The organism is Pseudochrobactrum sp. XF203 (assembly GCF_020341615.1).
Lineage (GTDB): Bacteria > Pseudomonadota > Alphaproteobacteria > Rhizobiales > Rhizobiaceae > Pseudochrobactrum > Pseudochrobactrum saccharolyticum.
Genome location: NZ_CP084392.1, coordinates 230,686 through 461,371 on the forward strand (window position 1 = coordinate 230,686; position 230,686 = coordinate 461,371).

Genomic DNA, 230,686 nt, shown 5'->3' on the forward strand with positions numbered 1-230,686 from the left:
TGCCTTGCTGGCAGGGTTCTTCGGACGCCGGATTTCGAAGCCGGTCAGAAAACTTGCCGCACAGGCTATGGCTGTGGGGGATGTGCAGGCGATTAAGCCGCTGGGCTCGGGTATTCGCGAGCTGGATGTTGTCAGTGAGGCATTGATACAGGCTGATAAGCGCAACCGTGCGAAAGAGCTGAAACTTCTGGAAGCGCAATTGCGCCTGCAAATGGCGCTGGATGCCGGTAATATCGGTGTCTGGGAGTATAACCCAGAAGATGCCGAAGTCAGCCTTGATGGCCGTGCCAGCCACATGCTGGCATTTAAGGACAGGCGTAAAATCAATTTTGTTACGGATTTTATGCCTCTCGTCCATGAAGAAGATAAGCTGCGCGTCGAAACTGCTTTGAGCAACGCGCTGACATCAGGCGATATTGTCCGCGAGACTTTCCGCATCCGCGATACGGAACAACCGCATCCGGTCTGGGTCACGGGTATCGGCAGGCGTATCTATACGGATATCGGAAAACCTTCGGTTCTCGGGCTGATTGTGAATGTGACCGCTGAACAGCTGGCGCTGGAGCAGCGGGAAGTGGTGGCGCAGGAGCTGAACCACCGGCTGAAAAATATGTTCGCGGTGATTATCAGCCTGATGAGCTTGTCCGCACGGGGCAAAACGGATGTGCAGGATTATGTCGGCCAGATGCGGGAGCGCATGACAGCGCTGGCCGGTGCATTTGAGCTGACCTATCAGAAAACACCCGCTGTTACGGGGCAGCATAGCACGATCTCACTGAATGAATTGCTGACCCGCCTTACGCAGCCTTATGTCTTTTCCGATTTGGAGCGCATTTCCATAGAAGGCGATGCACTTTCATGTCCCGTTGCCCATGTCACGCCGATGAGTCTGGTGTTTCATGAATTGATGACCAATTCCGTCAAACACGGAGCGTTGTCAGTGCCGCAGGGACATGTTCGCATCGAACTATCCGCATATGAGGATTTTATGCGGATTGAGTGGCGGGAGACCGGCGGGCCGCAAATTATGCAGGAACCGTCACAGCGTGGTTTTGGCTCCCGTCTCAAACAGCTCAGTATTGATGTGCAGATGCGCGGCTCGTTTAAGGAAATATGGGATAAAAACGGCCTTGTTTTTGTTATTGAACTGCCATTGCCTGATATGCCTTCAGAAAAGAGCGCATAAAACAAAAGCGCAGAATGGTCAGGAAAAGATCAATGCGGGTGCTGTTTCCTGGCGCTGCTTTTTGAGCTGCCGGTTTTCTTATTGAGCGTCATCTGATTTTGCAGCGACAAAGCATTGATGATTGCGCAATCCGGATCATTATCGCCATGGCAGCGGTCAGCCAGCTTCTGCAATGTATCGGCCATAGAGCGCATATCAGCGATCTTGGTTTCCAGTTCAGCCACATGCGCCAGCGCAATCTGCTTCACTTCGGAAGATGCGCGCTGATCGTTACGCCAGAGATTGAGCAATAATTTAATTCGTTCCAGCGACAGGCCGAGATCGCGGCACTGACGGATGAAGCGCAGATTTTGCACATCACGGTCGGAATAGACACGATAGCCGGAGGCCGTGCGGTCAGCCGCATCAATCAGGCCGATGGATTCATAATAGCGGATCATCTTGGCTGAAATGCCGGATGCTTTTTCTGCTTCGCCGATAATCATGATTGCTCCGCTCCGTTTCTTGTCTTGCCATTTATATAGGGTGCGCAGGGCTTTATCAAAGATGCTGTGCGGAGATAAAAAATATTAGGTGATGACAGGTGCACGTTTTTCCTGTAGATACTGATATATCAGTATCATTCCGAATGAGCATCGCTTTATGAGGCCTGAACCATAGTCATAATGCTTTAAATGATATTAGTTTGATGCATCATATATGGCATGGTGCTGGCGGAACGAGTGACCGGCTATTCGCAAAGGGGAGTTTGCAGAATATGACATTGCATAAGAATTTGATTGACGGCGAATGGGTTGGCGGCGAGGCGATCCCGAATATCAGCCCGTCTGATACCAATGATGTGGTGGGTGAATATGCCCGCGCATCTCAGGCCGATGCGCTGAATGCGATTGCCGCGGCCAAAGCTGCATTTCCGGCCTGGTCACGTTCCGGCATTATGGAGCGCCATGCAATCCTGCGCAAAACCTCGGATGAAATTCTGGCGCGCAAAGAAGAGCTCGGCCGCTTGCTGGCACGCGAAGAGGGTAAAACCCTGCCGGAAGCCATTGGCGAAACCATGCGTGCCGCACAGATTTTCGACTTTTTTGCCAATGAAGCGCTGCGCCTTGCCGGTGAAGTTCTGCCATCCGTGCGCCCGAATATCGGTGTGGAAATCACCCGCGAACCGGTTGGTGTGGTCGGTATTATTACCCCGTGGAACTTCCCGATTGCTATTCCGGCATGGAAGATTGCACCGGCTCTTTGCTACGGGAACACCGTGGTGTTCAAACCGGCTGATCTGGTACCGGGCTGCGCCCATGCAATCGTCGATATTCTGCACCGTGCGGGCCTGCCAAAAGGCGTTCTCAATCTGGTGATGGGCAAGGGCTCGGTTGTTGGTCAGGCCATTCTCGACAGCGCTGATGTTCATGCACTGACATTCACCGGCTCCACGGGCACCGGTCAGCGTGTTGCTGCGGCTTCGATCATCCATAACCGCAAATTCCAGCTGGAAATGGGTGGTAAAAATCCGTTTGTTATTCTGGATGATGCAGATCTCGATGTGGCCGTCGAAGCGGCACTCAATTCGTCTTTCTTCTCGACCGGTCAGCGTTGCACCGCGTCTTCCCGCCTGATTGTGCAGGACGGTATTCATGACCGCTTCGTGGATGCACTGGTTGCCCGCATGAAGACGCTGGTGATTGATGATGCGCTGAAATCCGGCACCCATATTGGTCCTGTGGTAGACGACAGTCAGCTGAAGCAAGACTTGGATTATATTGCACTGGGTGCGCAAGAGGGTGCCAAGCTGGCCTTTGGCGGTGAGCAGCTGGAACGCAGCACACCGGGCTTCTATCTGCGTCCGGCCTTGTTCACAGAGGCGACAAACCAGATGCGTATTTCCCGCGAGGAAATCTTCGGCCCTGTGGCCAGCGTCATCCGCGTTAAGTCCTATGAAGAAGCGCTTGCAACCGCCAATGACACAGCTTTTGGCCTGTCTTCCGGCATTGCAACAACCAGCCTGAAATATGCCACGCATTTCAAACGCAATTCCGATGCAGGCATGGTGATGGTCAATCTGCCAACCGCAGGCGTGGATTTCCACGTACCGTTCGGTGGTCGCAAAGGCTCCAGCTATGGTTCGCGTGAGCAGGGTCGCTACGCGGCGGAATTCTATACCACCGTCAAAACCGCCTATACGCTGGCAGGCTGATGTAACGGGCGAGAAATAAAAAGCGGAGAGGGAAACCTCTCCGCTTTTTTGTTTAGTCCAGCGCTTTAAGATTGCGTTCAATCGCAGCGCGGCGACCTTCAAGGAACGGTGGCAGAGAGAGGCTCTCTCCCAGACTTTCCATTGGCTCATCGCTTGCAAAGCCCGGCCCGTCTGTCGCGATTTCAAACAACACACCATTGCCTTCGCGGAAATAGAGCGAGCGGAAATAAAACCGGTCGATCTCGCCGGAAGAGCGGATCTTGTGGTCATTCAGTACACGCAGCCACTCCTGCATACCGGCTTCATCCGGTGTGCGGAACGCGACGTGATGGGCAGCACCTGCACCTTGTTGCGCGGCAGGCAGATCAGGCTGCACGGCTACATGCAGCTCAGCCGCTGGCCCGCCTTCACCCATTTCATAAACATGGACATGACCCTGACCATCCGGTGAGGCATAGTCACGGGTTTTGCGCATATTCATCAGCTTGATGAGAAAAGGCTCCGTATATTTCAGATCCGGCACACTGATCGTGATCGGGCCGAGGCCGCGGATCTGATGATCTGCGGGAACAGGGCTTTTCTCCCAAGGATGCGATTCACCGGTTTTACTGTCGTCCAGCAAACGGAAACGCTGACCTTCGAAATCCTCAAAATCCAGAGAGGCGCGTCCGTCGATAAGCTGAATATCACCAGCCTGAACATGCGCATCACTCAGTCGCTTACGCCAATATTCCAGCGAGTCCTGACCGGAAACGCGCAATCCAGTGCGGCTGATGGAATGGGTGCCGCGTTTTTCCGGCGCAGTCGGCCAGTCGAAGAAAGTGAGATCAGAGCCGGGGGAGGCCTGACCGTCGGCGTAAAACAGGTGATAGGCACTGGTATCATCCTGATTGACGGTTTTCTTGACCAGTCGCATCCCGAGAAGATCAGTGTAGAATTTCTTGTTTTCTTTCGCCTGTGCGGTGATCGCAGTCAGGTGATGAATACCTGTCAGGTTGGGTGACATCATATCCTCCTATACCGGTTTGCAGATTGGAATGATCCGGCTTGTTGATCTTCCATATAGAGCGCTGCCTTGCCGGAAACAGGGACAAAGTCAGGACACTGCGTCTTGCGGGCGGGGCGGGTTCTGCTGCCGATGCTGTTTACACGCAGCTATGCGGAATATTCCCTTCATATAGCTGAGATACGCCGCTGTTATCAGAAGGAAAAACGAGAGAGATTATGAGTTCTGTTGAAAGCCTTCTGCATACATTCGTCAGTCTCACGGCCGCGTTTATACTCGGCGGTATGATTGGTTTTGAGCGGCAATGGCGTCAGCGGCTTGCAGGGCTGCGCACCAATACGCTTGTGGCGCTTGGCGCCGCTACTTTCGTGCTTTTTGCCTCGCTGGTTGACGGTGATACCAGCCCGACGCGCGTGGCAGCACAGATCGTTTCCGGTATCGGCTTTCTGGGCGCAGGCATCATTTTCAAGGAAGGTTTTAATGTTCGCGGGCTGAATACCGCCGCGACTTTATGGTGCTCGGCGGCAGTCGGTGTTATGTGCGGCGCGGGTTTTTATCTCCATGCAGCGATTGCCGCCTTATTTATCATCAGCGTCAATTTGTTTCTGCGGCCTCTGGTACATCTGATTGACCGGCAACCCGCCAGCGGTGGTGAGTTCGGCACCCGCTATGCTGTCAGTATTGTCTGTATGGGCGATGCCGAAGCGCATGTGCGGGCTTTGTTGCTGCGGGATCTCGGCACTGTCCTGCATATTCAGGATCTGGAAAGCACCAATATTGAAGACAGCAATCGCGTTGAGGTCAATGCATTGTTTCGTGCCGATAATAATCAGGATCCGCTGCTGGAGCAGATTATCGGGCGGCTGAGTCTCGAGCCATTGGTGACATCGGTACGCTGGCGCTATGTTGCTGCCGATGACGGGGATAAGGACTATTAGCCGGACTATGTTTTTTGTGTTGTTTTATTCAACATGCTCATAGGCGCCTCTGTCGATCAATGTGCCGGTGATGCGCGGGTTCATCGCAAAATCCTTGATGCCTGTGGCAGGAAATCCTGTTGTCGCAGTAAATTGGCCATTGTTTCTGCCCGGAGAACCTGCAGCGAGGCGGAAATCTGAAGCACTGGCATTGATGAAGGCAGGATTACTTATGATGCTGCCTGTATCACCGCTGACAGCAGTGAATGTGTTGAAATTATTGGGAGATGTGCTGTCATTGTAGTAATTTGTATTGTTCCAGAACCAGCGTGTATAGCTGCTGCCGGATGTTGTGTAATATAAATTATTGGCAAGCTTCACTGTGTCCGGCACTGAAGGAATAAAGCTGGTGATTGCATAACCCTTTGTTCCGGCAAAGAGAATATTATTGCTGAAATTTATATTACTGACATTGTGACCGAGCTGAAACTCACCGGAATTGATGCCTGAAATGTCACGGTTATTATTCTGATACAGAGTATTGTTAGTGATTGAGATGTGAGCAGCACCGCCCGATTGTGTTGCATCATAGCCGCCTGTAAGAATGCCGGCATTTCGGTTAAAGCGGATAAGATTATTGCGCACCGTCACATAGTCAGTCAGTTTGCCCGGATTTTCGCTGAGCAACCATATTCCACCGTCATTCGCATCGGTGACATTGCGTTCAACGGTAATATTCTGCCCGCCATCAACATAGATACCAATCGCAGAAGCTACAAAGGTCAAAGCCTGATTGCCTTCCACTGACAGATTGGTAACTTTGTTCTGTGCAATCCAGCCGTTTCTGGCGCGGTTATAGTCCACACGGTTGTTGCCGTAATAGCCGGTCGCATCAATGCCTATAAAATTATTGTCGTGTACCAGATTGTTGGTGACCTGCCAGCCGTCAACATTGCCGCCAATGGTCAGGGATTCACTGGTTCCGGTTTTCAGATTATACAGCTCATTCCCGTCCACGATGACATTCTGTATCGGTACTGGCTGCTGTCCGTAGACGGCTATGCCCAAAGCATTTGCATTGCCGTTTGCAGGCAGATTATTCGCCTCAATGCCGTGAATAACATTGTCTCTGATCTCAATATATTTTCCGGTGCCCTGAGCAAGAACGCCAATGGCAATGAATTCCGTGTCGGATTTGTAGTTGCGGATTTCAAACCCTTTAATGCGTATATAGCTGGCGCTGTTGAGGCTGATGAGGCCGCGCATGCCATAGGGCTCTGTGATCAACCCGCTGCCGTCAATGATTGGCTTTTCATCAGCATATCGAGTGAGTGTGATAAAACCACTCTCCGCAGAACCTGACTTATTGAATGTCACTGTCTCATTATAGATACCGCCGCGCACAGCGATTGTGTCACCGGCCTGTGCCTGATCGACAGCATGCTGAATGCTGCGCCATGGTGCAGAATAGCTGCCTGAATTGCTGTCTGCGCCTGTGGTCGCGACATAATAAATTGTTCCGGTACGGCTATAGGCAACATTACAAATCTGGAAATTAGCAATTTCCGTTTCATCTGCCACGGAGACGGCGGAAATAGTGACATTGACAGATTCGTCCATATTGGCGGGAGCGGTATACAGGCCGGAATTTGTTATGGTTCCGATTGCGGGCGCGCCGCCTTTTACTCCGTCAACCATCCAGATGGTGTTATTCTCAGATGCCGGCATGTCTGCTGCCTGAAACTGCTGTTTTTGCAGTGCTTGCATCGGCTTGCAGTCCGGTGAAGTGCTGGCAGTGGCTGCCGGTGTATTTTGCAGGATGATTGTCGCTGAAAAAGCGACGAGCAGGCCTCCAGCCACATATTTATGATTTGAGATCGCTGATTTCGTATTTTTCAAAATAAACAAAAAGCGCATCTCCTGAGAATCACATTGTAACGAATATTTATTGTTGCGAATGCGAGCAGGGCGGAGAAATATTTTTGATATTCAACAGAGGAAACAACACGCGTCAAGGTGATTCGAGTGAGTTATCCGGAGATGCGTATCTGAACTCTATGTGCTTGTAATAAGCACAGCGTATAACGCATGAAACTATTAAATGTGACAGGAGTTTTTCTGATCTTCAGAAAGTCAACTTCTCAATTTTGAGAAGGAGTGGCGCACCCGAAAGGATTCGAACCTCTGACCCCCAGATTCGTAGTCTGGTGCTCTATCCAGCTGAGCTACGGGTGCTTGCCCTAGAACCGCTCCGTTTCGGTGCGGTAAGCGCTCTCTAAAGGGTTCTGTTTGGCATTGCAAGGGCTTATGATGAAAAACTTTCAGAAATTTGTATTTTTTTTGAAGGCTGGGGATAAATATAAGAAAACCACGCGATTGCGTGGCTTTCCTGAAGGCGTTTTTCGCGCAGAGCGTTGAAATAATTACACCATATTGCGTTGTGAGCGTTGAAACGGTGGCGGATAGACAGGCATATCAGGGATACGAATCTCAAATAATGCACCGTCTTTGTAATCGTCACGCAATTCTATGGTGCCGCCATGGGCACGAACCAGTTCCTGAGCAATAACCAGCCCCAATCCGGTGCCGTCACTGCGTGTTGACCCGCGAAAAGCGGTGAACAGATTGTCCCGCGCTTTCTTGGGCAGGCCGGGGCCGGTATCCGCCACGGCAATATAACAGGTATTGCCTATGCGCCATGCGCTGATGGTCAGGCATTTTTCGGTTTCCGGCTGCCGGTGATAGGTGCCCATTGCCTGTACCGCATTGCGGCAGAGATTGTTCAGCACCCGCAGCATTTGTTCTTTGTCAATATAGGCTTCAAAATCGACGGGAACCATATTGCGGAAGGCAATCTGTACATCCGATGGAAGCACTAACATGTCTTCCACTTCATGGATCAGCGGACGCAACAGGCGTTGCTGGCGAACCGGCACAGCTTCCTGTGTGCGGCCGTAAGCGATCACAGTCTCGGAATAGGTGATGGCGCGGTTCAGCGTCCGGATGAGCTTCGGTGAGAAGCGTTGCACAACCGGATCATTGGTATCGGCAAGACTGTCCGACATCAGCTGTGCTGAGGCCAGAATATTACGCATGTCGTGATTGATCTTGGAGACGGCCAGACCGAGATCGGCCAGATGTTTACGCTCCTGAAACAAATGCTGCAGATGTGTCTGCATCTGTGCCAGCCTGTTCTGGGCATAACCAAGTTCGTCTTTGCGGCAGGAGCCGTCAATAATCAGCGTTGGATCATCCGGTTTCTGGCCGAAAGCAAACATATTCTCATACATATGGCCGACAGGGCGCAGCAGCAGACGGTGAATGATGAAATAAATCAGCGCGGCCGCGATCAGCGAAATCAGCAGCGATATGGCAGCAATAATACGGGAGTTTTTGATCAGCCTGTTATGCAGGGCATTATCGCTCATCACAAATTCAACCGTGGTGCCGCTGTAATCGGGCGGGCCTGATACCTGCATTGTCTTATTGCCGCCGCTGGTCAGAGTGAGCAGGGCTCCCCAGAAATCACTCAGCGGTGTTGCTGTTGTCAGATCAATATATTCATCGACCTGTACGGCCTCCGGTGAGGCAGCCAGAACGCGGCTGCTGCCATTACGGGTGACTGTAATGGATTGTGCGCCTGTGGAGCGCAGTAACTGATCCTGAATCTGCAATTCCAGCGTCGTGTCCGGATTCGCATCGAGCAATAACAGGCTGGAAGTGGCAATCATGGTATGTTTGGCATTCAGCCATTGATTGCGCATATTCGCCAGTGACGGCGCAAGAATGATAACTTCGGCAATCAGCACGGCCAGAATTGTCATCAAAAGCAATTTACTGGAAAGGCGGTGACGCAGCGGAATATGCAGGTCATCGGGATCATTCGCAGTAAAATCCGATCCGGTATTGGTGAAGACCGGCGGGATACTTGTACTTAAAGGTGCATTGGCGGCAATCGCGGAGAGGGATGTTTGGGTGCCGGATGTCGCGCCGTTACCTTCCGCAGTCAGATCAGCTTGCTCACGGCTGCGCGCCTGTAATTCCTCGGCGCGCTTCTTTTCTGATTCTGCAGAGGCTTTGTCAGCAGGCCTTTGAAAATCCTTGCTTTTCATAAAGGTCATTTCACCCATCCGTCAGGCTGACAGGTTGTTCCTGTCCCCCGTCTCCACCCACGGACCAAAACAGGCGATCGCCCGGGTCACGGATTGTACAGTTGCATAAATATGCCTGACCGCAAGCCTGTCCCCACAAAGGCTAAAATCCTGCAAGTTTGTAATATAGGCGCTTTAAGCCAAAATTTCAAATTTTCGTGTGGTGTTTATTTATCGTGAGGTGATGAGGGAGTTTTCCCTGAAGAACGTTAAAACAAAAGTTTTTATTTTAACATTTGTTTGATTATCTGAAGTTGCTCTGCTATATGGCTCCCATCAGGACGATTGAAACGGAGAATGGCAATGGTGCAGGGCGATCAGGATGTGAATCAGTCAGCGAAGGCCGGTGCGCAAAATCTGCAGGATCTCTCCGCGCAGGAACGTGCTGTTCTGGAGATGATTGTCGCTAATCCTTTTGTCGGTCAGCAGCAGATTGCCGATGCGCTGAAACTGGCGCGTTCTACTGTTGCTGCTCATATTGTGCAGCTGACCCAGAAGGGTTTTGTTCTCGGGCGTGGCTATTATCTGCCGGAGAACAAGCGCATCGTCTGTATTGGCGGCGCGGTCTTTGATCGTAAATATCATGCCCATGCTCCTCTTATCAGCGAGACCTCCAATCCGGTCAGCGGTTATCGCAGCCATGGCGGTGTTGCCCGTAATGTCACGGAAAATCTGGCGCGGCTCGGCGTGAATATCGGCTTCGTCTCTATTCTTGGCGATGATGAAACCGGGCGCGCTATTCTTGATCATCTGCGCCTGCTTGGTGTTGATGTCAGTCGTGCGATTGTGACCAATGAAGCGCCGACTGCTGAATATGCTGCCATTCTGGGGCCGGATAATGAGCTGGCACTCGGCATTGCCGATATGGGCATTTTCGACCTGTTCAAGCCTGAAACGCTGGAAACTGTATGGCCGCATCTGGCTTCGGCTGACTGGGTTTTTGCCGATTGCAATCTGCCGCAGGCAACATTGGAAACCTTGCTGGCGAAGAAAACCGGCAGCCGTTTCCGTTTGGCTGTTGATACGGTTTCCGCACCGAAAGCACTGCGTTTGCCTCAGGATCTCAGTGGTGTTGATCTGCTGTTTCTCAATCTGGATGAGGCGCATAGCCTGTTGCGCCACCCTGCGGGCACACCACGCCTGACAGCAGAGCAGGCGATCAATGCCTTACATGCGCGCGGCGTTGCCAAAATCGTCATGACCATGGGTGCTGGCGGTGTTCATATCGGCGATGAAAGCGGTATCCGGCATATTGCCAGTGTGCCTGCGCAGCCGGTGGATATTACCGGCGCGGGCGATGCGCTGATTTCCGGCACGCTTTATTGTCTGCTTGACCGGAAGGAGCTGCCCGATGCAGTGCGCACCGGTACTTTGCTGGCCACGCTGACAACCGAAAGCGACGCAAGTGTCCATCCGGATTTGTCTGCACATTTTCTCGAAGCGAACCTTCATCGTATTCGCGACTGATTTATCTTCATTAAACTCCCTCAGAAAGGCTGCTCCAGCTATGACCCGTTTGACTATGCATTTCAGCGATGAAGTCCGCGCCGCTCTTGATAAAGGCGCACCTGTTGTTGCTCTTGAATCCACGATCATCACCCATGGCATGCCTTTCCCGCAGAATTTGGAAATGGCGCGTAATGTTGAAGCTGTAATCCGTGAAAACGGTGCGACACCGGCAACTATTGCTGTGCTCAAAGGTGAAATCCATGTCGGCCTCGGTGATGCTCAGCTGGAACAGCTTGCACAGACCACCGATGCGGTGAAAACATCGAGCCGTGATCTGGCTGCTGATATGGTGCAGGGTCTGACTGCCGGTACTACTGTTTCCGCAACTATGCGTATTGCTGCGCTGGCCGGTATTGAAATCTTCGCTACCGGCGGCGTTGGCGGTGTGCATCGCGGTGCGGAAGACAGCTTCGATATTTCCGCCGACCTGAACGAACTGGGCATGACCAACACCACTGTCGTTTGCGCCGGTGTGAAATCCATTCTCGATATTCCGAAAACCCTTGAATATCTTGAAACCCAGCGCGTGCCGATTATTGCGCATGGCAGCGATGATTTTCCAGCATTCTTCACCCGTTCGAGCGGTTGTAAAGCCGATCACCGCCTGAACAGCGCGGAAGAGATTGCGAAAGCGATGGCGCTGCATCATGCGCTTGGTTCCGGCACCGGCATTCTGATTGCCAATCCGATCCCTGAAGAAGATGCGCTGACACCGGAATTTATTAACGGCACGATTGAAGCCGCTGTTAAAGAAGCTGCCGATCAGGGCGTTGGCGGTAAAGATGTGACACCTTTCCTGCTGGCGCGCATCAATGAACTGTCGGAAGGCCGCAGCCTGAAAGCCAATATTGCGCTGGTGCTGAACAATGCCAAACTGGCAGCCCGTATGGCCGTTGCTTATAAAGCCATCGTATAAAAGACAGTATCCTATTGAGTTCAGCGGGCGGAAACATCGTGTTTCCGCCCGTTTTGTTTTGTCAGACCTATGTCATGGTAAGGTCTTATTAACCATATCGGCTCATCTCAGAGCGTGAGACGTGGTTTAAACAGGGCCGGATACCGGTTTTACGGGCTTTCCGGCACTTTGCCGCAACAGGATTACAGAAATTTAATTAGACCTGAGGCCGCAGATTACGCATTTTAAGAGCAGAATGCAGCGAGCCTGTCTGTGCAGGCAATTAACTCAGGTTGCGGCAAGATCGGAAGATAATGAAAAACTGGAAACAAATCACGGTTTGTTTGGTCGTGGCTGCCGCCGCCTTCGGGGGCTGGAGCTGGTATAATACTGAACGTTCCGCGACACAGGCCACCGGCGGCGCACCGGCAGCAGGGCAGAGTGGCGCGCGCAACGCGCCTTTAGTGGTTGTAAAGCCAGCCCAGAAACAGGTCGTCAATGACAAGCTGAGTGCTATCGGCAGCGGTGTTGCGCTCAATACGGTTGCGGTTTCGCCTTATTCAAGCGGAACTATACGCCGGTTTCTGGTGAGTGCAGGCACCACCGTCCAAAAAGATCAGGTCATTGCCGAACTGGATGCGGAAACAGAACAGATTGCCGTTGAGAAAGCACAGGTACTGCTGAAAGACGCGGAAATTACACAACAGCGTATGGCAACTTTGCGGGCATCGAATACGGCAACGCAGGTACAGGTTGTTGCGGCAGAGCTTGCTCTGGCCAATGCAAAACTGGCTGTGAAGGATGCGGAACTGGCGCTCAGCCGCCGTTCGGTGACAGCACCGATTGCCGGTATTGTCGGTATTCTGCCGGTGGACGCAGGGAATTATGTAACATCCTCCACCACCATCGCCACGATTGATGACCGCTCAAAGCTGCTGATTGATATCTGGGTACCGGAACGGTTTGCACCGCAATTGCGGTTGGGGCAGGCCGTGACAGCAATGCCGACGGCTCTGCCAGGCAAAAGCTTTCAGGGGCAGGTCAGCGCTATGGATAATATGATTGACGCGGCCAGCCGGACTTTGCGGGTGCGTGCGGAAATTACCAATCCGAGCGATGTGCTGCGTGCCGGTATGTCTTTTACCGTGACTATCCTTTTCCCCGGCGATCAATATCTGGCGGTTGACCCGCTGTCTGTGCAGTGGGACGGCGATGGTTCTTATGTCTGGCGCATTACCAAAGATGGCAAAGCCGAGCGTGTTGCTGCACGGATTATCCAGCGCAATGCCAATGCAGTGCTGGTTGATGGTGCACTGGCTGAAGGCGATACGATCGTCACCGAAGGCGTGCAGAATGTGCGTGAAGGCGGCAATGTGACGATTAAGGGCGCGGGCAACACCGCCAGCCCGAAAGAACCGGCCACAGCGCAGGCAAACAGTAAACAGGCAGGATGATGATGAATTCTGACAAATCATCCGCTGAAACAAATACAGTGACTGAGGATGTAACCGGCGCTGAAGAAATAGGCGGCGGGCATAATCCGCAGACTGGCGGTTTTACGGCATTGTTTATCCGCCGTCCGGTTTTTGCTTTCGTGCTCAATGTGCTGATTGTGGTAGCAGGACTTGCGGCTCTGAGCGGCGTGGATATCCGCGAATTGCCGGATGTTGACCGTCCGGTTATTTCGATCAGTACCACGTTTGACGGTGCATCTGCCGAAACTGTTGACCGTGAGGTCACGCAGGTTCTGGAAAACGAAGTCGCGCGTGTTTCCGGTGTGAAGAATATTTCTTCAACCTCATCATTCGGCCGCAGCCGTGTGACGGTTGAATTCAATGACGGCGTGGACATTAATGTCGCCGCCGCTGATATGCGTGACTCGATCTCGCGCGTGGCCAACCAGATGCCGGAAGAAGCCGATGCATCGCGTATCATCAAGGCGGATTCCAATGCTGATGCGGTCATGCGTCTGGCAATCGCATCTGAAACGCTCAGCGTTGATGATATGACGGTGATTGTGGAAGATCAGATCGTCGATGTGCTTTCCGCCGTGCCCGGTGTGGCCGATGTGGAAACCTATGGTGACCGTGATAAGATTTTCCGTATTGATATCGACCATAAACGTCTGGCCAGTTATGGCCTGACCTTTGCCGATGTCAGTTCGGCACTGGCTTCTATGGCTTTGGATCAGCCCGCCGGATCGCTGCGCAGTGCATCTCAGGCGATTGTGGTGCGGGCCACAGCATCGGTTTCCTCGCCGCAGGATTTCGAGAATATCATTATCAAAGGGCAGACCCGCATCCGCGATGTCGCCAATGTCACGCTGGGGCCGGATATTGAAAGCTCGGCAGTGCTCAATAATGGCCGTAACAGTATCGGCCTTGGCATTATCCGTCAGGCTCAGTCCAACACCTTGGATATTTCGGACGGTATTCGTGCGGAAGTCGAGCGCCTGAATAAGACATTGCCGGAAGGCATGACAATGCGGGTGACCAGTGATGATGCGAACTTCATCCGTGGTGCGATGCATGAAGTGGAAATCGCGCTGACCGCAGCGATCCTCATTGTCATTGCTGTTATTTATATGTTCCTGCGCGATATCCGCGCGACACTGATCCCGACTGTTTCCATTCCGGTGGCGCTGGTCGGTACTGTGGCGGCGATTTATCTGGCAGGATTTTCGATCAATATTCTGACCCTTCTGGCGCTGGTTCTGGCAACCGGTCTGGTGGTGGATGACGCGATTGTGGTGTTGGAAAATATTGTCCGGCGTCGGTCGATGGGGCTGGGGCCGCGTGCGGCTGCGGTGCTTGGCACAAAAGAAGTGTTCTTTGCGGTTATCGCCACAACACTGACACTGGTGGCGGTGTTTGTGCCGATTTCCTTCCTGCCGGGACAGGCCGGCGGCTTGTTCCGCGAATTCGGTTTTGTGCTGGCAATTGCCGTGCTGCTGTCCTCCGTAGTGGCGCTCACACTGTGTCCGATGCTGGCTTCGCGGTTTCTGACCGCCGAAAGCATCGCCCATGAAACCGGCGCAGATAAACCGCGCGGACTTGTTTATCGTATCAGTGCGGGGCTGGCACAATTCTATCGCCGCAGTCTGCATTGGTGCCTTAATGCGCCGTGGATTGTGGTTGCGGCTGCTCTGGTCTTCGCCTTCTTTTCATTAAGTGCCTATACGACTTTGCGTCAGGAACTGACCCCGAATGAGGATCGTTCTGCGGTTATGCTGCGTATTTCGGGTCCGCAGGGCATCAGTATTGATTTCCTGCGTTCGCAGCTCGAGCAGATTGACGTGGCGCTCAAACCGCTGCGCGATAATGGCGAGATTGTAAATTCCTATGCTATTGCCGGTTCCGGCGGTGCGTCCAATAACGGCTTTATGGTGCTGACACTGGCCGACTGGGCAGAGCGCGACCGTAAGCAGCAGGATATTGTTGCCGATATTAACAAGCGTCTGCGTCCGATTACCGGCGTGCGTGCATTTACTCTGCAGCCAAACAGCCTCGGTATTCGCGGTGCCGGCAATGGTCTGCAATTCACGCTGGTCGGCAATGATTATGCCACGATCCAGCCGGTCACCCGTGTTTTGCTGGCCGAGATGGAAAAAGATCCGCGCTTCCAGCAGCCGCGCCTGTCGGTGGACGCAACGCAGCCGCAGCTCTCGGTACAGATTGACCGCGAGCGGGCATCGGATCTCGGTATTGATATTACCGGCCTTGCCAATGCGGTGCAGTCGGTGCTCGATGGCCGCAGGATCGGCGCTGTCTATATCGGCGACCGTTCCTATGACGTGAAGATGATGGCGACGTCCAATCCGATCAATGATCCGACGGATCTGGAAAATGTCTTCATGCGTACCGGTGACGGCCGTTATGTCTCGATGGCAACCATTGCTTCGGTACGGGAAATTGCGGTGCCGCCGCAGCTGGCGCGTGAACAACGCCTGCGCTCCATTGCGATTACCTCAGGTCTGAGCAGTGATTTTGCTCTGGGCGATGCTTATAAAACCGTACAGGAACTGGCCGCTCCATTGCTGCCTGCTGGTGTGCAGATGGTGCCGCTGGCAGAAGCGGCAACTTTGGGTGAAACCTCGACCGGTCTGTTTCTGGTATTTGGCTTTGCGGTGGTGATTATTCTGCTGGTTTTGGCCGCGCAGTTTGAGAGCTTCGTCAGTGCGCTGATCGTTATGGCGACCGTGCCGCTGGGATTGGGCTGTGCCATTGTGGCGCTGATCCTCACCGGCACGAGCCTGAACGTGTATAGCCAGATCGGGCTGGTTTTGCTGGTCGGTATCATGGCGAAGAACGGTATTCTGATTGTGGAATTTGCCGATCAGTTGCGCGACCGTGGTCTGTCTTTGCGGGAGGCGGTGGAAGAAGCATCGAATATCCGCCTGCGTCCGGTCTGTATGACGATGATCTGTGCGGTGCTTGGCGGTATTCCGCTGGTCATCGCTTCCGGCGCCGGTGCGGAAGCCCGTATCGCGCTGGGCTGGATTATTGTTGGCGGCCTCGGTCTGGCAACCATTGCCACACTTTATGTGACACCGGTTGCCTATCTGCTGCTTGGCCGTTTCACCAAGCCGAAAAGCGATGAAGAAAAACGTCTGGATCGCGAGCTGGCTCATGCGGCCACGCTGGAAATGAAACCGGAGTAAATGAAAACGGCGGGATAAATACCCGCCGTTTTTATTTCACACACCAATCGGCATCAGTGCCGGATCGCGTTCCACTTTGCGTGGTGCGACGACTTCCTTCCAGACCGACAAAGCCTGCTGTTGTGGTGTATTCGGCGCCCGCTCAATAAAGCGTCCGTCACCGGGCTCTGCCAGAATTTTACCCTGCGCATAGGCAACGCGCCCGCCGCTGATGGTCATGCGTGGCAGGCCGGTCACTTTCATACCTTCAAACACATTGTAATCAATCGCCGAATGCTGATGCTTCGCCGAGATTGTCTTGCTTGCATTCGGATCCCAGATGATGAGGTCGGCATCCGAACCCTCCAGCACTGCCCCTTTGCGTGGATAAATGTTGAGAATTTTCGCCGCATTGGTGGAGGTGACAGCGACAAATTCATTCTCGGTCAGACGACCGGTGCGCACACCTGTTGTCCATAGCACCGGCAGACGTTCTTCCAGTCCTGCGGTACCGTTGGGGATTTGGGTGAAATTGCCAACACCGTGGCGCTTTTGTTCGGTGGTGAAAGCGCAATGGTCAGTGGCTACACATTGCAGGCTGCCTGCGCTTAAACCCGCCCATAGACTGTCCTGATTGATCTTGTCGCGAAATGGCGGTGACATCACCCGCCGTGCCGCATAGTCCCAGTTTTTATTCTGATACTCGCTCTCATCCAGTGTCAGATGCTGGATCAGCGGTTCGCCATAAACGCGCATGCCTTTCTGGCGCGCACGGCGGATGGCTTCATGCGCCTGTTCGCAGGAAACATGCACGACATAGAGCGGCACGCCTGCCTGATCGGCAATCATGATGGCGCGGTTGGTGGCTTCGCCTTCCACTTCCGGCGGGCGGGAATAACTATGCGCTTCAGGCCCTGTATTACCTGCTGCCAGCAGATTTTGCTGCAATTGCGCAACAATATCGCCGTTTTCCGCATGTACGAGCGGCATGGCGCCGATTTCGGCACAACGGCGGAAAGAGGCGAACATCTCGTCATCATTGACCATCAATGCGCCTTTATAGGCCATGAAATGTTTGAATGTATTGACGCCGCGTGCCACCACTTCCGGCATTTCATTATAGCAGCGTTCGCTCCAGCCGGTGACGGCCATGTGGAAGGAATAGTCGGTGCGCGCTTTGCCTGCTTTCTGAAACCAGTCCTGCAAGGCTTCCAGCAAATTGCCCTCCGGTGAAGGCAGCACAAAATCCACCACCATTGTGGTACCGCCGGCCAGTGCCGCAGCGGTGCCGCTGTCAAAATCATCGGAACTGTGGGTGCCCATAAACGGCATTTCCAGATGGGTGTGGGGATCAATGCCCCCCGGCATAATCAGGCAGCCATAGGCGTCAATTGTGGTGTCGCCCTGTAAATCATGGCCGATAGCGGCAATTTTGCCGTCTGCAATCAGAACATCCGCATCGTAAGAGCGGTCTGCGGTAACGATTTTACCGCCTTTAATCAGTGTGGTTTTGTTATCTGCCTGTGACTTGGTATGCGATCCGGAATATGACATTGTTCGTTTCCCCTTATGGTTTTTTGCGAACAGATGCAGATTGATCGAAAAGGTTAAAGGCTCCGGCACAAATGTCTCATGCCGGAGCAGGTATTTATACGATTTCAGCGGTTTCCAATGCTGCATGCAACAGCACATCAGCGCCATTGCCGGCCCATTCTTTGGTGATGTCCTCGGCCTCATTATGGCTCAGGCCATCAACGCAAGGGCACATAATCATGGCCGATGGTGCGACCTGATTGATCCAGCAGGCATCATGACCGGCACCGGATATAATATTGCGGTGTGAGAGACCGAGACGCTCGGTTGCCTGACGGATGGTCGAGAGGCAGGTCTCGTCAAAGGAAACCGGATCAAACGCGCCGACTTCTTCAATCTGATAGGTCAGGCCGATTTTCTCACAGATTTCAGCAACGGATTTCTCCAGTTTCTGCACCATTTTGGCGAGTTCTGCTTTATCCGGATGACGGAAGTCGGCGACAAAAACAGCCGTACCGGGAATGATATTGCGGGAATTCGGGCTGATATGGGCATAGCCCACGGCACCAACACCATTCGGTGCGTGCTCCCATGCAATCTCATCCACACGTTCGGTGATACGTGCCATACCAAGCCCTGCATTCACGCGTTTGCGCATCGGTGTTGAGCCGGTATGGGCTTCTTTACCGGTGAGCGTAATCTGCAACCATTTCAGCCCCTGACCGTGGGTGACAATACCGATATCCAGTCCTTCATCTTCCAGAATAGGCCCTTGCTCAATATGTAACTCGTAATAGGCTTTGATCGGGCGTTTAGTTGTCGGGATTGAACCTTCAAAGCCGATGCGTTTCAGCTCGTCGCCAACGGTTTTACCGTCCGCATCCGTGCGGGATTTCGCCCATGCCTCATCAAAGAGACCGGCGAAGACACCGGAGGCCAGCATCGCAGGGGCAAAACGGGCACCTTCTTCATTCGTCCAGTTTACCACCTCGATCGGATGGCGGGTTTTAATGCCGAGATCGTTGAGGGTGCGCACCACTTCAAGCCCGCCGAGGACACCGAGCACACCGTCAAATTTACCGCCGGTCGGCTGTGTATCCAGATGGCTGCCGAGCATCACCGGCGGCAAGGACGGATCACTGCCCTCGCGGCGGGCAAACATATTACCCATTGTATCGATGCCCATAGTCATACCGGCATCTTCGCACCATTTCTGAAAAAGCAGCCGGCCTTCACGGTCTTCATCGGTCAGGGTCTGACGGTTATTCCCTGTTGAAATGCCGGGGCCGATTTTGGCCATATCCATCAGGCTGTCCCAGAGGCGGTCAGCATTGGTTTTGAGATTGCTGTTCAGATGCGTGTTCATGTCTGTTTCCGTATGCGGTCTGTATTAATCATGATAAGTTCATAAAGGCGCGGGGAGACGGCATGTGGATTTCCTCCTCATTCAGCGCATCGTGAAAGATGATGCGTTTTGGCGTAATATGCGCAGCCTTGTCAGAGGCCGGACAAAAAGAGCCTTGATTGTTTCCCCAAAAACACGTTGATTACTGCTCCGTTCTGTTGCGGAGTATTTTATGAAACCGGCTTGTTTCCGTTGCTGGAAACCGGCTGCTGTATCATCCACTAAAATCCGTTCAGGACAAGAGAATATCGGTGGCCGAATTTGCCTGTAACGCATTATATTTGCAGGCAGTATGAAAATGCGGGGAAGAGCAGCATGGTACGGAAATCTAAATCGGCTAAAGACATTTCCGTGATGCAGCAGGAACAGCCTGAAAGCCTGTCGCGTATTCAGGAAATGAACCGCAAACTCATTCTGGAAGCGGCACTGGATGTGTTCTCCACCTATGGTTTTCGCGGTTCCACCATCGACCAGATTGCACTGAAATCCGGCATGTCGAAGCCCAATCTTCTGTATTATTTCCGCCGCAAGGAGGAGATTTATACCACGGTTTTGCAGCAAACGATGGAAGAATGGCTGGCTTCGATGCAGGCCATTGATCCGCAGGGCGATCCGCTGGAAGAACTTGGCACTTACATCCGTAACAAGATTGAAATGGCGTTCCGCAATCCCGCTGCATCGCGCCTCTTTGCCAACGAAATTATGCATGGCGCACCGGCGATCGGTACTTTTCTGCAAGAGGATATGCGCAGGCTGGTGGATGAAAAGGCTGCGGTGATAGGACAATGGATGGATGAGGGCAGGCTGGCCAAAACCGATCCGCATCATCTGATCTTTACGATCTGGGCAACGACGCAGCATTATTCTGATTTTGAAACACAATTGCGCGCCGTGCTTGGTGAGAAATTTGATGCGCCGGATTGTTGTGAAAATACGGTGCAGGCTGTGAGCGCTATTCTGCTTAATGGTATCCGTCCTCGTTAAACAGAGAGGGGTTAAACAAGACGGGGTTAAGCGGGGAGGAGTAGCGGCAGAAAATTCTCTGCCGCTCTCTGTTTTACGGGCTGTGATGACTGCCTGTCTTGTCACCGTTTACCGCTCCTATTCTGCCGCCTGTTTGTGTTTTGCCATCGGATTGTTCGGATGGGTTGTCCAGTTGGCATAATCAGGGCTGATCGGTTCTTTGGTGCGCGGATCAATACCGGAAACCTGCTCCATGGTGATACAATCCTGCACAGGACAGACGCTCACGCAGAGATTACAGCCGACACATTCCTCATCAATCACCTCAAAATGGCGCACGCCATCCACCATCGATGTGATCGCCTGATGGGAGGTATCCTCGCAGGCAATGTGACAGCGGCCGCATTTGATGCAGGCATCCTGATCAATCCGCGCTTTGGTGGTGTAATTGAGGTTGAGATATTGCCAGTCGGTAACCTGCGGGGTTGCGCGGCCGCGGAAATCATCCAGTGACTGATAGCCTTTGCTATCCATCCAGTCGGACAGACCGTCGATCATTTCCTGCACAACCTTGAAGCCATAGGTCATAGCTGCCGTGCAGACCTGAACTGTGCCGCAACCAAGCGAGATATATTCCGCTGCATCGCGCCATGTGGTGATGCCGCCGATACCGGAAATCGGTAATCCGCGTGTTTCCGGATCGCGGGCAATTTCCGCCACCATATTGAGCGCAATCGGTTTGACCGCAGGGCCGCAATAGCCGCCATGGGAACCGCGTCCGTCAATGCTTGGTTGCGGGGCAAAATTGTCGAGATCAATGGAAACAATAGAATTGATGGTATTGATGAGCGATACCGCATCGGTTCCTGCATTTTTTGCAGCACGTGCAGGCATACGGATATCGCTGATATTCGGGGTAAGTTTGGTGATAACCGGCATGCGGCTATATTGTTTGCACCATTTCACCACCATCGCTACATATTCCGGCACCTGACCGACGGCAGCGCCCATGCCGCGTTCGCTCATACCGTGCGGACAGCCGAAATTCAGTTCAATCCCATCGGCGCCGGTTTCTTCCACCCGTGGCAGAATGGCCTTCCATGCTTCCTCTTCGCAGGGCACCATGATGGAGGCGATCAGAGCGCGGTCAGGCCAGCGGCTTTTCACCTCTTTCATCTCGCGCAAATTGACTTCCAGAGAGCGGTCGGTAATCAGCTCAATATTGTTGAAACCGAGCAATCGGCGGTCGGCACCCCAGATAGCACCATAGCGCGGCCCGTTGACATTGACGACCGGCGGGCCTTCCGCACCCAGCGTTTTCCAAACAACACCACCCCAACCGGCTTTGAAAGCACGTTCCACATTATAGGCTTTGTCGGTTGGCGGGGCAGAAGCCAGCCAGAACGGATTGGGTGAACGGATACCGAGAAAATTCGTGGTCAGATCAGCCATGTCAGTGATCCTTTGCCGAAGATGAGGTCGTGTGGTTGTGCACCGATGGTGCGTGCGGATGGAGGCTCGGCAGATCTTTGCGATTGGCTGCCAGCACGGCCTCGGCAAAGCCGCTCACTGCTTCCGGCAATTGCATCAGATGCTGATGGATGCATTGCGCGGCAATCTTGCCGTCCTGCACGGAGGCCACGGTAAGATCCTGACCGCCTGCCACACAATCGCCGCCAGCCCAGATGCCTTTTAAACTGGTGCGGTTTTCAGTATCAACTTTAATCCGCCCGCCACTCATTTCCATGCCACTGGCACCAAGGCCCTGGCCGTCGAGTTTTTGGCCGATGGCTTTGTAAATCTGATCGGCGGCTAAGGTGAGTGTGGCACCGGTGGCAACCAGTTTGCCTTCGCGCTGCTCCGTCTGGGCAAAGCGGATCGCGATGGCTTGCTCCTGTTCATTGAGCAGAATTTCCTCCGGTTGCAGACAATCACGGATCACCACACCTTCGGTCTGCGCCAGTTGCTGTTCATAGAGGCTGGCATTCATATGTTCGCGGTCACGGCGATAGGCCAGCGTTACATTCTCCGCGCCCAGTCGTTTGATCTGGATAGCAATATCAATGGCTGTCATACCACCACCGATGACGACTATATTTTTGCCGATATTCAGGCGGGAAAGATCAGAGCTTTGACGTAACTCTGCAATGGTGCGCACGGCATCCAGCACATTCTCGGCATCTTCACCGGCAATATGCAGCCGGTTTGTGCCGCCGAGGCCAAGCCCCAAAAACACGGCATCATAGCCGGAACGTAACGCATCGAGCTGAATGTCTTTGCCGAGCGCCTTGCCGGTTTCAATGGTGATGCCACCGATTTTCAGAATGAATTCCAGTTCACGGGCAGCAAAATTATCGACGCTCTTATAAGAGGCGATACCATATTCGTTGAGGCCGCCGCCTTTCGGGCGGGCTTCAAAAATCGTCACCGTATGGCCTTCTCGTGCCAGCGCATGGGCGCAGGCAAGACCGGCAGGACCCGCGCCGACAACCGCCACGCTTTTACCGGTAACCGGTGCACGGGTGAAAGGATGAACACCGCTTTCCATCAGATGGTCGGTGGCATGACGCTGCAATAGACCGATACGTACGGGCTTGCCTTCTGCGGCTTCACGCACGCAGGCTTCTTCGCACAGGGTTTCCGTCGGGCAGACGCGGGCGCACATGCCGCCGAGAATATTCTCACTCAAAATCGTACGCGCTGCGCCCTGCGGATTGCCGCCTGCGATCTGGCGAATGAATTGCGGAATATCAATATGGGTCGGGCAGGCCGTCATACATGGCGCATCATAGCAGAAATAGCAGCGGTCTGCTTCTACCAGTGCTTCATGTTTGTCGAGCGGCGGATGCAGATCGGCAAACACATCCTGATAATTATCAAGGCGGTTCGGCCGGATATCCGCTGCTGTATTGTTGTGCCTGTCATGCGAATGCTGGTCACTCATGCTCCTGTCACTCCTCCCGGCACAGTCGCAGTTAAGACAAGCGATCTGGTGCTTAAAATCAATGTCAGAGGTGCCGGACGGCTGTTCGCGCAGTTGCGCCAAGCAAAATCCGGTTATGCAAATGCTGTCTCAGAACGCATGTTGATGCGCGTCCCGCATTGGTTCATTGCTGCATGGTGGGGAAGCGGCGTGGTTCCCTTATTATACGCCGGTTCCGCAATCTGTCAGAGCTGAGCACTTTTTTGGTTTGTGTGCTTTTGGCTTCTGTAGACTCAGCATGACAGATTTTTGCGGAAGGTCAAATTTTTTATCAGATGGTCAAAATATGACAAATACACTCATAAAATACGACTGAGTTAAGCACTGCCTTGGCGTATATTCTGTGCTGCGGCTACGCCGATATTGGCGAAAAACCGGTCAGCTATTTTGCGTGCCGTATTGCCGAGCAGTTTGGTACCGAGCTGGGCAATTTTGCCGCCTGCATCACCATTGATCGTATAGCGCAGAATGGTCACATCAGGGCTTTCTTCGATCAGTTCCACATCGGCACTGCCTGCCGCGAAACCGGCAATCGAACCCTGACCTTCACCGCTGATCGTATAGGAAAATGGCGGGTTGAGATTGGAGAGGATCAGCAAGCCGTGAAAGCGGATTTTGATGAGGCTGAGATTAACAAGAATAGCCGCCTGAATGTCGGTTTCCGACAGCCGCTCCAAGGTCTCGCAACCCGGAATACAGGGCTTGAGAACGTCTACATCATTCATCGCATCCCAAACAGCCTGCCTTGGTGCCTGAATGCGTTCTTCGCCGGTCAGATCCATATCTATCCTTTAAAATTTATGTAGTGCAGAATATTTTTAACCCGCTATCTTGTTAATGATATCGGTTTCAATCACAAGAAAACAACGTCTGAATTTTGTTTTTATTTATCATGCCCTTAAAACACTTCAATCGGTTCATATCTAAAGTATTGCCAGCAAAAGCGGGAACCGGTTTTGCGTAGGTTAATACGTACAGCTGAGGATAGAGCATTTCTGATAATGAAGCTTAAAGCGGAAATGCTCTAAAGTGTTATAGGTTGTATTGAGAAGCAGTTATTCTTTACCCGGGAGTGGTTGGCATGGCATGGAATGAAGCGGCAATTGCGGCAGGTGTGACAGCCTTGAAAGCACATTGGCAGACAGTTGCGCAAAAGCAGAATATGCGTGAGGCCTTTACTGCAGATCCGCAGCGTTTTGAGCGCTACTCCCTCAAACTGGATGATTTGCTGCTCGACTGGTCAAAATGCCGTGTCAATGACGAGACAATGGCATTGCTCAAAGATCTGGCCATGGCCTGCAATGTGGAAGAGCAGCGCAATGCTATGTTTGCCGGTGAGCCGATCAATACCACCGAGAACCGTGCCGTTCTCCATGTAGCACTGCGGGCAAAGCCGGATGATGTTATTGTAACAGATGGTGAGGATGTCGTGCCGCAGGTGCAGGATGTGCTGCACCGTATGAGCCTGTTCAGTGAGGCAATCCGCGCCGGTGATCTGGCGGGTGCCACAGGCCGCACCATCACTGATGTGGTGAATATCGGTATCGGTGGTTCAGACCTCGGGCCGGTGATGGCAACACTCGCGCTGACACCGTATCATGACGGGCCGAATACGCATTTCGTTTCCAATATTGATCCGGCGCATATTGCCGATACGCTGCGCGATCTCGATCCGGAAACCACGCTTATCATCATCGCGTCGAAAACTTTCACTACGATTGAAACCATGACGAATGCGAAAACCGCCCGCAAATGGGTGGCCGATGCTCTGGGGGAAGAGGCTGTCGGTGCGCATTTCGTGGCTGTTTCTACCGCACTCGATAAAGTAGCAGCCTTCGGTATCCAGCCGGAGCGGGTGTTTGGTTTCTGGGATTGGGTTGGCGGGCGCTATTCCGTGTGGTCGTCCATCGGATTGCCGGTCATGCTGGCGATCGGCGCGCATAGGTTTAAAGAGTTTCTCGCCGGTGCCCATGCAATGGATGAGCATTTCCGCACCGCGCCGTTTGAGACGAACCTGCCGATGATGCTGGGTGTGATCGGCTATTGGCATCGTGAAATCTGCAGTTTTGGTAGTCGCGCGATTATTCCTTACGATCAGCATCTGGCGCGTTTACCGGCCTATTTGCAGCAGCTGGATATGGAATCTAACGGCAAGAGCGTGAAGCGTGACGGCACACCGGTTTCCGGCGTCACCGGCCCTGTGGTCTGGGGCGAGCCCGGCACCAACGGGCAGCATGCTTTCTTCCAGCTTTTGCATCAGGGAACCGATACAATTCCGCTGGAATTTATGATCGCAGTGCATACGCATGAACCGGAGCTGCTGGAGCAGCATCAGATGTTGCTGGCCAATTGTTTTGCCCAGAGCGAGGCACTGATGAAAGGCCGCACGCTTGAAGAGGCGCAGGCGCAGTTGCGCGCGCGTAAATTGCCGGAAGCGGAAGTAGAGCGCATTGCCCCGCATCGTGTTTTCTCCGGCAACCGCCCTTCGATCACCATTCTCTATGACAAGCTGACACCTTTTGCGCTTGGGCGTCTGATTGCGCTTTATGAACACCGTGTTTTTGTGGAAGCGCAGCTCTTTGGTATCAATGCATTTGACCAATGGGGCGTGGAACTTGGCAAAGAACTGGCAACAGAATTGCTGGATGTCGTTACCGGAAAACAAAATGCCGGTGGCCGCGATGCCTCCACACAGGGTCTGATTGCACATCTGCATCAGGCATCGCAGGTGTAAAAACCTGATCCTCATACACTGAAAACTGCTTGCCGATACGTGACAAGCATCTGTTTTTCGTGTTTGTTGATAATGGTTTATGGAGTAACCGCCGGAATGAGGTGATTGGAAAACCTGTCCGGCGGTCAATGGGTGGAAGACATTTATGAAAACGGATCATATACAGTTTGCCGGTGATGTGCCGGGCATTCAGGTGGAAATGCGTGTGCTGCGTTTTGAAGGCACAGATACAAGCGCGCCGACGGCTTATTTGCAGTCATCATTGCATGGTGCTGAATTGCCGGGGCAGGCTGCGCTGCATTTCCTGATTCCGATGCTGCGTAAAGCGGAAGAGGAAGGCCGGATCAAAGGCGATATTACGATTGTCCCGCAGGCTAATCCGGTGGCTTCCAATCAGTGGCAGAGCCATCAGCATCTCGGTCGTTTTGATTTCTTCTCCGGTGTGAATTTCAACCGTAATTTCCCGTTGCTGGAAGATTTCGACACCTCTGCACTGCCGCAACCTGATGCGCCGGTTTCCATCGATAAGCGCATCAAGGCGATGCTGGTTCGCATGGCGCTGAAACATGAGATTGTGCTCGATCTGCATTGCGATGATGAGAGCGAAAACTATCTCTATGTGCATGAAAATTATGCGGAAGATCTGCGTGATCTGGCAACGGCACTACGTTCGACCGCAATTCTTGCCGGTGATTCAACCGTCAGCGCGGCTTTTGAAGAGGCCTGTGTTAATCCGCTGCTGCATATGAAAGCAGAAGAGCGCGATATGCGTCGCCGTGCGGTAACAACCGTTGAGTTTCGTGGTCTGAATGATGTTGATCCGGCAACCGGTCTGGCTGATGCGGAGGGGCTCTATCGCTTCCTCGTGCATCGCGGCGTGGTGGAAGATGCATCCAGCCAGCTTGGCGAAGCATTTAACGGCCCGATCGCGCCTTTCTCCCGTGTGGAAATGATCCGCGCACCGCAGGGCGGTATGGTGCTGTATCATGTGGCGCTGGGTGATATCGTCAAAAAAGGCGATCTGCTGGCAACGATTGTCACCGTGCCGGGTGAACCGGAGCATGATATCAAGCTCTGCGCACCGCAGGCCGGGCGCGTGTTAACCTATCGCAGCCTGCGCTATCTGCGCCGCGGCGATGATGTGATGAAGCTGATTGGCGATGAACCATCGGCACAAAGCAAACCTGCCGGTTCACTGGAGGCATAATGTCAGCAACTGTAGCAGTGCCGTCCGGCTCTGAAAAAACCATCCGTGCCATTCTTTTCGACAAGGACGGCACGCTGGTTGATTTTAACAGGACGTGGTTTTCCATCTCCTGTGAACTGGCCAGACGGTCTGCTGCCGGTGATGATGCTTTGGCGAAATCGCTGCTGGATGCCGGTGGCTATGACTGGCAGGTGGAAAAATTCCGCGCCAATTCTGCAATCGCCGCCGGAACGGTTGAGGATATTGTTGCGCTCTGGCATCCACAGGATACAGACGAGCAACGCCGTGCACGTGTCGCGGAATATGATGTTTACGGAGTTGAGGAAGGTGCCAAACAGGCGGTGGCTGTTGAAGCATTGAGCCAGACCCTGCAAACCTTGAAAGCGGCTGGTTTTATCTTAGGCATTGCAACCAATGATTCTGAGGCCGGTGCACGGGCAACCGCCGCAGCGCTGGGCATCAGTGATCTGTTTTCCGGCTTTATCGGCTATGATACGGCAGCCCGTGCCAAGCCTTATGCTGATCCGCTGCTGCATTTTGCGGCAGAAGTCGGCGTGGCACCGGAGCAGGTGGCGATGGTTGGCGATAATCCGCATGATATGGAATGTGCCAGAGCTGCCAAAGCGGGTCTGGCGGTTGGTGTGCTGACGGGCAACAGTCCGCGTGAAGTGCTTGAACCGCTGGCCGATATTGTGCTGCCGTCTATTGCGGATTTGCCGGACTATCTGGCCGGAAAGTAATGTCTGCTTGTAATTAAAATTAAAGGCCGGTGATTTCACCGGCCTTTTTTTCTGTTTAGTCTCATTATCATGAGCGTCAAGTTGATCCCACTTGACTGTGAAATGCTCTAGCGCAATTCGCGGCGCAGAATTTTCCCGACATTGCTTTTCGGCAAACTGTCGCGGAATTCAATTATACGCGGACGCTTATAATTGGTCAGCCGCTCGGCGCAGAAAGCTTTCAGCACCTCTTCGGTCAGTTCCGGATCGCGGCGCACCACAAACAGCTTTACCACTTCGCCGGAATGTTCATTGGCAATACCGATTGCAGCAGCCTCGACAACGCCCGGATGTTCCGCTGCAACTTCTTCAATCTCATTCGGATAGACATTGAAGCCGGAGACAAGGATCATATCCTTCTTGCGGTCCACAATTTTGGTGAAGCCGCCTTCATTCATGAAGCCCATATCACCGGTGCGGAAGAAACCGTCAGGGAAAATAGCCTTGGCTGTTTCCTCAGGCCGGTTCCAATAGCCTTTCATGACCTGCGGACCACGCACACAGACTTCGCCTACTTCACCAAGCGGCACATCATTGCCGTCATCGTCACGGATCGCCACATCAGAACCCGGTACCGGCAGGCCGATAGTACCGGAAAATTCCGTTGCATTGAGCACATTGGCCGTGGCAACCGGCGAGGTTTCCGAAAGGCCGTAACCTTCAGTAATCAGGCAGCCCGTCATCTTCTCCCAGCGCTCGGCAACAGGACGCTGAACTGCCATACCGCCGCCAAGAGTCAGGATAAGCGGCTTGAAATCCAGCCTGCGGAAGTCTGCATTTTCCATCAGGGCATTGAACAAAGTGTTGAGCCCCGGGAAAATATGAAACGGTGCTTTTTGCAGCTCTTTCACAAAAGCCGGAATATCCCGCGGATTTGGGATAAGCAGATTACGGGCACCCTGTTGAATACCCATCATCGCATTCACGGTCAGGGCAAAAATATGATAGAGCGGCAATGCGCAGATGTAATTGATATGCTCCGGCCGGCCTTTATGCTGGAAAGCCACATCCAGCCACAGACGCATCTGCTCCACATTGGCAAGAATATTGCTGTGCATGAGCATGGCACCTTTGGAAATGCCGGTCGTGCCGCCTGTATATTGCAGAAAAGCCAGATCATCCGGTGCAATCACCACCGGTTTGAATGTCAGTTTTGCACCGCTGGCGAGGACAGATTTAAAGCTGTTATGCGCCGGAATATTCCATGCAGGCACCATTTTCTTAACACGGCGCACGACGAAATTGATAATCGCACCTTTAAGCCCGTGCATGTCGCCCATAGAGGCGACAACCACATGCTTGACCGATGAATTTGGCAGGACTTTTTCCAGAGTATGGGCAAAGTTTTCGAGAATAATAATTGCTTTGGCACCGGCATCATTGAGCTGATGTTCCAGCTCGCGCGGCGTGTAGAGCGGATTGACATTCACAACCACCAGCCCTGCGCGCAAAATAGCGGTAATCGCTACCGGATATTGCAGCACATTCGGCATCATCACGGCCACGCGGTCGCCTTTGACCAGTCCGCGCGATTGCAGCCATGCTGCCAGAGCGGCCGATTTTTCATCCAGCTCTTTATAGGACAGAGATTTGTCCATGCAGGTGAAAGCAGGACGGTCGCCATATTTCTTGCAGGATGTAAGGATCAGATCGGTGATCGACTGATAAGCGGACGGGTCAAGCGCGTGCGCTACCCCTTGCGGATAATTGCTGAGCCATGGCTTGGCATCATAGGGGCTGGCTGTTTTTACCGGTTTGGCAACTGGTGTCACCACTGGTTCCGGTGCTTTGTCAGCAATTTTTACTTCTGGTTCGGCTTTTGCAACTTTGGTAGCGGCTTTAGCAGCAGGCTTCGTGGTGCCAGCTTTCGGGGCGGTTTTGGTTTCCGCTGCTTTTGCTGCCGGTTTTACCGCAGCAGTTTTTGTTTTGCCGGCAGGCTTTCCTGCCGTGGTGTTAGTTGCAGGCTTTCCTGCCGTGGTGTTAGTTGCAGGCTTTGCTGCCGTGGTATTGGTTGCAGGCTTTGCTGCTGTTGTTTTGGCAGGCTTTTTGGCCTCTGCAACAGTCGGAGCTGCACTGTTTGTTGTCTCCGGTGTGGCAGCTTTTTTGGCCGGAGTTTTTTTCGGTGCAGCAGATGTTTTTACTGCAGTCTTTGCCGGTTCGGCCTTGGTGGCTGTTGCGGTCTTAGCTTTCGCTGCTGTGCTTTTCGGAGCGGATTCTTTGACCGGCTTTGTTGCGGCTGTTTTGGCCGCCGTGGTTCCGGTTTTCTTTGCGGCGCTTTTTGTTGCACCGGCCTTGGCATTCCCATCACTCGAACGTGTCATTCTGCCTCCCAGAATTCCTGTTGTGCCGGCATATGCTTCCGGAAAGTTTCCGGTGTATCGGGTCTTCCTCACTAAAACCCGTCTGCCAACAACTTAACCAAGATTATGCCGATATCAATATCAGACATGATCTTTCCATTGACGTAAACGTAAATTCTTTATCAGGCAATATGTCTGATTGATTTGGCTGTATGAAATACAAGGCCGGTCATGGGATAACCGGCACTGCGGGCATCGTCTTCTTTATGCAATAATTTTTCTGTCTTTGACATTGTGCGAAACAACAAACCTGTTAGCCTCTTATATAAGTAAAAAATCTTAGCTTAATGACGGTAAGATAAAATAATATGTCTTCTGATGTGCTGGTGAAGCACTATGCTCTTTAAAGATTTAATGACATAGGCCGACTTGATAAATCCGCAGATATATCGGGTCTTACACAGCATTATGAGCTGTAAAGGAGCCCACCGCAATGCGATTTGCAAGTGTATTCCCGTCAGTTTTACAATTGATCGGCCGGACACCGCTTGTCGAACTCAGCGGATTTGACACCGGGCCATGCCGCTTATTTGCGAAACTGGAGAGCCAGAACCCTTCCGGCTCTATCAAGGACAGGGTTGCTCTGAGCATTATTTCTGCGGCGGAGCAATCGGGGCAGTTGCGGGCAGGCGGTACAATTGTCGAGGCTACAGCCGGTAATACGGGGCTTGGTCTGGCGCAGGTTGCGGCACTGCGCGGCTACCGGTTGATTCTGGCTATTCCGGATAAAATGTCCAAAGAGAAAATCCGGCATTTACGGGCTTTAGGGGCAGATGTCCGGCTGACACGTTCAGATGTGGATAAGAACCATCCGGAACATTATCAAAATCTGGCACGGCGAATTGCAGAGGAAACTCCGGATGCATTTTTTGCCGATCAGTTTTCCAATCCTGCTAATCCGCGGGCACATGAAACTGCAACAGGGCCGGAAATCTGGGAGCAAACCGGTCATAAGATTGATGCGGTTGTCGTCGGGGTAGGTTCGGGCGGTACGCTGACGGGGCTGGGGCGTTATTTCCGCTCGGTTTCTCCGCAGACGCAAATCATACTTGCTGATCCTGAAGGTTCGGTTCTGGCACCATTCATCGCGACAGGGCAGTTGGTGCAAGCCGGTCAATGGTCGGTGGAGGGGATAGGGCAGGATTACATTCCCGATAATGCGGATCTCTCTCTTGTCAGCCGTGCTTATACAATATCCGACCGGCAATCTGTTCAGGCCGCCCGCGATTTGCTTTTACGCGAGGGCATTCTGGCCGGAGCATCGTCCGGTACTTTGCTGGCTGCAGCTCTGCAATATTGCCGCGAGCAAACGGAGCCTAAAAATGTGGTGACGCTGATTTGTGACAGCGGCTCCAAATACTTGTCAAAAATGTTTGATGATAACTGGCTGCGCGAGCGGCATCTGAGTGAGCGCGCTGTGCAGGGCAATCTGGAGGATCTGATCTCGCGGCGCCATCAGGACGGTGCGGTGGAAGTAACCGCACCGGATGAAAATCTGCTTGAGGCCTATGGGCGGATGCGGCGCAATGCTGTCTCGCAATTACCTGTGCTGGATGGCGGCAGGCTAGTCGGAATTATTGATGAAAGCGATATTCTGAAAGCCGTGGAGGGCCCGCCGGAAGGGCGCTGGTCGCGCTTTGCGGCTCAGGTTTCATCGGCAATGACCCCGCAACCGCGTGTCTTGCAGGTGGACGCACCATTGAGTGCGTTGCAGAGTTTCTTTGACCGTGATGAAGTGGCGCTGATTGTGAATGGTGCGGATTTTATCGGGCTTATCACCCGTATCGATCTGATTAATCATCTGCGCTATGCCGGTAAAAATACGCGTGATGCATAAAAAAACGGCCATATGCTGCAAGGTGCATATGGCCGTTTCAGTCTTTTCCGGTCAGCTTCGGCTTTCAATGCCGCACAATTGCATCGGTTGAGGCAAGGGGCACAAAGCGCATCTTTTTTAGCTGTTCTTATACAGATATGACTGCCGGAAAATGCAGGATCGGATTTCGGGTGCCGGAGGGCTCCTTTTCTGCTGTTTCAGCCGAAGACTGATGTCAGGCTTGTCGCAATTGCCCAGATAAGAAATGCAGCCGGGACAGCCAGACCGGCTAGAAAAATTCCCAGAAATACATAGGCCGCATCATCGGTGCGGTTTCTCATCTGATCGGCAGGCTTTTGCCATTGAGCGGGTACACCATCATACATTGCGGGTCTCCTCCGATATCTTCTTAATGGATTTATTATGATCTGAATGAGAAATACTGCAATACTGAATATAAAAAGATTTGAATTGCACGAAAATGATGGTATTAGCTGTTTTCTGTTACTGCTGGTTTTAAAAATCTGATATTTCTCGACATGTAATTTTATAAATATTGATTTTAACTCTATGATTTTTATAAATTTTACTTTTATACTGTATTTTTTGAAGTATCTGTAATTTCAATAATTGCTGAATGTTTCGATAAATATGAGATTTCAGTACGATTTGTAGCCTCAATAATCCCGTGAAGCCGGACAAAATCACTGCAAACTGAGTCGGGTTAACCGACACTGGTTTTCATCGCGCCGCCACAGAATGTTGTCGCTGCTGCAGTTCTTTCGTGCGTGCTGCGCATAACGGTTTCACTCTGCCTTGCAATGCTGCATGACTGTTATGCATTATTGTTTATTGTCGGTTTTTTCTCCTGCCGTTATAAGTCTGCCTATCGGGTTCGTTCTCCTCCTCCCAATTGGACCCGATGACGGAATGCGGTACTCCTCCTCCCAACCGCATCCATAATCAGGCCGCGCATCTCCTCCCCCGCGCGGCCTTTTTCTTTTCCCAAATCGATTAAATTCATTTCCGTATTCAACGTTCGGGCTATATCCTCGGCGCGAAATCACTATTCGTTATTTTGTTGCGATCAAAACATTATAAATGTTTGTTTTGTAACAATATGGTGTAATAGTGCGCTACCTGCTCCTGCAAAGCATGATATTTGTAGAGGGCTGGAGTTCTATGTGCTTTGTCTGTTTGTTTGCCCCGTTTATCCCTTGGCTAAAAAGGACCTGAAAGTGAAGCAGCGCGATAATTCTGTATTTCTGAATTCCTATTCCGGTTTCCTGTTTGATATGGACGGAACATTGGTCAATTCCATTCCTGTTGTAGAGCGGATCTGGCTGGAATGGGCTGCGGAACACGGGGTAGACGGGCCGGAACTGCTCAAAAAAGTACATGGCATCCGCGTTGTTGACGTTATCAAAATGCTGAATATGCCTCATCTTGATCCGGCAGCGATTGCAGCCGCTTTTCTGGCTGAAGAAATGCAGGACTTTGCCGGTATTCGCGCTATTGCCGGTGCAAAAGATTTTATCGCCAGTCTGCCTGCTGACCGCTGGACGATTGTCACCTCCGCGCCGCGTGAACTGGCGGAAGCCCGTCTGGCTGCGGCTGGTTTGCCGATGCCGGAAACCATCGTCGTGGCGGAAGATGTGAGTGCTGGCAAACCTGATCCGTCCGGTTATCGTCTGGGGGCGCAGCGTCTTGGCTTTGATGCTGCGGATTGTCTGGTTTTTGAAGATGCACCGGCCGGCATTGCTGCGGGTAAAGCGGCGGATTCTGATGTTGTGGTGATCAGCGAAACCCATAGTCATGTGGTGACAGGCGGCAATGTTGAGTTCCGCGACTTTATCAATTTAGGCATCATGCAGGACGGCGACGGACGTTTGCGCCTGAGCGTCGGCTAAGTGTTTACAATTCAGGCCTTGCGATAGGCCTGAATAATCTCTGCCAGAATGGCCACGGCAATCTCTGCCGGTTCCTGTGCGCTGATCGCTAATCCGATCGGCGCATGAATACGCTCTAAATTTGTCGCTTCAAACCCTGCTGCTGTTAAACGCTCCAGCCGTTTGGCATGGGTTTTTCGGCTGCCCAGAGCGCCGATATAGAAGCAATCGCTTTTCAGGGCGGCAGTGAGTGCCGGATCATCGAGATGCGGAATGTGGCTGAGCGCAACAAGCGCCGTAAAGCTATCTGGCTGATTGGTTTTGAAAAATTCTTCCGGCCATGTTTCATGTAACTGTACAGACGGGAAGCGTTCCGCTGTGGCAAAACCACTGCGCGGATCAATTATGCTCAGCCCATAGCCGGTAATTTGCGCCATTTGTGCCAGCGCTTGCGCTATATGTACGGCACCGGTCACCACAATATGCGGTTGCGGGCGGTATGTCTGAATAAAGCCGGTTTCATCGAGTTGTGTGATCTTGGCATTATCCGGTGCAGGGATCAGTGCGATCTGTCCGGTTGCAAGCTCAGTGCGGCTGGTAATACGCTGACGCTTCGTCTGCGCCTGTACAATCTGTGTTACCACGTCATGCATGGCTACATCATAAGGGGCAATCAGCAACCGGATGGTGCCGCCGCAAGATAATCCCGCAGACCAAGCGGTTTCATCGCTGATGCCAAAAGACAGATCACGGGCTTGTCCGGTTGCCAGTACTTCAGCGGCTTGTGCAATCACTTCCGCCTCAATGCAGCCGCCGGAGACCGAGCCTTCAAAATTACCCTGATCATCGCAGATCAGATGACTACCCGCAGGACGTGGTGCAGAACCCCAGACAGAAAGCACGGTAACCAGAGCCAGCTTGCGCCCCTGTTCAAACCAGTTTTGCGCAATATGCAGCGGATTGGTGTTGCTTTTTTCCATGGAGAGTATCCTCCTGTCAGGGCAGAAATAATGTTATTTATCGCGCAGGATTTCGCGGCGCAGCACAATACTGGTGGTCAGGTCTTCCACATTCTCGATTTCAGCAATTTTATTACGGATTTCGTTCAATGCGTTGATGGATGCTACTTCCACTTCCACCACCAGATCAAGCTGGCCGCTGACCGACGAGACTTTGCGCACGGCCGGTAATCCGGCGAGAATATCGAGAATGGAAATGCTCGGTGTGCGTTTCAGCGTAATCATCAGAAAAGCCTGTAAGGCCGCATCATCGAGCAGGCCGATATCAGCGCGGTAACCGCGGATGACCCCGTTCTTTTCAAGCCGTGCAACGCGCTCGCTGGTGGCGCTTCGGGATAGTCCGACGCGCCCTGCAAGAGTCTTCATCGGAATACGGGCTTCCTGAGACAGAATGGTCAGGATTTTCTGATCCGTAGCGTCAATATCCTGCATCATTTCCCCTCTGAAACTGCATGGTTTTTACGATGAAAAACCTCACCGGCAAAGTGACGGTTACTTGAAACAAAGTGCCGGTGCAACCGGCACTTTGTCTGATGCGCATCTTTTTATGCTGTGCAAATCTGTCAGCATAAGATGCAACGCCTGTCTCAAAGGCAGGCTCATAAAACGGAACAACCATGCTTGATACCGCGCCGCAATATTCACTCACCGATGCCGCTTCTCTGCTCAAGACCCATTATGGTCTGAGCGGTGATCTGTCGCCGCTCAACAGCGAGCGCGACCAGAATTATAAGGTCGTGACAGCAGACGGTAAAATCTTCATTCTGAAGATTATCAATGCATCCGAACCGGTGGTGGAAAGCCGTTTTCAGACTGCATTACTCAACCACATCCGTGACCATGCCGGTCACCTGCCGGTGCCGCATATCGTGCCAACGCTGAAGGGCGACAGCCTCGCGGACACGCTCTCGGTCAATGGCGATGTGCATAATATCCGCTTAGTCGGTTGGGTTGATGGTCTGCCACTGGCAGAATCCGCCCGCTCATTGCAGGCGCTGGAGGGCTTAGGTGAATTGCTCGGCCAGTTCGATGCGGCCTTACAGGGCTTCATGCATGCCGGTGCGCTGCGCGATCTGGACTGGGATATGACAAATGCAGGCCGCTCGAAAGACCGGCTGCATTTTGTGAAAAATGCCGATGACCGCGCTTTGCTGGAACGTTTCATTGCCCGTTTTGAAACACAGGTCGCACCAAAGCTTGGCACACTTCGCTCCGGCGTAATTCATAATGATGCTAATGACTGGAATGTGCTGGTTGGCAATGACAATCATGATGTGATTGCCGGTCTGATTGATTTCGGTGATGCACTTTATACACCAGTGATTGCGGAAGTGGCGATTGCTGCCGCTTATGCCGGTCTGGATCATGATGCACCGATCAGTGCCGCTGCTGCGATTGCTAAAGGTTTTCACAAATATTACCCGCTGCGCGAAGAAGAACTGAATCTGCTCTATGATCTGATCGCCATGCGTCTGGTGACTTCGGTCACGATTTCTGCATCACGCCATGCGGAAGCGGAAGACAATCCGTATCTGGCGATCAGCGAAAAACCGGCATGGGATTTCCTGCGCAAGCTCGACCGGATGGAGCCGCTGTTTGCAACGGCAATCCTGCGTAAGGCCTGCGGCTTTGATGCGGTTTCCGGTGCATCTGCAACGGTTAGCTGGCTGAAGAATAACCGTTCAAAATTGCTGCCGCTGCTGGATAAACCGGTTGCGAGCTATCCGGCGGAACTGGTGCCTTATGGTGATCCGACCCATCCGATGACTATCAAATCGGCAGAAGAGCAGCCGGTCATTGCACAGGCAATGTGGGAAGAACATTGCGCTGTTACCGGCACGGAAGTCGGTATCGGCCCGTGGGGTGAGGAGCGCACCGTCTATGCCGGTACGATGTTTGAATCCAAGCTGGTCAAGGGCAAGCGCCGTACCTATCATCTGGGGCTTGATCTGTTCATGGCTTCCGGCACGCCGCTTTATACACCGCTTGATGCGATTGTCCGCAGCGTGGATATTGAGCCGGATCCGCTCGGTTATGGTTGCCTGATTACTCTGGAGCACCGTCCTGAAGGCTGCGCCCCATTCATCTCGCTCTGGGGGCATCTGGCGCATGAGGCAGGCAATCGTCTCAAAGCAGGCGATATTCTGAAAGCGGGTGATCTTGTCGCTTATATGGGCGATGAAACTGAAAACGGCCATTGGGCGCCGCATCTGCATCTGCAGATTTGTACCGATACCCGTCTGACAGCGATGGATATTATCGGCGTGGGCGAAGAAGCCTATCTCGATGTCTGGGCAGAGCTGTTCCCTGATGCCCGCAATTTTGCCGGTATGGCCGAGGAATTCTATCAGCAGTCAGGCCGCAGTAAGGAAGAAATCGTGGCCATGCGCCGCGAGATGTTGCTGCCGAACCTGTCGATCTCCTATGAAGATCCGATTAAATTTGTGCGCGGTGACGGCGTCTGGCTGATTGACCATAAAGGCCGCGCCTATCTCGATTGCTTCAACAATGTCTGCCATATCGGTCATGCCCATCCGGCAGTGGTGGAAGCTATGGCCAAACAGGCCGGAACGCTCAACACCAATACCCGTTATCTGCATGATAATATTGTTGCCTATGCAGAGCGCCTGACCGCCACTTTGCCGGATAATCTGACCGTTGCTGGTTTCACCAATAGCGGTTCGGAAGCCAATAGTCTGGCACTGCGTATGATGCGTGTGCATACGGGACGTGAAAATGCGGTTGTGCTCGACTGGTCTTATCACGGCACCACGCAGGAACTGATTGATATCAGCCCGTATAAGTTCAACCGCAAGGGCGGTAAAGGTGCCAAGCCGCATGTTTATGTGGCGAAAGTGCCGGACAGCTATCGCGCACCAAAAGACTGGGCGCCTGAAGATCACGCCAAGCTTTATGCGGAAAGCGTGGCCGAGCAGATCGCGCTCATGCAGGCAAAAGGCGAAGGCCCGGGCTTCTTCATTGCGGAGTCTATTCCGAGTGTGGCCGGTCAGGTCTTCATGCCGGATGGCTACCTTAAAGAAGTCTACAAGATGATCCGCGATGCCGGTGGTATCTGTATCGCTGATGAAGTGCAGGTCGGTTTCGGCCGTGTCGGCAGCCATTGGTGGGCATTTGAAACGCAGGATGTGACACCGGATATCGTGACCATGGGCAAGCCGATCGGTGACGGTCATCCGATGGCGGCGATGGTCACAACCCGTGAAATCGCAGACAGCTTCAATAATGGCATGGAATATTTCAATACATTCGGCGGTAATCCGGTGTCCTGTGCTGTTGGCCTTGCTGTGCTGGATGTGATTGAGAGCCAGAACCTACGCGGCAATGCACTGACAATCGGCAATTATCTGATGGATTCTTTCCGTGAGATGCAGAACCGTTATGAAGTGATCGGCGATGTGCGTGGTCTCGGCCTGTTCCTAGGCATTGAACTGGTCAATGACCGTTACACCAAAGAACCGGCAACCAATATTGCGCGCGCCGTGTGCAATGTCGCGCGCCGTCGCGGGATTTTGATGGGGACAGAAGGTCCGTTTGATAATGTGCTGAAAATGCGCCCGCCAATGATCTTCAGCAAGGCCAATGCCGATCATCTGCTGAATGTGCTGGACGAAGCTTTCGCAGAAGTGACAAAAAAATAAGTTAAATAGAAGGCCGGTGAGTTTCACCGGCCTTTTTGCTTTTATTGCGCTGATTTGGAGCGGATATAGGCAATCAGATTGCTGATATCTTCCGGTTTTTTCAGCCCGACAAAGATCATTTTGTTGCCGGGAATAAATTGTTTCGGCGCGGTCAGATAAGAAGTCAGAGTTGCTTCATCCCAGACCATGCCTTCTTCACCGGCTTTGATCATGGCCGGAGAATATTTAAACCCTTCAACCGTTGCGGTCTTACGGTCAAGAATATTCACCAGATGCGGGCCGACGCGGTTTTTCTCTTCTTCAATTGTGTGGCAGGCCATGCATTTTGCAAAGACTTTTTTGCCTTTATCAGCGTCACCTTCGGCAAATGCCGGATAGGTTACAGCGAGGCCTGAGAGAAGAGAGAGACCAATAATCATTTTGGCAGACATGCGCATAATTACACCTTGATTAAATCATTGTATCTGCGCTGTATTTTAGCCGAATTTTGCCGCAGCAAGGCTGGTGTTAGCGTCGCTGCGACAAAGCTATACAGGGAGGCTTATGCCAAGCGTTTCATATTTATTTGAAACGGCCGCCGCGCTGCAAAACCTCGATCTTGTATCCGTCCGGATCGGTAATGAAGAAGAAACGGCCGACCAGCACACCATCCGGTTTGAATTCAATCAGCTTGCCCGGATTGAGGCCTGCTTGTTCAAGACGGGTATGTTCCGCATCAAGATCAGACACGGATACCGCCAGATGGCCGTAGCCGTCACCCAGATTATAGGGTTCAGTGCGGTCTTTGTTGATCGTAAGTTCAAGTTCAAACTCGCTTTCCGCATTGCTCAGGTAAACAAGCGTGAAAGCCTGAAAATCAAGACGGTCTGCAATCTCCAAGCCAAAGGCGGTTTTGTAGAATGCAAGGGAGCGGGCTTCATCAAGCACGCGGATCATGGAATGGATGTTTTTTGCCATAGGAGCACCGGTTATGAGAGTTTGGAACAGGCTTTCTTGCAGATTCTGCCCTGTTTGTCCCGTTTAACGGCCAGCTCAATGCCGCAGAATAAAGCTATATAAGATAATTCGCATGACTTCATGCCAATGCGTGACAAAGTAGACGGCTGCGCATGATTGGAAAGAGCGGCTGAAAACGCTATGACATTTGCGAAAGACGGGTTGCTTGCGGCGCGATGCAACCGGCAAATGCGGAGAGAATTGCGTGATACCATTCCTGCAGGCAGACGTTCTGGCAAAACCGGAGCCGTTGGATTTCTATGATGCGTTGCGGCTGAGCAGCTTTGGCGGTGATATTGAATTCAGCGCGGCCACGACCACCGTTTATGCAACCGACAATTCTGTGTATCAGGTGCGCCCAATAGGCGTGATCTATCCGCGCGGGTTTGAAGATTTGCAGCAAATTGCGCGACTTCTCCAAAGGCAAGAATTCCGGCATCTAAAAATGGCTATGCGCGGCGGCGGCACCGGCACCAATGGCCAATCGCTGACCGACGGGGTTGTGGTCGATACCTCACGTTATATGAACCGTATTCTCTCGATCGATCCGGAAAAACGCATTGCCCGTGTGCAGAGTGGAGTGGTCAAAGATCAGCTCAATAAAGCGCTGAAACCCTATGGCCTGTTTTTCGCGCCGGAGCTGTCGACGTCTAACCGCGCCACCATCGGCGGTATGATCAATACCGATGCTTGCGGACAGGGCTCGTGCCTTTATGGTAAAACCTCCAATCATGTTCTGGGCTTACGTGCCGTTTTGATGGATGGCAGTGAGCTGAACACCAGACCGGTGACAAAGCCGGAGCTGGAAGACCTGCAAAAGCCGGATACCCGCAGCGGTGCGATCTATCGGCTGGTGGATGAGATCGAGCGTGATAATCGCGATCTGATTGACAAGACCTTCCCAAAGCTCAACCGCTTTCTGACCGGTTATGATCTGGCGCATTTACGCGAGGATGATGGCGGGCTTAATCTCAATTCTCTGCTCTGCGGTGCTGAAGGAACATTGGCGCTGATTGCTGAGGCTGATCTCAATCTGCTGCCGATCCCGCGTTTCGCTGCACTGATCAATATCCGTTATGATGACTTCAACACCGCGCTGCGCGATGCCCGTTTCCTCACCGGATTGCAGGTAGCATCAGTTGAAACAGTGGATGCCAAGGTGCTGTCGCTGGCACGTGGCGATATTATCTGGAGCCGCATTGCCGATTATTTTCCGTCAGAGGAAGGTAAGCGCACAGACGGGATCAACATTGCCGAAGTGCTGGCCGACAGCGCTGAAGAACTGGCTGAGAAAATCCGTTTTGTCAGCCAGTCTTTAGCGAATTCTCCGCAAAGCGGCCGTCACGGTTTTACCACCACAGAAAAGCCGGATGATATTGAAGCGATCTGGACAATGCGCAAACGCGCGGTTGGTCTGCTTGGTAATGTCGAAGGCGCCCGCCGTCCGGTCGCATTTGTAGAAGATACGGCGGTGCCGCCGGAAAATCTGGCCGATTATATTCTTGAATTCCGTGCGTTGCTGGATGGTGAAGGGCTGGATTACGGCATGTTCGGTCATGTCGATGCCGGTGTGCTGCATGTGCGTCCCGCGCTTGATTTGTCCGATCCGGCACAGGAAGTAATGATCCGCCGTATCTCTGATGCGGTGGTGGCTCTGACGCTGAAATATGGCGGCGTTTTGTGGGGCGAGCACGGTAAGGGTGTGCGCTCGGAATATGTGCCGGAATTTTTTGGCCCGCTTTATCCGCAATTGCAGCGTATCAAGGCGGCTTTCGATCCTTATAATCAGCTCAATGCCGGTAAGATTGCCACGCCGGATGATCAGCCGCTGACAAAGATTGATGAACTGGCCTTCCGTGGTCAGAAAGACCGGATCATCCCTGCGGATGTGCGCAATGCTTATGACAATGCGCCTTATTGCAACGGTAACGGCGCTTGTTTTGATTTCAATACAGATTCCGCGATGTGTCCGTCTTTTAAAGGCAGCGGCGACCGGCGCTATTCTCCGAAAGGCCGCGCTTCGCTGATCCGCGAATGGTTGCGTCTGCTGAGCGAAAAGGGCATTGATCCACGCCGCTCGGCACAAGCGCTGCGGGATAAACCGCTGTGGAGCGGTTTACTTGGCCGCATCGGCAACAGTCTCGGTTCTAAAAATCGCGATGACTTTTCCCATCAGGTGCGCGATGCGATGGATACCTGCCTTGCCTGTAAGGCTTGCGCAGGGCAATGTCCGGTTAAGGTCAATGTTCCGGCCTTCCGCTCTAAATTCCTTGAGCTTTACTACAGCCGTTATCTGCGCCCGCTAAAAGACCCGCTGATTGCCTCAATCGAACATATGATGCCGCTGGTTGCCAAAACCGGCAGGCTTTATAATGGCGTGATGGGCAGTGGTCTTGGCCGCTGGGGGATGAAACAGGTTGGCCTCACAGCCCTGCCGTCACTGAGCGATGTGAGCCTGACTAAAGAACTGCGTGCCCGCAATATCCAGATGGCGGATGCAAATGTGCTGAACAATCTGAGCGCAGAGCAGAAAGCCAAAGCGGTTATTCTGGTGCAGGACAGCTTCACGAGCTTCTTCGATGCACAATTGCTGCTGGATGTGCTGGATTTGCTGAAGGCGCTTGGTTTCACACCTTATCTGGCTGAGCTGAAACCGAACGGCAAAGCGCAGCATGTGCATGGCTATCTGAAGTCTTTCACCCGCACGGCACGCAATACCAGTCTGTATCTCAACAATCTTGCTAAAAGCGGTGTGCCGCTGGTCGGGCTTGATCCGTCGATGACGCTGACCTATCGCAGTGAATATCGCTCGGCGCTGCCGAATGAAACCGTGCCGGATGTGAAGCTGCCGCAGGAATGGCTGGCGCAGCATCTGGGGCAGATTGCATCCGATATTAAGCCATCGCTCGAGCGTGCCGCACAGAATTATATGCTGCTGCCGCATTGCACTGAGAAGACCAATGCCACGCCGACAATTGCGGCATGGGCAGCGATCTTCAAACATTTCGGCATCAATATGGTGATTGGCGAAAGCGGTTGTTGCGGTATGGCCGGTACTTTCGGCCATGAATTGCGCAATCGCGCACTGTCGGAAAATATCTATGATCTGAGCTGGCGACAGAAAATGCAGACCCATGGGCGCGAACAAATTGTTATGGCCACAGGTTTTTCCTGCCGTTCACAGGTTGAGATCATGGAAAAGACGCAAATTCAGCATCCTTTGCAGGTTCTGAAGCAGTTAATCGCTTCCTGATCTTAAAGCTTGCAAACGGGTGCTATGAGCTCAAAGCGTAGAAAATATCTGATTGCACTATTGCTGGTGGCCATAGCTTTACCGGCATCAGCCTATGCCTATACGAAAGTGCTGGGGCGTGTTGGCTCCGGCACAACGCCTGCAATGGTGGCTGTTGAGCAGCAAGCGGATAAAATCATCGTGCGCAAAGCCGCCCGTGAACTGCAATTACTGCGCGGTGATGAAATCTTACGCACCTATCGCATTGCGCTGGGAGGCGCACCGATAGGGCATAAATTACAGGAAGGCGACCAGAAAACTCCTGTCGGCGATTATGTGATCGACTGGCGCAATCCGCGTTCCATGGCACATCTCAGTCTGCATATTTCCTATCCCAATGAGCAGGATGCAGCCAAAGCCAAAGAGGCGAATGTATCTCCGGGTGGCAATATTATGATCCATGGTCTGCCGAATGGCTGGGGTGCTCTCGGAGCGATCCATCATCTCTGGGACTGGACAGATGGCTGTGTGGCGGTGACAAACAGCGAGATGCGGGAGATCTGGTCGCTGGTGCCGAATGGTATACCGATCTCTCTTTATGAATAACGGGCGCTGAAATCCGCTTTTGAAAAAGCAATCATGTTCAAAATATGCCTTTTTTCAGCTGAAAATCGGATTCCCCCCTTGAAGCAATCGTAACAATGATTAATTAGAATGCATCTGTAGTATGAAGGCTGCGGGAAATTCGGCTGGTGAGAGGCACCGGCATCCGCCTTGCAACTGTTTTATACAGCTGGGTCAATCATTACGGAGCTAACACGGTACCGGGCCCCTCTGGCGAGAGTTTACGGCGCTCTCGTGATGTCGGTACTGCCGCAAATATAGCCGGCGGACATGTGATCATGAAAAATTCTTTCATGTTTTCTGCGGAAGGTCATCAGGCCGATTCCGCTTTTAACTTTTGTTCTTATATTGATAATGCGTATCGTACAGACCGGTCTCCGGCCACTAAGGAGATCGTGAAATGAGCACGCCTGCATCTCAGAAAACTGTTCTCAGCTATTTTACCTGGGCATTTATTGTAACCGTTGTCGGTCTGGCGCTTGGTGCATGGCTCGGCTGGCAGTCCACCGGCACAATCGGTGGTATGGCCTCGATCTTTTTTATCTGTACGGTTCTGGCCGTGCTGGAAATCTCGCTGTCCTTTGATAATGCGGTGGTGAATGCCAATAAGCTGAAAGATATGACGCCGGAATGGCAGCATCGCTTTCTGACATGGGGTATTATCATTGCCGTTTTCGGTATGCGTATTGTTTTCCCGCTGCTGGTTGTGGTGATTGCTGCCGGTATCGGTCCGATTGAAGCGATCGTTCTGGCTGCTGCGAAACCTGAAGAATATGCGCGTATCATGACTGATGCGCATCTGCCGATTGCCGCTTTCGGCGGTACCTTCCTGTTGATGGTGGGACTGACCTATTTCTTCAATTCCGACAAGGATGTGCATTGGTTCGGTCCGCTCGAGCGTCCGATGGCGCGTCTGGCTGAAATCAAAGGGGTTGAAGTTGCAATCGTTCTGATCCTGCTTCTGACCTTCTCGTCCATTCTTGGTGAAGTTGAAGGTACAACTTTCCTCTATTCCGGCATTTATGGTCTCCTGACCTTCCTTGCTGTGGAAGTGGTTGGCGGTATTCTTGATGCTTCGCAGAAAACGCTGAACGCTGCGGCACAGGGCGGTTTTGGTGCCTTCCTTTACCTCGAAGTGCTGGATGCCAGCTTCTCCTTCGATGGTGTGATCGGTGCTTTTGCTCTGTCGCAGAACCTGTTCGTAATCGCGATCGGTCTGGGTATCGGTGCGATGTATGTGCGTTCCATGACCATTATGCTGGTGGAAAAAGGCACATTGAGCGAATACCGTTATCTGGAACATGGTGCATTCTATGCGATCCTGATCCTGTCGGTGGTGATGTATTTCCAGACACTCGTGCATATTCCGGAAGTGATTACCGGTCTTGGCGGTGCGGTGCTGATCGGTATCGCGTTCTGGGCATCGGTTCGTCATAACCGCCGCGAAGAACATGCAGAAGCAAAAGCTGAAGCTGTAGCAGCCGAATAAGCTGCTTCATCACCTTCACGCAATTATGAGCCGCCGGATCACTCCGGCGGCTTTATTATTTTGCATGATTGCAAAGCTGCGATTATTGCTCATTGATGAGAAGCAGCATGCACGGACAGCGAGAACGGAAGACGGCAATGGAAACAGGCGGACAGAATATGAGTGATAAACAAGCTGTTTCTGTGAGCATTGATGCTGTTAAGCCGCCGGTACAGCATGGTCTGTGGCGCTCCTATATGCTGATTTTTCTGCCAATGCTGCTGTCCAATATTTTGCAGGCGGCTTCCGGCACGCTGAACGGTATTTTTGTCGGTCGCATGATGGGCGTTGATGCGCTGGCGGCAATGTCCGCCTTTGCTCCGGTGTTCTTTTTGTTTCTCGGGCTGATTATCGGTCTTGGTGCCGGTGCTACCGTTCTGATCGGTCAGGCATGGGGCGCGCGGGATATGGTCAAGCTACATGGCATTGCGGGCAGTGCGGTGGCAATGGTGATGACTGTGTCTGTTACCGTTGCAATAATGGGCGGATTATTTGCCACGCAGCTGATGTCATTTCTTGGCACGCCGCAGGCCGTTCTGAACGAATCCGCCCATTATGCCCGTATCATGATGATGGGTATGCCGGTGATTTTCCTGCTCTGGCTGATGAGCAATATGAGCCGTGGCGTGGGTGATGCGGTCAGTCCGCTCTGGGCGCTTGTGGTTGCAACATCTGTAGCCATGGTGCTGACGCCACTCTTCATTGAAGGCTGGCTGGGTTTTCCGCAGCTTGGGGTGATGAGTGCGGCTGTTTCAACTGTGATTGCTTCCGCTGTGGCACTGGTCTGGCTGATCTGGCACTGGAACCGGCGCAATCATCCTATGGCATTTACACGCAGTTTTCTGGCTCTGATCCGCTTTAACAGCACCTATTGTAAAACCATTTTGCGTGTCGGATTGCCGACAGCCTTGCAGATGCTGACCATTGCTTTTGCCGAGATCGTGCTGCTGGGGCTGGTCAATGGTCATGGTACGCAGGCGACAGCCGCCTATGGTGCGATTGTTCAGACGCTGGGCTGGGTGCAGTTTCCGGCCATCTCCATCGGTATTACCGCCTCAATTCTGGCCGCACAGGCGGTCGGGGCAGGGCGTAATGAGCAAGTGCATAAGATTGTGATTGCCGGATTGCAATTGAATTGGCTGGTCACCGGCTCCTGTGTGGCACTGGCCTATTTGCTGTCCGGCTATATTACCAGTGCATTTCTGACCGAGCAGGCAGTTGCCGATTTGGCCGCGCATTTGCTGCATATCGTGCTCTGGACGATTGTATTATTTGGTATGAGCAGTGTGTTTATGAGCTCTATGCGGGCAAGCGGGGCGATTTATGCACCGACTGTTTTGACCATGAGCGCTATCTTGCTGGTGGAAATTCCGGCAGCTTATTTGTTCAATCAATGGATCGGCATTGACGGAATTTGGTGGGCTTATTCGCTGACCTTCGCCACGATGCTGTGCCTGCAATCGGGCTATTATTATTTCATCTTCAGTAAGCGGCAGATCGTGAAGTTGATTTAGAAAAATAGAAAAGCCGGCAATGCCGGCTTTTTTGTTGTTATTTCACATTGGCGGCAAGACCGGAAAGAACACCCATCCAGCCGACAGCTTCCGCAACATTTGCACAATCAAAGCTGATGGTGGTGGCGTCCGTGCGCTTGGCACAAGGGATGATCGCCATCTGATCGGCCAGCAGCGGCGAATTCATGATGAACTCTGCATGGATGCGGCCGGTAAACGGTTTCCAGACTTTCAGTTCGTTTTTACGTTCAACGGCCTTTTTCGCCAGATCACGGATCATGGCGCGGGCATTCTGTACGGAGATCTGACGCGCTGCACGATTGCCCAGGGCTGTTTTGACGGTGGCAAATTCAGCCTCAGGGAAGAACGGGCGGTTTTCCTGTTCGGTCTGATCGTCGCCACTAATCAGTGCCACCGGCACACCGAGTTCACCGGCATAGGCACCGTAAAAACCGGGTTCGCCGACAATCTGACCATTGAGTTTGATGGTGCGGAAGGCAAAGCCGTTGGTGGTATGGGCAAGCACGCCATATTGCGCGGCACTGGCATGATGGCCGGTGAAGAACAACAGGTCAAAACTTTCATCCAGACCGGCAGCCATATTGAACTTTTTAGGACGGCCAAGGATCAGCTCTGCTGCCGGATGTAGCATTTCCGGAATAATATTGACCATCGGACCGTGGGAGTCATTGACCAGAATATAATCTGCTCCGCCTGCCAATGCGCCTTCAATGGCGGCGTTGACTTCCTCTGTCATCAGGCGGCGCGCCCGTTCATATTCCGGATTGCCTGGCTGACCTTGCTGCGATGTTACAACACCGGCCACACCTTCAATATCCGCACAAATATAGACTCTCATATTTCCCCTCCGGTAATCATGATTGATTCCGTAATTCCGAGGCCACCTTGACAAAAAAGCCCCGCAGCTTCAACCAAAGCGCGGGGCCTGAAGGACTTAAAATCTTATAGATAGAGCAGATTAGCTAAAGTCGGCAGGATTAATGCCGAGGGTTCGCAGATCTCTTTCATGCGGACGACGACGGCCTTCAACAGCAGCAGCTGCGGAAGCTGCAGCACCGAAAACAGCCAGTGCGCGGCTGATGAAATTACGGGAATGCTTTGTACGTTCTGTCATCTTGCTTCTCCGTGTTTGGGGCTTTGTCTATTGCAAAGCCGTAATCTGATACTCCAAAGATGGGATCACCAAGCCGTTTTCACAACTGACAGAATGACAGAGCTGCCATGCATGAATCGCATGGCCGGTTAAATAATGATGATAAGCAAAGAGAAAGCCCGCCGGCATAACCGGCGGGCTCATCATTTTCGGGGGTATAAGGGTTTAGTCCTCATTCGCTGCAAGCTGCGACAGAACCTGACCGCGGCCACGGGCACGCATAATCAGCGGTACGATCAGTGCCAGTGCTGCAATTGTCAGCAGCACAGCTGCAATAGGGGAGGTGAACAGGACAGTCACATCACCCTGACTGATAGACAAAGCGCGGCGCAATTGCTGCTCAGCCAGCGGGCCGAGGATCAAACCAACGACGGCCGGTGCAATCGGATAACCGAAGACACGCATACCATAGCCCATCAAACCGAAGGCCAGCAGCATACCAAGTTCAAAGACCGACGGATTAGCGCCGATTGTACCAAGCGTGGCGAACATCAGAATACCGGCATAGAGCCATGGTTTAGGGATGGTCAGCAATTTGACCCACAGGCCGATCAACGGCAGGTTAAGCACCAGCAACATGAAATTGGCGATAAGCAAGCTGGCAATCAGACCCCAGACCAGCTGCGGATTGGTTGCAAACAGCAGCGGGCCCGGTTGCAGACCATATTGCTGGAAACCGGCCAGCATGATTGCAGCGGTTGCTGTTGTCGGCAGACCGAGTGTCAGCAATGGCACGAGCGTACCGGCAGCAGACGCATTATTGGCAGCTTCAGGACCTGCAACGCCTTCAATCGCACCATTGCCGAATTCTTCCGGATGTTTGGTGAGTTTGCGCTCGGTTGCATAGGAGAGGAATGTACCGATTTCCGCACCACCCGCAGGCATAGCGCCAATCGGAAAACCGATAAATGTACCGCGCAGCCATGGTTTCCATGACCGTGCCCAGTCTGAGGCAGACATCCACAGCGAGCCTTTAACGGCTTCCACTTTATCCGGTGCACGTGCGCCCTGAGCGGCGATAAAGAGCGTTTCACCAATCGCGAACATCGCAACGGCCAGTGTGGTGACTTCAATACCGTCAAGCAGATCGGGCACACCAAAGGACAGACGCGCCTGACCGGTCAGCTGGTCAATACCAATAGTGGCAAGCGCAAGGCCGATAAACAAGGATGTCAGGCCGCGCAATGCGCTGTCGCCGAAAGCCGATGACACGGTGACAAAAGCCAGCACCATCAGCGCAAAATATTCGCGGGGGCCGAAAACCAGTGCAAGCTTAACAATATAAGGCGCGATGAAAGCGAGGCCGATGGTTGCAATCAGACCGGCAACAAAAGAGCCGATAGCAGCCGTTGCCAATGCAGGGCCACCGCGCCCTTTGCGCGCCATTTTGTTACCTTCCAGAGCGGTAACAATCGAGGCGCTTTCACCCGGTGTATTCAGCAGAATAGACGTAGTGGAACCGCCATACATGCCGCCGTAATAAATACCGGCAAACATAATCAGGGAACCCGCAGCATCGAGCTGATAGGTAACAGGCAGCAACAGGGCGACAGTCAGTGCAGGGCCGATGCCCGGAAGCACGCCGACAGCGGTGCCGAGTGTAACGCCGATCAGCGCATAGAGCAGGTTCATCGGCTGCATCGCAACCACAATCCCCTGCATGAGAAATTCAAATGTAGACATTAATCATTGTTCCCGTGTTGAGCCGCTTTACGCAGAGGGTAAGGCGCTGCGGCAACGAGGAGACAGCCGGTGGCTTTTTAGAAGAACAACCGCTCTAACGGACCCGCAGGCAGTGACAATTGCAGCAATTTGGCAAAAACCAGCCAGATCACATAACAGGCGGCAATTCCGACAGGGATCGAGAACCATAATTTGCGCTTGCCGAAACCATAGGCTGTCAGGGCAAACATAATGCCCGTGGCAATGGAAAAGCCTGCCGTGTTGAGCAGCAGCATCTGCGCGGTCAGACCGCCGACAATCCAGAGTACCGGTTTGACTTCCTGCGGTTCACGCTCAGGAAAATCATGGCGGAAAGCAGCAATAATTGTCCAGATCGCCAATCCTGCAAGGCCGAAGGCAATGGCTTTCGGCACAGTCGCAGGGCCGACCTGAGAATAACCGGCAGCCTCGGAAAGACGTGCCATATCCCAGAACATCACGCCGGAAATGACAAGCAGGATGGCCGCGATACAAAGCGCCGCCCGATCGGGGCGACGCGCTGTTACAGGTTTCAGTTCACTCATTGAACAAGACCGATGTCTTTCAGAACACCTTCGGTTGCCTGAATATCCTTATCGAGCTGTGCGTCAAAAGCATCGCCTGCCAGATAGGTGTCAGCCCAGCCTTTGGTCTTCAGAGTTTCCTGCCAGGATTTGGATTTTGCCAGCTTTTCAATATCCGCATTGATTGCGGCTTTCTGCTCGGCGGAAATGCCAGGGGCTGCAGCCAGCATGCGCCAGTTTTCTACAACAACATCAAGGCCGGATTCTTTCAGGGTCGGTGCATCAATGCCTTCAATACGCTCGGCGCTGGAGACAGCCAGCAGACGCAATGTGCCGGATTTGACCTGTGATTCAAATTCGCCGTAACCGGAAATACCTGCAGAAACCTGACTGCCGAGAATTGCGGCCAGAGCTTCACCGCCGCCGGAATAGGCAATATAGTTGATTTTCTTAGGATCAACGCCTGCAGCCTTGGCAATCAGACCTACAGCGATATGGTCAGTACCACCTGCGGAGCCACCGCCCCATGATACTGCGCCCGGATCTTTTTTCAGCGCTTCAATCAGGTCGCCCATTGTCTGGAAAGGAGAAGAAGCAGGTACAACAATTGCTTCATATTCGCCGGTCAGACGTGCGATTGGTGTAACATCTTTCAGGGTTACCGGTGATTTATTGGTCAGAATAGCGCCGACCATAACATAGCCGCCGACGATCAGAGCATCGCCTTTACCTTTTTGCTGGCTGGCGAATTGTGCAAGGCCGATCGTGCCGCCGGCGCCCGGTACGTTCTGTACCTGTACTTTACCGGAAATACCTTCCTGCTGCAAAACAGTCTGCAGGGAACGGGCTGTCTGATCCCAGCCGCCGCCCGGATTGGCCGGTGCAATGATGGTGTAATCTGCTGCATAGGCAGGCAGCGCCAATGCGCCTGCAAAGAGGGAAGCGAGTAGAAGCTTTTTCAAGTCTGATCCTCCTGATGCTGCGTTTCAACGCAGGCTGTGGTTTTTAGAAAACGCACGGGAAGGATCAGGCATGTGGTGCCCCCGACCATATACAGTGTTCCTCCCCGGTACTGTTTAACCGCCTCCACGGACAACAGTCCCGCTAATCGATCATATGAAGCTGACGCGAACCTGACGCACCCTGCGCTTTGCGCACAAATTTTAAGGCCGTGTGCTTTGCACACAAATGTTAAAAGGGTGCTTTGCGCATAATTATTGAGACTTGCGCTGTTTTCAGGAACGGCTCTTGTTCATATGTCTTTTGAAGATTGTGAGCCTGTTCCTGTGAAAATCAATAATATTTTTTCTGCTGGCGCAGCACATCATTCCATTTGGCAATCAGGCGGCTGCGTTTAACCTGATCGAGATAGACCATCAGGCCGGGGCTGACAGGCACCGGTTTCAGCTTGTTGCCGTAGATTTCCTGCATGGTCAGAGCGGTATTGTCTCCGGCCACTTCAGGGCTGACAGCCGGTATTTGCAACTGGCGGGCGAGGATGGTTTGGCCTTCTTTCGACATGAAGAACTCAAGATAGCGCCGCCCCAGTTCCGGCGAAGCGGCGGCTTCCGGCACCAGTCCGATACGGGACATCACCACAGTATAATCTTTTGGCAGAATAATCCCCACATCGGGATTGCGCGATGCCCAGTCTGCGGCATAGGAGCCGAGAATATTATAACCGAGCACAAAACGCCCGTCGGCAACGCGTTCTACAATCGCCTGACTGGTGGAATAGAGTTTGACCCCCGCTGATCCCATGGCCTGAATGACCGTCCAGATATCGTCAAACTGCTCCTGATCACGTGCCATGAACAGAAAGCCGACGCCGGAGCGTTCAATATCATAAGTACCGATACGGCCGAAAACGCTTTCACCCTGTTCTTTAAGATAGGCAACCAGCTCCGCACGGGTTGACGGCGGTTTGCGGTCTTTAAATTCCGGCTTGTGATAGACAAAAACTGCTGGCTCAAATGTCAGCGCATAGGCGGTGTTGCGCCAGTTCGCCCAGCTTGGCCAGCGCTCGCTCATCGGCAAAATGCTGGCTTGCGCATAGCCGTCATTGGTAAGTTTGACCTGCAAATCCATGGCTGAGGAAAAAGCGAAATCGGCAGTTTTCAAGCCGTCATCGGTTTCCCGCACAATGCGCTCATAAATTTCCGTGGTGAGCATATCCTCATAGCGCACGGTGATGTCAGGGTTGTTTTTCTGAAACCCTTCAATCATCGGCCGTGCAAGCGGCTCGTCGAGAGAAGAATAGACAACCAGCACCGGCGCATTCTTGTCGCCGCTGAGTGCCGGAAACATCATGGGCGTTGCTGCCACAGCGCTATTCCACACCGGCAATAAACTTAAAACCGCACTCAGCCAGAAACGGCGCACGTCCTGTCCTCCCAAACTCGCTGGCCCAAACATTACTGACAATGCAGGATTATTTCTTTGTATCCGCTGACATTGCCCTTGTAATCATTATATGCTGTGTCGGGGAGAAACAATACGGGCTGCAACAGGGCAGCAGGGAGATGTTGTCAGCGTGCGGATTTTGCTGGTTGAAGATAATAAGGCGCTGTCGGAAGGGCTGGGCGCTTTGTTGCGTGGTAGCGGCTATGCGGTTGATATTGTTGAAGACGGTGCGTCTGCCCATGCCGCCGCTGCGGCTGAGAATTTTGATCTGGTGATTCTTGATCTCAACCTGCCGGAGATGGACGGGCTGGATGTGCTGCGTGCCATGCGTGCGCGGCATAATCAGGCGGCCGTGCTCATTCTGACCGCGCGCGGTACACCGGAAGAACGCGTGCGCGGGCTGGATCTCGGCGCAGATGATTATATGATTAAGCCGTTCGATATCAGCGAGTTTGAGGCGCGGGTACGCGTGCTGTTGCGGCGTCAGGCGGGATTGCGTCATGCGCTGGTGCATTTCGGTGCGGTCACACTGGATTTGAATACACGCAGCTTTAGCGCTGCCGGACAATCGATTGATATTCCGGCGCGGGAACTTGGCTTGCTGGAACTGCTCTTTGTGCGCGGCGGTAAGGTCGTTGCCAAAGAAGCGATTGTGCAGTCTCTCAGCGGCTTTGACCATGATCTGAGTTCCAATGCCATTGAGCAATATGTCAGCCGCTTGCGCAAAAGGCTTGCGCCTTACGGGCTGACGGTCAGGACAGCGCGGGGGCTGGGATATTATCTGGATCGTCTGTCCGGCACCCAGCCGGTTATCACAACGGATGAAACTGTGGATTTGCCCGCGGATACACAATGAGGAAAAACAGCTATTCTCTGCGCAGACGTTTGCTTGGCTGGTTGCTGGTTTCAACTATGCTGATCGGGTTGATTGCGCTGGGGGATACGTATCAGGAAGCTGTCAGCACGGCCAATAAGGTGGCGGATCGTGTGCTGAGTGGTTCGGCGCTGGCGATTGCCGAGCGTGTTGTGGTGTCCGAGCATGGTGATCTGGAAGTGGATATTCCCTATGTCGCCTTGGAAATGCTCACTTCTGCCGCGCAGGATCGGGTGTTTTATCGGGTGGACGGCCCGCCCGGCCAGTTTATTACCGGTTATGAAACACTGCCGCTGCTGAAAAATCCGGAAAATAAGGATGTAGAATTTGGCGACGGAACCTATCGCGGTGAGCCGATCCGGCTGGCTTTGCTGCGCCGTTCCGCCTCGACCGGTGTGAATTCCGTGCCCTTTACAGTGACTGTCGCCGAGACAACTATGGCGCGTCGGCAGCTCACGCATACGCTTTTACTGCGTTCAGCCCTGCGGTTGCTGTTTATGATTGTGGGAACCGCATTGGTGGTCTGGATTGCCGTGACCTATGCTTTGCGTCCGCTTTACCGCCTCAGTGATGCGATTGCCGAGCGCAATCCGCAGGATTTGCACCCGATCAGCGAGCATGTGCCCAATGAAGTGCAGGGGTTGGTAGAGACGGTCAATTCTTTCATGGTGCGGTTGCAGTCGGCGCTGGATGCACTGCGCCATTTCACCGGCAATGCCAGCCATCAGTTGCGCACACCTTTGGCAGTGGTGCGGACACAGCTTGCTCTTGCCCAGCGTAGTCAGGATCGCCAATCCATGTTGGAAGCGGTCACGCAGGCCGACCAGGCCGTGGCGCATGCCGAGCGAATTCTGGCGCAGTTGCTGTTGCTGGCTAAAATTGATGCATCCGGTGACCAGACTGTGCAAGTGCTCGGATCTGTTGATCTTGCTGAAATGGCGCGGCAGATCACCGGTGATTACGTGCGTGAGGCAGCGCGGGGAGATATTGATCTGGGCTATGAAGGGGAGGCCAGTCTGACCGTGCAGGGCGACCGGCTGCTGCTGGAAGAGGCTTTGAAAAACCTGATCAGCAATGCGCTGCTTTATGCGGGCACTGAGGCCGTCGTGACTGTGCGTGTGCGCAGGCAGGGTGAGCTTGTTTTCCTTGAGGTTGAGGATAATGGCAAGGGCGTGCCTGAAGAGCAGCTTTCCCTGATCCGCAACCGCTTTGACCGCGGCTCTGTTGCAAAAAACACAGGACATGCTCCGCAAGGCAGTGGTCTTGGTCTGTCGATTGTCGAGGAAATTGCGGCTTTGCATGGAGGGCATCTGATCCTGCAGAAAGCAACGCAGAGCAAAGGTCTTCTCGCGGCCATCCGGTTTTCTGCTACTTCGTAAAATATTCTGGCCGGTTATCGTTATTGCCGGTTTTTGATAGATCATTCCAGCCGATTTACTGGCAATCAGGCACTTATCTTGTTGCAAGCTGAAGGTTTTTGGCTACAACCGCCAGTAACTTGAATGATAATGTCAGATTTTGCAGGCGGGACGACGGGAGAGATTGTAATGCCGGATATCGTGAAACGGTTTTTTGCCTATTATCGTCCGCATAAGCTTCTGTTCGCTGTCGATTTTTGCAGTGCGGTATTGTCCGGTTTGCTGGAGCTGGCTTTTCCGGTGGCTGTTACATTATTCATCGACCGGTTGCTGCCGACCAATGAATGGGGGCTGATTGCTCTCGCGGCCGCCGGTTTGCTCTGCGTTTATATTTTCAATGCCGGTTTGCAAGTGGTGGTGACCTATTGGGGGCACATGCTCGGGATCAATATTGAAACCGAGATGCGCCGCAAAGCCTTTGATCATTTGCAGAAACTCTCTTTCGGCTATTTCGACAATCAGAAGACCGGCCATCTTGTGGCGCGTATGACCAAAGATCTTGAAGAGATCGGCGAGGTCGCCCATCACGGTCCCGAAGATCTGTTCATCGCGATCATGACGCTGATCGGCGCTTTCATTCTGATGTTCTGGGAACATTCGACACTGGCTGTTATTACAGCGCTGATCGTGCCGGTCACTGCATGGGTGACATTGCGCTATGGCGGTCGCATGACTACGACATGGCGCGCACTTTATGGCCGTGTGGCGGCATTCAATGCGCGTATTGAGGAAAATGTCGGCGGTATCCGTGTGGTGCAGGCTTTCACTAATGAAGACCATGAACGCGCGTTGTTTGCCGAGGATAATCAGAATTACCGCAGCACCAAGCTTGAAGCCTATAAGGTGATGGCGGCCTCCACATCGCTGAGCTATTTGTCGATGCGTTTTATTCAGGTCGTGGTGATGCTGTGCGGGGCATATTTTGTCATTCGCGGCGACCTGAGTGCCGGTGGTTTTGTCGGTTTCCTGCTGCTGGTAGGGGTGTTTTTCCGGCCGATTGATAAGATCAATTCGGTGATTGAAAGTTATCCGAAAGGTATTGCCGGTTTTCAGCGCTATCTGGAGTTCCTGAATACGCGTCCGGATATTGCTGACCGCGCCAATGCCCGCGATGCAGGCAAATTACAGGGCAATATCCGTTATAATCAGGTTTCCTTCGGTTATCAGGATAATCGTCCGATCGTGCATAATCTGAACCTCGATATTCAGGCTGGCGAGACCATTGCATTTGTCGGGCCTTCCGGTGCGGGCAAAACCACGATCTGTTCTTTGCTGCCGCGTTTTTATGAAGTGACCGGCGGTGCTATCAGCATTGACGGTATTGATATCCGCGATATGACGCTGAAATCCCTGCGCAGCAATATCGGCATTGTCAGTCAGGATGTGTTCCTGTTTGCAGGCACGATCCGTGAGAATATCGCCTATGGCCGCCTTGATGCGAGTGATGCCGAGATTATGGATGCTGTGCAACGCGCGCGTCTGGGCGATGTCGTGGCCGGTCTGCCGGCGGGGCTGGATACGATTATCGGTGAGCGCGGTGTCAAGCTTTCCGGCGGGCAGAAACAGCGTCTGGCGATTGCCCGTATCTTCCTGAAAAACCCGCCGATCCTTATTCTGGATGAGGCAACTTCCGCTCTTGATACAGAGACAGAGCGCGCCATTCAGCAATCCCTGTCGGAATTGTCGGTCGGGCGCACTACTTTGGTGATCGCACATCGTCTGGCAACAATCACCAATGCTGACCGCATTGTTGTTGTGCAGGACGGCAGTGTGGCGGAAGAGGGCAGTCATCAGCAGTTGCTGGAAGCAAAATCAGGTCTCTACCGCCAATTGCTTGAAGCGCAGAACCGTGCGGCCGAGGTTTAGGATCTCTGCTTCCTGCACCCTGCAGATAATGCTTGTGTAATTGTGCCCTAGAGCGGTTTACGTCCTGACTGGATCACAGTGCACGCTCTAGATTCTTTAATTTGCCGCATTATCACGGGCGTCAAGTTGATCCAACTTGACTGTGAAATGCTCTAGTCGGGCATGCAGGCCAGCTCTGTCTGTTAATTGTGAACGCAGTGTCCATCAATCCGACTAATTGATACGATACCGTATGGTATGATATTGATGCTGCAAATTGAAGGACAGGACAGATTATGAATCCTAAACTTGCAGCCGCACTGGCCACTATTCTATGGGGCTTCACCTATATTGTTTCATCCAACATGCTGCCGCATAATCCGGTTTTTATCGGTGCAATCCGCGCTTTGGGTGGTGGTATTCCGCTGTTGCTGTTTGCCCGCACAATGCTGCCGCGTGAATGGTGGTGGAAAATTCTTGTGCTTGGCACGCTCAATGCCGGTTTATTTTTCGGCCTGATCTTTGTTGCTGCTTTGCGCCTTCCGGGCGGCGTGGCGGCAACCATTCAGGCTTTGGGACCGCTCTTCACTATTCTGCTCGCATGGCCGCTGATGCAGGTTATTCCGACCGGTCATAAGATTTTCAGCGTGTTGCTGGGTGCCGTTGGTGTCAGCCTTGTTGTGCTGCGCGGTGGTGTGCAGATGGATATGATCGGTGTGCTTGCGGGTTTAGGCGCGGCCTTATCTGTGGCACTGGGTGGTATCTATGTCCATAAATGGGGTCGCCCGTGTTCTTTGCTTGCATTCACTGGCTGGCAGCTGGTTGTCGGTGGCGTTGAACTGGCAATCCTTGCTGTGATTTTTCAGGACATTCCGTCTTCTGTTACGCTCGTGAACTTTGCCGGTTTTGTCATTCTTGCACTCTTCCTGACGGCGCTGGCTTTCGCTTTGTGGTTCCGTGGTATTGAGGGCGCAGGACCATCCGCAGTTGCTCCGTTCTTCCTGCTCGCTCCGGTGACAGCTTTTATTATGGATGCTGTTTTTAATGATATGGTGCCAAGCTGGCTGCAACTTGGCGGCATTGTTCTGGTGCTGGGAAGCTTGCTCTATGGTCAGCTGGTTGATCGCAGATCATTCAGACCGGCTCGGCACCATCATAAGATTACCGATGCTGAGAAACAGACAGAAAAACAACCGGAGGCGGCTGAATGAGCACAGAAAAACCAGTCCGGATTACCCGCCGCGGTATAGAGCGGCGGGAGCAGATCAGAACCATCGCCGGTGCCCTGTTTCTGGAACATGGCTATGAGGGCGTGTCGGTTGATGAAATCATGCGTCAGGCCGGTGGTTCAAAGACCAATCTCTATAATCATTTCGGGGATAAAGAAGGCCTGTTCATGGCTGTTATCTCGCAAATGAGTGAGACTTTCACTTACGGGATCAAAGATCTGGATGTTTCCATGTTGCCGTTGAAAGACGGACTGGAACGGTTGGGTCGTCAATTGCTGACTGTTCTGATGGAAGAGCATCACGTGGCGTTTCAGCGGCTGGTTATCGCGGAATCGGGACGGTTTCCGGCAATTACACGGACATGGTTTGAAAAAGGCCCGCAAATGGCGCGGCATTATTTCGCCAAGGCCATTGCCCCGCATGTAGAGAACGGCAGTCTGCGACAGGGTGATCCTCATATTATGGCTACCCATTTCCACGATATGATTGTTGAAAATCTGCTCAGTCTGGCTTTGCTGGGGCAATATGTGAGTGTGGAAATGCAGCGCCAGACTATAGACGATGCTTTGCAGACACTGCTGCATGGCTGGCTTGTACGCAACGACCGGACAGGAGGAATATTATGAGCCCGAACTGGATTTATCAGCTATTATCCATGCCCGTTATTCAGCTGTTGGCGCGTATTTTGCTGACCATGACATTCTGGCTGAGCGGGATTGCCAAACTCTTTGATTTTCCGGCTGCGGTGGCTGAAATGGCAGCAAATAATCTGCCGGTGCCAGCCTTGTTTGCGGCACTAACCATTGCCGTGCAACTGATCGGTTCCGCTCTGATTATTCGGGGTGGCTCACTGGTCTGGCTGGGTGCCGGTGCGCTGGGTGTGTTCACCGCCATGACAATTCCGGTCTCCCACGCTTTCTGGCGGGCAGAAGGGGCAGAAGCCGTTGCTAAAATGCATGTGGCTGTTGAACATATGTCGGTTATCGGCGGGCTGATTATTGTGGCTATTCTTCATGTAATTGTGCCGCGCCTGCGCAGTAAATAATCTTTACGCGGTACGATTCTTGTTCAGCCATTCAATATCATCGCCCAAAGCTTGCGCGAGGGTGGTTTCCATATGACGAAAACGGCGGATCAGTTCTTCTCCGAAGGGAGTGAGGACTGCGCCGCCGCCTTGTTTGCCGCCGCGCTGAGAGGTGACGGAAGGTTCGCTGAACATGGAATTCAGGGCATCAACCAGCTGCCATGCACGGCGATAGGACATATCCATGGCGCGACCTGCCGCTGAAATCGAGCCGGTGTCGCGAATATGTTCAAGCAACTGGATCTTGCCGCGCCCCAGCCGCGCATTTTCAGGAAAATCAATCCGCAATACCGGCTTCAGCAAAGCGATATCCTGTGGTGCCATGATTGGTTCTCCGTTCTGTCTTTAAAAATTCATTACTTAAAAAGTCGGCGGTGTACAGGCGCTGATAACGTCGCAGGCTACCGGCCCGACACAACGAAACCGGTGCGGGCGCCGGCTTTCAAAATAATAACCGTCACCCGGTCCCAATATACGCCTCTCACTGTCAACAGTCACTTCCAGACGACCGGCAATAACAATGCCGCCTTCCTCACCTTCATGTACCAGTGGTACTTTGCCGGTATCGGCGCCCGGCTCATAGCGTTCTTTGAGAATCTGCAGCGCCCGCCCGAACAAATTGTCGCCCAGCTGCCGGTAGGAGATTTTGCCTTTGCCGATCTCGACAAACTCCTCAGACTGATAAAACGCCTTTTGTGGCATATCCGGTTGCAGGGCGAAAAACTCCGACATGCCGATCGGCAGGCCGTCGAGAATGCGTTTCAACGCGCCGACTGAAGGATTGGTCTGATTGGCCTCAATCAGCGAAATCGTGGCATTGGTCACACCGCTGCGCTTTGCCAGCTCGCGTTGTGAAAGCCCCGATTTTTCACGGATGAAGCGCAAACGGCCGCCAATATCGATCTCACCGGTCATGGGTATCTGTTTCCGCTGTTGAGGTTGTTAAATATTTTAAACATTTTATATTTTTTACCAAGTAGATCAAGGCGATAATGAGCACAAGAAATAGACTTGTTTCGCTCTCCGAAGCATGGCCAACTCTTAGCCACATATAAGGGAGAGGACGGTTTTCCGTTTGGAAAATTGCGCCGGCGAGGAGCGAAACAATGACTGATTTAACCAATAGTCCCAAGCTTGACAGTTTCTGGATGCCGTTTACGGCAAACCGCCAGTTCAAATCTGCGCCGCGCATGCTGGCTACAGCTGAAGGCATGTATTACACGGATGTGGACGGCAATTCCGTGCTGGACGGTACTGCGGGTCTGTGGTGCGTCAATGCCGGTCATGGTCGCAAGCAGATTGCCAGCGCCGTCGAAAAACAGCTTTCGACTATGGATTTCGCACCGACATTCCAGATGGGGCATAATATTGCGTTCGATTTTGCCACCCGCCTTGGTGAAATTGCACCGCGCGGTGACGGCAAAATTCTCGACCGTGTGTTCTTCGCCGGTTCCGGTTCAGAATCCGTTGATACCGCTCTGAAAATCGCGATTGCCTATCAGCGCGCTATTGGTCAGGGCACACGCACCCGCGTGATCGGGCGTGAGCGCGGCTATCATGGTGTAGGCTTCGGCGGTATTTCTGTCGGTGGTCTGGTCAATAACCGCCGTGTGTTTCCGCTGCTGCCGGGTGCAGACCATCTGCGTCATACCCATGATCTTGAGAAGAATGCTTTCAGCAAAGGTCAGCCGGAACATGGTGCCGAACTGGCGGATGATCTGGAGCGCATGGTCGCGCTGCATGGTGCGGAAACTATTGCCGCTGTGATTGTTGAGCCTCTGGCCGGTTCAACCGGTGTGCTGGTGCCGCCAAAAGGCTATCTGGAACGCCTTGCTGCTATTGCCAAGAAACATGGCATTCTGCTGATTTTCGATGAAGTGATCACCGGCTTCGGCCGTCTTGGTTCGCCGTTTGCATCAGATTATTTTGGTGTTACACCGGATCTGATCACCACTGCAAAAGGTCTGACCAATGGTGCCATTCCGATGGGAGCGGTTTTTGCCAGCCGTCATATTTATGATGGTCTGATGCATGGGCCTGAAGGCGCGATTGAACTGTTCCACGGCTATACTTATTCCGGTCATCCGGCAGCCTGTGCGGCAGGGATTGCAACGCTGGATATTTATGCGGAAGAAGGGCTGCTGACCCGCGCCGCCGAACTGGCGGATGACTGGCAGGAAGCAATCCACTCGCTGAAATCCGCGAAGAATGTCATCGACATCCGTACACTCGGACTGGTGGCGGGTATTGAACTGTCTTCGCGTGACGGTGCTGTTGGCGCACGCGCTTATGATGTGTTCACCGATTGCTTCAGGAAAGGTCTGCTGATCCGCGTAACCGGTGATGTGATTGCCCTTTCACCACCGCTGATCGTCAGCAAGGAAGAGATCGGCAAGATTGTTTCGATCCTTGGTGATGCGATCAACCGCGCATCGTGATTTATAAGATATGAAAAAGCCCCGCACAGAAAGCTCTGTGCGGGGCTTTTTCATATGCTTAAATTATTTTGCGCTGTCAGTCTGAGGCGCTTCCTGCCACTTGTCCCAGCCGGTCAGAATGGTTTGTGCATAGGCTTTGCCGACGCGATAGGCATTGGTGGTCGCCAGTTTAAAACCGCCGGATTCTGATTTCAGCGATTCCAGAGCATCCTGATCTTCGCCCTGACGGTCAAAATTCGATGCAGTACGCAGCAAAGCAATACGGTCGAAATCCAGTTTGCCAGCTTCGGATGCACGTTTCAGTGCCGTCAGAGTAGCATTATCTTCCATCTGCGAGGTGCAATAGGTGGCTTTGCCGTCAGTCAGCAGTTCAACCCATTTTTCCATGAACAGAGCCATTTTAATGCCGTGCCAATAGGTGTCGCTGGAGAGCGTATCGCACATGCTGACAATCGGTGCGCCGGTTGCAATATCGCCCTTGTAATGTTTGCGATAGGCTTTCGCGCCATCACCATCCAGCAGTTCCACATCCTTGGTCACGCTGAAAGCATAATCTGTGAGTTTGGCATTCAGGGCATAAACTTCTGTACCTGCTGACCATTTTGCTTTTTCGGTCGGATTGCTGGCACCAAGTGCAAAAGAGCCGGTTTCCCATGTATCCGGCACTTCGCTCTGGTCGATGCGGTGGTTGAGGTCAGCATCAACGGCAAATTTTGCCCAGTGAGCAGAGCCGAGGGTGCCGTGTTTCGGATCAACACCGGCAATACCGGCAATCAGAAAATAGGTTTTGGAGAGATCGAATTTTTCGCTGAGTGCCATGGCGGAGACCGAGCTCGCCGCATTGGCAAAACCCATGGCGGTTGTCATGTGACACAGACCTTCGTCAGTGCAGTCAACATTCGGATATTCCGGATTAAGACCGGCCAGCTTAATCTGCTGCGTGAATTTCTCGCCCTCAGCCCAAGGTTTGGCTTCTTGACCGAACATGGTGATAACCATGATTTTCGGTGCGATTTTAGCAGTATCCTGCGCCAGAGCCGGAGCGGCCAGTGCGGCAGAAAATGTAATAGCGGTAAGAGCGGAGGCAGAGAGGAGAAGAGCGCGCAATTCTGAATACCTTCGATGATATGACATTGGTCAGTTTCATCCGTGGTGACAGGTGCGTTGCGATCATGACTGATCAGACTTTACCTGCTGGCCGGAAAGAAACTGATCTTGCGTCTTGTACGCGATCTGCTTTGAGAGCGAAACCGGAATCTCTGCCGGAAACTTGTCGCAAGTCTGTTTGTCACAGGCAGAAGAGAGCTTCTGTGATTGCACGATCTTCTTTGCCTGCAGAAAAGAATACAGTGGGATATTTCATCTCTGCTCGTAAAAAGAAATCAAATTCCAATAATTGCTGATCGTGGAAAATTATCCCTCTTGGAGATGGGGGAAACCGCTCCTATGATGCTGTTTTTAAACTGGTCAATGATCCCATGCTGCAAGTGCCTGCCTATATGCTCACAACCGGTCCGGTACCGGCCTATCCGGAAGTTCTTCGGGCATTAGGGCAGCCGGTTTTGTATGATTATACGGATACGTTTCAGACATTTTATCAAAGCGTGATTGAGAAGCTGGCGCAGGTCATGCGTACCGGCAATCAACCGGTGATTATGCAGGGTGAAGCCATTCTCGGTATTGAGGCGGCAGCTGCGGGTCTGATCGCCCGTCAGGATGTGGTGCTTAATCTGGTATCGGGTGTCTATGGCAAAGGCTTTGGCCCCTGGGCTGCGCGCTACGGCCGTGAAGTCATTGAACTGGCAGTGGATTATGATGATGTGATTGATCCGCAGGCTGTAGAGGCTGCACTTAAACAGCGCCCTGACATCAGTATTATTGCCGTTTGCCATCACGATACGCCTTCGGGCACGCTCAATCCTTTGGCGGAGATCGGTGCCATTGCCGCGCGTCATGGTGCTTTTCTGATTGTCGATGCGGTCTCATCTTTTGGCGGCATGGATGTGCATCCTGAAGCCGTGCATGCGGATATTTTCATTACATCGCCGTCCAAATGTCTGGGCAGTACACCGGGTCTGACGCTCGCAGCAGTGAGTGAGCGTGCATGGCAGAAAATGGCGGCGAACCCTGATGCACCACGGGCATCATTCCTGAGCCTTTTGGACTGGAAAGAGGCATGGCGCGCAGGCAATGCTTTTCCGATAACGCCGTCTGTTGCAGAAATTTATGCTCTCAATGCGGCGCTTGATCTTTATCTGGCGGAAGGTGCTGCAAATGTCTGGGCACGCCATGCGCAAACGGCGCAAATTGCCCGTGAAGGTGTCAAAGCACTGGGGCTGGACTTATGGCCGCGTCAGGAAGCCACTGCGGCACCGACTGCGACAGTGTTCAAAGTGCCGGATGGTATCAGCGATGTGGCTTTGCGTGATTTGATGCTGCGCGACCATGATGTGCTGGTATCGCTTGGCCGCAAGGATACTGCCGGTAAGGTTTTGCGTATCGGTCATATGGGGGCATCAGCGCAACCGGAATTTGCGGCAAAGGCTGTTGAGGCTTTGGCCGGTGCATTGAAGAAGCTTGGGATTATTGCGGATTAATCCGTGACAGAGGGACAGGTTATTATGACAAGATTGACGCTTAATCGACGTGCTCTGCTGGCGGGAACTGCCGGTGTAGCGGCTCTTTCTGTTCTGCCGCGTTTTGCTTTCGCACAAACGGCTGAAAAACAGGCCTCCGTTGAGCCGGTGCGCGGTGGTCGTCTGGTTGTGGCCGCGGATAGCGAACCGGCAAATCTTAATCCGGCAATTGTCGCCTCAAACGGCGTTTTTTATGTGGCGAGCAAGGTTATCGAGACTTTGGCCGAGCAGGCTTATGTTGATGCTCAGCATCCGGATGGTTTGAAGCCGCTGCTGGCTACCAGCTGGGAAGGCTCGGCAGACGGGTTGTCTGCCACGTTCAAACTGCGTGAAGGCGTGACATGGCATGACGGCAAGCCGCTCACCTCTGCTGATGTGGCTTTTTCGGCGTTGGAAGTCTGGAAGAAGTTGCAAAATCTCGGCCGCTCGGTTTTCAAAAATCTGGAAAGCGTTGAGACATCGGATGAGCATACAGCTGTCTTCCGCTTCTCCGAACCGACACCGTTTCAGCTGATCCGTAATGCCTTGCCGGTGGTGACTTCAGTACTGCCGAAACATCTTTATGAAGGCACAGACATTGCCAAAAACCCTGCCAATGAAAAACTGGTGGGCACGGGGCCATTCGTCTATGGCGACCATAAGCCGGGTGAATATTATCTGCTGAAACGCAATGAGAATTATTGGGACAAACAAGCCCCTGCGCTGGATGAGATTGTCTATCAGGTGCTGCCGGATCGTGCATCTGCGGGTAATGCTTTGGAAGCCGACCAGATCCAACTGGCCGCTTTCTCTGCTGTGCCGCTGGCCGACTTGGAGCGGATTTCCAAAGTGCCGGGTCTGAAAATCTATGCCAATGGCTATGAGGCGCTGACCTATCAGCTCAGTGTGGAACTTAATCATCGCCGCAAAGAACTCGCTGACGTGAAAGTGCGCCAAGCTATCGCCCATGCGATTGATAAGGATTTTGTGGTTAAGACGATTTTCCTCGGCTATGCCAAACCGGCGACAGGGCCGGTACCGGCCTTTGATAAGGTCTTCTATGCGAAGGATACGAAGCAATATGCTTTTGATATTGCCAAGGCTGAAAGCCTACTGGATGAGGCCGGTTATAAGAAGGGCGCTGATGGTATCCGCTTTAAGCTGAAGCTGCTACCTGCACCATTCTTCAATGAAACCAAGCAATTCGGCGATTATCTGCGTCAGGCACTGGTGAAAATCGGTATTGATGCAGTGATTGTCGCCAATGATTCACCGGCGCATCTCAAAGCGGTCTACACCGATCATGATTTTGATATTGCCGTGGCTACGCCGGTTTATCGCTCCGATCCGGCAATCTCGACGACAGTGCTGTTCCAGAGCGGCTTGCCTGCCGGTGCGCCATTTACCAATCAATATGGCTATAAGAATGATGCGGTCGATGCACTGATCGCTAAAGGTGCGGTGACGCTTGATGATAAGGCGCGTGCAGGTATCTATCAGGATTTGCAACGTCTGGTGGCAGAAGACCTGCCGCTGATCAATGTCGCGGATTTCTCTTTCATCACGGTTGCCAGCGAACGCGTGCAGAATGTCTCGGATAATCCGCGCTGGGCGGTTTCCGGCTGGGCGAATACCGGTTTGCAAGAGTAAATATCAGTGCCGTTTCTCCTCCGTCGTCTTGCCAGTATCCTTCCGGTTCTGGGTATTGTTTTGGTGGGTAGCTTCCTCATTCTGGAAGCTGCCCCCGGCGATGCCGTGGATGCTTATGTGGCGCAGATGGGCGGGGCGGATGCGCAGCAGCTTGAAGCTTTGCGCCAGTCATGGGGGCTGGATCAGGGGCCGTTGCAGCGGTTCTTTGCCTATGTCACGGCGCTGTTCTCCGGTGATTTCGGCTGGTCCTCGGCTTTTCAGCGTCCGGTGCTGGATGTCATTCTGGAGCGGCTTCCGGCAACACTACTGCTGATGGGCGTATCGACATTTCTGGCATTCTTTGCCGGTTCTCTGCTTGGCATCGTGGCCGGTGCTAAACCGCATTCCAAACGTGACCGGTTGTTATCGCTGACCTCACTGGCGCTTTATGCCGTGCCGGGTTTCTGGCTGGGCTTGGTGCTGATCGTGATCTTCGGCGTAACATTGCGCTGGCTGCCAATCGGCGGGCTGGAAACCATTGCATCCGGCAAAACAGGACTGGCCAGAGCGGCAGATATCAGTCGCCATTTGATCCTGCCGGTTGCAGCGCTTTCCAGTGTTTATCTCACGCTCTATCTGCGGCTGATGCGTGACCGCATGGCCGATCTGCATCAGGAAATGTTTGTGCAGGCGCTTAAAGCCCGCGGTATCTCTTCGCACCGCATCATCTGGCGGCACATTGCCCGTAATGCGGTTTTGCCGGTGGTGACAATGTTAGGCCTGCAAGCCGGTGTGATGCTTGGCGGCAGTGTGGTGATTGAGAGTGTTTTTGCCATTCCGGGTTTTGGTCGTCTGGCTGCAGAGGCCGTTGCCAAACGCGATACGGCCTTGTTGCTTGGCGTTATTCTGTTTGGTGCTTTCGCGGTGATCATTGCCAATCTGCTGGTTGATCTGGCCTATGCGCGGCTTGATCCGCGGGTGCGGAGCCAGCGCCAATGAAATTTTTTCAGACTTTGGACAAACAGGGCAAAGCCGGTATTGGTCTCCTTATACTTTTAGGGCTTATGGCGCTGTCTGCACCGTTACTGTTTGCCGGTGATCCGCTGGCAATCGCCGGAGAACCGCTCATCCGGCCATTCACGAATTATGCCCATTGGCTCGGTACAGACCGGTTGGGGCGCGATGTGCTGGCAGGACTGTTTCATGGTGCACGGACGACTTTGCTGGTGGCGCTGAGTTCCGCAGCCGCTGCGCTGATTGCGGGTAGTCTGATCGGCACATTGGCAGGATTTCTAGGTGGCCTTGCCGATAATGTGCTGATGCGGATCACTGAGGCGTTTCAGACTGTGCCGGGATTTTTGCTGGCGCTGGCGATGATCAATGTGCTGGGGCCAAGCATTCCGACGCTGATTGTTGCAATCAGCATCGGTAGCTGGACACAAGCTGCGCGGGTGACACGGGCGGAAGTTCTGTCTCTGCGTGAGCGCGATTTCGTCGCCGCTGCCCGTACGCTGGGGCAGGGGCCGTTCTCCATTGCCTTTCGGGAAATCCTACCCAATGCCTTTGGGCCAGCTGCATCGCTTGCGGCGGTTTCGGTCGCGGCGGCTATTCTGATTGAAGCCTCACTGGCCTTCCTGGGCTTTGGCGATCCGAACAGCGTGACATGGGGCACAATGATTGCCGAAGGGCGCAGCGTGCTGCGCTCTGCTCCTTATCTTTCCATCATTCCGGGGCTGGCCTTGGTGGTCACCGTTCTTGCCGTGCATCTCACCGGACAGGCGCTGACGCGTCGCCCATCATCAGCGAGGGAGCGCGGCAATGTCTGAGGTCTTTCTTGCTGTACAGAATTTGACGGTTCGCTATGGTGTGCAAACTGTGCTGCACCCTGTTAGTTTTGAGCTAAAGCAAGGTGAAAGACTGGCGCTGATTGGTGAGAGTGGTTCCGGTAAAACCACATTGGCTATGGCAATTGCAGGTCTCTTAGCCGCCAGTGCTAAAATTGCCGGTACAATCCGCTTTCCGGCTTTAGCGCATGAGCCGCGTGCCGGTCGCGATATCGGCGTGGTATTTCAGGATCCTGACGGGTCGCTTGATCCGATGATGCGGGTGGGGGACCAGATTGCGGAAGTGATCGTCACGCATCTTAAAATCTCGTGGACTGAAGCACGTCAAAGAGCGGCAGAACTGATGCAGCAAGTGCAAATACCGGACAGTCAGCAGCGCATACGCAGCTATCCGCATGAATTTTCCGGCGGGCAGAAACAGCGTATTGCCATTGCCGCAGCTTTAGCCGCACAGCCGCAATTACTGATTGCTGACGAGCCGACCAGTGCGCTGGACACGGTGGTGCAAAATCATGTGGCGCAATTGCTGGATGGTTTGGTGCGGGCGCAAGGGCTGACAATGCTGTTTGTGACCCATGATATCGCGTTGGCCTCACAACTGGCCGATCGGATTGCAGTACTTTATCGCGGGGAGCTGGTGGAAATCGGCACGGCTGAACAGGTGATCACCGCACCGCAGCATGATTATACCAAAGCTTTGCTGGCAACCCATATCGGACTGGACTGGGTGAAGCAGCCGCGTCTGCCTGAGATTGACGGTGCGCTATGAGCGAGGTTTTGCAGATTGCCGGCCTCAATAAAGCTTTTGGTAAAGCCCCTTCAAAAGGTTTGAAGAATATCAATCTCACGCTCCATGCCGGTGAGACACTGGCGCTAGTCGGGCGTTCCGGCTCTGGTAAAAGCACTTTGGCGCGATTGATTATGCGGTTGAACGAGCCGGACAGTGGTAAGATCATTCTCAACGGCACTGATATTACAGCCCTTCAGGGCAGCGCGCTGCGGGAAAAACGGGCTCAATTCCAGATGGTGTTTCAGGACCCTTTGGCGGCTTTCAATCCGCGCCATACGATCAGCCAGATTTTGCAGGTGCCGCTGGTTTTGCATGGTAGTCAGCAGCATACGAACCAGCAAATTGCTGAAGTCTTGCAACGGGTTGGTCTGAAAGCGGATATGGCTGACCGCTACCCGCGTGAACTCTCCGGTGGTCAGCGTCAGCGTGTGGCCATTGCCCGCGCGCTATTGTGCAAGCCTGATCTGATCGTGCTGGATGAGCCGGTATCGGCTTTGGACGTATCTGTGCGTGCGAAAATTCTTAATCTTCTGGCCGATTTACAGCGCGAAAATGGCATTGCCTATCTGTTTATATCGCATGATCTGGCACTGGTACGGGCTTTCTGTGACCGGATGCTGGTGTTGCATGAGGGCGAGATTGTTGAACAGGGTGTGCCGAATACAGTGCTGCAAAACCCGCTGACCGAGCCGACGCGGCAACTGGTTGATGCTGTGCCGAAACTCGCTTTTGAGGCTTTACGGCTTTAATGCCTGATAAAGCGCCGTGTAGCGCTGATAGGCTGCCTCATAAGCCGCATGAAGTTTTTGATCCGGCTCAATGGTTTTGATAATCTGCGGAGCGGTGCAAATAGCCAGCGCATCGGCCTTTTCCGCCGCAATCAGTCCAAGCCGTGCTGCCCCGAAAGCCGCGCCGAAATCACCATCGGCAGGCAAGTGAACCGGCATATTCAGTGCGGTTGCCAGTGCTTTTAGCCAATAGGCCGAGCGTGAGCCGCCGCCGATAGCCATGACACTTTCAAGCTGTGTACCGGCTTTTGCCAGAGCTTCCAGATTGTCGCGGAAGGAGAAAGCCACGCCTTCAAGCACGGCTTGAGTGAGTGCCACACGATTGTCGCTATGGCTTAGCCCTGTGAAACTACCGCGGATCAGGCTGTCATTATGCGGGGTGCGCTCGCCGGAAAGATAAGGCAGGAAGGTCACTCCTGATGGAGCCTGCAAATCATCGCCGAGCTCTTGCGTCAGCGCCGCAGCTTCATGGCCGGTGATGGTACTGTACCAGTTCAGGGCATCGGTCGCGGAGAGGATAACGCCCATCTGATGCCATGTCTGCGGCAGAGCATGGCAGAAGGCATGAACGGCACTATCAGGACGCGGCAGAAAACTGTCATTGGCGGCAAATAACACACCGGATGTGCCGAGCGAGGCAAAGGCCTGTCCGGCTTTCACCGTGCCGATACCACAGGCGGAGGCCGCATTATCTCCGGCACCACCGGCAACAACTACATTCGGTGCCATGCCCCATTGTTGGCACAGCTCTGCGCGCAATGTGCCGGAGACATCCGTGCCTTCTACAAGGCGTGGCATCTGGCTTTCATCAAGCTCTGTTGTTGCCAGCAGATCAGCCGACCATTTGCGTTGTGCCACATCGAGCCATGATGTGCCGGAGGCATCGGACATTTCGCTGACATGTTCGCCGGTCAGCCACAGACGCAGATAATCTTTCGGCAGCAGGATCTTTTTAATGCGGGCGAAAATCTCCGGTTCATTGTCCTTCACCCAAAGCAATTTAGGCGCGGTAAAACCCGGAAAGACAATATTGCCGGTGAGCGCGCGGAATTGCGGATCAGAATCCAGTTGCGCGGCTTGGGCATGGCTGCGTGTATCATTCCAGAGAATGGCGGGGCGCAACACTTGATCCTGCTCATCCAGCAGAACCGCGCCATGCATCTGACCGGAAAGGCCGATACCACGCACATTCGAAAGCGCAGTGCCATGTTCCGCTTTTAGCCGGGTGATTGCTGCTTCTGCGGCTTTTATCCAGTCTTGCGGCTGTTGTTCTGACCAGCTTTGATGCGGGCGGGAGACATGGAGCTCTGCATGGGCAGAAGCGATAATTTTCTGCTCTTCATCAATCAGCAGTGCTTTGAGGCCGGACGTGCCGAGGTCAAGACCGAGATAAAATGCCATGCTGCTGATCCTGTGGCTGGAATTATGAACAGGCCGCAGCTAACGACAGAAACTTAATGCAGGCAATAGTTTTTATTCTTCATTGAGCGACATGCTCTCGATAGAAAATTCCATGCGGTCAGCCGCAAAGCGTGTTGCTGAATATTCCACCGGCACGCCATTGGTATCGACATTGACCGACTGCGCCGTGAGCACAATCGCCCCCGGTGTGAGTTTCAGGTGCAGCAGATCCTGTCCGTTGGCGTGCTGTGCGGAAATCAGTGTGGATTTGCGGAAATAATCCTCAACGCCCGATTGCTTCAGTGCTTTTGTGACTGAGCCGCTGGCCTTGTAAAATTCATCAAATTGCGGAAAACGCTGTTGGTCAAACCAGCTATCGGACATGGAAACCGGCTGACCATCAGCAATGGACAGGGTTTCAAAATAATGCACCTGCGCATTTTCATCACTAAGCTGCAAAGCATGGGCGACCTCGGCTGAGGGCTTTTCAATCCTGTGCGAGAGGATGACGCGTTCCTGCTGCGTGATCTGTTCGGCCAGACTGGTGGACATGCGGGTGCGCTTGCTGATGGGATAGGTCAGGCGTTTGGCATTGGCGATAAATGTACCGCGCCCTTGCTCAGCCCGTAACACGCCTTCCTGTGTCAAAGCCGCAATGGCACTGCGCACCGTATGGCGGTTGACGCCGAAGCGGGCAGCCAGTGTCATTTCCGGCGGCAGCTTTTCACCGCGCTTGAAATGTCCGTGTTTAATTTCCCTGCGAATTTCATCGGCAATCTGCCGCCAGACGGCCACACCGCTGTTTCGGGCGATTTTTGTTGTCTCTGCCATTTAATTTGCCGCAGCCCCGCTGATTGTCATGCGCTTGTCACTAAGAGCGTTTAAGACAATAATTAATGTCTAGTTGTATAGATAAATAGACAATTTAGAGCGGTGTGTCAAATGAAGAATGAAACCGAGAATTTACCCGAAAAGCTGCAAGGCGAACGGCGCAAAGTTGCCGCTTTGCTGGCAAAGGCGGAATTGAAGGAGCTGGCTTCCTTCTGGAGTAATCAGGCAGAGCAGCCACAGGTTGATGTGCTGCGCGGCCCTGAAACCGGACTGGTGATGGTGCGCGGCCGTATCGGCGGTGGCGGAGCACCGTTCAATCTGGGCGAAACGACAGTGACCCGTGCGACTGTGCGTGTGTCGTCCGGTACTTCCTCGGAAGGTTTGGTCGGTCACTCCTATGCGCTGGGACGCGATCATGAAAAAGCGCGTCTGGCAGCGATTGCCGATGCTTTGTGGCAGGCACCGCAGAGCCGTGAGGCTGTTGAGCGTGATCTGTTGCAGAAAATTGCACAGCGTCTTGATGTTCGTAGCACCCAGCGTCGCCGTGAAGCCGCGGCAACGAAAGTGGACTTCTTCACCATGGTTCGGGGAGACGACTGATGGCTTTTGATAATCAGGCTTTTGAAGGTGGTTTCACTGATGCCGTTTATGATGCGCAGACCTGTTTCCGCGCATTGATGGATGCGCTGGCTAATCCGGGCACGATCCAGCCGCTGACAGCAGAAACGCAGCCGCCATTGCCGCTGACACCGGAACTCGGTGCTATTGCGCAGGCATTGTTCGATCATGACACCAAGGTCTGGCTCGACAGTCATTTGGCTGCAAGCAGCGCTGTGCGTGAATGGCTCGCATTCCAGACTGGCTTTGTGCTGGTTTCCGAAATTGGTGAGGCGAATTTTGCGCTGGTCAGCGATATTACTCAAATGCCGCCGCTGGATGTTTTTGCCAAAGGTACATCGGAATATCCGGATCGCTCGGCCACTATCGTTATGGCGATCGAGGGTTTTGCAGGTGCGCAGACTTTGCAGCTTCAGGGGCCTGGCATTGAGCATGTCCGTGACTTTGCACCAAGTGCTTTACCGGTACGTTTCAATGAACAATGGGTTGCCAATGCGGCCTTGTTCCCGCGTGGTGTGGATCTGGTTTTTGCAGCGCCAAAAACTGTTGCCGCACTGCCGCGCAGTACCAAACTTATTAAAAACGGAAATTGAACCATGTATGTTGCAGTTAAAGGCGGTGAAGCCGCTATTCAGAATGCACATCAGTTGCTGGGTGACCGCCGCCGTGGTGACCGCTCAGTTCCGGCTTTGCAGCTGGAGCAGATCGTGGAGCAGCTGGGTCTGGCCGTTGATCGTGCTATGGCCGAGGGTGCGCTTTATGACCGTGAACTGGCAGCGCTGGCAATCCGCCAATCGCGCGGTGATCTGATCGAGGCGATTTTTCTGGTGCGTGCCTATCGCACAACCTTGCCGCGCTTTGGTTATTCCGAGCCGCTGGACACAGCGCAGATGCTGGCAGAGCGCCGCATTTCTGCAACCTTTAAAGATCTGCCGGGCGGCCAGCTTCTGGGGCCGACCTTCGATTACACCCACCGTCTGCTGGATCCTGAAATGGCCGGTGATCATCCGGTGGCACAAGGTGTGCAGCGCGATGATGAGACAGTTGGTGAGGACATGCCGCGCGTGACCGATATTCTCGGTGCCAATGGTATGATCGAGCCGGATGGCGAGATGCCGGAAGGCCATGTGCCGGGCGATCTGACCCGCGAGCCGTGGACATTCCCGATGGAACGCGATCTGCGTTTGCAGGCTTTGGCACGCGGTGATGAAGGCTTCCTGCTGGCGCTGGGTTATTCCACACAGCGCGGTTATGGCCGTACGCATCCGTTTGTTGGTGAAATCCGCATCGGTGAAGTTGAAGTTGAACTGGATGTGCCGGAACTCGGTGGTCTGGTATCGCTGGGCAGCATACAGGTCACCGAATGTCAGATGGTCAACCAGTTTGCCGGTTCTGCAACCCGCCCGCCGCAATTCACCCGTGGTTATGGTCTGGTTTTCGGTCAGAGCGAACGCAAGGCTATGTCGATGTCGCTCTGTGACCGTGCGCTGCGTACCGCAGAATTTGAAGAAGATATTACCGCGCCGGCACAGGATGAGGAATTTGTGATTTCCCATTCCGACAATGTGCAGTCGACCGGTTTTGTCGAGCATCTCAAACTGCCGCATTATGTGGATTTTCAGGCTGAGCTTGATCTGATCCGCCGTATGCGTGCCGAATATGCCAGCCACAATGCTGCCAATGATGCCCAGAAAGAAGTACAGAAGGAAGCCGCAGAATGAGCGTTCTGATGCAGTATAATTTTGCTTATCTTGATGAGCAGACCAAGCGGATGATCCGCCGTGCATTGCTTAAAGCGATTGCGGTGCCAGGTTATCAGGTGCCTTTTGCAAGCCGCGAAATGCCGATGCCATATGGCTGGGGTACCGGTGGTGTGCAGGTAACTGCTGCGGTGCTGGGTGCCGATGATACGCTGAAAGTGATCGATCAGGGTGCGGATGATACAACCAATGCCGTGTCGATCCGTGCATTCTTTGAAAAGACCGCACAGGTTAAAGTGACGACCCGCACGGAAGATGCAACCATCATCCAGACCCGTCACCGTATTCCGGAAGCACCGCTCAAAGAAGGCCAGATCCTCGTCTATCAGGTGCCGATCCCTGAGCCGTTGCGTTTTCTGGAACCACGCGAGACAGAGACCCGCAAAATGCATGCGCTGGAAGAATACGGCCTGATGCATGTCAAACTCTATGAGGATATTGCCCGCCACGGCCATATCGCCACGACCTATGCCTATCCGGTGAAAGTCGAGGACCGTTATGTAATGGACCCTTCACCGACACCGAAATTCGACAATCCTAAAATGCATATGTCACCGGCTTTGCAGCTGTTTGGTGCAGGACGTGAGAAGCGTATTTACGCTCTGCCGCCTTATACCAAAGTGGTGAGCCTCGATTTCGAAGATCATCCGTTTGAGGTGCAGAAATTCGCCCAGCCTTGCGCCATGTGCGGTGCCAAGGGTGTCTATCTCGATGAGGTGGTGCTGGATGACAAGGGCGGCAGCATGTTTGTCTGCTCCGACACCGATTATTGCGAAACACGACAGGCCGACGGCCATGTTGGCCATCTCTCTGCAAATAACAAAGATATCGGACAAGCGTCCTCAGGTCTGGAGGCAGCCCAATGAGCGATATAAATCATGATACGCCTTTGCTGCGTGTAAACGGATTGTCGAAATTCTATGGCAACCGCCTTGGTTGCAGCAATGTTTCCTTTGAACTGTATCCGGGTGAAGTGCTGGCCATCGTCGGCGAGAGTGGCTCCGGTAAGACGACACTGCTCAACTGTCTTGCCACACGCTTGCAGCCTTCAGTCGGCGCTGTGGAATACCGGATGCGTGACGGCCAGTTCCGTGATCTCTATCGCATGAGTGAGGCCGAGCGCCGTTTTCTGATGCGCACCGACTGGGGCTTTGTGCATCAGAACCCTTCTGACGGTTTGCGTATGACCGTCTCCGCCGGTGCCAATGTCGGCGAGCGTCTGATGGCTGTCGGTGACCGCCATTATGGCAAAATCCGTGAAACCGCGACCGACTGGCTTGGTCGTGTGGAAATTTCCGCCGACCGTATTGATGACCAGCCGCGTGCATTCTCCGGCGGTATGCGTCAACGCTTGCAGATCGCCCGCAATCTGGTGACTGCACCGCGTCTGATTTTCATGGATGAGCCGACCGGTGGTCTGGACGTATCCGTGCAGGCACGCCTGCTTGATCTGTTGCGCGGTCTGGTGGCCGATCTTGGTCTGGCTGCGATTGTTGTGACCCACGATCTGGCAGTGGCTCGTCTGCTGTCCCACCGCATGATGGTGATGAAAGATGGTCATATCATCGAAGCCGGTCTGACTGATCGCGTACTGGATGATCCGCAGGCGCCTTATACGCAGCTGCTTGTTTCCTCGATTTTGCAGGTTTAATCATGACTATGCCCCTTATTGTTTCGGAAGTGGCAAAGAGCTTCACCATGCATTTGCAGGGCGGCATTAAATTGCCGGTGGTGAATAATGTTTTCTTTGCACTGAAAGCCGGTGAATGTGCTGTGCTTGGCGGCCCGTCCGGTGCCGGTAAAAGCTCTATCCTGAAAATGGTCTATGGCAATTATGCCGTGGACGAAGGCCAGATCATTCTGCGCCATCACGGCAAGCAGATTGACATTGCCTCGGCTGATCCTCGCACCGTTATGGCTGTGCGCCGCGATACGATTGGTTATGTCAGCCAGTTTTTGCGCACTGTGCCGCGTGTCAGCGCACTGAATGTGGTGGCTGATCCGTTATTTGCCCGTGGTGTTGATCGCGAGCAAGCTCAGGATAAAGCGCGTGAATTGCTGGCCATGCTCAATCTGCCGCAGCGCCTGTGGGATCTGCCGCCAGCCACGTTCTCAGGTGGTGAGCAGCAGCGTGTGAATATTGCCCGTGGATTCATCACCGATCATCCGGTGTTGTTGCTCGATGAGCCGACCGCATCGCTCGATGCCAAAAACCGTGAAGTTGTTATGGAACTGATCCGTCGCAAAAAAACAGAGGGCGTGGCGATGCTCGGCATTTTCCATGATGAAGATGTGCGTGAAGCCGTGGCTGATCGTATCATCGACGTGACGGAATTTGCTCCGGGTTATGTACGTCAGGGAGCAGATGCATGACCCGATTGTCAGAACAGCCGTTTATCCATCCGGATACGGAAATCTCCGACAGCACATTCGGCCGCTATACGGAAATTGGTACCCGTTGTCGTATTTCTGAAACGGAAATGGGGGACTATTCCTATATTGAGCGCGACGGCATGGTCTGGTGCGCCAAGATCGGTAAATTTGCGAATATTGCAGCCTCTGTGCGTATCAATGCCACCAATCATCCGATGTGGCGCGCAACGCTGCATCACTTCACCTATCGCGCCAATGATTACTGGCCGGATGCCGAGCAGGAAGCGGATTTCTTTGAATGGCGCCGCGCCCATGAAGTGACCATTGGTCATGATACATGGCTGGGGCATGGTGTAACCGTTCTGCCTGGTGTTAAAATCGGCAATGGCGCGGTCATCGGTTCCGGTGCGGTCGTTTCCAAAGATGTCGCGCCTTATACGATTGTTGGCGGCGTGCCTGCCAAACTCATTCGTCAGCGTTTTTCCGATGCGATTGTCGAGCGTCTCGAAGCTCTGGCATGGTGGGACTGGGATCATCAGCGCCTGCGTGATGCACTGGATGATTTCCGCAAACTTGAAATTGAAGCTTTTCTTGAAAAGCACGGCGGCTGATAGCCAAACTGCTGAATCCAATAGCAGAACAGAGCCGCCGGAATTTCCGGCGGCTTTTTTGTCAAAAATCTGATTCAGAACTTTCATGGAAGTGTAATCTAACTTACATTTTCATTTCATATCACGCGCCTAATTTCGCAGGGAAATTGATAGAGGGCGCTGATGCTGAAGCTTGAAAATGTAACCCGTCGTTTTGGCGGCAATACTGCGGTTGCAGATGTTAATCTGGAAATTCCGCAGGGCCAGATGGTGGGGATCATTGGCGCATCCGGTGCCGGTAAATCCACTTTGTTGCGAATGATTAATCGTCTGATTGATACATCGGATGGTTCTATTGTTTTCAAAGATCAGGACGTGTCGCGTCTGCGCGGTTCCGAATTGCGTCGCTGGCGCAGTGATTGCGCAATGATTTTCCAGCAGTTCAATCTGGTGCCGCGCCTCGATGTGCTGACCAATGTGCTGCTTGGGCGTCTTAATCAGCGTTCTACTGTGAAAAGTCTGATGGGCATTTTCTCCCGTGAGGAACGTGCGCAGGCTATCGCCAATATTGAGCGTCTGGATATTGTCAAAACCGCCTTGCAGCCGGCGGGTACACTTTCCGGTGGTCAGCAGCAGCGCGTGGCGATTGCCCGTGCGCTGATGCAAAGCCCGAAGGTCATTCTTGCAGATGAGCCGATTGCCTCGCTTGACCCGCGCAATGCGCAGGTCGTGATGAGCGCATTGCGCGATATCAATCAGCGCGAAGGCCTGACCGTTATCACCAATCTTCATACGCTGGATACAGCGCGCACCTATTGCGACCGGATTATCGGTATGCAGGGCGGACGCGTTGTATTCGACGGAACGCCTGCTGATCTGACACAGGCCGCAGTCCGCCGCATTTATGGTGCTGAAGCTGATGATGAAAGCTTCTTTGAAGCCGTGACATCTACAGCATTGGAACAGCCTGCACCGGAAGCTCCGGTCAGCCCGCAAGTGGCACGACAGGTCGCAAAGCTCGTTGCAGACGCACAGTAACACTTCATCTGAGCAGTTTCGGACGGAAAACCGGCATCCACTTTTCCTGAAACTGCTTCAACCAAAAACGATAATCGTTTAACAGGAGAATGGTTCATGACCTTCAAGAAGCTTTTGCTCGGCGCCGTTGCGCTGTCCGCAGTGGCAACCGCAACCGCAGCGCAGGCAGATAAGCCTGAAGTGTTCCGCGTTGGTATTATCGGCGGCGAAAACGAAGCTGACCGTCTGCGCAATTACCAGTGCATTATTGACCAGCTGCCAAAGGCAATCGGCGTTAAGGAAGTTAAACTGTTTCCTGCTGCCGACTATGACGGTGTTATTCAGGGGCTGCTCGGTGGCACGCTGGATTATGCAGAGCTTGGCGCTTCCGGCTATGCCAAAATCTATCTGACCAAAGAAGATGCGGTTGAGCCGATCCTGACCACTGAACAGACAGACGGTTCGACCGGTTATTATTCGATCATGGTTGCCCGTAAAGACAGCGGCATCAAGACTGTTGCTGATATGAAAGGCAAGAAGCTTGGTTTTGCCGATCCGGATTCAACCTCCGGCTATCTCATTCCGGTAACCTCGCTGCCAAAAGACCTCGATGGCGCGACGGTTAAAGATTATTTCAGCGAAACCGGTTTCGGCGGCGGCCATGAAAATCTGGTTCTGGCTGTAAAAGACGGCAAGTTTGATGCCGGTACAACTTTCGGTTCCGGCGTTGGCAGCTTCGATGAAGGTTACACATCCGGTAACCTGCGCAAGATGGTCGACAAAGGCCTGATCGATATGAAAGACTTCACAGAAGTCTGGAAATCCCCGCTGATCCCGAACGGCCCGATTGTTATCCGCACAGCGATTGACGCTGATCTGAAAGCCAAGTTCAAAACCTATATGATGGATCTGCCAAAGACCGATCCTGAGTGTTTTGCTTCCACAATGGGCGGCGATTTCAAGTCCTATATCGAAGTGAACAAAGATTTCTACCAGCCGGTTATCGACGCACGTAAGTCGCAGATCGGTCAGTAAGATTAAGTTGCGGCCAGTGTCAAAGAATGATGCTGGCCGCATTTTTTTATTCTTTTAGAACGTGTTGCGTTTGGTCTCTATTCACTGCGCTCGCTCTAACTCTTTGTTTTGTCGCATTATCGCGGGCGTCAAATGAAGTCATTTGACTGCGAAATGCTCTGTCTTTTTTGTTTTTACGCGTATCTTATCCGAAAACAGCTCACACTTTTCGGGATACGCTCTAGGCGGGCCCGATGACCCATACTGTTTCTAAGCCATCCCTGTCCGGTGAAGCCGCTTTGGTCGAGCAGCACTGGCGGGAGCTGTCCTCCCGACGCCGTACCTATACGCTGCTGATTATCGGTGGTTTGTTTCTGGCGCTTTCCGCATCCTTGTGGTTCGCCAATGAAAGCAATGCCGGTAAATTCTGGGAGCGTCTGCCGCATTTCTTCGATTTCGTCGGTGATATGGTGCCGCGTGACGGCTGGGAAGTCTGGCGGGCCTTGTTTGATCTGCCGTCACCTTATTTCGACGGTAGCCAGAAATATGATTATGAGGCAGGCCGCGTCTATCTGTTCGGCAGCGGTTTTTATATTCCCGAATATTTCTACAAGATGCTGGAGACGCTCAATATTGCCATGATGGCAACTTTGATCGGCTTTTTCTTTGGTTTCATACTGTGCTTCCTTGCGGCTAAAAACCTGACAACCAGCCGTGCGCTGCGTTTCTTTGTGCGCCGCTACATGGAAATTCTGCGTGCTTTTCCTGAAATTGTGATTGCCGGTTTCTTTGCCGCCATTCTCTCGCTGGGGCCAATTCCTGCGATTTTTGCTGTTGGTATTCATACCATCGGCGCGCTGGGTAAGCTGTTTTTCGAAGTGGTTGAGAATGCCGATATGAAGGCCGAGGAAGGTCTGCGTGCAGTCGGTGCCAACTGGTTTGAGCGTGTCGGCTTCGGCATTGTGCCGCAAGTCATGCCGAACTTCATGTCCTATGCTTTCCTGCGTTTCGAGATCAATGTCCGTGCATCCACCATTATCGGTGCGGTTGGCGGCGGCGGTATCGGTGAGGCATTGCGCCTGTCGATCGGTCATGGCCATCAGGCAAAAACACTGGCGATTGTGTTTCTGTTGCTCGTTACAATCATTGCGGTGGATCAGACCTCTGCATGGCTGCGCGGCCGTCTTGTCGGCGCTCAGGCCTTTCAGTTCGGAGCGTAAAAAATGACAGCTTTGACTTTAAACGCCGCTCAGATTGCTGATTACGAAAACCGCTATCCGCAAGTCTTTCGCCGCCCGTTTTCCAAGCGCTATACATTGCCGCTGATCGGCTTGGGCATTGTGCTCTATATGGCCTATAGCTGGTGGTTCTTTGCCATTGGTACAGTGCTGTCGGAAGGCCAGTGGGATCGCGCCGGAATTACTGCCCGTCAGTGGTATTCCTATGAAGTGCGCCCGACCATTCGCATCAATGGCGATGAGGCAAAAGTAACCTATCCGCGCTTTTCGGTGCTGGGCAAAAATCCTGATCCGGAATGGGTGCAGCAGGCCAATGGCCGTACCAGTGTGATTTTCGGCAGCTCTGAAGCGCTGCATCTCAGCGGCAATACTGTTGTCGTGGAGAATGGCGGCGAAGTGCTGAATGTGCGTATTGATGCCGATGCTGCCCGCCTTGCGGATGATAAGCCGTTGCCGTCATGGGCATTGCTGAAAAATGATGAAGTGCAGGTCGATTTCGGTTTTTCCGGTTCGGTTCGGATCATGCCGGAGCGTATTACCATTAACCGCCGGTTCCTTGGCTGGCCGAATTTTGTGTTCGATACCAATTCACCTTTCTGGGGTAAATCTGTCGGTGAAGTCACGTCGATGATTGTCTCCGGTGAACGTATCAAGCCGGAAATATCCAATCTGTCGCTGGCTTTTGACAATATCTGGAATAATGCTGAATGGCAGCATGGCGATGTCTGGACAAAGATGTTGCAGACCATTGTCATGGCTTTTGTCGGCACACTGTTTGCCGGTATGCTTGCTCTGCCGCTGGCCTTCATCGCCGCGCGTAATATTACGCCGAACTTCTTCGCCAATCAGATTACCAAGCGCCTGTTCGACTTCCTGCGCTCGGTGGATATGTTTATCTGGGCGCTGTTCTTCACCCGTGCTTTCGGACCAGGGCCGCTGGCAGGTATTTCAGCGATCTTCTTCACCGATACCGGTACGCTGGGTAAACTCTATTCGGAAACGCTGGAAAATATCGACGATAAGCAGCGTGAGGGTGTGAAGTCAGTTGGTGCCTCACCGGCGAATGTGCAGCGCTACGGTGTTATTCCGCAGGTGATGCCGGTCTTCCTCAGTCAGATGCTGTATTTCTGGGAGTCCAATACCCGTTCGGCAACGATTATCGGTGCTGTTGGTGCCGGCGGTATCGGTCTGAAGCTTTGGGAAGCCATGCGCACCAACTCCAATTGGGCAAACGTTGCCTATATGGTGATTCTCATTCTGATCGTGGTATTTGTATTCGATGCCATTTCCAATGCGCTGCGCTCACGTTTAACCGGTGATCGCCGCGTCTCACAGAAATGAGACAAAAACTTCAAATCAGCGTTGTCTGATTGTCACAAAACTCCTGTAGGCCACAGCCATGCTGCGTGATCCGATCATGCAGCATGGTTATTTCTTGTAGGAAAGCATAATTCCGATGACACGCGACACGCGCCCTTCCGATATCGTTTTTAAAAATGCCCGCATCATCCTTGAGGATGAAGTTATCACCGGTACAATCCAGATCCGTGACGGAAAAATCGCTGATATCAGCTCTGGAAACGGCATTAGCGGTGAAGATTTCGGCGGCGATTATCTGATGCCGGGTGTTGTTGAGCTGCATACCGATCATCTTGAACACCATTATGCACCACGCCCGAAAGTGCGCTGGAATGCAGATGCGGCACTGATGGCGCATGATGCACAGATTGCTGCTTCCGGCATCACCACAGTATTTGATGCCCTGCGTGTTGGCCTCGACGGTGATACCGATATTAATTCCGACGATATGGTGCTGCTTGCCGATGCCATTGCTGATGGTCAGAACAATGGCCGTCTGCGCGCAGACCACTATCTGCATTTGCGCTGCGAAGTGTCTTCGCCGAATTGCCTCGATGCGTTTGAATTGTTTGAGCACAATCCTCAGGTGAAGATTGCCTCCCTCATGGATCACGCTCCGGGACAGCGCCAGTTTGCCAGCCTTGAAGCCTATAAGACCTACTATATGGGCAAGCAGAAGATGACGCAGGCCGAGTTTGATGCGTTTTGTGATCGCCGCGTGGCGGAATCTGTGGCTCATGCAGACCGTTTCCGCAAGGAAATTGCTGCCCGTTGTCAGGCCAAGGGTGTTTCGCTTGCCAGCCATGATGATGCGACACTTGCCCATGTGGATGAAGCGATTGAGCAGGGTATTCATGTGGCCGAATTCCCGACAACGCTGGAAGCTGCCAAAGCCTCGAAAGAAGCCGGTATGGCTGTGCTGATGGGCGCACCGAATATCGTGCGCGGTTCATCCCATTCCGGTAATGTCTCGGCGCGTGATCTCGCTTCCGCCGGTCATCTCGATATTCTGTCGTCCGATTATATTCCTTTCAGCCTTGTGCAGGCAGTTTATACACTGCCGCAACTGGTTGATGGCTATACGCTGCCGCAGGCGATCAATCTGGTTACCCGCAATCCGGCTAAAGCTGTCGGTTTTACTGACCGCGGAACACTTGCATCGGGCAAGCGGGCTGATATGGTTCGCGTTCATATGCAGAATGCGATACCGGTGGTACGTTCAGTATGGCGGGAAGGGCAGCGCGTACTCTGAGTGCGGTTGCAATATTGAGTGACGGAATGAATGGAATGACCGGTATTTTTGTTGCCGTTGTGGGGCCGAGCGGTGCGGGCAAAGACACAATCATCGACTATGCACGCACACGCCTGCCGCAGGATGGCAGCTATCATTTTGTGCGCCGCGTCGTGACCCGCGATGCCCACGGCAATACGGAAGATCATGATACACTGACGGAAACGGCATTTCTGGAAGCGGTTGAGCGGTCAGAATTCTGCATGCACTGGCAGGCACATGGCCTCTATTATGGTCTGCCTGCCTCGGTGGAGCAGGTGATTGAAAATGGCGGCGTGGTGATTGCCAATCTCTCCCGCAAAGTTCTGCCGCAATTGGCTGCGCGTTTCCCGCGTGTGGCGATTGCCCATATTACCGCAAGCCCGGAAGTGCTGGCGCAACGTCTTGCATCGCGCGGGCGCGAAACACCGGAATCCATAGCGCTGCGCTTGCAGCGTCAGGAACCGGTTGAAGCCGGGGATGTGCCGGTCTGGGTGATTGATAATTCCGGTGATGTGGCCTCGGCGGGTGAGGCTTTTACCAGCCAGCTGAATACCTGCCGCAGCTGAACCTGTACTAATCACATCTTGAAAACAATTCAGGGCAGTTTCGGGAAAACGAAACTGCCCTGATCTTTATGGTTTTTCCGGTGCTGGTTTATCATCGTCATCCGGCAGGAAAATCCGGTTGGCAGCTCCGTCCATATCCTCATATTGTCCGCTTTTCAGTGACCATAAAAATGCTGCGAGCCACATGCCGCCCAAAAACAGGGCAATGGGTATGAGGAAAATCAATATATTCATAATCTCAGGCCTTTTGTCGCTTCAGCAGGCTTAAAGGAGAGGCTGTTTTCTGGCCTTGTTTTTTACCTGCTTTCAGGCGAAGGGCGTTGCTGACCACGAGGATCGAAGACAGCGACATGGAGAGCGCTGCAATCAAAGGCGTGACATAGCCGAACAGCGCAATGGGCACGGCAATAATATTATAGATCAGTGATAATGCAAAGTTCTGACGGATCAGTTTGCCTGCCTCACGGGAGATCGCCACTGCCAGCGGCACCGCTGTCAGACTGTCATGCAGGAAGACGAAATCCGCAGCATTACGGCCAATATCTGCCGCCGTTGCCGGTGCCATCGACACATAGGCAGACATCAGCGCAGGCGCATCATTCAGCCCGTCACCAACCATCAGCACTTTGTGGCCTTCATTGGTACGCTCGGTCACCAGTTCTGATTTATGGGCGGGCAGAATTTCCGCACGATATTTCTCAATACCAAGCTGACGGGCGAGGGCGCTGACCGTCTTTTCTTTGTCACCGGAGAGAATTTCCACGCTGAGTTTTTCGTCTTTCAGCGCCTGAACAGAGCGTGCAGCATCATCACGCGGGCTGTCTTCAAAACGGAAGGCTTCGAGCAAAGTACCATTGCGGCTCAGCACGGTTTCTGTGCCGGTGCTGGCATTGTCCTGTGAAACATCTTCAACTGCCCAGTCACGGCGACCAAGACGATAAATATCCTGCCCCATACGGGCTTCGATACCGGCACCGCTTACTTCTTCAATCAGATCAAAACGGATGTTTTTTGCCGGATTGGTGAATGCTGTCAGCGCACGCGACAGCGGGTGACGCGAATAGAGTGCGAGTTCTGCAGCCAGTTCCAGCGCATTCTGATCGAGACTGCCGCGCTCCATGAGCTGCGGCTGTCCGAGTGTCAGTGTGCCTGTCTTGTCAAACATCACACTGTCAATTTCAGCCATACGTTCCATAGCCGAGCCGTCTTTGACCATGATGCCGTTTTCAAACAGGCGGCGTGCGGCCACAACCTGTACAATCGGCACGGCCAGAGCCAATGCACAAGGGCAGGTAATAATCAGCGTGGTGATCGCGACATAGGTGGATTTGTACCAATCGCCGCTCAGATAAAGCCAGACGACGAAAGCCAGAAATGCAGTGGTGTGGACAAGCGGCACATAAAGTGCGGAAGCACGATCTGCGAGCTGGCGGTAACGGGCACGGCCACCTTCTGCGGCATCCATCAGGCGCACCATTTCCGCGAGGAAAGAACTATCAGCAGAGGCGGTGGCTTTAATCGTCAGTGGCGCGGCCAGGTTCATGGTGCCTGCACGGATTTTTGATCCTTGTGTCACCGGAACCGGCACACTTTCACCGGTAGCAATCGAACAATCGAGATCAGAACGGCCGCTCTCAACAACAGCATCGACCGGCACACGTTCACCAACGGCCAGAATGATGCGCATAGACGGGCGGATATCGGCAATCGGCATGAAGCTATGCTGGTTGTCATCGCCGATCACTACGGCACCGCGTGCCGCCAGCTGGCTTAAACCTTTCACTGCAGAGCGGGCGCGTTCGCGCATCACATGATCCAGCGTGCGGCCGATCAGCAGGAAAAACAGCAATGTCGCCGAGGCATCAAAATAAGCATGCTGGCCGGAATTGAGCGTTTCATAAACACTCATCACAAAAGCAAGGGTGATCGCCAGCGAAATCGGCACATCCATATTGCTGCGGCCGTGTTTCAGCGCATTCCATGCAGACATATAGAAAATACGGCCTGAATAAACCAAAGTCGGCAGTGCAATCAGGCCGGAAAGCCAATGGAACATATCACGCGTTGCGGCATCCGCACCGGACCAGACCGACACGGAAAACAACATGATATTCATCGAGGCAAAACCGGCCACAGCCAGCGCAATCAGCAGGCGGGAAAGCTGCGGATCTTTATCATCACCCAGCTCGAAAATATGAGCGGGATATCCGGCTTTTTGCAAAGCATCAATCACATGCGGCGGTTCAATCCCGTCTTTCCAGCGGACAGATACCCGTTTGGACGAAAGATTGACACGCGCATAACTGACTTCAGGCAAAGCATTCAGCGCAGTTTCAACAGTCTGAATGCACAATCCGCAATGAACTGAGGGAACAGACAGGTCAAGCTGGCGCTGACCATCGCCGAGTGTGCGGCTCGCCAGCAGTAATTCTTCCGGACGATAATCCGCAGCGGAAAACTGAATGCCGGAACCACAGCAACTCATTGCGCTGATCCTTGTGCCGGCTGGTTGTCTGCGGTGATGGTGAATTTACCACTGGTAATATTCACACGGTTGACCTGACGGTATGGCAGATCAAGTCCGGCATAGGTGTTGATTTCAACCACCCAGTTTCCGTCTTTCAGAGCGGCTTCTGCGGTCAGAATATTATTGCCAGCAGGCATCAGATTCAGGATCTGGTCTTCTTTTTCATTCACCGGCCTGCGGAAAACAGCCGTTGCTCCAAGCGCCTTGACCGGAGCACCATTGGCATCGGTCAGGCTATAGCTGACAATACCGTCTTTATAATCCAGATTTTGTTTCCAGTTGAGCGCGGCATGTTCTTTGCCGAGCTGGGATTTTTCATTAAATTCCTGACTGGCAACATAGGAGTTCTGAACAACAAGGCCGGACCAGCTGCGGATTGCCGATGTGGCCATGATAACATTCACGATAATAATCACCCCGAAGAAAGCGATCATAATCGCAAGCATGTGCCAGCCGGTAAATTCGCGTCCCTGAGGGGCAGGGGAAGACGTATTCTGCTTGATCATCACGTTTCTCCGTTATCAGCGCTTTTCAGGGGCAATGAAAGTGGCTTTATACGTTGCTGACTCGGTTCCGTTAACATCACGGACTGTCATGGTGAATGGTGTGCTGCCCGGAGGGACTGCGGTCTTAGGCAGGACAACGAACACTTTCAGGGTTTTCAGACGATCCGGTTCGGCGTTGAAAATATGGCGGCCGGAACCGTCTGTTGCCTGATCGGCCACATGCACTTCTGCCTGTGACAGGCCGTCAATAATCAGCTCAAACTGGCGTGGTTCATTGACCATGTTCAGCAATTTGACCGTATAACCGTTGCGGATGGAACCATCGGACAGCAACACATATTGCGGGTTACGATCCTGCAGCACATTGATGCCGATCCGTTCGCGCATCAGCAAAGTTGTAATCAGTGCCACACCGATCAGTGCCCAGATCGAGAAATAGAACAGGCTGCGCGGGCGGAAAATCTTGGACATTTTCAGCTGCTGCACCTTGTCATTAAAGGTGTTTTTAGCTTCATAAATCCGTGTCGGTTCAATCGGTGTTGTGCCGTTATTGGTCGCCAGCGCCATATTGGCATCATAGTCGGACAGCGTGGAATAGGAGATCAGGCCGCGCGGCTTGCCGATTTTGTCCATAACCGAGTTACAGGCATCAATACACAACGCACAGGTGATACATTCCAGCTGCTGACCGTCGCGGATATCAATCCCCATCGGGCAGACGGCCACACAGGCATTACAATCCACGCAATCGCCGACACTCTCACCGGCAGCAATGGCTTTTTTGGAATTACGGGTACGTGGCTCACCGCGCCAGTCATTATAGGTCACTGTGAGTGAGTTTTCATCGAGCATGGCTGCCTGAATACGCGGCCAAGGGCACATATAGGTGCAGACCTGCTCACGCATCAGCCCGCCGAAAACATAGGTGGTGGCGGTCAGAATGGCGACAGTGATATAGGCGACCATAGCGGCCTGACCGGTCACAAATTCCATCAGCAGTGTTGGTGCATCTGCGAAATAGAAAATCCATGCACCGCCGGTCATAACGGCGATAGCCAGCCAGATTGTATGTTTGGTGACGCGTTTTACAAGCTTATTGGCCGTCATCGGGGATTTGTCGAGCTTGATACGGGCATTGCGGTCGCCTTCAACGGCGCGCTCAACGACCAGAAACAGATCAACCCATACGGTCTGCGGGCAGGTATAGCCGCACCATGCGCGTCCCGCGACACTGGTGACAAGGAACAGGCCGATACCGGCCATAATCAGCATACCGGCTACATAGTAGAATTCCTGCGGCCAGATTTCGATGAAGAAGAAGTAGAAACGGCGATGTGCAATATCAATCAGCACCGCCTGATCGGGGGCGTAAGGCCCGCGATCCCAGCGCAGCCAAGGCGTGAGATAGTAAATGCCGAGTGTGATGAACATGATAATCCACTTGAAACGGCGGAAATCACCACTCGCTCGCTTCGGGAAAACCTTGACACGCGCGGCATACAGAGAGCCGCGTTTCTCAGACGAATTCACCGCCTGCGCATCGATACGTTCAAATTCACCAACATCTGACATGGTACACTCCGGGGGCTAGAGCTGTTTGCGTTCAGATTGAAGTATGGCGCTTGCTCTAGATTCTTTATTTCATCGCATTAACACTGCGCTCATTGAGGGCATTTGAGCGCGGAATGCTTAAGGGCAGTCTGAGAACTGAAATGGTCTTATAAAACTGCACTCAAATCACTCAGAGCGGGTTCCGGTTATCGGTACAGAAATCCGCACTGAGTTTCTAATGTTTCATCAGAGCCCCGTTTTTCAGATTATATCTGCGGGGCTTGCTGATTTTTTGAGCACCGGCCGGAATATTTTACATTAATATTTTACACCGGCCGGCCATGACTTGAAACAGGGCGTTTTTACTCACCGCCACCCAGAGAGTGGACATAGATTGCCAGCTGCTTCACCGTTGTGTCGCCCAGACGGCCTTCCCATGCAGGCATTACACCATGCTTGGGATTTCTCACCTGTTTGGCAATTTCCGCTTCGCCGGAACCGTAGAACCAGATCGCATCGGTCAGATTTGGCGCACCGAATTCCTTGTTGCCCTTGGCATTTTCGCCGTGGCAGGCAGCGCAGTTTTCAGCAAAAACCTGTTTGCCTGCCGGTATCAGACTTGCATCATGCGGTGTCGATGTCAGGCTGGTGACATAGGCCGCCACATCACGGATTTGCTGTGGCTCAAGAATGTCGCCATAGGCAGGCATTTCGGAGATGCGTGTTTCTTCGTCATCCTTGGAACGCACGCCGTGGCGTACAGTCTGCAGGATTTCATCAATAGAACCGCCCCACAGCCAGTCATCATCATTCAGGTTCGGATAGCCTGGCGCGCCCTGCGCACCGGAGCCGTGACACTGAACACAGTTCACACGGAATGCCGCTGCACCGCCTGCAATTGCAAACTGGTTGAGCTGCGGATCAGCTATAATTTCCTGAACGGATTTTTCTTTAATAGCTGCCAGAATATCCTGACGTTCACCCTGAATTTTGGTGTTTTCTTTCCAGAAATCACCACGGCTCGACCATTCCAGAAGACCGGAAGTAGCGCCGTTGATGAGCGGCCATGCCGGATAGGCAACAGTATAGGCAATCGCCCAGACAATGGTTGCATAATAGGCATAGAGCCACCAGCGTGGCATCGGATTATCAAGTTCCTTGATGCCGTCCCATTCGTGGCCGGTTGTTTCAACGCCTGTTACATCGTCAATTTGCTTATCAGTCATTGTTTTCGTCCTTGAACGGAATGGCTTTCGCAGCATCGGCAGCCTGTTTGCTGCCTGGACGGAAGGCGAAGAAGACAACAAAGAGGAAGAAGAGGAACATGCCTAACAGCCCCCAGCTGTCGGCAAAGTGGCGCATGGTTGTATAATCCATGATGAACCTCCTTAACGCGACTTCGGTGACTGGTCGTAAGTTGAGAAATCAACCAGAGTACCCAGCATCTGCAGATAGGCAACAAGCGCATCCATCTCGCTGACAACCTTCGGATTGCCATCGAAATCGCCGGTCTTGGCTTTAGGGTAGCGGGCAAGCAGAGCCTCTGTATCGGCTTCCGGATCAGCCTGCGCTTTCATATCCGCCAATGCATTGTCGACCATTTCCTGATTATAAGGCACGCCGACAGCAATATTGGCTTTCAGATTGCCGGTAATGCCGGACATATTCAGCGGCGTGTTCATCAGGAATGCGTAGCTCGGCATAACCGATTCAGGCACCACATCGCGCGGCTCAATCAGATGCTGAACATGCCATTCATTCGAGTAGCGGCCGCCGACACGGGCAAGATCAGGCCCTGTACGCTTCGAGCCCCACTGGAACGAATGGTCATACATGCTTTCAGCTGCAAGGCTGTAATGGCCGTAGCGCTCCACTTCATCACGGAACGGACGGATCATCTGCGAATGGCAGGTATAGCAGCCTTCGCGGATATAGATGTCACGGCCTGCCAGCTCCAGAGGAGAGTAGGGGCGCATGCCCTCTACTTTCTCAATGGTGTTTTGCAGGTAAAACAGCGGGGCAATTTCCACTATACCGCCGACAGTGACCACAACCAGCGAACCGATCAGCAGTAAAGTAGCGTTTTTTTCAATCAGCGAGTGTTTTTTGAGAATAGACATAACTCACCTGCTCCTTATTCTGCCGGTTTCAAATACGGGCCGGTATTGGTATCTGAGATTGGTGTCGAGCCCGGAATTGCGGCCTCCTCTCTCAGATCGCCCTTGATGGTCTTGTAGACGTTCCAGGCCATCACAAGTCCGCCCGCCAGATACATCGTGCCGCCAAGTGTACGGATGACATAGTAAGGGAACATTGCGAGTACTGTTTCGGCGAAGGAGTAAACCAGGAAGCCCTGATCGTCATATTCGCGCCACATCAGACCCTGCTGGATACCGGCAACCCACATGGAAGCGGCATAGAGCACGATACCAAGTGTAGCCAGCCAGAAGTGCCAGTTGACCATACGTACAGAATAGAGACGTTCACGGTTCCACAGACGCGGTACAAGGAAGTACACAGCCGCAAAAGTGATCATACCATTCCAGCCGAGCGCACCCGCATGAACGTGACCGATGGTCCAGTCTGTATAGTGCGACAGCGAGTTAACGGCTTTAACCGACATCAGCGGGCCTTCGAAGGTCGCCATACCGTAGAAGGCAATAGCAGCAACCATCAGACGGACAACCGGATCAGTACGGATTTTATCCCATGCACCGGAAAGCGTCATCAGACCGTTGATCATACCACCCCAGGACGGCATCCACAGAACGATGGAGAAGACCATGCCGAGTGTCTGTGCCCAGTCAGGCAGCGCTGTATAATGCAGGTGGTGAGGACCGGCCCAGATATAGAGGAAGATGATCGACCAGAAGTGCACAATCGACAGACGGTAGGAATAGACCGGACGATTGACCTGTTTTGGCACGAAATAATACATCATTGCGAGGAACGGCACGGTCAGGAAGAAGGCCACGGCATTATGGCCGTACCACCACTGGGTCACCGCATCCTGTACGCCGGAGAAAGCCGAATAGCTTTTCACGCCAAGGAAAGAGACAGGAATTGCCAGATTGTTGATCACATGCAGCATGGCAATGGTGATGATGAAGGAGAGGTAGAACCAGTTGGCCACATAAATGTGCGGTTCTTTACGCTTCATCAGCGTGCCCATGAAGATCACGAGATAAACAACCCAGACAATGGTCAGCCAGAGATCGACATACCATTCCGGTTCAGCATATTCACGCGACTGGGTGATGCCGAGCAGATAGCCGGTGCCTGCCATGACGATGAACAGGTTGTAGCCCCAGAAAACGAACCATGCCAGATCGCCGCCGAAAAGGCGCGCACGGCAGGTACGCTGCACCACATAGAAAGAAGTGGCGATCAGGGCGTTACCGCAGAAGGCAAAAATAACAGCTGATGTGTGAAGAGGGCGGACACGGCCAAAATTTAGCCATGGTCCCAGATTCAAATCAGGGAATGCGAGCTGCGCAGCAATGAAAACACCAACGAGGAAGCCGATAACACCCCAGAATACTGTGGCAATGACACCGTAACGGATCGGACCGTCCATATAAACGGACTGATCTTCCTTCACAGGCTTCAGACTGTAATCTGCATTACGCAGCAGTAAGACTGTAAAAATCACAAGAGTGAAAAACAGAACCCACATATGGCTTCTGAATAATGGATCATGCGTAAACCCCGCGGCCAGCAGTGCTAAAAAAGCACCGAGCCCGGAGATTACAATTCCCGCAGCGTAATTCATGAAAAATCCCCTCGCGCGCGCAACTTATCTTGCCCGCAAATTACAGAAATGCCTGCAATTCGAGCAATATAGCGGGTATTATATGCGACGGAAAAATTTAGTCATTGATTTAAATCAAGTACGGCCGGTGACAGGGCATGTATAAATGAAGCGTTTTTTGCGTGATTTTCCGCTAATTCGCAGCATATTGACGGAGATAATGGCTTCGGGTTTTGTTGTTTGCGAAATAATTTAATTATGACAATGTGATATGTAGAATTTTCTATAAATATCATATAGTTGCTTGATAAATTCTTATATCTTTGTTGCTGTATTTACAGAAATTTCTGAAATAAATGTAGGAATTATTTAGATTTTTCAGTTCTGAACCGGATCGGGGAATTGTCGTTTAAGCTTTGAAAATTCAGCCGGAACAGGTGCGTTGCGTCTTGCTGCGTAGGGTGGGGCTGATTGTCGCTGAGGCGGTACCGGTGGCCGTTCAGGCGCCGGTTTTAACGGTACTGCAAAGTACAGCAGGGGCTTGGATCGCTCCAGTCTGGAATGATTCTCATCTCTACAGAGCTGTTTGTGCAGGTAAAATCACAGAAAACAGTACCAATTTGGCATTGATAGTTACGTTGCCGATGTTTTTCATTATGCAAAATTGCTATCAATTTATGCAATTTTCGTCTGGTAAATTGTCAACATTTGCGGCGCGGGCTCTTGCTTTGGTACCAGTTTTTTGCAAGCATGTTCTTAACAAACAAAAATAACTGCTGACGGACTGACCGGTCAAAAGCCCGGGAGTAACCGAACAGTACAGGGGAATAAAAAAGCCACCGGATCTCGTATGAGTGAGGCTTTTCCTCAGCTCAATCATTAACCTTCCCGATCTTCATATCGGTAGGGCTCGCTGAATTATGTCTTGTCTTCCTTGAAGGCAGGGTGCTGGGAGATAGACAGAGTATGGAATATGCAGATCTCGTCCTTGCGGGCGGGCGGATTTTTTGCGGCCTTAATGAAGGTTTTGTTGAGGCGCTTGCAATTGCTGACGGTAAGGTTCTGGCAACCGGTACTACAGCTGAGATTGAAGCACTGACCGGTGAAAAGACACGACGTGTCGATCTGGGCGGACGTGTTGCGGTGCCGGGGCTCAATGATGCCCATATGCATCTTCTTATGCTTGGCATAGGTATGAACGAGATCAATCTGCGCCCTGAATCAGGCGTGCGCAGTCTCGAAGAGATTTTCAAACGTATTGCGCAGGAAGTGGCTGTGAAACCGGCGGGTGAATGGATCCGTGGCGGCGGCTATGATCATTTTGAACTGAGTGAACAGCGCCATCCGACCATTGAGGAACTGGATACGATTGCGCCCGATCATCCGGTTTATATCACCCGTACATGCGGTCACGTTGGTATCGCCAACAGCGCAGCCATGCGTCTGGCAAATATTACCCATGACACGCCAAGTCCGTCCGGTGGTCTGATTGAAAAGCGCAACGGCAAATTGTCCGGCCTGCTGGCAGAATCCGGTATGCGCGTGGTCACGGATAAAATCCCGCCACTGAGCCGTGATGAGTTGAAAGCCGCGATTACACGCGCAGCCGGTTTCATGCTCTCTCAGGGTTTCACCTCTGTGATGGATGCTGCTGTCGGCATGGGCTATGGTATGGAAGAACTCCATGCCTATGAAGAACTGGCTTCCGCCGGTGAGTTGCCAATCCGCACATGGGTCTGCATCTATGGCAATCATGACGGTATCGGCGATCAGGCGCATGCACAGGGTTTCCGTGCCAAGCGCCAGACAGGCAATTTGCGCTACGGTGCAATGAAAGTGTTCTCGGATGGCAGTGCCGGTGGCCTGACGGCTGCTATGAGTGAGCCATATGTGGCAGGCGATCCGAATAATTTTGGTATTTTCTGCTATTCGGATGCGGAAATGCACAAGTCCCTCAAGCATTATCATGAACTTGGCTATCAGCTGGCCATTCACGCGATTGGCGATGCGGCGATTGAACAGGTGCTGTCCGGTATTGAGAATGCCGATAGCGCGGAACATCCGATTAAAACCCGTCGTCACCGTATTGAACATTGCGGCTTCCTGAGCGACGGGCAGATTGAGCGGATGGCCAAAGCCGGTATTGATCCGGTACCGCAGCCGATGTTCATCTATGAGTTCGGTGATCTTTATGTCGCCAATCTGGGTGAAAAGCGCGCCCATGCATCCTATCCGATGCGCAAATGGGTGGATGCCGGTCTGCATCCGGCTGCGTCTTCCGATGCGCCGGTTACTTCAACCAATCCGTTCCAGAATATCTACACGCTCGTCACCCGTAAGACCAAGGTCGGTTCGGTGATCGGCGGTGACCAGTGCCTGACACGGGAAGAGGCGATCCACGCTTACACGCATTTCGGTGCCTATACGCAATTTGCTGAGAATGAAACCGGACGTCTGGTGGCAGGCATGGCGGCGGATATTGCTGTGTTGTCGAAGGATATTTTCACCTGTGACGTGGAAGAAATCCGCAGTGATGTGGTCTGCGATATGACCGTGCTGGATGGCAAAGTCGTTTTCGAGCGGCAGGTGTAACTGTTCAGGTTCGGGGCGCGTTAGCGCGCCTTGAACCGGCAGCCAGAGAAAGGCAATTTCATGCTTCGGCACACGTTACAACGTCTGCTTCTCGCTTTACCGGTCATGTTCGGTGTGCTGCTGCTCGGCTTTTTGCTGATGCAGGTGGTGCCGACTGATCCGGCACAGGTGCGCGCAGGACCCACCGCGACACAGGAACTGGTTGAAGCCATCCGTCGCGATCTCGGCCTCGATCAGCCTTTGTGGAAACAGTTCTTCTATTATATAGGCCGCCTGATGCAGGGCGATCTTGGCGTTTCCATCATCAACAATGTGCCGGTCTCGCAGGAACTCGGTGCCACAATCGGCCCGACACTGGAGCTGATGGTTGCTTCCCTGATCTGGGCAATTCCTCTGGGCATTCTGCTCGGCACAGTCGGTGCCTATTATCGCGGCTCATTGCTGGATCGCTCGATCATGGCTGTGTCGGTTGCCGGTGTGTCGATCCCTGTATTCTTTCTAGGTCTGGTACTGGTCTGGCTGTTCGGCTTTAAATATCCGATCTTGCCATTTACCGGTCGTCTCGGGCCGTTATGGACATGGGAAGGCTTCACCAGCATCATTCTGCCTGCGATTACGCTCGGCGGTGTGTTTGTCGGCCCTGTTGCCCGTATGACCCGTACATCCGTACTGGATGTGCTGGGTGCGGATCATATCCGCACAGCACGCGCTAAAGGTCTGAAAGAGCGTAAGGTTGTTACCCGTCATGCGTTGCGCAATGCACTGGTGCCGGTGGTGACACTGATCGGTTTGCAGATCGGCTTCCTGCTCGGCGGTGCTGTGGTGGTTGAGACCGTGTTCTCATGGCCGGGCATTGGCCGTCTGGCAGTCGGTGCGATTTTGTCCAGCGATCTGCCAATGGCGCAGGGCACGATTATCGTCATGTCTCTCGGCTTTATTCTCGTCAATCTGGGCGTTGATATTCTCTACGCTGTGCTCGATCCGCGTGTGAGAGGTGCATGATGACCAGTCTTGCAAAAACTACTGTGGCTGATGCAGCGCAACCGGCAGAGCAGGAAATCGCTTTCAAGCGTGTCAGCGTATTGCGTATGCTGCTCTCCGATACCGGCTCGGTCATTGCTCTGACCCTTGTGGCACTGACCCTGTTTTGCGGTCTGTTCGCCCCGTGGCTGGCACCGGAAGACCCTTATGGCGGTAATCTCGGCATGATGCTGAAGCCGATCGGTGAAGCAGGCTATCTGCTCGGCACTGACGGACAGGGGCGCGGCATGGTAACACGTCTGCTCTATGGCATCCGCACTACTCTGTTCATGGGCTTTGTCTCGGTGTTCTTCGGTTGTGTCGTCGGCGGGATTATCGGCTTTGTGGCTGCTTATTACACCCGCTGGAGCGGCGTGCTGATGCGCTTCATGGATGTGTTGCTGTCCTTTCCGGCCATTTTGTTCGGCTTGGCAATTGCCGCAATCTTTGGTCCGGGTCTCACAGCCGTTATTATTGCATTATCGATTGCGACGGTGCCTTTGATGGCGCGTGTTGTGCGCGGTGGTGCGATTGTGGTGTTGCAGCAGGATTATATTGAAAGCGCGCATTCGCTCGGCATGTCCGACAGCCGCATCATTTTCAAATATGTGCTGCCGAACTGCCTGTCATCAATCTTCGTGTTTGTAACGCTTCGTTTCGGACAGGTGATCCTGCTCGGTGCGGCGCTTTCCTTCATCGGCCTTGGCGCACAGCCGCCGACAGCGGAACTCGGTGCCATGGCATCGGAAGGGCGTAACTTCCTGTTCTTCGCACCGCATGTCTCGGTTCTGCCAAGTCTGGTGATCTTCATTATCGTTCTGGCGTTTAACGTGCTGGGGGATTCCCTGCGTGACGCGCTCGATCCGAAATTACGTAAATAATCATTTTTGGCGGCGGATCACTGCACAGAACAGTGGGCGCCTCATCAGGAGGACTAAAATGAGAAAATATCTGACTGCCACTCTCGTCGCCGGTGTTGCTGCCAGTGCCGTTTTGTCCGGTGCAGCCTATGCCCAGACCAAGGCGCCATTGTCGATCCTGCGCGTGATCGATGCGGATAATTATGATCCGATCCGCTCCACCGCAACCGCTATGGTTGAAGTGATGGCCATGCTGGGCGACACGCTGGTCTCGCTCGATTTTGACATGAAAACCGTCAAGCCGGGTCTTGCGGAAGCATGGTCGGTTTCTGAAGACGGTAAGACTTACACCTTCAACCTGCGTAAGGATGTGAAATTCTGCGACGGTCGCCCGATGACCGCTGCCGATGTGGTCTATACGATTGAGCGCTGGCAAAACCCGGAAAAACGCTCACCGACTGCCTTCCGTGGCGGTAAGGTCAAGAGTGTAACCGCTAAAGACGATTACACCGTAATCTATGAGCTGGAAGAGCCGTATTCCGATCTTCTGCCGCAGCTGACCATGCCGTTCTCGACCATTGTGGACAAAGCAACCGTAGAGAAGCTCGGTGAGAATTTCGGTGTGCAGGGTTTTAATGGTACCGGCCCTTATTGCTGGGTCAGCTGGCAGCCGCGTCAGGAACTGAAGCTCAAGAAAAACCCGAATTACACATGGGGACCGTCATTCTATAAAAATCCAAGCCCGCAAGTTGATGAAATCGTCTGGCGCGTGATCCCTGAAGCCAATACGCTGATGGCCGCTATTCAGGCACGTCAGGCAGACATGACCTATTACATGCCGCCGATTGCGCTGACCACGATGGAAAGCATGCCGGGCATTAATGTTTCCAAACAGGAAAACTACATCTACGACATGTTCATGGGCTTCAAGATCGACAAGCCTGTGGTGTCCGATCCGATAATCCGTAAAGCCGTGAATATGGCGACCAATAAAGCGGCAATCACTCAGGCGGTGTATTTCGGTCATGGTAAGGAAATGAAGTCGCTCGTTAATCCGGCGATTATTGATTTCGATCCTGAATCCGCAAAACTGATGCCTGCTTTCGATCAGGATGCAGCCAATAAAATGCTGGATGAAGCCGGCTGGAAAATGGGTGGCGACGGCATCCGTGAAAAAGACGGCCAGAAAGCCACTTTCCTTGTTTATGGTTTGCGCAATGCAACCAACCCGACTGTGAGTGAAGCCATGCAGGCTGATCTGCGCAAGATCGGTATCGACATGAAAATCCAGCTCTGGGATGCAACTGTCGGCTGGGGCAAGATGGCAACGCAGGAATTTGATGCGTTCTATATGAACTATCCGGCGCTGACTGCGCTTGAAGCGATTGGTCTCTACTTCCCGAGCCGTCAGGCACCGACACCAAACCGCATGAACTGGAAAGATCCGGCAACGGATGAGCTGATCCGTAAGGCGGCAACCACCACCAGTAAGGAAGAACGCCACGAAGCGCTGGCAACTCTGCAGCGTAACCTGACCGAGGCCAATGTTTGGGTCACACTGTCGTCCGAGCCGATGTGGCTGATTTCCGGTGATCGTGTGGAAGGTGCCAAGGCGCACGGTATCTATGGTGCCGGTATTTATAAAGGTCTGGATATTTCTCTGAAACGCTAAAAACACAGGTTGCGGCACTGCGAGGAGGCAGTGCCGCAATCTCAAATCGGGATTTCAGGCGCAGGGGAGTGATGCGGTGAGTGTAACAGTCATCAGAAACGCGGATATTGTCGTTGCATGGGATAAGGACAGCCAAAGCCATATCTATGTAAAAAATGCCGATGTTGCTTTTGAAAACGGTAAGCTGACTTTTGTTGGTAAAGGCTATACCGGTGCTGCTGATGCAGAGCAGGACGGCCGTGGCTTTATGGTCATGCCGGGTCTGGTCAATATTCATTCCCATCCTGCAAGCGAGCCGCTGAACAAGAGCATTCTCGATGAACTCGGTTCTCCGGGTCTGTATAATTCCGCGCTTTATGAATTTATGCCGATCATCCGTCCGGATGCGGAGGGTGCAGAGGCTGCGTGGAAAGTTGCCTATGCGGAACTGCTGAAATCCGGCGTCACAACACTGGCCGATCTCTCCGTTGCGCATCCGTCATGGATCGATCTGGCAGGGCAGAGCGGTCTGCGTGTTTGCATTACACCAATGTTCCGCACCGCGCGCTGGTACACCAAAAACGGCCATGTGGTTGAATATGAATGGGACGAGGCCGTTGGCGAAAAAGCCATGGTACAGGCATTGGAAATGGTGGATGCCGCAGAGGCGCATCCGTCCGGCCGTCTGTTCTCGATGTTGTGTCCGGCACAGATCGACACCTGCAGCGAAGGCCTGATTAAAGAGAGCTATGCGGAAGCGCAGCGGCGCAAGATTCCGTGGCAGATCCATGCCGCACAATCGACCGTAGAATTTCATGAGATTACCCGCCGTCACGGCGTTTCGCCTGTGCAATGGCTGGAGCAGCTTAATGTATTGGGCGAGACCAGCATTGTCAGTCACGGGATATTCCTCGATGATTATCCGCGCAACAGCTGGCATACGCGCCGCGATCTTGATCTGCTGGTGGAAACACGCACAGCAGTAGCCCATTGCCCGACCGTTTTCATGCGCCGTGGCATAGCCATGCGTGATTTTGGTCGTTACCTGCGTGCCGGTGTGCGCCTTGGCATTGGCACTGATACCTATCCGCATAATATGCTCGAAGAGATGCGCCATGTCGGTTACGTGGCGCGAATGATGGCTGAGAACCCGCGCACTGTTACTTCCGGCGAGATTTTCACCGCAGCAACGGTAGGCGGTGCCGATCTGCTCGGGCGTGATGATATCGGGCGTCTGGAAGCCGGCTGCAATGCCGATCTGGTGCTGGTCAATCTCGCGCATCCGATGATGCGGCCGGGCTATGATCCGATCCGCAGCATGATCTATGCCGCAGCCGAGCGTGCCGTGGATACGGTCTATGTCGGCGGAGAGAAGGTGGTCGAGAAAGGCCAATGCCTGACGATTGATTTTGAGCAGGCTGCCGAAGACCTTCACGCCGCACAGCAACGCACAGTTCAACGGGCACCGCAGGAAGACTGGGCGAAACGCCCTGTTACTGCTTACGCCCCGCATTCATTTTCCGGCCTGATTTAAACTGGCCAAAGCAATATTCCGGTCATATGGAAATATGACCGGCTTGGAGATGACTATATGACAGAACCGGTACTCGAAATCCGCAATCTCGTCACGGAGTTTAAAACCCCGAACGGTGTTATCCGTGCGGTGGACGGTATTTCGCTGAAAGTCGAGCGCGGCAAGACACTGGGTATTGTGGGGGAGAGCGGCTGCGGTAAATCCATGCTGTCGCTGTCTGTCATGGGGCTGGTGCCGCCACCTGGCAAGAATGCCGGCGGTGAAGTGATTTTTGAAGGGCAGGATCTTTTAAAACTGTCGGCTGATGAGATGCGCAGGCTGCGCGGTAACCGCATAGCGATGATCTTTCAGGAGCCGATGACTTCGCTCAATCCGGTACATACAATCGGCTATCAGCTGGTTGAAGCACTGCAGGCGCATCATAAAAAACCTTACAAGGAAATGCGCGAGGAGGCGATTGAAGCACTGCGCAAAGTGCGTATCCCTGCACCGGAGCGCCGTTTTGATGAATATCCGCACCAGCTCTCCGGTGGTATGCGCCAGCGTGTGATGATTGCGATGGCGCTGGTTTGCAAACCGGTTTTGCTGATCGCTGATGAGCCGACAACGGCGCTGGATGTGACCATTCAGGCGCAGATTCTCAATCTTCTGCGTGAGTTGCAGCAGGAAACCAATATGGCAATCATCCTCATCACCCATGATCTGGGTGTGGTTGCGCAGGTCGCGGATGATGTGGCGGTCATGTATGCCGGTAAGGTGGCAGAACGCGCTTCCGTCAATGCGATTTTCAAAGACCCGCAGCATCCCTATACCATTGGTCTGATGGGCTCGATGCCGCGAATGGATGAGGATGTTGACCGGTTGGTGGCAATCAGCGGTGTCGTGCCGCCACCGTTTCGTCTGCCATCCGGCTGCCGGTTCAATCCGCGCTGTCCGTTTTCTGATGAGGAATGCACTGTGAGCCTGCCTGCTCTGCATGAACTCCAAAGCAATCATCTTGTTGCCTGCCATAAAGCACCGGTGGAGGATTTCGTATGACACAACCCCTTCTGGAGCTGCAGGGCATTTCCAAACATTTCCCTGTTAAAAAAGGTCTGATCCGGCAAAAAGTGGTCGGCACAGTCCGTGCTGTGGACGAAGTTTCTTTCAAGCTGATGCCGGGTGAGACACTGGCAATTGTGGGCGAAAGCGGTTGTGGTAAGTCTACGACTGCGCGTCTGGCGCTGCGTCTGCTGGAGCCGACCGCCGGTCGGGTGCTGTTTGAGGGTGAAGATGTCACCAATGCCAGCGGCACTAAACTGCGTGATCTGCGCCGTAAAATGCAGGTGGTGTTTCAGGACCCCTATGCCAGTCTCAATCCGCGTATGACTGTGGGTGAACTGATTGCCGAGCCGATGCTGGTGCATGGTGTTGGCACCGATGCTTCACGCCGCGAAAGGGTGATTGAACTGCTGCGCCGTGTTGATCTGGCGCCTTACCATGCCGCGCGCTATCCGCATGAGTTTTCCGGCGGGCAGCGCCAGCGTATCGGTATTGCCCGTGCGCTTTCCCTGTCGCCGAAACTGATCGTCTGTGATGAGCCTGTGTCGGCGCTTGACGTGTCCATTCAGGCGCAGGTCGTCAATCTGCTTAAAGATTTGCAGAAAGAAATGGGACTGTCCTACCTGTTTATTTCGCATGGATTGCCGGTGGTCAAACACATGGCTGACCGTGTGGCGGTGATGTATCTGGGGCAGGTGGTGGAGATTGCCGACAAGCATCAGCTCTATAATAATCCGCGCCATCCCTATACGCAGGCTTTGTTGTCTGCCGCGCCACAGCCTGATCCGGCTTCGCGTGGCTCGTGGAACGTGCTGGGCGGCGATGTGCCAAGCCCACTCAATCCGCCTTCCGGTTGCCGCTTTCACACCCGTTGCCCGCTGGCGCAGGATTTGTGCAAACAGCAGGTGCCTGAATTGAAGGATTTAGGAACCGGCCAGCAGGTCGCCTGCCATTTTGAAGCGCAGGTGCCTGTCTTCAAACATGCAGCGCATTTCGCTTCCGGTGCGGAGAAATTGCAGCAACGTCTCGGATTGTTTGCTAAGAAACGTGCTGAAAAAGAACAGGCTGCATAATATAGTTATATTGATACAAAACAGGCCGCTTCATTTCTGAAGCGGCCTGTTTTAGTTTGGTGGTTATTTCCAGATTTCGCCGTCCACTTTGCCCTTCAGCTCCGGATAATCCTTGAGCGTGAAATGCGGTGTGCCAAGCTTCTGCTGATCGAAATAATCCTTGGTCACTTTGACAACCGTGCCGGAGAGCAGCGCAATGGCGATCAGGTTGATGGTTGCCATCAGACCCATGGCTGCATCGGCAGCATTGAACACGGTGAGGATGCTTTCATAGGCACCCCAGACCACCATCAGCAATGTGGAACAACGCAACAATGTGAGCCAGAGATGTCTGCCCGCACCCAGATAAATCATGGCATTTTCCGCATAAGCGTAATTACCGATGATCGAGGTGAAGGCGAAGAAGAAGATCGCAATACTGATAAAGTAGCTACCGAACCAGCCGATATGTGCGGTCATGGCTTCCTGTGTCAGCAGCGTGCCGGTGAGGCCGGAGCCCGGAACCAGCTTATGCGACAACAGGATCATAATCGCGGTTGCCGAGCAGATCAGAATTGTATCAATGAAAACGCCCAGCGCCTGCACAAAACCCTGCGAGGAAGGGTGGTGCGGATTTGGTGTGGCGGAAGCCGCAATATTCGGCGCAGAACCCATACCGGCTTCATTGGAGAACAGCCCGCGTTTCACACCATTCATCAGAGCGCCGGTGATGCCGCCTGCCGCTGCTTCAATGCCGAAAGCGCTTTTAACAATCAGGGCAAATAATGCAGGAACTTCAGTAATATTGGCAAGCAGCACATAGACGGCAACGCCCAGATAAATTGCCGCCATAAATGGCACAACCAGTTCAGCCACGCGGGCGATCTGACGGATACCGCCGAAAATGACAATACCGGCCAAAGCTGCAATGACGAGGCCGACCAGAACTTTAGAGAAGCCGAAAGAGCCGTTCATCGCATCGGCAATGGCATTGGCCTGTACGGCGTTAAAAACAAGGCCGAATGCGATAATCAGACAGACGGAAAAAATCGCCGCTGCCCACGGGGCTTTCAGACCTTTGGAAATATAGAAGGCAGGGCCGCCGCGAAACTGGCCGTCATTATCGCGGGTTTTATAAAGCTGTGCCAGCGTGCTTTCGGAATAGGCTGTGGCCATGCCGACAAAAGCGACGATCCACATCCAGAAAATTGCGCCGGCGCCACCGAGATAAAGCGCGACTGCCACACCGGCAATATTGCCGGTGCCGACGCGTGAGGCGAGGCTGGTACACAGTGCCTGAAACGGGGTAATCCCGCTGTCATCGCGCTTTGGCGCACGCATGACCGAGCGGAAAAACTCAGGAAAATGGAAGATCTGAAGGAAGCCCAACCGAACCGAGAAATAAATCCCGACAGCGAGCAATCCGTAAATCAGCACATAATCCCAGAGGATCATGTTTATAAAGCTAATAATTGTATTCATCGGTATGACGCGCTCCGCTGCACCTTCGGGTGAGGTGAATATGTCGTTTTTATGATAATTATGATCTGATAAATTGGTTTTAGCTTATATTCACAGCGAATGCATGATTTTTTAAATCAGTGTGGAAATGCGCAATTTTACGGATTTAATTTTGGTTTTTCAAAAAGATACAGCCGCTCGGTCTGTGTAAAACCGGCGGCTGTTATAAAAAATATTATTGCTGATCCGGCGTCAGAGCTTCAGCTTTACGTGACGATTCACGTCCTTATAGAGCAGATAACGGAACTTTCCGGGGCCGCCGGCATAGCAAGCCTGCGGGCAGAAAGCGCGCAGCCACATATAGTCACCGGCTTCCACCTCCACCCAGTCCTGATTGAGACGGTAGACTGCCTTGCCTTCCAGCACATAGAGGCCGTGTTCCATTACATGGGTCTCGGTAAACGGAATAATGGCACCTGGTTCAAAAGTGACAATATTGACATGCATGTCATGTCGCAAATCAGACGGATCAACAAAACGGGTGGTCGCCCATTTGCCGTCGGTGTCCGGCATGGCAACCGGCTCGACTTCGGATTCATGCTTGAAAAAGGCTTCCGGAACGTCCAGCCCGTTTACATATTCATAGCTCTTTCTGATCCAGTGGAAACGCGCCGGTGCATCGCTTTGATTGCGCACAGTCCAGAGGCTTTTCGGAGGCAGAAACGCATAGCTGCCTGCACGCATGGCATGGTCTTTGCCGTCAAGCGTAATGACAATATTGCCCTCAACCACAAAAATACCGGCTTCGGCATCCGGATCAGGTTCAGGCTTGTCACTGCCGCCCTGCGGTTCCAGTTCCACAATATATTGCGCAAAACTCTCGGCAAAACCGGAGAGCGGACGGGAGAGTATCCAGACGCGGGTTTTATCCCAGAATGGCAGGCAGGATGTAACAATATCCATCATTACGCCTTTTGGGATAACCGCATAGGCTTCGGTGAATACGGCACGATCGCTCAGCAATTGCGTCTGCATCGGTGCGCCGCCCTTGGGGGCGTAATAAGTGCGCTCAGTCATAATCTCTCCCGTTATTTTTACCCTCAGTGCGCAGTCAGGCCGGTTTTCGGTGTTTCTGCAAGAGGGATAAGGGGATTATCATTAAAAAAGATAAATTGTCGACAATATTGTATATAATAATCCCGTTTATCTTTTCGATAAACGGGATACAGAACATCATTATGCAAGATCAGGCCGGTCTGTGGTGATCTGACGGATTGCTGTGTTCTTCCAGAATTCCAGCTCCGGCTCGGTATTCGGTACCCACACGCCCAGACGTTCCGGTGCAATCCGATCGGTAATTGCATCCCAGCTATGGGCAAGCAGGGCTTTTTCAACGGCCAGAATATCGGCATGGCTGTCGAAATAGTCGAGCGCTTCCTGTAATCCGCCGAGAATAGTGGCGCTGAAAACATTGAGCGAGGCGAGGCGGCGCATTTCCGGTGCAATATCTTTTACTTGCTCTAATACCCGACGGGTAAAGCCGGTGAGAATGCATTGGTCTTCCATGCCCTGTGCGCGGATAATCTGCACAGCCGCATCAGTCAGACCGTCATAGAGATCGCCATTGACGCGGTTCTTCAGTTCCACATGCAATTCCATGCCGGTCGGTTTGAAGATTTCCAGAACCTCTTCAAACAACGGAATATGCTCATCCATACTTTCACGTAAAATCGTGTTCTTACGTGCCTGTTTGGAAAGTTCCGCGACATCGCCGACGCCATGGGTGGTGCGCTCCAAAGTCGGATCATGCAGCACAACCACTTCACCGGCATTGGTCAGATGCAGATCAAATTCCACACCGGCAATATTGAGATCAGCGGTTTTGCGAAAACCGGAGAGTGAATTTTCAGGCCAGAGATTACGCGCGCCGCGATGGCCGATAATACGTGTCATGATTGATCTTTCTGTTATCGAATGGTCGGGTCGAGCTTGTCGCGCAGCCAGTCACCAAGGATCGAAATTGACAATGTGGTGAACATGATCACAAAGGCTGGTGTCAGCATGATCCACGGCGCGGTGGTCAGATATTCACGGCCGTAGCCGACCATATTGCCGAGGCTGGATTTTGGTGGCTGCACGCCGAGACCTAAGAAGGACAGGCTGCTTTCCAGCAGAATGATTTCGGGGAAAGTCAGGGTCATGGAGACGATCAGTGTCGAGGCAATATTCGGCAGAATATGGCGCAGATAGACCCATGATTGTTTGGCGCCAAGCTGTGTGACTGCGGCGGCATAGCCTTGTGAACTCGCGGAAATAGCCAGACCACGGGCGATACGCGCATAGCGCTCCCAGCCGTAAAGCCCCATCAGGCAAACCAGCAGCACCATGGAATTGCCAAAGAAAGCCAGCACCGACAAAGCGAGGATCAGGAATGGCAATGCCGCCTGAAAATCTGCCAGTGTCAGCACCACCTGCTCCACAGTCTTGCGGAAATTAGCAGCAAGAAAGCCGACTGTGGTGCCGAGCAGGGTGGAAATAATCGTGGCACCAAAAGCAATCAGCAGGGAGACACGGATGGATTCAATCAGGCGGGAGAGCACATCACGCCCGACCTCATCCGTACCGAGCCAGTGTTGCGGGTGACCTGGCATCACAAGGCGGCTTTTGAGATCCATTGCCGTAATGCTGTAAGGGCGGATCCAGTCAGCCGTGATAGCGATGATGATCATCGCGGCAAACCAGATCAGCGACAGTATCACCAGCAGCGGGATGCGTTTCTTTTTGCGTTGATGGACATTGACCACGGGAACGGCGGTACTGTCACTGATTGAGAGTTCAGACATCAGCCGGTTCCTTTACGCTTTGGCCTGATTATCGCGCAGGCGCGGATCGAGAAAACCATAGAGCAGGTCAACAACGAAGTTTGACAGCACCATGGTGGAGGCAATCAGCAGCAGGATGCACTGCACTACTGCGAGATCACGATTGGAAACGGCAACCACCAGCAGGCGCCCGACACCCGGCCATGAGAACAGGGATTCAATCACCACTGCGCCAGCAACGAGTGAGCCGACCATGAAGCCGACCAGTGTCACAATGGGGATAGCTGCATTGGGCAATGCGTGATTGCGGATGACATCGCCCCAGCGCACACCTTTGGCGCTGGCGGTGCGGATATAGGGTTGGCCGAGAATTTCTATCATCGCACTGCGGGCAAAACGGGCGAGAATGGCGGCACCGGCAATGCTCATTGTCAGCACCGGCAGAATGGCATGCATCCATGTATCACTGCCGCCGGATGGCAGCCATTTCAGTGTCACGGAGAAGATCAGCACCAGCACCAGACCGAGCACGAAATTCGGCAGGGTAAAGCCGATAATGGCGGTCATCATCACCAGCCGGTCGATAATGCTGTCGCGATGGAGTGCCGCATAAACACCGGCAGGAATGCCGATGGCCAGATTGAGCAGCAAGGTCGGAATGGTCAGCATCAGCGTGGCCGGAATACGCTCGGCAACCAGATCAATCGCTTTCTGGCCGTCACGCATGGAGACACCGAGATCGCCCTGAAAAATAGCACCGAAATAGCTGAAATATTGAACAAGGATCGGCTGATCCAGCCCCCATGCCTTACGGAAAGCTTCAATCGCCTGCGGCGGTGCATCGGGGCCGAGAATGATCTGTGCCGGGTCGCCGGACATGCGCAGTACAATAAAGGCAAAGGTCACAACCAGCATGACCGTAATAAAAGCCCGCAACAGACGGGTGAGGAAAAAGGAAATCATCAGTCTGTCCTGTTATCCGGCTAATGCTACGGGTTGCGATGCACCGTCATAAAGATGGCTTGTTTGCCCCTTGTCATACAAATGACAGGCAACACTATGCTCATTGCCGGTGTGCAAGGTTTCCGGCACATCGGTGCGGCAGCGCTCCGAGGCAAAACGGCAGCGCGGATGAAAGGCGCAGCCGCTTGGTCTGGCTGCCGGATTTGGCGGTTCGCCCTGCAGGATAATGCGATTGCTCAATAAAGTTCCGGGCACGGGAATGCTGGAAACCAGAGCCTGCGTATAAGGATGCTGGGGTGCCTGAAAAATCACATCGGACGGTGCTTCTTCAACGATCCGTCCCAGATACATCACGGCCACGCGGTCACTGATATTGCGCACCACTTTCAGATCATGGCTGATAAACACCATGGCAATACCGTTTTTCTCCTGCAGATCGCGCAGCAGATTGACCACCTGCGCCTGAATGGAGACATCCAGTGCAGAGACGGCTTCGTCGCAAACCAGCAGTTCGGGATTACAGGCAATGGCACGGGCAATCACTACACGTTGGCGCTGCCCACCGGAAAGCTCGTGGGGAAAGCGCGCTGCATGGTGCGGCATCAGGCCAACGGACTGCATCAGCTCTTTCACCCGTGCTGCACGGCTTTCTTTGTTGCCAATACCGTGGATCAGCAGCGGTTCTTCAATCTGTGTGGCAATAGTCAGGCGGCGGTCGAGGGCAGCCAGCGGGTCCTGATAGACAAGCTGCATGCGTTTGCGCAAAGCCCGCCATTCATTGGTGCGTGCAGGCGGCAGAACCTCACCGTCAAAATGCACTTCACCGGTACTCGGACGCTCCAGCCCCAGCAGCAGGCGACCGGTGGTGGATTTGCCGGAGCCGCTTTCGCCGACAATACCCAGTGTTTTGCCTTTTTGTATGGACAGGCTCACCGCATCAACGGCTTTGACTTCTGTGGGCTTGGCAAACAATCCGCGCTTTGAGGTATAGATTTTGCTTAGGTTTTTGGCTTCGAGCAGCGGTTTGTTCATGACAGCACCTGCTGCTGTGTTGCTGACGCAGGGGCAATGAATGCAGCCGGTACGACCGGTGCGGCAGGAATAACAGTGTCGCGTATTTCGACCGGGCGGAAACAGGCGACATAACGATCATCCTGATTGCCGGTCAAAGGCGGCAGATCGCTTTTGCAACGATTTTCCGCACGGTTGCAGCGCGGAGAAAAAGCACAGCCTTTCGGCAGTTTTCCCGGTTCCGGCACAGTACCTTCAATCGGAACAAGACGTTCACGCCCGCCGTCAATGCGCGGGATCGCATCAAACAGCCCGCGTGTATAGGGATGGCGCGGTTGTGCAAACAGCGCCTCTGTCGAGCTTTTCTCGATCATGCGTCCGGCATACATCACGCAGACGCGTTCGCAGATTTGCGAAACAGCACCCAGATCATGGCTGATAAACACAATCGCCATGCCGGTTTCCTGACGGATACGGGCAAGCAGGTCGAGCACCTGCGCCTGAATAGTGGCGTCCAGCGCCGTGGTTGGCTCATCGGCAATCAGCAAATCCGGCTCACCGGCAAGTGCCATGGCGATCATCAGGCGCTGGTTCTGTCCGCCGGAAAACTCATGGGGAAAATTATCAAGGCGACGGGCAGCATCGGGGATGCCAACCAGTTCCAGCAGGCGCAGCGCTTCTTTGCGCGCAGCCGCACCGGAAATACCGCGATGGAGTTTCACCGCTTCTTCGATTTGCTTGCCGATACGGATTACCGGATTGAGTGAAGAAGACGGATCCTGAAAAATCATGGCAATGCGGGCACCGCGCACAGATTCCAGCTTGCGTCGTGGTGCGCCTACAAGATTGGCACCATCAATGATGACCGAGCCGGAGACGGTGGCTTTTTTCGGCAGCAACCCGAGTGCGGCGAGCCATGTCACGGATTTCCCGCAACCGGATTCTCCGACCAGCCCGACGGCTTCGCCTTTTTCGATTTTCAGATTGATACCGTGCAAAACCTGCACGCCGTCAAAAGCCACTTTCAGATCGGCGATCTCGACCAAAGCCATCGACGCGCTCCTGTCATAAATAACGGCATCAAATGCCGAAGCAGAGAATGAAACAAAAAAAGCCATGCGGATGGTGACACCCGCATGGCTCACAGGGCTTAGCCCCAGTTGTTTTTACGGAATTCCATGGCGAAGGCCGGTGCGGCTTTCCACTTCACGGATTTACGTTTGGCGGTGAAAGTCGCGTTCTGATGCAGCAGCGTATAGGCCGGATCTTCACGCTCGCAGATTTCCAGCATCCGCTTGAAGGCTTCACGGCGTTTGCCCTGATCCATGCTGGTTTCAAGGAAACCGGACAGTTCGTTCATTTCCTTATTGGTCCATTCGCCGACCTGCTGCTGCTGGCCGTTCGGGCCATGCTGGCTGACAATGGAAGAAACCGGATCATTGAACGGCGCAGAGTTTGACCAGTCACGCACCGCACGGGTCGGGGTCTGTTCCAGTACCTGCTGCCAGTTTTCCTTCATCTCGATCTCAACATTGAGACCGGCCTGCTGCCACATCTCCACCAGAATCTGACCGGTTGCGGTCTGGTTGGTGTAGTAATTGTTGAGCAGGCGGTAAGGGATCGGATCGCCTTTATAACCGGCTTCTTTGAGCAGCTGGCGGGCGAGGTCCGGATTATATTCCGGCACAGTCCAGTCCTTGATGAACATGTCATCATAATAGGCCCATTGCAGACCGGCCGGAATTTCTGTGCGGCCTGCCCAGAGGCTGTCGACGATAGCCTGACGGTCAATCGCATGGGTGAAGGCGCGGCGGATCAGCGGATTGGCAAGCTGCGGATGGTTCTTGTCAAACACGGTCAGACGATGATTGAGCACCGCGCCGCCGAGCACTTCGAATTCCGGATTTTTCTCGATGGTTTCGATCTGATCCGGCGGGATATCGCAGGCGAAATCATATTCACCGGAGAGCAGGCCATTGACGCGGGAAGCGACTTCCGGCACTTCGACAAAGCGGATGCTTTTCAGCGGCGGACGTCCACCCCAATAGTCGTCATGGGCTTCAAGCTGCAGATAATTATCCGGTTTGAATTCAACGATCTTATAAGGGCCGGTGGTCACAGGCTTGCGTGCCCAGTCCAGATAGCTGCTGGCTTCTTCAAAAGCGCGGCGGTTCATAATCTGGCTGCCGTAACGGGAAATACGGCCTTCCAGTGTAATATCCGGTGTACCGTTTTTGAAGCGCACAGTATATTTATCAACGATCTCAACGCCGAGCAGCGACGGGAAATTGCGGCGCGCTGTGGCTGGCACTTCCGGCGGCAGTTCTTTGCTCTCATGGTTGGTCGGGTTCATTTCCAGAACGCGCAGGGTTTCGCCGGTATTCGGTTTGGTGTCACCGAACATACGATCTGTGCTGAAAGTGAAGGCCACATCTTCGGCGGTCATTTCATCGCCGTTGTGGAATTTCACGCCTTGGCGCAGTTTCAGTTCAACAGTCTGATCGTCAATACGTTTCCACTCGGTCGCCAGTGCCGGTGCACGAACGAGATTATTCATATAATCAAGACCGATCAGCGCTTCCCACAATTGCGAGAAGAAAACGCGTTCGCCCACATTGGACTGTTCGCGCAATACATCAAGCGTATTGGAATTGGATACTTTTTGCACCGCAATGGTGATGGAAGGACGGTCATTGCTCTGCGCAATAGCAAAGCGTGGCAGGGTCAGAGAGGCTGCGCCGAAGCCGATCAGGCCGAGTGCATTACGCCGGTTAATCGAAACCATCAAAGGTCTCCCGTTGTTGACAGAAATGTCATGCCGTCCGGCCGTTAAAAGCAGGGGTGAAAACCGTGCCGGCATGGGCTGGCAGCGGAATAGGCTCTCTGTATGACAAGGGTATAAATCTGATTTTATCTTTTCATGACGTTCTGTTGACGGTGGGTTTTTGTGTTGCAACAGTATGAATTATTTATGAAATTTTGAATTTTGAGCAATTTTGCACAAGGCTGTAAAATGCCTGACATATAATACAGGCAAGAGCGCGCCCATGCGGTTGGCGGCAGAGTTGCCGCACCGCTCTGACGATGCATATTATGGAATTGTGCATTGCGTTTTGGCGCCATCCTTCAACGAGTGTGGCTATCTGATTATTATCGAGGACGAGACAATGTCTGAACTGCCGATTATTGGTGCTGCCCTGCTGGTTGAGGAAATGCCGGTTCATCGTGACTGGTATCTGGAAAAGCCGCGTGATCTGGAAATCCAGAGCTTTATCAATGCTGATGTTTTGATCGGCGACTGGAAGCCGATGGCTGAAGAAATCAAGAAACAGCTGGATGGGCATCAGGGGCGTCTGGGCATTCACGGCCCGTTCTGGGGCTTCACCATTGATACACCGGATCCGGATGTGCGTACCGTTGTGCAGAAGCGTCTTGATCAGGCGCTGGATGTTTGTGAATTCCTCGGCGCGGATCAGGTTGTGATCCACAGCCCGTTCACCACATGGTCGTATAACCATCTGGATGACGGTTTTAAAGGCCGTGAAGAAATCACAGAAAACACCCATCTCACTCTGGCACCGGCTATTCGCCGTGCAGAAAATATGGGCGTGACTTTTGTTATCGAGAATATTGAAGATATCAATCCGTTTGAGCGCCTGAAACTGGCTGACAGCTTCAATTCATCTGCCGTAGCGGTCTCTATTGATACCGGTCATGCGCATTATGCGCATGGCAATACCGGTGCGGCACCGGTTGATCATTTCGTTCATGCCGCAGCCAACCGTTTGCAGCATGTGCATTTGCAGGATGCGGATGGTTATGCAGACCGCCACTGGGCAACCGGTGACGGCACAGTCAACTGGAAAGCTGTCTTTGCAGCACTCAAGCAATATGACAGCAATCCGCGCCTGATTTTGGAAATGCGCGACCATAATGACATTAAAAAATCGATGAAATATCTGGAAGCTGTCGGTCTCGGACAGTAAACCGTTCGCAGCCGAAAAGAATTGTTGTTGCGTCCTGCCGGTGTTACACCGGCGGGATGTTGCATTTTGAGGAGCCTGTTATGTCTGTTTTGCGTCCGGTTTTGTCTGCCTGCCTTTTGTCTGTTTTATGGACAGGTACAGTGCTTGCACAGCAAAATCCGGAAGAACCGCAGAAGCAGGAACAGGTTAAGGCAGAGGGCCCTTGCGCGGCTATTTTCGCTGAGGCGGATTTGTCTTCACTTCTGGACGGCGCTGAAATTACCTATCGTGCAGATGGCTGCACACTCAGCAATGTCACCATCGATGCCGGAACCTATCAGAGCTGGTCAGCCGAAACCGTTGAAATCCGCAGTGCTCGGCTGGAAAAGGACGCTGAATACTGGCCGGAATGGGCTGAAATCTCTGTCAAGTCTGTCGGATACTGGCCGTCCAGTCTCCCTGCGATGCGTTATTTAAGCAAAATTCAGAAGAATGGTTTTGATCTGAAGCTGGCTTATCAATGGGATAAGGACAGTAAAATATTCCGCGTGAATGAAGCGCGTTTCTCCGGCCGGTATATTGGTGAAGTGCTGTCATCCGCGACGGTTGAGCTGTCTGAATTGCCGCGTTTTGATATTCTGGGGGCGCAAAGCTCGTTTCTGGAAACCATGAAAATTCGTGAGATTTCGACCGAGCTCGACGATCAGGGTTTCTTTGCAAATTATGTTATGACAACTATCGTCGGGATGATTGGTTATAATGATGATCCGGAACCGGAAGTTGAAAAATATCGCTCTATGGCGCTGGCTTTTGTTGCGGGATTGTCAGCCAATATGATTGATGCCGACGGCAAACAGGCACTCAGCCGTCTGATTGCTGATCTGCCGCATCCGCAATCTAAGGCCGCGATAAAGCTGGTTTTTGATCCGGCTTTTTCTGTGTCCCAATCCGATAGCTCGCCGCTGGCTGTGCTGGCTGCGTTCCAGAAAAATCTGAAAATCAGGGCCGTTTATGCCGGCAAATAAGGCTTTGGAGCATTTTTCTGAGCGGGTTTGACCGGACCTGCACAAATTTTTTTACGCGGGCTTGCGTTTTGTGAAACGGTTTCCGGTGGTCTCTGTGTCTGGTTTTCGTTATAGCGGAAAAAACATTTCGTATCAGGCATCAGGACATTATTCATATGCAGGCTCTTGAACAGGCGTTTCCGCGCCGCGCAATTCAGATCAAAAATTCCGGCTTTTCCGGCGGTATTATTCTCTCTTTTGCGATGATTGTCTGTATGGCGCTTGGTGCGTTTCTGCTCTGGTACCAAGGGCCGGGTATTCTGCGCGACTATAAAATCAGCCAGAATCCGGTCGTGGATGAGAATGCCAGCTTGCGCAAAGGCGAGTGCAAAACCCGCCAGCTGATTATGACCGATTGTAAAGCTGATATTGTTTTCAAGGACAGCGCGGGTCAATCTGTTCAGGAGAGCGTCAGCTTCATGTTTTTTGACATGAACCGCTCCGGCTATGATGTGGAAATCGTTCGCTCCGGTGATGATCCGTCACTGGTGACACTGGATCTGGGCATCGAAAAACTCTGGGATCGCATTTTCACGCTCGGTGTTTTCACTGTGCTGCTGATCGGTGGCGCGATTGCTGTGATTGTGGCCATGTTCAGAACGCGTGGTCTGAATAAGAAAATCCGCAAACCACTGCCTCTTAAACCCGTTGCTGTCACCGTGACCGGTATTCAGTCGAATTATGGTATGCGTAATGTGTTTTACAGCTACCTGAATGAAGCGGGTAAAAAGAAGAAGCGTGCCAGCCGTTTTAAGAAGAAAGAAGAGCCGTTTTATCTGAGCGTTGCAGCCGGAAATAAGAAGAATGAAACACCCGCGCTCGCTGTGCTGCCACAGGGATGTGACGTGCCGGTGCTGCTGGATGCAGATCTGAACCGGCTTGATCTGACGGCGGATGAAAAACAGGCTATCGAGAACGCATTGACAGTCTGACTGTAATAATGTGCAGAGAACTTGTTCTTTTGAACAGGTTCTCTTTTAATGGCGGAAATCGGACAATTTGTCGGGAAATAATGTTTACCGGCAATATGCAGGCACTTTATTAGGAATGCGCCTTTTGATGCTTGGCGTGACGCACACAAAATCTTGACATTCAGCTTATACTGGCAATTGTTTCCCTATGCAGGTGATGGTTGATATTGATTTGTCAAACTATATTGCCTTGTGCGAACCCGGTATAAAAGGTGCGGAATGCTTGACAAAGGCTTGATACTGATTGTTGAAGATGAACCGGCAATTGCCGGTATTCTCGAAGCTTACCTCATCCGTGACGGGTTCCGCACAGTCTGTGCTTCTGACGGCGAAATAGCATTGCGCCATCATGCCATGCTGTCGCCGGATCTGATCCTGCTGGATGTCAAAATGCCCAAATATGACGGTTTTGAAGTTCTGGCGCGCATCAGGCGGGAAAGCAATATTCCGGTAATTATGATCAGCGCGCTGGCAGAAGATCTGGATCGTCTTTCAGGTCTGCGCCTCGGTGCGGATGATTATGTGATTAAGCCGTTCAACCCGCAGGAAGTTGTGGCGCGGGTGAATGCCGTGTTGCGCCGCACCCGTAATAATGCGGCCAATGCAGCAATCCGCTTTGAGAATATTCTGGTTGATTTTGATGCCCATGCGGCTTTCACCGATACGGATGAGGAGCGGCAGCTGCTGCCGTTAACGCTGAGCGAGTTTCGCATTCTCGCCCATATGATCCGGCGTCCGACCCACGCATTTCCGCGCAATGATCTGCTGGATGCCTGCCTGCCGCAAAGTGATGCGCTGGTTCGTACCATTGATACGCATATTGCCAATCTGCGCCGCAAAATTGAAGCATCAGGCGGGCCGTCCGGTCTGTTTCCGGCGGTACGTGGTATTGGCTACCGTCTGGCAGAACCAAGATGAAATTATCCCGCCTGTCGCTGAGTACGGTTTCAGCTCTGGTCACTGCAGCGATGCTGATGCTCAGTTTTTCGATTATTTTCTTCGGTGTCATGTGGGTACAAGGCCTGTATGAGCAGCAATATCTGAGCCAGATCAGTGATAATGCCCGTCTCGCTTATGAGATGCTGGACAGGGGGGAGCTTCCGAAAGAGGCCGATTTTCTGGCTCTTGTCCAGCAACTGACGCCTTTATACGAAGATGCAGAGGCTGAGCTTTATCTTCTGGTGCTGAAATTCGGACTTGGGGCTGCGTTGATTTGCAGCCTCATCGGTTATTGGCTTGCCCGTAAATTCAGCAGCCCTTTGGAAAAGCTAACACGCGTAGTGAATAACCTGCGTGAAGGCGATTTTTCCGTCCGTGTTCCAGACACGGTTAAAGGCACAAGCGAAGTTGCGATGCTTATCGAGCGCTTCAATGCGTTGGCAGAAGAGCTGGAGAATATGGAGCGCCGTCTGCGCTTCAACACCATGGCGGTTGCTCACGAGTTGCGTACGCCTCTGACCATTGTTCAGGGCATATTGCAGGGAATGGCCGATAAGATTTTCCCGCGGGATGATGACCGGATTCAAGACCTGTTGATGCAGGTGGAAGGTTTGACCCGTCTGGTCAATGACCTGCGTACATTATCGCTTGCAGCCAGCCAGAAATTGGTGACCGAGCGCTGTAATACAGATATTGCACAGGCGGCCGAGCAGGTCTTGCAGGCTTCACGCTCATTGCTCGCCGAAGCGGGAATGGTGCTGGAAACCAATCTGAAACGAGCCATCATTCCGGCGGATAGTCAGCGTCTGCGGCAGGCCATGCTGGCGGTTCTGGAAAATGCCTGCCGTTATGCATCATCCGGCGGATATTTGCGCTGTGAAAGCGGATATCTGAATAAAGAAGAAGCCTTTCTGCGCATTATTGATCGCGGACCCGGCTTCGATCAGGAATTTTCCGGTCATACGATTGATGTGTTCTGGCGTGGCGAGCCGTCCCGTGCAAGAGCAACCGGCGGGTCAGGTCTGGGCTTGTCAATTGTCCGTGCAATCGTGACTGCCCATGGCGGCAGAGTGGAGCAGGCCAGTCTGGCTGAGGGCGGAGCTTCCGTGACCATGATTTTTCCGCGCAAACTGGCGGAGAATAAGCCGGACGGGACAGTGGCATAAATTCAGAATATCTGGATTTGTAATTCCGTAATACGGAGTAATATTTTATGCAATTGTCATAAAATACAGTTTTCATAGGTAAATTTTAAAAAAATAATATTGAATATATTGTTTGACGGTAAGTCTTAAACCGGATCACATCTTATTCCGGTTAAATCTTGACAATTCTGCTGCACATCAACGCGTGTAATAAATGTGAGCGAGAATTGTTGAGTGTCATACTATACGGGGCTTCAGTCAGAATTTCAGGATAAGAAGAACCTACCTGCCAAGTGGAAGCAGCGGTTACATGCGCTTGTGTCTTCTTCATTTCTTCCGCACAATCAAAAACGACCGCAAGCTATCAGACGGAATCTTTACAAAAGTGAATTTTTACTGACAGGCCAACATATGATGCTTGCCGGACGGAGTGTCGTCCCATGAGAAAGCTACCTCATGATTTACATTTATGTTTTGTTTTTATTGTATTTATTCGTGCGTGAATTTCTATGGGTATAAATAATAATCTGCCTGCACTGATACGCAGTTCTGCCGGTTCATTGCACGGCAATGTTTCTGCCATTCGTCATGGCAATTACAGACTTAACATACTGATAAGACTGGCAGTGATTGTCAGCTTTATCTTCATGGTGATACCGGTTATCGATATTACGGTTTCCGGCTGGTTTGCAGATCGTGCAGGCCAGTTTCCGCTACATGAAAACCGTTTCTTACTGACATTACGTGATCTGCACCGCACTTTGCCGGCGATCATTGTGCCTGCATTGCTTGCTTGTCTGATCTTGCAAGGTCTGTTTAACCGGCGCTGGCTGCCTGCACCGCATAAGCTGCTTTATATTCTGTCTGTCTATGCTATCGGTGCTGCAGCTATTGTTCATGGTTTGAAATATCTTGTCGGCCGTGCCCGTCCGAATGAAATTATGGAATTCGGCGGCAGTTCGTTTTTCAGTCCGGCATGGCAGATTGCCAAGAGCTGTCAGAGCAGTTGCTCATTTCCATCGGGTGAATCAGCGAGTGCTATGGCAATGCTTGCTATTCCGCTGGTATTAGGCGGAGCTAACCGAAGACCGTTGCTGATTGTGACCGGTTTTGCAGCTTTGGTTTTTTCACTGAACAGGGTTGTTATGGGCGCGCATTTTCTGTCGGATGTAACGCTGTCATGGCTGTTTGTCGCGATTACTATGGCGTGGTTCTGGCCTGTTTTTCAGCGCTATGGTGCCGGTATTGACCGCTTTGTTTTTAAAGCCGGTCAGCGTATCCGTAAGCGCGGATAAGAATTTCTGATTACAGTCGGGATGATCTGTATTGGGCGGGGCTGGTGCCGGTCCATTTTTTGAACGCACGGTGAAAGGCACTTGGCTCCGTATAGCCGAGTTCAGCTGCAATCAGGCCAACAGGTTTGTCTGTATTCTGCAACCAGCTCAGTGCATATTGGCGGCGTAGCTCCTCCTTGAGACTGCTATAGCTCATACCGTCTGCCCGCAGATGACGGCGTAATGTCGGCTCGGATATATGCAGGTGTTGCGCCGCCTGTGCAAAATCCGGCCAGCTGGCAGGCGGTGTTTCCCGCAGCAATTTGTGGATCGCTGAAGCACTGCCGCGATCATAGCGATAACGCAGCAGAATATTGGCCGGTGCCTGTGCCAGAAACTGCCTTAGGGCTGCTTTGCTGCGGTGGATTTTCAGCGACAACAGAGCAGGATCAAAGGCAAGGCTGGTCTCCTGTTGGAAAAAACGGACTTTGGTGCTGAAAAAATCCAGATAATCCGGCCTGTCCGGCGGAGGCGCACCACGAAAACCAATATCGTGGATAGGCAGGCGCCGTTTCACGAGCCAGCACAGCACACCGTAAAGAATGAGAAAAAAGGTACGGTAGGCAAAGGCAGGGCGTGCAGGGCTGACCTCGCGCAATACAATAACAGCCAGCCCATCGCGCAGGATCAATTCGCCCTTCGGCTCACCGATCAGCAAGGTAAAAAAGCGCAAAGAACGGCGGATGGCATGTTCGAGATTATCGCTGGAAAGTGCTGCGTGACAGAGCATGGCAAAGCTGCCAGGCGGCATCGGACGCTGGCCGAAGCGGAAAAACTCACACTGAATTTCCTCCGCAATCGCCAGCCAGAGGCGGCTGTAATGTGCGGCATCCAGTTTGAAATCCGGTTGTTGTAAGGCCTTGGCATCAATACCGGCGCCTGCCAGCACATCCGGTATTTTTGCAGGTGCATAGTGTTGCAAGGCTGTCAGTGCATCATCAACAAAGCCATGACCGATCATCGTCTCCTCCTGCTCCTGAATAACAAGATATGGCAAAACCGATCATAAAATAAAGTCCAAACTGTCATTCTTTGCCATAGATCTTAGGGCTAGGCTCGATGTTTCTTCATCTGAATATGCAACTCTGGGAGGGCGCGCAGATGGCAGATCCTGTGGTTATTGTCGGCATGGCACGCACACCTCTGGGCGCTTTTCAGGGTGCCTTTAGCACGGTGCCGGCGGCAGAACTTGGTGCAACAGCAATCAAAGCCGCGATTGAGCGGGCAGGGATTGCTGCACACGAGATTGATGAGACTTTGCTGGGTTGTGTGTTGTCTGCGGGGCAGGGGCAGGCACCGGCACGTCAAGCCGCGATTGCTGCCGCTATTCCTGTGGCATCAGGGGCTACGACGATCAATAAAATGTGTGGTTCCGGTATGAAGGCGGTGATGCTGGCACATGATATGCTGGCCGGTGGCAGTGCGGATATTATCGTGGCCGGTGGTATGGAGAGCATGACCAATGCGCCCTATCTTCTGGATAAAGCCCGTGGCGGCTATCGCATGGGGCATGGCAAAATCACGGATCATATGTTTCTCGACGGGCTGGAAGATGCCTATGAAAAAGGCCGTCTGATGGGCAGTTTTGCCGAGGATTGTGCCGAGGCCTTTCAGTTCAGCCGCACCGCGCAGGATGAGTTTGCACTACGCTCTTTAAAACGTGCGCAGACGGCACTGGAGCGCGGTTATTTCTCAAAGGAGATTGCGCCGGTTGTGACCGGAAACGGTAACTCCGCCCATCTGATTGATATGGATGAACAACCGGCCAAGGCACGACCGGAGAAAATTCCGTTTCTGCGCCCTGCCTTTCGTGAGGACGGAACGGTTACAGCAGCCAATTCCAGCTCTATTTCTGATGGTGCGGCGGCACTGGTACTGATGCGTCTTTCGCAGGCAGAAAAACGCGGGCTGACACCACTTGCCCGTATTGTTGCGCAAACATCCTATGCCCATGAGCCGCGCCTGTTTGCCACGGCGCCAATCGGTGCCATGCGCAAACTCTATGAGAAAACCGGCTGGACAGCGGATAATGTCGATCTTTTCGAGATCAATGAGGCCTTTGCTGTCGTGACAATGGCTGCAATGCAGGAGCTCAATCTGCCAGCGGAGAAAGTGAATATTCATGGCGGTGCCTGTGCGCTCGGTCATCCGATCGGTGCATCAGGCGCCCGTATTCTGGTGACATTACTGGCAGCTTTACAGACCCATGATTTGCAGCGCGGCATTGCCAGTATTTGTATCGGCGGCGGTGAGGCAACAGCCATAGGGGTGGAGCGTTTCACCTGACAATCAGCGCGGTTTTATGAAATCGCAGACACAGTGATTTATGCATTTTGGGAGGATTGCATGAGGCAGCTGAGTACGGAGAATTTTAAACAGGCACGTGATTTTCTTTTGCAGTATCGCGAGGATTATCAGGCTGCAAAAGCTGGTTTTGTCTGGCCGGAGGCACTGCCCTTTAACTGGGCGCTGGACTGGTTTGATACTGAGCTTGCTGCCAATCCGCAAAGCCGCAATCAGACCGCGTTGTGGATTGTCGATAGCGCCACGCAAACAGACATAAAATTGAGTTTTGCCGATCTGAGCATCCGCTCTTCCCAGCTTGCCAATTATCTGCGCGGACTTGGATTGAAGCGTGGCGATCATCTGTTGGTACTACTCGGCAATGTGCCTGCTCTGTGGGAAGTCATGCTTGCCGCGATGAAGCTCGGCATTATCGTCATTCCCGCGACCACTTTGCTGACACCAGACGAATTGTCTGACCGGCTGGAGCGCGGCCATGCCTGCGCTATTCTCGCAACCGCCGAACAACTGCTGAAATGCGAAGGACTGGCAGGTGATGAGGTGCTGCGTATTCAGGTGCCGAATGGTCATGCCGCAGAAAATAGTAACTGGCACGATTATAATGAGGCTTTTAGCCAATCTCCGGTGTTTCAGCCGGATGGTGAAACACAGCCGCATGATCCGATGCTGCTTTATTTCACTTCCGGCACCACGGCCAAACCGAAGCTGGTGCGCCACAGCCATCGCAGCTATCCGGTCGGCTCGCTTTCGACCATGTATTGGGTTGGTCTGCAACCGGCCGATATCCATCTGAATGTCTCATCCCCCGGTTGGGCGAAACATGCATGGAGTTCGCTCTTTGCACCGTGGAATGCCGGTGCCACCGTGCTGGTGGTCAATCAGCCAGCATTCAGCGCCAAGGTGTTGCTGGCAGAAATGCAGCGTTGTGCAGTGACCACGATGTGTGCTCCGCCAACAGTGTGGCGTATGCTGATACAGGAAGACCTCAAAACCTGTAAAATGAGCCTGCGCGAAGTGGTTGGTGCCGGTGAGCCGCTTAATCCTGAAATTATTGATCAGGTGCGCGACGCATGGGGACTGACCATTCGCGACGGTTACGGCCAGACTGAAACCACCGCACAGGTGGCGAATAGTCCCGCGCAAAGTGTGAAAAGCGGCGCGATGGGCAGGCCATTGCCGGGCTATGAGGTGGTGATCCTTGATGCGGACGGCCATGCGGCGCAGGAAGGCGAAGTGTGCCTCTTGCTGGATGACAAACATCCGGCAGGGCTGATGCAGGGCTATCAGGAAACGGACGGCAGGCTCAGCGGCACCGATGGTCGTGTCTACCGCACCGGTGATGTCGCCTATCAGGATGCGGATGGTTACTTGCATTTTGTCGGTCGCGCCGATGATGTGTTTAAATCCTCTGATTATCGTATCAGCCCGTTTGAGCTGGAAAGCGTGTTACTGGAACATGATGCGGTGACGGAGGCCGCCGTCATTCCGGTGGATGATCCGATCCGTTTGTCGGTTCCCAAAGCCTATATTCTGCTGCGCGCCGGTGAAGAGCCTTCGCGTGCGCTCGCGCTTTCGGTTCTGCAATATACCAATGAACGGCTGGCACCGTTCAAGCGCATCCGCTCGCTGGAATTTGTGCGGGAACTACCCAAAACAATCTCCGGAAAAATCCGCCGTGTGCAACTGCGCCGTTTTGAGCGGGAGGGCATCGAGGATGATGTGTTTCGTGGTGTAGCTTTTGATGAGGGTGAATTTCCGGAACTGAACATCGGGCGCAACAGACCTGTGCAGAGCGAAGGAGAGAACCATGTCCGGTGAACTCAACGAGGAGCAGAGCAGTATTTTCGCTATGGCTGCGGATTTTGCCGCGCAGGAACTGGCACCTTATGCTCTGGAATGGGATGAGCAGAAGCACTTTCCCGTGGATGTGCTGCGCAAAGCGGCGGCACTGGGCATGGGCGGCATCTATATTCGTGATGATGTTGGCGGTTCCGGCCTGACCCGCATGGATGCGGCATTGATCTTTGAGGCGCTGTCGCAAGGCTGTCCGGTTATCGCCTCGTTCCTGTCGATCCATAATATGTGCGCATGGGTGATTGATGCCTATGGCTCAGAAACACAGCGGCAGAAATGGTTGCCGCAACTGACACCTATGGAGCTGATCGCCAGCTATTGTCTGACCGAACCGGCCTGTGGTTCTGACGCCGCCAATCTCAGTACCAAAGCTGTGCGCGATGACGATGATTATCTGATTACTGGGCAGAAACAGTTTATCTCCGGTGCCGGTGCGAGTGATATTTATATCGTGATGGCACGAACCGGTGAGGCAGGCGCCAAAGGTATTTCGGCCTTTATCGTGCCGAAGGATTCAGTCGGCCTGTCTTTCGGTGCCAATGAAAAGAAAATGGGCTGGAATGCCCAGCCAACCCGCACGGTGATGTTCGATAATGTGCGCATACCGGCGGAAAACCTGATTGGTCAGGAAGGCATCGGTTTTAAAATTGCTATGTCTGCGCTTGATGGCGGGCGGTTGAATATCGCCGCTTGTTCGCTCGGCGGTGCGCAGGGCGCTTTTGACAAGGCACTGACCTATATGGATGAGCGCAAGGCGTTTGGCTCAAAACTGCATCAGTTTCAGGCATTGCAATTCCGCCTTGCCGATATGGCTACGGAGCTTGAAGTGGCACGTACATTTCTGCACCGCGCTGCCCGTGCGCTCGACCGTCATGATGCCGATGCGGTGAAACTTTGCGCTATGGCCAAGCGTTTTGTCACTGATGCCGGATTTAACGTGGCCGATCAGGCTCTGCAGCTGCATGGCGGCTACGGTTATCTGAGCGAATATGGCGTGGAAAAACTGGTGCGTGATCTGCGTGTTCATCAGATTCTGGAAGGCACCAATGAGATTATGCGGGTGATTATTGCCCGTGAGCTGCTGAGCGGGAGAGCATTTTCAGGAAAAGTGTGAAACGTCTTCGCGGGCAAAACAGTTCGCCGGACTGTTTTGGTTTCCCGCTGCGATCCGTCGGAAATGCGATGTTTTAAAGAGGAAAGCGATAAATGAACACTCTAACAATCGGTTTTATCGGCCTCGGTCATATGGGCGGGCCTATGGCGGCCAATCTCGTCAAAGCGGGATTTAACGTGCGCGGTTTTGATCTGGTCGAGGCATCAAAACAAGCAGCTAAAGCAAACGGCGTTCAGATTGCGGATAATGTTGCGCAGCTCGTGCAGGGTGCGACTGTAATTATCACCATGCTGCCCGCCGGTTCCCATGTGTTGAGCGTCTGGCGTGAACTGACAGCGCTGGTTGTGCCGGATACACTGTTAATTGATTGCTCGACCATTGATGTCGACAGTGCCCGCAAGGCGCATGAAATGGCGGCGGAGCATAAATTATTGAGCATTGATGCGCCGGTTTCCGGTGGTGTTGTCGGTGCAACGGCAGCAACGCTTACCTTTATGGCCGGTGGTGAAAAAGCTGCTTTTGACAAAGCCGAACCTGTGCTGGCTGCTATGGGGAAACGCATTGTGCATTGCGGTGAGGCCGGTGCAGGACAGGCGGCGAAAATCTGCAACAACATGATCCTTGGGATATCTATGATTGGTGTGTGCGAGGCTTTCGCTTTGGGTGAAAAGCTGGGTCTTTCTCAGCAGGCATTGTTTGATGTGGCCTCCACTTCGTCCGGCCAGTGCTGGGCGCTCACCACCAATTGTCCGGTGGCGGGGCCGGTGCCGACATCCCCTGCCAACAGGGATTATCAGCCGGGCTTTGCTGCAAGCTTAATGCTGAAAGATTTGAAACTGGCGCAGGAGGCGGCTGCTTCTGTGGGGGCAACCACGCCATTGGGAGCGGAGGCAGCACAGCTCTATAATCTGTTCAACGCACTTGGTTCGGGCGGGGAGGATTTCTCCGGTATTATCCGCCTGTTGCGCGGCAAGGAGGGGACATCATGACTTATGAAACCATTCTCACAGAAATGCATGGTCGTGTGTTGCTCATCACGCTGAACCGTCCTCAGGCGTTGAATGCTCTGAACCGGCAGCTGGCAGCAGAACTGATTGCGGCGGTGGAAGCGGCGGACAAAGATGAACATGTGGGCTGTATTGTGCTGACCGGCTCTATCAAGGCCTTTGCCGCCGGTGCGGATATCAAGGAAATGCAGGCGCAGGATTTCAGCACTATGTTCGTGGCAGACTGGTTCGGCGAATGGGAGCGTTTTACCTCGGTGCGCAAACCGATTATTGCCGCTGTGGCTGGTTATGCGCTGGGCGGTGGCTGTGAACTGGCGATGATGTGCGATTTTATTCTGGCGGCAGATAATGCCCGCTTTGGCCAGCCGGAAATCCGCCTTGGCGTTATTCCGGGTATGGGCGGTTCGCAACGTCTCACCCGTTTTGTAGGCAAATCCAAGGCTATGGATATGTGCCTGACAGGACGAATGATGGAGGCCGATGAGGCCGAGCGCTGCGGTCTGGTTTCCCGTATCATTCCGGCAGATCAGCTTCTTGAAGAAGCTTTGAGTGTGGCATCCACCATTGCTGAAAAATCTCTGCCGGTATCCATGATGGCGAAAGAGGCGGTGAATGCGGCCTATGAAACAACGCTGACTCAGGGCGTAAAATTCGAACGCCGCCTGTTCCATTCGGGCTTCGCCAGTCACGATCAGAAAGAAGGCATGAGCGCCTTTATCGAAAAACGCGATCCGTTTTTTCTGCATCGCTGAGACCGGAGAGCGTATTCACTTCAGGCGGGAGAAGCGTGTGAAAACAAATATCCCGCGTGAGAAATTTTTGTCTTGAACAATTTTGTATCCTGGATAATCATACTGAAAAATATAAGGGAACACAGGCTTGTCCAGCTATAAATGGAGCAGCCAAACGAGGCTGCTGGACGAAGTTGCACAAGCACTTCGTGAGAGCATCTATGCGGGTCAATATGCGCCGGGCACGATTTTGCGACAGGAGCATATTGCTGCTGAATTCGGTATCAGCCGCACGCCGCTGCGTGAAGCATTGCGGGTGCTCGAGCGCGATGGTCTGATCGTTCATCTCCCTGGTCGCGGTGTACGTGTGGCAAGTGTTGACCTGCCGCATCTGCTTGATGCCTATGCCGTGCGTGAAGTGATTGACGGTGTTGCCGCACGTTTTGCTGCGGAACGCGCCGATGCAGGTGCGATTGCCGGTCTTGAGAAACTCATCTTGCATCAGCGCTCCATTATCGAGCCTTGGGATTCCAAAGCCTATACGCAATCCAATGTGGATTTTCATCTGGCGGTAATGGCAGCGGGCGGCAATGCTTCTCTGGAGAATTTTGTGCCTTTGTTGCGCATGACCTCGCAGGTCTTTGCGCCGGTTTTTGCGCTCACGGCAGAGCGGGCGAAAAATGCCATTGAGGAACATGCTCTGATCGTTGAGGCGATTGCGCGCAAAGACGGTACAGAGGCTGAGGAATTGGCGCGGCAGCATATCCGCAAGACCATCAACAGCCTTCAGATGATGCAAAATAATCAGCAGGAAACATCCTGCGGGAGAGAATGACATGGCACACGGGATAGAGAACGGACAGCGCCGCTACGGCAATTTCATCAATGGTGTGTGGCAGGACGCTGTGCAGGGTGAGGTGCTGACACTGAAAAATCCGTCAGACGGCAGTGATCTGGCGCTGATCGCCCGTGGCGCTGCGGCTGATATTGATCTCGCCGTTGATGCCGCGCGTGCAGCCTTATCCGGTTTCTGGGGGAAAATGACCGCAACCGAACGCGGTCGTATTCTGCATAAAATCTCAGAAGCGGTATTGCGTGAGATTGATCTTCTGACTGTGCTGGAAGCGCGTGATGTCGGCAAGCCTTTAACGCAGGCGCGCGCTGATGTGGTAGCGCTGGCGCGTTATCTGGAATTTTACGGTGCCTCTGCTGACAAGGTTCATGGTGATACACTGCCTTATCAGAATGGTTTCACCGTTCTGTCTGTCTATGAACCGCATGGCGTGACGGGGCATATTATCCCGTGGAACTATCCGATGCAGATCCTTGGCCGCAGTCTTGGTGCGGCTCTGGCTATGGGCAATGCTGCGGTTGTCAAGCCAGCGGAAGAAGCCTGCCTGACCATTCTCGAATTTGCGCGGATTGCCCACGAGGCCGGATTGCCGACCGGTGCGCTGAATGTGGTGACAGGACTGGGTGCTGAGGCCGGAGCGGCTTTGTCTTCCCATCCGCAGGTCAATCATATTTCTTTCACCGGTTCTTTACGTACCGGTGAGGCAGTGCAGGCCGCAGCGGCTAAAAATGCTGTGCCGGTGACTTTGGAACTCGGCGGTAAATCCCCGCAAATCGTGTTTGCTGATGCGGATATTGAGCGTGCATTGCCATTTCTGGTCAATGCAGGCATTCAGAATGCAGGACAGACCTGTTCTGCTTCCTCACGCATTCTCGTGCAGCGTGAAGTCTATGAGCAGGTGATTGCCGCTATGAGTGAGCGTTATCATGCGCTCAAAGTGGGTGCTGCTGAGGCTGATCTGTCGCTCGGGCCTGTTGTCTCGACACGTCAGAAAGCGATCATTGAAGATTATCTGAAACTGGCAAAACAGGATGGTTTGCTTGTTGCGGCGCAGGGTGAAATTGTGCCTGATGCACCGAAAAATGGTGCCTATGTGCGCCCGACTTTACTGCGTGATGTGCCGCCGCAGCATCGGTTGGCACAGGAAGAAATTTTCGGCCCCGTGCAGGTGATTATGCCGTTTGATACGGAGGAGGAAGCCGTGGCGCTGGCTAACAGCACACCTTACGGGCTGGTTTGCGGCGTGTGGACAAAAGACGGTGCACGGCAATTGCGTATGGCGCATGCGGTGCATGCCGGACAGGTGTTTATCAATAATTACGGAGCAGGCGGCGGCATTGAGCTGCCTTTTGGCGGGGTGAAACGCTCCGGCCACGGTCGTGAGAAAGGTTTTGAGGCGCTTTATGGCTTTGCCTCGCTGAAAACCATTTCGGTCTATCACGGCTGATCTGCAGAAAATCGCATGGGAGAATACCGTATAATGACTGGTTCGCTTGAGAATAAAACCGCAATCATCACCGGCGCAGGTTCGGGTTTTGGTGAGGCTATGGCGCGTAAATTTGCCCGCGAAGGTGCAAATGTGGTCGTCGTTGATCGCGATGCTGCGGGTGCAAAGCGCGTGGCAGGAGAGCTTGGCGGCAAGGGACTGGCGGTTGAAGCGGATATTGCATCGGAAAATGGTGTGGCGGAAGCGGTGCGTCAGGCACAGATGCAATTCGGGCGGATTGATATTCTCATCAACAATGCCGGTATCGGCCATAAACCACAACCGGCGGAAAATGTGCAGCCCGATGAATTTGACCGCATTGTTGGGGTAAATATTCGCGGTATTTATCTGATGAGCCGCGCTTTAATTCCGCATTTTAAAGACAATGGCGGCGGTGTTATTCTCAATATTGCCTCAACTGGTGCTGCACGCCCGCGCCCGAACCTGACATGGTATAATGCCACCAAGGGCTGGGTCGTCTCTGCCACTAAAGCGCTGGCGATTGAACTGGCATCAGAGAATATTCGCGTCAATGCGCTCAATCCGGTTGCCGGTGAAACCCCGTTGCTCACGACATTTATGGGTGAGGATACGGAAGAAATCCGTCAGAAGTTCCGTGCATCCATTCCGCTTGGCCGGTTACTGAAACCGGAAGATCTGGCGGAAAGCGCTGCATTTTTGTGCTCACCGGCAGCCAGTATGATCACCGGCGTTGCATTGGATGTGGATGGCGGCCGTTCAATTTAAAACTACGGCATCAAATGTGATAAGCATTTGAACTGACAATGGTTCATTGTAAAATTTGGCCAGCTCTATTCCGGTAATTCCTGAGCAATATCAGGATGTGATAAATAAGGGGACAGGCAATGCGATATAAATATTTGACCGGACAGCTCATGCTGGCAGCAATGACGGGGATTGCTGTTGTGGCTATGAGCGGGTCAGGGCTGGCAAAAGATACATTGGCAATCGGCGAAGTACTGGAGCCTCCGGGTATGGACCCGACAGCAAATGCTGCGGCTTCTATCCGCCGCCTGACCTATAATAATCTCTATGAAGGTCTGGTGCGTATTGATGAGGAAGGCGCTGTTAAGCCGAACCTCGCGGAAAGCTGGACGATTTCGCCGGATAATCTGACCTATACATTCAAGCTGCGTCAGGGCGTGAAATTTCATAATGGTACGCCCTTCGATTGTTCTGTGGTGAAATTCACCTATGACCGCGCCATAGCGCCGGATTCCACCAATGCGCAAAAGGCACTGTTTGCGCCGATTGAAAAGACCGAATGTCCTGATCCGGCGACTGCGGTAGTGACGCTCAAGCGCCCGTCCTCCACCTTCCTGTTCGGGATGGGCTGGGGCGATGCGGTGATGATGGCACCGGATACCATTGCCACCAACAAGACCAATCCGGTTGGCACAGGGCCGTTCAAATTCAAACGCTGGCTGCAGGGCGACCGGATCGAGTTCGAGCGTAATCCTGATTATTGGGGCGAGCCTGCTAAGCTCTCTGCGATCACTTTCCGTTTCATCAGCGATCCGTCAGCGGCTGCCGCTGCGGTCATGGCCGGTGATGTCGATGCTTTTCCTGAGTTTCCGGCGCCGGAACTGATCAGTCGCCTGCAAAGTGATGAACGTCTTGCGGTGGAAATCGGCTCGACAGCTGGCAAAGTGATTATGTCACTCAATAACGCACGCAAGCCATTTGATGATCTGCGGGTGCGCCGTGCGCTTGCCCATGCCATTGATCGAAATGTTGTGCAGGAAGCGATCACCACCGGCCTCGCCAAGACCATCGGTGCCCATTACACACCCGCTGAACCGGGCTATGTCGATCTGAGCGATACCTATCCTTATGATGTGGCGAAGGCTAAAGAGCTGCTGGCAGAAGCCGGTGTGTCTGCGGGTACTTCCATCACTATCATGTTGCCGCCGCCTGCCTATGCACGCCGTGGTGGTGAGGTGATTGCGGCAATGCTGGCAGAAGTTGGCATCGAGGTGAAACTTGTGCCGGTTGAGTTCGCGCAATGGCTGGATCAGGTCTTTGCCCGCAGTGATTTTGACGCGACGATCATCGCGCATGTGGAAACCCGCGACCTCGATATCTATGCGCGGGATAAATATTACTTCAACTATAACAGTCCTGAATATAAGGCGATCTACAAGCAGTTTTCTGAAGCCGTGGACGACAAGCAGCAGCTTGAACTGCTTGGACAATTGCAGCGCAAACTCGCTGAAGATGAGCCGAATGTGTTTCTCTATGCCCTGCCGAAAATCGGTGTCTGGGACAAGAAGCTCAAAGGCATGTGGAAAAATCAGACCATTCCGGCCAATGACCTGACCAGTGTGTACTGGGCAGACTGATCCTGTTGATGCTGAAATGAATATTGAAGGAGGCCGCATTTGCTGCGTTATTTTACAGGGCGTCTGATCTCTCTGATCCTGACGACGCTGGCGGCCTCTGTTATTGTTTTCCTGCTGATGCAGGTGCTTCCGGGTGATCCGGCAGCGATTATGCTGGGTATTAATGCGCAGCCTGACACCTTGGCGGCTTTGCAAAAACAACTCGGTCTTGATGCCCCGCTGATTGTCCGTTACTTCAACTGGATTACCGGCTTTCCGGTTGGTGATTTCGGCACCAGCTATACCTATTCCGTGCCGATCAGGGAGCTGATCGGACCACGCTTGCAGGTGACTTTGCCGCTGGCGGTGCTGGCGATGATCCTCTCCGTGGTGATTGCTATTCCTCTTGGTGTGATTGCCGCTTCAAAGCGCGGCAGTGCGACCGATGTGGTAGGGATGGGCGTTGCACAGATTGGTGTGGCGATCCCGAATTTCTGGCTCGGCCTGCTGCTGATCCTGTTTTTTGCCCTCACACTTGGCTGGTTTCCGGCCTCCGGTTTTGCCGGTTGGGAAAATGGTTTGTGGGCAGGCACCCGCTCGCTGATCCTGCCGGCTGTGGCGCTGGCCTTGCCGCTGGCTGCTATTCTGGCGCGCGTTACCCGCTCTGCGGTGTTGGAAACCCTGAGTGAAGATTTTGTGCGCACAGCCCGTGCCAAGGGATTGAGCCGCAATGCAGCTTTATGGAAACACGCGACACCCAATGCCCTGATCCCTGTGGTGACGATCTTGGGTCTGCAATTCTCATTCCTGCTGGCGGGTACGATCATTATTGAAAACGTGTTCAATCTGCCGGGTCTTGGTCGTCTGATTTTCCAGTCAATTGCGCAGCGCGATCTGGTCACGGTGCAGTCGCTGGTGACCTTGCTGGCAGCCAGTGTGATTGCGGTGAACTTCTTGGTGGACATGGCCTATGGTTTTCTTGATCCGCGCCTGTCTGCAGGAGTGCGGGCATGAGCATGGCAGAGAACTTCTCCCGTCGCAGCCGTATGATCTTGCTGTCTTTCGGACTGAGCCGCAGTCTGTTGATTGGCACGATTGTTACCGGTCTGCTGATCGGACTGGCCGTGCTGTCACTGGTCTGGACACCTTACAGCCCCACAGGCATGAATATTCTGCGTAAATTGCAGGGGCCGTCGATGCAGCATTGGCTGGGCACTGATGCGCTTGGCCGTGATGTGCTGTCGATGGTCATGGTCGGTGCGCGCAACTCTTTGTCGGTGGCATTGATTGCCGTTGCGGTTGGTATGGGGCTTGGCGTGCCGCTCGGTGCCTATGCGGCGGCACGCGGCGGTATGATTGACGGCTTTGTCATGCGCATGACCGATCTGGCTTTTGCTTTTCCGGCGCTGCTGACAGCCGTGATTATCACTGCTGTATTCGGCCCCGGTGCGGTTAATGCGATGATCGCTATTGGTATTTTCAACATTCCGGTTTTCGCCCGTATTACCCGTGGTGCATCGATGGGTTTATGGAAGCGCGATTATGTCTTGGCCGCCCGCTGTGCGGGGCGCGGGGATGTGGCGATTACGCTGGATCACATTCTGCCGAATATCGGCCATGTGCTGATCGTGCAGGCGACCATTCAGTTTGCCTTGGCTATCGTGGCGGAAGCCGGTTTGTCTTATGTCGGTCTTGGTACGCAGCCGCCTATGCCAAGCTGGGGCAAGATGCTCAATGATGCGCAGACCTATATTTATGATGCGCCGCATCTGGCGATTTTTCCGGGGCTGGCCATTACCTTTGCGGTTCTCGGGTTAAATATGCTGGGTGATGGTTTGCGTGATATACTCGACCCTCGTGTCAGGAGAGAGAGATGACCACACCGCTTCTCGAAATCCGTGATCTGGGCGTGCATTTGCAAGCCGGAGGCAGACAAGCTGAAATCCTGTCCGGCATCACGCTGACACTGAACCGTGGCGAGCGTATGGGCATCGTCGGGGAATCCGGCTCCGGCAAATCCATCACCGCATTGGCTGTCATGGGGCTGTTGCCGCATCGTATGGCCTTAAGCGGCACCCTGCGCTTTGACGGGCAGGATCTGACGACGATCTCAGAGACTGCCCGTTGCACCATGCGTGGCCGGCAGATGGCGATGATTTTTCAGGAGCCGATGACGGCACTGAACCCGATCAAAACCATTGGCGCACAGATCAGTGAAGGCCGTCGCCTGCATCTGAGAGAAAACCGCGCCGATGCTGACAAGGTCGCACGTCGTTTGTTGGATCGTGTTGGCCTTGCTGCCCCGCGCTTTGATCTGGAACTTTATCCGCATCAATTATCCGGTGGCCAGCGCCAGCGTGTGATGATTGCGATGGCACTGGCCTGCGAGCCGGAACTGCTGATTGCAGACGAGCCGACCACGGCACTGGACGTCACTGTTCAGGCACAAATTCTTGATCTGCTGGATGAGCTGATTGACGAGAGCGGCACAGCACTGTTGCTGATTACCCATGATCTCGGTGTGGTCTCGGAAATGACAGATCGCATTGCAGTGATGTATGCAGGACGCGTGGTTGAAACCGGCGATACGCAGGATGTGTTCCGCCATATGGCGCATCCTTATGCGCGCGGGCTTTTTGCAGCCTCGCCGCATAGTCTGACAATGCGTCCGAAGCCGGAAAACACGGATAAACGCCAGCGTCTGACCACGATTGCCGGTGTGGTGCCCGATCCGTTCAGTCGTTTGCCACAATGTGGCTTTGCTGACCGCTGCCGTTTTGTGCAGGCTGATTGCCGTGCAACAGTCCCGCCGTTAGGTAATACGGATTTTCTGGATGTGACGCATCGGGTCGCTTGTTTTCATCCGCTGACAGATGAGGTGATGGCATGACCACTCTTCTGGAAGTCCGCGATCTGGTGCGTGATTATACGTTGCCAAAACAGTCCTTGCTTTCCAAGCCGCAAAATTTGCGGGTGCTGCATGGTGTCAGCCTCAGCCTGAAGCAGGGTGAAAGTCTTGGCATCGTCGGCGAATCCGGTTCCGGTAAATCTACACTGGCACGGTCGGTAATGGGGCTGGAAAAGCCGCAATCCGGTAGTGTGACCATCAATAGCAAGGATATTTACAGCCTGGGGCGGGCGGAGCTGAAAGCCGCACGCAAGGAGTTTCAGGCTATTTTTCAGGATCCTTACGGTTCGCTCGATCCGCGCCACTCTGTGCGCCGCATTCTGGCGGAGCCGGTTGTGTCACTGGAAAGTGCCACAACAGTGGAAAACCGTGAAGAGCGTATCCGTCAGGTGCTTGAGGCGGTAGGCTTGTCCGCATCAGCCGCGGATAAATATCCGCATGAGTTTTCCGGCGGTCAGCGCCAGCGTATTGCGATTGCCCGTGCATTGATTACGCGCCCGAAACTGATTGTTGCCGATGAGCCGGTTTCGGCGCTGGATGTTTCCATTCAGGCGCAGGTGCTCAATCTGATGATGGATTTGCAGGAGCAATTCGGCCTGTCCTATCTGTTTATCAGTCACGACCTTGGTGTGATGCGGGTGATTACAGACCGTGTGGCGGTGATCCATTTGGGCAGAATTGTTGAAGAAGGGCCGACCAATGAGGTCTTTGACAATCCGCAGCATCCATACACACAAGCACTGGTTAATGCCGTGCCAAAACCGTTTTCCGGCCGACGTAAAAAAATACGGGCGTAAAATGCGGGTGAAAACTTTGTAATGAAAAACTGAATGTCTGTCTGACGATCAAAATCCGCCAAGAGGTTCGCGTCAGACAGGGAAATGGGAGCAGATATGTCCGAGCTTGCTGATTTAAGCGCTGTCGAAATGGTTGCCGGTTATAAAGCGGGTACTCTGTCGCCGGTGGAAGTGGCAGAATCCGTGATCGACCGGATTGAGCGTTGCGAGCCGCAGCTTCATGCGATGTGGGCTTTTGAGCCGGAAGCGGCACTGGCCGCAGCAACCCTGTCGGAAGGTCGCTGGAGGCGGAAAGAAGAACGCGGGCCGATTGACGGCGTGCCGCTGACGATCAAAGAAAATATTGCCACCAAAGGTTTGCCGGTACCGCTCGGCTGCGCGGCAATAGCATTGAATCCCGCTGCAAAAGATGCACCGCCAGCTGCCCGATCCCGCGAGAGCGGCGGTATTATTTTGGGTAAAACGACGATGCCTGATCTCGGCATGTTGTCGTCCGGCCTGTCGAGTTTCCATGAGCTGGCACGCAATCCGTGGGATCTGGCCACCAATCCCGGCGGCTCCAGTGCAGGGGCGGGAACGGCAGCTGCTGCCGGTTACGGCCCTTTGCATATTGGTACAGATATTGGCGGTTCCATCCGCCTGCCTGCCGGTTGGTGCGGGGTCGTAGGGCTCAAACCGTCCTTTGGACGTATCCCGATTGATCCGCCATTTATCGGTCGTGTTGCGGGGCCGATGACACGGACAGTTGCGGATGCTGCACTTTATATGTCGGTTCTGTCCAAGCCGGATCGTCGCGATCCGATGAGCCTGCCTTACAACCGTATCGACTGGATGAATCTCGACCGCGATGTCAAAGATCTGCGTATCGGCCTGTGGCTGGATGCCGGTTTTGGCTCTGCCGTTGAACCTGAGGTCAAAGCGGCGGTAGAAGCTGCAGCACAAGCCTTTGCCAATGCCGGTGCGATTGTTGAGGAAGTGCCTAGCTATCTCACCCGTGAGATGATTGACGGGCTGGATCATTTCTGGCGCGTGCGCTCATGGGGCGACATCTCTAAAATGACGCCGGATAATCAGGCAAAAATCCTGCCTTATATTTATCAGTGGGCAGAAGGCGGTAAGGATTTGAACGGCGCGCAGGTCTATCAGGGCTTTGCGCAGATCGAGGCCATGCGCAATGCGGCGCTGGCGGCAATCAGCTCTTATGATTTTATCATTTCGCCGACAGCGCCAATGCCGACTTATCCGGCAGAATGGGCTTCACCGCTGAATGATCCGCAGCGCCCGTTCGAGCATATTGCTTTCACCGTTGCCATGAATATGTCGGAACAACCTGCTGTGTCTGTCAATTGTGGTTACACGGAAAAAGGTTTGCCGATCGGTTTGCAGATTATTGGTCAGCGTTTTGATGATCTGGGCGTGTTGCAACTTGCTCATGCCTATGAACAACTTCGCCCACAGCAAAGGCCGTGGCCGAAAATATAGACAGCAGAGGTTAAGGGGACAAACGGAATACATTCTGCCGTTCGGGGGGACGGCAGAAACAGCATGCAGTATCAGTTCCAGCCAATGGAGAAGTGCAGTCATGTCATATCCGCCACTCTCATTACATATGCCCCGCACGATGCGGGGAGAAAGTGTCCCGCCGCCTAATCCGCATTTACGTTTTGCCGGAGCGGGCGAAATGCGCCGCCCGCCGGTTGATTCCGATCCTTATGCTATGCATGATCTGGCCTATAATCTGGTACGGGTGCTGGATGATGACGGCGAGGCTAAAGGCGAGTGGGTGCCGGATCTGACGGCAGAGCAATTGCGCCACGGTCTGCGCTCCATGCTCAAAACCCGTGCCTATGACCGGCGCATGATGCGCATGCAGCGGCAGGGTCAAACCTCTTTCTATATGCAATGTACCGGTGAAGAAGCGATTGCCTGCGCTTTTCAGATGGTGATGCAAAAAGGGGATATGAATTTCCCCACCTATCGCCAGCAGGGACTGTTGATAGCACAAGGCTTCCCGCTGACAGATATGATTTGTCAGGTGCTTTCCAATGAGAAAGACCATCTTAAAGGGCGGCAATTGCCGGTCATGTATTCGGCACCGGAGGCCGGGTTTTTCTCGATCTCCGGTAATCTAGGTACGCAATTTGTGCAGGCCGTCGGCTGGGCCATGGCTTCCGCTATGCGCAGTGATACAAAAATCGCTGCCGGATGGATCGGTGACGGCTCCACTGCCGAAAGCGATTTTCACGCGGCGCTGGTTTTTGCCTCGGTCTACCGTCCGCCGGTGGTTCTCAATATCGTCAATAATCAATGGGCGATTTCATCGCCGCAATCGGTGGCAGGTGGCGAGAATATCAGCTTTGCCTCCCGCGCTCATGGTTTTGCTATTCCGTCTTTGCGGGTGGATGGCAATGATTATCTGGCGGTCTATGCAGCAGCAAGCTGGGCAGCGGAACGTGCACGGCGCAATCTGGGGCCGACACTGATTGAATGGGTGACCTATCGCGTGGCGCCCCATTCTACCTCCGATGATCCGAGCAAATACCGGCCGAAAGAGGAAGAACTGAACTGGCCGCTGGGCGATCCGGTTGAGCGGCTCAAACAACATCTGATCCGCAAAGATGAATGGAGCGAGGAGCGCAATGTGCAGCTGCTGGCCGGTATTGATGCGGAGATTAATGATGCCGCCCGCGAGGCTTTGAAATACGGCACTTTGCATGAAGGGCCGAAAGCCAGTCCCGCAACCATGTTTGAGGATGTCTATAAGGACATGCCGCAGCATTTGCGCGAGCAGCGCCAGCAGATGGGGTATTGATAATGTCAAAACCTGTATTGCCAAGACGCACAATGATTGAAGCCATCCGCGAAGCGATGGATGTGATGATGGAGCGCGATGATAAGGTTGTCGTGTTCGGTCAGGATGTAGGCTTTTTCGGCGGCGTATTCCGCTGCACAGAAGGGCTGCAACGCAAATATGGTGAGGCGCGCTGCTTCGATACACCGATTTCCGAAACCGGTATTGTCGGTGTGGCAGTCGGTATGGGCGCCTATGGCCTGCGCCCTGTAGCGGAAATCCAGTTCGCCGATTATGTCTATCCGGCCTATGACCAGATCGTGTCGGAGGCCGCGCGTCTGCGCTTTCGTTCTGCCGGTGATTATACCGCGCCGATGGTGATCCGTATGCCGTGCGGCGGCGGTATTTTCGGGGCGCAAACCCATAGTCAGAGTCCCGAGGCACTGTTTACCCATGTGGCGGGGTTGCAGACCATTATCCCGTCCAATCCTTATGACGCTAAAGGCTTGCTGATCTCGGCCATTGAGAATGATGATCCGGTGATCTTTCTGGAACCGAAACGGCTTTATAACGGGCCTTTCAACGGTCATTACGACCAACCGGTCGTACCTTGGTCAAAGCATGTTTTGAGTGAAACACCGGAAGGCTATTACTCGGTGCCGATCGGCAAGGCGGCAATCCGGCGTAAAGGCTCCGCAGTTACAGTGCTGGCTTATGGCACTATGGTGCATGTGGCGGAAGCGGCTGTCACCGAGACCGGCATTGATGCCGAGGTGATTGATCTGCGCTCGCTGGTGCCGCTGGATATCGAGACGATTACGGCCTCGGTCGCCAAGACCGGACGCTGCGTGATCGTTCATGAAGCCACGCGGCTGTCCGGTTTCGGTACCCAACTGGCGGCGGAAGTACAGGAGCGTTGTTTCTATCAACTGGAAGCGCCGATCCTGCGTGTGACCGGCTGGGATACGCCCTATCCTCATGCTCATGAATGGGATTATTTTCCGGGGCCGGAACGGGTCGGTCGGGCGCTCATGCAAGTGATGGAGGCATAAATGGTGAAAAAGATCATTAAAATGCCGGATATCGGCGAAGGTGTTGCCGAGGCTGAAATTGTCGAATGGCATGTCAAAGCCGGTGATGTCATCGCAGAAGACCAGCTTCTGGCTGCGGTGATGACCGATAAGGCAACGGTGGAGGTGCCGTCGCCTGTGGCGGGTACAGTCCTGCAGGTCGGTGCGGAAGCCGGAACGGTGATGGCTGTTGGTGCCATGCTGGTAGAAATTGAAGTGGAAGGGACTGGGGCGGATGATGCCCCGCCACCTCCGCCGGTTCAGGCTGCGCCGCCAGTCCCTGTAAAACCAACAATGCCCGAAAAACCTGTTTTTTCGGCTGTACAACCATCAAACACGATAGCGCATGACAAGCCGCTTGCATCACCTGCCGTTCGGGCGCTGGCGCGGGAACTGGGTGTTGATCTCACGCAGGTGCATGGCAGCGGACCTGCGGGGCGCATCACCCGTGATGATCTCGATCATTTTACGGCCAGCGGCGGCAGTGCGCACAATTCGGCCTATCAACGCCGCGACGGCACAGAGCAGATTAAAATCACTGGTCTGCGCCGCAAGATTGCGGAGCGTATGGCGAAGTCCTCCCGCGAGGTCGCACATTTTTCCTATGTGGAAGAGGTGGATGTGACCGATCTGGAAATTCTCCGCAGCACATTGAATACAAGTCATGCGGAACGGCGTGGTAAACTGACTGTGCTACCGTTTATTCTCCGTGCGCTGGTTGTGGCGCTACGCGATTTTCCGCAGATGAATGCGCTTTATGATGAGGAAGCGCAGGTGCTGACCCGCCATCAGGCCGCTCATATCGGTATGGCAACACAAACGCCATCCGGTCTGATGGTGCCGGTGCTGCATCATGCAGAAGCCATGGATCTCTGGGCAATGGCCGCAGAAATCACACGGCTTGCCGGTGCCGCACGGGAGGGCGTGGCGAAACGCGAAGAACTCTCCGGCTCAACCATTACCGTCACCAGCCTTGGTGACCTCGGCGGGCTGGTGACAACACCGGTCATCAATCAGCCGGAAGTGGCGATTATCGGCATCAACCGCATCGCGATACGCCCTCAATGGCAGGATAATCAGTTTGTGCCGCGCAAGATGATGAACCTGTCATCCTCCTTCGATCACCGGATGGTCGATGGTTATGAGGCTGCCGCTTTTATCCGCCGCATCAGGCAATTGCTTGAAGTTCCCGCAACACTTTTCATTGAGGTGTGAGATGGAAGATATTGCAACACATGTGCTGATTATCGGTGGTGGACCTGCCGGTTATGTCGCTGCCATCCGTGCCGGACAACTTGGACTGCCGGTGATACTGGTTGAGAAGGAACAGCTGGGCGGCACCTGCCTGAATATTGGCTGTATCCCTTCCAAAGCATTGATCCATGCAGCCGATGCCTATCATCATGCACTTGCTCAGCAATCCGGTTCGGCGCTGGGCTTGCGCGTTGGAGATGTGTCGCTGGATTGGGGCAAAACGCTCAGCTGGAAAGGTGCCATTGTGCGGCGGCTGACCGGCGGTGTTGAAGGCCTGTTGAAAAAGCATAAGGTCACAGTGCTGAAAGGCACTGCAGAGATCATTGACGGCAAAACGATCGTGGTCCATGGCAAGGCCGGTACAACCCGTATCCGCACCAAACATCTTGTTCTGGCAACTGGCTCATTGCCGATGCAGATCGGCGCTTTGCCCTTTGGTGGCAATGTTATTTCCTCAACAGATGCGCTGGCATTGGAACAGGTGCCGAAGCGCTTAGCAGTGATCGGTGCCGGTTATATCGGCATGGAACTGAGTACGGCTTTTGCCAAACTCGGCTCGCAGGTGACGATTATTGAAGCAGCGGATCGTATTTTGCCGCTTTGGGATGCAGAACTGACCACGCCGGTGCGCAAGCGGCTGACAACTCTGGGCGTTACCGTGATGACGCGCAGTGAAGCACGGGGATTAAGCGCAGATGGCGGTTCTTTGCTGGTGCACCAGCATGGCAACAGTGCGCCGGTGGTGGTGGAAGCGGACAAGTTTCTGGTGGCTGTGGGTCGGCGGCCAAATATCAGCGGGTTCGGACTGGAAAGTCTCGATCTGGCAATGAATGGCGCTTTCATCCGCATTGATAAATATTGCGCGACTTCGATGCTCAATGTCTGGGCAATCGGTGATGTGACCGGCGAACCGATGCTGGCGCATCGGGCAATGGCGCAGGGCGCAATGCTGGCCGAACATCTGGCCGGACATAAAGCGGCATTGGATGAGCCTGTGATACCGTCCGTCTGTTTCACTGACCCTGAAGTGGTGAGCGTCGGCCTGTTACCGGATCAGGCGAAATTGCAAGGCTATGAAATTGTCACCGGCAGTTTTCCGTTTATGGCCAATGGCCGTGCCATGACCCAGCAGGATGAAACGGGTTTTGTCCGTGTTGTCGCTCGGGCGGATAATCATCTGGTGCTGGGCATACAGGCCGTTGGCCATGATGTATCCGAGCTGGTCAATGGTTTCGCGCTGGCATTGGAAATGGGCACTGTGCTGGAAGATGTGGCGCAGACCATTCATGCGCATCCGACACGCGGCGAGGCTGTTCAGGAGGCCGCTTTTACGGCGCTTGGCCGCAATTTGCATAGTTAAAACTATGGCGGGCTCTGCTGTGGCAAAGCCCGCCATATCATGATTATTATTTGGGCAGCTTGGCGATGAAATGTTCTTTCAACCGGTCAATATCTGCCTGTGACCAGCTGACATCAGTCACCTCTACCCATGCGTCAATATAATGCTGCGGTGCATAGACATGACCGTGACCGATCGGCGTGGTAGTGGCCAGCATCAGATCAATGGCCAGCTGCAACATGCTGACAACCGGATACCATTTCAGCTGCGGGGACACATCAGGACCACGCGGTGCCTTCATCCAGTCCGGTTCGCGGTAGAAGTCTTTCGGATCAAAAAACACAATCGGATCGCTGGCATATTGCAGATAGACAATACGCATCGGCCCCCAATGGCTGTTTGGCAGTTTCAGAGCATTGTTCTGATTTGTGAAGCGTGCATAGGAACCATCGCGGAATTCCGGCAGCCATTCCGGTGTGCCTTCATTACGGTTATTGGTGATGGAGCGCCACAAACGGCTGGTGAATGGCGGGCCGCTCCACAAAGCGCCCTGATAAGGATCGCCCAGCACCTGAAACAGTTCCGAGGATAGCTGCGAATTCATCGCGCCAAGGCTCAGGCCATAGAGATAGAGTTTCGGACGCGTTTCCTTTGGCAGCTTGGTCCAGTGATCATAAACCTCGTCAAACAGAGCCGTCGCGGTTTCACTGCCATAGCCCGGCTCAACGAGCAGCGAAAGCCAGCTGGCTAGATAGGAATATTGCACCGCAACGCTGGCAATATCACCGTCATGGAGATATTCCACCGGATCAATGCCCATTTCATCGACCCAGCCGGTGCCGGTCGGAATGGTCACCAGCAGCAGAGAGCGGTCAAATGCACCGACACGGATCATCTCCTGAAGCGCAAGTTTGGCGCGTTCCTTGGCAGTTTCAGCCGAGCGTAAGCCCACATAGACGCGCAGCGGATTTTGTGCTGGGCGGCCGGTGAAATTGCTGATCTGCTGCGCATCAGGGCCGGAGCTGACATAGCTGCGTCCCATGCGTCCCAACTCATCCCATTTGACCAGCGAGGCGGCGCTGCCGCTTTTCAGCGGGTCTTGCGGTTGCGGGACTTCCGCTTCCATCAGCGCATCAAATTGACGGTAGGAAGAATCCATCACATGCAGGCCAAAGCGGAATAGCACGCCATTGATTGCCATGCTGAAAATCACGGCAGCAATCAGAAAGCCGGTAAAACGTGACAGGCGTGGCGGGATATAGCGATCGAGCCAGCGGCTGGAGCTGCGATAAATCAGCTGAAATAAACGCGCAAGCGCGATCAGAATAACAAAAGTAATCAGCGCAATCAGGCCGGTTTTCAGCGGATGCGCGCTTTCAACTTTTTCCAATCCCATCAGACTGCGGATGGAATTCTGCCCGTCTGCCGCATGCGACAGAAACACCATAGCTGTGATGATGGTCACGGCCATGGCAGTAATTTTGATGATCGTGGAAATTCGGCCTTTAGGCTTCGGCAATTGCAGATAATTCCACAGCCAGAACAGAAACACACCGATCCCGTAACCAATGGCGAAACAGGCGCCCGACAGCACGCCCTGTATCAGAAAGGGGCGCGGCACCAGCGATGGTGTGAGTGAGGCTGCAAAGAAAAGTGTGCCGAGCAACATCCCGATCAGCGACAGGGAACTCCAGAATTTTTCCAGCCAGACTGGTTTCATCAGTTATTTTCCCTTTAGTTTCAATGCAATATGCAAAGGCCGGTGCAGTCTTTATTTTCCATAGCAGAAATAAACCGGCCAGCGGATTGACGTGCAGTATCGCGCAAGACCGGTTTGGCGCGCTCGATAATATTGCTCAGCATTTTACGATCTTGCAAGGAGATAGCTTTTGCAATTGCAGGGGCATTATCTGCCAGTGCTTGCGCCAGTCTTTCCTGATTATGGGCATTGAGTTCCGGATTGCTTAACATCAGCGCAGAACCATTAATGACCTGCTGCAAGCCGAGCCGCAATTTAAGAATTGTATCCGTTTGTGCTTTGCCGTTGCTTGTCGTTTTCAGTGTTTCGGCATAGTCGCCTGCGGCTTCGAGGGCGGCAGCAATGAAACTGACCATAGCGGCAGAAGAGCGGGTGATTTCATCCTGAAAAGCGATGCTGTTTTTCTCGGTATCTGCCGGTTTTTGCGGGTCAGTCGAGAAGGACACATAGGCCTTGGTCACCTGTGCCTGCTGCTGAATAATATCCATCAATATTGGCAAATCGCTCGCCTGATAGGGTGCCTGACCGATAATTGCCGGCACATTCCACAAGTCTTCAAGCACAGGCGCATCCTGACTGTTGGACAGGCGTGGCGGGAGTTTGGTGCGCTTGGTTTCTTCCAGCCGCACAATAAATTCCTGCAAGGCTTTATTCAGGTGGTCGGTGCCGGTGGCGGGTACAGTTGCCTGTAGCGGGCTGCTGAAAGCAACAGATATGCCCAGCGCCAAAATGGCGAGTGAAAGGCGTTTGAAATGTACCGGTACCATGAAATCTCTCTTGCGGTTCTGATCTGAACTGCCTGCATAATACAAAAATTGCAGCAAAAGACACTGAATTCATGAGGCTGACGAAGTTTTGATAGGAGGAGCATCAGAGGAGGCTTGCGTCAAATTATAGATAAAAATTCAATATTGGATTTGCTGCGATATAAATTTATAGATTTTTTTATATGGACATATCAATTTTGACGTTTTAACTGAAGTGAAAATTCCGAATCTCGTAAAATTATCTATAATTTATAACGAGCATCATTTTATAAGGATATTTCATGTCTCAGCCTGTTTCTCATCGGAATGCACCTCAGACACGCTGGACGGCAGAAGAGGCACGTCGCGTCTATGATCTGCCGTTTAATGATCTGATGTTTCAGGCGCATGTCATCCACCGGCAGAATTTTGATCCGAACCGCCTGCAGATGAGCAAATTGCTGAGTATCAAAACCGGCGGCTGTCCTGAGGATTGCTTTTATTGCAACCAATCAGCGCATAATCCGACCGGCCTGAAGGCGTCCAAATTGATGGAAGTCGAGCGTGTGCTGGCTGAAGCTCGGCAGGCAAAAGCGGCCGGTGCGACGCGCTATTGCATGGGAGCGGCATGGCGCAGTCCGAAAGAGCGCGACATGGATATGGTCGTTGCGATGGTTCAGGGCGTCAAAGCCATGGGCATGGAAACCTGCATGACGCTCGGCATGTTGTCACTGCCGCAGGCACAGCGTCTAGGTGCGGCGGGCTTGGATTATTACAACCATAATATTGATACGTCTGAGGAATTCTACCCGCAGATTATCACCACCCGCACTTTCGCAGACCGGCTGGACACGCTGGATAATGTACGTATGGCCGGTATCAATGTCTGTTCCGGTGGCATTCTCGGTATGGGGGAGAGCGAGCAGGATCGCGTTAATATGCTGGTGACGCTGGCCAATCTTGAGGAAGTGCCGCAAAGCGTACCGATCAATATGCTGATCCCGATTGAAGGCTCCAAACTTGCCAATGCCAAACCGGTGGATTCCATTGCTTTCATCCGCATTATCGCCTTGGCGCGGATTATGATGCCGACATCCCATGTGCGGCTTACCGCAGGGCGCAGCAATATGAGCGATGAAATGCAGGCAATGTGTTTCTTCGCCGGTGCCAATTCGATTTTCATCGGCGATGTTCTGCTGACAGCCGCCAATGCCGGCGATGACCGCGATGCGGATTTGTTGAAGCGTTTGGGCATGCAGGCTGAGACTGTGGCTGAGGAAAGCTGCACATGCTGATGCAGCCTTACAATGCGATATTGCAACGGCTTGAAAGCAAGGGACGGCTGCGTAGTCTCAACGTGGCGCAAGGTGCAGATTTCTCATCCAATGATTATCTGGCATTGGCTGGCTCGGACTATTTACGCAATATTGCCAGTCAGGCGCTGGAGCGTGGCGTGCCGGTCGGCTCCGGCGGTTCACGTTTGTTGCGTGGCAATCATCCGGAGCATGAAGCGCTGGAGGCGGAAGCTGCTGCTTTTTTCAAAGCACCTCAGGTTTTGTACTTCGCCAGCGGGTTCGACGCTAATCAGGCGGTATTTGCAACGCTCCCCCAAGCTGGCGATCTGGTGCTTTATGATGCGCTGATCCATGCCAGTATTCATGCCGGTATGCAGACTGGCAAAGCGAAGACCCAAAGCGTGCCGCACAATGATATTGCGGCATTTGAAGCGGCCATCCGGCAGTTTCGTGCAATTGAGAAAAGCGGCCATCTCTGGCTGGTGGTTGAAAGCCTCTATTCGATGGATGGTGATTTTGCTCCGCTCGCAGAGCTGAGTGCTTTGGCAGATCATTATGACTGTTTTCTTTATATTGATGAAGCGCATGCGACCGGCGTGTTTGGCACAGACGGGCGAGGCTTGGCGGCAGAGCTGGCGGGGCGGGACAATGTTCTGATCCTGCATACTTGCGGCAAGGCACTTGGCGCTTCCGGTGCACTGCTTTGTGCGGCCAAGCCTTTGATTGATGTGCTGATCAATCGTGCACGGGGCTTTATTTTTTCCACTGCGCCAGCGCCTTTGCAGGCAGCGATTGTGCGTGGCAGCCTGAAGGCGTTGGCTGCAGAACCGCAGCGGCGTGAGAAATTACAGGCACTCATTCGCCATGCAGAACACTATTTGCAACCAAGCGGTTCGCAGATCATTCCCTATCTGATTGGTGACAATCAACGCACAGTGGCAATGGCTGAGGCTATGCAAGATCATGGTTTTGATATTCGCGCCATTCGTCCGCCGACAGTGCCATTCGATACTGCGCGGCTGCGTATTTCCATCACGTTAAATGTTGATGAGGCACAGATCACCCGTATGGCTGAAGTGCTGAAACAGAGTGTAAGTTCCTATGAATAATCCCGTATTTATTGTCAGTGGTACTGATACCGGTGTCGGCAAAACCATCTTCAGCGCAGCCCTCACACAGGCTTTGCAAGGCAGCTATTGGAAGCCGGTGCAATCCGGCCTTGAGGAAGGGACCGACAGCAAGACTGTGCGTCGTCTGGCGCCGCAATGCCCTGTTCTGCCGGAGCAGTGGCGCTTGCAATTACCTGCTTCACCCCATCTCTCAGCACAAGCCGAGGGGGTGGAAATCGATCCCGCAGTATTGAATATCCCGCATTGCGACCGGCCTCTGGTGGTGGAAGGTGCAGGTGGCCTGATGGTGCCGCTCACACGCAACCAGACTTATCTTGATATCTTCACCCGCTGGCAGCTGCCGGTTATTCTCTGCGCCCGAACGCAGCTTGGCACAATCAATCATAGTCTTTTGTCGCTGGAGGCTCTGCGCAGTCGCAATATTCCGGTGCTCGGCGTGGCCTTTATCGACCATGCGCATGAGGACAGTGAAGGGATCATTTGTGAACTGGGCAAAGTGCGCCGCCTTGGTCGTCTGCCGGTGCTGGATGATCTGAACCCGCAGACATTGGCTCAAGCGTTTACAGAGAACTTTAATCTGCATGATTTTATCGGAGGTGACCGATGAGCCATTATTCATCGCCGGTCTGGCATCCGTTTACCCAGCATCTGCTGGAGCCGGTCACAAAAAAGATTGCTCGCACAGAAGGCGCTTATTTGACCGATGAGGACGGGCGCAAAATTCTGGATTTGATCTCGTCCTGGTGGGTGATTACACATGGTCACCGCACGCCACCGATCATGCAGGCAATTCGTGAAGCAACAGAACAATACGACCAGATCATCTTTGCAGAATACAGCCATGAACCGGCGGAGCAATTAGCGCAGGAGCTGATCCGCATCGCGCCACATGGTCTGTCTCATGTGTTCTATTCCGACAGCGGTTCGACCTGCGTGGAAGTGGCGCTGAAAATGGCGCTGGGCTATTTCCATAATCGCGGTGAACCACGTTCCAAAATTGCAGTGATGGCGTGCAGCTATCACGGTGACACGATCGGCACTATGTCTGCCGGTGAGCGCGGCGTGTTTAATGCAGCCTATGGCGCGCTGCTTTATGATGTGGCGACAATTCCGTTTCCATCTGAGGGGCAGGAACAGCAAACACTGGATGCATTTGAGCGGCTCTGTCGTGGCGGACAACTGGCTGCATTAATCGTTGAACCGCTGGTGCTTGGCGCAGGTGGCATGAAAATCTATCCGGCTTTTGTGCTGCGGCAGTTGAAAGTGATTGCCGAGGCGCATGGGGTTTTATTGATCTGCGATGAGGTAATGACCGGTTGGGGCCGCACCGGCACTTTGTTTGCCAGTGAGCAGGCCGGTATCACACCGGATATTTTGTGCCTCTCTAAGGGTATTACCGGCGGGGCGCTGCCTCTGGCGGCGACGCTGTGTGTACCGGAAATATTCGAAGCGCATCTCTCAACCGATCGTAGCCGCACTTTCTATCATTCGAGTTCCTATACGGCGAACCCGATTGCCTGTACGGCAGGGCTTGCTAATGTGCAAATCTGGCGTGAGGAGCCGGTTCTGCAACGCGTACAAAATTTGCAGGCGATGCAGAGCCGTGAACTGGCACGTTTCAAAAATGATCCGCGTTTTGAGAATGTCCGTCAATGCGGAACCATTACAGCACTGGATGTTAAAGCGCAAAGCAGCGGTTATCTCTCGAATGTGGCTTTGCGGCTGAAAGCATTTTTCCGTGCGCATGATGTGCTGCTCCGTCCACTTGGCAATGTGCTCTATCTGATGCCGCCTTATTGCGTCACCGAGCAGGAATTGCAGCGTAGCTATCAGTTGATTGATGAGGCGGTTGACCTGTTGCAAAGCGGCAAATTATGAGCGGGTTTTATCCGTCTTCCATTATCGGCTTCGGTCATGCTGTTCCAAAGCGTCAGGTTTTCAACGCAGAGATCGAAGCCGGGTTTGGAATTGAGAGCGGTTGGATTGAACGCCGCACCGGCATCCGCAGTCGTTATTGGGTTGAGGATGGTGAGACACTGACGGATCTGGCAGCAAAGGCCGGACGCATGGCGCTGGCAAATGCTGGTATAGCTCAATCTGAAATCGGAATGGTCTTGCTGGCGACATCAACGCCCGATCATCTTTTGCCGCCTTCTGCACCTTTGCTGGCACATAAATTAGGGCTGTCAGATGCCGGTGCGGTTGATCTTGCCGGTGCCTGTTCCGGTTTTCTCTATGCGCTGGTGATGGGGGATGCATTGGTGCGTATGCAGGGAAAAGCCGTGCTGATTGTTGCGGCAAATATTCTCTCACGCCGTATCAACCGGCAGGAGCGGGCGTCTGCCGTGATGTTCGGCGATGCGGCTGGAGCCGTTGTTCTGGCACCATCCCAAAGCGGGTTTTGTAGTTTGGTCAGTTCCACACTTACCAGTGACGGCAGTCACTATGATCTGATCGGCATTCCGGCAGGTGAAACATTGATGACGATGCGCGATGGCCGTACCATGTTTGCACAAGCGGTGAAGACCATGACCGAATGTGGCAACACAGTTTTACAACAAGTCCATGTTGCATCTAACGCGATCAATCATTTTGTGCCGCATCAGGCCAATGCGCGGATTTTTGATGCGGTGGCAGAACAGTTACAACTGAGCAATGCGGTGACCGCCCGCACGATCAGTGACTATGGCAACTCATCAGCGGCGACCATTCCGCTCAGCCTGTCTCTGGGGGGGAAACAATATAGCAAAGGCGATTTGATCCTGCTGACAGCTGCAGGGGCGGGACTGACAGGCGGCGCGGCACTGCTCAGTTGCACGGGATAATTCGGTAAATTTTATAGCCTGATTGCCGTATCACTATTTCACAAGGCATGGCACGGTTTCTTATTCTTGTCTCCGGTATGGAGGAATTGGAATGGTGAAGCAGCAGAAGCCTTTTGCGGGTATTACGGTGCTGGATTTTTCCCGCGTTTTGGCTGGGCCGTTTTGCTCGGCCATTCTGGCGGATCAGGGCGCACAGATCATTAAGGTTGAGCCGCCGCAGGGCGACGATCAGCGCTATATGGGCGCGGTGCGTAACAATCAAAGCATCAATTTTCAGTTGTTTAACCGCAATAAGCGCAGCCTGAAACTCGATCTGCGCCAGCCGGAAGCGGTGAAGATCGCACAGGAACTGGCGCTGAAAGCCGACGTGGTGCTGGAAAATTTCCGCCCGGGTGTGGCAGATCGTTTGGGCATTGGTGCAGAACAGTTGCAGGCGCTGAAACCTGATCTGGTCTATTGCTCTGTTTCAGGCTTTGGCCAGCAAGGGCCGATGGCCGCTATACCGAGCTATGATGTGGTGGCGCAGGCGCTGTCCGGCATGATGAGCGTGACCGGTGAGGCAGCCGGTGCACCGACGCTGGTTGGCGACTCCATCGGAGATATTGTTTCCGGTATTTATGCGGCGCAGGCCATTTCTGCTGCACTTTACCGCCGCTCGGTTACCGGACAGGGCGCACGGATTGATGTGGCGATGTTTGATGCTTTGTTCAGTCTGTTGCCGACGGTGCTCGCCGGATGGCAGGGCAGCGGTAACCGGCCTGCACGCTTCGGCAATCAACATCCGCTGTCAGCACCTTTTGGTGCGTTTGCTGCATCGGATGCGCCTTTCATTCTCGCGGTTGCCAACAAGGCTTTGTTCGCCCGTCTCGCAGAGGCGCTGGACAAACCGCATCTGGCGGAAGATCCGCGCTTTGCTTCCGATCAGTTGCGCAGCCAGAATCGCGATGCTTTGCAGGCTGAGATTGAAGACTGGTCGCGGCACTACACTGCTTCGGAAGTGGTGGAAAAGCTCGGCAAAGCCGGCTTGCCGGTGTCAGAAATCTGGGCGGTGGATGAGGCTGCACAAAGTGCCCATGCGCAGCATCGCCAATTGCTGCATGAAGTTGAACATCCGCAATTAGGTAAGCTTCTGGTGCCGGAACAGCCGGTGCATTTTGACGGCTTGCCGCGCGGGGATATCCGGCAGGCACCGGAACTGGGCGCTGATGGTGCGGATATTCTGCGGGAATTTCTGGATATGGATGAGACACAGATCAGTGCGCTGACAAGCGCCGGTATTGTCTGATTATCCTTGTGATTTAAGGGACGGAGTAAGGGAATGGGACTACAGATTACGGATGCCGACCGCGCATTCGCAGCGGATGCACGCACTTATTTGCGAGCCAATCTGCCGGAAACGCTGGCCTGTAAGGTGCGGCATAATATTCGCCTGACCAAAGAAGATCTGACCGGCTGGCAGGAAGTGCTGGCAGCGCGCAACTGGTATGCTATCGGCTGGAGCAAAGAGATGGGCGGAACCGGTCTGACACCGGTGCAACGCTATTTGTTTGAGCAGGAATATGGTGCGATTTGTGCACCGCATCCGTGTCAGTTCGGCATTGCTATGGCGGGGCCTGTTATCCACTCCTTTGGTAATGACGATCAGCGGGCGCGTTTTCTGCCGGACATTCGCGAGAACCGGACATTCTGGTGTCAGGGCTATTCCGAACCAGGGGCAGGGTCTGATCTGGCTTCGCTGACAACTTCCGCTGTGCGGGATGGTGATCATTATGTGGTCAATGGCCAGAAAATCTGGACAACATGGGCGCAATGGGCAGACTGGATTTTCTGTCTGGTACGGACGCATAAAGGCGAACGTCCGCAGCAGGGCATTTCCTTTCTGCTGATTGATATGCGCACTCCCGGTATTACAGTCCGCCCGATCCGTACATTGGATGGTGAGGCCGAGTTTAACGAAGTGTTTTTCAATGATGTGCGTGTGCCGGTTGAAAACCTGATTGGTACCGAAGGAGAAGGCTGGGGCTATGGCAAATATCTGCTCGAATATGAGCGTTTTTCCATGTCCGGTGCTGCGCGTTCCAAGCGTATTCTCGGTGAGTTGAAAGAAGATGCCGCACGTCTTGGTGTAGCGAATGATCCGCTGTTGCAGGATCGCATGACGCGGATTGAAATCCAGCGTCTGGCACTGGAGCATATGGAGCTGAAACTGCTGTCGCAGAGTGAAGCGGGTGAAAATCCGGGCCCTGAAGCCTCGAAACTCAAAATCCGCGGTACTGAAATTGCTCAGGAACTGTCACAGCTGCGGTTGGATATTTTCGGTTCGCAGGTGCTGCCTTACAGTGAGACATTTCTTGATGGTGAGGCAGATGCGGAAAATCCGGCGGCTGCCGGTGCCGCTGCTGCGTGGCTCAACTTGCGCAAGCTGACGATCTGGGGCGGATCAAATGAAATTCAGCGCATGATCCTTGCCAAGCAGGTTCTGGGTTTAAGGTGAGGAGAGCGGATATGCAGAAAACATGTGAAGAAAAAGCAGACGAATTGCGGATGCTGACGGATTTTGTGAGCCGCTTTGCTGCTGATCACACACCGGAAAATGGATTGCCGCAGACGGATCTCGATCTGTGGCCGCAGATTGCGGAAATGGGGCTGATTGGTCTTGCGCTGCCGGAGGTATCGGGTGGTGCGGAGCTGGGCGCAGAAGGTCTGGCAGCGGTGGCACAAGCTCTGGGAAGTGTTGCCTTGCCGGTGGATTTTGCCTGCGGTGCGGCACTGACAGCAAACCTGCTATGTGAAGCGCAGAAGAGCAATCCGGATGTTGCACCATTGCTGGAAAGCTTTCTCGCAGGCGAGATGCGCTTAGGCATTGCCGGTCAACTGGCTACAGCAGCGCAGGGGATTAAACCCGCGAACCTGCCGGAATTGGCCGACACTGGTCTGGCACTCAACAAGCTTCAAGTCTTTGGTGCGCCGGAGCCGGAAAAACTGTTGTGTCTGGTGCAGAAAAGCGATGGCGTTGCTTTGTGTCTGGTCTCTGCGGAAAAGGCGCAGTTCCGTCAGTTGTCGATGATTGACGGCCGGACGATGAGTGAGATCACGGCAGATATTGCACCGGCGGATATTCAGGTTCTACTCTCCGGTGCTGATGCACGACAGCGCATTGAAGCCTGCGCCGCAGATGTTCTGATTGCTGTTGCCGCAGACAGTCTTGGCGCGATGGATAATCTTTATCGCCAGACACTGGATTATATGCGGATGCGCAAGCAGTTCGGCAAAGCGCTTGGCTCGTTTCAGACCATTCAGTTCCGTCTTGTGGATATGTCGGTGGCACTGGATGAGGCAAAAGCCTTGGTGGAAGCCGCGGCGGAAGCGCAGGATAGTGGTGCGGAAGATGCCCGTGCTCTGACGCTTGCCGCATGGGTGCAGACTTTGTGGTCAGCCCGTCATATCGCGCAGGAGGCCGTTCAGCTTCACGGTGGTATCGGCATGACCGAGGAATGTGCAATTTCCCCGCTGGTCAAACGCCTGCTGGTGAATGAGCATAGTTTCGGTCAAGCAGAAGCCTATATGGCAGCCTATCGTCAGTTGGCTGCCTGAAACGCCTTACGCAAACAAGCGAGCAAAATATGCTCCGGCTCATTGAGATTGCGGGTGCCGCTGGTGCCCGCAGTCAGATAGAAATGCGGTGCATCCGGCAGGATGTGCTGTAATAAAGGCTTGGCGGAGCTTATATTGTCTGCCAGCGCGGCAGGGATAATTGTGCTATAGCCGTTGCCTGCGAGAGCCAGACATAATTGTAAAGACTGGGTTTCCAGCGCTGGTTGATAGTCGGCCGCTTCCGGCATTTGCATTAAAGCATTGCGGATACTGTCACCGGTAGTAGGCAAAGCCAGCGGTGCGTCCTCTGCATCAATATCGGAAATATATTGCAGCGGTCCCAGATCGGTTAAAAATGCAGCATTTTCAGGATGTGTCGTGCTCTCCATAAGTGCAATGGAGCACTCTCCCTGCTTCAATCGTTCTTGCAGAACATGCGCCGGTGCCTCACTCACTTTCAAAAGCACATGCGGGCACAGGCGCTGCCATTCCCGCATCGCATTGCTGATGGCAGTGGCGCTCATTGGGCTGAGCAAGACCATCGGGCTGAGGCCGAAAGAAATTACCGGCTCATCCATCACCGCAATTTGCTGCGCACCTTGACGGATCGCATCAGCCAGATTGAGGACGCTTTGCAGCAAAGGCGCTTTATGCACTGCAGTCGGCAGCGGGTGCAGGCCTTTATAATGACGGGCAAACAGGGCTGTGCCCATCAATTGCTCTGTCTTGCGCAATTGTGCGGACAAGGCAGGCTGGGTCTGATTGAGCCTGCGGGCGGCTTCGCTCATATTACGGCAATGATAGAGCGTCAGAATACTCTGAATATCGCGCAGCGATACCGGCGGATTATAGAGCGTTACAGTCTGTCTGCTCAGTTCTTCACGCACCAGCTTGATAAAGTCCTGTGCGACGACAGTCAGCTTTTCATCTTTGGTGGTGATTTTGGCTGTGACAGGGCTATGTAACGGGTTCTGCAATTGCAGTACGGCAAGATCATTGCGGCTGATGCCGCTGGCAAGCAGACTATGCGGCGCCAGCAGGAGTACCGGCTGCTTGGCTTGCTTGAGACGAGTGAAAATCCCCACATCTTCCGACGTCATCTCCGGTGCAGGCAGATCATGCTGGCGGCAATAGGCGCGGATACGGGCTTCTTCGGCTGGTAAGAGCGGCGGCAGCCACAGGCTGTAATTGCGTAAATCCTCAGGGCTGAGCGGAGCCTGATCTTCATCGGGCACAAGGCCGCCTGCAACGGCAATCCACTCATCATCAAACAGAAATTGTTCTTGCTCGCTGCCATTTTGCGAAGCATAGCCCAGCAGAATATCTGTATTCTCAGGTTTACTGGTGTCGAAAGCGCTGATGAGAGGTGAGCGGAAATGCACTTGTGCATAATATTCAGGATGGGAAAGCCGGAACGGGCGCACGGCAGCCGTTGCCGCACGGGACAATTTGCCGAACATGAAATGCAGCGGTGAGCTGACTTTCAGCGAAGTTGAAATGGCCTTGCCGGAGAAGGCGGTTTCTACTGCCTGCAAGGTCGCAGTTGCCTGCTGAAACAGCCAGCGTCCTGCTTCGCTTGGCACCAGACCTTTGGGGCCGCGCACAAAAAGCTCCAGCCCCAATTCCGTCTCAAGCGCAGAAATTGCGGTGCTGAGTGTGGAGGGTGAAATCTGCTCGGCTTTGGCCGCTTCTGCATGATTATAATACTGGCAGGCCAGAACAAAATAGGCGAGGGAGCGAAGTTCCATGGTCTGTGCAGCTTTATGTTTTTAAAGGACAGTTTTCTATAACTGTTCCCCAATACAAATGACCAGCTTAAAAACAGGATTGAAGCAGACAAAACAAAACCGGCCATGCAAGGCAAAGCCGGTTTTGTTGTTATGTGATTTACTGGTCAGACGCTGAATGTTGCTTCCGCGTTCAGCGGATAGATCGGACGACGCAGTTTTTTATAATCGCGGGCACCGAGATTGGCTGTGCTCAACCCATCGGCATCCACTTCGATAATCGCTGAGGCAATCGGCCCGAAAGCGGCGCGGAAATGCTGCTGGGATTTCACTACCACAATATCATAATCAGCAGGTTCAATGCCGACACTGCGGAACAGGTTTTTATCCAGCATTTGCTGACGTTCTGATGAGATCAGCATATCAGTATTGCCGACGCGGAAACAGACGCTTTTACCCAGTGAGGCAGGCAATCCCTGAAACATCGGGCCCTCAAAAGTGATATTGCCGTCTGAAATGGCAATGACTTCACCGGTCAGCGTAATTGCACCGCCACCGATTTTCGGGTCAACTTTACCGCCAAGGCTGACAGTGCATTGCGCACCGATACCAGCCGCTGCCAGTTCTTCAACAGCCAGCGGGTCACAGAAAGCACCATAGGCACTGCGTCCTGCAATGGTTTCCAATAAGCCCTTCAACACTGTGGTCGCATCGCTATAGGCACCGCAGCCCGGATTGTCGGAGAAATCGGCGATTACCAGCGGACCTTGCTTGGTGTTGCTGGCAAAATGTGCACGGATTGCCTCGGGCATTTCCGGTGCCTGCAAACGGTTATCCTCATCCTCGCGGCGGTTCCAGATTTCCTGACACAGATGCTCAGCGTGACTAACGGCTTGAGCTTCATTCACCTTATTGCGGTCATAGCAAACCACAGCAGAAGGGCCTGTGTTAAACACATCGGCATCATAAAAACCGGCATTGATCGAAGTGGCGAGAATACCGTCCTGTGCTGCAATCTGATCTGCAATTTCCAGAATTTCTGTCATGGCGCAGGCATGGGTGGTGCGGCCGTCATTACAGCCATTCAGCATTGGCGGCTGGCGCACAGCAATCGCAGGGCTGATCTGACCGCGCATCGCGTCTTCAAGCAATTTACCTGCCTTACGGCCACATTCAGCCATATCCACATGCGGATAGGTGCGGAAAGAAACGGCAATATCCAGCAGCGCACTCATTTCCGGTGCGCTATTGGCGTGCAAGTCGAATGTACCGGCAACCGGTATATCATTGCCAACGATACCACGGATAAATTGCAGCAATTCGATCTGGGCATCATCCGCGCTTTCCGTGCACATAGCGCCGTGGAAAACAATGAACACGCCGTCCGGTTTGTGACCTGCAAGCGTTTCAGCCACATCGCGTTGAAAATGCTCGATCATGGATTTTTCTACCAAGCCACCCGGCTCGGCACGGGCGGCAACGGTATAAACCGGCTCCCAGCCATAGGCTTCGCAACATTCGATAAAGCCGCCGATCTCGGAATTGGTGCCGCGACAGTGGGTTTCGATTTCCTGTCCTTTAAAATAGTGGCAGAGATGGAAGTCCTTCAAAGTGGTCTTCAGCTTGGAAAAAGTATTGGTTTCCTGATTGAGTTCAAGAACGGCGACTTTGAAGCTCATAGGGGCATCTTTCATTTATGCGGTATTGATATTGCAAGCGAAAGGCTTTCTGCCCCGCCTGCTTTTGCTGTGAGCAGGGCAGAAAGCATGAGCCTGTGAACGGAACGCTGTTTGCAGGCTACGGGGGAAGAAATGATCTGAGGCGTGCAGATTTACTTCAAATAGGCGCTGGCATTGACCGGACGAACCATAATGTCGAAGTCAAAATATTGCTGGCGGATCTTGTCGTAAGTGCCGTTTTTGATGATGGCTGCAAGCGCGGTGTTGAGGCGCTCTGCCAGATCGCCGCTGTCTTTACGCACGGCCATTGCATTGCCCTGTGCCGCATCCAGAATGAAAGGCTTGCCGGCAAATTCACAGCAATTACCGCTGTCCTGCGCCAGCCAGTCACTCAGCGCCATCTGGCTTTCCAGAACCATGTCGAGACGACCGCTGTCCATATCGAGGAATACTTCACTGAGCGAAGGATAGAGTTTCACTTCATTGTCAGGGAAGTAGTCTTTGAGCGTATCGACCGCAACCGAGCCGGACTGAGTGCCGATGACCTTGCCTTTCAGGGCTTCTTTGGAGATTTCCTGAATGCCGAGATCCTTGCGGGCAATGAAATGCATGGCATTGAAATAATACGGATTGCTGAAAGTAACCTGTTTTTTGCGCTCTTCATTGACTGCCATTGAGGCGATCATCACGTCAAATTTGCCGGATTGCAGGGCAGGAATAATCCCCGACCATTCATGCGTGCTCCATTCGCACTCAACTTTCATTTCAGCGCAGACGGCCTGCCCGATATCATAGTCAAAACCTTTGATTTCGCCGCTGCCGGTTACATAATTGAACGGCTTGTAGTCACCTTCTGTGCCGATGCGCAGTTTTTCTGCCGCCGGAGCCTGAGCGGTCATAATGCCCAGAGCGATCAGGCTTACCGCTGATATGAATGCTGATTTCATTAAAGATTCCCCGATGTTGCCCTTCATTCTTCTAATGTCTGATTTTAGAATAAAGGCTTGTTCTTGGCGCTTCCATTCGCCGTGTGAAACTAATTTAATATCAATTAAAACATTGATATTAATAATTTAATTGAATTTTCATTGTTTTTTCAATTGCCAGCATGATGGATTTAAAACCTGTATGCAATGTGAAAAAATTGATTTAAAATATCGAAATAATTCATATCTGAAAAATTCCGGACAGGATGAAAGATGCGTGATTTACCCGGACTGAAATCATTGCGGGCTTTTGAGGCCGCTGCGCGCTGCGGCAGTCTCACGGCAGCAGCGGATGAATTATGCGTCGGGCAGGGCGCGGTCAGCCATCAGATCCGCCTGCTGGAGGACTATCTGGGTTTGCGGGTGTTTATCCGCAGACAGCACGGTGTGGAACTGACACAGGAAGGTAGTCTGCTGTTCACATCCTGTCAGCGTGCCTTTGACGATCTGGCCGGAACAATCCGCCATATCAGTCCGCGCACGGCGCAGAAGGTGTTGCGTGTTAAAGTGGGGCCGTTCTTTTCGATGAAAATCATTGCACCGCGCATTTCTGAATTTCTGGCGCAGCATCCGGGTCTGCAGCTGCACCTGTCCCATCTCGATACCAATGTGCCTGCATCTGGTCAGCCGGATATTGTGATCGATTATCGTCTGGGTGGTGTGGCCGGAAAATTCTCAAAACAATTGCTGCGTGAAAGGCTGGTACCGGTCTGCGGGACGTCCATCCGTAATCAATATAAGAGTGCAACGGAACTTTTATGCAGCAACCGTCTGCATTATCGCTCCGTATCGGAATGGCAGAGCTGGATTGCCACATCCGGCCTGATGCTTGGTCATAGTCAGCAGGATCTGATTTTTGATGATCAGCATATTATTCTGGAGGCGGTTAAAGAGGGACAGGGTGTGGCGCTGATCGATCAGGCGCTGGTTGAGCAGGAGCTTAAAACCGGCCAGATGTTTCTGGTCTCGGAACATTGCTTTGAACCGCAGGAAACCTACCAGTTTGTATGTCAGGAGGACTTGTTTCGGTCAAAGCCGGTGACAAAAGATTTCCTCGACTGGTTGCTCAGAGAGGTTGCATTGCGGCGAAAGCAGCAGGATGCACCAGAATTGCCCGGCTGAGGTCGGTAGTGCCGCTGCATCTGGCAAGGATACAGCGGTGAATGATTTATCGCGACAGCGCCTGACTTGGATAGCGCAATGTCGCATCAAACGGATTGAGCTTGCTGGAAATCAGTGCTGCTTCTTTTTTCAAAAGATCAGCGATGGTGCGCTGGCGCTGTTCTGTCAGGCGTGAGGCCAGTGTGCCGATACTCAGTGCCGCAACGGCTGTGCCGTTCTGATCCAGCACCGGCACGCCCAGTCCTGCCATGCCTTCAATCATTTCAAAATTCATATGGGCAGCGCCGGTCTGTCTTACACTGTCAATCATAATGCGCAGATCAACTTCATCAATCGCTGCGCGATCGAGAATGCGCGGCATGTTGAAACGGATAATCGCCTCGCGCTCTTCTTCCGGCAGAAAAGCCAGAATGGCAATGCTGCCCTGACCAATACCGAGAGGAACTTTGCCGCCGATATCGCCTGTGAAAGAGCGGATCGGAAATGGGCCTTCCACGCGGTCGAGACACACGACATCAAAACCGCTGCGCACAAGCAGAAATACAGTGTCGTTAAAGGTAGCTGACAGACGTAGCAGTGCCGGACGGGCAAAATCCAATATACCATCACGCTGGCGGGTTTGCGCTGCCATGCAGAAAAAATCCAGCGAGAGGCGATAGGATTTTGTGTCGTTGATCTGCTCAACCAGTCCTTCGCTGATCAGGCTTTTGAGCAGGCGATGCGTGGATGGCTGGCTGAGTTCCAGCTCGCGTGCCAGATCAATCAGCCGCATTCCGTCCCGTGAATGAGCGGCCAGTCCTTTTAATATCTGGATGGCTTTTGTGAGGCTCGTATTCACAGGGGATTTCGTATTTTCACTCATTGCGCGACTCTTGAATTGAAATAATTCCGTATTATGGATTAAATTATATAAAATATTTCAGAATAGAAAATAGAATTTGTCTAATTCGCAAAATTTCTGTCAATTATTGGATAAATTCCGCTTTAAGTGAAATCTGCCCGCATGCCCTTGTTACAAGGCAGCCATGAAACAGGCCGATTGAGAGAGCGGTAAACGGCCGGATAACCCGCAGCGCAGAAATGCCGGTACTGCTCAGGGAGGTATGCATGAGCTTTTTGAACCTGAAACAGGTTTCCAAAATTTATGGAAAATTCACAGCGGTGAAAGATTTCGATCTGGCTGTGGAAAAAGGTGAGTTTATCTCTCTGCTCGGTCCTTCCGGATGCGGCAAGACAACGACATTGCAGATGGTCGCCGGTCTGGTGACGCCATCATCCGGCTCTGTCACGCTGGATGGCCGCGATATTACCTATACGGCTCCGGCACAGCGTCAGCTCGGCGTGGTGTTTCAGAGCTATGCACTGTTTCCGCACATGACTGTTGCGCAGAATGTCAGCTTTGGTTTGGAAATGCGCAAAGTGCCGAAAGCGGAGCGTGATGAGCGCGTGAAAGAAACGCTGGCTCTCGTGCATCTCTCTGCATTGGCCGACCGCTATCCGCGTGAAATGTCCGGCGGTCAGCGTCAGCGTGTGGCGATTGCCCGTGCGCTGGTGATCAATCCGCCGGTGCTGCTGCTGGATGAGCCTTTGTCCAATCTTGATGCGCAGCTGCGTGAAGAAATGCAGTTTGAGCTGCGCCGCATTCAGCGTGCTGTGGGCATTACCACCATTATGGTGACCCACGATCAGGCGGAAGCTTTGTCGATCAGTGACCGTATTGTGGTGATGGAGAAGGGTAATATCACGCAGGTTGATATGCCTTATAAGCTCTATGAGCATCCGCGGAATGATTTCATTTCCAACTTTGTCGGCAAGTCCAACTTCCTGAGTGCGCAGGTTGAAGCGGATATGCTGGCGATTGAAAATACTGCTATACGCTTCAAGCCGGAGCAGGCAGTGAGCGGCGACAAGGTTTCGCTGTTCATCCGTCCGGAAAAACTGAACCTGACCAATGCAGGTGCCGGTCATGTGGATGGTACTGTTGCCACCCGTTATTTTATGGGCAGCCAGTGGTTTGTTACGGTTGCAACACCAGCCGGACAATTGTCTGTGTCGCTGCCAAATGTTGGCACACCGCCACCGGCAGAAGGCGAAACAGTTGGTCTGGTCTGGCAGCATGAAGATTGCCGGATGCTCGCAGGCGGAGCGGCCTGACCATGAGCGCAACCTCTGCCGCCCCATCTCAGGTAAAACGCCGCTTTGCTCCGCTGTTTCTGGCAGGGCCTGCGACTTTGCTTTTCATCGGTCTTGTGCTGCTGCCGCTGGCGCTGACAGTCATTCTGTCGTTTAACAGCTACAATTACGACACGGGTATCGAAAACACCTTCACCCTGCACAATTATACGCAAGTATTGCAGGATGATTATTACTTGTCGATTTTCTGGCGCACTTTGCGTCTTGCGCTGATCACAACCGTGATTGCCGTAGTGATCGGCGTGCCGGAAGCCTATATTCTCTCGAATATGCGCTCTCCTTGGCGCTCGATTTTCTTGTTGGTGATTATTGGCCCGTTGCTGGTTTCCGTTGTTGTGCGTACCTTCGGCTGGAGCATGATCTTAGGACGCAATGGTTTCATCAATGGTGCGCTGACAACGGTCGGGCTGGAGCCGGTGCAGCTGCTCTATACCGAAACCGCGATTGTTATCGGTCTGGTGCATATCATGTTGCCATTCATGGTTATTCCGGTCTGGACAGTGTTGCAAAAACTCGACCCGACGGTGGAAGCCGCAGCGCTGACCCTTGGTGCATCACGCTTTACGGCGCTGCGCCGTATCGTGTTTCCGCAGGCTATGCTCGGCATTCTCTCCGGTAGCCTGATCGTCTTTGCCTTGTCGGCAAGCTCTTTTGCTATTCCCGGCTTGCTCGGTGGCCGCCGTTTAAAAATGGCTGCAACCGTTGTCTATGACGAGTTCATGATTGAGCTGAACTGGCCGCTTGGCGCTGCCATTGCCATCATTGTTCTCGTCGCAAACCTCATCATCATGATTGCCTATAATCGTATGATTGAAGGTCAGGCCAAACGGAAGCTGGGGTAATATCATGCAGAAAAATGGTCCTGTTGCTCTGATTTTTCACAGCCTTGTTGTCATCTTTATGCTGGCGCCGATGGTGGTGGTCTGTCTTGTTGCCTTCACACCGGAAAACACGCTGACAATGCCGTGGAACGGGTTGTCGCTGCGCTGGTTCGAGGCGGTGTTCAAGCATAATGATTTCATGACCTCCTTCGGGAACAGTCTGAAACTGGCCTTCCTTGCGGCGACGATTTCCACTTTGCTGGCGGTGCCGTCAGCATTGGCAATCACCCGTTATGATTTTGCGGGGCGCGATGCACTGAATGCGCTGTTCCTGTCGCCGCTAATTATTCCGCATCTGGTGCTCGGCGTTGCGTTCCTGCGTCTATTCTCGCTGATGGGTATGAGCGGTTCGTTCTTCTGGCTGGTGGCGACGCATGCGATTATCATCACGCCTTATGCGCTGCGTCTGGTACTGGCTTCGCTCAGCAGTATGGATCGCAATGCGGAAAATGCCGCCCGCACGCTGGGTGCCGGTGAATGGACAGTGTTCAAACGCATCACCCTGCCATTGCTGTTGCCGGGTGTGAGCGGTGGCTGGTTGCTGGCTTTCATCAATAGTTTCGACGAGCTGACGATGTCGATCTTCGTGACCTCGCCGTCAACAGTCACTCTGCCGGTGCGCATGTATATGTATGCCAGCGAGTCGATTGATCCGATGATGGCTGCGGTCTCCGCACTGATGATCCTTGTGGCAACGGTTGCGATGGTCATTCTGGATCGCCTGTTTGGACTGGATCGTATTCTGGTCGGAAAAGGCTGATCCGCAGTGAGTGCTCAAACGCAAACTCCCTATAGCGGCGGGCAATTTCACCGCCGCTACCGTCAGGATGAAAAGCCAATAGGCTTTTCACTCAACGGCGTTGCGCAGGTCGGACGGCATGGTGACACGGTTCTGACTGCTATTATGGCGGTGAGTTCCCATGTGCGCCAAACCGAGTTCACCGGTGAGAACCGTGCCGGTTTCTGCCTGATTGGTGCCTGTCAGGATTGCTATGTTATGACGGAAGCGGGGCAGCGCCTTCGTGCCTGCACCACGCCGTTGCAGGAAGGTATGCGTTTTGTAACAGCAATGCCTGTGGACGCCGGAGTGTGATGATGGCCAAAGCCGATTTACAGCCGGTGATTATCGGAGCAGGGCCTGCGGGTATCCGTGCAGCGGAAGTGCTGGTCAAGGCTGGTTTGCGTCCTGTTGTTTTGGATGAAGGTTTGCGGGCAGGCGGGCAGATTTATCGCCAGCCGCTGATTGATGACGGACGTTCCTATGCCAAGCGCTACGGTTCGGAAGCATCAAAAGCCAAAGCGCTGCATGAGACATTTGAAGCGCTGAGACCGGCAATTGATTATCATACGGAAAGTCTGGTGTGGAATATTTCGCCAAGCGGCGACACACGTTTTCTCGATGTGATTTCCAATGGCGCCTACCGCCGCATTGAATGTTCCGAACTGATCGTGGCGACCGGCGCGACTGATCGTGTTCTGCCATTCTCAGGTTGGACAACACCCGGTGTCTATACGCTTGGTGCCTCGCAAACAGCACTGAAAGCACAAGGCGTGACCATCGGAAACAAGCTGGTTTTCATGGGCTCGGGGCCGCTGCTTTATCTGGTGGCATGGCAATATATGAAAGCCGGTGCCAAAGTTGTGGCGGTGCTGGATACGGCACCTTTCAAAGCCAAATTGCACCTGGCGCAGCTGGCACTCCATGCACCGCGCATTGTGGCATTGGGCATGTTCTATGCCATGCAATTGCGTCTTGCCGGTGTGAAAACCATTTATAATGCGCGTCCTGACAGTATTGTCGGTAAAACCCATGTTGAGGGTATCCGCTATCATATTCAGGGCAAATCCGGTGTTAAAACGCTGGATTGCGATGCGCTGGCCTATGGTTTTGCGCTGCGTCCTGAAACACAGCTGGCGGATCTCGCCGGTTGTGCTTTTGAATTTAACAGCCGCGACAGAGCATGGCTGCCGGTGCGCGATGTACAGGGGCAGAGCAGCGTGCAGGGCATTTATCTTGCCGGTGACGGCAGTGGCATTGCCGGTGCCGATGCAGCGGAAATCTCCGGTGAAATAGCCGCTTTGGCTTTGGTGCAAAAGCGCGGGCTTGCAGCTGATACAGCGCGTATCAATGCACTGCAAAAAGCGCATCAGAAGATCATCACCGAGCGCGACCTGCTGGAAAAGGCTTTTCCGTTTCCGCGCGATTGGTTTGAGACTGTCAGCCCTGCAGTCACTCTGTGCCGCTGTGAGGAAATCACCGTGGGCGAGGCACTCAATGCAATCAGCGGCGGCAGTATTCGCGAGATCAATCGTCTGAAAGCCCTGAGCCGCGTTGGCATGGGGCGTTGTCAGGGGCGGATGTGTACTGCCGCAGCCACGGAACTGCTGTCATCACAATTGCATATTGATGCATCTGAAATCGGACGGCTGCGTGCGCAGGCGCCGGTGAAGCCGGTACCGCTTGGTTTCGGCGCGATGCAACAGGTAGCTGAAGACGAGGTGGTATCATGACCAGACGTCTGGAAGCGGATGTAGCCATTATCGGTGGCGGTCTGGTCGGCAGTTCTGCGGCACTGGCGATGCGCAAGGCCGGTTTGTCGGTGATCCTGTTGGATAAAGGTTTCTGCGGCGCGCAGGCCAGCGGTGTCAATTATGGCGGTGTGCGCCGTCAGGGGCGCGGCGTTGAACAGCTGCCGCTGGCGGAATTGTCTCATGCAATATGGGCTCGTTTGCCGGAATTGATCGGCATTGATGGTGAATATCAGCGCAGTGGTCATCTGAAACTGGCACGCACGGAAGAAGATTTCGCCAAGCTCGAAGCCTATGCCGCCAGTGTGCGTCCGCATGGTCTGGAGCTGGAACTCATCAGCGGCAAGGCTGTCAAAACACGTTTCCCGTGGCTGACCGGCGATGTTGCCGGAGCATCCCTGTGCCATGATGATGGCCATGCCAATCCGCGTCTGGTTTCTCCGGCCTTTGCCCGTGCAGCCCGCGCTGCCGGTGCCACGGTGCTGGAACATATGCCGGTGCATCAGGCTGTCAGTACCGGCAGTGGTTTTGTGTTGCAGGCCGGTGAGGACGTGGAAATCCGGTGCCGCCAATTGGTCAATACGGCCGGTGCATGGTCGGATCAGTTTGCCAGCCAGTTTGGTGAGAGCGTTCCGCTCAAGAAAATCTATCCGTCGATGGTGGTGACAGAACCGCTGCCTTATCGCCTGCCAATGAGCATGGGCGAAGAGGGCGGCAGCTTCTATGGCCGTCAGGTGACGCGCGGTAATTATGTGATGGGCGGCGGGCGCGGAATTGTGCTGGATAATCCGGACTATTCGCGACCTTCGGTGACTGCCGCCTCATCGGTTATGCAGCGGGCAATTGCGCTGTTTCCGCATCTGGAGCATGCCCATGTTATCCGCTTCTGGTCCGGCACTGAGGCTGAAATGCCGGATGGCAATCCGGTTATCGCTGCCAGTTCCAAGGTGAACGGGCTTTTTCATGCTTTTGGTTTTTGCGGAGCGGGCTTTCAGACCGCACCAGCTGTGGGGGCGGTGCTGTGTGATCTGGTAACACAAGGCCAAAGCAACATACCGATCGGGGCTTTCAGCATTGATCGTTTTCATAACCTTTCTGCCTGAGAACGGGCGGACAAGGCAATCTTTAATCTTCATAATGGGAGTAGCACGAAATGAATTCTAAACTGACAATGGTTTCCGTTCTGGCATTGGGTGCCGCTGCTGTTGCAACAGCTGCACAGGCAGAAACCAAGACACTCTATATCGGCATGAATGGCGGTAATTTTGAACGCGCTTATACCGAGCATGTTCTGCCGCCTTTTGAAAAAGCCAACAATGTTAAAGTTGTCGTGGTTCCGGGCACTTCGGCTGATATTCTGGCCAAAGCAACTGCCGCCAAAGACAATCCGCAGATGCATGTCATGCTGCTGGACGACGGTGTGATGGTACGCGCTATCGGCAGCAATCTTTGCCAGCCGATCTCTGATGATCCGGTGCTGAAAGAAATTCAGCCGGCAGCGCGTCTGAAAGATGATATGGCCATCGGCGTTGATATGGGCATGACCGGTCTTGCCTATAATAAAAAGCTGTTTGATGAAAAAGGCTGGGCAGCACCAACCTCATGGATGGATATGGCTGACCCTAAATTTGCCAATGCGGTTGTGTTCCAGTCCGCTTCAGCTTCCAGCTTTGGCCTTCACGCATTCCTGATGTTTAACCGCATTCAGGGCGGCGATGAAAACAATGTTGAGCCGGGTTTTGAGAAATTCTCCGATACCATCGGCAAGAATGTGATCGAGTTCATTCCAAGCTCGGCCAAAATCTCTGAAATGGTGCAGACCGGCGAAGCGGCTATTTTCCCGCTGACACCTACCGGCGTGAACAATCTGAAGGACAAAGGTATTCCGGTGGAATATGCGCAGCCTAAGGAAGGTTCGGTGGTTCTGGCCGTTACCCAGTGTGTGATTGCCAATAATAGCGAGCCGGAACTGAGCCAGAAACTGGCACATTATCTGCTGTCCGCCGATGCCCAGAGCCTTGCTCTGGACAATGGAAATATCATTCCTTCGAACATCAATGCCAAGGCCGGCAATGAAGATGCAGCTGCCAAGCTCACAGCATTCCGTGGTTACATGGAAACTGCAAATGTTCTGGATTGGGATGCGGTCAATAAAAACCGTCAGGCATGGAACAGCCGCTGGAACCGCACAATCGAGCGTTAATCAGCCGCTTTCTGCTTGAAACTATATGGCCCGCGATCTCTGATCGCGGGCTTTTATTTTACCTTCTTGATATTTACACCTATTTGTCAGACATTCAGCAGCAATATTCAGAACAATCATGTCGACATTCTCTTGAAAATAATTAAACAGGCAGGATTATGCATGCCTGATACGAATTGAGAGATAAGTGAAATAACGGGAGTTTCCATGTCCAAGGCAGAAAGTGCCCAGGCTACGCCGGCAAGTCAGATATTTGACAGGATATGGCTCTCGATTGCTGAGCGGCGGCTGAAGCCCGGCACGCGGCTGAAAGAAGAAGAGCTGGCGGAAATTTTTGATGTCAGCCGTGCGCGTATCCGTCAGGCACTGGCTACGCTTGAGCGTGAAGGACTGGTGACAATTCAGGCCAATCGCGGCGCATTCGTCTCTGAGCCGTCGGTGGAAGAAGCGCGGGATGTATTCTATGCCCGTCGCGCGATTGAACATCGCGTGGTTGAGCGTCTGTGTGAGAATATCAATAAAGAGCATGTTCAGCGGTTGAATGCCCATGTGGAAGAAGAGCGCAATGCTGACCGGCAGGGCAATCGCACGGATATTATTCGTTTGTCCGGTGGTTTTCATCTGTTGCTGGCAGAACTGGCGGGTTCCTCTTTCCTCTATGGTATTGTCAAAGATCTGATTTCGCGTACATCGCTGATTACGGCCGTTTATCGCTCACGCCATTTGCATAATTGCGGGCCGGATGAGCATCAGGCAATTGTCGAACATATTGCGCGTGGTGACACGGAGACGGCAATCAAAGCCGTGATTGAACATCTCGACCGTGTCGAATGTGAGCTGGAACTGGAAGATGACAAAGATCAGTCCTCCAGTCTGCGCGCCGCATTGCTCTGATTTCTATTTATAATTGCATGATTTTTAGCTCCGGTAAGCCGCAGGCCTGCCGGAGTTTTTATATTGTTTAAAATATTTGATGACAAATATGTTGACAATTATGTCTGCATAAAACATCGTCTCAATCCTGTTCGGCACTCTCCCGTCTGAGGAAAAGGAGGGTGCTGTTATCTGTCGGCGAGAGGGACGACTATGACTTCACTACTGAAAAAACTATTATTCTGTACGGTTGCAACCTGTATCAGCACAGCATCTTTTGCTGAGACACTGCGCTGGGGCGGTGCACGCGATATTTTCTCGCTGGATCCGTATTCCTATGGCAGCACGTCCAATCTGGCGTTTCTGAATCATATTTACGAAGGTCTGGTGCGCTATACGCCTGAATTTGTTGTCGAGCCTGCGCTGGCAACCAGCTGGGAGCTGATCGACAATAAGGTCTGGCGCTTCAAACTGCGTGAAGGTGTGAAATTTCAGGATGGTTCCGATTTCACCTCCGCGGATGTTCTTGCTTCCATGAAGCGCGTCAGCCATCCGTCTTCACCGCTGCGCGGCAATATTCCGCTGTTTGTCGGCGCAACGGCTGTTGATGATTACACCGTTGATATTGAAGTTTCGTCGCCAAGCCCGCTTTTCCTGAACGACATGACCAATATTTTCATGTTTGACGGCGACTGGCTGGTGAAGAACAATTCTGAAATGCCGACCGATGTTGGCGGTCAGGTTGAGGGTTACACAACCTTCCACACCAATGGTACAGGCCCGTTCCAGCTCGAAAGCCGTGTGCCGGACAGCAAGACCATTCTGGTCAAACATAATGGTTGGTGGGATACACCAAAACACAATCTCGACCGTATTGAATTTACCCCGATTGCCTCGCCTGCAACCCGTGTTGCAGCCCTGCTTTCCGGTGAGATTGATCTGGTAGATGGTGTGCCGCTGCAGGATGTGAAGCGTCTGGAAAGCACACTGGATATTCGTGTGGAGCAGCGTCCTGATCTGCGCACCATCAATCTGGTGTTTAACCGCAAGGAAAAGCTGAACGACGGCCGCGACAATTTCTTCAACGATATTCGTGTGCGTCAGGCAATTGACCATGCGATTGACCGTGATTTGCTGGCAAAACGCGTCATGCGCGGCATGACCCATACGGCCGGTACTGTCGTTGCGCCGGAAATTCCGGGCTATACGAAAGAGCTGGATATCCCGACAAAATATGATCCGGAACTGTCCAAAAAACTGCTGGAAGAAGCCGGTGCTGTCGGCACAGAATTCACCTATCTCTGCATGAATGATGAGAGCGTGAATGAAGAAGATGTCTGCTCGGTGATCGTCACCATGCTGAGCCGTGTCGGTCTGAAGCCGAAGCTGGATATCGGGCCGCGTGCTGTTCAGGCACCGAAACGCTCCAGCGGCAAATCCGATATGTTCATGATCGGTTGGGCGAATGAGCCGACACTGGATGCCTATTCCATTCTGGTGCAGGTTCTGTCATCGCGCAAAGGCGCTGCAGGCGTGGCAAACTATGGCGGTTGGTCTTATCCTGAACTCGATGCGCTGACGGAAAAAGCAGCGCTGGAAATGGATCGTGACAAGCGTCTGGCTTTGGAATCCGAGGCACTCGGCATTGTTAAATCCGAAGTGATCATGATTCCTCTGCATCAGCAGCCGATGGCATGGGGCATGACCAAGAAAGTGGAAGATGTCACCATTCGTGCCGACAATAAGCCGCGCCACTGGCTAACGCGTATTGCTAAATAAGTATAATATTTGCTGAATTTCGATATTTACAGCGCCTGCAAGGTTCATTTGCAGGCGCTGTTTCTGTTTTTGGATCGGGTTTTCCCCGATATTATCTGTTTGCTCTAATATTTTGTAAAAAAATATGTCGACAATTTAGTTGACAATGAATTCTGAATTCCACACACTCTCCCCGTCCGGACAAAACACCATCAAGAGTGAAGAGCCGGTTGTCTTTTTTGGGGAACAAATTCATGAAATTCAGAAAATCGATCCTCGCGGGTCTGATGGCTTTCGCATTAGGTCATACCGCGCATATTGCTTCTGCTGAGACTTTGCGCTGGGGCGCAGCGCATGATGTCTATTCGATGGACCCTTATTCCTACGGCGACAGCTATACGATTGCCTTTCTCAGCCACATTTATGAAGGGCTCGTGCGCTATAATGCCGATCTGAAGATCGAGCCGTCCCTTGCAACCAGCTGGGAAGTTGTCGGCGAAAACACATGGCGCTTTAATCTGCGCAAGGATGTGAAATTTCATGACGGTGCGGATTTCACCGCCAAAGACGTTCTGGCCTCGCTCACCCGTGTGAGCCACCCGACATCGCCGCTGCGTGGCAATCTGCCGGCCTATAAATCCGCTAAAATTGTTGACGATTATACAATCGATATCGAGCTGACTGGCCCTTATCCGCTGCTGCTCAACGACCTGACCAACATTCATATGTTTGATGAAGACTGGCTGGTGAAGAACGATTCTCTGCTGCCGACCGATGTGGGCGGGCAGAAGGAAGGTTATGCAACCTATAACACCAATGGTACCGGCCCGTTCAAGCTGGAAAGCCGCGTGCCGGATAGCAAAACCATCCTGCTGAAAAATGAAGGCTGGTGGGATAAGCCGCAGCACAATATCGACAAGATCGAATTTACCCCGATTACCTCTGCTGCAACCCGCGTAGCAGCGCTGCTTGGCGGCGATGTGGATTTCTCTGAATCCGCACCGACACAGGATCTGGCGCGTCTGGCTTCAGCTCCGGGCCTGCGCCTGATGGAGCGCACCGATCTGCGCACTGTGTTTGTTGGCTTCCAGCGTCGTGAGAAGCTGCACAACGGTGATGAAAACCAGTTCAACAAGCTGGGCGTGCGTCAGGCCTTTGCCCATGCGCTGGATATGGATCTGATTAAAAAGCGCATTATGCGTGATAAATCCCGCAATGCCGGTACGATTATTGCACCGGAAATTCCGGGCTATGTGCCGGAGCTGGATACGCTCTACGGCTATGATGTGGACAAAGCGAAATCGCTGCTGAAGGAAAACGGCGCGGAAGGCTTCCCGTTCACGCTGGTCTGCACCTATGAAAACTACCTGAATGAAGAAGAACTGTGCAACGGCATGGTTTCCATGCTGACCCGTGCCGGTTTCAAACCGTCTCTGGATATCGGGCCGACAGCCGTACAGGCACCAAAACGTACAGCCGGTCAGGCCGATGCCTATATTCTCGGCTGGGCTAATGAGCCGATGCTCGACAGCTATTCCATTCTGATGCAGGTCATCCAGACCAAATCCGGTGTTGCCGGTGTATTCAACTGGGGCGGCTGGTCCTATCCGGAACTGGACAAGCTGGTGACAACAGCCTCCACGGAAATGGATCGTGAGAAGCGTCTGGCCTTGCAGACACAGGCACTGGAAATCGTCAAAAAAGAAATCATCCAGTTGCCGCTGCACCAGCAGCCGATTGCATGGGTTCTCACCGACAAAGTGGAAAGCGTTGTCCAGCAGGCTGATAACAAGCCGCGCCACTGGCTGACTGTTCTGAAGAAATAACAAGACCAAGCGCATTCCGAAAAGTGTGAAGCGGTTTTCGGATTAAAATGCGCGTTAACTCAAAGAAACAGAGCATTTTCAACATATTAAACTGCTTAGAAAATGCTCTGTCTATGCCGCGGTCATACAGATTGCGGCATAGCATGATTATCCTTGGGAGAGGGAACTGAATGCTTGTATTTATAATCAAGCGACTGGCAAATGCGGCGATGGTTATGCTCGCCGTGGCATTGCTGGCTTTCATGATTTTCCGTTTTGCGGGCGATCCTGTTGAACTGATGGCCAATGAACAGATGAGCCAGATCGACCGTGACAATCTGCGCGAGCGTCTGGGGCTGAATGACGGTTTTATCACGCAATATGCGCGATTTGTCAGCGATGCTGTTCAGGGCAATTTCGGTATTTCCTATCGTAACGGTCAGGAAGTGCTGGGGCTGATCGCCGAGAGCTTTCCCGCAACGATGGAGCTGGTGATTGTCGCCACACTGCTGTCGCTGATTATCGGTATTCCGATGGGGGTAATTACGGCCATCCATCGTGGCAAATGGTATACGGAACTGTTCCAGTTCGCCTCGATCATCGGTGTGTCTCTGCCGAGTTTTGTGGTCGGTATTCTGCTTATTCTCGTCTTCTCGGTAAGTCTTGGTTTGCTGCCTGCCTTTGGTCGCGGTGATGTCGTGCAGCTCGGCTGGTGGTCGACAGGCTTCCTCACCCATTCCGGACGCATGGCGCTGATCCTGCCATCCATTGCATTGTCGCTCTATCAGATCACGCTGATTATGCGTCTGGTACGTGCCGAAATGCTGGAAACCCTGCGCTCCGATTTTGTCAAATTCGCCCGCGCCCGTGGCATTCCGCGCTATCGCATCTATTTCCGCCATGCATTGCGCAACTGCTTAATGCCGGTTGTAACTATGACCGCGATGAATGTCGGATCGCTGATCGCTTTTGCGCTGATTACCGAGACTGTCTTCCAGTGGCCGGGCATGGGAATGCTGTTCATTCAGGCTGTGACATTCATCGATATTCCGGTTATGGCCGCCTATCTTTGCATTGTTTCTTTCATCTTTGTTGCGCTGAATACGCTTGTTGATATCACCTATGCTGTGATTGATCCGCGCCTGCGCGCCGCTACACGTTAAGGGGCAGACATGACAGACAAAATAAACGCCCCGATTGTGAAACCGCAAAGCCGCTGGCAGCGTATGCGTGACAGTGATCTCTGGTGGTCATTCACCCGCAATAAACCGGCAATGATTGCAGCCTTTCTGCTGTTTTTCATGATCGTGACAGCCTTTGCAGCACCATTGATTGCACCGCAAAATCCGTTTGATCCGGCACAGCTTGATCTGTGGAATTCCGAACTGCCGCCGATCTGGAATGCTGACGGTCAGTGGCCTTATCTTCTGGGCACTGACACGCAGGGGCGCGATATTCTCTCCGCCATTCTTTATGGCTCGCGTATCTCCATCCTGATCGGTGTGGCTTCCGTTGTGCTGTCGCTGATCGTGGGCTTGAGCTTCGGTCTGATCGCCGGTTATATGCAGGGCATTATCGACAATCTGCTGATGCGTATCGGTGATGTACTGCTGTCAATCCCGACCATTCTGATTGCTATTCTGGTCAGCGCTGTGGTGCGTCAGATGCTGCCTGCCGATCTGCGTGATTATGCGGCTGCCGGTGTTCTGGTACTGGCGATCACATTGTCCGGCTGGGTGCAATATGCCCGTACCGTGCGTGCGCAGACCATTGTTGAGCGCTCCAAGGAATATGTGCAGGCTGCACGTCTGCTCAAGGTGCCTGCACGCCGCATCATGATGTATCATATTCTGCCGAATACGCTGACGCCGATTCTTGTGGCAGCGACGCTCAATTTCGGTATGGCAATTCTCACCGAAGCCACGCTCTCTTTCCTTGGTATCGGTATGCCGCCGAGCCAGCCGAGCCTTGGCACACTGATCCGTCTGGGCAACCAGTTCCTGTTCTCCGGCCTGTGGTGGATTACCGTTTTCCCTGTTCTGCAGCTCTGCTTGCTCGTTGTTTCTGTCAACGTGCTCGGCGACTGGCTGCGCGATGCCCTTAATCCGAAACTGAGGTAAAATTTATGTCTGATCTTTTGTTGCGCAATGTGCGCCCGCAGGCAGGTGCTGTCACCGATATTCTGATCCGTAATGGTCGTATCGCTGAGTACGGAACCAATCTCAGTGCGGAAGGTGTGGCTGTTGAAGACGGTCAGGGACATATTGTTATCCCTGGTCTGATTGATGCTCATACCCATCTGGATAAAACCAATTGGGGTCTCGACTGGCATGTGAACGGCAAACAGGCTTCTTTACGTGAGCGTATTGATTTTGAACGTGAAAAGCGTCTTGAAATCGGTCTCGATCCGCATATTCAGTCGATGCGCCATGCCATTGGCCTGATTGCTCACGGCTCCAGCCATATCCGCAGCCATGTGGATATTGATACGACCCATGGTCTGAAAATTCTCGAAGGCGTGTTTGAAACCCGCGAGAAACTCAAAGACCTGATCGACATCGAAATCGTGGCTTTCCCGCAATCCGGCCTGATGGTGATGCCGGGTACACTGGAATTGCTGGATGAAGCGCTGAAACAGGGTTGTGAAGTGCTGGGCGGTATTGATCCTTGCGGTATCGACCGTGATCCGAAAGGACAGCTGGATGCACTGTTTGCGCTGGCTGTAAAACATGGCAAGCCGATTGATATTCACCTGCATGAACTGGGTGAGCTCGGTGCTTTCACTATGGAGCTGATCTTTGAGCGTATCCGCGCCAATGGCATGCAGGGTAAAGTCGCGATCAGCCATGCTTTCACACTGGGTGCCAATGATTATCTGCGTGTGTCGAGCCTGCTTGAGCAGCTGGCAGAGCTGGATGTCGCCATCCTCACCACCGGCGCACCTTCTGTTCCGGTTCCGTCTGTACTGCGCCTCAAAGAAGCGGGTATCCGCATGGGTGCCGGTTGTGACGGTATCCGTGACACATGGGGCCCGTGGGGACAGCCGGATATGATCGACCGTGCCAAAGTGATCGGCATGAAAAACGGCCTGCGTCGTGACGTTGATCTGGAACATGTGCTGCATATCTGTTCGCAGGGCGGTGCCGATGTGATGCAGCTGGAAGGCTATGGTCTGGATGTTGGTTGCAAGGCTGACATGACATTGCTCACCGGCCAGACATTGGCTCATGCCGTTGTTGATGTGGCACCACGCCCGCTGGTGATTAAAGGCGGCCGCGTTACTGCACGTAACGGTAAAGCAGTGGTGGAAATGCCATGACTGACAAGACACAATTCACTGCACTTGAAAGTCTGAAACTGGGTGTGCGTCCTGAGGGGCGCACACTGCTCACAGCACAATGGGTGCTGGGGCATATTGATGGCCAGCATCGCCTGTATAAAAATGGTGAAGTGGTGATCGAAGACGGCACGGTGCTGTTTGTCGGTCACGATTTTACCGGTGAGGTTGCCCGCCGTATTGATCTCGGCAACGCGCTCATCAGTCCGGGTCTGATCGATCTCGATGCACTGTCTGATCTCGACACGACCATTCTCGGTATTGACCACCATCCGGGCTGGGCGAAAGGCCGTGTCTGGCCGAAGTCCTATATCGAGAGCGGCCCTTATGAAATGTACAGCCAAGAAGAACTGGCATTCCAGAAGCGTTTTGCTTTCGGTCAGCTCCTGCAAAACGGTATCACCACAGCAGCACCGATTGCCTCGCTGTTTTACCGTGAATGGGGCGAAACCGTTGCGGAATTTGACGCGGCAGCGGATGCAGCCGGTGATCTCGGCCTGCGCGTTTACTTAAGCCCTGCTTACCGCTCCGGCGGCATGATGCTGGAAAAACCGGGTAAAATTGTACCGGTCTTTAACGAAGAGCGCGGCTTTGCCGGTCTCAAGGATGCAGCTGATTATATTGCCCGTCAGAATGGCCGTCATGGTGATCTGGTGCGTGGTATGCTGGCGCCGGATCGTGTCGAAACCTGCACCGCTGATTTGCTGAAGCGTACACAGGATGTGGCGCGTGAGCTGGATTGCAAAATCCGTTTGCATATGGCGCAAGGTCAGATGGAAGTGGAAACAGTGCGCAGTCTTCACGGCACCACTGCACCGGTCTGGCTCAACAGCCTTGGTGTGCTCAATGACCGGATTATTGCTCCTCATGCCACCAATGCTACAGATGAAGACCTGACACTTTACGCGCAGAATAATGTGTCGATCATTCATTGTCCGCTGGTTTCAGCCCGTGGCGGCAGCACGCTGAAGTCGTTCTCCAGTGTGAAAAAGCGCGGCATCAATATAGCTATGGGCACCGACACCACACCGCCCGATATGCTGATGAACCTGCTGATCGGGCTGATTACCTGCCGTATCAATGACGGTACGCCGGAGAGCATCCGCTGTGCTGATCTGTTTGATGCAGCGACATTGGGCGGTGCCAAAGCGCTGGGGCGCGACGATCTTGGCCGCCTGCAGGCAGGCGCTAAAGCTGATATCGCTGTGTTCGGTCTTGATGATACATTCATGGCGCCAAGCATCGACCCGATCACCACGCTGGTTACCGGCGGTTCCGGTAAAGTCACCAAAGCCGTGTTTGTCGATGGTCGTTTGTCGATGCGTCACGGTGAAGTTGCAGGCATTGATATGCAGGCAGCACGCGCACAGGCGCAGGCGCAATATGACGGCCTGATCGCCAAATATCCTGAGCGTTCCTACAATAATCCGCCGGTATCAGAGATTTTCCCGCCGAGCTATCCGCTGGCAGGCAAACATGGAGAGGAAGCATAATATGGCAGATACCTCATCCAATAAACCGACCCTTGAGGTCAAAAATCTGCGGGTGGATTTTCCGGGCAGACGCGGCACACTGACTGCCTTGTCCGATGTCAGCCTGTCGATCATGCCGGGAGAAATTCTCGGCGTGGTTGGTGAATCCGGTGCGGGTAAATCCATGACCGGTCTGGCCGTGCAGGGCTTGCTTGAATCACCGGGGCACATTGCCGGTGGTGAAGTTTTGCTCAATGGCCGCCGGATTGATAATCTCAGTGACAAGGAAATGCAGAAAATCCGCGGCCGTGAAATCGGTGCGATTTTTCAGGACCCGCTGACATCGCTTAATCCGCTTTTCACCATCGGATCACAGCTGGTGGAAACCATTACCCAGCATTTAGCCTTAAATCGCACACAGGCGCTGGAACGGGCGATTTCGCTGTTGAAAGAAGTGGGTATTCCGGCACCGGAAGACCGCATCAATCATTATCCGCACCAGTTTTCCGGCGGTATGCGTCAGCGCGTAGTGATTGCACTCGCACTGGCCGCAGAACCGAAGCTGATTATCGCGGATGAGCCGACAACCGCGCTCGACGTGTCTATTCAGGCGCAGATCACTTCGCTTTTGCGTCGTCTCTGCAAAGAACATGGCACAGCGGTGATGCTGGTCACCCATGATATGGGCGTGATTGCGGAAACTGCTGACCGTGTGGCCGTGATGTATGCCGGACGTTTGGTGGAAAACGGCCCCGTTGAAACCGTGCTGAAAAACCCGAGCCATATGTATACGCGTGGTTTGATGAGCTCCATTCCGGCGCTCGGAAAGCGCGTGGAACGGCTCAACCAGATTGACGGCTCCATGCCGCGACTCGATGCTATTCCGAGCGGTTGTGCCTTCAATCCGCGCTGCGTGAAAGCCTTTGACCGTTGCCATAAGGAACGGCCTGATCTGATGCCGGTTGCCGGCGGATCAGGTGTCAGTGCCTGCTGGCTCAATGCGGGAGCTGCCTGATGAATGATATTGCTATGAAACAGTCACCTGCCGCGCTTGAAGTCAAAGATTTAAGCATTTGCTTCGATGTTTCCGCTCCATGGCTCAATCGTGTGATCGAGCGCAAACCGCGCCAGATGCTGCATGCGGTCAATGATATCAGTTTCAGCGTGCCGCAGGGCGGGTGTTTGAGCCTTGTTGGCGAATCCGGTTGCGGCAAGTCCACTGTGGCGCGTCTGGTGACCGGTCTTTACCGCCCGAGCAATGGTGAAATCCGTTTTGCTCCGTCCAAAAACGGTGCGCCGCTGTCGGCACATATGATCTTTCAGGATCCTTATGCCAGCCTCAATCCGCGCTGGCGGGTGCACAGCATCATTGCTGAACCGCTGCGTGAACTGAAGCTGCGCAAGACCGAGGCCGAGATCAATGACCGTGTGGAAGAATTGCTGAAAATCGTTGGTCTTGCACCATCGGACGGCAAGAAATTCCCGCATGAATTTTCCGGCGGTCAGCGCCAGCGTATTTCGATTGCCCGTGCACTTGCCGGTGAGCCGGAATTTCTGGTCTGCGACGAGCCGACTTCGGCTTTGGACGTTTCTGTGCAGGCGCAAATTCTCAACCTGATGCGCAAGCTTCAGGATGAGCTTGGTCTGACCTTCCTGTTCATCAGCCATGATATGAGCGTTGTCCGCCATATGTCGGATCGTATTGCGGTGATGTATCTGGGGCGGATTGTTGAGGAAGCGGACACGGAAACGCTGTTTTCCGATCCGAAACATCCTTATACACGCCTGCTTCTGGAAACGATCCCGAATATTGCCGAACCGCATCGTGACCGTGTGATTGGCGGCGGTGAAGTGCCAAGTCCGCTGAAACCACCTTCGGGTTGTACTTTCCATCCGCGTTGTGCCTTTGCCGACAGCCGCTGCTCGGCAACAAAACCGGAAATGAAAGCCTATGATGACGGCAGCCGCGTTGCCTGTCATCGCATCGGCGAGATTTAAGGTTTAAATTTAGAAGAACCCTCCGTGCCGGATGTCTTTGGATATCCGGCACCATCCGGCAAAAGGCGGCAGAGGTCACTCTGTCGTCTTTTGTTTTTTAGAGCGCCGTGCGCCCTCTTGGCGCACAAAACTCGCTCTAACATTTTATGCTGTAGACATAAAAAAGCCTCCGGACATTGCTGGCCGGAGGCTTTTTAATAGCGGTGGTGCGCGTGGTTATTTCACGCGCGGATAGTCATAGGCGCCGGCTTTGGAAGTGCGGTATCCGGCGCTGACATAAGCTTCAGCAAGTTTGATAGCGGCGGTTACACCGTCAATCACCGGCAGACCGCAGCGCTGCTCCAGCCGCTCGCACAGTTCAGACATACCGGCACAGCCGAGTACAATCGCTTCTGCATGGTCTTCGCGTTTGGCGCGCTCGATTTCCTGCACCAGCATTTCTTCCGTGTGGCAGGCATCGTCTTCCAGAGCCAGCACCGGCATATCAATGGAGCGCACGCGGCGGCAATGATGGGTTGCGCCATATTCCTGCACCAGATCCTCAATAATCGGCACGGAGCGGGGCAGGGTGGTGACGACGGAGAAGCGTTTGGAAATGGTCATGGCAACCTGCACAGCGGCCTGACAAATGCCGAAAACCGGCCCTCCTGCAACTTCACGCGCGGCGTCCAGTCCGGGGTCATCAAAACAGGCAACGACATAGGCATTAAAGCCTTTCGCTTCACCTTCGCGGATGAGCTGGAGCATGGAAGGTACGGCCATCGCTTCGTCGGCATGACCTTCAATACTGCGCGGGGTGTCTGCCGGATTGATCGCTTCAATGACAGTGGTCGGCAAAGCTGCGCGGCGGGCGCTGCGTTCTGCCTGATCGGTCATGGACTGGGTGGAGTTCGGATTGATAAGGAGTATGCGCAAGGGCTTAGCCTTTATTGGTCAGACGATCCTGAAACGCAGCTAATCCCGGCGATTTCAGAACGAACTGGTTATCGGAAGCGATGTAATTATCGGCATGCAGACGGGCGATTGGCTGATAAGTGTCCGGATTGACGTAACGGCCAGCATCATCCAGACAGTCGCGGCGCACATGCATATGCACAACCTCGCCAAGCACGATGACGCGGCGCTCATAATCAATCAGCCGTTCTACCCGACATTCCATGGAGCACGGCGATTGAGGCAGCCAGCGGGAGCAAACCTGCGCACCTTCCTGCGATGACAGGCCGGCCATTGCCACTTCGTCAACATCCGGCTCAAAGCCGAGGCCGCAAACCAGCATGGCATCGGAAAGCGCCATATCCACCATATTCACGGTAAATTCCTGTGTTCTGCGGATATTGAGAACAGTATCCTTTTCCCGCCCGTCCTGCCTTGTCTGAATACCGAGAATGACAATCGCAGGATCATGGGAAAAGACGTTGAAAAAGCTCATCGGGGCGGCATTGTCCTGCCCGTTTTCCGCGCGGGTTGTGACCAGAGCAATCGGGCGCGGGCCGACAAAATTTGTCAGCAGCCGGTAGCGATCCTGCGGATCCATACGCGTGAAATCAAAATCCATTCATGTTCCCCCGTTTATTGTTGTGGAGTCGGCTCAGCTTAGAAAAATTCACTAATATTGTCTACAAATATGTTGTCAATAATTTACGTCTTTGTTTGCAATTAAAGAAAAGAAATTTGCTATATTCAGTGATGTGAAGCTGATATATGAGATTGCAAATTCTGAAAGAGACGGAAGGTCTGACTGATGATTGGTGGTTCTGATTACGCTACAGAGCTGAGCGCAATTCGCCCTTGGACAGATATTGCACCGGCAATATCAGTCGCTGAGCGGCTGGAGCGTATTGAAAAAGCCCGCAGACTGATGACGGAGAGTGGCGCAGACGCGCTGATTGTTGGTGCAGGCACCAGCCTCAATTATTTCACCGGTATCGGATGGGGCATGATCGAGCGTCTGGTGGCGATGGTACTGCCGCTGAAAGGCGAACCCTATCTGGTCTGTCCGGCTTTTGAGGCGGGGTCGCTGGAAGCTGTGCGGATTATGGATGCACGCATCCGCCTCTGGGAAGAGCATGAAAGCCCGTCTGAGCTGGTGGCGCAAATTCTGCAGGACGAGAATTGCAAGGTTCTGGCTATTGATCCGGCGCTGCCATTCGGCATGGCGAGCAACATCGGCAAAGCTGCACCTTCCGTCACCTTGCAGGATGCAACGGTAATTATTGATGGCTGTCGCAGCGTGAAGTCACCGGCAGAAATCGCGATCATGAAACAGGCCATGCAGATGACACTGGAAGTGCATCGTCGCGCTGCCCGTATTCTGCATGCGGGTATCAAAGCCAGTACTGTGCGCACATTTATCAATGAAGCGCATAAGGCTATCGGCAGCAATGGCAGCACTTTCTGCGCTGTACAGTTTGGCCGCTCAACGGCTTTCCCGCATGGTTTGCCGCAGGATGATGTACTTGCCGAAAATGACGTGGTGCTGGTGGATACCGGCTGTCTGGTGCAGGGCTATAATTCTGACCTGACCCGCACCTATATTTTCGGTACGCCGACCTCTGAGCAGCAGCACATCTGGGATATTGAAAAAGAAGCGCAGCTTGCAGCTTTTGCGGCTGCTAAAATCGGTGCAACCTGCGGCTCCGTGGATGATGCAGCGCGTGTAGTGCTGGAGCGCCACGGTTTGGGGCCGGATTATCAATTGCCGGGTCTGCCACACCGCACCGGTCACGGCATTGGCATGACCATTCACGAAGCACCTTATCTGGTGCGCGGGAATAAGACTGTTTTACAGGCAGGTATCTGCGCTTCCAACGAGCCGATGATTGTTGTGCCGGAAAAATTCGGTATCCGTCTGGAAGATCATTTCTATATGACTGAGCAGGGTGCTGAATGGTTCACCGAGCCGTCATTCAGCATGACGCAACCGTTCGGTTAAAAAACTAAAAGCCGCTCAAAACTGAGCGGCTTTTTTGTTTCCGGAGCGTGAATTATTTGCGCAATTCGGCTTCAATTTCATCCAGAACCTTGTCTTTGCCGATGCCGGTCAGAAAGGCCAGACCTTTGATGACCGGTTTGGTCACAGATGCTGAGATCGGTGTGGTTGAGACGATGAAATCCACATTGTCTGCAAGAGACGGCACTTCCGTAGCTTTGGCCTGCTGAGCGTTGAAAGTGAGGCCGCGCTTTTTCATTTCCTCGGTTACAGTGGCATTCACCGCTGTTGAGGTGGCGATGCCGGTGCCGCAGGCAAAGAGAATAGTTTTCTGTTTAGCCATGAGGTCGCTCCTTATAATATTATTTAACCGAGTAGTTTTTTAAGGTCGTCTGTTGTCTGTGCCAGTTTCAGCCCGTCGAGAATCTCCGGTGACTGAATTGCGCCCATAATGGATTGCAGTGTTTCAATCTGCTTGTCCTTATCATTGATGGCAAGCAGGAACACGGTGCCGACGCCGACTGTTTCATCCGGATCTTCCATATTTGCGAAATCAACCGGTGTTTTCAGCGTGGCCATGGCAATTGCTGCTTTCAGCACATGCTCAGGATCAGTATGCGGCACAGCAACATTGTCAGTGCGCTCCAGCGGCAGGCCGGTCGGCATGGATTGTTCGCGTTTCACAACCGCATCGGCATAGCTGTCTTTGACATAGCCGAGCTGATGCAACCGGCTGGCCAGGAGACGGATAACCTCCTCATTGGTTTTTGCCTCAACGCCGAGCAGAATTGCGTCAGCTGTAAGGGAATTGAAGAGGCTGGTAGCCATCCTGTTTCTCCGTTCACTATAAATATTGTGCATTTACCCCGCGATAACGGGGTAAATGCTTGAGATAATTGTCAGGCTGCGGCCTGATCTGCAGGTTCATCAGCGGCACCGGCTGCACGTTCCCAAGCCAGCGTATTGCGGCGGTAGAGTACAAACAGAGCAGCCACAACCACAGCCAGCACACCGATACCGGCAACGCCAAGCCACTGAATTGCTTCAATGATAACATATGGAATCCACAGGAAGCCATCGACCACCGAAGTAATCTGCAAAGCATTATCCGGCAGCTTGAAGCCCGAAGAGACGGCGGCGCTGGTGAATAGCGGTGCCAGAGCATTAGCCACATAGAAGCCGATTGTCAGCGTGATTGTACCGACAATAACCATGCGGAACACATTGCCTTTCAAAAGCGGGGCGGTAAGCGCCACGATGAACGGAATAACCGCAAGATCAGCAAACAGGATAACGCGGTTGCCCGGCAGGATAACCGAGAGCAGGATTGCAATCGGCACAAGGATCAGCGACGAAGAAATCGCAGCCGGATGGCCGATCAGGATTGCTGAATCAAGGCCCACCAGCAATTCGCGGTCGCCGGTGCGCTTGCGCACAAATTCCTGCGCGGCATCGGATACCGGCAACAAGCCTTCCATCAGAATTTTCACCATGCGCGGCAGCAGCAGCATTACAGCGGCCAGTGTCATGCCGGTGCCGAGAACTTTAGCCAGTACCGTGCCGAAATCACCGGCATTGTAGAAAGCGATGGTTCCCAGAACCAGACCGATAATCAGGCCGAGCACCACCGGTTCCCCGAAAACACCGAAGCGGCGTTCAATGGTTTCTGTGCTGATATTGACTTTGTTAATGCCTGGAATGCGGTCGAGAACCCAGTTTACAACAATGGCAATCGGCAGAATTTGCGCCGATGCAATATGCGGAACCGAAATGCCCGGCACATCATAGAATTGCTGAACGGCACGCGCTGACCAGTCGGCAAACAGCAGCGACAGCGCGGCAACCAGAGCGGCAATGGCAATACCATAGGCCAGATTGTCGGTCGCAGCGACAACGAGCGAGCCGATAAAGGCGAAGTGCCAGAAGTTCCACACGTCAACATTGAGTGTGCGTGTCCAGCGCATCAGCAGCAATGCAATATTGACCGCGATGCCGACCGGAATAACCCACAGGCCGACGGAAGAGCCGAAGGCAATGGCCGCGGCAGACGGCCAGCCCACATCAACAATGTCACGCTTGATGCCGGTATTGGTAACGATTGCCTGAGCCACTTCACCGATTGAGGTGAACATCAGGCCAAGCACCAGATTGATACCGATAAAGGCAACGCCGATGGTGACGGCGGCACGAAATGCTTTGCCGACCTTTGCCCCAAGGATGACGGCGATAATAAAGATCACGATTGGCAGCAGGACTGTTGGCCCCAGTGTATCAATCGCGGATTTCAAGCCATTCAGGAATTCATTCATATCTCCAAGCCTCCCGGGATATGTAAGAGCGTTATTATGTTGTGATGCAACATTTGTTTTTTAGTTAATACCAAAGTGTATCTGCGAAATTTATATCCAAGTCAATCGGGGGCAAATGTGACCTGAAGAATTTCGCTCTTAATAAGCCGTGTTTTTAGCGGAAAATATACAGAAATTTACGCAGCTCAGAATTTTTTCCTGATGCTGCGCATTGGTTTTCGTGACGCTGCTGCGGCGTGGTTTTACGCTTTTGTACCGTCACCTGCGACTGTTTTACTGCAGATGAATTGAACAGAGGTATTGACTTGAATACAAATGTTCAATACCCGATTATAGAACTGATAAAATCAGACAGAGCGTCAAGCACCCAAAACGCTCTCAGGAGGAACTCATGACCACCAATGTTGCGCTGACAGGGCTTGCCCGCGATATGAAAGCCCGTGCTGATAGCGGCAGGCCAATTCGTATCGGCCTGATCGGATCAGGTGAAATGGGTACGGATATTGTGACCCGTGTTGCGCATATGCCCGGTATTGAGATTGGTGCTATTTCCGAATTGCGAGTGCCGAATGCGCTGAAAGCTGTCGATATTGCTTTTCAGGAAAGCGGTCATGGCCGCGAGGTTAATACGGCATCCGACCTGACCGCTGCTATGGAAGCGCACAAAGTTGCTGTTACCGACAATGCCGATCTGATCCTTGAGAATGATCTGATTGATGTGGTGATTGATGCGACGGGCGTGCCTGCCGTCGGTGCGGAAATCGGTCTGCGTGCCATGGAGCACGGCAAACATCTCGTCATGATGAATGTTGAAGCGGATGTGACCATCGGCGCTTATCTGAAAAGCGAAGCGGATCGCCTCGGCGTCACCTATTCGCTTGGTGCCGGTGACGAGCCGTCTTCCTGCATGGAGCTGATCGAGTTCGTATCCGCTATGGGACACCCGATTGTCGCTGCCGGTAAAGGTAAAAACAATCCGCTCAATATTGATGCCGTACCGGACGCCTATATGGAAGAAGCCATCCGCCGCAATATGAATGTGCGCATGCTGGTGGAATTCGTTGATGGTTCCAAAACCATGGTGGAAATGGCTGCTATCGCCAATGCCACCGGTCTGGTACCGGACAAAGCCGGTATGCATGGTCCGGCTGCAACGCTGGATCAGCTGTCCTCAACACTGATCCCTGAAAAAGATGGCGGCGTGCTCTCTCGTGTGGGCGTGGTTGATTATACGATCGGCAAGGGCGTGGCACCGGGCGTGTTTGTTGTCGCTGACATGTCCCATCCGCGTATTTCCGAGCGTATGGAAGACCTGAAAATGGGCAAAGGCCCGTATTTCACCTTCCATCGTCCTTATCACCTGACCTCGCTGGAAGTGCCGCTGACCTGCGCCCGCGTCGTGCTCTATGGCAAGCCGGACATGGTGCCGCTGGATAAGCCGGTGGCTGAAGTCGCTGCTGTCGCCAAGAAGGATATGGTGGTCGGTGAAACTCTCGATGCCATCGGTGAATATTGCTACCGCGCATGGATCATGACGGCCGGTGAAGCCCGCGCTGCCAAAGCCATTCCATGTGGTTTGCTGCAGGGCGGTGTCGTTACTGCACCGATCAAAAAAGGTGAATTGATCACCTATGCCAATGCCGCTGTGGCAGCAGGTTCCAAGATCGCAGAATTGCGCGCCCGTCAGGACAGACTGGTCTACGGCGCCTGACATTTTTGAATTTGATATACGGCCTCATCAGACCCCCGTTCTGATGAGTGCCTTGAGGAGTAAACTTTGATGGCTCAGGTCAAAAAGGCTCAGACGGACGATGGCGCGAAGGGTGATTTGCGCAATCTGCCTTTTGCTTTCCGTGAATATTCACCGGAAAAGCTGAAAGAAGCGCTGCATAAAATGTATCTGATCCGCCGTTTTGAAGAAGGCGCGGAAGAAAGCTACACGCGCGGTCTTATTCACGGCACTATGCATCTGTCCATCGGGCAGGAAGCCAGCGCTATGGGCATCTGCCTGCCGCTGGAAGAAAATGACATGATCGGCTCGACCCATCGCGGTCACGGGCATTGTATCGCTAAAGGTGCTGATATCGGTCGCATGTTTGCCGAGTTCTTCGGCAAGGAAACCGGCTATTGTAAGGGTCGCGGCGGCTCCATGCATATTGCGGATGTTTCCAAGGGCAATCTCGGTGCCAATGGTATCGTCGGCGGCGGTATTCCGATTGCTGTGGGTGCTGCGCTGTCGGCCAAGAAACAGAAAAACGGTAAGGTCGTTATTTCCTTCTTCGGTGATGGTGCCAATAATGAAGGCGCGTTTCACGAGGCACTGAATATGGCCTCGGTCTGGAAGCTGCCGGTGGTTTTTGTTTGTGAAAACAACGGCTATGGCATGTCCACTTCGACCAAACGCTCGACCGCGGTTGAAAATATCGCTGACCGTGCTGCCGCCTATAATATGCCGGGTGTAATTGTGGACGGCAATAATCTCTCTGATGTGGCTGAGGCTGCTCATGAAGCGATTGAACGTGCACGCCGCGGTGAGGGCCCGACCCTGATCGAGAATAAGACCTATCGTCTGCGCGGCCATTCCAAGAGCGACCGCAACCGTTATCGCACTAAGGAAGAGATCGAGGATTGGGCAACCAATCGTGATCCGATTGCCCGCTTTGAGGCTGATCTGAAAACCTACGGCCTCATTGATGATGCCGAAATTGAAACAATCCGCACCAATGTCGAAAAAGAGATCGCTGACGCTATCGAGTTCGCCAAGAACAGCCCGTCACCGGATCTCTCCAATCTGACACGCGACGTATACACGGACTGATAGAAAAATGGACACGACAATCCGTGAGTTGAGTTATTCGCAGGCTATTCAGGAAGCGATGGCCATTGCCATGGAGCGCGATGAACGCGTTTTCCTGATGGGTGAAGATATTGGTGTTTATGGCGGTGCTTTTCAGGTTACCGGCGATCTGGTGCATCGTTTCGGTGAAGACCGCGTGATGGATACGCCGATCTCCGAGCTTGGCGGTGCCGGTGTTGCCGTCGGTGCAGCGCTGACCGGTATGCGCCCGATTTTTGAATTCCAGTTCTCTGATTTTGCGGCGCTCGCAATGGAGCAGATCGTTAATCAGGCGGCAAAAATCCGTTATATGCTGGGCGGTGCGGTTTCCGTGCCTCTGGTGATGCGCTTTCCTGCCGGTTCCGGCACCGGTGCCGCAGCGCAGCACAGCCAGAGCATTGAGGCGTGGCTGGGCCATGTGCCGGGTCTGAAAGTTGTCCAGCCGTCTACCCCTTATGATATGAAGGGCATGTTGCTGGCAGCGGTTGAAGATCCTGATCCGGTGATGATCTTCGAGCATAAGCTGCTTTACAAAATGAAGGGCGAAGTCCCTGAAGGCTATTACACCGTGCCGCTTAACAAGGCGAAAGTGGTGCGTGAAGGTACAGACCTGACCATCGTTGCCTCGGCAATTATGGTGCATAAGGCGCTGGATGCGGCTGCTGAACTGGTCAAAGAAGGCATCAATGTTGAAGTGATTGATTTGCGTTCTGTACGCCCGATTGACCGCGAAACTATTATTGCCAGTGTGAAGAAAACCTCGAAACTGATGTGTGTTTATGAGGCGGTCAAGACATTGGGTATCGGCGCTGAAATCAGTGCGCTTGTCGCTGAAAGCGATGCATTTGATTATCTTGATGCTCCGATCATTCGTCTTGGCGGTGCGGAAACGCCAATCCCTTATAATCCTGATCTTGAACGGGCAACGGTGCCGCAGGTGCCGGATATTCTCAAAAGTGCCCGTGAACTTGTGAAGGGGGCGCGCTAGTCATGGCGGTTGAAGTCATCCTGCCTAAAGTTGATATGGATATGGAGACCGGCCAGATTTCGCGCTGGTACGCCAAGGATGGCGATACGGTCACCAAAGGTCAGTTGCTGTTTGAGATTGAAACAGACAAAGCCGCTATGGAAGTGGATGCACCGGCATCCGGCATTCTCGGCGATGTGTCTGCTGCGGAAGGCGCAGTCGTGCCGGTCGGTCAGGCTGTTGCATGGATTTATGCTGAAGGCGAGGAGCGGAAAGCTGCCAGCAAACCGGTTTCAGAACCGGCTGTTGAACCGCAAATATCGCATTCAGTCTCTGAAGCCCCCGCTGTGCAGCCGGTTGTTACCCCCGCGCCGGTTGCACAGACTGAAATTGCAGGCATTCGTGCAACACCGCTGGCGCGCAGGCTGGCAAAAGATGCAGGTCTTGATCTGAGTGCGGTACAGGGCTCCGGTCCTAAAGGCCGGATTCAGAAGAAAGACATAGAGTCCAATTTGGCGGCTGCGGCACCTGCTGCTTCGCCGGTGCAGGCCACTGCACCTCGTCCGGTTGTCACATCTCCGGAGCAAGCTGCGCTCAATGCGGTCTGGTTGCGCCAAGGTGAAAGCGGGCAGTTGCCAATTGTGCTGATCCATGGTTTTGCATCAGACCTCAATAGCTGGCGCATGTTGCTGGCCGGCGGTACTTTGCGCAATCCGGTTCTGGCGCTTGATCTGCCAGCCCATGGCGGCTCACCGCGCTACGTGCCGGAGAGTATTGATGCGATTGCGGCCAGTGTGGAAGCAACGCTGGCAGCGCATGGAGTTGAAGCCTGTATTCTGGTCGGTCATTCGATGGGTGGTGCAGTTGCAGCTGTCACAGCCGCGCGCGGCATTGCGGATGTGCGCTCGCTGGTGCTGATTTCCTCTGCCGGTCTCGGCCCGCAGATCAATGGTGCATTCCTCAATGGTCTGGTACAAGCCAAAAGTGAAGCAAGCATTGTACCCTGGCTGAAAGAACTGTTTGCCGATGAGAATATGCTCTCCAGAGCTTTCATCAACGCAACGGTTGCGCAGGCACAGGATACGGAACTACGTGCAGCACAAGCCGGTATGGCGGCGCATTTATGTGCGGACAATACGCAGACATTTGAAATCCGCTCAAGCCTTGAGGGGCTGGTAATTCCTGTACGGCTGATCTTCGGTGCGCAGGATCGCATTATTCCCGTGGCTCATGCCCATGGCCTGCCGGGAGAAGTTGGTGTGCATGTGTTCCGCAATTGCGGACATATGCCTCAGCTGGAGCAGCGTGATGCTGTACTGCGTATCATCGGCGAGTGCAGCAGGGCAGCACAATAAAATTGCAGAAAACAGGCTGCATACCGTTCCCTCTGTATAGCCTGTTTTTCTGATCCCACCCCCGCCGGATGCAAGGCTTTCCTTTCCATCCTGCGGGGGATTTTTTCATTTTAATTATGAGATGGCTGCGTAAGCGCAACGGCAGGATTGTCTGCGCCGAGTGCACGCTGCACTGCCGCGCGTGCCGAGGCAAAATCCGGCATCACCCAGTTCGGTTCCTGTCCCAAAAACTTGTCGAGAAAGGCGATGGCAAAACCCGGCATTTCAGACGCATTTTCTTTATAAGTCCACCAGGTGCGCAGATCATTGGCGCTCTGGTCAATATCTGGGCTTATACCGAATTCCTGTTCCTGTATCGCGGCAATCGCACAGATACAGTAATTGGTATAGAGAAAACCTTCCGGCCAGAAACGGATGATTTCGTTCACATTTTCCATCTCGCCGGTCAGAACTTTATCCGGTGCATTCACGGCTCTGGCGGGGCTGAGGCGGATCAGTTCTTTGAGAACCAGACCGGCGGCAAAAATAATGAAATCCTTGCGGTCAACAGCAGCATAATGCTTGTTCTGATTGACCAGCTCGATCCAGTTGAGAAAGGCTTCCGTCAGGCGTTTTTCATCAATATCATAGCGCATACCGGTCATTTCGGTAATCAGACCGGCATGTTTTCGCAAAGTCGCCCGAAACCAGCGCAGCTGACGCAGCCTGTGCCGTAAATCAGGCACATTTGCCATCTGGTTTTTGAATAGCAGATCCATCATGAGCTCTTTCTTGTATCGGTCTTTTATGCAGGCACTTTATTGACAGTAATCATAAGCGATGACAGGAGAAATGTCATGGTCCATTCGCTTTGACCTGCGTGTAATGAATTATACATATTGACATTGAAAAAAACAAATGTTCTCTAATTCACTCGGGAGAATGAGCTGATGACGGGTTCAGAGGCAGTCGGGAGGATATCGTATGGCGATATGGCAATGGGCATTATTAGCTTTGGCATTGCTCTGGGGTTTCCAGTCGCTGGGTGTCTGGTTCCAGATGCGTCACTATACCGATGTCATGAAGGGCATCAGCAATAAATACAAAGACGGATATGTTGGTGCCGGCCATGTGCGCGGGCGTTTCGGTAAGGGCGTTATTGTTCTGATCGTGGTGGATCGTGATCTGGTTGTGCGCAGATTGCTGGAGATGAGCGGTCGTACAGTCTTTGCCAAATTCACCCGTCGTGATGCTTTTGAAGGGCTGACACTGACCCAGTTGCGGGAGCAGCTGGAACAGGACAAATTTCAGCCGGCTGTGGCACATGCGGTGCGCTCTGCAATCGAACAGGCCGAAAGGCTGGCTGATACGTCTGACGGAGAGACCGGACTAACCGGTCTGAAGACAGCGGAAGCCTGAACTAAAAAAGAGTAGGGGAGGCCGCATGTCCGGTGCGGCAATCAGGGAGGTAATATGTCAATTACAGCAATGTTGGCACAACATGCCGACGTCACCATGCAATCCCTGCATCATGCGGGGGGGCTGGTATCCGACGCAGTGTTAAACGCAGGGCTGCACAGCAAAATGGCGGTGCAGCAAAGCGGCAATGATCTCGTGGTATTGGCACAAGCCAGCACCGATACGGGAACAGCGGCTGCAACCGGCGGCAATATCACTGTCGATCAGTTCCGTGAACGCCTGCAAAATGTGCAGCAGGAAGAACAGCTCGGCTGGCTTACCGCTTTGGGTAAACACTTTATCGGTGTGTTCCAGAAGGGCGGCGAGGTTCTGACCGGCTTTGTTACCGGTATCATCCCGACACTGATCGTGCTGATGACCGCTTTCTACGCGATCACCGAACTGGTGGGCGAAAAGCGCGTGCATGGTCTGGCACGCGGTGCCGGACGTATCGCGCTGACCCGTTATACGGTTTTGCCTTTGCTTTCAGTCTTCTTCCTGACCAATCCGATGGCTTACACCTTCGGTTCATTCCTCGAAGAAAAGCACAAGCCTGCATTTTACGATGCTGCGGTTTCCTATGTGCATCCGCCGCTTGGTCTGTTCCCGCATATCAATCCGGGCGAGTATTTCGTCTGGGGCGGCATTCTTGTGGCTTTGCTGGAGCTGGAAAAGAAGGGCGCAGTGCCGGGCGGTTATCATATCACTGTGGCCATCTGGTATGCGCTGGTCGGTCTCGTGGTGATCCTGCTCAAAGGTATGCTGACAGAACGTATTACCGCCATTATGGCGCGCCGTCAGGGCATTGAGCTCTGAGGGGCGGGAGGGGAACATGGCAAAAACCTATAAATCCGTAACAATTAATCCGGGTTCCGGCGGCTGGGGCGGCCCGCTGACCATTCAGCCGACCGAACAGCGCAACAAGGTTGTTTCTGTCACCGGCGGTGGTATCCACCCGATTGCCCGTCAGATTGCAGACCTGACCGGTGCTGAAGCGGTTGACGGCTTTAAAAGCCCGCCGATTGAAAGCGAAATGGCTGTTGTAATCGTGGATTGCGGCGGCACAGCACGTTGCGGGGTGTATCCGCGCAAGCGTATTCCTACGGTTAATGTGATGCCGGTCGGCCAGTCAGGACCATTGGCACAGTATATTACCGAAGATATCTATGTGTCGGGTGTGAAGTCTGAAAATATTGCCCTTGCAGATGGTTCCGCACCGGCGGCTGCTGCTGCGACACAGACCAAGGCTGAGGCACCTGCTGCTGCACCGGTTGAACAGCCTTCTGAGGGCGGTCTGATCGGCTTTATCAGCAGTGTCGGCCGTGTAATGGGCGGTATTGTCGGCGTATTCTTTAATGCCGGTCGCCGTACCATCGATCAGGTTATCCGTAACGTATTGCCGTTCATGGCTTTCGTTACCATGCTGATCGGTTTCATCCTCTATACCGGTATCGGCGATATTCTCGCACAGCCGCTGGGGCCGCTTGCCAATAATATTATCGGCTTGCTGATCCTGTCCGCAATCTGTGGCCTGCCGTTTCTGTCACCGGTTCTCGGACCCGGTGCGGTGATTGCGCAGGTGGTTGGTGTGGCAATTATCGGGCCGCAAATTGCCAATGGCACGATTGCTCCGGCAATGGCTCTGCCTGCACTGTTTGCCTATAACACGCAGGTCGGTTGTGACTTCGTGCCGGTTGGTCTGGCATTGGGTGAAGCCAAGCCGAAAACCATCGAGATCGGTGTGCCTGCGGTTCTCATCAGCCGTCAGATCATGGGGCCGGTTTCGGTGCTGATTGCATGGGCTGTGAGCCTGATGGTTCTTTAAACTAACACATACAATACAAAGAGCGGTCTGGTCGCCAATGACTGGCCGCTCTTGCAAAGCAGAATAGATTGAAAGGTTCCGCCATTATGACAATTTCTCTGAAGACGCGGATTACCGCTGTGGGTCCTGAAGTGGCGGATCTGGCTGAAGGCGGCGTTGTTATCCTGTTTGCTGACGGCTCTCCGTCAGAACTGGCAGAGGTTTCTGTGCTTCATGCGGTGGAAGACCAACCGTCTGCTGAAGCCCCTGCAACCGGCGCAAGGATCAGCATCGGCTCGCTTGAGGCGACGATTACCTCTGTCGGCTCCAGTGCATGGCAGAAAGTGTTGGATATCGGCCATGTGGTGATTTCGTTCAATGGTGCCGAGAGCACTGAACGTCCGGGAGAAATTTGCGCTTCCGAAGTGGATACACAGGCGCTGGTGGCGCAATTGCAGACCGGCACCACGATTATCATTCACGCATAAATTCAGACTATTGAAACAGGTATAGCATGGAACGCTCGACAATCGTACGGGTGCATGAAGGTTTACATGCACGGCCGGCTACCCGCTTTGTAAAGCTTGCCAAGAGCTTTGAATCGGACATTGAGATTGCTAAAGCGGACAAAAGCGTCAGCGCAAAAAGCTCCGTGAAGCTGATGCTGCTCGGCGTTAAGGAAAATGACACGGTAACCGTGCGTGCCGAAGGTGCGGATGCGATTGAGGCACTGGAAGCGCTGATCGGCTATCTGGAAAATCCGCTGTCGGGTCTGGATGAAAATGCGGATGCTCCTGTTGTTGCGAGCGCGCCTGCATCTGTTGACCCAATAGTTCCGGCTGTTTCGCTGGCAGAGCCGGAAGAGACCGGTTTCATCACCGGTATTGCGGCCAGTGAAGGCGTGGCAATTGGTGAGGCCTATCCGTTTTTCCCGCCGGAAATCTCTGCCGATAACCGCACGTTGAAAACCTCTGAAATATCCGCAGAACTTGCCCGCTTTCATGATGCTGTCGCGCATGTTCAGCAGCGTATGGATGCGGAGCTGAAAGCGGATAATCTTGCCGAGAGCGATCGCGGTATTATTGCGGCATTGAAGGATATTGCTGCGGACGAGACTTTACTTGATGAAGCAACAGGACTGATCCGTGGCGGGCTGGATGCGCTCTCCGCCATGCTCGGTGCCAGTGCAGCCGTTGCCCGTCAGTTCTCAGAGATTGATGACCCTTATCTCAACGCCCGTGCCGATGACGTGCAGGCCGTTGGCCGTCAGATTTGTCTGGCGCTTCTGGGGCAGCAGGATATCAGTCTGGAAGCCTTGCCGGATGGCGCTATTCTGATCGCTGAAGATATCGGTGCATGGGATTTCGCCCGCGCGCCGCTGAAAAAGATCGGTGCGATTGTCTGTGGCCATGGCGGCGCAACCTCCCATGTGGCGATCATTGCCCGCACTCATGGTATTCCGGCGGTGCTCGGTCTGGGTAAGGCGGTGCATCAGCTGAAAGATGTGAAGCAGATTGCTGTTGACGGCAGTAAAGGCCGTGTCGCGCCGGATCCGGATGAAGCAATCTGCGCGGACTTCAAGCAGCGTATTGCAGATGCGAAGGCTGAAAAACAGGCTTTGGAAGCCTATCGTACTATGATCCCGCAGCGGGCCGATGGTACAGTAATTGAAGTTGCCGCCAATCTCGGTGCGCTGGAAGAGATTGAGGTGGCGCAGGCTGCCGGTGCGATGGGCGTCGGCCTGTTCCGTACCGAACTGCTCTTCATGAAACATATGCATCTGCCATCGGAAGATATGCAGACAGAAACCTATTCAGCGTTGCTGAAGGCTTTTGCACCTTATCCTGTGATTGTGCGCACGCTTGATATTGGTGGTGACAAGCCGATTGCCGGTATTGAATTTCCGCAGGAGGAAAATCCGTTTCTCGGCTGGCGCGGTATCCGTATGTGTCTTGACCGGCCGGATATTTTCAAGCCGCAATTGCGTGCCCTGCTGCGTTCTGCCGTGCATGGTCAGCTTAAAGTCATGCTGCCGATGATCTCGGATGTGGCGGAAATCCGCGCAACCAAAGCTTTGATTGAGACATGCAGACAAGAACTGCTCAGTGAGGGCAAGGCTTGCGGTCAGTTTGACCTTGGTGTGATGATTGAAACACCTGCCGCTGTTTTCGCCGCACAGCAACTTGCACAGGAAGCCGCTTTCTTTTCAATCGGCACCAATGATCTGACCCAATATGTCATGGCTGCAGACAGGCTTAACCCAACCGTTGCCAAGCTGAATGATGTTTCACATCCGGCGGTCATGGCTGCCATTGAGATGACTGCAAAAGCAGGCATTGAGGCCGGTATTATGGTGGGAATGTGCGGTGAGGCGGCAGCAAGGCCGGATCTGATTGCAGAATTTATCCGCATGGGGCTGACAGAACTGAGCATGAGCCCCGCTTCCATCCCGCGGGCAAAGAAGCTGATTTCTGAGCTAAAGTAAAAATAAACACCGCTGCAAAACGCAATGTTGCAGCGGTGTTTTTGCCTTTACGGCAGATGAAAAATCAGTGTGGCAAACAGTTTTTGCAGAGCCGCTTCATCCTTGTTCTGCAAGCTTTCAAGAATGCGCTCGCCGCGTGCTTCCACTGCCAGCAGGGCGCTTTCCAGATTATCAATATTTTCCATATCGACCGGTTTGGCCGTTGCCAGACCGCAGGCCAGACTAATGGCCGCAAAACCTGAAATCAGGGCTTGTTCGGACAGGCTGCTGGACTGGCGCACCGGTTGCTGGCGCAATATTTCCTGAAACAGCGCCGTGCACAGTATGGCAGTCTGCTGGATCACATCAGTTTTCGGGTCATGCAGGCGGGCAATATCCGCACTATAGCGCTGTTTCATATGGTTATAGACCGACATGAAAACCGCTTCCTGAATCAATACATTTTCAGCTTTATTACGGCGTAATACGGCTTTGGTCAGATAATACATATCGCGATGAAACGCGCGCTGCCCTTCTTGTCCGCTTGTGAAATAGAAGCTCAAACCCTGCACATCCGGCGCAGTGTCATGAATAGACGGATTGTCGGAAACCAGTGAAATAGAGATATTTTCAGCGGTGCTGAATGCTTTATCCATCACGGTTGCCGCAACATGTGCAGCACGGTTGAGGACAATATCCGGCAGGATTGCCGGTTCCGCAGCCTCATTCTGGCCGTGACGGGTACGGCGCAGGGCATAACGCAGGCCTCGCAGCTTGTCTTTGATACTGACGGCGATGTCGTTCGGAATGTCCTGATGCATGGTCGTTCATCCTGCGCGCATGATGCGGGTATAACCCGAAATGATGACGGGATTATTGTTTCTTCATGGCTGAAAAAGCAATAAGCTGCGCGCAGAAAAACCTGCTTATCGGCCAGTCTTTCAGCAGGTCGTATAAGTATGTGCAAAATATTCGGGGAATTGGGTTGAAAAGCACAAAGCGCAAATCGGGTAATGTTCAGGAAACACCGGAATTTATCGTCGGATCAGAAAGCGTCGCCAGCGAGAATAAAACCAACCGGCTGCGCACGCGCGCGGCATGGATGTATTATGTCGAGCAGATGACCCAGAATGACATTGCGGATGTGCTTGGTGTCGGTCGTGTAACGATTGTGCGGCTGCTGGCCGAAGCCCGTGCCCGCAATGAGGTGAAGATCACGATTGAAGGCAAGCTGGCCGGTCTGACTGCGCTGGAAAGAATGCTGGAGCAGACCTTCGGGCTGGAACGGGCAATCGTTGCACCGCTGTCAACGCCGGAGACTGACCCGATTGTGCCGATTGCTGCTGCTACCGGTGCCTATCTTTCCGAGAAAGTACAGCACGGCATGCGCATCGGTGTGGGCTGGGGGCGCACATTATCCGGCACTTTGCAGCATATCGGTGCGCGCAGTCTTAATGATCTTAAAGTGATTTCGCTTCTCGGCGGAATTGCACAGCCGCGCCGGTTCAATCCGCCGGAATTTGCCTGGCAATTCGCGCAGATTTTTCAGGGCGAGGGCTATCTGATCCCCGCACCGGCACTGGTTGACAGTCAGGAAACGCGCGAGGCATTGGTTGAACGCTGCGGTCTGAAAGATGTTTTCGAAATGGCTGATGATCTGGATATGGTGCTGCTCAGCATCGGCGGCATTGAGACGGCCAGCAGCACATCCTATCGCGTTGGTCTGATTGATGAAGCGCAGAAGCGCTCTTTGATCGAGAATGGCGCAGTCGGCGATATGCTGTTCCATTTCTATGACCGCAATGGCGAGATCGTTTCCGATCCGGTGCATGAGCGCGTGATGTCGGTCAGCATGGATAAGTTGCAGAAAGCACCGGTGCGTATCCTCACTTCCGGCGGGCCGGAAAAAGTGGTGGCTTTGCTCGGTGCGATGAAACTGCTGAAACCGACAGTTTTCATCACTGATGAAATCAGTGCCGCTGAAATGCTGAAGAAATATCAGGCCGGCAATTAAAGCTGTGACGCCCCCTCCGCATGATTGAACGTTGGGGAGGGGGGACGTCCTGACCGGTCTGTGAGTTAAAGATTTTTGATCGCATTGATGCGGTCGATACCACCGACAACTGGTGCGAAATCATCCCATACGGTTTTTGCACCGGCCTGCCACTGGTCATAATTTTCCGGTTGCAGAACCTGCGCACCATGTTCCTTGGCTTTGGCAATTGCCGCGCTTTCATCATCAACAATCAGCTGATTAAAATAGGTGGTGGCTTCTTGTGATGCTTCCTGCAGCACCTGCTGTTGTTCTGCACTGAGACCGTTCCAGAAATTGGCTGAGAAATAGACCACACCCGACGCCCAGATATGGCTGGTTTCAGTGACAAACGGCACAACCTCATAGAGCTTGAAGCTCGCATAGGCTGATTTTGTCAGATCCATCGCATCGGCAACGCCGGTTTCCAGTGCATTATAGGTTTCGGTGATCGGAATACCCACCGGTGTTGTGCCGAAATTGCTCCAAAGCTTGGTATGCAGCGGGCTTTGAATAGTGCGGATGCGTTTACCTTTGAGTTGTTCCGGTTTGGTCACAGCCTCTTTGGTCAGCAAATGCCGTGCGCCGTAATTGATGAAGCCGGTAGCGATAAAGTTCTGCGCTTTGAGCTTTTCTTTCAGATCATTACCGGTCTCGCCCTGCACGGTTTTCAGCACATGGTCAGCATCTTTGAACAAGAATGGCAGGTCAAGAATTTGCAACTCCGGCACCCAGCCGGACAAAGCGGAAACCGTGGAAAGGCTGCCCTGTATGGAGCCGAGGCGGATACCCTCAGCCACTTCCTTCTCACCACCCAAAGCACTGTCTTTGACGATATTGAAACGGAATTGTCCCGGCAGTTTTGCTTCCACGAGATCACGGATTTTCAACCAGATTTTGGTTTCCGGCTTATCATCGCCGAACAGTGAGGCAATCGTGATGGCAGTTTTAGCCTGCGCCGTGCGGATGAGGGCTGGCATGGCAAGAGCGGTTGCTGTGCCGAGCGTGGCTGTGCGCAGAAAATGGCGGCGGTTAAGCGTAATCATAGCGGGAGGATCCTTATGAGAGCAGGTCAGATGAGCAAAGCCCATGCGCCGAGAATGACGAGAGAAAACAGCAGAGCGATGAAATAGGGTGTCATAGCTTTGAAAAGAGCGGTGGCGGGCAGGCGGGTAACACCGCTGACCACAAAGACCAGCATGCCGACAGGTGGTGTCAGCCCTCCGATCATCAGATTGACTACGAGGATGACGCCGAACATGACCGGATCAATACCGGCGGCAACGGCAATCGGCAGAAAGATCGGGCCGAAGAGCAGAATGGCAGCGCCGATATCCAGAACAAGACCGACAACCAGTAGCACGAGATTGATGATGATCAGGATGACAACCGGATTGGCACCGAAACCACTGACCAGATCGGAAATTGTGCCGGAAATATCATCGACCGCCAGCAGAAACGCGAAGGGACTGGCCGTGCCGATCAGCAGGCCGATCGCAGAGGCTTCTTTGCCGGACTGTCTGAAAATATCATAGAGCGAGGTAATGCCAACTTTGCCGATCAGGGCCATGACCAATGTATAGAGCGCAGCAATGGCAGCAGCTTCTGTGGTCGTAACTACGCCCATGCGGATGCCGACAACCACGATAATGCCAAGGCCGAAAGCGGGGATGGCACCGATGGCTGAATGCAGGCGTTCCTGTCCGCTGGCACGCGGCTGTGTCACTTGTTCACGAACGGTCAGATGAATGGCGACGGCAAGGCAGAGAGCCATGATCGCACCGGCAAAAAAACCGCCGACAAGCAATGCGCCGACAGAGAGATTGGTTGCCGCTGCGAGAATGAGAAAAGCAATAGATGGCGGGATCACATTATCCAGCACTGAAGTGGCCGCAATAATTGCACCGGCCTGTGCAGGCGGATAACCACGCTTCACCAGTTCCGGCTGGAAGGTTGCAGCGCCGAAGGCCGCATTGGCGACAGAAGAGCCGGAAGCTCCGGAAAACAGCACACTGGTCAGCAATGTGGTCTGCGCCAATCCGGCACGGCGATGGCCGACAAGTGAGGAGGCAAATTGCACGATCTTCTGCGCAATGCCTGCGGCGGTAAGCAGGCTGCCCGCCAGCAGAAAGAACGGAATTGCCAGCAGCAGGAATTTGGAAACACCGGTCACAGTGGAAGACACCACAGCCGGTTCCGGCAAGGTGCTGCCAAAGGCAATGGCAATATAGGCGGCGGCCAGAAATGCATGGGGTAGAGGAGCCGCAACCAGCAGTCCGGCCAGAGCAATCAGACCCAGCACAATACTCGGGCTTAAATCCGTATCAATATGGATATGGCTGACCGCGATATAGAGCGCCGTTGCCAGCAGACCGGCAATCAGCAGATCCGGTATTTTATTCTCGCTGATGCGCTGTAGCCCCAGCACAATCAGAATAAAGAACCCGCCGAGACCGAGAAAGCCGAAACGTATCCATTCCGGCAGGCCGAGTGTCGGAGAAATGCCGCCAAGTAGCACAGCAATCCGTGCGCTGCCAAAGCTGAGGATCAGCCCGCTCATCAGCGTGAAAGTGTCCGCAATAATAGCCGCGCCACGCTGACCCGAAGGCGAGAGACGGGATGTCACCAGATCAAGCCGCATCGCCAGTGCCGAATTGATTGCCAGCGGCGCACCAAAGGCAATCAATGCAACATAGAGCCATGTGGCCAGTTCTTCAGAGCCGAGAAGACCGGTATTAAACCCGTAGCGCAGCACCACTGTTGTCAGCACAATCAGCAGCAATGCGGCAAGGAGCGCGGCACAGATTGCACCCAGCAGATTTTCAATGCCGGTCAGCATTGTTCTGGCAAAGGATTGCACCGGTGTTATTGCGATCGCGGGATAGGTCTTCACTGTACTCATCATCAAGCCGGAACTGCCTTAGAGAGGTCGCGGTCAAACAGTGTTGACCATGTGTAATTCTTTGCTTGCTTTACTTCTGTTGAAACATCAAGACGCGGCAGCACAGTTTCCCCGAAACGATAGGCTTCTTCCAGCAATGGCATACCGGAGAGGATGAATGTTTCCACACCGGCTTCACGATAGGCCTCCAGTGTGCGGATCACCGTATCCGGCGAGCCGACAATGGCAGTACCCGGACCCGGACGCACAAGACCGATACCTGCCCAGAGATTTGGCGCTACTTCCAGATCACGTAAGTTTTCAGGCTTAACACCGCCATGCAAAGCACTCATGCGTTTTTGGCCAACGGAATCCGTGTTGGAAACAAAGCGCTGATTGGCGGCAATGGATGCGGCATCCATCTGAGCATAGAGATCATTGGCGGCCTCCCATGCTTTGGCATCAGTATCACGCACAATCACATAAAGCCGGATGCCATATTGCATAGTACGGCCGAATTGTTTGGCGCGTTCTTTGACCTTGGCGATTTTAGCTCCGATCTGCTCCGGCGTTTCACCCCATGACAGGTAAGTGTCGGTATGTTTGGCGGAAACATCGAGCGCTTTATCGGAGGAACCGCCGAACCAGAGCGGCGGCGGGGTAATCGTATCGCCCACCGGCAGTGCCAGTTTGGCACCGGTTGTGGTGAAATATTTGCCCTGATAATCCACGCTCTCTCCGGCAAACAGTCTGTGCCAGATGGTCAGATATTCATCGGCCATGTCATAGCGTTCATCATGGGGAATGTTCATACCATAGGCGCCGAGCATTTTGGCGTCACCCGATACGACATTGACCAACAGGCGGCCGTTGGAAAATTCCTGAAAACTTGCAGCCATTTTGGCAAGCAAAGTCGGCGCAATCAGACCCGGATGGATGGCAACGAGAAATTTCAGCCGCTCCGTATAAGGCAGCAGCGAATTGGCTAATCCCCATACATCATGGGCGCCGGTGGCAAAGAGTGCGCCGGTATAGCCCAGCTGGTCATAGGCCATGGCAAGCTGCTTGTAATAGCCGAGATCAACCTTGCGGGAACCTTCAGGCTTCCACGGATAGGCACCGTCAGGTGCGCACATATACCAGAAAATATTCATATCATTGTCCGTATTCGTAAATTGCGGTGATGGGTGCGATCAGGCAGCCTGCGGATAAATCTGCGCAAGGCGGTCAAAATGCCCGTGACGATGCAGAACTTCTGCTTCTGTCTGCTGTTCTGTGAGAATGGTTTTATCCGCCGGAATGACAGTGAAATCGCGTGAGGCAATCACCTTTTCCCAGCCTTGCAGACTGGCTTCCGTTGCGCCGCTTTCCACCAGCCTGCGGGCGGCCTGATGTGGGTCTGCTGTGATTTCGTGGCCGATCCGTGCCAGTTCCTGCGCAATTTTCAGGCGGGATTGGGCATCAAGCCCGCTGCTTTCCAGCGTCCAGAATAAAGAGCGGTTGGGAATAGTGGAGCCGCAGCGTGAGAGCAGACGGATATCATCACGCTCAAGGGCATTTTCCAGACGTGGTGCCATAGCAATCCACGCATCAACACGACCGTCGAGCAGGGCGGGCAGGGCGTCATTGACCTCCGGTTCGACGCGTTCAATATCGGCGAGGCTGAGACCGGCCTCTTCCAGATTGCGTGCTAGATAATAGGTCTGGAAAGAGCCGTCCACCAGCCCGATGCGACGGTGTTTCAGATCAGATGTGGATTTGATCGGGCTGTCAGCGCGCACCAGAATAGCGCCATTGGCAGGGCGCGGAGCGGAGGCGGCGATATAGTTGACAGGCAACCCGTCCAGAGCTGCGGTGATCGGCGGAGTGGAACCGGTGCCGCCAAAATCAATCTTACCTTCTGTAATCAGTCTGCCGGTGTCGCGCCCTTCGCGATAGGCAACAAACTCACCATCCAGTGCGGCAAAGGCATCAGGCCAGACCTGTGCGATACGCAGATGCAGATTGCTGGGATGAACACCGATTTTCATAAACTGCCCTTTCAGAAGACAGGCAGAAACCGGAATTATCCGCCTGTGGTACTGAGATACAATTTACGTTTTTGTAAAATGAAAGCCAAAGCGGGCTGTTCTAATTTTGTGCGGCTTTGTAACGGATTATTCTAGTTTTTGGCATGTGCGCAGGTCATAATTTTTAACGCTTGAATTTATAACATATTGATTAATATCAGTTATCAATATATTTTTTTATAGAATGTTTGCGCGTGGTTATAATGAGAGGTTTAATGACCAAGCCGGTTGCAGCCCGTTTATGCCGTTCCGTCACCACAGCAAGTGACCTGCTCAAGCTGATTGCCAATGCAAACCGGCTGGCGCTGGTTTGTTATCTAATGGAGCAGGAAGCGCAGGTCGGTGAGCTGGAAGCGGAACTGCGTATTCCGCAGCCGAGCCTGTCGCAACAATTGAGTATTCTGCGTGAGGCAGGTGCCATTGCCTGCAGGCGCGATGGCAAGACGATGATCTATAGTGTGGCCGACCCGCGCGTTGAGCAGATTGTGCTGCGCCTGCGGGAGATTTTTGACGGGCTGGAAGATGTGACCGGACGTAATATGACAAACCGCCAAACATCCGATGCGATGCCCGACCTGATGTTTGACTGATATGATTGATCTCTACACATGGATAACGCCCAACGGGCTGAAAACCTCCATTGCGCTGGAAGAATTTGGCTTGCTTTATCAGGCGCATGCAATCGACCTGACCAAAGGCGAGCAGTTCTCTGAAAACTTCCGAAAGATCAGTGCGGGCTCTAAAATTCCGGCGATTGTCGATCATTCAAACGGGCTGACATTGCTGGAATCCGGTGCAATCCTGACTTATCTCGCAGAGAAGACCGGCCGGTTTCTGCCAATATCAGGCGTTGAACGCTATGCGGTGCTGGAATGGGTATTCTGGCAGGTTGGTGGTTTAGGCCCCACACTCGGCCATGCACATTATTTCCTGACCTATCATCCCGATGTGGCACCGGCAGCATCAGAGCTTTTCGCAAGTGAAACCAAGCGGCTTTACGAGAAGCTGGAGCAGCATCTGAACGGCAAAGATTATCTGGCAGAAGAGTATTCCATTGCCGATATGTCAGTCTGGCCGTGGGTGTCACGTTTTGAACGCCATAAAATCAATCTCAATGATTATCCCTCCGTCCGGCGCTGGTATCTGCAAATCGCCAAACGGGAAGCTGTGCAGCGCGGCTATCGCGTGCCGGTTTTTACGGGGGAGATTCCTTTGCCGCCCCCGCTGACACATGAAAATTCTGAAAGTTCTGAGGAAAGACTATGAGTGCGCCCCGCATAACCGGATTTTCCGGGAACCTGACCAGCCCGTCCAAAACCCGTGGCTTTGTTGAACATATTGCCGGACAGGCAGCTCTGGCCCTCGGCGGTGTGTCATCCGTTTATGATATTGCCGATCTGGGAGCGTCGTTCCCTGCTGCACGCTGGCCGTCGCAACTCGACAAGCAGGCTTCTGACATTGTCGATGAAATTGCCGCTGCTGATCTGCTGGTTGTCGGCACACCGACTTATAAAGGCAGTTATACGGGACTGTTCAAACATTTCTTCGATCTGCTTGATCCAAAATTGCTGCGTGGCAAGCCGGTCATTCTCGCGGCAACCGGCGGCGGTGATCGCCATTCGCTGATTGTCGAGCATCAGTTGCGCCCGCTATTCGGATTTTTTGAGGCTTTTGCCCTGCCGACCGCAATCTATGTCTCGGATCGTGACTTTACCGACGGGCAACTCAGCAATCCTCTGATTGAGAGCCGTATTACACAGGCGGTTTCCGAAGCCGTGCGTGTGGTTTCCGGCCATCATTATCAGCAGCAGGCGGCTGAGTGAGCATTTCACTCAGCGCAGCATAATCAGTGCCATTCCGGCCACCACCAGCAGAGCGCCAAGCCATGCACCATTGGCGGGGCGTTCACCGGTACGCAGCCATAGCAGCGGCAGAATAATCACCGGTGTTGTGGCCGAGATGGTGGAGACAATACCGACTTTGCCGCCGGAGAGCGCAAAGAGCAGCAATGTCATGCCGAGTGCCAGCGAAAGAAAGCCGGTCAAAGCGGTGAGGAAGGCAATCTTTAGCGTAAAAGGCTTTTTCGGCTTGAAAGCCGGAACAGGTAATTGTGTCAGCACGGTCAGGCAGCAGGCCGCAATGCCAACACGTAACAGCGAGGCCAGTGCCGGATCAATGCCGCTGACCATGACAGGGCGGGCAATAATCGAGCCGATGGCCTGACCGGTTGCCGCTGCCAACCCCAGCCCGACACCGATCCAGAGCGGGCCTTTGATCTTTTCCCATTCATGGATTTGCGCACGGCGCTTGCCAAACAGAATGGCCAGCAACACGCCGGATATAGTGACGGCGATACCGAGCACACCCATAGGCGATAATGTTTCATCCAGCAGTATCCAGCCAAGCACGGCGGCAATCGGTGCATTGAGCGCAAACAGAATACCGGAGCGGCGGGGGCCAAGGCGGTTCAGAGCGGTGAACAGCAGAGAGTCGCCGACGAAAATCCCGATCAGGCCGGAGAGCAGCAGCGGAACTGCGCTGTCCCAACTGAGGTCGCGCCATGTGCCGGAAATCAGGACATAGACCAGCAATAATCCGGTGACGAAAACCTGCCTGCCACGGTTGAATGCCAATGCGCCGACATGACCGGCGGGAATGGCAGAAATAATACCTGTAAACGCCCAGCAAGTCGCGGCTCCGAGTGCGGCGAGTTCATATACAGGCATAGTCGTGATCCGGATGCAGGATGAGAAATGTTTGAATAACAAAGGCTTCTACAGATACAAAGCCTTGCCGTCCAATCATATTGCGCAGAGCGGATCATCAAAGTTTCAGATCAGATCATGTCTTTATGCGATGACCGGATTTGAGCATGCTCCTGTTGCTCTTGCTCACGATAAAAAAATGTGGCCGCGAAAATCGCGGCCACATTCATGATTTCAAATTGTATCTGTAACTTATGGAGTTACGTCAAAACCGAACCATTTTTCGGACAGCTTTTTGATTGTGCCGTCTGCTTTTGCAGCTTCAATCGCTTCGCTGAACTTCTTCTGCAGTTCTGGTTCGTTCTTGCGCAGACCAACGGCAACGCCGCGACCCAGAACGCCGCCTTTGAAGTAAGGGCCGGTCAGAACGATATCTTCATTGCCTGGCTTTTTCGCAGCATCGGCCAGATAGGCCAGCGACGCTACAACCAGATCAACGCGGCCGGACTTCAGATCCAGATCGTGCTGTTCAGTTGTCTTATATTCGCGGATATCAGCGGAATCTTTGAAATAGGTGTTGAGCAGTGTCAGGCCGAGCGAAGCGGTCTGTACGCCAACAGTGCGGCCTTCGATTGAAGTCGAAAATTCGCCGATGGCTTTCTTCGTGGCTTCATCTTCATTGGCAAGGAACAGAGTTTCGCCGGTATGCGGCAGTTTCGCATAAGGGCTGTCTTTCAGCGTTGCGAAAGTCTGTGGTGTCAGGCCGTAGGAAACCGAGAAATCAATGGTTTCTTCACGCTTTGCAGTGGCGGTCAGGCCAGCCATGATCGCGTCGAATTTACCGGCGTTCAGCGCAGGGATCATGCTGTCAAATGGTGTTGCAACGAGCGTGCATTCCACTTTCATATGATCGCAGAGATATTTGCTCAGCTCGATTTCATAGCCGTCGAGTGTGCCGTCCGGCTTGGTGAAGTTGTACGGACGGTAAGCACCTTCAGTTGCGATGGTTACTTTGGTCCATTTCTTTTCTTCAGCCTGTGCAGTGACGCTGGCCGATACGGCGCCGAGCAGCATTGCAGAAGCAAGAAGCGATTTGGTGATGAGGCTGATTTTCATAGAAGCACCCTGTTTACAATTATTCTTGTTCATTTAGAGCGGCTCCATTCAGGATTGAACTTTTGAGCCGCTCTGTCTCTTTGTCTTTACGCATTATCCTATGCATCGAAGTGGGAATAGAAATCAGTCCAGCGAACTGATTTCCCCGCGAAGACGCTTCGCACTTTTGCTGGAAATGCTTTAAGCCGCATTTTCGTGGCTGATGAATTTGCGGAAACGCTCTGACTTGGAATTGGTGAAGACTTCCGACGGTGCGCCGTCTTCTTCAACCTGACCCTGATGTACAAAGATAACGCGGTTGGAAACGTCACGGGCAAAGCCCATTTCGTGGGTCACGACCAGCATTGTACGGCCTTCTTCAGCAAGTCCGCGCATCACGCGAAGAACTTCACCTACCAGTTCCGGATCAAGTGCGGAAGTCGGTTCGTCAAACAGCATTACTTTTGGTTTCATCGCCAGCGCACGGGCAATCGCTGCACGCTGCTGCTGGCCGCCGGACATATGTGAAGGGTAGTAATTGCGCTTATCGGCAATACCGACTTTAGCCAGCAATGCTTCCGCTTCTTCAATGACTTCAGCGCGGTTGCGCCCCTGCACATAGATCGGCGCTTCAATTACATTTTCCAGAATGGTTTTGTGTGACCAGAGGTTGAAGCTCTGGAAGACCATGCCGAGTTCCGAGCGGATGCGCGAGACCTGTTTTTTGTCGGTCGGATAGCTCTCGCCTTTGGAGTTCTGCGCCATCTTGATGGTTTCACCGGAAATGGTGACCGTACCGGATGTCGGTGTTTCCAGAAGGTTGATGCAGCGCAGCAATGTGGATTTACCCGAGCCGGAAGAGCCGAGAATGGAGATCACTTCACCTTCGCGGGCTTCGAGCGAAATACCTTTCAGCACTTCGACCTGACCGAAATTTTTGCGCAGGTTTTCGACTTTCAGCGCGACCGGTGCGGATGCGGATACTGTATTGCTCACGATGCTTTTCCTTCAGTAGGAATATTGGCCGGTACGCTGACAGGAACAGGCTGACGCAGATATGGCGTCAGACGGTATTCAGCCAGCAGCAGAAGACGGGTCAGAATGAAGTTGATGGACAGGTAAATTGCACCGGCAACGACAAAAACTTCAATCGCGCGATAGCTCTCGGCAATCAGCTTGGCAGCAATACCGGTCACTTCCATCAGCGTGATGATCGAGGCCAGCGAGGTGGCTTTGACCATCGAGATCATTTCATTGCCATAGGCAGGCAGTGCCTGACGGATAGCAAGCGGCATGACCACACGGCGGAAAGCGGTGAAGCGCGACATGCCACAGGCCTTGGCTGCTTCAATCTGGCCATGAGGCACGGATAGCAGACCGCCACGGATGATTTCACCGGCATAGGCTGCAGTGTTCATCGTCAGAGCGATAACCGCACACCAGTAAGGTTCACGCAGGATCGGCCACAGGAAAGAGTGACGGATCGCCGGAAACTGGCTGAGGCCGTAATAGATGATGAAAATCTGCACCAGCAGCGGTGTGCCGCGGAATACAAACACATAAATACGTGCAATCCAGTCCAGCACAACATTACCGGACAGGCGCATCATCGCGATGACCAGAGCAAGACAGGCACCCAGTGCAATCGCAGTCGCGGCCAGTTTCAGGGTCAGAGGCAGACCCGCCAGCATGGCGACAAAAGATTCAGCGAAGAATTCAAAACTCATTGGGCTCTCCTCACGCCGCGGGAGAAATAGCGCTCAGCGGACTGCAGAATGCCGCCTGAAACAGACGAAATCAGCAGATAGAGGGCACCGGCGATCAGGAAGAAGTTGAATGGCAGACCGGTTGAACCGGCACCGATCTGTGCCTGACGCAGCAGCTCCACAACGCCGGTCACGGAAACCAGAGCGGATTCTTTCAACGATACCTGCCACACATTGCCAAGGCCCGGCAGCGCATGACGCAGCGACAGAGGCGCAATGATACGGCGGAATTTCAGCCAGCGACCCATGCCGCATGCGGTTGCTGCTTCCAGTTCGCCTTTGGCAACGGCTTTGAAAGCACCACGGAAAACTTCCGTATGATGCGCGCCGCAGGAAATGGCGATAGCCAGCATGCCGGCGAGAAAGCCCGGAAAACCGAGGAAACCTTCAGCGCCGAACAGCTTGCCGATTGCGGTAATCGCTGCACTGCCGCCGAAATAAAACAGATAGATAATCAGCAGGTCAGGAATGCCGCGGATAATGGTTGTATAACCATCCGCGATGGTACGGGTAATCCGTCCGCCTGAGATTTTTGCCCAGGCACCGAACACGCCGATGACTGCGCCGAGCAAAAAGCCGGTCACAGCAAGGGCAACACTCATTAATGCGCCGGTGAGCAGAACTTGCCCCCAGCCGTCAGGCCCGAAGCTGAGGATTTCAAAAAAGCTGAGTTGCTTCATAATGTCCTTGGCCGGTTAGAGCAGTTTCAGGAAAAGTGGGAACTGGTTTTCCGTCCGAAACTGCGTGTGAATAGAAGGAGAGATGAGAAAAATGGTTGTCATAATGGATTCCTGTAGCCCGCTGACTATGCTTTTTGCACGGGGAGGGCAGGCTGAACATCATCCGGTATCGGATTGATGAAAACTGTACCGCCGAGGCGTTTTTTATGATCTGCTTTGGCCGCTGTAATATGTTCCGGATTGCGGAACAGTTCTGCAGCGGTGCTGCTCATGATTTTCGCTGCATGTGCCATGCCTTTATGGGCTGCAGGCAATTTCCCCTGCGCCACCATTTGCCATGAATGCAGCGGCGTGCCGATTGCGCAGGTCGCACCGCGCATTTGCACAGTTGGTACCACCCAGCTTACACTGCCCACATCGGTAGAGCCGACAAAGGAATTATCCCCGTTATACGGCTTATAGATCTCTTCGCATAGGGCAAGTCCGTCTTTTGGCTCAACACCAAAGCGGCGGAAAGCATCCGAAATATCTTCTTTGCTCAGAGTATCCTGAAATTCGCGGGCAGTCTTTCTGTCCTGCTCGTCAAAAACAGGTGCGCCGAGACGTTCCAGCTGAATCTGCATCAGCTGTTCAAGGGTTGAATTGCCGATCAGATTGGCATCACCGCTGATGATCTCATCACGCACGGAGGTTTCCGTCATCAGGGCTGCACCCTGTGCAATTTTACGAACGCGTTCCAGCAATGTCTGCATTTCCGGCAGGCTAAGCGCGCGGATCAGGTAACGCACTGTGGCTTTGGCTTGCACCACATTCGGTGCAATGCCACCGGTATCGGTGACAGCATAATGGATACGGGCGCTGGAAGGCATATGCTCGCGCATATAATTGACACCGACATTCATCAGCTCCACGGCATCCAGCGCACTGCGTCCGAGATGCGGGGCGGATGCGGCATGGGCTGCGCGGCCGGTAAAATGGAAGCTGATTTCATTGCAGGCCAGAGAAACCGGATCATTGACACCGGCAAAAGGAGCGGGATGCCAGCAGAAGGCGACATCCACATCATCAAACAGGCCTTCACGAACCATGAAGCCTTTGGCCGAGCCGCCTTCTTCCGCAGGGCAGCCGTAATAACGCACACGGCCTTTGATGCCGTTTTCTGCCAGATAATCTTTCAGCGCAGAGGCTGCGAGAAGCGAGCCGGAGCCGAGCAAATTATGCCCACAGCCATGACCATGGCCGCCGCGCTCAATTTCCTGCGGCTCTGCCAGACCGGCAATCTGGCTCAGACCGGGCAGGGCATCAAACTCACCGAGAATAGCAATGACAGGGCCGTCTTCACCGGCTTCGCCCATAACGGCGGTCGGCAGACCGGCAATACCGCGCTCTACGCGAAAACCTTCATCCATCAGCATCTGCGCATGGGCATCGCTGGCTTTATATTCTTCGTAATTGGTTTCAGGATTGTCCCAGACTGCATCACTCAGATCAAAATAGGCAGGGCTTTTCTCTTCAACGATATCCCAGATATCAGAATGATTTTTCAATTGCCTGCTCCGTTTGATCCTGACACGCGCTGCATCCTTTACGGATAGTGTCGTGCTATGCTCGTTTACCCGTTCAGACTGGGAAGATGAAGGGGTATTACAACTTATTATTGAGTGCTGATAAAATTCCTTGGCCCCGCTTACAAGTGCTGATTACATCAAAAGCTGCCGTTCAACATAGTTTGATGCTGATACAGGCTGTATAAAGACAGCATGCGGGTCTGGAATATCCTCCGTTGCAGACAACCTCCTCTTTCTGCGCGCTGATAACTACAGTGACGAAATGGCAGAGTACAGGCACAATAATGCTCAAAAAGACGGCATTATTTGCCAATATGGATGATTGTTGTGCCGAAACGGGCGCGAAACAGCGATTTTGAACACTGTTTTCGGCTGAGAATAAGCATAATGGTCAGTTTTGACGGATGTATAAAGTGGTCGTGATTCAGTGGCCGTTGACCAGCCCGAGGATCAGCTGATGAATATTTCCGCCCTGTGCCATATCTGAACGGTCAAAATCGCGGCCGCGCTGGCGCTGTTCCTGAAACAGTTCCGAAAGTACTTTATTCAGCTCTGTTTTGAATTTGGTGCATTTCGGATCATTGGCAACGGACATCCCGACGGTGGCCGTTTCAATTTTCTGCACCATTTCTTTGATGTAATCGCCGTGAATATGTTCATGTTTTTCAATGCCGGCATAGAATGTTGCCCAGAGTGCGGCAGTCTCCGGCGGTAGCTTTTGCGCCGGTTTAGGCAATGTATATGTAATTGTCAGTTTTGGTTTGGCGGAAACCAAAGTGCAGTTGCCATCATCGGTTTTATATTTGCGCGACCAGAGCAATGTGAAATTTGTATGCGCAATGGTGCGTCTGTTCTTGCCGATCTGCGGGCCTTTTTGGCCGATGGAAGCATAGAGCTCGGGGCCTGTTGTGCCGGAGACAGAATAGGTTTCCACTTTCTCAATCGCCTGCCATTCAGCTTGGGCACTGCCCGCCCAGATCGTGCCGGTTGCAAGCAGGGTGAAGAAAATATTTTTAACAAACATGCTATCTTCCGGTTTGACCGACATTGTTGAAAGAATGCCGGAACCGGCGTGTCTATACCTAGAGCGTATCCCGAAAAGTGTGAAGCGCCTTCGCGGGAAAAACAGTCCACTGGACTGTTTTTTTATCCCGCTTCGATCGGATAGCATATGCGCAAAATAAAAAGATCGAGTATTTTTGCCCGAATGGATCGCATCAGTGAAAGCATCATTCGAATGGCCGAAAGCCGGTCTCCCGTTTCGCCGGTTCTGAGCCTCCCCTGATTTAGTTGGGATGATTGTGATTTTATTCAAAATTATCAATGGCACTCGGGCAGAGATCGTTCCACTATCACGATACGGAATCACTTAACTCCGGTCATCAATCACTTTGTGACCGGACTAAGAGCGTAGTCAGAAGACTGTGAAACAGTTTTCAGGATACGCGTAAAATGAACAGGCAAGGCAGTTCTGTTGGTTACTTGAACAGAGAGGTTTTGTCTGCCGGATGGAATGGGGAATACCAGTATGAATATTTATAAAAAGGCGCTTTCGGCGACAGCACTTGCTTTGCTGCTCGGCGGAATGGCCTCTGCTCAGGCTTCAGCAAAAACACTGATTTATTGCTCTGAAGCAGCACCGGACAATTTTGATGCGGCAACCACCACATCAGGTGCAACTTATGACGCTTCGGCGCGTAACGTGTCCAACGGTCTGATTAAAATCAAGCGCGGTTCAACAGAACTGGAACCGGGTCTGGCCGAGCGCTGGGAAATTTCGGAAGATGGTAAGGAATATACATTCTTTCTTCGCAAAGGCGTAAAATTCCAGACGACCAGCTATTTCACACCGACCCGCGAATTCAACGCGGATGACGTGATTTTCAGCTTTGACCGTCAGGGCAACAAAGAAAATCCGTTTTACGGTAAGGGGACATGGCCGCAATATGGCGCCTATTCTTTCCCGACACTGATTAAAGAAATCCAGAAGATCGACGATCATACGGTTAAGTTCGTGCTGAACCGTCCGGAAGCAACAATGATTGCTTCGCTGTCGCTAACCTTTGCTGTAATCCAGTCCAAAGAATATGCGGATCAATTGGTGGCAGAAGGCAAGACCGATCAGCTGAGCCAGCTGCCGGTTGGTACCGGCCCGTATCAATATGTGGATTATCAGGCAAACAGCGCTGTGCGTTTTCAGGCCAATCCTGATTACTGGGGTGGCAAACAGAAAATCGACAATCTGATTTTCGCGATCACACCAGATGCTTCCGTGCGTTATCAGAAGCTGAAGGCTGGCGAATGCCATATCATCGCTTATCCGAACCCTGCGGATATTGATGAGATGAAAGCGGATACCTCGCTTGAAGTGCAGCGTAAAGAAGGCCTGAACATTGCATTCATGGCTTACAACACTGTTGTTGCACCATTCGACGATGTGCGCGTGCGTAAAGCGCTGAATATGGCGATCAACAAACAGGCGATCATTGATGCCGTATTCGGTTCAACCGGTATGGTTGCGGTCAACGCAATGCCTCCGGGCGTATGGGGCTATAATAAAGACGTTAAAGACGATGCCTATGATATTGAAGCATCGCGCAAGCTTCTTGAAGAGGCCGGTGTTAAAGATCTTTCGATGAAGATCTGGGCAATGCCGGTGCAGCGTCCTTATATGCCGAATGCCCGCCGTGCAGCGGAATCGATGCAGGCTGATCTGGCAAAAGTTGGTGTTAAAGCTGAGATCGTTTCCTATGACTGGAGCGAATACCTCAAGCGCTCGCTCGAAAAAGACCGTGACGGTGCAGTCATGCTCGGCTGGACCGGTGGTATGGCTGATCCGGACAACTTCCTTGCAGCTTTGCTGGGTTGTGAAGCTGTCGGCAGCAGTAACCGTGCCAACTGGTGTAACGCTGATTTCGAAAAGCTTATTCAGGCAGCGAAACTGACCACGGATCAGGCAGAACGCACCAAGCTTTATGAACAGGCGCAGGTAATCTTTAAAGAACAGGCTCCGTGGTTGACGATTGCCCATCAGGTGATGGAGCAGCCGGTCAGCAAGAAAGTCAAAGATTTCCGTATCGATCCTTTCGGCGGTTATCTCTTTGAAGATGTTGATATCGAAGAATAAGCAACACGATCTTACCCGTTTTTGGTGAGCACTTGTTTCAAAGTCAATGGCGCCGTCACCGGCGCCATTTCTGCAAGATGAAATGAAACTGTAAGCTGATACCAAAGTTCATTGAGTAAAACTCATTGGACTTTGGTTAAGCCCGTGTGGTGATTGAACATTTTCAAGGCGTGATGCGTTAGCATCTTGAGCCGCCTTGGTATGAGGTAAAAGAATCCGATGGATATTGTTGAACGCTTTCTGAACTATACCCGTATTAATACCACAGCCGTATCCGATGCGGGGAAACTCCCGTCCAGCAGCGGCCAGACTGAACTCGCCAATTTGTTGGCAGGCGAGCTGCGCGATTTGGGACTTACCGTGGAAATGAGAGATCATTCCATCGTGGTTGGTACATTGCCGTCCAATATCAAAAATGCCGACCATCAGGCACCGGTGATCGCATGGGTCGCCCATATGGATACCAGTGGTGAATATACTACTGATACCAAGGCGCATGTGGTGGATTATCAGGGCGGGGATATCGTCCTTAATAAAGCGCTTGATATCGTGATGCGCGTTGAGGAATTTCCGGAGCTGAAAAATTACGAAGGCGACCGTATTATCGTGACAGACGGCACCAGCCTGCTGGGTGCGGATAACAAGTCAGCGATCGCTGAAGTTATGCATGCGATGCAGGTGTTGCAGGATAATCCGCAGATTGAGCATGGCGAGGTTAAAGTCGTGTTTGTGCCGGATGAAGAGATAGGTCTGCTTGGTGCGAAAGCACTGGATGTACCGAGCCTTAATGCGGATTTCGCCTTTACGCTGGACTGTTGTGCAGTGGGTGAAATTGTCTATGAAAACTGGAATGCCGGTGAGTTTCACATTACCTTCCGTGGTCAGCCTGCTCATCCGATGTCGGCCAAGGGCAAGCTGCGCAATGCCATTCTCTATGCCCAGCAATATATTGGTATGCTGCCGGCGGGTGAACGACCGGAACATACGGAAAATCGTGAAGGCTATTACTGGGTCAAAGCTATTCAGGGCAGCGTGGCATCGGCCAAAATCGTGGTTGATATCCGCGATTTTACGGTAGAGGGCTATGATAAACGCCGTAACTTTATCGACACGCTTGCCGCAAGTTTTAATCAGTTGCATGGTGAGGGCACAGTATCGGTTGAATATCGTCCGATGTATCGCAATGCTGCCGAAGGCCTGAAGGGCGATAATTTCTATCCGGTTGAACTGGCTCTGGAAGCGATGAAAGCTATTGGTGTCGAACCTTATGCCATTCCGATGCGCGGTGGCTATGACGGTGCGGTTCTGTCAGAAAAAGGTCTGCCTTGCCCGAACCTGTTCTGCGGTGCGCATAATTTCCATTCGATCTACGAGTTCCTGCCTGTTGGTTCTCTGAACAAGGCATCGGAGATGGTGATTGAGATTTTGAAACGCGCAGCAGCGGCTAAACGCTGATTAAACATACGAACACAGTTATGAATGTTACAGGCGCGGTGTTATTCCGCGCCTGTTTTTATTCTGTCAGTAACAATGTGTGGAAGCCGGTAATACGCAGCAGATGTGCGCGCCATTCGGCAATGGCCTGATAATTATTCACATACCATCGCAAGGCTGAATAGACCTGATTGAACGCGCCGACTGTCATCATCAGGCCACCAAAATTCAGACCGCCGGAAAAATAGATCGGGGCGGCGGCCAAAATCGGCACCACAATGGCCATCCAGCCGAAGCCTGATGAAATCCATGTGAGATTGGTCTCCATGAGGATCAGCTTTTTTATGCTGGAATACAGGCCTTGAAATTTGCCACGCAAAAAGCCGATTTTCCGTTCGCTCTCATTGGCCATCGGGTAATTATCGTTTTCACTAATAATCTTAACAAGAGCGGTTCTGAATTCTGCTTCCTGCGCTTCACGGGCAGCGTTGAGTTTGACCAGCCCGTGCCCCACTAAACGGCTTAGGGCAGACGCAAGTCCAACATAGAGAATGGCCGCCCAAACCATATAGCCCGGCAGTGAAAATTCGTAGCCATTATAGCGGAATACAAAACCTTCCGACACATTCCACAGGATGCCTATAAAACTGAACAACAGAATAGAAGACTGAATGAAGCCGATTGTCAGTCCCGTGGTTGAATCTGCCAGCTGTCTTGTATCCTGATGGATGCGCTGGTCGGGATTTTGCGCATAAAAACCGGTCTTATCGAGTTTAGATGCCTTATTGCCATGCAGCCAGCAATCAAGAAGATTTTTGACGATAGCTTTGCGCATCACCACGGAAAGCGTTTGCTGAAACCAGTTTTGCGCAACATTGAGCACCAGCAATCCGGCAGCAATGAAGACAAAGATCTGCAACTGCCGGATAAATTCCGGAACATCCCGCTGCTCAATGGAATTATAAAACGGTACATTCCATTGATTGAGTGTCACCTGCCCATAGGCGGTTGCCAGCAAAATCAGCAGCAGCGTAACAGACATGGCTGCCAGTTTCAGAAACTCTTCCGAGGAATTCAGAAGCCTGCGCAGAATGCCGAGTTGCGTGAAAAAGGGAATATCCGGTAGGTGGCTGTCGCTCTGAGGGTCTTGTTGATGTGGCACCGAAATGACTTCTTTCAGCTGCTGCATAATTTAAAATCTTAGAGCGACCTTTGTGCGCCCAATGGGATGCACGGCGCTCTAATGACCCTGTAATTTTAGGCTGACTGCAAAGTAATAGAATTCGGGGAGCCGATCCAGAGCAGCCATTGAAAAAAATACGCTGCAATTTCATCAATGATAGAAACGACGAGCAAAAAAATCCCCCGAACCATTACTGGTCGGGGGGGATTGTCTCTTCAGAACTGAGCAGGAAGATCAGTCTTCTTTGCCGTAAATACCGGTATGGATGACACCATCCGCACCGCACCATGCGCGATACATGCCGGGGCTGTTGAATGGCAGTTCGATATTGCCTTTGGCATCAACGGCGATCAGGCCGCCGGAGCCGCCGAGTTCACCCAGTTCCTGCACTACATCGCCTGCAGCCTGTGCAAGGCTCTGGCCTGCCCAGCGCATACGCGCATCAATTTCATGACCAACCGCCCAACGGATGAAATATTCGCCATGACCGGTTGCGGAAATTGCAGCGGTTTTGTCATCCGCCCATGTACCGGCACCGATCACAGGGCTGTCGCCTACGCGACCCGGTGTTTTCGCGGTCATGCCACCGGTGGAAGTTGCAGCAGCAATATGGCCATTTTTATCGAGCGCAACCGCACCGACTGTACCGTGTTTGCGTGCCGGATCACCATCATCCGCCAGACCGAGGCGGCGGCGTTCCATTTCCGCTTTCAGTGCATCGAGACGTTGCTGAGTGCCGAACCATTCCGGCTCCATCATTTCCAGACCGGCATTTTCACAGAAGCGCTTGGCACCGTTACCGGCGAGGAACACATGCTCGGTCCGTTCCATCACCGCGCGCGCTGCCAGCACCGGATGACGCGGGCCGCAAATGCCGGTGATCGCACCGCAGCGGCGTGTCTCGCCGTCCATCACGGCAGCATCCATCTCATGGGTGGCATCGGTGGTGTAAACCGCACCGCGACCGGCATTGAACAGCGGATTGTCTTCCAGCGCCATAACGGCGGCGGTGGCTGCATCCAATGCGCTGCCGCCTTCATGCAAAATTTTCAGACCGGCTTCGAGACAGGCTTTGAGGCCTGCATGATAGGCGGCTTCCCGTTCCGGTGTCATGTTGGATTTCAGGATTGTGCCTGCACCACCGTGGAGTGCAATTACAGGAGTAGTTTCAGACATGGTATTCCTCAGATATTGAAAAGACTGACATGAGAACGCCGTCTCAATTGAGACGGCGTAACGTCATCAGTCAGAGCGCAGTTTCGGATCCAATGCGTCACGCAGACCATCACCAAACAGGTTGAAACCCAGAACGGTTACGAAAATCGCAATGCCCGGAAACAGGGTCAGGTGATCGGCAACGCCCATATAGGAGCGACCGTCTGCCAGCATGGCACCCCATTCAGGGCTTGGCGGCTGTGCGCCCAGACCGATGAAGGAGAGGGATGCCGCAGTCAGAATGGATGTCCCGATACGCATGGAGAAATAGACGATCACATTCGGCAGTGTGCCCGGCAGAATGTGGCGCAGCATGATCACGCGGTCTTTAACCCCGATGGCGCGGGATGCATCCACATAGACAGTGCGCTTAAGCTGCAATGTTGTACCACGGGCAAGACGGGCAAAAACCGGAATCGAGAAGATCGCGACTGCATAGATCACGTTAGTGATGCCAGGTCCGAGAATAGCGATAACCGCAATCGCCAGCAGGATGCCCGGAAAGGCCAGCAGCAGATCGCACAGACGCATCACGGCGGAGTCAATCCAGCGGCCGTAATAGCCGGAAATGATGCCGAGCGAGACGCCCACCAGAGCACCCAGTGTCACGGACAAGAAGCCGACAGACAGCGAAATCCGTGCGCCCCAGATGATACGGCTGAAAATATCGCGGCCATAGGTATCCGTGCCTGCCCAATGGGCGGCACTTGGCCCCTGCAGCACAGCATTATAATCCGGAATGGTCGGATCATAAGGCGCAACAAACGGCGCGAAGATAGCCATCAGCACCAGTGTGATGATGAAGATAAGCGCAACCATTGCCACTTTTTGTTTTTTAAAGCGGCGCCAGAATTCAGCCAAAGGCTTGCGCATTTTTTCGGTGGGTTCCACCACAACAGTTGTCGCACTCATTTGTAGCGGATCTCCGGATTTGCGAAAGCATACAGCACATCAACCAGCATATTGATGAAAATGAACTGCAGCGAGAACAGCAGGATCAGCGCCTGAATGACCGGATAGTCACGATAGGAAACTGAATCGACCAGCAGACGGCCGAGACCCGGCCATGAGAACACGCTCTCAACCACAATCGAGCCACCGAGCAGGAAGCCGAATTGCAGACCGACCATGGTGATGATCGGGATCAAAGCATTGCGCAGGGAGTGTTTCCAGATCACACGGCGTTCCGGCACACCTTTGGCGCGCGCAGTGCGGACATAATCTTCACGGGCAATTTCGATGAAGGAGGAGCGGGTGAAACGCGCCATGACTGCAGCAACACCGACGCCGAGCGTAAAGGACGGCATAACAAAATGCTGCCATGTGCCGTAGCCGCCGGTCGGGAACCAGCCGAGATGGACGGAGAACAGGTTGATAAGCAGCAGGCCGAGCCAGAAAGGCGGAAAGGAAATACCGGAAACCGCAATAATCATACCCGCATAATCAGGCCATTTGCCGCGTTTGACAGCGGAGACAACGCCGATCAGCAGGCCGAGAGCCGTTGACCAGAGCATGGCGAACAGGGTCAGCCAGACGGTCGGCATCAGGCGGGCGCCGATTTCTTCCGCAACAGTACGGCGGGTTTTCAGCGAAATGCCGAAGTCGCCCTGCACAGCGCGGGTAAAATAGCGGACGAACTGTTCAGGCAGCGGTTTATCAAGCCCGAGCGAGGAGCGCACAACGGCGACATCTTCAGCGCTGGCTTCAGGACCGGCAACAAGACGGGCAGGATCACCGGGCAACATATGCACGAAGGCAAAAACGCAGACCATCACCATCGCAATGACAGGGATAGTGGCCAACAGCCGTTTGATCAGATAGGCAAACATGGATTTCCTTTCTGAAAAACTGTGCTGACCGTATTAAGCGTATCCCGAAAAGTGCGAAGCGGTTTTCGGAAAAGATACGCGTCAAATAGCGGTCAGCACTCGCTTTCAGATGCGATTATTCAGCAAAAGCGGCATCTTCGAGCAGGAAGCCGCGGTCAGGCAGCATATAAACGCCCGACAGGCTTTTGCTCTTGGCAGCAATATTCTGGCCTACACCAAGGAAAATCCACGGTGCATCCTGCCATGCAAGTTTCTGCACTTCCGCATAGGCTTCAGCACGTTTTGCCGGATCTGCAGTTGCAATACCTGCTTCAATCGCTGCATCAACCTTCGGATTTTTATAATATGCGACGTTGAACATTGCAGGCGGGAAGCTCTGACCGTAAAGCAGCGGGCGAATACCCCAGTCAGCATCACCGGTCGAAGCAGACCAGCCGCCGTAATACAGCTGCACGGTTGCATCTTCAGGCTTATCAACGCCCCAGACTTTCTGCGCGGCAACACCGGCTTCAAGCGGCACGACATTGACCTTTACATTGATCTGCGCCAACTGCTGCTGGATGAACTGCGCGGCACGCAGGGAGCCGGTATTGGAGGCAGCCCAGACTTCTGTTTCAAAACCGGCTTCGAGGCCTGCTTCTTTCATCAGCTCTTTGGCTTTGTCGAGATTGAAAGTGTAGTCACCGGCCTTCACATGGAATGCCAGAGCCGAAGGAATGATGGAATCTGCCGGTGAGCAGTAACCATTGGAGACAACTTTACAGAAAGCGTCTTTATCAACGGCATAATTCAGAGCCTGACGCACGCGCAGATCATCAAACGGCTTCTTCAGATTGTTCATGGCGACATAGGTTTCAACGATCGACGGTGTCGCTTCGACCTGAACATTCGGATTGTTTTCGACTGCCTTCATCAGTTCAGTCGGGAATGTCGGAATGTACTGAGCTTCGCCGGTCTGCAACATCGCAAAACGGGCGCCGGATTCCGGAACGGAGCGGATGGTCACGCCGTCAACTTTCGGCATGCCTTCTTTCCAGTAATTGTCGTTTTTCACGACTTCCAGTGTATCAGCAGCCCAATGTTTGAAAGTGAACGGGCCGGTGCCGACCGGATTACGGTCGATATCTTTGCCGAATTTTTCCAGCGCTGCCGGAGAAATCATCATCGCGCCCGGATGGGCGAGAGAGGCAACCATGGCACCGAAAGGCTCTTTGAGGGTCAGTTTGATGGTTGAATCATCAACGGCCTGTACTTCCTTAACCATGGAAACAAGGCTGCGGCGGGACAGTTTGTTATCCGGATTGGCAAGACGGTCGATGTTGAACTTGGCGGCAGCAGCATTGAAATCTGTGCCGTCATGGAATTTGATGCCCTTGCGCAGTTTGATTGTAAACTCGGTGGCATTTTCATTGGCTTCATAGCTTTCAGCGAGAAGCGGGATCAGTTTCATATCCTTGTCGAAGCCGAACAGACCCTGATAGATCAGACGCAGCGAGGTCTGGGACAGGGTGTCATTGACCACAGCAGGGTCAAGACCGGTCAGGTTGTCCTGAACAGCAACGGTGAGCGATTTCGCCCATACGGTGCCCGGAAGCATGACAGCGGCAGCTAATGCCGATGACAGCAGAATTGATTTCAGTTTCATTAGTCTCTCCTTCCACTTATTATTTAAAATCACCGATCGGGTGGCGGGCTACAAAATGGCCGGGTTCCACCTCAACCAATGGTTTGACAACAGGCATATCGTCGGGCTTGCGCACCGGACTTGGAATTTCGCCCTCAATCAGCGGTCTGTTGCGGTCGCGCCGTGCCGGATCGGCAATCGGCACCGCAGAGAGCAGACGGCGGGTATAGGCATGTTGCGGATTTTCAAAAATCTGACGGCGCGGGCCGATTTCAACGATCTGACCGAGATACATAACGGCAACACGGTGCGAGACGCGTTCAACCACGGCCATGTCATGGCTGATGAAAATATAGGACAGGCCGCGTTTTTCCTGCAATTCCATCATCAGATTGATGACTTGCGCCTGAATGGAAACGTCCAGTGCGGCCACAGCCTCATCCGTAATCAGAATATCCGGATCACCGGCCAGAGCGCGGGCAATACAGATACGCTGACGCTGGCCGCCGGAGAACTGATGCGGATAGCGGCGCGCATGTTCCGGCTGCATGCCGACATCGCGCAGCAATTGCACAACGCGTTCCTCAATCTCATTGCCCTTGGCAAGGCCGTGGGTAATGAGCGGCTCGGCAATGGAGAAGCCAACTGTCAGGCGCGGATCGAGCGAGGCAAACGGGTCCTGAAACACATATTGAATTTTACGGCGTACAGCGAGTTTCTCAGCGCCGCTCAGCTTGAAAATATCCTTGCCGCGATAGTGTACCGAGCCGGATGTGGCTTCCTGCAGCATCATCAAAGTGCGGCCGGTGGTGGATTTCCCGCAGCCGGATTCACCGACGAGTGCCAGAGTCTCGCCCTGACGCAGATCAAAATTGACCTGTTCAACCGCGTGTACACGACCGGCCAGTTTGGAGAAGAAGCCACGGCGGATATCAAAACGGGTGACGAGATCGCGTACTTTCAGCACTGGTTCGTCGGATTTGATTGTATCCTGCGGCGGGGAGACTTCAAATTCGGCAGGCTTGCCGTCTGCATGGTCGGCTTTGAGTATCGGAAAACGGCGCGGCAGGTCTTCACCATTCAGCGCACCAAGACGCGGCACAGCGGCCTGCAAAGCACGGGTATAAGGATGCTGCGGCGATTTGAAAACGTCCTCTACAGTGCCTTCTTCAACCTTTTCACCGTGACGCATCACGAGAACGCGGTCGGCCACTTCTGCCACCACACCCATATCATGGGTGATGAACAGCACAGCCATGCCCATCTCTTCCTGCAACAGGCGGATGAGGCGCAAAATCTGTGCCTGAATGGTCACGTCAAGCGCTGTGGTCGGCTCATCGGCGATCAGCAGTTTCGGTTTGCAGGACAGTGCCATTGCAATCATCACACGCTGGCGCATACCGCCGGAAAGCTGATGCGGGTGACGGTCAAGCAGGCGTGCCGCATCGGGGATACGGACTTTTTCCAGCATGCGCAGTGCTTCTGCACGCGCTTCTGAAGCAGAGCAATTCTGGTGCAGGCGCACAGCTTCTGCAATCTGCTCGCCAACGGTAAAGACCGGATTGAGCGATGTCATCGGTTCCTGAAAGATCATGGCAATATCATTGCCGCGGATCTTTTCCATCGCCTTCAGGGAATGTTTGGTGAGGTCGGTGGTAACACCGTCATTGCCGGTAAAGTGGATGCCGCCTTCGGTGATTTTGCCGCCGCCGCTTTCCACCAGACGCATGATTGCCAGCGAGGTTACGGATTTGCCGGAACCGGATTCACCAACGACAGCCAGTGTTTCTCCGGCCTTGATCTCGAAAGACAGGTTCTTAACCGCACGGAATGTGCTTTCATCACCTTTGAAATCAACGCTGATATTCTCAACGCGGATAACCGGTGCTGTTTGCGGGTTACTCGGCTTCACTGACATCCGTGGTCCTCGTTTTGGACTGCGGATGCTGTTCATCATCCGCATAAAAATAGGGCATGAGAAAGCGTGTCATCGATACGGCATCGGACACGCTCTGATGATGGGCCGCCAGAACGGCGAGAATAGTTTCAAAAGCAGCAAGTGCGGCAATGCCGGAACTGTGCAGAACCGGATGATCCGCCGGAATGAAAATCTGCTCATGGCTGAGGGCGCAAAGCGGAGAATGCGCTCCGTCCGTAACCGCGATGCAATAGGTGCCGCGACCACGGGCGAGCTTCATAAAATCGACTGTGTGTTGTGAATAGCGTGGCAATGCCATGGCGATCAGCAGGTCTTCAGGACCGAGGCCTGCAATCTTAAGAGCGACCCGTTCCATGCCGTTCTCACCGGTCAGCATGATCTGCGCACGGCTGAAAGGCAGCAGCCTGTCGGCAAAAAGCTGGAGCAGATTGCCGCTGACACCAAAGCCTAAGAAAGCGATGCGCTGGGCGTTCTGGATACGCATGGCTGCGCTCTCCCAGACCGGATTGTCGGCTTGCTTTGCAACAGTCTGCACCTGTGAAAGGGCATTCTTGAAGGCGTCTTTAATCACACGGCGCGGCGGAATGTGACGGGCGCGGTCGATATTTTCAACCGGCTTCAGCAGAGACTGATAACCCTGCACAGCATGGGCGCGAAATTCGGTAAAACCGTTCAGGCCAAGCGCTTTGACAAAACGTGTGATGGTGGCGGTGGAGGTTTCGGTGGCTGTTGCCAGCTCTTCAATGCCCATTGTGGCAACCGGAAAGGGGTTCGTCAGCACGAAATCAGCAATTTTCTGCTGATTGGCTGTCAGGCGTGACCACTGTGCTTCAATAAGCGCCGGTAGATTCACCGATCTTTCCCCCTCATTATTCTCCCGAAAAAAATCCTATCAAAAAAGATTCAAAATGAAAATCTTTTTCATTGAAGTGTCACAGAAATAAATTTCTACGATGCAGAATGAAATTCAGCCGCTGTTCGGATGGGAACAGCGGCATGAAACAGGTTCAACAGAGAGGGAGCCGAAGGCTTTGTTATATCAGGCTTTTGACCGCGCCAATATCTGCACCATCCGTGCGAGTTCGGCTTCACTTGAATTGGCAAAGCCAATGCGGAAAGCCTGTGTGGCACGGCTTTTATCCAGCTCAAAATGTGCACCGGGCAAGACGGAGAGGCCGGAACGGGCAGCATTTTCAGACCATGTTTGTGCACAAAACCCCTGATTGAGTCTGAACCAGATGGCCAGACCACCGGCCGGAAGCGAGAACCGGCCGTCATCGCCGAGCAGGTTTTGCAACTGTCCGGCGAGAAAGTCGCGTCTTGCGTGATAAATCCGGCGGGCTTTGCGAGCATGGCGCTTGATAGTGCCGTCAGCGAGCAGGTCACTCAGGGCAAGTTCCAGCGGCAGATCGCCCTGCCGGTCAATCGCCTCACGGTGCCGGATCATCCGCCTGAGAATATCCGCCGGTGCAACGGCATAGCCGATACGAATGCCCGGAGCCAGAACCTTGGACAGGGAGCCGAGATAGATAACCGGCAGTTCCTTGCCGGAACGCGCGGTTAATGGCAGGACAGGGCGGCCGTCATAGCGATATTCATTGTCATAATCATCCTCGATAATGACCAGTCCGTAACGCTGTGCAATATCAAACAGGCGCAGCCGTCTTGCGGCTCCGAGTGTGACTGTTGTCGGATATTGATGATGCGGTGTCAGGTAAACAGCTTTGAGCTGCGGGTCTTGTCGGGCAAGTGCCTCAAGAGCATCAACATCAATCCCGCCTTCATCCACCGTTATGCCGCAGATGTCTGCGCCCGCCGCACGAAATGCCGACCATGCCAAAGGATAACCCGGCTGCTCAACGGCAATTTTTGTGCCGGGTTCAATGATTGCTTTCGCGGCCAGAAACAGCGCCATCTGGCTGCCTCTGGTAATGAGGATATCTTTCTCAGTTGCCACCAGACCGCGCTCGACATTCAGATAGGATGAAAGATTTTCCCGCAATGATTTATTGCCTGCCGGATCACTATAGGAGCCGCCATGGGTGAAATTGGTGCTTGTCAGTGCACGGCGGAAAGCCTGCGCAAAGGCGGTTGTCGGCAGTAGTCGTGCATCCGGCGCGCCGTCAGAAAATTTGAGTGTAAAAAGCGGCAGATTGCTGTTCACGGGAGAAGGCTGTTTACCGGCCGGTGCTGTTTTTCCTGAGCCGGAAACATCCGGCAGGTCATGGGAAACAAAGGTGCCGCGCGATGGTTCAGCTGAAAGCCAGCCCTGCATTGTCAGTTCGTGATAGGCCGCATCAACAGTATTGCGGTTGAGCTTGAGTGTTTGCGCCAGCGAACGTGTGCCGGGTAAAGCCGCGCCGGGTTTAAGACGGCCGCGTTCAATCTCGCCGATAATAGAGCGGGCTAAGGCCAGAAAAATCGGTTCCCGTTCGCGGGCAGAGACTTCGATTGCAAGTGCAGTACTTTTTCTCATCACAGACCTGAATTGATAAAGGCAGGATACTGCCTGTTCCATATTAGAGCGGAAGAGAGGTTTCAGGCGCCGGTCAGCCTTGCAGGCGGCGTGACCAATCCTCCGTTTTTCGTGTGGCTAGTCGCTTGACGGCGTAATCACGCCAGCTCTGCGCAAGATGTTCAAGATCGGCCATCACAGCCAGTTCTGCAAAATTCAGTGTATCGACATATAAAATATGCCACGCCTTGCGGATGGTCCAGTCAGGTGAGGGACGCTCAATCAGCCGTAATGTATCGCCGGCTTCAACAAAGCCCTCTTGTAAAACACGATAATACCAGCCGGTTCGGCCGCTGCGCTGGACGCGCAGTGACATGTCACCGGTGTCAAAGCGGAAGTTAAGCTTCCAGCAGGGCTGACGCCCCTGACTGACCTGAATAACGGCGTCGCCAGCCTGAAATATGTCCCCGATTGCAATAGTCTCTTCTGTCAGGCCGGTGGTCGAAATATTTTCACCGAACGCGCCTGCTTGTTGCAAGACATCCCGCTCGCCGATTTCCTGCCTCCAGATCGCATAATGTTCATAGGCATAATGATGAACAGCTTTTTCCGGCCCGCCGTGATGCTTGCGATCGCCTTGTGCATCCTTGGTGAAGCCTTCTATGCCGAGCCAGTTCTTGCCCTGTGACGGGGTTTTTGCAATTGCACTGGGGGCTTCGCGGGGGCCTAGCGGGACGACGGAACCGGTCAGAACTGTATTTATCGAAATCATATTTGCGTTCTCTGGGCGTAAGAAGAGAGCCATTTCTGACCAATATTATGACTGATATTGGTCAGAAATGGAGGCCGACCTTGGATTTGAACCAAGCTGAACGGATTTGCAATCCGTTGCGTAACCTCTCCGCCATTCGGCCTGATCTTGAGGCTTAGGATCGTGCAGTTTTCAAAATATCTTGGGAGGATGTTTTGTAAAACCGTCTCCTGAATAATGCTGTTCAGGGTAAAGCGGATGGTCCGGTTTTTATATTCTGAACAGGCCGGTAGCGATGTGCGATGCATAGAAATACAGAATAGAAAATCAGATTAATCAGTATATCTGTCAGTTAACCGGCCTGTTATTGTCGGATTGTTTATGCTGTTGCTTTTATTACAGGTCAAGATTGCGCAGCCAGTTTTCAAAACTGACCTGTTTGCTGTTCGGGACAGGAAAATCTGTCGGTTCCGGATGCGGTGCGGATAGGTTTTTGCGCACTTTGCTCGGGCTGACACCGAACTCATTGGTGAATGCGCGGGTGAAATTTGCGGCAACATCAAAACCGGCCGTTTGGGCAATGTCGAGAATTCTGTCCTGATTGGCCGGATCCTGCAATGTTTCATAGGCCGCTTGCAGGCGCTGTTTGCGGATATAATTCAGAACGCCGCCATGGGACTCGAACAGCTGATAAAGCCGCGTGCGGGATATGCCGACCGACCGGCAGATTTTCTCTGCTGTGAGTTGCGGATCGTGCAGATTGTGATGAATGTAGTGATGCACCCGTTCCATGGTGCCGAAGCCGATTTGACCCGGATGGTCATGGTCTGGGCGGACACAGGGCTCAACGCCGTTCACAATCATATTCCTGATTGTTTGTACAATACCGGGCAGATCATCCAGTGTCAGCGAGGGCAGATGTGTTTCAACCTGAGCCAGAAAATTCGCCAGCAGCGTGGCAAGCGTTCCTGACAGGATGGAATTATTGACAGACTTGAATAGACCGGCCTCGCCGGAAAACAGGCTGTAAGGCATATAGAGCAGCACAATTTCAGAACTGGTGCAGCGCCCCCGATAGGGGTGTCCGAGTGTACGGAAAGCCACGCGACCCGAGCCGGTTTTAATGACTTTGCCGTCAACCTCCGTCCATGCCTGTCCGCTGCGTCTTAATCCCAGATACCAGTGATCAATCGGGCTGTAGCGCAATTGTGCAGCCGTGCGGGCGTAGCTATAGGCATCGCTCTGCTGCCGGACAAACAGCATTTTACCGAAATGCCAGACAGTATGACTCGCGAAAAATCCGTCCTCAGGCAGAATATTGTCCGGCAAACGGACATCAATAATCGGCCGCATATAAGCGCGCCATGCCTCGAATTGCTCTTCGGGAGGCAGGTCCTGCGTGGAAAAATGCAGCGACGGTAAAGGCGGCGCGGTTGAAGGAATGATCACCGGCTCAAGAACATCCTGACCGGTGCGGGGAAAGCGGCGGCGCTCAACCTGCGGCCATGTTGCTTCAGCTCTCAGCCGGTCAGGGTTTCCTTCCGGAGTGTCAGACTGCTTATGCATCCGGTTCCTCCCGTCCACTGCATCTCTTAGCAGTGAAAGCCTGTGAAATCTCTCAGCACATCATCCTCAAGCAATATCTTATCATATCAAATAAGAAATGTACGAAATGATAATTTTCAGGATGCAGCGATAACGACAATCCTCTGACAGAGCGGTATATAGTATATGAAAGTAATTTCGTTAAAATTCTGTTTATACTTTGAGTATTTTTAGTAAGTTTACTTAAGTAATTTCATTAAATTTCTTTTTACATCAATGCAGATTTAAAGATAAATTTGATGGAGTTGAAGATGAGTGAACTTAATCAACATATTGGTAATCAGTCTGGCAGAACACCTGTACGTGAGCTTTATGCTGTTCAGTCGGATATATTACATAAGCAGATTATTGTTACAGGCGGAGCCGGTTTTCTCGGTTCGCATCTCTGTGAGCGTCTCCTCCGTTCAGGCCATCGGGTTATCTGTGTTGATAATTTCTCGACTGGCAGCAAGCAGAATATTATGCATCTGCTTGGCTATGACACTTTCAGTGTTATTGATCATGATATTGTTGAGCCGTTCGATCTGGAAGCGGATGAGATTTACAATCTCGCTTGTCCCGCATCACCGCCGCATTATCAGGCCGATCCTGTACATACAACGCTGACCAGTGTGCTGGGCGCGTATAATCTGCTGACACTGGCTGCCCGCTATAATGCCCGCATTTTTCAGGCGTCAACATCCGAGGTTTACGGCGACCCGCATATTCATCCGCAGGTCGAAACCTATTGGGGCAATGTCAATCCGTTCGGCCCGCGCTCCTGCTATGATGAGGGAAAGCGCTGTGCGGAAACCCTGTTTTTCGACTTCCACAAAGCCTATGACACCGAAATAAAGATCGTCAGGATTTTCAATACTTTCGGCCCGAATATGCGACCGGATGACGGACGTGTGGTCTCCAATTTTATTGTTCAGGCGCTGAAGGGCGAGGACATTACAATTTACGGTGACGGCACGCAGACCCGTTCTTTCTGCTATGTGGATGACCTGATCGAAGGTTTTGTCCGCCTGATGGCGGCCGATGCATCGGTGACAGGACCGGTTAATCTGGGCAATCCCGGTGAGTTTATGATCGGTGAACTGGCGAAGATCGTGATTGATCTGACAGGTTCACGCTCGCGTATTGTTCATCATCCGCTGCCTGTCGATGACCCGCGTCAGCGCCGTCCTGATATCTCGCTTGCAATGCGCGAACTGGGCTGGCAGCCGCAGGTGCAGCTGACCGAAGGTCTGGAAAAGACGATCACCTATTTTGACAGCCGTCTGAGCCTCTCCGGCAACAGATTACGGGAGATGGCCAGATGACAGCAAAGCGCATTCTGATTACGGGCGGTGCCGGTTACATCGGGAGCCATACAGCCAAGCTTCTGAAATTCCGGGGTATTGAGCCGGTTGTTTATGACAATTTGTCCACGGGGCACCGGTCTTCCGTGCGCTATGGCCCTCTTGTTCAGGCCGATATTCTGGACACGATGCTGCTGACGGAAACGATCCTGCGTTATATGCCGGTTGCTGTTATTCATTTTGCCGCATCCGCCTATGTCGGGGAATCTGTCACAGACCCTGCAAAATATTACCGTAATAATGTCTGCGGAACTTTGTCTTTACTGGATGCCTGTCGCGAGACAGGGCTGGATAAGGTGATCTTTTCTTCGAGCTGCGCCACTTATGGCGTGCCGGCAAATTTGCCGGTTGCGGAAACTGCCGCTCAGATCCCTGTCAGTCCTTATGGTCAAACTAAGCTGATTGCTGAACATATGCTGGCTGACTATGCCTCGGCTTTCGGGCTGCGTTATGTGGCTTTGCGCTATTTCAATGCCTGCGGTGCTGATCCGGAAGGTGAGCTGGGAGAGTGGCATGATCCGGAAACCCATCTCATCCCCCGCGCGCTGCTGGCCGCAGCCGGAAAAATCGCACAGCTTGAGATTTTCGGAGATGATTATGACACTGAGGACGGCACCTGTGTGCGGGACTATATTCATGTCACTGATCTCGCCCGCGCCCATGTTCTGGCTTACGATTATCTTGCTGGTGGCGGTGACAATCTCGCTGTCAATCTCGGGACAGGACGCGGCTCTTCTATTCGCGAAATTCTCAATACGATCGACAAGGTAACCGGCCGTCCGGTTCCCATCATTATTCGTCCGCGTCGCGCAGGTGACCCGCCGGCTCTTTATGCCGATCCTGCTCTTGCGCGCCATATGCTCGGTTTTGAACCGCAATATTCGGATCTGGAAACAATTGTCCGGACTGCGGCTCCTTTCTTCGGACTGGAGGCGAGATCATGACACGTCCTGCCATCAACAGACAGAAGTCTTTCACGCTGAATGGTGAACCGCTGCTGGTATCCGTATTTCAGGGCTACAGACGTACAGAATATATTGCCGGTGTTGCCATATGGCTGGCAGCTTTCATCTATTTCTGGGTCTGGTGGCTGCAGCCTGAGCATCATGTGAGCACTTTCGGAACGATTATCACAACCGCGGCGCTGGCATGGCTAACATTGATTCCTGCTTATTTTCTGGTCATGTTTTACTTTGCGGTAAAGCCTGTCGGTGCTTTGCGCATACCGCAGAACAGCCGGATCGCTATGGTTGTGACCAAAGCGCCGTCAGAGCCGTTTCCCATTGTTGCTGAAACACTGCTGGCGATGCTGGCGCAGACACAGCCGCATGATACCTGGCTTGCGGATGAAGATCCGTCACCGGAAACACTGGCATGGTGCCGTGAACACGGAGTTTTCGTATCGACACGCAAAGGCCGCGCCGATTATCACCGGCAGACATGGCCGCGCCGTACACGCTGCAAGGAAGGCAATCTTGCGTTTTTCTATGATCATTACGGCTATGAGCGCTATGATTTTGTTGCGCAGCTTGATGCCGATCATGTGCCTGAACCGGATTATCTCTGGCAGATGTTGCGGCCTTTCGCCGATCCGGCTGTCGGTTATGTTTCCGCACCCAGTATTTGTGACCGCAATGCTGCGGAAAGCTGGTCGGCACGCGGGCGTCTCATTGCAGAAGCGAATTTTCATGGATGCTTGCAAGCAGGTTATAGCGGCGGTTTCGCACCGATGTGTATCGGTTCTCATTATGCCGTGCGTACTGTGGCACTCAGGGAAATCGGCGGGCTCGGACCGGAGCTGGCTGAAGACCATTCCACAACGCTGATGATGAATGCCTATGGCTGGCGTGGTGTCCATGCGATTGATGCCATTGCGCATGGCGATGGTCCGCGCACTTTCGGCGACCTGATTACGCAGGAATTTCAGTGGGCACGCAGCATTGTAATGATCCTGCTGCAATATTCGCCGGATCTGATCCCGCGCCTGACAGCCCGTTTGCGGTTTTCATTTTTGTTCTCACAATTTTGGTATCCGCTGTCTTAGCTACTGACTGCAACACTCTTTGCCATGTCGGTTATTGCGCTCATTCGCGGTAAGCCTTTTGTTGCTGTCACATATCCTGAATTTTTGACGCATTTTCTGCCGATGTCGCTGATCCTTCTGGTTTTCGCCTATCGCTGGCGGGCAACCGGAACATTCAGACCTGTAAATAGTCAAATTCTGAGCTGGGAAGGCATACTCTTTTTGCTTGCCCGCTGGCCTTGGGCACTGGCAGGAACACTTGCGGCATTACGCGACTGGATGACCGGATCTTTTGTTGACTTCCGCGTTACGCCGAAGGGAACATCCGAGGTTGATCCACTGCCTTTCAGGGTCTTGGTGCCTTATGCAATCATTGCGCTTGGTTCTGTTTTTGCTGTGCTTTTGGTGTCTGATGCCGGTGAAAGCCGCGGATTTTATCTCTTCGCCATTTTCAACAGTGTGATTTATGCAGTGCTGATGATCGTGGTGCTTGTCCGGCACAGCGTGGAAAACAAAGTGCGTATGACCACACGCTATTATCGTCCGGTTCTATTGGCGACCATTCTGACCCTTATCATTCTGCCCGGATTTGCAACTTTTGAACGGGGACGTGAAAGCCTCGAAGTGCTTGCCTTGGGCGCAAAACATGTCCGGCTTTTCGAAGAACGTTATTCGGCAGCCGGTGCCGGTGTCGGCGGACAATCGCTGCGCATAACCACATTCAGCCCGCATTGGCGCTCAGACGCATCAACAAACATATCGGAAGATTAGAGTGTATCCCGAAAAGCGGGAACCGGTTTTCGGTTAAGATACGAGTAAAAACAAAGAGATAGAGCATTTCATCGGATTTAGTCAAAACTGACATGCTCTAGGAAATTATAACAGGGAGGCGCCTCAGGGCGTTGCAGATCATGAAAATCACGATGATAGGAACCGGATATGTCGGACTCGTCAGCGGCACCTGTTTTGCACATTGGGGCAATGACGTTATCTGTGTCGATAAGAACGCTGCAAAAATAGCCGGACTTAATCAGGGCATCCTGCCGATTTATGAACCGGAGCTGGACGGGCTGGTCAGCAAATATCATCAGGCGGGACGTTTGTCTTTCACCTGTGATCTGGCAGCAGCGGTCAAAGATGCGGATATTGTATTTATCGCTGTCGGTACACCGGCGCGCGCCGGTCACGGCGATGCGGACCTGTCATTCGTCTATATGGCTGCCAAGGAAATCGCACCGTATCTGGCGGAAGGTGCAGTGGTCGCGGTGAAGTCCACTGTGCCGGTCGGCACCGGCGATGCGGTTGACAAGATTATCGGCTCGGTGCGCCGACGCGGCAGCTATTCGGTCGCCTCCAATCCTGAATTCCTGCGCGAAGGCGCAGCCATCCCGGATTTTCTGAAGCCTGACCGTGTGGTGATCGGTGTTGAGGATATGCATGCACAGACTGTGCTGATGCAACTTTATCGCGATGTTTTTGCACCGCATGATGTGCCGGTTGTGGTTACCAGACGGCGCACATCCGAGCTGATTAAATATGCCGCTAATGCATTTCTGGCGACCAAGATTACCTTCATGAATGAACTGGCCGACCTGTGTGAACTGGCAGGCAGTGATATCAGTGATCTGGCGCTGGGTATTGGTCTTGACCGGCGCATCGGCTCCAGCTTCCTGAATGCAGGTCCCGGCTATGGCGGTTCCTGCTTCCCGAAAGATACGCTGGCTCTGTTGCGCACCGCTCAGGATTACGGCGTAGCCCTGCGGGTAGTCGAGGAAACCGTAACAGCAAATGAAGCACGCAAACGCAAAATGGCGCTGAAGGTGCTTGATGCTGTCGGCGGCGATGTGGACGGGCTGACCATTGCGGTTCTCGGTCTGACATTCAAGCCGGATACGGATGATATGCGTGAGGCACCGTCGGTTCCTCTGATCGAGACTTTGCAGCGTTTCGGGGCAACGATCCGCGCTTTTGATCCGGTGGGTATGCCAAATGCCGCGCAAATGCTGGATGATGTGGCTTTGATTGATGATCCTTATGAATGCGCACGCAATGCAGATGCCGTTGTCATCGTGACAGAATGGGATTGTATCCGCAGGCTGGATCTGACCCGCTTGAGAAAACTCATGAACGCACCCGTTCTTGTTGATCTGCGCAATGCAGTTTCTCAGGAAAGTGCAGAGGCCGCAGGATTCCGTATCACGATGATTGGTAAACCGGTCCGAAATAACAAGGAAACACATTCTGCCGCTCTGGCAGAGAAGGAAGCAAAGTCTGCTGTAACGGCAGGAGGGGGCGTAAGAGGCAGGCTTCACACCGGCAATGATGGAAAAGCCGGAACAGCAGGGAGAAGCAGGCTATGAGCAGAGATAACAACAAGACCAGAATTCAGAAATATGGTGCAGGCTTACGCAGATTTAGTGTTATGCTGGCCGCACTGACAATGACGGGTGTGCCCGTTATACCGGCCGGTGCCGCAGAACCGGTCAAAGTGCCCGCACAGGCAAGAGCAATGTCCGCTGCAGAGCTCTATGTGCTTTACCGGAATAAAACCTGGCAATGGCCGGACGGCGCAGGCCGTATGCAGGAAAAAGACCGCACCTTTATCGGCTGGTCAGGCTCAGGGAATGATACCCGTTGGGCTGAAGGGCGGTGGGTGCTGAGTGATACGGGGCTGATGTGTCTGAAAGCTGAATGGCATGGCGTACAGACAAAACAGGCCAATAAAACCTGTTTCCGCCACCGTATTTATGAAGACACGATTTATCAGAAAAAAGAACCTTCCGGCAGCTGGTATGTTTTTAAACATGCCAAGGCCGCAGACAGTGATGAGTTCAAAAAACTCATTGCTGAAGACACGGTGAGCGCTCAGCTGGCAAAGCTGCAGCCGTTCACGCAACAGGCAGATGCCAAACAGCAACCGTTCTCTGCACAGGCTCCGAACGGTACAAATTAATGCAGGAGAAAGGCAATGGATAGGATATCCAAAATTATTGCATTGTCATTCGTCGGGGTCATGTTGTCCGGTACTGCTCATGCCGCAAGCAGCACTCCGCTTGGTATCCCTAACGAGATGTCAGCAACTCAGGATCAGCCGTCCACGAAACGTCCGGTGATAACACCATCCTCTATAGGCTTTGGTGCTTATGACCCGCATGGCGATTTCGGTGATGACAAGAATTCCAAAATCGAACATCTGTTTCTGCCATGGGAAGATGTTGAGCTGGGGTCATTGGCACTTGCCGATGATTACGCGCTCAAACGCGGCCGCACATTGTTGATTTCAGTCGAGCCATGGTCGTGGTCGCCGGACTGGCGTATTTCCTCACCGCAGCTTTTGCAGAGCATTCTGAAAGGGGAGCGGGATGTGTATATGGCAAAGGTCTGCACAGAAGCGGCAAAACTGAAAAGTCCGGTTATCATCCGTTGGGCGCAGGAAATGGATGAAACGGATAACCAGTTTACCTGGGCGCATTGGCAGCCCGATGAATATGTAAAGGCGTATCAGCGTATGGTGCGTGTATGCAAAGAAAGTCTGCCAAATGCCAAATATATGTGGTCACCAAAAGGCAATGAGGGGCTTCAGGCCTTTTATCCCGGCGATGACTATGTTGATATTGTTGGGCTTTCCGTCTTCGGTTACCAAAAATACGACCGTGCAACCAAGGGCGGGGATCAGACTTTCTCTGAACGTCTGGCACCGGGCTATGACCGTGTAAAAGGCTTCGGCAAACCGATCTGGGTCGCCGAGCTGGGCTATGACGGCGATGCCGCATATGACCGGAACTGGGCTGAGAATGTTGCCAAGGCTCATCCGGAATTTCCTGAACTGAAAACCGTGGTTTATTTCAATGACCGTGAAGTTTATCCATGGGCGAACGGTTTCGGGAAGCCTGAATGGCGCGTTGTGAATACACCAACCAACTGAACCACGCTGTCTGAGCGTGAGGGAGGCGATTATGTCAATGTTTCGTGCAATGACACTTATAATAGCGGTAGCCGGCGGATTGGGTTTGAGCGTTTCCGCTGGTCTTGCGGCTCCGGCAGCGGCTCAGACAGCGTCAGGTGCAGACACGGCTAAGCCACTCAGCAGTTCCGAAATTTACCGGATTTACAGCCATAATTCATGGATGTGGAAAGACGGCGCCGGTTATTTTGCCGTGTCAAAACGGCAATTCAAGGCATGGTCCGGCAGGGGCCGCAATGCTTCTGCCGGTCAGGGGATCTGGTTTATCACCGATCCCGGAAAATTATGTTTCCGTGCGACATGGTATGAAAAAGGTACCAGTTTTCCGGCAACAACCTGCTTCAGCCACCGCGAAAAGAACGGCGTTATTTATCAACGAAAAGAGCCGAATGGTGACTGGTATATTTTCAAACACGCACCGGCAAGAAAAGGTGATGAAATCACCAAATTCCGCCGGGGTGATTATGTGAGCAGACAACTGGACCGCATGATGCCGGCTATGGCATCCAACTGACTATGAAGCTGGCGGCAGATATCTTGTTTGCCGTCAGCTTCTGTTAAAGCAGCGTGTTTTGCTGCCGAAACCACTTGGTGTGCAGATATAAGGCGCACGTCCCAGATAATTTGCGGAAGCCACTCTG

Annotated in this window: 201 protein-coding genes, 2 tRNA genes and 1 pseudogene (2 of these 204 running past the window's edge); 124 read left to right on the top strand and 80 right to left on the bottom strand. The window is 53.1% G+C overall.

The genetic code is table 11. The features are described 5' to 3' along the window. A protein-coding gene (locus LDL70_RS00955) for a sensor histidine kinase (protein WP_225686053.1) crosses the window boundary here: on the top strand, positions 1–1,186 show its 3' portion. Its footprint begins 842 nt before the window's first position; only the last 1,186 of its 2,028 coding nucleotides appear in the window; the start codon falls outside the window, past its left edge; the stop codon is at positions 1,184–1,186. Positions 1,187–1,215: 29 nt separating this feature from the next. Here the strand turns inward: LDL70_RS00955 and cueR are convergent, their stop codons facing one another. Beyond that, positions 1,216–1,671 (bottom strand): Cu(I)-responsive transcriptional regulator, encoded by a 456-nt coding sequence (cueR, locus tag LDL70_RS00960; RefSeq protein WP_225686062.1) that lies wholly within the window; start codon positions 1,669–1,671, stop codon positions 1,216–1,218. A gap of 272 nt (positions 1,672–1,943) precedes the next feature. Between cueR and LDL70_RS00965 the strand changes: the two genes are divergently transcribed. Further along, the gene (locus LDL70_RS00965) at positions 1,944–3,380 is read left to right on the top strand and encodes an aldehyde dehydrogenase family protein (RefSeq protein ID WP_225686070.1); all 1,437 of its coding nucleotides are present in this window, start codon (positions 1,944–1,946) and stop codon (positions 3,378–3,380) included. A 52-nt stretch (positions 3,381–3,432) separates the two neighbouring features. On the opposite strand, the gene LDL70_RS00970 is transcribed toward LDL70_RS00965, so the two are convergent. Continuing rightward, positions 3,433–4,386, bottom strand: a complete 954-nt coding sequence (locus tag LDL70_RS00970) for a VOC family protein (protein WP_225688286.1) — start codon at positions 4,384–4,386, stop codon at positions 3,433–3,435. A gap of 218 nt (positions 4,387–4,604) precedes the next feature. Here LDL70_RS00970 and LDL70_RS00975 point away from each other — a divergent pair, with 218 nt between their 5' ends. Beyond that, entirely contained in the window at positions 4,605–5,324 is a 720-nt protein-coding gene (locus LDL70_RS00975) for an MgtC/SapB family protein (RefSeq protein ID WP_225686071.1), read from the top strand. Positions 5,325–5,348: 24 nt separating this feature from the next. Here the strand turns inward: LDL70_RS00975 and LDL70_RS00980 are convergent, their stop codons facing one another. The 3 genes from LDL70_RS00980 to LDL70_RS00990 form a co-directional block, all read right to left on the bottom strand. Then, positions 5,349–7,211 (bottom strand): DUF1565 domain-containing protein, encoded by a 1,863-nt coding sequence (locus tag LDL70_RS00980; protein ID WP_225686073.1) that lies wholly within the window; start codon positions 7,209–7,211, stop codon positions 5,349–5,351. Positions 7,212–7,461: 250 nt separating this feature from the next. After that, positions 7,462–7,538, bottom strand: a tRNA-Arg gene (locus LDL70_RS00985). A gap of 188 nt (positions 7,539–7,726) precedes the next feature. Continuing rightward, the gene (locus tag LDL70_RS00990; protein ID WP_175576051.1) at positions 7,727–9,424 is read right to left on the bottom strand and encodes a HAMP domain-containing sensor histidine kinase; all 1,698 of its coding nucleotides are present in this window, start codon (positions 9,422–9,424) and stop codon (positions 7,727–7,729) included. Between the two features lie 333 nt (positions 9,425–9,757). Here LDL70_RS00990 and LDL70_RS00995 point away from each other — a divergent pair, with 333 nt between their 5' ends. The 4 genes from LDL70_RS00995 to LDL70_RS01010 all read left to right on the top strand — a co-directional run bounded on the left by LDL70_RS00995 (position 9,758) and on the right by LDL70_RS01010 (position 16,518). Further along, positions 9,758–10,921 carry a PfkB family carbohydrate kinase gene (locus LDL70_RS00995; RefSeq protein ID WP_225686081.1) on the top strand — a complete coding sequence of 388 codons (1,164 nt, stop codon included), beginning with the start codon at positions 9,758–9,760 and terminating at the stop codon, positions 10,919–10,921. Between the two features lie 40 nt (positions 10,922–10,961). Further along, positions 10,962–11,879: a pseudouridine-5'-phosphate glycosidase gene (locus LDL70_RS01000; protein ID WP_225686083.1), complete on the top strand. Its 918-nt coding sequence runs from the start codon at positions 10,962–10,964 to the stop codon at positions 11,877–11,879. A 293-nt stretch (positions 11,880–12,172) separates the two neighbouring features. Continuing rightward, positions 12,173–13,312, top strand: coding sequence for an efflux RND transporter periplasmic adaptor subunit (locus tag LDL70_RS01005; RefSeq protein ID WP_075654125.1), 1,140 nt, complete (start codon positions 12,173–12,175; stop codon positions 13,310–13,312). Beyond that, positions 13,309–16,518 carry an efflux RND transporter permease subunit gene (locus LDL70_RS01010; RefSeq protein ID WP_225686085.1) on the top strand — a complete coding sequence of 1,070 codons (3,210 nt, stop codon included), beginning with the start codon at positions 13,309–13,311 and terminating at the stop codon, positions 16,516–16,518. Before LDL70_RS01005 ends, LDL70_RS01010 begins: the two co-directional genes overlap by 4 nt. 36 nt (positions 16,519–16,554) lie before the next feature. On the opposite strand, the gene hydA is transcribed toward LDL70_RS01010, so the two are convergent. Both hydA and LDL70_RS01020 read right to left on the bottom strand, forming a co-directional pair. Beyond that, the gene (hydA, locus tag LDL70_RS01015; protein ID WP_225686095.1) at positions 16,555–18,051 is read right to left on the bottom strand and encodes a dihydropyrimidinase; all 1,497 of its coding nucleotides are present in this window, start codon (positions 18,049–18,051) and stop codon (positions 16,555–16,557) included. Between the two features lie 94 nt (positions 18,052–18,145). Beyond that, entirely contained in the window at positions 18,146–19,396 is a 1,251-nt protein-coding gene (locus LDL70_RS01020; RefSeq protein ID WP_225686096.1) for a Zn-dependent hydrolase, read from the bottom strand. Between the two features lie 354 nt (positions 19,397–19,750). Here LDL70_RS01020 and LDL70_RS01025 point away from each other — a divergent pair, with 354 nt between their 5' ends. Continuing rightward, on the top strand, positions 19,751–20,419 hold the full coding sequence (locus tag LDL70_RS01025; RefSeq protein ID WP_370637737.1) for a TetR family transcriptional regulator C-terminal domain-containing protein: 669 nt from the start codon (positions 19,751–19,753) through the stop codon (positions 20,417–20,419). Positions 20,420–20,536: 117 nt separating this feature from the next. Here LDL70_RS01025 and preA read toward each other — a convergent pair whose 3' ends face one another. The 3 genes from preA to LDL70_RS01040 all read right to left on the bottom strand — a co-directional run bounded on the left by preA (position 20,537) and on the right by LDL70_RS01040 (position 24,163). Continuing rightward, on the bottom strand, positions 20,537–21,850 hold the full coding sequence (gene preA, locus LDL70_RS01030) for an NAD-dependent dihydropyrimidine dehydrogenase subunit PreA (RefSeq protein WP_225686098.1): 1,314 nt from the start codon (positions 21,848–21,850) through the stop codon (positions 20,537–20,539). A gap of 1 nt (position 21,851) precedes the next feature. Next, positions 21,852–23,342, bottom strand: coding sequence for an NAD(P)-dependent oxidoreductase (locus LDL70_RS01035; protein WP_225686100.1), 1,491 nt, complete (start codon positions 23,340–23,342; stop codon positions 21,852–21,854). Positions 23,343–23,698: 356 nt separating this feature from the next. Next, entirely contained in the window at positions 23,699–24,163 is a 465-nt protein-coding gene (locus LDL70_RS01040) for a CoxG family protein (RefSeq protein ID WP_075654129.1), read from the bottom strand. A gap of 299 nt (positions 24,164–24,462) precedes the next feature. Here LDL70_RS01040 and pgi point away from each other — a divergent pair, with 299 nt between their 5' ends. The 3 genes from pgi (at position 24,463) to LDL70_RS01055 (ending at position 28,062) form a co-directional block, all read left to right on the top strand. Further along, positions 24,463–26,115, top strand: coding sequence for a glucose-6-phosphate isomerase (gene pgi / locus LDL70_RS01045; RefSeq protein ID WP_225686102.1), 1,653 nt, complete (start codon positions 24,463–24,465; stop codon positions 26,113–26,115). A gap of 145 nt (positions 26,116–26,260) precedes the next feature. Further along, on the top strand, positions 26,261–27,322 hold the full coding sequence (locus LDL70_RS01050) for a succinylglutamate desuccinylase/aspartoacylase family protein (protein ID WP_075654131.1): 1,062 nt from the start codon (positions 26,261–26,263) through the stop codon (positions 27,320–27,322). Continuing rightward, on the top strand, positions 27,322–28,062 hold the full coding sequence (locus LDL70_RS01055; RefSeq protein ID WP_225686104.1) for an HAD family hydrolase: 741 nt from the start codon (positions 27,322–27,324) through the stop codon (positions 28,060–28,062). Before LDL70_RS01050 ends, LDL70_RS01055 begins: the two co-directional genes overlap by 1 nt. Before the next feature lie 107 nt (positions 28,063–28,169). Here the strand turns inward: LDL70_RS01055 and LDL70_RS01060 are convergent, their stop codons facing one another. Next, positions 28,170–29,876, bottom strand: a complete 1,707-nt coding sequence (locus LDL70_RS01060; RefSeq protein ID WP_225688297.1) for a long-chain fatty acid--CoA ligase — start codon at positions 29,874–29,876, stop codon at positions 28,170–28,172. A 1,018-nt stretch (positions 29,877–30,894) separates the two neighbouring features. On the opposite strand from LDL70_RS01060, the gene LDL70_RS01065 reads away from it, so the two are divergent. Next, positions 30,895–32,298 (top strand): cystathionine beta-synthase, encoded by a 1,404-nt coding sequence (locus tag LDL70_RS01065; protein ID WP_225686106.1) that lies wholly within the window; start codon positions 30,895–30,897, stop codon positions 32,296–32,298. A gap of 197 nt (positions 32,299–32,495) precedes the next feature. Here the strand turns inward: LDL70_RS01065 and LDL70_RS01070 are convergent, their stop codons facing one another. Then, positions 32,496–32,663, bottom strand: coding sequence for a hypothetical protein (locus tag LDL70_RS01070; protein ID WP_022712226.1), 168 nt, complete (start codon positions 32,661–32,663; stop codon positions 32,496–32,498). Between the two features lie 852 nt (positions 32,664–33,515). Between LDL70_RS01070 and LDL70_RS01075 the strand changes: the two genes are divergently transcribed. Further along, the gene (locus tag LDL70_RS01075; protein ID WP_225686108.1) at positions 33,516–34,187 is read left to right on the top strand and encodes an HAD-IA family hydrolase; all 672 of its coding nucleotides are present in this window, start codon (positions 33,516–33,518) and stop codon (positions 34,185–34,187) included. Between the two features lie 11 nt (positions 34,188–34,198). On the opposite strand, the gene LDL70_RS01080 is transcribed toward LDL70_RS01075, so the two are convergent. Beyond that, positions 34,199–35,146, bottom strand: coding sequence for an XdhC family protein (locus tag LDL70_RS01080; RefSeq protein WP_225686110.1), 948 nt, complete (start codon positions 35,144–35,146; stop codon positions 34,199–34,201). A 33-nt stretch (positions 35,147–35,179) separates the two neighbouring features. Continuing rightward, positions 35,180–35,617, bottom strand: coding sequence for an Lrp/AsnC family transcriptional regulator (locus LDL70_RS01085; RefSeq protein ID WP_028233479.1), 438 nt, complete (start codon positions 35,615–35,617; stop codon positions 35,180–35,182). A gap of 185 nt (positions 35,618–35,802) precedes the next feature. On the opposite strand from LDL70_RS01085, the gene LDL70_RS01090 reads away from it, so the two are divergent. Continuing rightward, positions 35,803–38,844: an aminotransferase class III-fold pyridoxal phosphate-dependent enzyme gene (locus LDL70_RS01090; RefSeq protein ID WP_225686112.1), complete on the top strand. Its 3,042-nt coding sequence runs from the start codon at positions 35,803–35,805 to the stop codon at positions 38,842–38,844. A gap of 41 nt (positions 38,845–38,885) precedes the next feature. Here the strand turns inward: LDL70_RS01090 and LDL70_RS01095 are convergent, their stop codons facing one another. Together LDL70_RS01095 and LDL70_RS01100 are read right to left on the bottom strand one after the other, a co-directional pair. Next, positions 38,886–39,275: a cytochrome c family protein gene (locus tag LDL70_RS01095; protein WP_210215495.1), complete on the bottom strand. Its 390-nt coding sequence runs from the start codon at positions 39,273–39,275 to the stop codon at positions 38,886–38,888. Positions 39,276–39,405: 130 nt separating this feature from the next. Then, positions 39,406–39,801 (bottom strand): VOC family protein, encoded by a 396-nt coding sequence (locus LDL70_RS01100; protein WP_225686115.1) that lies wholly within the window; start codon positions 39,799–39,801, stop codon positions 39,406–39,408. Between the two features lie 244 nt (positions 39,802–40,045). Here LDL70_RS01100 and LDL70_RS01105 point away from each other — a divergent pair, with 244 nt between their 5' ends. The 4 genes from LDL70_RS01105 (at position 40,046) to LDL70_RS01120 (ending at position 46,738) form a co-directional block, all read left to right on the top strand. Continuing rightward, the gene (locus LDL70_RS01105) at positions 40,046–43,093 is read left to right on the top strand and encodes an FAD-binding and (Fe-S)-binding domain-containing protein (protein WP_225686116.1); all 3,048 of its coding nucleotides are present in this window, start codon (positions 40,046–40,048) and stop codon (positions 43,091–43,093) included. Between the two features lie 24 nt (positions 43,094–43,117). Continuing rightward, positions 43,118–43,678, top strand: coding sequence for a murein L,D-transpeptidase family protein (locus LDL70_RS01110; RefSeq protein ID WP_225686117.1), 561 nt, complete (start codon positions 43,118–43,120; stop codon positions 43,676–43,678). 418 nt (positions 43,679–44,096) lie between these two features. Then, positions 44,097–45,185: a DUF475 domain-containing protein gene (locus LDL70_RS01115; RefSeq protein WP_022710316.1), complete on the top strand. Its 1,089-nt coding sequence runs from the start codon at positions 44,097–44,099 to the stop codon at positions 45,183–45,185. 158 nt (positions 45,186–45,343) lie between these two features. Then, complete coding sequence (locus LDL70_RS01120) at positions 45,344–46,738, top strand: MATE family efflux transporter (RefSeq protein WP_210246201.1); 1,395 nt, start codon at positions 45,344–45,346, stop codon at positions 46,736–46,738. A 37-nt stretch (positions 46,739–46,775) separates the two neighbouring features. Here LDL70_RS01120 and LDL70_RS01125 read toward each other — a convergent pair whose 3' ends face one another. From LDL70_RS01125 to LDL70_RS01150, 6 genes are all read right to left on the bottom strand, one after another. Beyond that, the gene (locus tag LDL70_RS01125; protein WP_213596293.1) at positions 46,776–47,597 is read right to left on the bottom strand and encodes a M55 family metallopeptidase; all 822 of its coding nucleotides are present in this window, start codon (positions 47,595–47,597) and stop codon (positions 46,776–46,778) included. Between the two features lie 120 nt (positions 47,598–47,717). Then, positions 47,718–47,873, bottom strand: coding sequence for a hypothetical protein (locus LDL70_RS01130; protein WP_162994568.1), 156 nt, complete (start codon positions 47,871–47,873; stop codon positions 47,718–47,720). Positions 47,874–48,077: 204 nt separating this feature from the next. Continuing rightward, positions 48,078–49,595 (bottom strand): tripartite tricarboxylate transporter permease, encoded by a 1,518-nt coding sequence (locus LDL70_RS01135; RefSeq protein WP_022710312.1) that lies wholly within the window; start codon positions 49,593–49,595, stop codon positions 48,078–48,080. A gap of 77 nt (positions 49,596–49,672) precedes the next feature. Next, positions 49,673–50,158 carry a tripartite tricarboxylate transporter TctB family protein gene (locus LDL70_RS01140; RefSeq protein WP_022710311.1) on the bottom strand — a complete coding sequence of 162 codons (486 nt, stop codon included), beginning with the start codon at positions 50,156–50,158 and terminating at the stop codon, positions 49,673–49,675. Further along, the gene (locus LDL70_RS01145; RefSeq protein ID WP_075654144.1) at positions 50,155–51,099 is read right to left on the bottom strand and encodes a tripartite tricarboxylate transporter substrate binding protein; all 945 of its coding nucleotides are present in this window, start codon (positions 51,097–51,099) and stop codon (positions 50,155–50,157) included. Before LDL70_RS01145 ends, LDL70_RS01140 begins: the two co-directional genes overlap by 4 nt. Before the next feature lie 331 nt (positions 51,100–51,430). Beyond that, a complete protein-coding gene (locus tag LDL70_RS01150) occupies positions 51,431–52,534 on the bottom strand; it encodes an ABC transporter substrate-binding protein (RefSeq protein WP_370637738.1) in 1,104 nt (367 codons plus the stop codon). Positions 52,535–52,670: 136 nt separating this feature from the next. On the opposite strand from LDL70_RS01150, the gene LDL70_RS01155 reads away from it, so the two are divergent. The 6 genes from LDL70_RS01155 (at position 52,671) to LDL70_RS01180 (ending at position 58,951) form a co-directional block, all read left to right on the top strand. Then, entirely contained in the window at positions 52,671–53,396 is a 726-nt protein-coding gene (locus LDL70_RS01155) for a response regulator transcription factor (RefSeq protein WP_225686120.1), read from the top strand. Beyond that, the gene (locus LDL70_RS01160) at positions 53,393–54,793 is read left to right on the top strand and encodes a sensor histidine kinase (protein WP_225686122.1); all 1,401 of its coding nucleotides are present in this window, start codon (positions 53,393–53,395) and stop codon (positions 54,791–54,793) included. Before LDL70_RS01155 ends, LDL70_RS01160 begins: the two co-directional genes overlap by 4 nt. 168 nt (positions 54,794–54,961) lie before the next feature. Beyond that, positions 54,962–56,698 (top strand): ABC transporter ATP-binding protein, encoded by a 1,737-nt coding sequence (locus LDL70_RS01165; RefSeq protein WP_225688299.1) that lies wholly within the window; start codon positions 54,962–54,964, stop codon positions 56,696–56,698. A gap of 275 nt (positions 56,699–56,973) precedes the next feature. Beyond that, a complete protein-coding gene (locus LDL70_RS01170; RefSeq protein ID WP_075654148.1) occupies positions 56,974–57,888 on the top strand; it encodes a DMT family transporter in 915 nt (304 codons plus the stop codon). Then, positions 57,885–58,532, top strand: coding sequence for a TetR/AcrR family transcriptional regulator (locus LDL70_RS01175; protein WP_225686124.1), 648 nt, complete (start codon positions 57,885–57,887; stop codon positions 58,530–58,532). Before LDL70_RS01170 ends, LDL70_RS01175 begins: the two co-directional genes overlap by 4 nt. Continuing rightward, positions 58,529–58,951 carry a DoxX family protein gene (locus LDL70_RS01180; RefSeq protein ID WP_225686125.1) on the top strand — a complete coding sequence of 141 codons (423 nt, stop codon included), beginning with the start codon at positions 58,529–58,531 and terminating at the stop codon, positions 58,949–58,951. The genes LDL70_RS01175 and LDL70_RS01180 overlap by 4 nt, the downstream gene beginning before the upstream one ends. A 3-nt stretch (positions 58,952–58,954) precedes the next feature. Here the strand turns inward: LDL70_RS01180 and LDL70_RS01185 are convergent, their stop codons facing one another. Both LDL70_RS01185 and LDL70_RS01190 read right to left on the bottom strand, forming a co-directional pair. Further along, positions 58,955–59,314, bottom strand: coding sequence for a winged helix-turn-helix domain-containing protein (locus LDL70_RS01185; RefSeq protein ID WP_225686127.1), 360 nt, complete (start codon positions 59,312–59,314; stop codon positions 58,955–58,957). A 36-nt stretch (positions 59,315–59,350) separates the two neighbouring features. Next, entirely contained in the window at positions 59,351–59,905 is a 555-nt protein-coding gene (locus LDL70_RS01190) for a cupin domain-containing protein (protein ID WP_022710301.1), read from the bottom strand. A gap of 191 nt (positions 59,906–60,096) precedes the next feature. Between LDL70_RS01190 and LDL70_RS01195 the strand changes: the two genes are divergently transcribed. Next, positions 60,097–61,428 (top strand): aspartate aminotransferase family protein, encoded by a 1,332-nt coding sequence (locus LDL70_RS01195; RefSeq protein ID WP_225686129.1) that lies wholly within the window; start codon positions 60,097–60,099, stop codon positions 61,426–61,428. A 63-nt stretch (positions 61,429–61,491) separates the two neighbouring features. On the opposite strand, the gene LDL70_RS01200 is transcribed toward LDL70_RS01195, so the two are convergent. Continuing rightward, positions 61,492–62,562: a purine nucleoside permease gene (locus LDL70_RS01200; RefSeq protein ID WP_370637740.1), complete on the bottom strand. Its 1,071-nt coding sequence runs from the start codon at positions 62,560–62,562 to the stop codon at positions 61,492–61,494. A gap of 344 nt (positions 62,563–62,906) precedes the next feature. Here LDL70_RS01200 and ppaT point away from each other — a divergent pair, with 344 nt between their 5' ends. The 6 genes from ppaT to LDL70_RS01230 are packed head-to-tail and all read left to right on the top strand — an operon-like array spanning position 62,907 to position 69,055. Beyond that, on the top strand, positions 62,907–64,025 hold the full coding sequence (gene ppaT / locus LDL70_RS01205; RefSeq protein WP_225686133.1) for a pyridoxamine--pyruvate transaminase: 1,119 nt from the start codon (positions 62,907–62,909) through the stop codon (positions 64,023–64,025). Between the two features lie 24 nt (positions 64,026–64,049). Next, positions 64,050–65,693 carry an ABC transporter substrate-binding protein gene (locus tag LDL70_RS01210; RefSeq protein WP_225686134.1) on the top strand — a complete coding sequence of 548 codons (1,644 nt, stop codon included), beginning with the start codon at positions 64,050–64,052 and terminating at the stop codon, positions 65,691–65,693. Beyond that, positions 65,694–66,671, top strand: a complete 978-nt coding sequence (locus tag LDL70_RS01215) for an ABC transporter permease (RefSeq protein WP_225688301.1) — start codon at positions 65,694–65,696, stop codon at positions 66,669–66,671. Further along, positions 66,668–67,498: an ABC transporter permease gene (locus LDL70_RS01220; protein WP_225686136.1), complete on the top strand. Its 831-nt coding sequence runs from the start codon at positions 66,668–66,670 to the stop codon at positions 67,496–67,498. Before LDL70_RS01215 ends, LDL70_RS01220 begins: the two co-directional genes overlap by 4 nt. Then, the gene (locus LDL70_RS01225; RefSeq protein WP_225686138.1) at positions 67,491–68,285 is read left to right on the top strand and encodes an ABC transporter ATP-binding protein; all 795 of its coding nucleotides are present in this window, start codon (positions 67,491–67,493) and stop codon (positions 68,283–68,285) included. Before LDL70_RS01220 ends, LDL70_RS01225 begins: the two co-directional genes overlap by 8 nt. Continuing rightward, positions 68,282–69,055 (top strand): ABC transporter ATP-binding protein, encoded by a 774-nt coding sequence (locus LDL70_RS01230; protein WP_225686140.1) that lies wholly within the window; start codon positions 68,282–68,284, stop codon positions 69,053–69,055. Before LDL70_RS01225 ends, LDL70_RS01230 begins: the two co-directional genes overlap by 4 nt. On the opposite strand, the gene xylB is transcribed toward LDL70_RS01230, so the two are convergent. Then, the gene (xylB, locus tag LDL70_RS01235; protein ID WP_225686142.1) at positions 69,044–70,495 is read right to left on the bottom strand and encodes a xylulokinase; all 1,452 of its coding nucleotides are present in this window, start codon (positions 70,493–70,495) and stop codon (positions 69,044–69,046) included. The two genes, LDL70_RS01230 and xylB, sit on opposite strands and share 12 nt — an antisense overlap. Before the next feature lie 72 nt (positions 70,496–70,567). Then, complete coding sequence (gene phnF, locus LDL70_RS01240) at positions 70,568–71,326, bottom strand: phosphonate metabolism transcriptional regulator PhnF (RefSeq protein WP_075654157.1); 759 nt, start codon at positions 71,324–71,326, stop codon at positions 70,568–70,570. A gap of 111 nt (positions 71,327–71,437) precedes the next feature. Here phnF and phnG point away from each other — a divergent pair, with 111 nt between their 5' ends. The 13 genes from phnG (at position 71,438) to phnN (ending at position 83,134) form a co-directional block, all read left to right on the top strand. Next, a complete protein-coding gene (phnG, locus tag LDL70_RS01245; RefSeq protein WP_022710289.1) occupies positions 71,438–71,926 on the top strand; it encodes a phosphonate C-P lyase system protein PhnG in 489 nt (162 codons plus the stop codon). Beyond that, positions 71,926–72,537, top strand: a complete 612-nt coding sequence (gene phnH / locus LDL70_RS01250) for a phosphonate C-P lyase system protein PhnH (protein ID WP_225686144.1) — start codon at positions 71,926–71,928, stop codon at positions 72,535–72,537. The genes phnG and phnH overlap by 1 nt, the downstream gene beginning before the upstream one ends. Positions 72,538–72,540: 3 nt before the next feature. After that, positions 72,541–73,665: a carbon-phosphorus lyase complex subunit PhnI gene (locus LDL70_RS01255; protein WP_225686154.1), complete on the top strand. Its 1,125-nt coding sequence runs from the start codon at positions 72,541–72,543 to the stop codon at positions 73,663–73,665. Next, on the top strand, positions 73,662–74,570 hold the full coding sequence (locus LDL70_RS01260) for an alpha-D-ribose 1-methylphosphonate 5-phosphate C-P-lyase PhnJ (RefSeq protein WP_225686156.1): 909 nt from the start codon (positions 73,662–73,664) through the stop codon (positions 74,568–74,570). The genes LDL70_RS01255 and LDL70_RS01260 overlap by 4 nt, the downstream gene beginning before the upstream one ends. Further along, complete coding sequence (gene phnK / locus LDL70_RS01265) at positions 74,567–75,355, top strand: phosphonate C-P lyase system protein PhnK (RefSeq protein ID WP_022710285.1); 789 nt, start codon at positions 74,567–74,569, stop codon at positions 75,353–75,355. The genes LDL70_RS01260 and phnK overlap by 4 nt, the downstream gene beginning before the upstream one ends. Positions 75,356–75,357: 2 nt before the next feature. Further along, the gene (gene phnL / locus LDL70_RS01270) at positions 75,358–76,077 is read left to right on the top strand and encodes a phosphonate C-P lyase system protein PhnL (protein ID WP_075654161.1); all 720 of its coding nucleotides are present in this window, start codon (positions 75,358–75,360) and stop codon (positions 76,075–76,077) included. Next, on the top strand, positions 76,074–76,688 hold the full coding sequence (locus LDL70_RS01275) for a DapH/DapD/GlmU-related protein (RefSeq protein ID WP_022710283.1): 615 nt from the start codon (positions 76,074–76,076) through the stop codon (positions 76,686–76,688). Before phnL ends, LDL70_RS01275 begins: the two co-directional genes overlap by 4 nt. Before the next feature lie 162 nt (positions 76,689–76,850). Continuing rightward, positions 76,851–77,705 (top strand): phosphonate ABC transporter ATP-binding protein, encoded by an 855-nt coding sequence (gene phnC, locus LDL70_RS01280; protein ID WP_225686158.1) that lies wholly within the window; start codon positions 76,851–76,853, stop codon positions 77,703–77,705. Between the two features lie 96 nt (positions 77,706–77,801). Next, on the top strand, positions 77,802–78,719 hold the full coding sequence (phnD, locus tag LDL70_RS01285; protein ID WP_022710281.1) for a phosphonate ABC transporter substrate-binding protein: 918 nt from the start codon (positions 77,802–77,804) through the stop codon (positions 78,717–78,719). Between the two features lie 233 nt (positions 78,720–78,952). Then, positions 78,953–79,918: a phosphonate ABC transporter, permease protein PhnE gene (phnE, locus tag LDL70_RS01290; RefSeq protein ID WP_221719267.1), complete on the top strand. Its 966-nt coding sequence runs from the start codon at positions 78,953–78,955 to the stop codon at positions 79,916–79,918. A gap of 3 nt (positions 79,919–79,921) precedes the next feature. Further along, positions 79,922–81,277 (top strand): phosphonate ABC transporter, permease protein PhnE, encoded by a 1,356-nt coding sequence (phnE, locus tag LDL70_RS01295; RefSeq protein WP_225686159.1) that lies wholly within the window; start codon positions 79,922–79,924, stop codon positions 81,275–81,277. Between the two features lie 115 nt (positions 81,278–81,392). Further along, entirely contained in the window at positions 81,393–82,547 is a 1,155-nt protein-coding gene (locus tag LDL70_RS01300) for an alpha-D-ribose 1-methylphosphonate 5-triphosphate diphosphatase (protein WP_225686161.1), read from the top strand. Positions 82,548–82,582: 35 nt separating this feature from the next. Next, on the top strand, positions 82,583–83,134 hold the full coding sequence (phnN, locus tag LDL70_RS01305) for a phosphonate metabolism protein/1,5-bisphosphokinase (PRPP-forming) PhnN (protein WP_225686171.1): 552 nt from the start codon (positions 82,583–82,585) through the stop codon (positions 83,132–83,134). Between the two features lie 66 nt (positions 83,135–83,200). On the opposite strand, the gene ccoS is transcribed toward phnN, so the two are convergent. From ccoS to ccoN, 8 genes are all read right to left on the bottom strand, one after another. Continuing rightward, the gene (ccoS, locus tag LDL70_RS01310; RefSeq protein WP_075654168.1) at positions 83,201–83,368 is read right to left on the bottom strand and encodes a cbb3-type cytochrome oxidase assembly protein CcoS; all 168 of its coding nucleotides are present in this window, start codon (positions 83,366–83,368) and stop codon (positions 83,201–83,203) included. Between the two features lie 4 nt (positions 83,369–83,372). Further along, the gene (locus LDL70_RS01315) at positions 83,373–85,619 is read right to left on the bottom strand and encodes a cation-translocating P-type ATPase (protein WP_225686173.1); all 2,247 of its coding nucleotides are present in this window, start codon (positions 85,617–85,619) and stop codon (positions 83,373–83,375) included. Next, positions 85,616–86,167: a FixH family protein gene (locus tag LDL70_RS01320; RefSeq protein WP_225686181.1), complete on the bottom strand. Its 552-nt coding sequence runs from the start codon at positions 86,165–86,167 to the stop codon at positions 85,616–85,618. The genes LDL70_RS01315 and LDL70_RS01320 overlap by 4 nt, the downstream gene beginning before the upstream one ends. A 15-nt stretch (positions 86,168–86,182) precedes the next feature. Further along, complete coding sequence (ccoG, locus tag LDL70_RS01325; protein ID WP_022710274.1) at positions 86,183–87,739, bottom strand: cytochrome c oxidase accessory protein CcoG; 1,557 nt, start codon at positions 87,737–87,739, stop codon at positions 86,183–86,185. Positions 87,740–88,080: 341 nt separating this feature from the next. Continuing rightward, positions 88,081–88,944, bottom strand: a complete 864-nt coding sequence (ccoP, locus tag LDL70_RS01330) for a cytochrome-c oxidase, cbb3-type subunit III (protein ID WP_022710273.1) — start codon at positions 88,942–88,944, stop codon at positions 88,081–88,083. Next, on the bottom strand, positions 88,937–89,095 hold the full coding sequence (locus LDL70_RS01335; RefSeq protein WP_022710272.1) for a CcoQ/FixQ family Cbb3-type cytochrome c oxidase assembly chaperone: 159 nt from the start codon (positions 89,093–89,095) through the stop codon (positions 88,937–88,939). The genes ccoP and LDL70_RS01335 overlap by 8 nt, the downstream gene beginning before the upstream one ends. Before the next feature lie 11 nt (positions 89,096–89,106). Continuing rightward, the gene (ccoO, locus tag LDL70_RS01340; RefSeq protein ID WP_022710271.1) at positions 89,107–89,838 is read right to left on the bottom strand and encodes a cytochrome-c oxidase, cbb3-type subunit II; all 732 of its coding nucleotides are present in this window, start codon (positions 89,836–89,838) and stop codon (positions 89,107–89,109) included. A 14-nt stretch (positions 89,839–89,852) separates the two neighbouring features. Further along, complete coding sequence (gene ccoN / locus LDL70_RS01345; RefSeq protein WP_022710270.1) at positions 89,853–91,490, bottom strand: cytochrome-c oxidase, cbb3-type subunit I; 1,638 nt, start codon at positions 91,488–91,490, stop codon at positions 89,853–89,855. A gap of 395 nt (positions 91,491–91,885) precedes the next feature. Between ccoN and LDL70_RS01350 the strand changes: the two genes are divergently transcribed. The 8 genes from LDL70_RS01350 (at position 91,886) to LDL70_RS01385 (ending at position 101,240) form a co-directional block, all read left to right on the top strand. Next, positions 91,886–92,242, top strand: coding sequence for a hypothetical protein (locus tag LDL70_RS01350; protein ID WP_225686183.1), 357 nt, complete (start codon positions 91,886–91,888; stop codon positions 92,240–92,242). A 193-nt stretch (positions 92,243–92,435) separates the two neighbouring features. Further along, positions 92,436–94,061 carry an amidohydrolase gene (locus LDL70_RS01355; RefSeq protein ID WP_225686185.1) on the top strand — a complete coding sequence of 542 codons (1,626 nt, stop codon included), beginning with the start codon at positions 92,436–92,438 and terminating at the stop codon, positions 94,059–94,061. Between the two features lie 60 nt (positions 94,062–94,121). Beyond that, positions 94,122–95,063, top strand: a complete 942-nt coding sequence (locus LDL70_RS01360; RefSeq protein ID WP_075654174.1) for an ABC transporter permease — start codon at positions 94,122–94,124, stop codon at positions 95,061–95,063. Further along, positions 95,060–95,962: an ABC transporter permease gene (locus LDL70_RS01365; RefSeq protein ID WP_225686187.1), complete on the top strand. Its 903-nt coding sequence runs from the start codon at positions 95,060–95,062 to the stop codon at positions 95,960–95,962. Before LDL70_RS01360 ends, LDL70_RS01365 begins: the two co-directional genes overlap by 4 nt. Positions 95,963–96,020: 58 nt before the next feature. Next, positions 96,021–97,613, top strand: a complete 1,593-nt coding sequence (locus tag LDL70_RS01370; protein WP_075654175.1) for an ABC transporter substrate-binding protein — start codon at positions 96,021–96,023, stop codon at positions 97,611–97,613. A 76-nt stretch (positions 97,614–97,689) separates the two neighbouring features. Beyond that, complete coding sequence (locus tag LDL70_RS01375; protein ID WP_225686196.1) at positions 97,690–99,126, top strand: amidohydrolase family protein; 1,437 nt, start codon at positions 97,690–97,692, stop codon at positions 99,124–99,126. 57 nt (positions 99,127–99,183) lie between these two features. Then, a complete protein-coding gene (locus tag LDL70_RS01380) occupies positions 99,184–100,164 on the top strand; it encodes an ABC transporter ATP-binding protein (RefSeq protein WP_225686198.1) in 981 nt (326 codons plus the stop codon). Next, entirely contained in the window at positions 100,161–101,240 is a 1,080-nt protein-coding gene (locus LDL70_RS01385; protein WP_075654177.1) for an ABC transporter ATP-binding protein, read from the top strand. Before LDL70_RS01380 ends, LDL70_RS01385 begins: the two co-directional genes overlap by 4 nt. Before the next feature lie 63 nt (positions 101,241–101,303). Here the strand turns inward: LDL70_RS01385 and LDL70_RS01390 are convergent, their stop codons facing one another. The 8 genes from LDL70_RS01390 to LDL70_RS01425 form a co-directional block, all read right to left on the bottom strand. Further along, a complete protein-coding gene (locus LDL70_RS01390) occupies positions 101,304–102,701 on the bottom strand; it encodes a sodium:alanine symporter family protein (protein ID WP_075654178.1) in 1,398 nt (465 codons plus the stop codon). Between the two features lie 231 nt (positions 102,702–102,932). Then, positions 102,933–103,757 carry a bifunctional allantoicase/(S)-ureidoglycine aminohydrolase gene (locus LDL70_RS01395; protein ID WP_225686200.1) on the bottom strand — a complete coding sequence of 275 codons (825 nt, stop codon included), beginning with the start codon at positions 103,755–103,757 and terminating at the stop codon, positions 102,933–102,935. A 159-nt stretch (positions 103,758–103,916) separates the two neighbouring features. Beyond that, on the bottom strand, positions 103,917–104,633 hold the full coding sequence (locus LDL70_RS01400; RefSeq protein WP_225686202.1) for a glycerophosphodiester phosphodiesterase family protein: 717 nt from the start codon (positions 104,631–104,633) through the stop codon (positions 103,917–103,919). 14 nt (positions 104,634–104,647) lie between these two features. Continuing rightward, positions 104,648–105,523 (bottom strand): ABC transporter permease, encoded by an 876-nt coding sequence (locus tag LDL70_RS01405; protein ID WP_225686204.1) that lies wholly within the window; start codon positions 105,521–105,523, stop codon positions 104,648–104,650. A 12-nt stretch (positions 105,524–105,535) separates the two neighbouring features. Then, positions 105,536–106,465 (bottom strand): ABC transporter permease, encoded by a 930-nt coding sequence (locus tag LDL70_RS01410; protein WP_075654182.1) that lies wholly within the window; start codon positions 106,463–106,465, stop codon positions 105,536–105,538. A gap of 12 nt (positions 106,466–106,477) precedes the next feature. After that, a complete protein-coding gene (locus LDL70_RS01415; protein WP_225686212.1) occupies positions 106,478–107,497 on the bottom strand; it encodes an ABC transporter ATP-binding protein in 1,020 nt (339 codons plus the stop codon). Then, positions 107,494–108,528 carry an ABC transporter ATP-binding protein gene (locus LDL70_RS01420; protein WP_225688303.1) on the bottom strand — a complete coding sequence of 345 codons (1,035 nt, stop codon included), beginning with the start codon at positions 108,526–108,528 and terminating at the stop codon, positions 107,494–107,496. The genes LDL70_RS01415 and LDL70_RS01420 overlap by 4 nt, the downstream gene beginning before the upstream one ends. Positions 108,529–108,626: 98 nt before the next feature. Further along, a complete protein-coding gene (locus LDL70_RS01425; RefSeq protein WP_225686214.1) occupies positions 108,627–110,261 on the bottom strand; it encodes an ABC transporter substrate-binding protein in 1,635 nt (544 codons plus the stop codon). 382 nt (positions 110,262–110,643) lie between these two features. On the opposite strand from LDL70_RS01425, the gene LDL70_RS01430 reads away from it, so the two are divergent. The 6 genes from LDL70_RS01430 to LDL70_RS01455 all read left to right on the top strand — a co-directional run bounded on the left by LDL70_RS01430 (position 110,644) and on the right by LDL70_RS01455 (position 116,855). Next, the gene (locus LDL70_RS01430; protein WP_213599778.1) at positions 110,644–111,462 is read left to right on the top strand and encodes a sugar phosphate isomerase/epimerase; all 819 of its coding nucleotides are present in this window, start codon (positions 110,644–110,646) and stop codon (positions 111,460–111,462) included. An 80-nt stretch (positions 111,463–111,542) separates the two neighbouring features. Further along, on the top strand, positions 111,543–112,466 hold the full coding sequence (locus LDL70_RS01435; protein WP_225686216.1) for a hypothetical protein: 924 nt from the start codon (positions 111,543–111,545) through the stop codon (positions 112,464–112,466). 155 nt (positions 112,467–112,621) lie between these two features. Next, positions 112,622–113,437: a hypothetical protein gene (locus tag LDL70_RS01440; protein ID WP_022710843.1), complete on the top strand. Its 816-nt coding sequence runs from the start codon at positions 112,622–112,624 to the stop codon at positions 113,435–113,437. A gap of 258 nt (positions 113,438–113,695) precedes the next feature. After that, positions 113,696–114,394 carry a response regulator transcription factor gene (locus LDL70_RS01445; RefSeq protein ID WP_022710844.1) on the top strand — a complete coding sequence of 233 codons (699 nt, stop codon included), beginning with the start codon at positions 113,696–113,698 and terminating at the stop codon, positions 114,392–114,394. After that, positions 114,391–115,581 (top strand): ATP-binding protein, encoded by a 1,191-nt coding sequence (locus tag LDL70_RS01450; protein WP_225686218.1) that lies wholly within the window; start codon positions 114,391–114,393, stop codon positions 115,579–115,581. The genes LDL70_RS01445 and LDL70_RS01450 overlap by 4 nt, the downstream gene beginning before the upstream one ends. Before the next feature lie 488 nt (positions 115,582–116,069). Further along, positions 116,070–116,855 (top strand): phosphatase PAP2 family protein, encoded by a 786-nt coding sequence (locus LDL70_RS01455; protein ID WP_225686226.1) that lies wholly within the window; start codon positions 116,070–116,072, stop codon positions 116,853–116,855. A 10-nt stretch (positions 116,856–116,865) separates the two neighbouring features. Here the strand turns inward: LDL70_RS01455 and LDL70_RS01460 are convergent, their stop codons facing one another. Beyond that, positions 116,866–117,855, bottom strand: coding sequence for an AraC family transcriptional regulator (locus tag LDL70_RS01460; RefSeq protein ID WP_225686234.1), 990 nt, complete (start codon positions 117,853–117,855; stop codon positions 116,866–116,868). Positions 117,856–117,995: 140 nt separating this feature from the next. Between LDL70_RS01460 and LDL70_RS01465 the strand changes: the two genes are divergently transcribed. From LDL70_RS01465 to lpdA, 18 genes are all read left to right on the top strand, one after another. Further along, on the top strand, positions 117,996–119,180 hold the full coding sequence (locus LDL70_RS01465; RefSeq protein ID WP_225688305.1) for an acetyl-CoA C-acyltransferase: 1,185 nt from the start codon (positions 117,996–117,998) through the stop codon (positions 119,178–119,180). Positions 119,181–119,240: 60 nt separating this feature from the next. Beyond that, positions 119,241–121,016, top strand: coding sequence for an AMP-binding protein (locus tag LDL70_RS01470; RefSeq protein WP_225686243.1), 1,776 nt, complete (start codon positions 119,241–119,243; stop codon positions 121,014–121,016). Continuing rightward, on the top strand, positions 121,006–122,166 hold the full coding sequence (locus LDL70_RS01475) for an isobutyryl-CoA dehydrogenase (RefSeq protein ID WP_225686245.1): 1,161 nt from the start codon (positions 121,006–121,008) through the stop codon (positions 122,164–122,166). The genes LDL70_RS01470 and LDL70_RS01475 overlap by 11 nt, the downstream gene beginning before the upstream one ends. Positions 122,167–122,258: 92 nt before the next feature. Then, positions 122,259–123,155 carry a 3-hydroxyisobutyrate dehydrogenase gene (mmsB, locus tag LDL70_RS01480; protein ID WP_225686257.1) on the top strand — a complete coding sequence of 299 codons (897 nt, stop codon included), beginning with the start codon at positions 122,259–122,261 and terminating at the stop codon, positions 123,153–123,155. Beyond that, positions 123,152–123,925 (top strand): enoyl-CoA hydratase, encoded by a 774-nt coding sequence (locus LDL70_RS01485; RefSeq protein WP_225686259.1) that lies wholly within the window; start codon positions 123,152–123,154, stop codon positions 123,923–123,925. Before mmsB ends, LDL70_RS01485 begins: the two co-directional genes overlap by 4 nt. A gap of 127 nt (positions 123,926–124,052) precedes the next feature. Next, the gene (locus LDL70_RS01490; RefSeq protein ID WP_225686269.1) at positions 124,053–124,739 is read left to right on the top strand and encodes a GntR family transcriptional regulator; all 687 of its coding nucleotides are present in this window, start codon (positions 124,053–124,055) and stop codon (positions 124,737–124,739) included. Between the two features lies 1 nt (position 124,740). Beyond that, positions 124,741–126,204, top strand: a complete 1,464-nt coding sequence (locus LDL70_RS01495) for an aldehyde dehydrogenase family protein (RefSeq protein WP_225686271.1) — start codon at positions 124,741–124,743, stop codon at positions 126,202–126,204. Between the two features lie 33 nt (positions 126,205–126,237). After that, the gene (locus LDL70_RS01500) at positions 126,238–126,990 is read left to right on the top strand and encodes a glucose 1-dehydrogenase (protein WP_116086522.1); all 753 of its coding nucleotides are present in this window, start codon (positions 126,238–126,240) and stop codon (positions 126,988–126,990) included. A 149-nt stretch (positions 126,991–127,139) separates the two neighbouring features. Further along, positions 127,140–128,606: an ABC transporter substrate-binding protein gene (locus LDL70_RS01505; protein WP_225688306.1), complete on the top strand. Its 1,467-nt coding sequence runs from the start codon at positions 127,140–127,142 to the stop codon at positions 128,604–128,606. 39 nt (positions 128,607–128,645) lie between these two features. Beyond that, on the top strand, positions 128,646–129,599 hold the full coding sequence (locus LDL70_RS01510; RefSeq protein ID WP_225686273.1) for an ABC transporter permease: 954 nt from the start codon (positions 128,646–128,648) through the stop codon (positions 129,597–129,599). 2 nt (positions 129,600–129,601) lie between these two features. Then, positions 129,602–130,462 (top strand): ABC transporter permease, encoded by an 861-nt coding sequence (locus tag LDL70_RS01515; RefSeq protein WP_370637796.1) that lies wholly within the window; start codon positions 129,602–129,604, stop codon positions 130,460–130,462. Further along, a complete protein-coding gene (locus LDL70_RS01520; protein ID WP_225686277.1) occupies positions 130,459–131,475 on the top strand; it encodes an ABC transporter ATP-binding protein in 1,017 nt (338 codons plus the stop codon). The genes LDL70_RS01515 and LDL70_RS01520 overlap by 4 nt, the downstream gene beginning before the upstream one ends. Beyond that, the gene (locus tag LDL70_RS01525) at positions 131,472–132,290 is read left to right on the top strand and encodes an ATP-binding cassette domain-containing protein (protein ID WP_225686286.1); all 819 of its coding nucleotides are present in this window, start codon (positions 131,472–131,474) and stop codon (positions 132,288–132,290) included. Before LDL70_RS01520 ends, LDL70_RS01525 begins: the two co-directional genes overlap by 4 nt. 96 nt (positions 132,291–132,386) lie before the next feature. Beyond that, entirely contained in the window at positions 132,387–133,772 is a 1,386-nt protein-coding gene (locus tag LDL70_RS01530) for an amidase (protein WP_225686288.1), read from the top strand. 100 nt (positions 133,773–133,872) lie between these two features. Further along, positions 133,873–135,102, top strand: coding sequence for a thiamine pyrophosphate-dependent enzyme (locus LDL70_RS01535; protein WP_370637741.1), 1,230 nt, complete (start codon positions 133,873–133,875; stop codon positions 135,100–135,102). A gap of 17 nt (positions 135,103–135,119) precedes the next feature. Next, complete coding sequence (locus LDL70_RS01540) at positions 135,120–136,133, top strand: alpha-ketoacid dehydrogenase subunit beta (RefSeq protein ID WP_075654752.1); 1,014 nt, start codon at positions 135,120–135,122, stop codon at positions 136,131–136,133. Next, positions 136,134–137,366 (top strand): dihydrolipoamide acetyltransferase family protein, encoded by a 1,233-nt coding sequence (locus LDL70_RS01545; protein ID WP_225686291.1) that lies wholly within the window; start codon positions 136,134–136,136, stop codon positions 137,364–137,366. 1 nt (position 137,367) lies between these two features. Continuing rightward, positions 137,368–138,765 carry a dihydrolipoyl dehydrogenase gene (lpdA, locus tag LDL70_RS01550; RefSeq protein ID WP_225686293.1) on the top strand — a complete coding sequence of 466 codons (1,398 nt, stop codon included), beginning with the start codon at positions 137,368–137,370 and terminating at the stop codon, positions 138,763–138,765. 46 nt (positions 138,766–138,811) lie between these two features. On the opposite strand, the gene LDL70_RS01555 is transcribed toward lpdA, so the two are convergent. Together LDL70_RS01555 and LDL70_RS01560 are read right to left on the bottom strand one after the other, a co-directional pair. Continuing rightward, positions 138,812–140,464: an alpha/beta-hydrolase family protein gene (locus tag LDL70_RS01555; protein WP_225686304.1), complete on the bottom strand. Its 1,653-nt coding sequence runs from the start codon at positions 140,462–140,464 to the stop codon at positions 138,812–138,814. Between the two features lie 20 nt (positions 140,465–140,484). Next, the gene (locus LDL70_RS01560; protein ID WP_225686306.1) at positions 140,485–141,270 is read right to left on the bottom strand and encodes a hypothetical protein; all 786 of its coding nucleotides are present in this window, start codon (positions 141,268–141,270) and stop codon (positions 140,485–140,487) included. Positions 141,271–141,551: 281 nt separating this feature from the next. Here LDL70_RS01560 and bioB point away from each other — a divergent pair, with 281 nt between their 5' ends. From bioB to LDL70_RS01600, 8 genes are all read left to right on the top strand, one after another. Beyond that, a complete protein-coding gene (gene bioB, locus LDL70_RS01565) occupies positions 141,552–142,544 on the top strand; it encodes a biotin synthase BioB (protein WP_225686313.1) in 993 nt (330 codons plus the stop codon). After that, a complete protein-coding gene (locus tag LDL70_RS01570) occupies positions 142,538–143,653 on the top strand; it encodes an 8-amino-7-oxononanoate synthase (protein WP_225686315.1) in 1,116 nt (371 codons plus the stop codon). The genes bioB and LDL70_RS01570 overlap by 7 nt, the downstream gene beginning before the upstream one ends. Further along, positions 143,646–144,281 carry a dethiobiotin synthase gene (bioD, locus tag LDL70_RS01575; RefSeq protein ID WP_225686323.1) on the top strand — a complete coding sequence of 212 codons (636 nt, stop codon included), beginning with the start codon at positions 143,646–143,648 and terminating at the stop codon, positions 144,279–144,281. The genes LDL70_RS01570 and bioD overlap by 8 nt, the downstream gene beginning before the upstream one ends. Beyond that, positions 144,278–145,552, top strand: a complete 1,275-nt coding sequence (locus tag LDL70_RS01580; RefSeq protein ID WP_225686325.1) for an adenosylmethionine--8-amino-7-oxononanoate transaminase — start codon at positions 144,278–144,280, stop codon at positions 145,550–145,552. The genes bioD and LDL70_RS01580 overlap by 4 nt, the downstream gene beginning before the upstream one ends. Beyond that, entirely contained in the window at positions 145,549–146,499 is a 951-nt protein-coding gene (locus LDL70_RS01585) for a beta-ketoacyl-ACP synthase III (protein ID WP_225686334.1), read from the top strand. Before LDL70_RS01580 ends, LDL70_RS01585 begins: the two co-directional genes overlap by 4 nt. A gap of 91 nt (positions 146,500–146,590) precedes the next feature. Continuing rightward, entirely contained in the window at positions 146,591–147,784 is a 1,194-nt protein-coding gene (locus LDL70_RS01590) for a CaiB/BaiF CoA-transferase family protein (protein WP_225686336.1), read from the top strand. Between the two features lie 33 nt (positions 147,785–147,817). Further along, positions 147,818–148,993, top strand: a complete 1,176-nt coding sequence (locus LDL70_RS01595) for an acyl-CoA dehydrogenase family protein (RefSeq protein WP_225686346.1) — start codon at positions 147,818–147,820, stop codon at positions 148,991–148,993. Between the two features lie 11 nt (positions 148,994–149,004). Then, positions 149,005–150,093 (top strand): acyl-CoA dehydrogenase, encoded by a 1,089-nt coding sequence (locus LDL70_RS01600; RefSeq protein WP_225686356.1) that lies wholly within the window; start codon positions 149,005–149,007, stop codon positions 150,091–150,093. Here the strand turns inward: LDL70_RS01600 and LDL70_RS01605 are convergent. The 3 genes from LDL70_RS01605 to LDL70_RS01615 all read right to left on the bottom strand — a co-directional run bounded on the left by LDL70_RS01605 (position 150,078) and on the right by LDL70_RS01615 (position 154,446). After that, on the bottom strand, positions 150,078–151,841 hold the full coding sequence (locus tag LDL70_RS01605) for a LysR family transcriptional regulator (protein ID WP_225686358.1): 1,764 nt from the start codon (positions 151,839–151,841) through the stop codon (positions 150,078–150,080). The genes LDL70_RS01600 and LDL70_RS01605 overlap by 16 nt on opposite strands. A gap of 146 nt (positions 151,842–151,987) precedes the next feature. Then, the gene (locus LDL70_RS01610; RefSeq protein WP_225686360.1) at positions 151,988–153,499 is read right to left on the bottom strand and encodes a M81 family metallopeptidase; all 1,512 of its coding nucleotides are present in this window, start codon (positions 153,497–153,499) and stop codon (positions 151,988–151,990) included. Positions 153,500–153,651: 152 nt separating this feature from the next. Continuing rightward, positions 153,652–154,446, bottom strand: a complete 795-nt coding sequence (locus LDL70_RS01615; protein WP_225686362.1) for a transporter substrate-binding domain-containing protein — start codon at positions 154,444–154,446, stop codon at positions 153,652–153,654. A 252-nt stretch (positions 154,447–154,698) separates the two neighbouring features. Here LDL70_RS01615 and LDL70_RS01620 point away from each other — a divergent pair, with 252 nt between their 5' ends. Then, a complete protein-coding gene (locus LDL70_RS01620) occupies positions 154,699–155,607 on the top strand; it encodes a LysR family transcriptional regulator (RefSeq protein WP_022710879.1) in 909 nt (302 codons plus the stop codon). A gap of 46 nt (positions 155,608–155,653) precedes the next feature. Here LDL70_RS01620 and LDL70_RS01625 read toward each other — a convergent pair whose 3' ends face one another. Next, on the bottom strand, positions 155,654–156,469 hold the full coding sequence (locus tag LDL70_RS01625) for an IclR family transcriptional regulator (protein ID WP_022710880.1): 816 nt from the start codon (positions 156,467–156,469) through the stop codon (positions 155,654–155,656). Between the two features lie 245 nt (positions 156,470–156,714). Here LDL70_RS01625 and LDL70_RS01630 point away from each other — a divergent pair, with 245 nt between their 5' ends. The 16 genes from LDL70_RS01630 to LDL70_RS01705 all read left to right on the top strand — a co-directional run bounded on the left by LDL70_RS01630 (position 156,715) and on the right by LDL70_RS01705 (position 174,656). Beyond that, positions 156,715–157,761 carry an ABC transporter ATP-binding protein gene (locus tag LDL70_RS01630; protein WP_225686364.1) on the top strand — a complete coding sequence of 349 codons (1,047 nt, stop codon included), beginning with the start codon at positions 156,715–156,717 and terminating at the stop codon, positions 157,759–157,761. Positions 157,762–157,763: 2 nt separating this feature from the next. Then, positions 157,764–158,642 (top strand): ABC transporter permease, encoded by an 879-nt coding sequence (locus tag LDL70_RS01635; protein ID WP_225686366.1) that lies wholly within the window; start codon positions 157,764–157,766, stop codon positions 158,640–158,642. Between the two features lie 4 nt (positions 158,643–158,646). Beyond that, positions 158,647–159,441 carry an ABC transporter permease gene (locus LDL70_RS01640; protein ID WP_022710884.1) on the top strand — a complete coding sequence of 265 codons (795 nt, stop codon included), beginning with the start codon at positions 158,647–158,649 and terminating at the stop codon, positions 159,439–159,441. A gap of 6 nt (positions 159,442–159,447) precedes the next feature. After that, positions 159,448–159,774 (top strand): (2Fe-2S)-binding protein, encoded by a 327-nt coding sequence (locus LDL70_RS01645; RefSeq protein ID WP_225686368.1) that lies wholly within the window; start codon positions 159,448–159,450, stop codon positions 159,772–159,774. Then, positions 159,774–161,192, top strand: coding sequence for an FAD-dependent oxidoreductase (locus tag LDL70_RS01650; RefSeq protein WP_370637745.1), 1,419 nt, complete (start codon positions 159,774–159,776; stop codon positions 161,190–161,192). Before LDL70_RS01645 ends, LDL70_RS01650 begins: the two co-directional genes overlap by 1 nt. Beyond that, the gene (locus tag LDL70_RS01655; RefSeq protein ID WP_225686370.1) at positions 161,189–162,313 is read left to right on the top strand and encodes an FAD-binding oxidoreductase; all 1,125 of its coding nucleotides are present in this window, start codon (positions 161,189–161,191) and stop codon (positions 162,311–162,313) included. Before LDL70_RS01650 ends, LDL70_RS01655 begins: the two co-directional genes overlap by 4 nt. 50 nt (positions 162,314–162,363) lie before the next feature. Further along, positions 162,364–163,413, top strand: a complete 1,050-nt coding sequence (locus tag LDL70_RS01660; protein ID WP_022710888.1) for an ABC transporter substrate-binding protein — start codon at positions 162,364–162,366, stop codon at positions 163,411–163,413. A gap of 207 nt (positions 163,414–163,620) precedes the next feature. After that, positions 163,621–164,307, top strand: coding sequence for a GntR family transcriptional regulator (locus LDL70_RS01665; protein WP_075654225.1), 687 nt, complete (start codon positions 163,621–163,623; stop codon positions 164,305–164,307). Positions 164,308–164,499: 192 nt separating this feature from the next. Beyond that, on the top strand, positions 164,500–166,065 hold the full coding sequence (locus tag LDL70_RS01670; RefSeq protein WP_225686372.1) for an ABC transporter substrate-binding protein: 1,566 nt from the start codon (positions 164,500–164,502) through the stop codon (positions 166,063–166,065). 233 nt (positions 166,066–166,298) lie between these two features. Beyond that, positions 166,299–167,870, top strand: coding sequence for an ABC transporter substrate-binding protein (locus LDL70_RS01675; protein ID WP_370627037.1), 1,572 nt, complete (start codon positions 166,299–166,301; stop codon positions 167,868–167,870). Between the two features lie 170 nt (positions 167,871–168,040). Then, on the top strand, positions 168,041–169,012 hold the full coding sequence (locus LDL70_RS01680) for an ABC transporter permease (protein WP_022709824.1): 972 nt from the start codon (positions 168,041–168,043) through the stop codon (positions 169,010–169,012). Positions 169,013–169,021: 9 nt separating this feature from the next. Next, positions 169,022–169,969, top strand: coding sequence for an ABC transporter permease (locus LDL70_RS01685; RefSeq protein ID WP_213596443.1), 948 nt, complete (start codon positions 169,022–169,024; stop codon positions 169,967–169,969). Positions 169,970–169,974: 5 nt separating this feature from the next. Further along, entirely contained in the window at positions 169,975–171,168 is a 1,194-nt protein-coding gene (locus LDL70_RS01690; RefSeq protein ID WP_151158581.1) for an amidohydrolase family protein, read from the top strand. Then, complete coding sequence (locus tag LDL70_RS01695) at positions 171,165–172,679, top strand: amidohydrolase family protein (protein WP_225686373.1); 1,515 nt, start codon at positions 171,165–171,167, stop codon at positions 172,677–172,679. Before LDL70_RS01690 ends, LDL70_RS01695 begins: the two co-directional genes overlap by 4 nt. Before the next feature lies 1 nt (position 172,680). Next, complete coding sequence (locus LDL70_RS01700; RefSeq protein WP_022709820.1) at positions 172,681–173,673, top strand: ABC transporter ATP-binding protein; 993 nt, start codon at positions 172,681–172,683, stop codon at positions 173,671–173,673. After that, positions 173,673–174,656 carry an ABC transporter ATP-binding protein gene (locus LDL70_RS01705; protein ID WP_075654231.1) on the top strand — a complete coding sequence of 328 codons (984 nt, stop codon included), beginning with the start codon at positions 173,673–173,675 and terminating at the stop codon, positions 174,654–174,656. The genes LDL70_RS01700 and LDL70_RS01705 overlap by 1 nt, the downstream gene beginning before the upstream one ends. Positions 174,657–174,872: 216 nt before the next feature. Here LDL70_RS01705 and LDL70_RS01710 read toward each other — a convergent pair whose 3' ends face one another. Both LDL70_RS01710 and LDL70_RS01715 read right to left on the bottom strand, forming a co-directional pair. Beyond that, complete coding sequence (locus LDL70_RS01710; protein ID WP_225686375.1) at positions 174,873–175,571, bottom strand: aspartate/glutamate racemase family protein; 699 nt, start codon at positions 175,569–175,571, stop codon at positions 174,873–174,875. A 4-nt stretch (positions 175,572–175,575) separates the two neighbouring features. Further along, the gene (locus LDL70_RS01715) at positions 175,576–176,211 is read right to left on the bottom strand and encodes a flavin reductase family protein (RefSeq protein WP_022710191.1); all 636 of its coding nucleotides are present in this window, start codon (positions 176,209–176,211) and stop codon (positions 175,576–175,578) included. A gap of 186 nt (positions 176,212–176,397) precedes the next feature. Between LDL70_RS01715 and LDL70_RS01720 the strand changes: the two genes are divergently transcribed. Next, positions 176,398–177,588: a Xaa-Pro peptidase family protein gene (locus LDL70_RS01720; protein ID WP_225686377.1), complete on the top strand. Its 1,191-nt coding sequence runs from the start codon at positions 176,398–176,400 to the stop codon at positions 177,586–177,588. 52 nt (positions 177,589–177,640) lie between these two features. Here the strand turns inward: LDL70_RS01720 and LDL70_RS01725 are convergent, their stop codons facing one another. The 3 genes from LDL70_RS01725 to LDL70_RS01735 all read right to left on the bottom strand — a co-directional run bounded on the left by LDL70_RS01725 (position 177,641) and on the right by LDL70_RS01735 (position 179,894). After that, positions 177,641–177,928: a PTS sugar transporter subunit IIB gene (locus LDL70_RS01725; protein ID WP_022710189.1), complete on the bottom strand. Its 288-nt coding sequence runs from the start codon at positions 177,926–177,928 to the stop codon at positions 177,641–177,643. A 23-nt stretch (positions 177,929–177,951) separates the two neighbouring features. Next, complete coding sequence (locus LDL70_RS01730; RefSeq protein ID WP_022710188.1) at positions 177,952–178,413, bottom strand: PTS sugar transporter subunit IIA; 462 nt, start codon at positions 178,411–178,413, stop codon at positions 177,952–177,954. Positions 178,414–178,484: 71 nt separating this feature from the next. Next, positions 178,485–179,894, bottom strand: coding sequence for a PTS galactitol transporter subunit IIC (locus LDL70_RS01735; RefSeq protein ID WP_022710187.1), 1,410 nt, complete (start codon positions 179,892–179,894; stop codon positions 178,485–178,487). Positions 179,895–180,285: 391 nt separating this feature from the next. Between LDL70_RS01735 and LDL70_RS01740 the strand changes: the two genes are divergently transcribed. The 4 genes from LDL70_RS01740 to LDL70_RS01755 all read left to right on the top strand — a co-directional run bounded on the left by LDL70_RS01740 (position 180,286) and on the right by LDL70_RS01755 (position 185,052). After that, on the top strand, positions 180,286–181,605 hold the full coding sequence (locus LDL70_RS01740; protein ID WP_225686379.1) for an NAD(P)H-dependent oxidoreductase: 1,320 nt from the start codon (positions 180,286–180,288) through the stop codon (positions 181,603–181,605). Positions 181,606–181,674: 69 nt separating this feature from the next. Then, positions 181,675–182,712 carry a thiamine pyrophosphate-dependent dehydrogenase E1 component subunit alpha gene (locus tag LDL70_RS01745; protein WP_116086585.1) on the top strand — a complete coding sequence of 346 codons (1,038 nt, stop codon included), beginning with the start codon at positions 181,675–181,677 and terminating at the stop codon, positions 182,710–182,712. A gap of 7 nt (positions 182,713–182,719) precedes the next feature. After that, the gene (locus LDL70_RS01750) at positions 182,720–183,718 is read left to right on the top strand and encodes an alpha-ketoacid dehydrogenase subunit beta (protein WP_225686381.1); all 999 of its coding nucleotides are present in this window, start codon (positions 182,720–182,722) and stop codon (positions 183,716–183,718) included. A 2-nt stretch (positions 183,719–183,720) separates the two neighbouring features. After that, positions 183,721–185,052, top strand: coding sequence for an acetoin dehydrogenase dihydrolipoyllysine-residue acetyltransferase subunit (locus tag LDL70_RS01755; RefSeq protein ID WP_225686383.1), 1,332 nt, complete (start codon positions 183,721–183,723; stop codon positions 185,050–185,052). A gap of 110 nt (positions 185,053–185,162) precedes the next feature. Here LDL70_RS01755 and LDL70_RS01760 read toward each other — a convergent pair whose 3' ends face one another. After that, on the bottom strand, positions 185,163–185,810 hold the full coding sequence (locus LDL70_RS01760) for a hypothetical protein (protein WP_225688312.1): 648 nt from the start codon (positions 185,808–185,810) through the stop codon (positions 185,163–185,165). Positions 185,811–186,015: 205 nt separating this feature from the next. On the opposite strand from LDL70_RS01760, the gene LDL70_RS01765 reads away from it, so the two are divergent. From LDL70_RS01765 to ptsP, 5 genes are all read left to right on the top strand, one after another. Beyond that, entirely contained in the window at positions 186,016–186,450 is a 435-nt protein-coding gene (locus LDL70_RS01765) for a transcriptional regulator GutM (RefSeq protein ID WP_213596466.1), read from the top strand. A 54-nt stretch (positions 186,451–186,504) separates the two neighbouring features. Next, complete coding sequence (locus LDL70_RS01770) at positions 186,505–187,305, top strand: PTS glucitol/sorbitol transporter subunit IIC (protein WP_122092352.1); 801 nt, start codon at positions 186,505–186,507, stop codon at positions 187,303–187,305. 16 nt (positions 187,306–187,321) lie between these two features. Beyond that, complete coding sequence (locus LDL70_RS01775) at positions 187,322–188,314, top strand: PTS glucitol/sorbitol transporter subunit IIB (protein ID WP_022710179.1); 993 nt, start codon at positions 187,322–187,324, stop codon at positions 188,312–188,314. 86 nt (positions 188,315–188,400) lie between these two features. Beyond that, positions 188,401–188,781, top strand: a complete 381-nt coding sequence (locus LDL70_RS01780) for a PTS glucitol/sorbitol transporter subunit IIA (RefSeq protein WP_225686385.1) — start codon at positions 188,401–188,403, stop codon at positions 188,779–188,781. A gap of 26 nt (positions 188,782–188,807) precedes the next feature. Further along, a complete protein-coding gene (gene ptsP / locus LDL70_RS01785) occupies positions 188,808–190,778 on the top strand; it encodes a phosphoenolpyruvate--protein phosphotransferase (protein WP_225686387.1) in 1,971 nt (656 codons plus the stop codon). A gap of 47 nt (positions 190,779–190,825) precedes the next feature. On the opposite strand, the gene LDL70_RS01790 is transcribed toward ptsP, so the two are convergent. Next, positions 190,826–191,578: a hypothetical protein gene (locus LDL70_RS01790; protein WP_225686389.1), complete on the bottom strand. Its 753-nt coding sequence runs from the start codon at positions 191,576–191,578 to the stop codon at positions 190,826–190,828. 164 nt (positions 191,579–191,742) lie between these two features. Between LDL70_RS01790 and LDL70_RS01795 the strand changes: the two genes are divergently transcribed. After that, positions 191,743–192,771, top strand: a complete 1,029-nt coding sequence (locus tag LDL70_RS01795) for a sugar-binding transcriptional regulator (RefSeq protein WP_225686391.1) — start codon at positions 191,743–191,745, stop codon at positions 192,769–192,771. Between the two features lie 65 nt (positions 192,772–192,836). Here LDL70_RS01795 and dctP read toward each other — a convergent pair whose 3' ends face one another. Genes dctP through LDL70_RS01815 form a run of 4 tightly spaced genes read right to left on the bottom strand, consistent with a single transcriptional unit; the run spans position 192,837 to position 197,700 of the window. Beyond that, positions 192,837–193,835, bottom strand: a complete 999-nt coding sequence (gene dctP, locus LDL70_RS01800; RefSeq protein ID WP_225686406.1) for a TRAP transporter substrate-binding protein — start codon at positions 193,833–193,835, stop codon at positions 192,837–192,839. Positions 193,836–193,861: 26 nt separating this feature from the next. Then, positions 193,862–195,691: a TRAP transporter large permease subunit gene (locus tag LDL70_RS01805; RefSeq protein WP_370637797.1), complete on the bottom strand. Its 1,830-nt coding sequence runs from the start codon at positions 195,689–195,691 to the stop codon at positions 193,862–193,864. A gap of 2 nt (positions 195,692–195,693) precedes the next feature. Continuing rightward, complete coding sequence (locus LDL70_RS01810; RefSeq protein WP_116086604.1) at positions 195,694–196,824, bottom strand: LLM class flavin-dependent oxidoreductase; 1,131 nt, start codon at positions 196,822–196,824, stop codon at positions 195,694–195,696. 39 nt (positions 196,825–196,863) lie between these two features. Continuing rightward, entirely contained in the window at positions 196,864–197,700 is an 837-nt protein-coding gene (locus LDL70_RS01815) for an ABC transporter substrate-binding protein (RefSeq protein WP_225686415.1), read from the bottom strand. Between the two features lie 254 nt (positions 197,701–197,954). Between LDL70_RS01815 and LDL70_RS01820 the strand changes: the two genes are divergently transcribed. From LDL70_RS01820 to msuE, 3 genes are read left to right on the top strand one after another with little or no spacing between them, the layout of a single operon-like run. Then, positions 197,955–198,329 (top strand): helix-turn-helix transcriptional regulator, encoded by a 375-nt coding sequence (locus tag LDL70_RS01820; RefSeq protein WP_225686426.1) that lies wholly within the window; start codon positions 197,955–197,957, stop codon positions 198,327–198,329. Between the two features lies 1 nt (position 198,330). Continuing rightward, complete coding sequence (locus LDL70_RS01825; RefSeq protein WP_225686428.1) at positions 198,331–199,005, top strand: glutathione S-transferase family protein; 675 nt, start codon at positions 198,331–198,333, stop codon at positions 199,003–199,005. Next, on the top strand, positions 199,002–199,562 hold the full coding sequence (gene msuE, locus LDL70_RS01830; RefSeq protein WP_225686437.1) for an FMN reductase: 561 nt from the start codon (positions 199,002–199,004) through the stop codon (positions 199,560–199,562). The genes LDL70_RS01825 and msuE overlap by 4 nt, the downstream gene beginning before the upstream one ends. 9 nt (positions 199,563–199,571) lie before the next feature. Here the strand turns inward: msuE and LDL70_RS01835 are convergent, their stop codons facing one another. The 7 genes from LDL70_RS01835 to LDL70_RS01865 all read right to left on the bottom strand — a co-directional run bounded on the left by LDL70_RS01835 (position 199,572) and on the right by LDL70_RS01865 (position 206,577). Then, positions 199,572–200,465 (bottom strand): DMT family transporter, encoded by an 894-nt coding sequence (locus tag LDL70_RS01835; RefSeq protein WP_225686439.1) that lies wholly within the window; start codon positions 200,463–200,465, stop codon positions 199,572–199,574. 231 nt (positions 200,466–200,696) lie between these two features. After that, positions 200,697–201,560 carry a transporter substrate-binding domain-containing protein gene (locus LDL70_RS01840; protein ID WP_075654252.1) on the bottom strand — a complete coding sequence of 288 codons (864 nt, stop codon included), beginning with the start codon at positions 201,558–201,560 and terminating at the stop codon, positions 200,697–200,699. 180 nt (positions 201,561–201,740) lie between these two features. Next, positions 201,741–202,535, bottom strand: a complete 795-nt coding sequence (locus LDL70_RS01845; protein WP_075654253.1) for an ABC transporter ATP-binding protein — start codon at positions 202,533–202,535, stop codon at positions 201,741–201,743. Next, a complete protein-coding gene (locus LDL70_RS01850; protein ID WP_022710164.1) occupies positions 202,532–203,266 on the bottom strand; it encodes an ABC transporter permease in 735 nt (244 codons plus the stop codon). Before LDL70_RS01850 ends, LDL70_RS01845 begins: the two co-directional genes overlap by 4 nt. Next, a complete protein-coding gene (locus LDL70_RS01855) occupies positions 203,263–203,985 on the bottom strand; it encodes an ABC transporter permease (RefSeq protein ID WP_022710163.1) in 723 nt (240 codons plus the stop codon). Before LDL70_RS01855 ends, LDL70_RS01850 begins: the two co-directional genes overlap by 4 nt. Before the next feature lie 125 nt (positions 203,986–204,110). Beyond that, on the bottom strand, positions 204,111–205,532 hold the full coding sequence (locus LDL70_RS01860) for a M20 family metallopeptidase (RefSeq protein WP_225686441.1): 1,422 nt from the start codon (positions 205,530–205,532) through the stop codon (positions 204,111–204,113). A gap of 445 nt (positions 205,533–205,977) precedes the next feature. Further along, positions 205,978–206,577: a DUF922 domain-containing Zn-dependent protease gene (locus LDL70_RS01865; protein ID WP_225686450.1), complete on the bottom strand. Its 600-nt coding sequence runs from the start codon at positions 206,575–206,577 to the stop codon at positions 205,978–205,980. 504 nt (positions 206,578–207,081) lie between these two features. Between LDL70_RS01865 and LDL70_RS01870 the strand changes: the two genes are divergently transcribed. Both LDL70_RS01870 and pepT read left to right on the top strand, forming a co-directional pair. Next, positions 207,082–208,680 carry an ABC transporter substrate-binding protein gene (locus LDL70_RS01870; protein WP_028233448.1) on the top strand — a complete coding sequence of 533 codons (1,599 nt, stop codon included), beginning with the start codon at positions 207,082–207,084 and terminating at the stop codon, positions 208,678–208,680. 219 nt (positions 208,681–208,899) lie between these two features. After that, a complete protein-coding gene (pepT, locus tag LDL70_RS01875) occupies positions 208,900–210,135 on the top strand; it encodes a peptidase T (protein ID WP_225686452.1) in 1,236 nt (411 codons plus the stop codon). Between the two features lie 58 nt (positions 210,136–210,193). On the opposite strand, the gene LDL70_RS01880 is transcribed toward pepT, so the two are convergent. The 11 genes from LDL70_RS01880 to LDL70_RS01930 form a co-directional block, all read right to left on the bottom strand. Continuing rightward, on the bottom strand, positions 210,194–211,303 hold the full coding sequence (locus tag LDL70_RS01880; RefSeq protein ID WP_225686454.1) for an SbmA/BacA-like family transporter: 1,110 nt from the start codon (positions 211,301–211,303) through the stop codon (positions 210,194–210,196). Between the two features lie 228 nt (positions 211,304–211,531). Continuing rightward, positions 211,532–212,473 (bottom strand): isoaspartyl peptidase/L-asparaginase family protein, encoded by a 942-nt coding sequence (locus LDL70_RS01885; RefSeq protein ID WP_225686455.1) that lies wholly within the window; start codon positions 212,471–212,473, stop codon positions 211,532–211,534. Positions 212,474–212,539: 66 nt separating this feature from the next. Next, the gene (locus LDL70_RS01890) at positions 212,540–213,424 is read right to left on the bottom strand and encodes an ABC transporter permease subunit (RefSeq protein WP_022710156.1); all 885 of its coding nucleotides are present in this window, start codon (positions 213,422–213,424) and stop codon (positions 212,540–212,542) included. Then, on the bottom strand, positions 213,421–214,341 hold the full coding sequence (gsiC, locus tag LDL70_RS01895; protein WP_151158558.1) for a glutathione ABC transporter permease GsiC: 921 nt from the start codon (positions 214,339–214,341) through the stop codon (positions 213,421–213,423). The genes LDL70_RS01890 and gsiC overlap by 4 nt, the downstream gene beginning before the upstream one ends. A gap of 115 nt (positions 214,342–214,456) precedes the next feature. After that, complete coding sequence (locus LDL70_RS01900) at positions 214,457–215,986, bottom strand: glutathione ABC transporter substrate-binding protein (RefSeq protein WP_151158557.1); 1,530 nt, start codon at positions 215,984–215,986, stop codon at positions 214,457–214,459. Positions 215,987–216,005: 19 nt separating this feature from the next. Continuing rightward, entirely contained in the window at positions 216,006–217,883 is a 1,878-nt protein-coding gene (locus tag LDL70_RS01905; RefSeq protein ID WP_225686457.1) for a dipeptide ABC transporter ATP-binding protein, read from the bottom strand. Then, complete coding sequence (locus tag LDL70_RS01910) at positions 217,864–218,757, bottom strand: MurR/RpiR family transcriptional regulator (protein ID WP_121993922.1); 894 nt, start codon at positions 218,755–218,757, stop codon at positions 217,864–217,866. Before LDL70_RS01910 ends, LDL70_RS01905 begins: the two co-directional genes overlap by 20 nt. A gap of 186 nt (positions 218,758–218,943) precedes the next feature. Next, positions 218,944–220,380, bottom strand: a complete 1,437-nt coding sequence (locus LDL70_RS01915) for a PLP-dependent aminotransferase family protein (protein ID WP_225686459.1) — start codon at positions 220,378–220,380, stop codon at positions 218,944–218,946. Between the two features lie 73 nt (positions 220,381–220,453). Continuing rightward, positions 220,454–221,131, bottom strand: coding sequence for an MOSC domain-containing protein (locus LDL70_RS01920; protein WP_225686461.1), 678 nt, complete (start codon positions 221,129–221,131; stop codon positions 220,454–220,456). Between the two features lie 68 nt (positions 221,132–221,199). Next, positions 221,200–221,273, bottom strand: a tRNA-Cys gene (locus tag LDL70_RS01925). Positions 221,274–221,506: 233 nt separating this feature from the next. Then, positions 221,507–222,676 carry an AraC family transcriptional regulator gene (locus LDL70_RS01930; RefSeq protein ID WP_225686463.1) on the bottom strand — a complete coding sequence of 390 codons (1,170 nt, stop codon included), beginning with the start codon at positions 222,674–222,676 and terminating at the stop codon, positions 221,507–221,509. A gap of 368 nt (positions 222,677–223,044) precedes the next feature. Between LDL70_RS01930 and LDL70_RS01935 the strand changes: the two genes are divergently transcribed. The 7 genes and pseudogenes from LDL70_RS01935 to LDL70_RS01965 all read left to right on the top strand — a co-directional run bounded on the left by LDL70_RS01935 (position 223,045) and on the right by LDL70_RS01965 (position 230,559). Further along, positions 223,045–224,019 carry a UDP-glucuronic acid decarboxylase family protein gene (locus tag LDL70_RS01935; RefSeq protein ID WP_370637798.1) on the top strand — a complete coding sequence of 325 codons (975 nt, stop codon included), beginning with the start codon at positions 223,045–223,047 and terminating at the stop codon, positions 224,017–224,019. Continuing rightward, a complete protein-coding gene (gene galE / locus LDL70_RS01940; protein ID WP_022709478.1) occupies positions 224,016–225,002 on the top strand; it encodes a UDP-glucose 4-epimerase GalE in 987 nt (328 codons plus the stop codon). Before LDL70_RS01935 ends, galE begins: the two co-directional genes overlap by 4 nt. After that, positions 224,999–226,852: pseudogene (locus tag LDL70_RS01945) on the top strand (glycosyltransferase family 2 protein). Before galE ends, LDL70_RS01945 begins: the two are co-directional and overlap by 4 nt. A 140-nt stretch (positions 226,853–226,992) precedes the next feature. Next, positions 226,993–228,441 (top strand): UDP-glucose/GDP-mannose dehydrogenase family protein, encoded by a 1,449-nt coding sequence (locus tag LDL70_RS01950; RefSeq protein ID WP_225686465.1) that lies wholly within the window; start codon positions 226,993–226,995, stop codon positions 228,439–228,441. Next, on the top strand, positions 228,438–229,034 hold the full coding sequence (locus tag LDL70_RS01955; RefSeq protein ID WP_151158548.1) for a DUF995 domain-containing protein: 597 nt from the start codon (positions 228,438–228,440) through the stop codon (positions 229,032–229,034). Before LDL70_RS01950 ends, LDL70_RS01955 begins: the two co-directional genes overlap by 4 nt. 15 nt (positions 229,035–229,049) lie before the next feature. After that, a complete protein-coding gene (locus LDL70_RS01960; RefSeq protein WP_022709481.1) occupies positions 229,050–230,006 on the top strand; it encodes a glycoside hydrolase family 26 protein in 957 nt (318 codons plus the stop codon). 31 nt (positions 230,007–230,037) lie between these two features. Beyond that, the gene (locus LDL70_RS01965; RefSeq protein ID WP_225686467.1) at positions 230,038–230,559 is read left to right on the top strand and encodes a DUF995 domain-containing protein; all 522 of its coding nucleotides are present in this window, start codon (positions 230,038–230,040) and stop codon (positions 230,557–230,559) included. A gap of 33 nt (positions 230,560–230,592) precedes the next feature. On the opposite strand, the gene LDL70_RS01970 is transcribed toward LDL70_RS01965, so the two are convergent. Then, positions 230,593–230,686, bottom strand: the 3' end of a protein-coding gene (locus LDL70_RS01970) for a hypothetical protein (protein WP_225686469.1). 284 nt of this gene lie beyond the right edge of the window; the window shows 94 of its 378 coding nt (coding positions 285–378); its start codon lies off the right edge, out of view — the gene reads right to left on this strand; the stop codon is at positions 230,593–230,595.

Coding starts and splice junctions, on each gene's coding strand:
- LDL70_RS01440 (WP_022710843.1), top strand. CDS start 112,622: ATGCAGGCTCTTGAACAGGCGTTTCCGCGCCGCGCAATTCAGATCAAA.
- LDL70_RS01260 (WP_225686156.1), top strand. CDS start 73,662: ATGAGCGTTCTGATGCAGTATAATTTTGCTTATCTTGATGAGCAGACC.
- LDL70_RS01000 (WP_225686083.1), top strand. CDS start 10,962: ATGACCCGTTTGACTATGCATTTCAGCGATGAAGTCCGCGCCGCTCTT.
- LDL70_RS01690 (WP_151158581.1), top strand. CDS start 169,975: ATGTCTGATCTTTTGTTGCGCAATGTGCGCCCGCAGGCAGGTGCTGTC.
- phnE (WP_225686159.1), top strand. CDS start 79,922: ATGACAGCTTTGACTTTAAACGCCGCTCAGATTGCTGATTACGAAAAC.
- LDL70_RS01670 (WP_225686372.1), top strand. CDS start 164,500: ATGACTTCACTACTGAAAAAACTATTATTCTGTACGGTTGCAACCTGT.
- LDL70_RS00970 (WP_225688286.1), bottom strand. CDS start 4,386: ATGTCACCCAACCTGACAGGTATTCATCACCTGACTGCGATCACCGCA.
- LDL70_RS01555 (WP_225686304.1), bottom strand. CDS start 140,464: ATGAAACCAGTCTGGCTGGAAAAATTCTGGAGTTCCCTGTCGCTGATC.
- preA (WP_225686098.1), bottom strand. CDS start 21,850: ATGGCTGATCTGACCACGAATTTTCTCGGTATCCGTTCACCCAATCCG.
- LDL70_RS01010 (WP_225686085.1), top strand. CDS start 13,309: ATGATGATGAATTCTGACAAATCATCCGCTGAAACAAATACAGTGACT.
- LDL70_RS01460 (WP_225686234.1), bottom strand. CDS start 117,855: ATGATCGGTCATGGCTTTGTTGATGATGCACTGACAGCCTTGCAACAC.
- LDL70_RS01425 (WP_225686214.1), bottom strand. CDS start 110,261: ATGGTTTCGATTAACCGGCGTAATGCACTCGGCCTGATCGGCTTCGGC.
- LDL70_RS01915 (WP_225686459.1), bottom strand. CDS start 220,380: ATGAGAAAAAGTACTGCACTTGCAATCGAAGTCTCTGCCCGCGAACGG.
- LDL70_RS01390 (WP_075654178.1), bottom strand. CDS start 102,701: ATGAATACAATTATTAGCTTTATAAACATGATCCTCTGGGATTATGTG.
- LDL70_RS01805 (WP_370637797.1), bottom strand. CDS start 195,691: ATGAGTACAGTGAAGACCTATCCCGCGATCGCAATAACACCGGTGCAA.
- LDL70_RS01620 (WP_022710879.1), top strand. CDS start 154,699: ATGCGTGATTTACCCGGACTGAAATCATTGCGGGCTTTTGAGGCCGCT.
- LDL70_RS01525 (WP_225686286.1), top strand. CDS start 131,472: ATGACCACTCTTCTGGAAGTCCGCGATCTGGTGCGTGATTATACGTTG.
- LDL70_RS01770 (WP_122092352.1), top strand. CDS start 186,505: ATGTCAATTACAGCAATGTTGGCACAACATGCCGACGTCACCATGCAA.
- dctP (WP_225686406.1), bottom strand. CDS start 193,835: ATGATTACGCTTAACCGCCGCCATTTTCTGCGCACAGCCACGCTCGGC.
- LDL70_RS01780 (WP_225686385.1), top strand. CDS start 188,401: ATGACAATTTCTCTGAAGACGCGGATTACCGCTGTGGGTCCTGAAGTG.
- mmsB (WP_225686257.1), top strand. CDS start 122,259: ATGAACACTCTAACAATCGGTTTTATCGGCCTCGGTCATATGGGCGGG.
- LDL70_RS01545 (WP_225686291.1), top strand. CDS start 136,134: ATGGTGAAAAAGATCATTAAAATGCCGGATATCGGCGAAGGTGTTGCC.
- LDL70_RS01890 (WP_022710156.1), bottom strand. CDS start 213,424: ATGAGTGCGACAACTGTTGTGGTGGAACCCACCGAAAAAATGCGCAAG.
- LDL70_RS01505 (WP_225688306.1), top strand. CDS start 127,140: ATGCTGGCAGCAATGACGGGGATTGCTGTTGTGGCTATGAGCGGGTCA.
- ccoO (WP_022710271.1), bottom strand. CDS start 89,838: ATGTCTATTCTCAAAAAACACTCGCTGATTGAAAAAAACGCTACTTTA.
- LDL70_RS01200 (WP_370637740.1), bottom strand. CDS start 62,562: ATGTCATATCATCGAAGGTATTCAGAATTGCGCGCTCTTCTCCTCTCT.
- LDL70_RS01760 (WP_225688312.1), bottom strand. CDS start 185,810: ATGGATCTGCTATTCAAAAACCAGATGGCAAATGTGCCTGATTTACGG.
- LDL70_RS01050 (WP_075654131.1), top strand. CDS start 26,261: ATGAAAACGGATCATATACAGTTTGCCGGTGATGTGCCGGGCATTCAG.
- LDL70_RS01580 (WP_225686325.1), top strand. CDS start 144,278: ATGAGCCATTATTCATCGCCGGTCTGGCATCCGTTTACCCAGCATCTG.
- LDL70_RS01435 (WP_225686216.1), top strand. CDS start 111,543: ATGTCTGTTTTGCGTCCGGTTTTGTCTGCCTGCCTTTTGTCTGTTTTA.
- phnD (WP_022710281.1), top strand. CDS start 77,802: ATGACCTTCAAGAAGCTTTTGCTCGGCGCCGTTGCGCTGTCCGCAGTG.
- LDL70_RS01085 (WP_028233479.1), bottom strand. CDS start 35,617: ATGCAGGATATTGACGCTACGGATCAGAAAATCCTGACCATTCTGTCT.
- ccoP (WP_022710273.1), bottom strand. CDS start 88,944: ATGACTGATAAGCAAATTGACGATGTAACAGGCGTTGAAACAACCGGC.
- LDL70_RS01110 (WP_225686117.1), top strand. CDS start 43,118: ATGAGCTCAAAGCGTAGAAAATATCTGATTGCACTATTGCTGGTGGCC.
- LDL70_RS01275 (WP_022710283.1), top strand. CDS start 76,074: ATGACCCGATTGTCAGAACAGCCGTTTATCCATCCGGATACGGAAATC.
- LDL70_RS01175 (WP_225686124.1), top strand. CDS start 57,885: ATGAGCACAGAAAAACCAGTCCGGATTACCCGCCGCGGTATAGAGCGG.
- ccoN (WP_022710270.1), bottom strand. CDS start 91,490: ATGAATTACGCTGCGGGAATTGTAATCTCCGGGCTCGGTGCTTTTTTA.
- LDL70_RS01455 (WP_225686226.1), top strand. CDS start 116,070: ATGGGTATAAATAATAATCTGCCTGCACTGATACGCAGTTCTGCCGGT.
- LDL70_RS01225 (WP_225686138.1), top strand. CDS start 67,491: ATGTCTGAGGTCTTTCTTGCTGTACAGAATTTGACGGTTCGCTATGGT.
- LDL70_RS01905 (WP_225686457.1), bottom strand. CDS start 217,883: ATGTCAGTGAAGCCGAGTAACCCGCAAACAGCACCGGTTATCCGCGTT.
- LDL70_RS01840 (WP_075654252.1), bottom strand. CDS start 201,560: ATGAAAATCAGCCTCATCACCAAATCGCTTCTTGCTTCTGCAATGCTG.
- phnL (WP_075654161.1), top strand. CDS start 75,358: ATGACTATGCCCCTTATTGTTTCGGAAGTGGCAAAGAGCTTCACCATG.
- LDL70_RS01025 (WP_370637737.1), top strand. CDS start 19,751: ATGGTACGGAAATCTAAATCGGCTAAAGACATTTCCGTGATGCAGCAG.
- LDL70_RS01630 (WP_225686364.1), top strand. CDS start 156,715: ATGAGCTTTTTGAACCTGAAACAGGTTTCCAAAATTTATGGAAAATTC.
- LDL70_RS01410 (WP_075654182.1), bottom strand. CDS start 106,465: ATGATTTCCTTTTTCCTCACCCGTCTGTTGCGGGCTTTTATTACGGTC.
- phnK (WP_022710285.1), top strand. CDS start 74,567: ATGAGCGATATAAATCATGATACGCCTTTGCTGCGTGTAAACGGATTG.
- LDL70_RS01360 (WP_075654174.1), top strand. CDS start 94,122: ATGCTTCGGCACACGTTACAACGTCTGCTTCTCGCTTTACCGGTCATG.
- LDL70_RS01650 (WP_370637745.1), top strand. CDS start 159,774: ATGATGGCCAAAGCCGATTTACAGCCGGTGATTATCGGAGCAGGGCCT.
- LDL70_RS01740 (WP_225686379.1), top strand. CDS start 180,286: ATGACCACCAATGTTGCGCTGACAGGGCTTGCCCGCGATATGAAAGCC.
- LDL70_RS01420 (WP_225688303.1), bottom strand. CDS start 108,528: ATGGCTTTGGTCGAGATCGCCGATCTGAAAGTGGCTTTTGACGGCGTG.
- LDL70_RS01955 (WP_151158548.1), top strand. CDS start 228,438: ATGAGCAGAGATAACAACAAGACCAGAATTCAGAAATATGGTGCAGGC.
- LDL70_RS01605 (WP_225686358.1), bottom strand. CDS start 151,841: ATGGAACTTCGCTCCCTCGCCTATTTTGTTCTGGCCTGCCAGTATTAT.
- LDL70_RS01745 (WP_116086585.1), top strand. CDS start 181,675: ATGGCTCAGGTCAAAAAGGCTCAGACGGACGATGGCGCGAAGGGTGAT.
- LDL70_RS00990 (WP_175576051.1), bottom strand. CDS start 9,424: ATGACCTTTATGAAAAGCAAGGATTTTCAAAGGCCTGCTGACAAAGCC.
- LDL70_RS01170 (WP_075654148.1), top strand. CDS start 56,974: ATGAATCCTAAACTTGCAGCCGCACTGGCCACTATTCTATGGGGCTTC.
- hydA (WP_225686095.1), bottom strand. CDS start 18,051: ATGTCATATTCCGGATCGCATACCAAGTCACAGGCAGATAACAAAACC.
- LDL70_RS01730 (WP_022710188.1), bottom strand. CDS start 178,413: ATGGCTACCAGCCTCTTCAATTCCCTTACAGCTGACGCAATTCTGCTC.
- LDL70_RS01920 (WP_225686461.1), bottom strand. CDS start 221,131: ATGATTTCGATAAATACAGTTCTGACCGGTTCCGTCGTCCCGCTAGGC.
- LDL70_RS01320 (WP_225686181.1), bottom strand. CDS start 86,167: ATGATCAAGCAGAATACGTCTTCCCCTGCCCCTCAGGGACGCGAATTT.
- phnN (WP_225686171.1), top strand. CDS start 82,583: ATGACCGGTATTTTTGTTGCCGTTGTGGGGCCGAGCGGTGCGGGCAAA.
- LDL70_RS01695 (WP_225686373.1), top strand. CDS start 171,165: ATGACTGACAAGACACAATTCACTGCACTTGAAAGTCTGAAACTGGGT.
- LDL70_RS01180 (WP_225686125.1), top strand. CDS start 58,529: ATGAGCCCGAACTGGATTTATCAGCTATTATCCATGCCCGTTATTCAG.
- LDL70_RS01255 (WP_225686154.1), top strand. CDS start 72,541: ATGTATGTTGCAGTTAAAGGCGGTGAAGCCGCTATTCAGAATGCACAT.
- LDL70_RS01755 (WP_225686383.1), top strand. CDS start 183,721: ATGGCGGTTGAAGTCATCCTGCCTAAAGTTGATATGGATATGGAGACC.
- ppaT (WP_225686133.1), top strand. CDS start 62,907: ATGCTGCAAGTGCCTGCCTATATGCTCACAACCGGTCCGGTACCGGCC.
- pgi (WP_225686102.1), top strand. CDS start 24,463: ATGGCATGGAATGAAGCGGCAATTGCGGCAGGTGTGACAGCCTTGAAA.
- LDL70_RS01615 (WP_225686362.1), bottom strand. CDS start 154,446: ATGAAATCAGCATTCATATCAGCGGTAAGCCTGATCGCTCTGGGCATT.
- LDL70_RS01855 (WP_022710163.1), bottom strand. CDS start 203,985: ATGAAGCAACTCAGCTTTTTTGAAATCCTCAGCTTCGGGCCTGACGGC.
- LDL70_RS01930 (WP_225686463.1), bottom strand. CDS start 222,676: ATGCATAAGCAGTCTGACACTCCGGAAGGAAACCCTGACCGGCTGAGA.
- LDL70_RS01335 (WP_022710272.1), bottom strand. CDS start 89,095: ATGGATTATACAACCATGCGCCACTTTGCCGACAGCTGGGGGCTGTTA.
- LDL70_RS01790 (WP_225686389.1), bottom strand. CDS start 191,578: ATGCATCAGGACATTCCGAACGACATCGCCGTCAGTATCAAAGACAAG.
- LDL70_RS01705 (WP_075654231.1), top strand. CDS start 173,673: ATGAATGATATTGCTATGAAACAGTCACCTGCCGCGCTTGAAGTCAAA.
- LDL70_RS01570 (WP_225686315.1), top strand. CDS start 142,538: ATGCTGATGCAGCCTTACAATGCGATATTGCAACGGCTTGAAAGCAAG.
- LDL70_RS01810 (WP_116086604.1), bottom strand. CDS start 196,824: ATGAATATTTTCTGGTATATGTGCGCACCTGACGGTGCCTATCCGTGG.
- LDL70_RS01190 (WP_022710301.1), bottom strand. CDS start 59,905: ATGACCGGTGAGATCGATATTGGCGGCCGTTTGCGCTTCATCCGTGAA.
- LDL70_RS01585 (WP_225686334.1), top strand. CDS start 145,549: ATGAGCGGGTTTTATCCGTCTTCCATTATCGGCTTCGGTCATGCTGTT.
- LDL70_RS01070 (WP_022712226.1), bottom strand. CDS start 32,663: ATGTATGATGGTGTACCCGCTCAATGGCAAAAGCCTGCCGATCAGATG.
- LDL70_RS01610 (WP_225686360.1), bottom strand. CDS start 153,499: ATGAGCTTCAAAGTCGCCGTTCTTGAACTCAATCAGGAAACCAATACT.
- LDL70_RS01660 (WP_022710888.1), top strand. CDS start 162,364: ATGAATTCTAAACTGACAATGGTTTCCGTTCTGGCATTGGGTGCCGCT.
- LDL70_RS01825 (WP_225686428.1), top strand. CDS start 198,331: ATGATTGATCTCTACACATGGATAACGCCCAACGGGCTGAAAACCTCC.
- phnE (WP_221719267.1), top strand. CDS start 78,953: ATGACCCATACTGTTTCTAAGCCATCCCTGTCCGGTGAAGCCGCTTTG.
- LDL70_RS01765 (WP_213596466.1), top strand. CDS start 186,016: ATGGCGATATGGCAATGGGCATTATTAGCTTTGGCATTGCTCTGGGGT.
- ptsP (WP_225686387.1), top strand. CDS start 188,808: ATGGAACGCTCGACAATCGTACGGGTGCATGAAGGTTTACATGCACGG.
- LDL70_RS01370 (WP_075654175.1), top strand. CDS start 96,021: ATGAGAAAATATCTGACTGCCACTCTCGTCGCCGGTGTTGCTGCCAGT.
- LDL70_RS01395 (WP_225686200.1), bottom strand. CDS start 103,757: ATGACTGAGCGCACTTATTACGCCCCCAAGGGCGGCGCACCGATGCAG.
- LDL70_RS01100 (WP_225686115.1), bottom strand. CDS start 39,801: ATGGCAAAAAACATCCATTCCATGATCCGCGTGCTTGATGAAGCCCGC.
- LDL70_RS01140 (WP_022710311.1), bottom strand. CDS start 50,158: ATGAGTGAACTGAAACCTGTAACAGCGCGTCGCCCCGATCGGGCGGCG.
- LDL70_RS01120 (WP_210246201.1), top strand. CDS start 45,344: ATGAGTGATAAACAAGCTGTTTCTGTGAGCATTGATGCTGTTAAGCCG.
- phnC (WP_225686158.1), top strand. CDS start 76,851: ATGCTGAAGCTTGAAAATGTAACCCGTCGTTTTGGCGGCAATACTGCG.
- LDL70_RS01725 (WP_022710189.1), bottom strand. CDS start 177,928: ATGGCTAAACAGAAAACTATTCTCTTTGCCTGCGGCACCGGCATCGCC.
- bioB (WP_225686313.1), top strand. CDS start 141,552: ATGTCTCAGCCTGTTTCTCATCGGAATGCACCTCAGACACGCTGGACG.
- LDL70_RS01465 (WP_225688305.1), top strand. CDS start 117,996: ATGGCAGATCCTGTGGTTATTGTCGGCATGGCACGCACACCTCTGGGC.
- LDL70_RS01160 (WP_225686122.1), top strand. CDS start 53,393: ATGAGGAAAAACAGCTATTCTCTGCGCAGACGTTTGCTTGGCTGGTTG.
- LDL70_RS01715 (WP_022710191.1), bottom strand. CDS start 176,211: ATGGATTTTGATTTCACGCGTATGGATCCGCAGGATCGCTACCGGCTG.
- LDL70_RS01405 (WP_225686204.1), bottom strand. CDS start 105,523: ATGTCTGAACTCTCAATCAGTGACAGTACCGCCGTTCCCGTGGTCAAT.
- LDL70_RS01665 (WP_075654225.1), top strand. CDS start 163,621: ATGTCCAAGGCAGAAAGTGCCCAGGCTACGCCGGCAAGTCAGATATTT.
- LDL70_RS01115 (WP_022710316.1), top strand. CDS start 44,097: ATGAGCACGCCTGCATCTCAGAAAACTGTTCTCAGCTATTTTACCTGG.
- LDL70_RS01595 (WP_225686346.1), top strand. CDS start 147,818: ATGGGACTACAGATTACGGATGCCGACCGCGCATTCGCAGCGGATGCA.
- LDL70_RS01655 (WP_225686370.1), top strand. CDS start 161,189: ATGACCAGACGTCTGGAAGCGGATGTAGCCATTATCGGTGGCGGTCTG.
- LDL70_RS01210 (WP_225686134.1), top strand. CDS start 64,050: ATGACAAGATTGACGCTTAATCGACGTGCTCTGCTGGCGGGAACTGCC.
- LDL70_RS01835 (WP_225686439.1), bottom strand. CDS start 200,465: ATGCCTGTATATGAACTCGCCGCACTCGGAGCCGCGACTTGCTGGGCG.
- LDL70_RS01195 (WP_225686129.1), top strand. CDS start 60,097: ATGACTGATTTAACCAATAGTCCCAAGCTTGACAGTTTCTGGATGCCG.
- phnH (WP_225686144.1), top strand. CDS start 71,926: ATGGCTTTTGATAATCAGGCTTTTGAAGGTGGTTTCACTGATGCCGTT.
- lpdA (WP_225686293.1), top strand. CDS start 137,368: ATGGAAGATATTGCAACACATGTGCTGATTATCGGTGGTGGACCTGCC.
- LDL70_RS01500 (WP_116086522.1), top strand. CDS start 126,238: ATGACTGGTTCGCTTGAGAATAAAACCGCAATCATCACCGGCGCAGGT.
- LDL70_RS01560 (WP_225686306.1), bottom strand. CDS start 141,270: ATGGTACCGGTACATTTCAAACGCCTTTCACTCGCCATTTTGGCGCTG.
- LDL70_RS01055 (WP_225686104.1), top strand. CDS start 27,322: ATGTCAGCAACTGTAGCAGTGCCGTCCGGCTCTGAAAAAACCATCCGT.
- ccoG (WP_022710274.1), bottom strand. CDS start 87,739: ATGTCAGATGTTGGTGAATTTGAACGTATCGATGCGCAGGCGGTGAAT.
- galE (WP_022709478.1), top strand. CDS start 224,016: ATGACAGCAAAGCGCATTCTGATTACGGGCGGTGCCGGTTACATCGGG.
- LDL70_RS01635 (WP_225686366.1), top strand. CDS start 157,764: ATGAGCGCAACCTCTGCCGCCCCATCTCAGGTAAAACGCCGCTTTGCT.
- LDL70_RS01625 (WP_022710880.1), bottom strand. CDS start 156,469: ATGAGTGAAAATACGAAATCCCCTGTGAATACGAGCCTCACAAAAGCC.
- LDL70_RS01095 (WP_210215495.1), bottom strand. CDS start 39,275: ATGTCTGCCAAAATGATTATTGGTCTCTCTCTTCTCTCAGGCCTCGCT.
- LDL70_RS01035 (WP_225686100.1), bottom strand. CDS start 23,342: ATGAGTGACCAGCATTCGCATGACAGGCACAACAATACAGCAGCGGAT.
- LDL70_RS01885 (WP_225686455.1), bottom strand. CDS start 212,473: ATGTCTGAAACTACTCCTGTAATTGCACTCCACGGTGGTGCAGGCACA.
- LDL70_RS01675 (WP_370627037.1), top strand. CDS start 166,299: ATGAAATTCAGAAAATCGATCCTCGCGGGTCTGATGGCTTTCGCATTA.
- LDL70_RS01380 (WP_225686198.1), top strand. CDS start 99,184: ATGACAGAACCGGTACTCGAAATCCGCAATCTCGTCACGGAGTTTAAA.
- LDL70_RS01820 (WP_225686426.1), top strand. CDS start 197,955: ATGACCAAGCCGGTTGCAGCCCGTTTATGCCGTTCCGTCACCACAGCA.
- LDL70_RS01865 (WP_225686450.1), bottom strand. CDS start 206,577: ATGTTTGTTAAAAATATTTTCTTCACCCTGCTTGCAACCGGCACGATC.
- LDL70_RS01445 (WP_022710844.1), top strand. CDS start 113,696: ATGCTTGACAAAGGCTTGATACTGATTGTTGAAGATGAACCGGCAATT.
- LDL70_RS01515 (WP_370637796.1), top strand. CDS start 129,602: ATGGCAGAGAACTTCTCCCGTCGCAGCCGTATGATCTTGCTGTCTTTC.
- LDL70_RS01965 (WP_225686467.1), top strand. CDS start 230,038: ATGTCAATGTTTCGTGCAATGACACTTATAATAGCGGTAGCCGGCGGA.
- LDL70_RS01850 (WP_022710164.1), bottom strand. CDS start 203,266: ATGAGTTTTGAATTCTTCGCTGAATCTTTTGTCGCCATGCTGGCGGGT.
- LDL70_RS01600 (WP_225686356.1), top strand. CDS start 149,005: ATGCAGAAAACATGTGAAGAAAAAGCAGACGAATTGCGGATGCTGACG.
- LDL70_RS01680 (WP_022709824.1), top strand. CDS start 168,041: ATGCTTGTATTTATAATCAAGCGACTGGCAAATGCGGCGATGGTTATG.
- LDL70_RS01535 (WP_370637741.1), top strand. CDS start 133,873: ATGTCATATCCGCCACTCTCATTACATATGCCCCGCACGATGCGGGGA.
- LDL70_RS01960 (WP_022709481.1), top strand. CDS start 229,050: ATGGATAGGATATCCAAAATTATTGCATTGTCATTCGTCGGGGTCATG.
- LDL70_RS01590 (WP_225686336.1), top strand. CDS start 146,591: ATGGTGAAGCAGCAGAAGCCTTTTGCGGGTATTACGGTGCTGGATTTT.
- LDL70_RS01040 (WP_075654129.1), bottom strand. CDS start 24,163: ATGGATCTGACCGGCGAAGAACGCATTCAGGCACCAAGGCAGGCTGTT.
- LDL70_RS01080 (WP_225686110.1), bottom strand. CDS start 35,146: ATGGAAAAAAGCAACACCAATCCGCTGCATATTGCGCAAAACTGGTTT.
- LDL70_RS01135 (WP_022710312.1), bottom strand. CDS start 49,595: ATGTCTACATTTGAATTTCTCATGCAGGGGATTGTGGTTGCGATGCAG.
- LDL70_RS01220 (WP_225686136.1), top strand. CDS start 66,668: ATGAAATTTTTTCAGACTTTGGACAAACAGGGCAAAGCCGGTATTGGT.
- LDL70_RS01020 (WP_225686096.1), bottom strand. CDS start 19,396: ATGAACACGCATCTGAACAGCAATCTCAAAACCAATGCTGACCGCCTC.
- LDL70_RS01165 (WP_225688299.1), top strand. CDS start 54,962: ATGCCGGATATCGTGAAACGGTTTTTTGCCTATTATCGTCCGCATAAG.
- LDL70_RS01870 (WP_028233448.1), top strand. CDS start 207,082: ATGAATATTTATAAAAAGGCGCTTTCGGCGACAGCACTTGCTTTGCTG.
- pepT (WP_225686452.1), top strand. CDS start 208,900: ATGGATATTGTTGAACGCTTTCTGAACTATACCCGTATTAATACCACA.
- LDL70_RS01700 (WP_022709820.1), top strand. CDS start 172,681: ATGGCAGATACCTCATCCAATAAACCGACCCTTGAGGTCAAAAATCTG.
- LDL70_RS01430 (WP_213599778.1), top strand. CDS start 110,644: ATGTCTGAACTGCCGATTATTGGTGCTGCCCTGCTGGTTGAGGAAATG.
- LDL70_RS01720 (WP_225686377.1), top strand. CDS start 176,398: ATGATTGGTGGTTCTGATTACGCTACAGAGCTGAGCGCAATTCGCCCT.
- LDL70_RS01735 (WP_022710187.1), bottom strand. CDS start 179,894: ATGAATGAATTCCTGAATGGCTTGAAATCCGCGATTGATACACTGGGG.
- LDL70_RS01385 (WP_075654177.1), top strand. CDS start 100,161: ATGACACAACCCCTTCTGGAGCTGCAGGGCATTTCCAAACATTTCCCT.
- cueR (WP_225686062.1), bottom strand. CDS start 1,671: ATGATTATCGGCGAAGCAGAAAAAGCATCCGGCATTTCAGCCAAGATG.
- LDL70_RS01005 (WP_075654125.1), top strand. CDS start 12,173: ATGAAAAACTGGAAACAAATCACGGTTTGTTTGGTCGTGGCTGCCGCC.
- LDL70_RS01090 (WP_225686112.1), top strand. CDS start 35,803: ATGCTTGATACCGCGCCGCAATATTCACTCACCGATGCCGCTTCTCTG.
- LDL70_RS01950 (WP_225686465.1), top strand. CDS start 226,993: ATGAAAATCACGATGATAGGAACCGGATATGTCGGACTCGTCAGCGGC.
- LDL70_RS01065 (WP_225686106.1), top strand. CDS start 30,895: ATGCGATTTGCAAGTGTATTCCCGTCAGTTTTACAATTGATCGGCCGG.
- LDL70_RS01230 (WP_225686140.1), top strand. CDS start 68,282: ATGAGCGAGGTTTTGCAGATTGCCGGCCTCAATAAAGCTTTTGGTAAA.
- phnF (WP_075654157.1), bottom strand. CDS start 71,326: ATGGCAGAGACAACAAAAATCGCCCGAAACAGCGGTGTGGCCGTCTGG.
- LDL70_RS01450 (WP_225686218.1), top strand. CDS start 114,391: ATGAAATTATCCCGCCTGTCGCTGAGTACGGTTTCAGCTCTGGTCACT.
- LDL70_RS01365 (WP_225686187.1), top strand. CDS start 95,060: ATGATGACCAGTCTTGCAAAAACTACTGTGGCTGATGCAGCGCAACCG.
- phnG (WP_022710289.1), top strand. CDS start 71,438: ATGAAGAATGAAACCGAGAATTTACCCGAAAAGCTGCAAGGCGAACGG.
- LDL70_RS01315 (WP_225686173.1), bottom strand. CDS start 85,619: ATGAGTTGCTGTGGTTCCGGCATTCAGTTTTCCGCTGCGGATTATCGT.
- LDL70_RS01900 (WP_151158557.1), bottom strand. CDS start 215,986: ATGAAACTGAAATCAATTCTGCTGTCATCGGCATTAGCTGCCGCTGTC.
- LDL70_RS01415 (WP_225686212.1), bottom strand. CDS start 107,497: ATGAACAAACCGCTGCTCGAAGCCAAAAACCTAAGCAAAATCTATACC.
- LDL70_RS01520 (WP_225686277.1), top strand. CDS start 130,459: ATGACCACACCGCTTCTCGAAATCCGTGATCTGGGCGTGCATTTGCAA.
- LDL70_RS01475 (WP_225686245.1), top strand. CDS start 121,006: ATGTCCGGTGAACTCAACGAGGAGCAGAGCAGTATTTTCGCTATGGCT.
- LDL70_RS01685 (WP_213596443.1), top strand. CDS start 169,022: ATGACAGACAAAATAAACGCCCCGATTGTGAAACCGCAAAGCCGCTGG.
- LDL70_RS01750 (WP_225686381.1), top strand. CDS start 182,720: ATGGACACGACAATCCGTGAGTTGAGTTATTCGCAGGCTATTCAGGAA.
- bioD (WP_225686323.1), top strand. CDS start 143,646: ATGAATAATCCCGTATTTATTGTCAGTGGTACTGATACCGGTGTCGGC.
- LDL70_RS01470 (WP_225686243.1), top strand. CDS start 119,241: ATGAGGCAGCTGAGTACGGAGAATTTTAAACAGGCACGTGATTTTCTT.
- LDL70_RS01815 (WP_225686415.1), bottom strand. CDS start 197,700: ATGAAAATCGGTGTTCATCCCAGCAATCTGCATCTGCGTATCGCACAG.
- LDL70_RS00995 (WP_225686081.1), top strand. CDS start 9,758: ATGGTGCAGGGCGATCAGGATGTGAATCAGTCAGCGAAGGCCGGTGCG.
- LDL70_RS00965 (WP_225686070.1), top strand. CDS start 1,944: ATGACATTGCATAAGAATTTGATTGACGGCGAATGGGTTGGCGGCGAG.
- LDL70_RS01125 (WP_213596293.1), bottom strand. CDS start 47,597: ATGAGAGTCTATATTTGTGCGGATATTGAAGGTGTGGCCGGTGTTGTA.
- ccoS (WP_075654168.1), bottom strand. CDS start 83,368: ATGAATATATTGATTTTCCTCATACCCATTGCCCTGTTTTTGGGCGGC.
- LDL70_RS01130 (WP_162994568.1), bottom strand. CDS start 47,873: ATGACAGAACGTACAAAGCATTCCCGTAATTTCATCAGCCGCGCACTG.
- gsiC (WP_151158558.1), bottom strand. CDS start 214,341: ATGTTTGCCTATCTGATCAAACGGCTGTTGGCCACTATCCCTGTCATT.
- LDL70_RS01880 (WP_225686454.1), bottom strand. CDS start 211,303: ATGCAGCAGCTGAAAGAAGTCATTTCGGTGCCACATCAACAAGACCCT.
- LDL70_RS00975 (WP_225686071.1), top strand. CDS start 4,605: ATGAGTTCTGTTGAAAGCCTTCTGCATACATTCGTCAGTCTCACGGCC.
- LDL70_RS01400 (WP_225686202.1), bottom strand. CDS start 104,633: ATGACACGTATTATCGGCCATCGCGGCGCGCGTAATCTCTGGCCTGAA.
- LDL70_RS01485 (WP_225686259.1), top strand. CDS start 123,152: ATGACTTATGAAACCATTCTCACAGAAATGCATGGTCGTGTGTTGCTC.
- LDL70_RS01300 (WP_225686161.1), top strand. CDS start 81,393: ATGACACGCGACACGCGCCCTTCCGATATCGTTTTTAAAAATGCCCGC.
- msuE (WP_225686437.1), top strand. CDS start 199,002: ATGAGTGCGCCCCGCATAACCGGATTTTCCGGGAACCTGACCAGCCCG.
- xylB (WP_225686142.1), bottom strand. CDS start 70,495: ATGGCATTTTATCTCGGTCTTGACCTCGGCACGTCCGGCCTCAAAGCA.
- LDL70_RS01530 (WP_225686288.1), top strand. CDS start 132,387: ATGTCCGAGCTTGCTGATTTAAGCGCTGTCGAAATGGTTGCCGGTTAT.
- LDL70_RS01355 (WP_225686185.1), top strand. CDS start 92,436: ATGGAATATGCAGATCTCGTCCTTGCGGGCGGGCGGATTTTTTGCGGC.
- LDL70_RS01640 (WP_022710884.1), top strand. CDS start 158,647: ATGCAGAAAAATGGTCCTGTTGCTCTGATTTTTCACAGCCTTGTTGTC.
- LDL70_RS01775 (WP_022710179.1), top strand. CDS start 187,322: ATGGCAAAAACCTATAAATCCGTAACAATTAATCCGGGTTCCGGCGGC.
- LDL70_RS01185 (WP_225686127.1), bottom strand. CDS start 59,314: ATGGCACCACAGGATATCGCTTTGCTGAAGCCGGTATTGCGGATTGAT.
- LDL70_RS01495 (WP_225686271.1), top strand. CDS start 124,741: ATGGCACACGGGATAGAGAACGGACAGCGCCGCTACGGCAATTTCATC.